This is a genomic window from Mucilaginibacter sp. NFR10 (assembly GCF_900100445.1).
Taxonomy (GTDB): domain Bacteria; phylum Bacteroidota; class Bacteroidia; order Sphingobacteriales; family Sphingobacteriaceae; genus Mucilaginibacter; species Mucilaginibacter rubeus.
Genome location: NZ_FMTV01000004.1, coordinates 346029 through 576714, shown reverse-complemented (window position 1 = coordinate 576714; position 230686 = coordinate 346029). Strand labels below are relative to the sequence as shown.

The 230686-nt window shown below is 43.5% G+C and carries 191 protein-coding genes, 1 tRNA gene, 1 pseudogene and 1 riboswitch (2 of these 194 only partly in view); of the genes and pseudogenes, 100 read left to right on the top strand and 93 right to left on the bottom strand.

Annotated features, from left to right (window positions below):
* The 6 genes from BLP33_RS16910 to BLP33_RS16880 form a co-directional block, all read right to left on the bottom strand.
* Positions 1-1448, bottom strand: the 5' portion of a protein-coding gene (locus tag BLP33_RS16910; protein WP_090531085.1) for a GH92 family glycosyl hydrolase. The gene continues 829 nt to the left of window position 1, outside the view; 1448 of the gene's 2277 nt are visible here — the first part of the coding sequence; its start codon is at positions 1446-1448; the stop codon falls past the left edge of the window.
* 336 nt (positions 1449-1784) lie between these two features.
* Entirely contained in the window at positions 1785-3971 is a 2187-nt protein-coding gene (locus BLP33_RS16905) for a type 1 glutamine amidotransferase family protein (protein WP_090531082.1), read from the bottom strand.
* 73 nt (positions 3972-4044) lie between these two features.
* Positions 4045-4794 carry a DUF3823 domain-containing protein gene (locus BLP33_RS16900; protein ID WP_090531079.1) on the bottom strand — a complete coding sequence of 250 codons (750 nt, stop codon included), beginning with the start codon at positions 4792-4794 and terminating at the stop codon, positions 4045-4047.
* Positions 4795-4807: 13 nt separating this feature from the next.
* Positions 4808-6718 carry a RagB/SusD family nutrient uptake outer membrane protein gene (locus BLP33_RS16895; protein WP_090531076.1) on the bottom strand — a complete coding sequence of 637 codons (1911 nt, stop codon included), beginning with the start codon at positions 6716-6718 and terminating at the stop codon, positions 4808-4810.
* Between the two features lie 14 nt (positions 6719-6732).
* Positions 6733-9906 carry a SusC/RagA family TonB-linked outer membrane protein gene (locus BLP33_RS16890; protein ID WP_090531073.1) on the bottom strand — a complete coding sequence of 1058 codons (3174 nt, stop codon included), beginning with the start codon at positions 9904-9906 and terminating at the stop codon, positions 6733-6735.
* 504 nt (positions 9907-10410) lie between these two features.
* On the bottom strand, positions 10411-11598 hold the full coding sequence (locus BLP33_RS16880) for a class I SAM-dependent rRNA methyltransferase (RefSeq protein ID WP_090531067.1): 1188 nt from the start codon (positions 11596-11598) through the stop codon (positions 10411-10413).
* 165 nt (positions 11599-11763) lie between these two features.
* On the opposite strand from BLP33_RS16880, the gene BLP33_RS16875 reads away from it, so the two are divergent.
* Positions 11764-12618 (top strand): DUF2911 domain-containing protein, encoded by an 855-nt coding sequence (locus tag BLP33_RS16875; RefSeq protein WP_090531065.1) that lies wholly within the window; start codon positions 11764-11766, stop codon positions 12616-12618.
* Between the two features lie 101 nt (positions 12619-12719).
* On the opposite strand, the gene BLP33_RS16870 is transcribed toward BLP33_RS16875, so the two are convergent.
* The 5 genes from BLP33_RS16870 to BLP33_RS16850 all read right to left on the bottom strand — a co-directional run bounded on the left by BLP33_RS16870 (position 12720) and on the right by BLP33_RS16850 (position 17058).
* Complete coding sequence (locus BLP33_RS16870; RefSeq protein WP_090531061.1) at positions 12720-14429, bottom strand: sodium:solute symporter family protein; 1710 nt, start codon at positions 14427-14429, stop codon at positions 12720-12722.
* A 108-nt stretch (positions 14430-14537) separates the two neighbouring features.
* On the bottom strand, positions 14538-14729 hold the full coding sequence (locus BLP33_RS16865; RefSeq protein ID WP_090531057.1) for a hypothetical protein: 192 nt from the start codon (positions 14727-14729) through the stop codon (positions 14538-14540).
* A gap of 210 nt (positions 14730-14939) precedes the next feature.
* Positions 14940-16181, bottom strand: coding sequence for an RNA polymerase sigma factor (locus tag BLP33_RS16860; protein WP_090531055.1), 1242 nt, complete (start codon positions 16179-16181; stop codon positions 14940-14942).
* 45 nt (positions 16182-16226) lie between these two features.
* The gene (locus BLP33_RS16855) at positions 16227-16571 is read right to left on the bottom strand and encodes a YciI family protein (protein WP_090531052.1); all 345 of its coding nucleotides are present in this window, start codon (positions 16569-16571) and stop codon (positions 16227-16229) included.
* A 34-nt stretch (positions 16572-16605) separates the two neighbouring features.
* The gene (locus BLP33_RS16850) at positions 16606-17058 is read right to left on the bottom strand and encodes a carboxymuconolactone decarboxylase family protein (protein ID WP_090531050.1); all 453 of its coding nucleotides are present in this window, start codon (positions 17056-17058) and stop codon (positions 16606-16608) included.
* A 242-nt stretch (positions 17059-17300) separates the two neighbouring features.
* Here BLP33_RS16850 and BLP33_RS16845 point away from each other — a divergent pair, with 242 nt between their 5' ends.
* From BLP33_RS16845 to BLP33_RS16780, 15 genes are all read left to right on the top strand, one after another.
* On the top strand, positions 17301-18890 hold the full coding sequence (locus BLP33_RS16845; RefSeq protein WP_090531047.1) for an anti-phage dCTP deaminase: 1590 nt from the start codon (positions 17301-17303) through the stop codon (positions 18888-18890).
* Position 18891: 1 nt separating this feature from the next.
* Entirely contained in the window at positions 18892-19059 is a 168-nt protein-coding gene (locus BLP33_RS27480; protein WP_175490036.1) for a hypothetical protein, read from the top strand.
* 81 nt (positions 19060-19140) lie between these two features.
* Positions 19141-19599 (top strand): DUF1569 domain-containing protein, encoded by a 459-nt coding sequence (locus tag BLP33_RS16840; protein WP_090531044.1) that lies wholly within the window; start codon positions 19141-19143, stop codon positions 19597-19599.
* A gap of 68 nt (positions 19600-19667) precedes the next feature.
* On the top strand, positions 19668-20756 hold the full coding sequence (locus BLP33_RS16835; protein WP_090531041.1) for an acyltransferase family protein: 1089 nt from the start codon (positions 19668-19670) through the stop codon (positions 20754-20756).
* 181 nt (positions 20757-20937) lie between these two features.
* Positions 20938-21534: a DUF6436 domain-containing protein gene (locus tag BLP33_RS16830; protein ID WP_090531366.1), complete on the top strand. Its 597-nt coding sequence runs from the start codon at positions 20938-20940 to the stop codon at positions 21532-21534.
* A 25-nt stretch (positions 21535-21559) separates the two neighbouring features.
* Entirely contained in the window at positions 21560-23815 is a 2256-nt protein-coding gene (locus tag BLP33_RS16825) for a response regulator (protein WP_090531038.1), read from the top strand.
* A 383-nt stretch (positions 23816-24198) separates the two neighbouring features.
* Positions 24199-24435, top strand: coding sequence for a hypothetical protein (locus tag BLP33_RS16820; protein WP_090531034.1), 237 nt, complete (start codon positions 24199-24201; stop codon positions 24433-24435).
* 154 nt (positions 24436-24589) lie between these two features.
* Complete coding sequence (locus tag BLP33_RS16815; RefSeq protein WP_090531029.1) at positions 24590-25984, top strand: TolC family protein; 1395 nt, start codon at positions 24590-24592, stop codon at positions 25982-25984.
* Positions 25985-25991: 7 nt separating this feature from the next.
* Entirely contained in the window at positions 25992-29243 is a 3252-nt protein-coding gene (locus tag BLP33_RS16810; RefSeq protein WP_090531026.1) for an efflux RND transporter permease subunit, read from the top strand.
* 4 nt (positions 29244-29247) lie between these two features.
* On the top strand, positions 29248-30336 hold the full coding sequence (locus tag BLP33_RS16805; RefSeq protein ID WP_090531365.1) for an efflux RND transporter periplasmic adaptor subunit: 1089 nt from the start codon (positions 29248-29250) through the stop codon (positions 30334-30336).
* Between the two features lie 224 nt (positions 30337-30560).
* Positions 30561-30896, top strand: coding sequence for a tRNA-binding protein (locus tag BLP33_RS16800; RefSeq protein WP_090531024.1), 336 nt, complete (start codon positions 30561-30563; stop codon positions 30894-30896).
* On the top strand, positions 30897-31370 hold the full coding sequence (locus BLP33_RS16795; protein WP_175490035.1) for a nucleoside deaminase: 474 nt from the start codon (positions 30897-30899) through the stop codon (positions 31368-31370).
* Positions 31371-31550: 180 nt separating this feature from the next.
* Complete coding sequence (locus BLP33_RS16790) at positions 31551-32162, top strand: superoxide dismutase (RefSeq protein ID WP_090531021.1); 612 nt, start codon at positions 31551-31553, stop codon at positions 32160-32162.
* A 283-nt stretch (positions 32163-32445) separates the two neighbouring features.
* Complete coding sequence (locus tag BLP33_RS16785; RefSeq protein ID WP_090531017.1) at positions 32446-33897, top strand: amino acid permease; 1452 nt, start codon at positions 32446-32448, stop codon at positions 33895-33897.
* Between the two features lie 12 nt (positions 33898-33909).
* Entirely contained in the window at positions 33910-34941 is a 1032-nt protein-coding gene (locus BLP33_RS16780; protein WP_090531014.1) for a ferredoxin--NADP reductase, read from the top strand.
* Positions 34942-34998: 57 nt separating this feature from the next.
* On the opposite strand, the gene BLP33_RS16775 is transcribed toward BLP33_RS16780, so the two are convergent.
* The 4 genes from BLP33_RS16775 to BLP33_RS16760 all read right to left on the bottom strand — a co-directional run bounded on the left by BLP33_RS16775 (position 34999) and on the right by BLP33_RS16760 (position 42338).
* Positions 34999-36168, bottom strand: coding sequence for a PepSY-associated TM helix domain-containing protein (locus BLP33_RS16775; RefSeq protein ID WP_090531011.1), 1170 nt, complete (start codon positions 36166-36168; stop codon positions 34999-35001).
* A gap of 3 nt (positions 36169-36171) precedes the next feature.
* A complete protein-coding gene (locus tag BLP33_RS16770) occupies positions 36172-38586 on the bottom strand; it encodes a TonB-dependent receptor (protein WP_090531007.1) in 2415 nt (804 codons plus the stop codon).
* Positions 38587-38673: 87 nt separating this feature from the next.
* Entirely contained in the window at positions 38674-41088 is a 2415-nt protein-coding gene (locus tag BLP33_RS16765) for a TonB-dependent receptor (protein WP_090531004.1), read from the bottom strand.
* 314 nt (positions 41089-41402) lie between these two features.
* Entirely contained in the window at positions 41403-42338 is a 936-nt protein-coding gene (locus BLP33_RS16760) for a hydrogen peroxide-inducible genes activator (RefSeq protein ID WP_090531001.1), read from the bottom strand.
* 300 nt (positions 42339-42638) lie between these two features.
* Between BLP33_RS16760 and BLP33_RS16755 the strand changes: the two genes are divergently transcribed.
* Positions 42639-44144 carry an NAD(P)H-hydrate dehydratase gene (locus BLP33_RS16755; protein WP_090530998.1) on the top strand — a complete coding sequence of 502 codons (1506 nt, stop codon included), beginning with the start codon at positions 42639-42641 and terminating at the stop codon, positions 44142-44144.
* 345 nt (positions 44145-44489) lie between these two features.
* Here BLP33_RS16755 and BLP33_RS16750 read toward each other — a convergent pair whose 3' ends face one another.
* The 6 genes from BLP33_RS16750 to BLP33_RS16725 all read right to left on the bottom strand — a co-directional run bounded on the left by BLP33_RS16750 (position 44490) and on the right by BLP33_RS16725 (position 48829).
* Positions 44490-45320 carry an anti-sigma factor gene (locus tag BLP33_RS16750; protein ID WP_090530995.1) on the bottom strand — a complete coding sequence of 277 codons (831 nt, stop codon included), beginning with the start codon at positions 45318-45320 and terminating at the stop codon, positions 44490-44492.
* Between the two features lies 1 nt (position 45321).
* A complete protein-coding gene (locus BLP33_RS16745; protein WP_371328324.1) occupies positions 45322-45849 on the bottom strand; it encodes an RNA polymerase sigma factor in 528 nt (175 codons plus the stop codon).
* Positions 45850-45897: 48 nt separating this feature from the next.
* Complete coding sequence (gene lipA, locus BLP33_RS16740) at positions 45898-46779, bottom strand: lipoyl synthase (RefSeq protein ID WP_090530990.1); 882 nt, start codon at positions 46777-46779, stop codon at positions 45898-45900.
* A 160-nt stretch (positions 46780-46939) separates the two neighbouring features.
* A complete protein-coding gene (gene ytxJ / locus BLP33_RS16735; RefSeq protein WP_090530987.1) occupies positions 46940-47269 on the bottom strand; it encodes a bacillithiol system redox-active protein YtxJ in 330 nt (109 codons plus the stop codon).
* 229 nt (positions 47270-47498) lie between these two features.
* On the bottom strand, positions 47499-47993 hold the full coding sequence (gene ribH / locus BLP33_RS16730; protein ID WP_090530985.1) for a 6,7-dimethyl-8-ribityllumazine synthase: 495 nt from the start codon (positions 47991-47993) through the stop codon (positions 47499-47501).
* Between the two features lie 158 nt (positions 47994-48151).
* Positions 48152-48829: a tetratricopeptide repeat protein gene (locus BLP33_RS16725; protein ID WP_090530982.1), complete on the bottom strand. Its 678-nt coding sequence runs from the start codon at positions 48827-48829 to the stop codon at positions 48152-48154.
* A 230-nt stretch (positions 48830-49059) separates the two neighbouring features.
* Here BLP33_RS16725 and BLP33_RS16720 point away from each other — a divergent pair, with 230 nt between their 5' ends.
* The gene (locus tag BLP33_RS16720; protein ID WP_090530979.1) at positions 49060-50160 is read left to right on the top strand and encodes a DNA replication/repair protein RecF; all 1101 of its coding nucleotides are present in this window, start codon (positions 49060-49062) and stop codon (positions 50158-50160) included.
* Positions 50153-50443 carry a DciA family protein gene (locus tag BLP33_RS16715; protein WP_090530976.1) on the top strand — a complete coding sequence of 97 codons (291 nt, stop codon included), beginning with the start codon at positions 50153-50155 and terminating at the stop codon, positions 50441-50443. The genes BLP33_RS16720 and BLP33_RS16715 overlap by 8 nt, the downstream gene beginning before the upstream one ends.
* Here the strand turns inward: BLP33_RS16715 and BLP33_RS16710 are convergent.
* The gene (locus BLP33_RS16710; RefSeq protein WP_090530973.1) at positions 50430-50627 is read right to left on the bottom strand and encodes a hypothetical protein; all 198 of its coding nucleotides are present in this window, start codon (positions 50625-50627) and stop codon (positions 50430-50432) included. The two genes, BLP33_RS16715 and BLP33_RS16710, sit on opposite strands and share 14 nt — an antisense overlap.
* A gap of 149 nt (positions 50628-50776) precedes the next feature.
* Positions 50777-51196, bottom strand: a complete 420-nt coding sequence (locus BLP33_RS16705; protein ID WP_090530970.1) for a nucleoside-diphosphate kinase — start codon at positions 51194-51196, stop codon at positions 50777-50779.
* 211 nt (positions 51197-51407) lie between these two features.
* Between BLP33_RS16705 and BLP33_RS16700 the strand changes: the two genes are divergently transcribed.
* The 5 genes from BLP33_RS16700 to BLP33_RS16680 all read left to right on the top strand — a co-directional run bounded on the left by BLP33_RS16700 (position 51408) and on the right by BLP33_RS16680 (position 56409).
* Complete coding sequence (locus tag BLP33_RS16700) at positions 51408-52418, top strand: DHH family phosphoesterase (RefSeq protein WP_090530968.1); 1011 nt, start codon at positions 51408-51410, stop codon at positions 52416-52418.
* A gap of 7 nt (positions 52419-52425) precedes the next feature.
* Entirely contained in the window at positions 52426-53403 is a 978-nt protein-coding gene (locus BLP33_RS16695; RefSeq protein ID WP_090530965.1) for an FKBP-type peptidyl-prolyl cis-trans isomerase, read from the top strand.
* A gap of 61 nt (positions 53404-53464) precedes the next feature.
* Positions 53465-54457, top strand: coding sequence for an FKBP-type peptidyl-prolyl cis-trans isomerase (locus BLP33_RS16690; RefSeq protein ID WP_090530961.1), 993 nt, complete (start codon positions 53465-53467; stop codon positions 54455-54457).
* Between the two features lie 124 nt (positions 54458-54581).
* Entirely contained in the window at positions 54582-55349 is a 768-nt protein-coding gene (locus tag BLP33_RS16685) for a TatD family hydrolase (protein WP_090530958.1), read from the top strand.
* A 37-nt stretch (positions 55350-55386) separates the two neighbouring features.
* A complete protein-coding gene (locus tag BLP33_RS16680) occupies positions 55387-56409 on the top strand; it encodes an asparaginase (RefSeq protein ID WP_090530955.1) in 1023 nt (340 codons plus the stop codon).
* A 126-nt stretch (positions 56410-56535) separates the two neighbouring features.
* Here the strand turns inward: BLP33_RS16680 and BLP33_RS16675 are convergent, their stop codons facing one another.
* Entirely contained in the window at positions 56536-57243 is a 708-nt protein-coding gene (locus BLP33_RS16675; RefSeq protein WP_090530952.1) for a LytR/AlgR family response regulator transcription factor, read from the bottom strand.
* On the bottom strand, positions 57240-58259 hold the full coding sequence (locus BLP33_RS16670) for a sensor histidine kinase (RefSeq protein WP_090530947.1): 1020 nt from the start codon (positions 58257-58259) through the stop codon (positions 57240-57242). Before BLP33_RS16670 ends, BLP33_RS16675 begins: the two co-directional genes overlap by 4 nt.
* Before the next feature lie 235 nt (positions 58260-58494).
* Between BLP33_RS16670 and BLP33_RS16665 the strand changes: the two genes are divergently transcribed.
* Positions 58495-59307 carry a DUF3108 domain-containing protein gene (locus BLP33_RS16665; protein WP_090530944.1) on the top strand — a complete coding sequence of 271 codons (813 nt, stop codon included), beginning with the start codon at positions 58495-58497 and terminating at the stop codon, positions 59305-59307.
* Between the two features lie 89 nt (positions 59308-59396).
* On the opposite strand, the gene BLP33_RS16660 is transcribed toward BLP33_RS16665, so the two are convergent.
* Together BLP33_RS16660 and BLP33_RS16655 are read right to left on the bottom strand one after the other, a co-directional pair.
* Positions 59397-60809 (bottom strand): glycosyl hydrolase family 18 protein, encoded by a 1413-nt coding sequence (locus tag BLP33_RS16660; protein WP_090530941.1) that lies wholly within the window; start codon positions 60807-60809, stop codon positions 59397-59399.
* 367 nt (positions 60810-61176) lie between these two features.
* On the bottom strand, positions 61177-62358 hold the full coding sequence (locus BLP33_RS16655; protein ID WP_090530937.1) for an alginate lyase family protein: 1182 nt from the start codon (positions 62356-62358) through the stop codon (positions 61177-61179).
* Positions 62359-62637: 279 nt separating this feature from the next.
* On the opposite strand from BLP33_RS16655, the gene BLP33_RS16650 reads away from it, so the two are divergent.
* Complete coding sequence (locus BLP33_RS16650) at positions 62638-63171, top strand: OmpA family protein (RefSeq protein ID WP_090530934.1); 534 nt, start codon at positions 62638-62640, stop codon at positions 63169-63171.
* A 60-nt stretch (positions 63172-63231) separates the two neighbouring features.
* Here BLP33_RS16650 and BLP33_RS16645 read toward each other — a convergent pair whose 3' ends face one another.
* Positions 63232-63699, bottom strand: coding sequence for a DinB family protein (locus BLP33_RS16645; RefSeq protein ID WP_090530930.1), 468 nt, complete (start codon positions 63697-63699; stop codon positions 63232-63234).
* Between the two features lie 213 nt (positions 63700-63912).
* On the opposite strand from BLP33_RS16645, the gene BLP33_RS16640 reads away from it, so the two are divergent.
* The 8 genes from BLP33_RS16640 to BLP33_RS16605 all read left to right on the top strand — a co-directional run bounded on the left by BLP33_RS16640 (position 63913) and on the right by BLP33_RS16605 (position 79462).
* The gene (locus BLP33_RS16640; RefSeq protein ID WP_090530927.1) at positions 63913-65625 is read left to right on the top strand and encodes an arylsulfatase; all 1713 of its coding nucleotides are present in this window, start codon (positions 63913-63915) and stop codon (positions 65623-65625) included.
* A 45-nt stretch (positions 65626-65670) separates the two neighbouring features.
* Positions 65671-68148, top strand: a complete 2478-nt coding sequence (locus BLP33_RS16635; protein WP_090530924.1) for a glutaminase family protein — start codon at positions 65671-65673, stop codon at positions 68146-68148.
* 122 nt (positions 68149-68270) lie between these two features.
* Positions 68271-68762 (top strand): hypothetical protein, encoded by a 492-nt coding sequence (locus tag BLP33_RS16630; RefSeq protein WP_139160010.1) that lies wholly within the window; start codon positions 68271-68273, stop codon positions 68760-68762.
* A gap of 128 nt (positions 68763-68890) precedes the next feature.
* Positions 68891-72007 carry an AsmA family protein gene (locus BLP33_RS16625; protein WP_090530918.1) on the top strand — a complete coding sequence of 1039 codons (3117 nt, stop codon included), beginning with the start codon at positions 68891-68893 and terminating at the stop codon, positions 72005-72007.
* Between the two features lie 338 nt (positions 72008-72345).
* On the top strand, positions 72346-73989 hold the full coding sequence (locus tag BLP33_RS16620; protein ID WP_090530915.1) for a tetratricopeptide repeat protein: 1644 nt from the start codon (positions 72346-72348) through the stop codon (positions 73987-73989).
* 256 nt (positions 73990-74245) lie between these two features.
* Positions 74246-77014, top strand: a complete 2769-nt coding sequence (locus BLP33_RS16615; RefSeq protein ID WP_090530911.1) for a TonB-dependent receptor — start codon at positions 74246-74248, stop codon at positions 77012-77014.
* Between the two features lie 34 nt (positions 77015-77048).
* Positions 77049-78302, top strand: a complete 1254-nt coding sequence (locus tag BLP33_RS16610) for a hypothetical protein (RefSeq protein WP_090530908.1) — start codon at positions 77049-77051, stop codon at positions 78300-78302.
* Between the two features lie 62 nt (positions 78303-78364).
* Positions 78365-79462: a phytase gene (locus tag BLP33_RS16605; RefSeq protein ID WP_090530905.1), complete on the top strand. Its 1098-nt coding sequence runs from the start codon at positions 78365-78367 to the stop codon at positions 79460-79462.
* Positions 79463-79740: 278 nt separating this feature from the next.
* Here BLP33_RS16605 and BLP33_RS16600 read toward each other — a convergent pair whose 3' ends face one another.
* On the bottom strand, positions 79741-80301 hold the full coding sequence (locus tag BLP33_RS16600) for a thioredoxin family protein (RefSeq protein WP_090531361.1): 561 nt from the start codon (positions 80299-80301) through the stop codon (positions 79741-79743).
* Positions 80302-80454: 153 nt separating this feature from the next.
* Here BLP33_RS16600 and BLP33_RS16595 point away from each other — a divergent pair, with 153 nt between their 5' ends.
* From BLP33_RS16595 to BLP33_RS16585, 3 genes are all read left to right on the top strand, one after another.
* Positions 80455-81483 carry a glycoside hydrolase family 53 protein gene (locus BLP33_RS16595; RefSeq protein ID WP_090530902.1) on the top strand — a complete coding sequence of 343 codons (1029 nt, stop codon included), beginning with the start codon at positions 80455-80457 and terminating at the stop codon, positions 81481-81483.
* Positions 81484-81660: 177 nt separating this feature from the next.
* Entirely contained in the window at positions 81661-85011 is a 3351-nt protein-coding gene (locus tag BLP33_RS16590) for a VCBS repeat-containing protein (protein WP_217633176.1), read from the top strand.
* A 10-nt stretch (positions 85012-85021) separates the two neighbouring features.
* Positions 85022-86347, top strand: coding sequence for a vanadium-dependent haloperoxidase (locus BLP33_RS16585; RefSeq protein WP_090530896.1), 1326 nt, complete (start codon positions 85022-85024; stop codon positions 86345-86347).
* A 382-nt stretch (positions 86348-86729) separates the two neighbouring features.
* On the opposite strand, the gene BLP33_RS16580 is transcribed toward BLP33_RS16585, so the two are convergent.
* Entirely contained in the window at positions 86730-88559 is a 1830-nt protein-coding gene (locus tag BLP33_RS16580; protein WP_090530893.1) for an ABC transporter ATP-binding protein, read from the bottom strand.
* Positions 88560-88752: 193 nt separating this feature from the next.
* On the opposite strand from BLP33_RS16580, the gene BLP33_RS16575 reads away from it, so the two are divergent.
* Both BLP33_RS16575 and BLP33_RS16570 read left to right on the top strand, forming a co-directional pair.
* A complete protein-coding gene (locus BLP33_RS16575) occupies positions 88753-90681 on the top strand; it encodes a sialate O-acetylesterase (protein WP_090530890.1) in 1929 nt (642 codons plus the stop codon).
* Between the two features lie 27 nt (positions 90682-90708).
* Positions 90709-92232, top strand: a complete 1524-nt coding sequence (locus tag BLP33_RS16570) for a glucuronyl esterase domain-containing protein (protein ID WP_090530887.1) — start codon at positions 90709-90711, stop codon at positions 92230-92232.
* Between the two features lie 27 nt (positions 92233-92259).
* Here BLP33_RS16570 and BLP33_RS16565 read toward each other — a convergent pair whose 3' ends face one another.
* On the bottom strand, positions 92260-93006 hold the full coding sequence (locus tag BLP33_RS16565) for an SDR family NAD(P)-dependent oxidoreductase (protein ID WP_090530885.1): 747 nt from the start codon (positions 93004-93006) through the stop codon (positions 92260-92262).
* 12 nt (positions 93007-93018) lie between these two features.
* Positions 93019-94047 carry a LacI family DNA-binding transcriptional regulator gene (locus BLP33_RS16560; RefSeq protein ID WP_090530882.1) on the bottom strand — a complete coding sequence of 343 codons (1029 nt, stop codon included), beginning with the start codon at positions 94045-94047 and terminating at the stop codon, positions 93019-93021.
* Between the two features lie 158 nt (positions 94048-94205).
* On the opposite strand from BLP33_RS16560, the gene uxuA reads away from it, so the two are divergent.
* The 5 genes from uxuA to BLP33_RS16535 all read left to right on the top strand — a co-directional run bounded on the left by uxuA (position 94206) and on the right by BLP33_RS16535 (position 101463).
* Positions 94206-95405 carry a mannonate dehydratase gene (uxuA, locus tag BLP33_RS16555; protein ID WP_090530878.1) on the top strand — a complete coding sequence of 400 codons (1200 nt, stop codon included), beginning with the start codon at positions 94206-94208 and terminating at the stop codon, positions 95403-95405.
* Between the two features lie 271 nt (positions 95406-95676).
* Positions 95677-97809: an alpha-glucuronidase family glycosyl hydrolase gene (locus BLP33_RS16550; RefSeq protein ID WP_090531358.1), complete on the top strand. Its 2133-nt coding sequence runs from the start codon at positions 95677-95679 to the stop codon at positions 97807-97809.
* Between the two features lie 23 nt (positions 97810-97832).
* Positions 97833-98945: a glycoside hydrolase family 43 protein gene (locus BLP33_RS16545; protein WP_090530875.1), complete on the top strand. Its 1113-nt coding sequence runs from the start codon at positions 97833-97835 to the stop codon at positions 98943-98945.
* 10 nt (positions 98946-98955) lie between these two features.
* Entirely contained in the window at positions 98956-99792 is an 837-nt protein-coding gene (locus BLP33_RS16540) for an alpha/beta hydrolase (RefSeq protein WP_090530872.1), read from the top strand.
* A gap of 42 nt (positions 99793-99834) precedes the next feature.
* The gene (locus tag BLP33_RS16535; protein WP_139160009.1) at positions 99835-101463 is read left to right on the top strand and encodes a GH35 family beta-galactosidase; all 1629 of its coding nucleotides are present in this window, start codon (positions 99835-99837) and stop codon (positions 101461-101463) included.
* A gap of 185 nt (positions 101464-101648) precedes the next feature.
* Here BLP33_RS16535 and BLP33_RS16530 read toward each other — a convergent pair whose 3' ends face one another.
* Positions 101649-102833 (bottom strand): alginate lyase family protein, encoded by a 1185-nt coding sequence (locus BLP33_RS16530; RefSeq protein ID WP_090530869.1) that lies wholly within the window; start codon positions 102831-102833, stop codon positions 101649-101651.
* A gap of 429 nt (positions 102834-103262) precedes the next feature.
* Positions 103263-104612 (bottom strand): alpha-L-fucosidase, encoded by a 1350-nt coding sequence (locus tag BLP33_RS16525; RefSeq protein WP_090530866.1) that lies wholly within the window; start codon positions 104610-104612, stop codon positions 103263-103265.
* 116 nt (positions 104613-104728) lie between these two features.
* Between BLP33_RS16525 and BLP33_RS16520 the strand changes: the two genes are divergently transcribed.
* From BLP33_RS16520 to BLP33_RS16505, 4 genes are all read left to right on the top strand, one after another.
* Positions 104729-105910: an ROK family protein gene (locus tag BLP33_RS16520; RefSeq protein WP_090530863.1), complete on the top strand. Its 1182-nt coding sequence runs from the start codon at positions 104729-104731 to the stop codon at positions 105908-105910.
* A 41-nt stretch (positions 105911-105951) separates the two neighbouring features.
* Positions 105952-109260, top strand: coding sequence for a SusC/RagA family TonB-linked outer membrane protein (locus tag BLP33_RS16515; protein ID WP_090530861.1), 3309 nt, complete (start codon positions 105952-105954; stop codon positions 109258-109260).
* Between the two features lie 18 nt (positions 109261-109278).
* Complete coding sequence (locus BLP33_RS16510; protein ID WP_090530858.1) at positions 109279-110901, top strand: SusD/RagB family nutrient-binding outer membrane lipoprotein; 1623 nt, start codon at positions 109279-109281, stop codon at positions 110899-110901.
* Positions 110902-111122: 221 nt separating this feature from the next.
* A complete protein-coding gene (locus BLP33_RS16505; RefSeq protein WP_090530855.1) occupies positions 111123-112502 on the top strand; it encodes a serine hydrolase in 1380 nt (459 codons plus the stop codon).
* A 19-nt stretch (positions 112503-112521) separates the two neighbouring features.
* On the opposite strand, the gene BLP33_RS16500 is transcribed toward BLP33_RS16505, so the two are convergent.
* The 3 genes from BLP33_RS16500 to BLP33_RS16490 form a co-directional block, all read right to left on the bottom strand.
* Positions 112522-113136, bottom strand: coding sequence for a YdeI/OmpD-associated family protein (locus tag BLP33_RS16500; RefSeq protein ID WP_090530852.1), 615 nt, complete (start codon positions 113134-113136; stop codon positions 112522-112524).
* A gap of 91 nt (positions 113137-113227) precedes the next feature.
* On the bottom strand, positions 113228-114130 hold the full coding sequence (locus tag BLP33_RS16495; RefSeq protein ID WP_090530848.1) for a helix-turn-helix domain-containing protein: 903 nt from the start codon (positions 114128-114130) through the stop codon (positions 113228-113230).
* A gap of 234 nt (positions 114131-114364) precedes the next feature.
* Positions 114365-114452, bottom strand: a tRNA-Ser gene (locus BLP33_RS16490).
* 260 nt (positions 114453-114712) lie between these two features.
* Here BLP33_RS16490 and BLP33_RS16485 point away from each other — a divergent pair.
* The 4 genes from BLP33_RS16485 (at position 114713) to BLP33_RS16470 (ending at position 118090) form a co-directional block, all read left to right on the top strand.
* Positions 114713-115684 carry a polyprenyl synthetase family protein gene (locus tag BLP33_RS16485; protein ID WP_090530846.1) on the top strand — a complete coding sequence of 324 codons (972 nt, stop codon included), beginning with the start codon at positions 114713-114715 and terminating at the stop codon, positions 115682-115684.
* Between the two features lie 79 nt (positions 115685-115763).
* The gene (locus BLP33_RS16480; RefSeq protein ID WP_090530843.1) at positions 115764-116228 is read left to right on the top strand and encodes a group II truncated hemoglobin; all 465 of its coding nucleotides are present in this window, start codon (positions 115764-115766) and stop codon (positions 116226-116228) included.
* Between the two features lie 102 nt (positions 116229-116330).
* A complete protein-coding gene (cdaA, locus tag BLP33_RS16475) occupies positions 116331-117122 on the top strand; it encodes a diadenylate cyclase CdaA (protein ID WP_090530839.1) in 792 nt (263 codons plus the stop codon).
* A 137-nt stretch (positions 117123-117259) separates the two neighbouring features.
* Positions 117260-118090 (top strand): sterol desaturase family protein, encoded by an 831-nt coding sequence (locus BLP33_RS16470; protein ID WP_090530836.1) that lies wholly within the window; start codon positions 117260-117262, stop codon positions 118088-118090.
* Here BLP33_RS16470 and BLP33_RS16465 read toward each other — a convergent pair.
* Positions 118080-118469, bottom strand: coding sequence for a hypothetical protein (locus BLP33_RS16465; RefSeq protein WP_090530833.1), 390 nt, complete (start codon positions 118467-118469; stop codon positions 118080-118082). The two genes, BLP33_RS16470 and BLP33_RS16465, sit on opposite strands and share 11 nt — an antisense overlap.
* Before the next feature lie 151 nt (positions 118470-118620).
* Between BLP33_RS16465 and frr the strand changes: the two genes are divergently transcribed.
* Both frr and BLP33_RS16455 read left to right on the top strand, forming a co-directional pair.
* Complete coding sequence (gene frr / locus BLP33_RS16460) at positions 118621-119184, top strand: ribosome recycling factor (protein WP_090530830.1); 564 nt, start codon at positions 118621-118623, stop codon at positions 119182-119184.
* A gap of 73 nt (positions 119185-119257) precedes the next feature.
* Positions 119258-121018 (top strand): ABC transporter ATP-binding protein, encoded by a 1761-nt coding sequence (locus BLP33_RS16455; protein WP_090530827.1) that lies wholly within the window; start codon positions 119258-119260, stop codon positions 121016-121018.
* 172 nt (positions 121019-121190) lie between these two features.
* On the opposite strand, the gene BLP33_RS16450 is transcribed toward BLP33_RS16455, so the two are convergent.
* From BLP33_RS16450 to BLP33_RS16440, 3 genes are read right to left on the bottom strand one after another with little or no spacing between them, the layout of a single operon-like run.
* Positions 121191-121925, bottom strand: a complete 735-nt coding sequence (locus tag BLP33_RS16450; protein ID WP_090530824.1) for a LytR/AlgR family response regulator transcription factor — start codon at positions 121923-121925, stop codon at positions 121191-121193.
* A gap of 54 nt (positions 121926-121979) precedes the next feature.
* On the bottom strand, positions 121980-123314 hold the full coding sequence (locus BLP33_RS27475; protein WP_175490034.1) for a 3-keto-disaccharide hydrolase: 1335 nt from the start codon (positions 123312-123314) through the stop codon (positions 121980-121982).
* An 18-nt stretch (positions 123315-123332) separates the two neighbouring features.
* A complete protein-coding gene (locus BLP33_RS16440; protein WP_090530821.1) occupies positions 123333-124388 on the bottom strand; it encodes a sensor histidine kinase in 1056 nt (351 codons plus the stop codon).
* A 241-nt stretch (positions 124389-124629) separates the two neighbouring features.
* Here BLP33_RS16440 and BLP33_RS16435 point away from each other — a divergent pair, with 241 nt between their 5' ends.
* Genes BLP33_RS16435 through BLP33_RS16425 form a run of 3 tightly spaced genes read left to right on the top strand, consistent with a single transcriptional unit; the run spans position 124630 to position 126539 of the window.
* The gene (locus tag BLP33_RS16435; protein WP_090530816.1) at positions 124630-124842 is read left to right on the top strand and encodes a hypothetical protein; all 213 of its coding nucleotides are present in this window, start codon (positions 124630-124632) and stop codon (positions 124840-124842) included.
* Positions 124836-125735, top strand: a complete 900-nt coding sequence (locus tag BLP33_RS16430) for an ABC transporter ATP-binding protein (protein WP_090530812.1) — start codon at positions 124836-124838, stop codon at positions 125733-125735. The genes BLP33_RS16435 and BLP33_RS16430 overlap by 7 nt, the downstream gene beginning before the upstream one ends.
* 3 nt (positions 125736-125738) lie before the next feature.
* Positions 125739-126539, top strand: coding sequence for an ABC transporter permease (locus BLP33_RS16425; protein WP_090530810.1), 801 nt, complete (start codon positions 125739-125741; stop codon positions 126537-126539).
* 28 nt (positions 126540-126567) lie between these two features.
* Here BLP33_RS16425 and BLP33_RS27870 read toward each other — a convergent pair.
* The 5 genes and pseudogenes from BLP33_RS27870 to BLP33_RS16400 all read right to left on the bottom strand — a co-directional run.
* Positions 126568-126882 (bottom strand): annotated as a pseudogene (locus BLP33_RS27870) (RES family NAD+ phosphorylase); the annotation flags it as partial.
* A gap of 109 nt (positions 126883-126991) precedes the next feature.
* Positions 126992-127399 carry a type II RES/Xre toxin-antitoxin system antitoxin gene (locus BLP33_RS16415; protein ID WP_090530807.1) on the bottom strand — a complete coding sequence of 136 codons (408 nt, stop codon included), beginning with the start codon at positions 127397-127399 and terminating at the stop codon, positions 126992-126994.
* 56 nt (positions 127400-127455) lie between these two features.
* Positions 127456-128178, bottom strand: coding sequence for an SGNH/GDSL hydrolase family protein (locus BLP33_RS16410; RefSeq protein WP_217633173.1), 723 nt, complete (start codon positions 128176-128178; stop codon positions 127456-127458).
* The gene (gene lipB, locus BLP33_RS16405; protein ID WP_090530804.1) at positions 128178-128933 is read right to left on the bottom strand and encodes a lipoyl(octanoyl) transferase LipB; all 756 of its coding nucleotides are present in this window, start codon (positions 128931-128933) and stop codon (positions 128178-128180) included. Before lipB ends, BLP33_RS16410 begins: the two co-directional genes overlap by 1 nt.
* Positions 128933-129574, bottom strand: a complete 642-nt coding sequence (locus tag BLP33_RS16400; RefSeq protein WP_090530799.1) for a 4'-phosphopantetheinyl transferase family protein — start codon at positions 129572-129574, stop codon at positions 128933-128935. Before BLP33_RS16400 ends, lipB begins: the two co-directional genes overlap by 1 nt.
* Positions 129575-129785: 211 nt before the next feature.
* Between BLP33_RS16400 and dcd the strand changes: the two genes are divergently transcribed.
* Together dcd and BLP33_RS16390 are read left to right on the top strand one after the other, a co-directional pair.
* Positions 129786-130322: a dCTP deaminase gene (gene dcd, locus BLP33_RS16395; protein ID WP_090530796.1), complete on the top strand. Its 537-nt coding sequence runs from the start codon at positions 129786-129788 to the stop codon at positions 130320-130322.
* Positions 130323-130467: 145 nt separating this feature from the next.
* Positions 130468-133185, top strand: a complete 2718-nt coding sequence (locus tag BLP33_RS16390; RefSeq protein ID WP_090530792.1) for a TonB-dependent receptor plug domain-containing protein — start codon at positions 130468-130470, stop codon at positions 133183-133185.
* Between the two features lie 84 nt (positions 133186-133269).
* On the opposite strand, the gene BLP33_RS27185 is transcribed toward BLP33_RS16390, so the two are convergent.
* Positions 133270-134139: a DOMON domain-containing protein gene (locus BLP33_RS27185; RefSeq protein WP_139160008.1), complete on the bottom strand. Its 870-nt coding sequence runs from the start codon at positions 134137-134139 to the stop codon at positions 133270-133272.
* Positions 134140-134238: 99 nt separating this feature from the next.
* On the opposite strand from BLP33_RS27185, the gene BLP33_RS16380 reads away from it, so the two are divergent.
* Together BLP33_RS16380 and BLP33_RS16375 are read left to right on the top strand one after the other, a co-directional pair.
* Positions 134239-134520 carry an ATP-dependent Clp protease adaptor ClpS gene (locus tag BLP33_RS16380; RefSeq protein ID WP_090530789.1) on the top strand — a complete coding sequence of 94 codons (282 nt, stop codon included), beginning with the start codon at positions 134239-134241 and terminating at the stop codon, positions 134518-134520.
* Positions 134521-134539: 19 nt separating this feature from the next.
* On the top strand, positions 134540-135088 hold the full coding sequence (locus BLP33_RS16375; protein WP_217633172.1) for a histidine phosphatase family protein: 549 nt from the start codon (positions 134540-134542) through the stop codon (positions 135086-135088).
* A 203-nt stretch (positions 135089-135291) separates the two neighbouring features.
* On the opposite strand, the gene BLP33_RS16370 is transcribed toward BLP33_RS16375, so the two are convergent.
* Together BLP33_RS16370 and BLP33_RS16365 are read right to left on the bottom strand one after the other, a co-directional pair.
* The gene (locus BLP33_RS16370) at positions 135292-136362 is read right to left on the bottom strand and encodes a branched-chain amino acid aminotransferase (RefSeq protein WP_090530786.1); all 1071 of its coding nucleotides are present in this window, start codon (positions 136360-136362) and stop codon (positions 135292-135294) included.
* Between the two features lie 128 nt (positions 136363-136490).
* Positions 136491-137444 carry a tryptophan 2,3-dioxygenase family protein gene (locus tag BLP33_RS16365; protein WP_090530783.1) on the bottom strand — a complete coding sequence of 318 codons (954 nt, stop codon included), beginning with the start codon at positions 137442-137444 and terminating at the stop codon, positions 136491-136493.
* Positions 137445-137528: 84 nt separating this feature from the next.
* Here BLP33_RS16365 and BLP33_RS16360 point away from each other — a divergent pair, with 84 nt between their 5' ends.
* Positions 137529-138011, top strand: coding sequence for a universal stress protein (locus BLP33_RS16360; RefSeq protein WP_175490033.1), 483 nt, complete (start codon positions 137529-137531; stop codon positions 138009-138011).
* Here the strand turns inward: BLP33_RS16360 and BLP33_RS16355 are convergent.
* Both BLP33_RS16355 and BLP33_RS16350 read right to left on the bottom strand, forming a co-directional pair.
* Complete coding sequence (locus BLP33_RS16355; protein WP_090530777.1) at positions 138008-139297, bottom strand: HAD-IB family phosphatase; 1290 nt, start codon at positions 139295-139297, stop codon at positions 138008-138010. The genes BLP33_RS16360 and BLP33_RS16355 overlap by 4 nt on opposite strands.
* 70 nt (positions 139298-139367) lie before the next feature.
* Entirely contained in the window at positions 139368-140336 is a 969-nt protein-coding gene (locus BLP33_RS16350) for an NAD-dependent epimerase/dehydratase family protein (RefSeq protein ID WP_090530773.1), read from the bottom strand.
* 166 nt (positions 140337-140502) lie between these two features.
* Here BLP33_RS16350 and BLP33_RS16345 point away from each other — a divergent pair, with 166 nt between their 5' ends.
* From BLP33_RS16345 to BLP33_RS16330, 4 genes are all read left to right on the top strand, one after another.
* The gene (locus BLP33_RS16345; protein ID WP_090530770.1) at positions 140503-141684 is read left to right on the top strand and encodes a formimidoylglutamase; all 1182 of its coding nucleotides are present in this window, start codon (positions 140503-140505) and stop codon (positions 141682-141684) included.
* Positions 141685-141741: 57 nt separating this feature from the next.
* Complete coding sequence (locus BLP33_RS16340; protein WP_090530765.1) at positions 141742-142929, top strand: TlpA disulfide reductase family protein; 1188 nt, start codon at positions 141742-141744, stop codon at positions 142927-142929.
* A gap of 101 nt (positions 142930-143030) precedes the next feature.
* On the top strand, positions 143031-144161 hold the full coding sequence (locus BLP33_RS16335) for a TlpA disulfide reductase family protein (protein ID WP_090530762.1): 1131 nt from the start codon (positions 143031-143033) through the stop codon (positions 144159-144161).
* A 256-nt stretch (positions 144162-144417) separates the two neighbouring features.
* Complete coding sequence (locus BLP33_RS16330) at positions 144418-146496, top strand: TonB-dependent receptor (protein WP_090530757.1); 2079 nt, start codon at positions 144418-144420, stop codon at positions 146494-146496.
* Between the two features lie 285 nt (positions 146497-146781).
* On the opposite strand, the gene BLP33_RS16325 is transcribed toward BLP33_RS16330, so the two are convergent.
* Complete coding sequence (locus tag BLP33_RS16325) at positions 146782-149340, bottom strand: family 20 glycosylhydrolase (RefSeq protein WP_090530754.1); 2559 nt, start codon at positions 149338-149340, stop codon at positions 146782-146784.
* Positions 149341-149586: 246 nt separating this feature from the next.
* Positions 149587-150513 (bottom strand): cobalamin-binding protein, encoded by a 927-nt coding sequence (locus BLP33_RS16320; protein ID WP_090530750.1) that lies wholly within the window; start codon positions 150511-150513, stop codon positions 149587-149589.
* 167 nt (positions 150514-150680) lie between these two features.
* Here BLP33_RS16320 and BLP33_RS16315 point away from each other — a divergent pair, with 167 nt between their 5' ends.
* Positions 150681-151304 carry a LysE family transporter gene (locus tag BLP33_RS16315; RefSeq protein ID WP_090530747.1) on the top strand — a complete coding sequence of 208 codons (624 nt, stop codon included), beginning with the start codon at positions 150681-150683 and terminating at the stop codon, positions 151302-151304.
* Between the two features lie 79 nt (positions 151305-151383).
* On the opposite strand, the gene BLP33_RS16310 is transcribed toward BLP33_RS16315, so the two are convergent.
* The 5 genes from BLP33_RS16310 to BLP33_RS16290 all read right to left on the bottom strand — a co-directional run bounded on the left by BLP33_RS16310 (position 151384) and on the right by BLP33_RS16290 (position 155409).
* The gene (locus tag BLP33_RS16310) at positions 151384-152310 is read right to left on the bottom strand and encodes a bifunctional riboflavin kinase/FAD synthetase (RefSeq protein ID WP_090530744.1); all 927 of its coding nucleotides are present in this window, start codon (positions 152308-152310) and stop codon (positions 151384-151386) included.
* Positions 152311-152385: 75 nt separating this feature from the next.
* Positions 152386-153117 carry a tRNA pseudouridine(55) synthase TruB gene (gene truB, locus BLP33_RS16305; protein WP_175490042.1) on the bottom strand — a complete coding sequence of 244 codons (732 nt, stop codon included), beginning with the start codon at positions 153115-153117 and terminating at the stop codon, positions 152386-152388.
* Positions 153118-153263: 146 nt separating this feature from the next.
* Complete coding sequence (locus tag BLP33_RS16300; protein WP_090530738.1) at positions 153264-154058, bottom strand: undecaprenyl-diphosphate phosphatase; 795 nt, start codon at positions 154056-154058, stop codon at positions 153264-153266.
* Between the two features lie 95 nt (positions 154059-154153).
* The gene (locus tag BLP33_RS16295; RefSeq protein ID WP_090530735.1) at positions 154154-154438 is read right to left on the bottom strand and encodes a DUF3098 domain-containing protein; all 285 of its coding nucleotides are present in this window, start codon (positions 154436-154438) and stop codon (positions 154154-154156) included.
* A 92-nt stretch (positions 154439-154530) separates the two neighbouring features.
* On the bottom strand, positions 154531-155409 hold the full coding sequence (locus tag BLP33_RS16290) for a cell division protein FtsX (RefSeq protein ID WP_090530733.1): 879 nt from the start codon (positions 155407-155409) through the stop codon (positions 154531-154533).
* Between the two features lie 349 nt (positions 155410-155758).
* Between BLP33_RS16290 and BLP33_RS16285 the strand changes: the two genes are divergently transcribed.
* On the top strand, positions 155759-155962 hold the full coding sequence (locus BLP33_RS16285) for a hypothetical protein (protein WP_090530730.1): 204 nt from the start codon (positions 155759-155761) through the stop codon (positions 155960-155962).
* 122 nt (positions 155963-156084) lie between these two features.
* On the opposite strand, the gene BLP33_RS16280 is transcribed toward BLP33_RS16285, so the two are convergent.
* From BLP33_RS16280 to BLP33_RS16270, 3 genes are all read right to left on the bottom strand, one after another.
* The gene (locus tag BLP33_RS16280; protein ID WP_090531351.1) at positions 156085-157833 is read right to left on the bottom strand and encodes an ABC transporter ATP-binding protein; all 1749 of its coding nucleotides are present in this window, start codon (positions 157831-157833) and stop codon (positions 156085-156087) included.
* A 208-nt stretch (positions 157834-158041) separates the two neighbouring features.
* The gene (gene truA / locus BLP33_RS16275; RefSeq protein WP_090530727.1) at positions 158042-158860 is read right to left on the bottom strand and encodes a tRNA pseudouridine(38-40) synthase TruA; all 819 of its coding nucleotides are present in this window, start codon (positions 158858-158860) and stop codon (positions 158042-158044) included.
* A gap of 55 nt (positions 158861-158915) precedes the next feature.
* The gene (locus tag BLP33_RS16270) at positions 158916-159437 is read right to left on the bottom strand and encodes a DUF892 family protein (RefSeq protein WP_167516312.1); all 522 of its coding nucleotides are present in this window, start codon (positions 159435-159437) and stop codon (positions 158916-158918) included.
* Between the two features lie 129 nt (positions 159438-159566).
* Here BLP33_RS16270 and BLP33_RS16265 point away from each other — a divergent pair, with 129 nt between their 5' ends.
* Positions 159567-160034, top strand: a complete 468-nt coding sequence (locus BLP33_RS16265) for a DUF4293 domain-containing protein (protein WP_090530720.1) — start codon at positions 159567-159569, stop codon at positions 160032-160034.
* A gap of 375 nt (positions 160035-160409) precedes the next feature.
* Complete coding sequence (locus BLP33_RS16260) at positions 160410-162272, top strand: DEAD/DEAH box helicase (protein ID WP_090531349.1); 1863 nt, start codon at positions 160410-160412, stop codon at positions 162270-162272.
* Between the two features lie 237 nt (positions 162273-162509).
* Here the strand turns inward: BLP33_RS16260 and BLP33_RS16255 are convergent, their stop codons facing one another.
* The 11 genes from BLP33_RS16255 to BLP33_RS16210 form a co-directional block, all read right to left on the bottom strand.
* Positions 162510-162830 (bottom strand): hypothetical protein, encoded by a 321-nt coding sequence (locus tag BLP33_RS16255; protein ID WP_090530718.1) that lies wholly within the window; start codon positions 162828-162830, stop codon positions 162510-162512.
* Positions 162831-162878: 48 nt separating this feature from the next.
* Complete coding sequence (locus tag BLP33_RS16250) at positions 162879-163190, bottom strand: hypothetical protein (protein WP_090530715.1); 312 nt, start codon at positions 163188-163190, stop codon at positions 162879-162881.
* Between the two features lie 30 nt (positions 163191-163220).
* Complete coding sequence (locus BLP33_RS16245; RefSeq protein ID WP_090530712.1) at positions 163221-164228, bottom strand: NAD(P)H-dependent glycerol-3-phosphate dehydrogenase; 1008 nt, start codon at positions 164226-164228, stop codon at positions 163221-163223.
* A gap of 271 nt (positions 164229-164499) precedes the next feature.
* Positions 164500-166656 carry a DUF2231 domain-containing protein gene (locus tag BLP33_RS16240; RefSeq protein WP_090530709.1) on the bottom strand — a complete coding sequence of 719 codons (2157 nt, stop codon included), beginning with the start codon at positions 166654-166656 and terminating at the stop codon, positions 164500-164502.
* A gap of 25 nt (positions 166657-166681) precedes the next feature.
* Complete coding sequence (locus BLP33_RS16235) at positions 166682-167707, bottom strand: NHL repeat-containing protein (RefSeq protein ID WP_090530706.1); 1026 nt, start codon at positions 167705-167707, stop codon at positions 166682-166684.
* A 223-nt stretch (positions 167708-167930) separates the two neighbouring features.
* Positions 167931-169388, bottom strand: coding sequence for a DUF1501 domain-containing protein (locus BLP33_RS16230; protein ID WP_090530702.1), 1458 nt, complete (start codon positions 169386-169388; stop codon positions 167931-167933).
* Positions 169389-169392: 4 nt separating this feature from the next.
* Positions 169393-171711 (bottom strand): PSD1 and planctomycete cytochrome C domain-containing protein, encoded by a 2319-nt coding sequence (locus BLP33_RS16225; protein WP_090530700.1) that lies wholly within the window; start codon positions 171709-171711, stop codon positions 169393-169395.
* 235 nt (positions 171712-171946) lie between these two features.
* Positions 171947-172303, bottom strand: a complete 357-nt coding sequence (locus BLP33_RS16220; RefSeq protein WP_217633171.1) for a hypothetical protein — start codon at positions 172301-172303, stop codon at positions 171947-171949.
* Positions 172288-172449, bottom strand: coding sequence for a hypothetical protein (locus tag BLP33_RS27655; RefSeq protein WP_217633170.1), 162 nt, complete (start codon positions 172447-172449; stop codon positions 172288-172290). The genes BLP33_RS16220 and BLP33_RS27655 overlap by 16 nt, the downstream gene beginning before the upstream one ends.
* Before the next feature lie 188 nt (positions 172450-172637).
* Positions 172638-173315: an energy transducer TonB gene (locus BLP33_RS16215; protein WP_090530697.1), complete on the bottom strand. Its 678-nt coding sequence runs from the start codon at positions 173313-173315 to the stop codon at positions 172638-172640.
* Between the two features lie 193 nt (positions 173316-173508).
* Positions 173509-173931, bottom strand: a complete 423-nt coding sequence (locus BLP33_RS16210) for a VOC family protein (RefSeq protein ID WP_090530694.1) — start codon at positions 173929-173931, stop codon at positions 173509-173511.
* Positions 173932-174107: 176 nt separating this feature from the next.
* Here BLP33_RS16210 and bshA point away from each other — a divergent pair, with 176 nt between their 5' ends.
* The 3 genes from bshA (at position 174108) to BLP33_RS16195 (ending at position 177169) form a co-directional block, all read left to right on the top strand.
* On the top strand, positions 174108-175262 hold the full coding sequence (bshA, locus tag BLP33_RS16205; protein ID WP_090530693.1) for an N-acetyl-alpha-D-glucosaminyl L-malate synthase BshA: 1155 nt from the start codon (positions 174108-174110) through the stop codon (positions 175260-175262).
* A 94-nt stretch (positions 175263-175356) separates the two neighbouring features.
* Positions 175357-175548, top strand: a complete 192-nt coding sequence (locus BLP33_RS16200) for a hypothetical protein (protein WP_090530691.1) — start codon at positions 175357-175359, stop codon at positions 175546-175548.
* 109 nt (positions 175549-175657) lie between these two features.
* A riboswitch (Fluoride riboswitch) is annotated at positions 175658-175722 on the top strand.
* A 58-nt stretch (positions 175723-175780) separates the two neighbouring features.
* Positions 175781-177169, top strand: coding sequence for a voltage-gated chloride channel family protein (locus BLP33_RS16195; RefSeq protein WP_090530688.1), 1389 nt, complete (start codon positions 175781-175783; stop codon positions 177167-177169).
* A 3-nt stretch (positions 177170-177172) separates the two neighbouring features.
* On the opposite strand, the gene BLP33_RS16190 is transcribed toward BLP33_RS16195, so the two are convergent.
* Together BLP33_RS16190 and BLP33_RS16185 are read right to left on the bottom strand one after the other, a co-directional pair.
* Positions 177173-177919, bottom strand: coding sequence for a class I SAM-dependent methyltransferase (locus BLP33_RS16190; protein ID WP_090530685.1), 747 nt, complete (start codon positions 177917-177919; stop codon positions 177173-177175).
* A gap of 135 nt (positions 177920-178054) precedes the next feature.
* A complete protein-coding gene (locus tag BLP33_RS16185) occupies positions 178055-178675 on the bottom strand; it encodes a polysaccharide deacetylase family protein (protein WP_090530682.1) in 621 nt (206 codons plus the stop codon).
* A 101-nt stretch (positions 178676-178776) separates the two neighbouring features.
* Between BLP33_RS16185 and BLP33_RS16180 the strand changes: the two genes are divergently transcribed.
* Positions 178777-180222, top strand: coding sequence for a TolC family protein (locus BLP33_RS16180; RefSeq protein ID WP_090530678.1), 1446 nt, complete (start codon positions 178777-178779; stop codon positions 180220-180222).
* 36 nt (positions 180223-180258) lie between these two features.
* Entirely contained in the window at positions 180259-181596 is a 1338-nt protein-coding gene (locus tag BLP33_RS16175; protein WP_090530676.1) for an efflux RND transporter periplasmic adaptor subunit, read from the top strand.
* Positions 181597-181816: 220 nt separating this feature from the next.
* Here the strand turns inward: BLP33_RS16175 and BLP33_RS16170 are convergent, their stop codons facing one another.
* A complete protein-coding gene (locus BLP33_RS16170) occupies positions 181817-182377 on the bottom strand; it encodes an RNA polymerase sigma-70 factor (protein WP_090530673.1) in 561 nt (186 codons plus the stop codon).
* 241 nt (positions 182378-182618) lie between these two features.
* Here BLP33_RS16170 and BLP33_RS16165 point away from each other — a divergent pair, with 241 nt between their 5' ends.
* The 5 genes from BLP33_RS16165 (at position 182619) to BLP33_RS16145 (ending at position 192695) form a co-directional block, all read left to right on the top strand.
* Positions 182619-183683 (top strand): FecR family protein, encoded by a 1065-nt coding sequence (locus BLP33_RS16165; RefSeq protein WP_090530670.1) that lies wholly within the window; start codon positions 182619-182621, stop codon positions 183681-183683.
* Between the two features lie 220 nt (positions 183684-183903).
* Positions 183904-187404 carry a TonB-dependent receptor gene (locus BLP33_RS16160; protein ID WP_217633169.1) on the top strand — a complete coding sequence of 1167 codons (3501 nt, stop codon included), beginning with the start codon at positions 183904-183906 and terminating at the stop codon, positions 187402-187404.
* Between the two features lie 23 nt (positions 187405-187427).
* Positions 187428-189209, top strand: coding sequence for a RagB/SusD family nutrient uptake outer membrane protein (locus BLP33_RS16155; RefSeq protein ID WP_090530667.1), 1782 nt, complete (start codon positions 187428-187430; stop codon positions 189207-189209).
* Between the two features lie 169 nt (positions 189210-189378).
* A complete protein-coding gene (locus BLP33_RS16150) occupies positions 189379-190509 on the top strand; it encodes an acyltransferase family protein (protein ID WP_090530664.1) in 1131 nt (376 codons plus the stop codon).
* A gap of 278 nt (positions 190510-190787) precedes the next feature.
* On the top strand, positions 190788-192695 hold the full coding sequence (locus BLP33_RS16145) for a beta-N-acetylhexosaminidase (RefSeq protein WP_090530661.1): 1908 nt from the start codon (positions 190788-190790) through the stop codon (positions 192693-192695).
* A 304-nt stretch (positions 192696-192999) separates the two neighbouring features.
* Here the strand turns inward: BLP33_RS16145 and BLP33_RS27650 are convergent, their stop codons facing one another.
* The 3 genes from BLP33_RS27650 to BLP33_RS16125 all read right to left on the bottom strand — a co-directional run bounded on the left by BLP33_RS27650 (position 193000) and on the right by BLP33_RS16125 (position 197270).
* Entirely contained in the window at positions 193000-194616 is a 1617-nt protein-coding gene (locus BLP33_RS27650; RefSeq protein WP_217633168.1) for an aminopeptidase P family protein, read from the bottom strand.
* Positions 194617-194842: 226 nt separating this feature from the next.
* Positions 194843-195838 carry a glycoside hydrolase family 43 protein gene (locus tag BLP33_RS16130; RefSeq protein WP_090530658.1) on the bottom strand — a complete coding sequence of 332 codons (996 nt, stop codon included), beginning with the start codon at positions 195836-195838 and terminating at the stop codon, positions 194843-194845.
* Between the two features lie 202 nt (positions 195839-196040).
* On the bottom strand, positions 196041-197270 hold the full coding sequence (locus tag BLP33_RS16125) for a DEAD/DEAH box helicase (RefSeq protein ID WP_175490032.1): 1230 nt from the start codon (positions 197268-197270) through the stop codon (positions 196041-196043).
* A gap of 163 nt (positions 197271-197433) precedes the next feature.
* Here BLP33_RS16125 and BLP33_RS16120 point away from each other — a divergent pair, with 163 nt between their 5' ends.
* The gene (locus BLP33_RS16120) at positions 197434-197964 is read left to right on the top strand and encodes a GNAT family N-acetyltransferase (protein ID WP_090530655.1); all 531 of its coding nucleotides are present in this window, start codon (positions 197434-197436) and stop codon (positions 197962-197964) included.
* Between the two features lie 36 nt (positions 197965-198000).
* Here the strand turns inward: BLP33_RS16120 and BLP33_RS16115 are convergent, their stop codons facing one another.
* The 6 genes from BLP33_RS16115 to BLP33_RS16090 all read right to left on the bottom strand — a co-directional run bounded on the left by BLP33_RS16115 (position 198001) and on the right by BLP33_RS16090 (position 203140).
* Positions 198001-198441, bottom strand: a complete 441-nt coding sequence (locus BLP33_RS16115) for a low molecular weight protein-tyrosine-phosphatase (RefSeq protein WP_090530652.1) — start codon at positions 198439-198441, stop codon at positions 198001-198003.
* A gap of 93 nt (positions 198442-198534) precedes the next feature.
* Positions 198535-199329, bottom strand: coding sequence for a S1/P1 nuclease (locus tag BLP33_RS16110; RefSeq protein WP_090530649.1), 795 nt, complete (start codon positions 199327-199329; stop codon positions 198535-198537).
* Positions 199329-199769 carry a fumarate hydratase gene (locus BLP33_RS16105; RefSeq protein WP_139160007.1) on the bottom strand — a complete coding sequence of 147 codons (441 nt, stop codon included), beginning with the start codon at positions 199767-199769 and terminating at the stop codon, positions 199329-199331. Before BLP33_RS16105 ends, BLP33_RS16110 begins: the two co-directional genes overlap by 1 nt.
* Positions 199770-199956: 187 nt before the next feature.
* On the bottom strand, positions 199957-201354 hold the full coding sequence (gene fumC, locus BLP33_RS16100; protein ID WP_090530645.1) for a class II fumarate hydratase: 1398 nt from the start codon (positions 201352-201354) through the stop codon (positions 199957-199959).
* 481 nt (positions 201355-201835) lie between these two features.
* Positions 201836-202495, bottom strand: a complete 660-nt coding sequence (locus BLP33_RS16095) for a DUF6624 domain-containing protein (RefSeq protein ID WP_090530642.1) — start codon at positions 202493-202495, stop codon at positions 201836-201838.
* Between the two features lie 39 nt (positions 202496-202534).
* The gene (locus tag BLP33_RS16090; RefSeq protein WP_090530639.1) at positions 202535-203140 is read right to left on the bottom strand and encodes a hypothetical protein; all 606 of its coding nucleotides are present in this window, start codon (positions 203138-203140) and stop codon (positions 202535-202537) included.
* 196 nt (positions 203141-203336) lie between these two features.
* Here BLP33_RS16090 and BLP33_RS16085 point away from each other — a divergent pair, with 196 nt between their 5' ends.
* The 5 genes from BLP33_RS16085 (at position 203337) to BLP33_RS16065 (ending at position 207845) form a co-directional block, all read left to right on the top strand.
* The gene (locus tag BLP33_RS16085; protein WP_090530637.1) at positions 203337-203945 is read left to right on the top strand and encodes a DUF4142 domain-containing protein; all 609 of its coding nucleotides are present in this window, start codon (positions 203337-203339) and stop codon (positions 203943-203945) included.
* A gap of 121 nt (positions 203946-204066) precedes the next feature.
* Positions 204067-205083, top strand: a complete 1017-nt coding sequence (locus tag BLP33_RS16080; protein WP_090530634.1) for a Gfo/Idh/MocA family oxidoreductase — start codon at positions 204067-204069, stop codon at positions 205081-205083.
* A 39-nt stretch (positions 205084-205122) separates the two neighbouring features.
* Positions 205123-205611 (top strand): TlpA family protein disulfide reductase, encoded by a 489-nt coding sequence (locus BLP33_RS16075; protein ID WP_090530631.1) that lies wholly within the window; start codon positions 205123-205125, stop codon positions 205609-205611.
* A 341-nt stretch (positions 205612-205952) separates the two neighbouring features.
* Positions 205953-207038 carry a glycine cleavage system aminomethyltransferase GcvT gene (gcvT, locus tag BLP33_RS16070; protein WP_090530629.1) on the top strand — a complete coding sequence of 362 codons (1086 nt, stop codon included), beginning with the start codon at positions 205953-205955 and terminating at the stop codon, positions 207036-207038.
* A 51-nt stretch (positions 207039-207089) separates the two neighbouring features.
* Complete coding sequence (locus BLP33_RS16065; protein ID WP_090530626.1) at positions 207090-207845, top strand: 2-phosphosulfolactate phosphatase; 756 nt, start codon at positions 207090-207092, stop codon at positions 207843-207845.
* Between the two features lie 138 nt (positions 207846-207983).
* Here BLP33_RS16065 and gltX read toward each other — a convergent pair whose 3' ends face one another.
* A complete protein-coding gene (gene gltX, locus BLP33_RS16060; RefSeq protein ID WP_090530624.1) occupies positions 207984-209516 on the bottom strand; it encodes a glutamate--tRNA ligase in 1533 nt (510 codons plus the stop codon).
* A gap of 219 nt (positions 209517-209735) precedes the next feature.
* Here gltX and BLP33_RS16055 point away from each other — a divergent pair, with 219 nt between their 5' ends.
* Positions 209736-210953: a sensor histidine kinase gene (locus tag BLP33_RS16055; RefSeq protein WP_090530621.1), complete on the top strand. Its 1218-nt coding sequence runs from the start codon at positions 209736-209738 to the stop codon at positions 210951-210953.
* A complete protein-coding gene (locus BLP33_RS16050) occupies positions 210928-211443 on the top strand; it encodes a DinB family protein (protein ID WP_218117181.1) in 516 nt (171 codons plus the stop codon). Before BLP33_RS16055 ends, BLP33_RS16050 begins: the two co-directional genes overlap by 26 nt.
* Before the next feature lie 105 nt (positions 211444-211548).
* Here BLP33_RS16050 and BLP33_RS16045 read toward each other — a convergent pair whose 3' ends face one another.
* Positions 211549-211923: a DUF6249 domain-containing protein gene (locus BLP33_RS16045; protein ID WP_090530618.1), complete on the bottom strand. Its 375-nt coding sequence runs from the start codon at positions 211921-211923 to the stop codon at positions 211549-211551.
* Positions 211924-212068: 145 nt separating this feature from the next.
* On the opposite strand from BLP33_RS16045, the gene pdeM reads away from it, so the two are divergent.
* From pdeM to BLP33_RS16020, 5 genes are all read left to right on the top strand, one after another.
* Positions 212069-212752, top strand: coding sequence for a ligase-associated DNA damage response endonuclease PdeM (gene pdeM, locus BLP33_RS16040; RefSeq protein WP_229701739.1), 684 nt, complete (start codon positions 212069-212071; stop codon positions 212750-212752).
* Between the two features lie 181 nt (positions 212753-212933).
* On the top strand, positions 212934-213725 hold the full coding sequence (locus BLP33_RS16035) for a succinate dehydrogenase cytochrome b subunit (protein ID WP_090530615.1): 792 nt from the start codon (positions 212934-212936) through the stop codon (positions 213723-213725).
* Between the two features lie 42 nt (positions 213726-213767).
* Positions 213768-215702, top strand: a complete 1935-nt coding sequence (locus tag BLP33_RS16030) for a fumarate reductase/succinate dehydrogenase flavoprotein subunit (RefSeq protein WP_090530612.1) — start codon at positions 213768-213770, stop codon at positions 215700-215702.
* 89 nt (positions 215703-215791) lie between these two features.
* Positions 215792-216145, top strand: coding sequence for a four helix bundle protein (locus BLP33_RS16025; protein WP_090530609.1), 354 nt, complete (start codon positions 215792-215794; stop codon positions 216143-216145).
* A gap of 49 nt (positions 216146-216194) precedes the next feature.
* The gene (locus tag BLP33_RS16020; protein ID WP_090530606.1) at positions 216195-216977 is read left to right on the top strand and encodes a succinate dehydrogenase/fumarate reductase iron-sulfur subunit; all 783 of its coding nucleotides are present in this window, start codon (positions 216195-216197) and stop codon (positions 216975-216977) included.
* Between the two features lie 169 nt (positions 216978-217146).
* Here BLP33_RS16020 and BLP33_RS16015 read toward each other — a convergent pair whose 3' ends face one another.
* The 6 genes from BLP33_RS16015 to BLP33_RS15990 all read right to left on the bottom strand — a co-directional run bounded on the left by BLP33_RS16015 (position 217147) and on the right by BLP33_RS15990 (position 221753).
* A complete protein-coding gene (locus BLP33_RS16015) occupies positions 217147-217464 on the bottom strand; it encodes a 2Fe-2S iron-sulfur cluster-binding protein (RefSeq protein WP_090530603.1) in 318 nt (105 codons plus the stop codon).
* Positions 217465-217466: 2 nt separating this feature from the next.
* Positions 217467-218477, bottom strand: a complete 1011-nt coding sequence (locus BLP33_RS16010; RefSeq protein WP_090530600.1) for an NAD(P)/FAD-dependent oxidoreductase — start codon at positions 218475-218477, stop codon at positions 217467-217469.
* A 77-nt stretch (positions 218478-218554) separates the two neighbouring features.
* A complete protein-coding gene (locus tag BLP33_RS16005) occupies positions 218555-219454 on the bottom strand; it encodes a LysR substrate-binding domain-containing protein (protein WP_218117180.1) in 900 nt (299 codons plus the stop codon).
* A gap of 668 nt (positions 219455-220122) precedes the next feature.
* Entirely contained in the window at positions 220123-220662 is a 540-nt protein-coding gene (locus BLP33_RS16000) for a DUF4199 domain-containing protein (RefSeq protein ID WP_090530597.1), read from the bottom strand.
* Positions 220663-220773: 111 nt separating this feature from the next.
* Positions 220774-221241 carry a response regulator transcription factor gene (locus BLP33_RS15995; RefSeq protein ID WP_090530593.1) on the bottom strand — a complete coding sequence of 156 codons (468 nt, stop codon included), beginning with the start codon at positions 221239-221241 and terminating at the stop codon, positions 220774-220776.
* Positions 221242-221384: 143 nt separating this feature from the next.
* On the bottom strand, positions 221385-221753 hold the full coding sequence (locus tag BLP33_RS15990) for a hypothetical protein (protein ID WP_090530590.1): 369 nt from the start codon (positions 221751-221753) through the stop codon (positions 221385-221387).
* Between the two features lie 163 nt (positions 221754-221916).
* Between BLP33_RS15990 and BLP33_RS15985 the strand changes: the two genes are divergently transcribed.
* From BLP33_RS15985 to BLP33_RS15975, 3 genes are all read left to right on the top strand, one after another.
* On the top strand, positions 221917-223860 hold the full coding sequence (locus BLP33_RS15985) for a DUF1800 domain-containing protein (protein WP_090530587.1): 1944 nt from the start codon (positions 221917-221919) through the stop codon (positions 223858-223860).
* 18 nt (positions 223861-223878) lie between these two features.
* Positions 223879-225150: a DUF1501 domain-containing protein gene (locus BLP33_RS15980; RefSeq protein WP_090530582.1), complete on the top strand. Its 1272-nt coding sequence runs from the start codon at positions 223879-223881 to the stop codon at positions 225148-225150.
* A 615-nt stretch (positions 225151-225765) separates the two neighbouring features.
* Positions 225766-226266, top strand: coding sequence for an RICIN domain-containing protein (locus BLP33_RS15975; protein WP_090530579.1), 501 nt, complete (start codon positions 225766-225768; stop codon positions 226264-226266).
* A gap of 86 nt (positions 226267-226352) precedes the next feature.
* Here the strand turns inward: BLP33_RS15975 and BLP33_RS15970 are convergent, their stop codons facing one another.
* On the bottom strand, positions 226353-226958 hold the full coding sequence (locus tag BLP33_RS15970; RefSeq protein ID WP_090530576.1) for a YceI family protein: 606 nt from the start codon (positions 226956-226958) through the stop codon (positions 226353-226355).
* Positions 226959-227082: 124 nt separating this feature from the next.
* Between BLP33_RS15970 and BLP33_RS15965 the strand changes: the two genes are divergently transcribed.
* The 4 genes from BLP33_RS15965 to BLP33_RS15950 form a co-directional block, all read left to right on the top strand.
* On the top strand, positions 227083-227958 hold the full coding sequence (locus tag BLP33_RS15965; RefSeq protein WP_254780166.1) for a winged helix-turn-helix domain-containing protein: 876 nt from the start codon (positions 227083-227085) through the stop codon (positions 227956-227958).
* Between the two features lie 320 nt (positions 227959-228278).
* Entirely contained in the window at positions 228279-229100 is an 822-nt protein-coding gene (locus BLP33_RS15960; RefSeq protein WP_090531330.1) for an alpha/beta fold hydrolase, read from the top strand.
* 140 nt (positions 229101-229240) lie between these two features.
* Positions 229241-229819: a Crp/Fnr family transcriptional regulator gene (locus tag BLP33_RS15955; RefSeq protein WP_254780164.1), complete on the top strand. Its 579-nt coding sequence runs from the start codon at positions 229241-229243 to the stop codon at positions 229817-229819.
* Between the two features lie 75 nt (positions 229820-229894).
* Positions 229895-230686, top strand: the 5' portion of a protein-coding gene (locus BLP33_RS15950; RefSeq protein ID WP_090530569.1) for an SDR family oxidoreductase. Its footprint extends 105 nt past the window's final position; 792 of the gene's 897 nt are visible here — the first part of the coding sequence; the start codon lies at positions 229895-229897; the stop codon falls past the right edge of the window.

The window sequence follows — 230686 nt, the reverse complement described above, 5'->3', positions numbered from 1 at the left end:
AAAGCCTTACCCAACTGGTAAATAGCAAAATCGTCATAAGCATACTCGAGAGTACGGGCAGCATTTTCGTTGATCTTTACGTTGTATGGCACATAGCCTAAAGTGTTATAATACTGCACACCCCGGCGACCGGTAGCATTAGGCCCTTCGTTGTTGGCACCGTGTTTAAGGGCCTGGTATAAAGTCTCGATATCGTAACCGCGCAGGCCTTTCAGGTAAGCTTCAGAAACTACCGATGCAGAGTTGTTACCAATCATACAATCCGCATAACCCGGGCTCGACCATTCAGGCAGCCAGCCGCCTTCTTTGTAATCATTGATCAGGCCTTCCTGCATTTCTTTGTTGATAGATGGGTAAACCAAGTTCAGGAAAGGATACAATGCCCTGAAGGTATCCCAGAAACCGGTACCGGCAAACAGGTAACCCGGCGCAACTTTACCATTGAAAGGGCTGTAATGTACATTTTGCCCATTGGCATCCACCTCGTACATCTTGTTTGGGAAAAACAGCATACGGTAAAGGCTGCTGTAAAAAGTACGGGTTTGGTCAATAGTACCACCTTCAACATTTAAACGACTTAACGTTTTGTTCCAGGTATCTTTTGCTTTTTGGCAGGTAGCAGCAAAATCATCGTTGCCCAACTCGCGTTTCAGGTTAAGTTCGGCCTGCTCAATGCTGATGAATGATGAGGCTACTTTAAGATGAACTTTTTCACCTTTAGCGGTTTTCAGTGTGATCACCGCACCAGCATGATCGCCGGTGTATTCCAGTTGCCCGGCATCCTGTTTCCAATCGTGCCATGCAGAGGCCAGCGCGAATGGTTTATCTACATAAATAACAAAATAGTTTTTGAAGTTGGCAGGTACAGCGCCGCTATTTTTAGTGCTATAGCCAATAATCTTTTGCTCGCCGGGCATGATCTTTACGTATGAGCCTTTGTCAAAAGCGTCGATCACGATATGCGAGTTGTCACTTTTAGGGAAAGTGAATTGGAAGCTGGCAGCGCGTTCGGTTGGCGTTATTTCAGTTGTTACGTCATAGTCGGCCAGGTAAACGCTGTAATAGTATGGTTTCGCTGTTTCAGCTTTATGCGAGAACCAGCTGGCGCGATCTTTTTCATCCAGTTTTAACTTACCTGTTTCGGGGAACACAGAAAACATACCATAATCATTCATCCAGGGCGATGGCTGATGGGTTTGTTTAAAACCGAGGATCTTATCGGCATCATAAGTGTACTGCCACCCATCGCCCATTTTACCGGTTTGCGGTGTCCAGAAGTTCATACCCCATGGCAGTGCTACGGCCGGGTAAGTATTCCCATTGGAGAGCGATGGCTTTGATTGCGTGCCCATAAGCGGGTTGATCAGATCGACAGGTGACGGCACCTTTTCTTGTGCTGAAAGTGCTGCCGGTAAAAAGGCAAACGCCAGGAGAAGTAATTTTTTCATTTATTATTTGGGGACTTTATTTTCAAATCAATACAGTATTATCGGTACTCAAAGAAATTTAAAACGGGGATTGCGCGATTCCCTCCCTCTGGAGGGTGTAGGGAGGGGTTAATCACCATGCATATTCATTAGCAAAGCCTACAAACCCCACCCCGCCACAACACTTTCCACCGCACCCCTCCCAAGGGAGGGAATTAAAAAATCTTCCGAATAGCCGTTATCAATACAAGGACAAATTTTTTGAGCGAATTACGGAATCTCTTTTCAAAAAAACTTCCGCACGTGAAATTTCGCGTACGGAAGCATAAATCAACTCTCTCTCAAAAAAGACTCTTTTTACCATTTAATGCTCACCTTAATACCATCGGGACTGTTGGCAAAGCCCAGGTACAGGGTTTTTGATGATTTATCCCACGAGGATTTTACATCAGCAATGGTTTTTCCTGTATTATCGGTAACTACTGTTTCTTTCGGTTGCGCCGGCAATAAGATCCGGGCGCTGTTTAATGTATTAATCGGGCTTTTGGCTACAAAACTGTAACTATTTTCCGTTGTAACTTCATCATAAACCCTTGAGGCCGAAGCTAATACTTTTGGTTGCTTTTTATCTTCAACACGTTTAACTACGTATAACAAGGCCTGCTCATTAGGATTAATGATTTTTTTATCCAACACAGGTAACTGCGGATCAAAAAGGTCGATAACGGGGCCTTTAACAGTGTATGATTTGCTGTCAGTGTTTTCGTCCATTACCGAAATAATATCATACGGGCCGCGCTCCAGGTACATGCTATTTTTAAATTTTAGCTTACCACCATCGGCATCTTTTTCATAAGCTTGTTTTACAGTTTTGATGAAATTATCATCATTATTAGCCTGCATTACATACTCTTTGGGGTTTTGCCTCAGTACATAAACCGCTCCTTTACCAACAGCAAAACGCTGATCATTCCCGGTTGGGTTTATACCCAGCAGTTTAAACAGGTGCTGTGATGGCGCTTTAAAATTATTGCCTTTGGTATCCCACCATTCCATTACCGATTGATAGGGATCATCATCGCGACCGGTGTAGATCAGTACACCGCCATTTTTAATCCATTCGGCCAAATGCTCATGAACTTCTGCTGATACCGGTTTCATGTTGGAGTAGCTCATCACCAAAACTTTGATATCCTTAAGCGATGCCGCATAACCCAGGTTTTCCATGTGTACGGTTTGTACCGGAACGCCGCGCTTTACCAGTGGCAGCGTTTGACCATAGAAGTTAGAGAACTGCGGATCTTCAAAGCCGTTATGTGTTGGGAAACGCTGGAACATTAGTGTGTTGCTCATCAGCACGCCGATTCCATTAACACCAGATACTTTGTTGGTTGAAACAGGCATATCATTCAGCGCATTCACCATGATCTGCATCTGGGTGGAATAAAATTGCGGGATCAGCGTTTTTTCATTAGTGCCCAATACCGGGTATGGATGCGTGTAGATACGTTCTGGCCATGGCATTACCTCGTAATCGGCAACCATCGGGTACAACAGTTTGGCGGTAAAAGTAGCCTGGTAGTTGCGTTTGTAATCGCTCCAGTCATGCACACGGTCTTCAATCGGGTCGGTCAGGAAAAACACCTTACGACCTGTCGGCGCTGTCATGGATACTACCGAACCATATTCCAAAAACGCGTTCTCAAATACACGCTCCTTTTCTAAGCCATTAAAGTAAGTAGGCTCACGTGAAGTACCCGTCCAAACCTGGGCGATGTAACCATCAATACCCGGTAGTGATGCCAGACTTGCCTCCGGACTAACGATTTGCCATGACGAATAATTTACCAACGAGTGTGTAGCAATAAACACCTTAATGTTCATCCCTTTGCTTTTGCCATACTCCTTGGCGTATGATGATACCTGTTTGATGGTTTCATAGTACAGGTTATATTTTAGCTTGTTGGATAAGTAAGTATTTTCAGGAGATGCATCCTGTGGTTTCCATGGGAAGCCGTAATATTTTTGCCATTGGTTTTTAAAGCCGGCGCTATAACCTGCGCGGGCCCAAAACTCAGGTTCTTCTAAAAAAATGTTGGTGATCCCTACGTCTATTACCCGTTTGACGACGGCAGTTTTCATGTATTCGATAAACGAATCATCGGGCACAACATAAGGCATATCCTTCCCGTGGAAAATTGTATCGCCTCTTTGGGTTACCTGCCCTACGCCAAGGTGGTTTTTACCGTCCCATTTACCCAAAAAGTAATCTTTGTAGTCGCCCCAGGCAATACCGGTCATGAAATTTACGTCATAGCCACGGTCGCGCCATGATTTAACGCGTTGCTCAAAGGTCATATTAGGATGATCATTAGTGCCGTAAACAATGGCAATATCTGATCGCACATCAATTTCGGGCCTCCAGGGATTGCTGGTTTGGAAAGCCGTTTTCTCTTTCAGGGAAGCCGGTTTGGGGTTAGCATCCTGCGCATAGGCGCCGGCAGCGAGGGCAAGTCCGCAACAAAAAAGCAGCGTATTCTTCATAGTTATATTTTATAAAACTGTGTTGGAAGGAACCACTCCTACGGCCCCTCCCTCACACAGGTATTATTTGTTTTTACGGAACCTTTACCTCTTTAACGTCGGTATAGTTATAATAATTAAGGCCATAGGAAACCCTTGCACCTACGCGGATAAAATAGCTCCTTTTACCCGGCAATGCGCCACCAAGCGTGGTAAGACTAAGAGTTTTACCAACCGAGTTATTTGCATCATTACCGCTCAGCTTAGGTGTGTAGCGGTTATCGTAGTTATTATTGCCTACGTAGTTGTTTGAATTAACAAATACAGCCACATCGCTCACGTTTTGCTGAAAATTAGGATCGGCAGTACCCCGGGTAACTTTAAAGCTGGTAGTTATGGTGCCATCAGCATTCAAAACCGGATCACCAACCCACTCTATCCGTAAAAATGGCTCAACCGAAAAATTTACGGTAGTTACATCCTTAACATCAACTGTCTGGCTTTTATCAACAATGGTTTTGCCGGCATCGTCAACCTGCACCAATGGCACAAAAGCACCCTCTGCCGAAATTACATTTTTACCTGCAAACAGTTTGGTGTTTTGATAAGTACCATCCTGAAATGAGGATATATAAAAAGGGGTTGGGTTAGCGCTCCAGCTTATCTCCAATAATTTGATGCGGGTGCCTGAACCTTGTTCTGTTTGCAGGCTTTTGCCTGTACCTGCATCCGTTACGGTGCCTTTTAAGGTAACATTGGGAGCGGCATAATTATCAACTTTTTTGCATGAGCTGCCTGCGGCAACCAATACACTTAATGCTATGCTATAAAATAGTTTTTTCATCTCTCTCTTAAAATTAATAACCCGGATTTTGAATTAAATTCTGGCTTTTCTGGATCTCGTCCTGCGGGATTTGCTCGTAGTACCAGCGCACATCAAAAGTGTATCTTGAATTACGCTCGTCTAAACGGGCATCAAAGAAATACTTACCATCATTGGCCGAATAGAAAGGCATCAACGTACGATAGATTGTGCTGTTTTGCTCTTTATCGGCAACCCTCCAGCGGCGCATGTCCCAGTATTGTTTGTTTTCAAAACCAAGCTCTTTTTTGCGTTCCTTACGTACTACGTTAATGGTTAGGTCGGTGGTACCAGTTAATAGGTCGGCACCAGCACGCTCACGGATCTGGTTGATCTGCGTAAAGGCATCCTGTAAATAGCTTTTATCCGACTGGCCTAACGAGTTCAGCTCTACGGCAGCTTCGGCACGGTTAAGTAATACCTCAGCATAACGCAATTCTATCCAGGTTTGATCAGAACGGTTTTCCAATACTTCAGATGTAGGTTTATCCGGTACGATATATTTACGGATGGAGAAGCCAGAAACAGAGTTGGTTCCATCGCCTGTAAAATAACCGCTTAAACCGGCAGGGTTCATAGTTGTGCCATTGGGTAATTTATATGGCGTTTGGCTTGCGTTTGCTGATTGAACAATGTTATCAGTAGGATAATGAGCAGTTGAACCTGCAGGCAACAGCGGACTAATTCCACCTGCCGAAGGGCCGGTATAAATACCTCTGCGAATTTCAATGCTTACACCTTTCATCACATCGCCCGGCAAAACTACGGTTGCCCTTAGCCTTGGTTCGGCATTGGCAAATATATCCATGGTGTTGGTGTACAGATCGTATTTGCCACCGGTTGTAGTTTTGATAGTACCATCTGCATTTTTAGGAAAACCGTCAAACAGCTCCACAAAATCCAATGTCGGGTTAACTTCTGATGAGTAACCGTTAGCGCCCATTAACTGGCGTGGCACATTATAAGCATCATATCCATGTACCGATTCAGGGTAGTGATACTGGCGTACAAATATGTTTTCAGGGCTTGATGCATCAAAAAACATATTCACGTAGTTTAGGTACTGCGCGTTTTTATCGCCCGCAGCCCATGCTTTTTTGTACAAGCTGTATTTGCCGTCAAGCAGTGCCGCGGCATCATAAGCTGCTTTAAAATAAGTAACCGCCTTTGCAACCGGGATACCACAAAGCCTGTTGCCGCTGCCATCAACCAATGAAATCTGGTTATATTTAGCTACTGTACCGGCGTAAAGCATTGCCCTTGATTTGAAACCGGCAGCCACATACTTATTGGCCCGGCCAACCTGATTAGTTTCAGGAAGATTAGCGTAAGCATAATCCAGGTCGGTGCCAATAAAATCATAGATCTTTTCTTCAGAATTACGTGGTATTTTTAACTCCTCGATGCTTTGCTCCGGGTATTTAAGCACCTTATCAACCAACGGAACGCCGCCGTAGCGTTTAACTAAAGCAAAATAGGTAGCAGCACGAATAAAGCGGGCTTCACCTAACCAGTTGTTTACCTGATCGTTGGTGAAGTTGCCGGCGTATTTGCCAATGTTCTCGGAAAAATAGTTAGCATCGCGAATGGTGCGGTAACTATCGCTCCAGGTTGACAACCCGGTATTTTCCTGCATTGAACCATTCTGGTCGCGGCTAAGTGCTTCGCCAGTGGTAGCGCTTGTTGGGCTGATAATCCAAAACATGTTTAAGCCACGTTCAGGTGAATATCTAAAATCCTCGATAGGGAGCTCGCTGTACATGCGGGCCATATAGGCAGTTACCCCGGCCGCGCTTGAAAATACATCCTGATCGCTAATGATACTTGGAGGCAGGGTGTCAAGCTTTTTACAGGCTGTTGTCCAGCAAAGTAAAAAAGTGAGTATGATATATGGGAACTTTTTCATGATCTGATGCTTAATTAAAATTTAACATTTAAGCCAAGTGAGAATATTTTATCCAACGGATACAGGTAACCGTAATTTGCGGATGGGTGTTCGGGATCGAGATATTTGAGGCCGGTAACGGTAAGGATGTTGTAACCGTTGGCAAAAATCCTTGCACCCTTTATTCCGAGCACTTTTGCTGCACTTTGCGGGATTGTATAACCTATCTCGGCTGATTTAAGCCTTACATAAGCAGCACTGTGGATGTTTGATAGCGAGTTTGTATTGGCAGTTGTACCTGTAAGAGCAAATGTACCTGGTGTCCATACCGTATTAGGATTATATGGGTCGGCTTTAGGATCAGTTGGGTGGTACCTGTCCATAAACATGGCCAATGCACTTCCGCCACCCCATAACGGGATATTTAACTGCTCAATGTATGATACGTTAATACCAGCAGCGCCTTGTAGTACCGCGTTAACATCAAAGCCTTTGTATGATGCGCCCAACGTTAAGCCAAAAGTTGTAGCCGGCGTACTGTAGTTGTTATTGCTCACGTTTTGAGCTATAGGGTGTACGTCCTGATCGTTAATTACACCATCACCGTTCCAATCCTGCAAAATGTAATCACCAACCACGGCGTTACGGGATACAAATTGAGGGCTATTCAAGATCTGCTGATAGTTTTGGAACTGTCCATCCGCACCATAACCCCAAAAAATATTGTTGTAGCGGTTGTCATTATTGTTATGCCAGTTTAGCTGTGAGTTACCATAAGCTCCATGAATTTTGCTTACCCATTTGCTGCGTGTATAACCGAATGTACCTTTAACCATATAATTTACATTGCCTATATGATTACGGTGGTTTAATTCGATATCAAAACCCTGAGTTTGATCACTATTTAAATTTTCCTGCGGCAGGCCAGCACCTACAACGCCTGGCAACGCCTCAATCCGGGTATCAAGCAAACCGCTCCTGTCGCGTCTGAAAACATCTACGGTTAATCCCAATAAACCATTCCAGGCCTGTAAATCAACACCGGCGTTATAAGTTTTGGCAACCAGCCAAAATATGTAAGGGTTATTAATACCCCTGCTTTGTGCAGCGTTAATGAACGTGCCATCAAACACCGATCCCGATGGCAGTCTATTATTGTCGCCAGAAGCAGGATAATTGTAACCAGCCAGATAATTGAAATTATCAAGATTTGAGTCATCACCCAATTTGGCATATGATAACCTGATCTTCAGATCATCAACAAATGAAAGAGCTGAGGAGTTTTTCCAGAATTTTTCCTGCGATACTCTCCAGCCTAATGATGCTCCAGGGAAAAAGCCCCATCTTTTTAATGGCGAGTTTTTTGAGTTGGCATCATTCCTAAAACTAAATTCGGCCAGGTATTTGCCGTTATAATCATAATTTAATCTGCCAACATATGATTTTGAAATAAACTCAGATGGCAAGCCGTCATCGATAGATGCCTTTTGGTTAAGTGAGTTTCCGGCCCCAAGCTGATCAACCGGTAATGACAACTCTTTCATAGCGTTAAAGTTATCAACCCCCTGTGACCTTTCTTCATACAGGAATAAGCCCGTTAAAGTGTGTCCACCTTTTAATGCCTTGTTATAATTTAGCGACAACTGCATTAAGCTATTAGGCTTTTCATAAAACTGCCTGGTAATTGAGCCTGGGGTTTGATTGGCTATAGGAGAATAGGTGTCTTTATTTGCATCATAAGTGTACTGGTTGTATGAACGCTGATACAGCTTGTTGTTTGACATGTAATAATCATAATTATACAAGCCTTTTACACTTAAGCCCGGCACAAAAGGCACGGTATAGGTTGCCGACATTGATGATTGAAACCATTTATTCGCAATCTTTTTATAACCGCTGATGCCTGCATCTGATAAAGCGACAGGGTTTGAACCATCAACCTCGCCATTATTTAAATACGACGGGTTATTATTGGCATAAACAGTTTGGGTTGGTACCTGGCGCCAAAATGAACGGATAATCCACCATGCATCATTATAAAGCTGATTTGTTTGCTCGATAGTTGCAGCCAGGTTCAGATCAACAGTAAGGTCTTTGGTTACTTTAGAACTGATGTTTGAGCGTACATTGTATTTTTTGTAGTTCAAATCATTGCTTTTGAAAAAGCCGTTCTGATCGGTAGTACCCAAACTCAAAAAGTAGTTAGTATTTTCACTGCCTCCCGACGCGTTCAAGTTATGCTGCTGTTGCGGCGAACTGTTGGCAAAAACCTGCGAATACCAGTCGGTGCTTTTTCTTGAACCATTTCTGAAAGCTTCAAAATCGGCGTCTGTGTATTTTACCTGTCCTCCATTAACATTGTGCAATAATTGCTCGTTTACCAATGTCATGTAATCAATAGCACCAACCGGTTTTGGCATATAAGCCGGAACCTGCCACCCATACGAACCCGAATAATTGAGATCGATAGCACCTTTTTTACCTTTTTTTGTGGTAACCAATACAACACCGTTAGCAGCACGAATCCCGTAAACAGCAGCCGAAGCGTCTTTCAATACCGAAACACTTTCGATATCGTTAGGATCGAGCCTTGAAATATTATCGCGAGGAACACCGTCGATAATCACTAATGGGTTACCGAAACCACGGATATCAAATGAGTTACTGAATGAACCCGGCTCAGAAGTATTTTGAGTGATTCGCACACCGGCTATTTTACCGGCAAGCATATTGAGCGCGTTCTCGTTTTTGGTGGTCACAATCTCAGAGTTGGTAACCGAAGCCACCGAACCTGTCACCGATGCTTTTTTCTGCGTACCGTAACCTACTACAACCACCTCGTTGATGTTGGTGGCATTTGGCAATAATTTAACAGTTACACTTTTTTGAGAACCCACAGCAACTTCTTGCTGTATATAACCCAAAAAGCTAAACACTAAAGTTTGGCTTGGTTCGGCATTGATGCTGAACTGACCATCTATATTAGTAGTAGTTCCATTGGGCGTACCTTTAAGCTTAACGCTTACGCCGGGCAGGGGCTGCCCATGCTCATCATTTACTACCCCGGTAATTTTGCTGCCCTGAGCAAAAGCCGAAGTACACATAGCTAAAAACAAAAGAGCGGCAATGCAGCACTGCAATACTCCTTTAATTTTAGCACGATAACGGATGCGATGGCACCCATCATAATTGGTAAAATTTTCGTACATAAATATTGGTTAATGGGTTTATAACTCTTGCCGCGGGGAAAACAAAAACATTAAACAGGGATGGTTAAACCCGTTCAGTACGTATCACGCTTTCCATTTGGCACAGCAATGATATAGCGGGTGGTATTAAAACAAGGGTTAAAAAAAGGGTTAACTCGGCTAAAATTTTATTAACCGCACAAAAATTAACCGCTTTTTTAAGCTGATGGAGGTATAATTTAAAAAACTGGCGCGGGTTTAGCGATAGTATGCCTTGTGTTCGCTCTTGACGAAGCGCATAAAAACATGTCATTGCGAGGAACGAAGCAATCGCACGGGAGCATGGCCGTTTTGTATAGCATGCGATTGTCACGTCGCGCCCCCGCTCATTTCCTGTTCCGCGCTTCGCAATGACATGGTTTATTATTCACACTTAAAAACCCGCGACAGTGTTAACGTCGAAGGCCTGTTTTGCATAGCAAAACAGGCCTTCGACTAACGTACCCCATTTGGGGGGATGGGCGACTAAAACACCCGGCAAAGCAAACCTTTCAAATACTCACCTTCGGGGAAGGAAGCACGTACCGGGTGGTCTTCCGGCTGGTGGAACTGGTAGATAAACTGTACCTGTTTCCCGGCATCGAGGGCAGCCCAGGCAATTACCTGTTTAAAGGTTTCCATATCCATAGCACCCGAGCAGGAATAGGTTGCCAGCAAGCCGCCCTCATTAAGCAGCAGCATACCCAAACGGTTCAAATCTTTATAAGCACGTGATGCACGGGTGAGCGCCGAGCGTGATGGCGCATATTTAGGCGGATCGAGTACGATTACATCGAACTTCTCGCCCTCATCCCTGAATTTGCGTAACTGCACATTCACGTCAGATTTAATAGCCGTGTGTTTGGTTGCATCCAGTTTATTCAGCCTGATATTTTCGGCCAGCGTTTCAATAGCTAACGCCGAGCTGTCTACACTGGTTACTGATGCGGCACCTTCTTTAAGGCTGTTCAGCGTAAAGCCGCCGGTATAACAAAAGCAGTCCAGTACCTTTTTTTCTTTAGTATGTACAGCCAACACATGACGATTATCGCGCTGATCGCAATAAAAGCCGGATTTTTGGCCTTCGGTGATATTGATACCGTAAATAACGTTGTTTTCTAACACCTCAACCAGCTCAGGCGGCGGACTGCCAGCAAGTACTTTATTCTCAGCTTCGGCCAGCCCTTCGTGGGCACGTGAAGCATTATCGCTTTTATCCGAGATACTTTCGGGATTGAGCAATTTTTTTAGTTCATCAATAATAACAGGCATTACATTTTGAATACCCGAGGTAAGTACCTGCACTGCCAAATGGCCGGCATATTTATCAACAATTAGCCCCGGCAGATAATCCGATTCACTAAAAATTAAACGACAGGTATTGGTACCGTTAGCCAATATGTTAGCACGGCTTTTAACCGCAGTTGCTACTTTTTCGCGAAACCAGGCTTCGTTTACCTGTACATCCTTGTTCCACTCCAGCAAACGTAAAGTAACCCTCGACTGATCGTTATAAAAGCCATAGGCCATGAATTCGCCTTGCGCATTCAGCAGTTTTATCACATCGCCATTGGCAGGCTTGCCCTTTACTTTTTCAATCGCCCCTGAAAATACCCAGGGATGCCTTTGCAGTACGGCTTTTTCTTTACCCTTCTTTAATATAACGTCAATCATGGGTGCAAAGGTAATAAAGCGCTGGCAATTTTAGCTTTACAGCAACGCGGCCTTCATTTATTACGTATTTGTATTAAGGCTTCTAAACCTTGAAAATATTTTTAGGTCATACACAATAATATCCGCATTAAAACATTTGGTATCTTAGATTCGAAAACTATAATCATGAAAAAAACCTACGTACTCCTGTTCAGTATGCTGATAGCGTGCTGTTGTTTTAGCTCAAAGTCATACGCCCAGATACCTCGCATACCTGAGGCCAGCTCAACTCAAACCATCATCCAGGATTTCGGGTTAGGGAAAATAACCATTACTTATTCCCGTCCAAATGTTAAAGACCGCAAAATATTCGGGGGTATTATCCCTTACGGCGAAGTTTGGCGTACCGGCGCCAACGCGGCAACAACCATTACTTTTACCGAAAAAGTTGTTATTGAAGGTAACCCTGTGCCTGCGGGTACTTATTCCCTGTTCAGTATCCCTAATAAAGGCGAGTGGACCATCATCCTCAATAAAGTGGTAAAACAATGGGGCGCTTATAGTTACAAGCAAGACCAGGATTTTCTGCGTTTTAATATCAAGCCAATCCGCGTGAGCGAAAAACGCGAAACTTTTACTATGGCTTTTGTTAATACAACTACAAAATCAACCGACCTTGTTTTGGTTTGGGACAAAACAGCGGCCTATATCCACATGGAAACTGATGACGACGCCAAAATCACAGCCAATATTGATGAGCTGATGAAAGGCGACCGCAAACCATACTATTTCAACGCCATACAATACTACTACGAAAACCATAAAGACGTTGATAAAGCCCTTGGCTGGGTTTACGAAGCCGAAAAAATTGAGCCTAAAGGCCCATGGTATAAGCTATGGGAGTCGCGTTTGTTACTGCGTAAAGGCGATAAAGCTGGCGCAATTGCCGCTGCCGAAGCCGGTATCGCTTTAGCCAACGCCGACAAAGATGAAGAATACGCCCGCTTAAACCAGGAAGCCCTGGATCAGGCTAAGCGATAGCCCTAAGCCCCACCCAACCCTCCCCGGAAGGGAGGGCTTTTAAATATAAAGCTCTTATTTTTAACGGAAATAAGAGCTTTATATTTGCTGTTGATGCGAGTTTAAAAAGTCTCCCCAACCGGGGGAGATTTAGAGGGGGCTCCTGCACTAATTAACATTGCAATCACAATCAGTAAAACAGCACCGATAGCATTGAGCCACAAATAAGCGATTACGTCAAAATAGCCAAGGATACAAATAATAGCCTCCGTTATAACAGCTGCTATAAATACTGCGGTTCCTTTTATTTTTTTAAGATAGAAGGCCACTATGAACACTCCAAGGATGGTTCCGTAAATATAAGAACCCAATTGATTTACGGCTTCTAACAGATTACCTATGCGGCTGGCATAAAGGGCCATCCCAATGCAAACCAGGCCCCAGAACACCGTTGCCAGGCGCGATGCATTTAAATAATTCTGATCTGTGGCGTTGGGATTAACAATGCGTTTGTAAATATCAACCACACTGGTTGATGCTAATGAATTTAGAGCACTCGCGGTTGAGCCCATAGAGGCCAGAAAAATAATGGCCATCAGTAATCCTATCAAACCTTTGGGCAGATACTGGGTAACAAAGCTAAGGAATATGTAGTTGGTATCGTTATCATCGGCCTTGGGGTTATTTTTTTTCATCAGTTCAATGGCGTTTTGCCTGATGAGGCGGGCCTTAGTGTCGGCCACCTTTAATTGATCTTTGGCATAACTGATCCGATCTTCATTTTTACTGTCGATGGCTTTTATCAACTCGTTAGCCTTGATCTTTTTTTGCTCAAAAGCCTGGCCATATTGCTGATTGAGATGGTCGTATTCCGCAGCGTAAACGCTTTTTTTAATTTGTTTAACCTCATACTGGTTAAAAAACATGGGTGGGCGGTTAAACTGGTAAAACGCAAAAACCAGCACCCCTATCAGCAGGATCAGGAATTGCATCGGGATCTTGATCAGGCCATTCATGATTAGCCCGAGGCGGCTTTGCCCTACCGAGCTGCCTGTTAAATAACGGCCTACCTGGCTTTGATCTGTGCCGAAATAGGAAAGCTGTAAAAAGAAGCCCCCGATCAATCCGCTCCAAACGGTATAACGGTTATTGGGGTCGAATTTCCAGTCTATCACGTTCATACGGCCCATTTTACCAGCCATTTTGAGGGAGCTCATGAAACTTACATTGCCGGGTAACAGGTAAACAACCAGTACTCCTGCCAAAAACATCCCCGTAAAAATAATGCTCATTTGCAATAGCTGGGTATATGACACAGCCTTACTACCGCCATAAACAGTATAAACAATTACCAGCCCGCCTATAAACAGTGTAGTGTAAACCGTATTAATATTTAATATGGTTGAGAGGATGATAGACGGAGCATAAATGGTAATGCCGGTTGAAAGGCCGCGCTGAACCAGGAAGAGGAACGATGTAAGCGCCCGGGTTTTCAGGTCAAAACGCTGTTCCAGGAATTCGTAAGCAGTATAAACCTTAAGGCGATGGAAAATGGGGACAAAGGTGATACAAAGTACGATCATGGCCAGGGGCAGCCCGAAGTAGAACTGCACAAAACGCATCCCGTCTGAATAAGCCTGGCCCGGTGCCGAAAGAAAGGTAATAGCACTTGCCTGGGTAGCCATTACCGATAAGCCCACATGGTACCAGGGCAATGAGCGGCTGCCCATCAAAAACTGGTCGATATTTTTATTATTGCCGCTTTTCCATATGCCATAAAGCACTATAGAAAATATGGTAAGGCCTAAAACAATCCAGTCGGTTAAACTCATTCAAAGAATTTGGTAATGAGCCAGAATACTAAAACTAAAAAAACCAGCCATGCGGCAACAATGCCGTAAAACTGGTTCCAATTTTTTATAAATGAAGGTAGGTCAGGATCAGGCCTCTTCATTACGGCCACGAACTAACACGGCGATATATGCAGCAGCAGTTAACAAGCCTAAAACACCACCTACAAAAATCCAGGTAAAGCCTTTTTCAATAATACCGCCTACAAATAAGCCAGAGATTAATCCTACCAAATAGTATATGTAATCAAAGTTTTCTTTTTCTTCTTTATGGTGTCCCATGATGTTATGTATATGATTGCAGCAAAAATAGGTGATTAATTGAATTTTACCAAAGTTTGTTTTGTAAAAGGATTGTGCGGTTTAAAAGCTCATAAATGACACCAATTATCCATCCGGTCTCCGGTTGGTTTTAAATGCACTATCGTTGTAAATATGCCAGCAGCTTTGCGGTATGCATGAACCAATCCCCTTTCAACTATTGTAAAGAGGCTATTCCTGCAAGTTTTTTAACCGCTCAACATTTCCCGCCATAGTTGCCTTATCATTTGCAGAAGTAGCCAGGTTCATAGCTGTTTCGTAATGCCCTAAAGCTTTTTGATTATCTATACCGGTATACAGGTTGCCCAGCAGCGAATAATAAAAGTGGTTACTGCTTAGGTTCAGTTTTTCGGCTTCGGCTATTGCAGCCGGTTTTCCATTGGCTTTGGCAAGGGCAAATGTCCGGTTCAGCGCGGCGATGGGCGAATACTCCAAGATGAGGAGGCTATTGTACAGCTGTAATATATTTCCCCATTTTTCGGCAGCATCTTCCTTAAAGGTATGCCAGTAAGCAATGCCGGCTTCGAGGTGATATTTAGTTATTGAAGTTCCGGCTGAAGCCTGGTTCAGGTAATGGATACCTTTGTTGATCAGGTCCCTGTCCCAAAGTGATTCATCCTGATCATCATAAAGGATCATTTCACCATGATCATTGGTGCGGGCCTCAAACCGCGACGCGTGGAAACACATCAGCGCAAAAAGTGCATTTACGGCAGGGGTATTGGTGGCCGGATTTTCAATAAGCAGGTAATTAAGCCGCATAGCTTCTGCACAAAGATCACGGCGGAGGGTGACATTTTGGGAGATTGAGTAATATCCCTCAGAAAATAGCAGGTAAATGGTTGTTAAAACAGTTTCCAGCCGGTTGCCGATCTCGCTAAGGCCTGGCTGCTGAATCTGGATCTCCGCCTCTTTCAGTTTTTCCTTTGCGCGGTTTATCCGTTTGTATATCACCTCCTTGTTTGCTAAAAAAGCATCTGTAATTTCCTGTACACCAAAACCGCAAAGCAGGTTAAGGGCAAGCGCTACCTGCGACTCGGCCGAAATAACCGGGTTGCAAACCGTAAAGATCATGGCCAACTGGCTATCAGCTATGTTTTTGGCAGACAGGTCGATCTCTATTTCGCCTGTGCTGTCGGTAGTATATTTTATTTCGGGCAAAAGCTTTTGCTTAAAAATCGTGTCCCGTTTCAGGTAATTTTTGGTTTTATTTTTTGCAACGGTATAAAGCCATGCCGTCGGATTATCAGGTAAACCTTTCAGGCTCCAGTTTTCAGTGGCTGAAAGGAAGGTGTCGCTCACAATATCTTCGGCAATTTCAATATGTTCAATACCAAAAAGGCGGCAAAGCACTGCTGCAATTTTCCGGTACTCGGTGCGGAACAGGTGAGGTAAAAGTTCTTGGGGTTGCATAGGTTAAAATAAAATGCCTTTGCAAAAGTACAAAGGCATTTTATTTTATACGGCAGGCACAGCCATTCGTACTTCAACGGTGGCCCCCCATTGCAATATCGGGCAGCCTTTGGCAATTTCAACGGCCTCATCGTAATCTTCGGCCCTGATTATAAACAATCCGCCTATCGATTCCTTAATTTCGGCATAAGGACCATTGATCACGGTATTTTGCTTAATTGTCCGGCCATCGCCATCCCAGCGTTTGGGAGCACCAACCAGTTTGTTTTGGGCCGCGATGCCGCCTATCCAATCCTGGAAAGGTTTTATGGCTGCCTGCATTTGTTCGGGCGAGGGACTGGCATCTTTACTTTTCAGATCCCTGTGGATCACTAACAAAAATTCATTCATAAGGCTATGTTTTAATGGCGTTAATATAAGCTGTTTATGCAAACTGGCCAACCTGGTATGTGCCGGGCGTATTTGGGAACGATAGGTTGATGCGGTTCCAGGTGTTAATGGTGGTAACGGACAGCGTAAGGTCTATCAGCTCTTCATCACTAAACTGCGCCTTGGCTATGTTGTACACTTCGTCGGTTACATGGCAGGCGGTAACGGCTTCGGCCCAGGCAAAGGCGGCCCTTTCACGATCGGTATAATAAGGTGATTCTTCCCAGGCGCTCAGGCCATATAAACGTTGTTCAGTTTCGCCTTTGGCACGTGCATCTTTATAGTGCATGTCAAGACAATAAGCGCATTTATTGATCTGTGATACCCTGAAATTTACCAACTCACGAAGGGATAACTCAAGGGGCGACTTTTTAAGATAAGTATTAATACCGAATAATGGTTTTAAGGCATTTTGTCCTTTTTCCCACATGCTGATTCTCTGTTCCATTTTGTTTTAAATTTATGTTGTTAAAACCCAATGACAACCGTGCTTAGCAGATTGGACAAAATGAAAAAAATATTTTTTATTAGAGGAGTCTTCAATATTCGATTTTAATTAAATAGATATAACATATAGATTGATAGAATCAAGAGCTGTTAATTCTATATTTATTTTTTGTTAGATTATTATTGCATATAATAAAGATAATTGTAGTTTTATAATTTACATCCTAATCACAATTATAACCAATGTCTCAAGTTTCGCTTTCTGTAGTTTCGAATAATGAACCTACGCAAATAAAATCAAGATCGACTTCTGAAAAAATTGAAAATACTTTAACTGAAGAATTAATAATTGGCATTTGTGCTCCGATAGGTTCATCGAGAGAAATTGTAATTAAGGAATTAAGATCACAACTTGAGAACGAATATGGTTACACCGTGCATACAATAAAGCTAAGTGATCTAATAGTTGAATATCAAGGCATAGACGCTCAGCCAGTTCTCAATCAAACTCATGAGTTTACTAAGTTAATGTCTAAGATTATTGGTGGGGATGCCTTAAGAGAAAGAACAAATCATGCTTGCTTGGCGGAACTTGCAATTCTTAAAATACTTGAAGATAGAATAGGAAAAAAGTTTACGGATCAAGATTTAGATGAAATAATAGGCGAATTAAGGACAAGAAGAGTTTGTTATATTATAGACTCTCTTAAGCATCAAGAAGAATTGAAATTATTAAGATCTGTTTATGGAGATATATTTTATTCATTTAGTATTTTTTCACCAGATAAAGAAAGAAGACAAAATCTATTAGAAAAAGGGCTTTCTCAACCAGAAATAAGCAGGATTATTAACACTGATGAATTCGAAGACAGTAAGCATGGTCAAAATGTTAGAGATACTTTTGTGGAGGCTGATTTTTTTCTGAGAGTTTCACAACAAAATGAGAGCACTATTCCAATGAAGGTAACTCGCTATTTAAATATATTATTTGAAAGTGCGGTTGTAACTCCTACGCCAAATGAAATTGCTATGTATGAAGCTAAATCTGCCGCTGGAAACTCAGCTTGTTTATCGAGGCAGGTCGGTGCAGCGATTACAAATTCAATAGGAGAAATAATTTCTCGTGGTTGGAATGACGTGCCTAAATTTGGAGGGAATTTATATAAAGACGGTGATGAGATAGATCATCGTTGTTTTATTAATGGATATTGCAGTAATGATAGAACCAAAGATTCTGTTACGGAAAATATTTTAAATTGTCTTATTGGAAACGAAGAGCTACAAGAATATCTACCGCAATTATCAGGTGTTAAAACGGGCGACGAACTTTATAAAAAATTAGAAAGTAGTATAAGGAGAAATTCAAAGATTAAAGATTTGATTGAATTCTCTCGATCTGTACATGCAGAAATGCACGCCATAATAGTAGGAAGCCAATTGGCGGGCAGCAAAATGATAGGCGGTAAATTATTTTGTACAACATACCCATGTCATAACTGCGCACGACATATAATAGTTGCGGGGATTAAGGAAATTTATTTTATAGAACCATATAAAAAGAGCCTTGGTATTTTTTTACATGACGATGCAATAAGTGAAGATGAGGATTGTAAGACCAAAACAAAGATATTAATGTTTGATGGTGTCGCTCCACGGCGTTATTTAGAATTTTTCACTCAACAAAGTTCGAGGAAAGATAAAGTCGGTAATATGATTTTAGCAAATAAAAGAGACAAAAAGCCAAAAACAAGATTAACTTTGCAAGCGTTACCAACGTTGGAAATACAATCAGTACATACTTTAGAAAGTTTTGGCCTTATAAATTACCACTAAGATGAAAAAGCAAAGCAATAGTAAACCACAAGGACAATTGCAATTACCATTAAGTGTTAATAATAAAAACAATAATGGCTCACAGCAAGATGCAAAGGTAGTTCAATTTAAAAACTATCATCAAAAGTCTTTTATCGGATTTATATTGAAAAATTCTAAGTCTTTTTAATAAGATAGCTGTCAGGAGGATTAAACTTACTTTTGGCAGCTAAATGCTCTCCCATGTTACAATTGTGCCTATCTTTCCCTCATGGCCTTACCCAATATTTTCACTGCACAGGTAGCTGATGATGTAATCAGCCGGATCAACAAGCTCACGCCTCAAACCTCACCGGGGTGGGGTAAAATGAACGTAGCACAAATGTTGGCACACTGCTGTGTAACGTACGAAATGGTGTATGAAGATAAGTACCCCAAACCCGGCTTGTTCATGAAACTGATCCTGAAAATGCTGGTTAAAAACAAGGTGGTGAGTGAAACACCATATAAACACAACAACCCTACAGCGCCTGCATTTCTCATTACCGGCGAAAGGGATTTCAATACCGAAAAAAAAAGGTTGATAGCCTACATCCAAAAAACACAGCAGCTGGGCGAAAAAGCTTTTGATGGCCGCGAGTCGCATTCGTTTGGCTCCTTAACTATTACCGAATGGAGCAATATGTTTTATAAACATATTGACCATCACCTCACTCAGTTTGGCTGTTAAGCGCATAGTTTGAACTTCCGGCTAAATTTTCCTTTCTTTACCGGCATACAGGTAAATCGATATAGCACATGGAAAAACTAAGCCCAGCCATCCTTAAAACCAAACAGCATTTCGAAATTCTTGACGGCATGCGGGGCATAGCTGCTATAGCAGTTGTTACTTTCCATTTTATGGAGATTGCTTATTCCGACTATAGCAAGGATTTTATAGGTCATGGCTTTTTAGCGGTTGATTTTTTCTTTTGCCTGTCGGGCTTTGTTATTGGCTATGCTTATGACGACAGGATCGACAAAATGGGCATAAAGGAATTTTTCAAATCGAGGTTGATCAGGCTGCACCCGCTGGTTGTTTTTGGCTCGGTATTGGGCTTGTTAGGGTTTATATTTGATCCATTTAATGCCCAACCCATAGCCCGTAGTGCGGGCAGTATACTACTATTATTTCTCAGCTCCATATTAATGATTCCTAACCCGACAATGAATGAACGGTATTTTAACTTGTTTGGGTTTAATGCACCTGCTTGGTCATTGTTTTGGGAATATGTAGTTAACATTGTTTATGCACTTGTGCTTTGTCGTCTTCAGCGGCGCTACCTGATTGTCCTTGCTGCAATTTCTGCTGTAGGTATTTGCTATGTGGCAGCTCACTCAGGTAATTTAATGGGCGGCTGGAGCGGCGATACTTTTTGGGATGGAGGTGTGAGGATAGCCTATTCTTTTACTGCTGGTTTGCTGGTTTACCGTTATAACCTTATCGTCAAAAATAAGCTTGGTTTTATCGGTCTTTCTATTTTATTGATGCTGGCTTTCCTGTCTCCGTTCTCCACATGGAACTGGCTTACCGAGCCTTTTATAGTTATCATTTATTTCCCGTTAATGGTTTCGCTGGGAGCAGGTGCTGTTCTTAACAACAGCTTACGTAAAATATGTGTTTTTTCGGGGAGCATCTCCTATCCTTTATACATGACCCATTATGCAGTAATGTGGATGTTTGGTAATTATTATACGGCAAATAAACCCGATGCTGTTCACCTGGCATATATCATTATACCCGGATTAGTTGTATTAGTTACATTTGCTTACCTGGTTATGATAGGTTACGATATCCCCCTGCGTCGTTACCTAACCGAAAGAAAAAAAAAACAGGCTGTCAAATAACTGAATGGCTATTCGTTTGCTTAATTAAAGATTAAGGAGGGGGTTAGCCAACGGTTAAATTAAAACCTGTATGTTTAAAATGCCGGAAAAGTGTTTTTTATACACTAAAAATAATTATTTTTACAAATGGTTTTGTGCTGATTTTCAGTTGTTCTGTTGAAGTATGCCAACCTTTGGTACAATGAAAAAAACGTTAGTTATTGGTTGGCTCGTGATACTTTTAATCGCTGTTGGCGCTTTGTTTTGGTATAATGAGCTGCAATACCAGTTGCCTACTCCTGTACCCGAAAACTATAAAGCAGTAAAGCAGGGTACGATAGTGTCCATCAACCCTAGGCACTACCAGGATCGCAGTAAACCGCTGTTCCTGCATTTTTTTAATCCGGATTGTCCCTGTTCAAGATTTAATATCAAACAGTTTAAGGCTATTGCCCAGCAATATCACAGACAGGTGAATTTTGCCATCGTGATCATGAGCAGTAAACACTTCACCGAAAGCGAAATCCAGGACAAGTTTGGGATGAAACTCCCCGTTATATTTGATCCCTCGGTTGCTGAGGCCTGCGGGGTTTACTCAACACCCCAGGCTGCCCTTATTGATACAGGCAGCAAGCTGTATTACCGCGGCAATTATAACATAAGCCGTTACTGTACCGATGAAAAAACAAGCTTCGCCAAAGTAGCTATCAATGGTTTACTGAACGACAATACACGCCTAACATTTAATAAACTCGCATTAACGTCATACGGCTGTCGACTGCCCGACTGTCATAATTAATATTACCCCCTAAATATCAATCATAGTGACCGTAGACATAGTTCAAAACATTAATTTTCAAACCGAGATCAAAGACCGCTCAGACAGGTTGATGGATTATTTCCTGCCTGTACATTTTGTAGTTGGTTTAGCACTGGCTTGTTTTTATGATACCTGGCTTATAGCCTTTGGCGTTGGCGGCCTTTGCTTGCTGGCATACTATACTGCTAAAATAGCCCTGCCTAATTCTTCTTTATACCAATATGTGCTGGCAGCTGTATTAGGTATTTTTATGGCCCAGTATATTTACCAGATGCACGGCTTGTTTGAGATGCACTTTTTTGCATTTATTTCGAGTGCGCTGCTGATCACCTATCAAAACTGGAGGTTACAATTGCCGTTGCTTTTAGTTGTTATTGTACACCATGCTGTTTTTAGCTATCTGCAGGATATTGGTTATGGCGGCATATTTTTTACCCAGCTCAATTACTTTGACCTTCAAACATTTATCATACATGTGTTGCTTACCGGGGTTATCATGTTCATATGCGGACTTTGGGCCTATCAGTTGCGCAAGTATAACGAACTAAGAATAGTACAAACCCTGCAAATGGCCGATCTGCAGCGGGAAGCTCAGTTATCGCTGGAGCGCAAACATAATGAAGAGGTTTTGGCAGCTGCAAACCAGGAACTAAACTATTCAAACCAGGAACTTCAAAAGGCACGCCTCGCGGCTGATCAGGCTAACCAGGAAAAAAGTATTTTCCTGGCCACCATGAGCCACGAAATCCGTACGCCTATGAACGGGGTTATCGGGATGTCGGCTTTATTGAATGAAACTGAGCTTAATGATGAGCAGCGTATGTTTAACGAAACCATCATCAGCTGCGGCGAAACGCTCATCCATGTGATCAATAACATTCTTGATTTTTCAAAGATAGAAGCAGGGAGTCTTGATCTTGAACAGGATGATTTTAACCTGCGACAGTGTATTGAAGATGTGATGGATATGTTTGCCATTAAAGGCGGACAATTGGGGCTCGACCTGGTTTATGAAATTGCCGAAGATATATCTCCGGGTATCATCGGCGATCCGCTGCGGCTTAAACAAGTACTTATAAACCTGGTAAGCAACGCCATAAAATTTACGGAGAAAGGTGAGGTTGGTATTAAGGTTAGCTGTGTTGACAAACAATCTGATGGCTTGCTGAAATTAAGATTTGATGTTTGGGATACAGGCATAGGCATTCCGCATGATAAGCTGCACCGGCTGTTCAAGGCATTTTCGCAGGTCGATTCATCTACTACCCGCAAATACGGGGGCACCGGTTTAGGTTTGGCTATTTGCCAAAAGCTTGTTGCCCTAATGGGCGGCAGTATAGGCGTTGAAAGCGAGCCCGGTGCTGGTACCAGGTTTTTCTTTACCATAAACGCCTATCCCGGCGAGATTTCCCACCGGCAGCCTGCCAGTTTTGATCTTGAGGAACTGCGCGGCAAAAAGATCCTTATAGTTGATGACAACCATACCAACCTGTCTATTTTAAACCGCCAGTTTGAAAACTGGAACCTTAAATCGGTACCGGCAGAGTCTGCCGCCGAGGCTTTAGTGATCCTGCAGAGAAACAAAGACATTGACCTGGTTATTACCGATATGAACATGCCCGTAATGGATGGGGTTATGCTGGCCCGCATCATCAGGGAAGGGTACGGCCACATTCCTATTATACTGCTAAGCTCGGTTGGCGAAGAATTTATAAAAGATCAGCGAATGCTGTTTACCTCTGTTATGAGCAAGCCGATAAAACAACAGGTGCTGGGCAAACAGGTTTTTATGGCGCTCAGGAATAAATCGGTCCAAAACGATGATAAACAAACTAAGAGCAAGCTCTCGGTTGATTTTAGTGATAAATATCCCTTCAATATCCTTATTGCCGAAGATAATGAGGTTAACCAGCACGTTATTAAACACATTTTAAACAAAATGGGCTATAAGCCGGGTATGGCCCAAAACGGGCTCGAAGCAATAGAGGCCCTGTACAAAAACGATTACGGGCTTATTTTAATGGATATGCAGATGCCTGTTATGGATGGGCTTGAAGCAACCCGTGTAATCCGCAAAGACGACATTAAGCAGCCTGTTATCATTGCATTAACAGCCAACGCCATGGCCGGCGATGAACAGGATTGTTTGCAGGCCGGTATGAATGATTACCTGAGTAAGCCTGTAAAACTGGATGAGCTGATGAATAAGCTTTCGAAATGGCACACTTTAGTTAATAAAGCCGCAGTTCGCCAGGGTTGATGCAACCGCACTCCTGTTGTTAGTTGGTTCTTGGTTCGCTCATGTTTAATAAAAGAAAACGTTACTTAGAACCTCCGGAGGGCAAGACAATTACCTGGCGGGGGGCTACCTTGACTTAATAGTAGTGAAGTTTCCTCATCCCGGTATGCAGAATATAAATGCAACAATACTTTTGCAAAACAATTAGGTTATTTTTTTCATTTTTGTACAGCATAAGCAATATGTTGAATAAGCGAAATACTGAATTTTTGAGATCGTTGCGGATATTATCGGTAATGGCCTTTTATTTGGTCATCGCGAGCAGTCATGTTTTTTTCCTTCCCCGCTTGACGCAACCAGGCCGTACACGTTCAACAGGATTCAATTCGGTTTTTAAACGAAAGATGGAGAACCTGCACAGCAGCTTCAGCGAATCAAGCTACGTTCAAAGACCAGACAAATCAACCCTTGAGGAGAAAAAGTCTGTTACCGATTTGATCAGCGCTGTTGTAGGCAGTTTTATCCTGTTGTTTTTTGCATTGCAGCTATGGAAATTAAATCCGAAGCAATTAATCCGAAACTTCAGGATTATACCCGGATATCGATACTCCTATCTTTCCCTTTGCACTTTTCGCATTTGATTTGAATGATTAAAGGCGCTCTGCCTTTAGATACATCATCGATCATTTTTTCAATTAATTATCCATCGTTTACCGGCATTTTTTGCAGTACTTACTGATCTGTAGCGATTAGTGTGCGGGCATTTCCCGGTAAGCATATTCCGTACATCAAGATATGCGAATTTCAAAGAAGTTCTGCTGCCTGTTTATAGGCCTGCTAATAACAGCCTGTACTTATGCGCAGCAACAAGGTAACACACCGGTAAGCTTAAAAACGCTGCTCAACAGCGTAAACCGAAACGCACCCACATTGCTAACCGATTCAGCAGCTATAGCGGTTAGGCAAGCCCAGGCCGCTGAAACCAGGAGTAGCTGGCTCCCTAACCTGAAACTAAATTACCAGGCAGATTATGGGACCAATAACAATGTTGCAGGCCCATACTTCGGCTTTGGTATCATTCCTTCCAACTCCAGGGGGGTACGGCCGGAAAGCAATACCACCACCGTTTCAGCCAACGTTGGGGTAGCCGCGCTCGACTGGGAGATCTACAATTTTGGTGCCTATGGTGCTCAAAATAAAGTAGCCAACTCTGATATTCAGGTACAGCAAAACCAGTTTGCTGATTCCAAATATCAGTTGCAGGCTTACGCCATTGGCAATTACCTGCTCCTAACGGAACTGGAAAACTTTCTCACCATCCAGGCGCGGAACATAAAACGCAACCAGGAGATCCGTCGGTCGGTACAGTCGCTCGCCAAAAGTGGGGTAAGGGCAGGCGTTGATACCAGCATTGCGGAGGCCGAACTGTCAAAAGCCCGTTTGAACTATATCGAACTGAACAACCAGGTGAAGCAGGTACAGTTACAGCTTTCGGCTGTCAGCGGCTTACCCTATCAGACAATAGTACCCGATACTGCTGCCGAAACAAATCTTATCAATACCGCAACCGGCCTCGACCCTTTGGTGATCGACACCACCGATCATCCTTTGATCAATTATTATAAATCGGTATATCAAAACAGTTTGCAGCGGGAAACACTCGTCAAAAAAAACTACAATCCTAAAATATTATTGGAAGGCGCCGTTTGGGGCAGGGGATCAAGTGTTGATGCTAACGACCATTTTAACAGCCTAAGCAGCGGATGGGGGTTCGACAGGAATAATTACCTGGTAGGTATAGGTGTTTCCTATAACCTATTTGATATCCGTCGCCGCCAGTTAAAATTACGGACACAACGTGCCAATACCGATTACTCCCGGAAAAAGCTGGAAGAGCAAAAGCAATTGCTGGCGGTCAATGCAAACCGGTCGGGCGTGGAGCTGCAAACCGCCCGCGAACGCCTGGTTGAGATCCCCAATCAGCTTAAAGCGGCTTCTGATGGGTACCGGCAAAAGCTGTCATTATACAAAAATGGGCTAACCGATATCATTGAGCTTAACGCCGCGCTCAATATCCTTTACCGCGCCGAAACTGACTATGTACAGGCCAAATATGCCTATTCAAATGCCCTGTTCCAGCAGGCCGTTACCGGCAACCAGGTAAATACTGTATTAAACCTTTTAAAATAATTTAGCTATGTCAATGGTCACATCCGCACTTAAACGGCCCATCACAACGGTGGTGGTTACCTTGAGCCTGCTCATCTTTGCAGTGCTTAGTGCTATAAAAATACCGATAGATATTTTCCCAAAACTAAACCTGCCCACCATTTATGTTATTGAATCATATGGCGGTATGTCGCCGCAGCAAATGGAGGGTTTCTTTTCAACCCGTTTGCAAGACCAGTTTCTGTATGTGAACGGCATCAAAAGCGTTACCAGTAAAAACATCCAGGGTTTAACTATGGTTAAGCTGAGTTTTTACGAGAGTACAGACATGGCCGAAGCACAGGCCCAGGTGGCTTTGCAGGTAAGCCGCGTAATGAGCTTTTTCCCGCCGGGAGCGCTGCCGCCGCAGGTTGTAAGGTTTGATGCTTCATCGTTGCCCGTTGGGCAATTGGTACTATCCGCCCCCAATCGCAGCCTGAAGGATATTTATGATATGGCTGCTACTAAAGTAAGGCCGATGTTTGCTACTGTTCCCGGCTTATCGGCCCCGCCGCCGTTTGGCTCAAACGCCAGGTCCATCACCTTAAACGTTGATCCAAATAAATTAAGAAGTTACGGCTTGACACCCGATGAGGTAGTAAGCGCGTTGGCTAAGTTCAATGTGATGTCGCCTTCGGGTAATTTAAGGTTAGGCAACACTATGTTTGTAACTACGGTTAATACGTTGATTAACCAAATAGATGAATTTGGCAATATCCCCGTAGTTACCAAAAACGGCGTTCCCATTTTGGTAAAAGATGTAGCCCGTGTTGCCGATGCTACCGATGTTACGGTTGATTATGCATTGATTAATGGCAAGCGCTCTGTTTATTTGCCGGTAGTAAAAACCGCCGATGCCAGTACCTGGAGTGTGGTACAGGCTTTGAAAAAGAAGATTCCGGAAATTCAGGGCCTTTTACCCGATGACGTTAAAATCTCGTATGAGTTTGATCAATCCATATTTGTGATAAACGCAGTAAAAAGCCTTATGACAGAAGGCGGTCTGGGCGCGTTGCTCACCGGCCTGATGGTATTATTGTTTTTGCGCGACTGGCGAAGTAGTTTGATCGTGGTGATTACTATCCCGGTATCTATTTTGTTAGGTGTATTACTTTTAGGCTTATTCGGCCAAACCATCAATATCATGACATTGAGCGGGCTTGCCCTCGCCATAGGCATTTTGGTTGACCAGGCCACAGTAACCATCGAAAATATTCACCAGCACCTGGAGATGGGCAAAAGTAAAGCCCAGGCTATTTATGATGCCTGCCAGGAAATCTCGTTCCCGCTATTGCTCATCCTGCTGTGTATCCTTGCAGTATTCGCCCCATCGTTTATGATGAACGGCGTGCCTAAAGCGATGTTTTTACCCCTGTCGCTATCTATTGGCTTAACGATGATCGTATCGTACATCATAGCGCAAACACTGGTGCCTATTTTATCAAACTGGCTTATCAAAGCCGAAACCTATCAGCATTATGAACATGGGAAATTGCATGCCCATGCCGGCGAAGCTTTAGACCGGCCCGAAGAAGGGCAGGTAAACCATCACCTGCAGCAGGAGCAAAACCATCCCGAAAAGAATGACCTGTTTGAACGGATAAAGATCCGTTTTATACACATCATTGAACGCTGGATGCATAACAAAAAACTAATTGTGCCTGTTTATCTCGTGGTTGTTTTGGGACTGGCCGGTGTTTGCTTTGTTACCATTGGAAAAGATATGATGCCGAAGCTCAACAACGGCCAGTTTCAGATCAGGATCAAAGAGCCGGATGGCACAAGACTTGAACGTACGGAAGACGGGCTGAAACAGGTTTTGCAGATCATCGACAACACGGTTAATCATCACGTGGCAATTACATCTGGCTATGTGGGCATAGTGCCAAGCAGCTATGGTACCAGCAATCTTTATGTATTTAATACCGGTACACATGAAGCGGTATTACAGGTTAACCTTGATGAAGATTACCACATCAATATGGATGAGCTTAAAGATGCGCTCCGTAAAAACATAGCATCGCGCATGCCCGATCTCCGCATCACTTTTGAACCTATCGACATGACCGAAAAGATCATGAGCCAGGGTGCATCTACACCTATCGAAATAAGGGTAGCGGGTAAGGATATGGCACAGATAGAAGGCTACTCGAACAAGGTTTTGGCCGGACTTAAAAAGATCAGCTATTTGAGGGATGTGCAGATCAGTCAGCCTTTAAAGTTTCCTGTGGTGGCAATAACGCTCGACAGGTTGAAAGCTGCTCAATTAGGCCTGGATATTAAAGATGTTGCCCGCTCGGTTACAGCAAGTACATCATCAAGCCGTTTTACCGAGAAAAACCTTTGGTTGGATGATAAATCGGCCTATACCTACCAGGTACAGGTTCAAATTCCAGAGTATGTGATGAATACAATGGATGAGTTGAAAGAGATCCCACTGGTGAAAGGCCAAAGTACACCTGTACTGGGTGATATCGCCAGCTTTAAGGTTAATTACGTTCCTGGTGAATATGACCGTACCGGTCCGCGCCGCTTCTTAACCGTGAGCGCCAATATTTACAAGAAGGATTTGGGCACCGCTACTGCCGCGGTGCAGCAGGTTATCAAATCTGTCGGGGCACCGCCTAAAGGCCTGATTGCTGAAGTTAAGGGTATGTCGAGCTTATTGACAGAAACGCTCGACAGCTTGCAGAACGGTTTGATGTTTGCCATTTTGGTGATCTTTTTATTGCTGGCCGCTAACTACCAATCGTTTAAATTATCCCTTACAGTACTATCTACCGTACCGGCAGTAATATTGGGATCGCTAACAGCATTACTGCTTACCGGTTCAACACTTAACCTGCAAAGTTACATGGGCATGATCATGTCTACAGGGGTATCGGTGGCAAACGCCATCCTGATCGTAACCAATGCTGAAACCCTGAGACTGGATTATAAAGACTCTACAAGGGCAGCCATTACCAGTGCGTCCATCAGGTTAAGACCAATCCTCATGACCAGTTTGGCCATGATGGCAGGTATGATCCCGATGGCATCAGGGATGGGTGAAGCCGGCGAGCAAACCGCACCTTTGGGCCGCGCTGTGATAGGCGGCTTGTTTGCCTCAACATTAGCCGCGCTGTTTATACTACCGCAGGTATTTGCCTGGGTACAGCAAAAAACCACTTATGATTCACCGTCCTTAATGAAGGACGTAAATGTTAATGAACCTCAACAACTTGAAACCTCCAATAGCTGATATTATGAAACTAAAATATATTGTACTGCTAAGCGGTATCAGCCTGATGGCTGCATGTGCAGGCAATCAAAAGCCGGTGGACCTCACAGAAACCAAAAAAACCACCCAAAAAGCAAGCGGATATGAAACCGGCAAAGTGTCGGAAAAAGCACTCTCAAGCGAAGCCCGCCTTCCGGGCCAGTTAAAGCCCTATAACGAGGTAAACCTGTTTCCGAAAGTAAACGGGTTTGTAAAAACCGTTTTTGTTGACCGTGGTACTTTGGTTAAAAAGGGACAATTACTGGTAACCTTAGAAGCGCCGGAAATGGAATCGCAACTGCAGGCCGCCGATTCGCGGTACATGCAGGCTAAGGAAAATGCTGTTGCCAGTAAAGAAAAGTATCAGCGTTTAAAAGAGGCTGCAAAAGAACCTGGATCAGTTTCGCCGCTTGAATTGGATAACGCTTTAGCAAAAATGAAAGCTGATGACGCAATGGCCCGCTCAGAAAGCTCGATCGTGGCATCTGTACGCACCATGCAGGATTACCTGAACATTCGTGCACCGTTTGATGGCATGATCATTCAGCGTAACGTATCTCCGGGAGCTTTGGTAGCCCCGGGTAAAGGTACAGACCTGCCTATGCTTATTTTGCAGGATACCCGCAAGCTGCGTTTAGAGGTTTACATCCCCGAAGATTTCGTAGACAAAGTTGACTTAAAGCAGCAGGTAAAATTCACTTTTAATGCTATGCCGGGGCAGGAACAAACAGCCAAAATCAGTCGCTCGGCCAATGCTTTAGGGAGTATGCGTTCTGAAGCTATTGAAATAGACGTACAAAACCAAAATGGAATACTAAAACCGGGGATGTATGCCGAAGTAAAGATCCCGATGCTTTCGGGCGCCAAATCGTTGTTAGTGCCCAACAATGCCATCATCCGGTCAACCGAGAGGGAATATGTAATAGCCGTAAAAGACGGCAAGGCAGCATTAATTGATATAAAGGAAGGATTATCCAGACATGACTCAACCGAAGTGTTTGGAAACCTGAAGGCCAACGATATCATTCTTAAAAATGCCAGCGATGAGGTGAAGGACGGGACGAATATTAATTGAGAGTGTTAGAGGCAATGGCTAAGCCTAAGCGGCTTGGAACAGGACTTTTACATTCGGCCCCATGAGCAGAATTGTCGCGTTTCATTATTATAACTCATCAGTTCATGATACATGACGCATTGATTTTGTTCGCCAATGTCCATATCAAACCCTTTACTTAAAATAGAGGCAAGGGCAGCTTTTTTGGAGAAGAGCGAGAGACATATTTTTTTACCTTTGCCCGTATGGAAACCATCACCTGGCATGATTTTGAAAAAGTAGAACTGCGTGTGGGCACTGTATTGGAGGCAATTGATTTCCCCGAAGCCCGTAAGCCGGCCTTTAAGGTGAGGGTTGATTTTGGCACTTTCGGCATCCGGTGGTCGAGCGCGCAAATCACGAAGCATTACACCAAAGAAGAATTGGTTGGCCGGCAGATAGTGGGTGTAACAAATTTCCCTAAAAAGCAGATCGCCAATTTTATGTCGGAGTTTTTGGTTACCGGCTTTGCCGATGAGAACGGAGACATTGTGTTAACCGCTGTTGAAAAGCCAGTGCCAAACGGCAGCAAACTTATTTAAATGAGATATATCAGTTTTGAGGATGAGGCCTCTATATCGCCCGATGAATATTTTATGGGCGAAGCGCTAAAAGAAGCCCGCTATGCATTGGAGGAGGATGAGATTCCGATTGGGGCAATTGTGGTTTACAATGGCCGCATCATAGGAAAAGGGCACAATCTTACCGAACGGCTTAACGATGTATCGGCCCATGCCGAAATGCAGGCCCTTACTGCAGCCGCCAATTTAATTGGGGGTAAATACCTGCAAGGCTGTACGCTGTACGTTACTATGGAGCCCTGTGTAATGTGTGCCGGGGCTTCATACTGGTTCCAGGTAAGTAAGATCGTTTTTGGGGCCTATGATAACAAACTCGGGTTCGGCCGCATCAACCAAAAAATAACCCATCCCAAAACAGTGATCACCGGCGGTATCCGCGAAGCTGAATGCAGCCAGTTGGTGAAAGATTTTTTTAAGGGGAAGAGGAAGAAGTGAGTTAATAGTTGATGGTTCATAGTTCATGGCAATGAGAGATAGCTATATAAGCTATGATCCATGAACCATTAACTATGAACTAAAGAAAACATGACAATTATTTAGAACAAAAACTTCAATCAACGCTTATATTTGTTACGTCACAACAAACAGTAAACTTTAAAATAAACAACTAAAATTATGGCATTTACCCTACCGGCGTTATCCTACGCTACTGATGCTCTGGAACCGCACATTGATAAACTGACCATGGAAATTCACCATGGCAAACACCACCAGGCTTATGTTACCAATTTAAACAAAGCTTTGGAAGGTAAGCCTGAGGCTGAAAGCAATATCGATGATATCATTAAAAATATCTCTAAATTCCCCGCTGCTGTGCGTAACAATGGCGGTGGTCACTACAACCATACTTTGTTTTGGACCTTGTTATCACCAAACGGTGGCGGCGAGCCTACAGGCGCTTTAGCTGATGCTATCAAAAGCACTTTCGGTTCATTTGCCGATTTCAAAACCAAAGTATCTGAAGCAGGTGCAACCCGTTTTGGTTCTGGCTGGGCATGGTTAATTGTTACTGCTGATAAAAAATTGGCTATAACTTCAACTCCTAACCAGGATAACCCGTTAATGGATATCGCTGAAGTAAAAGGTACCCCAATTTTAGGTATCGACGTTTGGGAGCATGCTTACTACCTGAAATATCAAAACCGTCGTCCGGATTACTTAGCAGCTATCTGGAATGTGATCAACTGGAACCACGTTGCCGAGCTTTACGCAAAAGCAACCGCTTAATATTATTTAAGCTCATAAACAAAAGCGGCAGGATCTGATGGTCCTGCCGCTTTTGTTTTAATCAACAGGCTCAAAAAATGTCATTGCGAGGAGCGAAACGGGTATAAGCCCCGGGGCGACGCGGCAATCTCGTTGCTATACAAATCGGACATGCATTGACTACGAGATTGCCGCGCTACGCTCGCAATGACATATCTTTATTTAATTCTTATTTTACCTCCCAATTATACACCCACGCTTAATCCCTGCAATAATCTACTAACTTTGTGGACTTTTTTATATCATGATCAAAAAGCCCATAGAAACCCTGCTCCGCGAATCGAAGGAGGAGGGGGAACATTCATTAAAACGCTCGCTTGGGCCCGTTAACCTTATTTTAATTGGGATAGGCATCATCATAGGGGCCGGTTTATTTTCGTTAACCGGTATAGCGGCGGGCCAGCATTCGGGGCCTGCGGTAACCATTTCTTTTTTAATTGCTGCTATTGGCTGTGCTTTCGCTGCCCTTTGTTATGCCGAGTTTTCGGCCATGATACCTGTTGCGGGGAGCGCTTACACCTATTCGTATGCTACCATGGGCGAGCTCTTTGCCTGGATCATAGGCTGGGACCTCGCGCTTGAATATGCCGTGGGCGCAGCAACAGTGGCCATCAGCTGGTCGCAATACCTTACTAAATTTTTATCCTGGTTTGACCTGTATTTGCCTCCACAGCTTACGCTTTCGCCTTTTGAAACTGCTAAGGCTGCCAATGGCAATATTATTAACGGAATCATCAATTTGCCAGCTGCGCTCATTGTGATTTTGGTTACCAGTATCATTATCCGGGGTACAAAAGGTTCGGCATTGGTTAATGCCATTATTGTAACCTTGAAAGTGGGCGTGGTGCTGGTGTTTATTGCGGTTGGATGGTCATTTATTAACCCGCAAAACTATCATCCCTATATCCCGCAAAATACCGGTGTTTGGGGCGATTATGGCTGGTCGGGCATATTGAGAGGGGCGGGATTAGTGTTTTTTGTATTTATTGGGTTTGATGCTGTATCAACTGCGGCGCAGGAGGCCAAAAACCCGCAGCGCAATATGCCTATCGGGATCATCGGCTCGCTGCTGATCTGTACGGTACTCTTTATTGTATTTGCGCACGTAATGACCGGAATGGCCAACTATAAGGAATTTATAGGTTCGGGCGCACCGGTTGCCATCGCCATTGAAAAAACGCATTACCAGTGGTTGAGCAAAGCTATTGTGCTGGCTATTTTAATAGGTTATACCTCGGTGATTTTGGTCGACCTGTTAGGCCAATCGCGTGTGTTTTTCTCTATGTCGAAAGATGGTTTGCTGCCTAAGGTTTTTTCAGAAGTGCATCCCAAATTTCGCACCCCCTGGAAATCGAATATTATGCTTTGCGCTTTTATAGCCCTCTTTGCCGCATTTGTTCCGATACGCGTGGTTGGTGAAATGACCAGCATTGGTACCTTGCTTGCATTTGTTATGGTTTGCGCCGGTGTACTTATTTTACGGAAGCAGCAGCCTGATATTCACCGGCCGTTTAAAACACCCCTTGTGCCATTGGTGCCGGTGCTGGGTATCCTGACCTGTTTTGCCATGATGACGTTTCTACCCGGCGATACCTGGTTGCGTTTGGTCATTTGGCTTGCAATTGGTTTGGTTATCTATTATACTTACGGCAAAAAGAACAGCGTTATCCGCAAAATGCTTGCAGATAAACAATAACGCCATCAATTGATGACCGAAGAGATTTTAAAACTAAAAGTTGAACGCATAAAATGGGAAACTCCAGATACGGCTACATTTTATTTGAGCAGTATTGATAGTAATCTTATCCCTTATACCGCAGGGCAGTTCATCACACTGATATTTAACCACAGGCAGGAAGAGATCAGGCGCTCGTATTCGTTAAGCTCGTCGCCCGATGAACCATACCCTGCAATAACTATTAAGCGCATTACCAACGGTGAAATATCCAGGTTTATGCTCACTAAAATAAAGGAAGGCGATGAGTTAACAGCATTAGCCCCTGCCGGCCGTTTTATCATCAGTGACCATCAGCAGGAAAAGGATCTGTTTTTATTTGCGGGCGGCAGCGGCATTACCCCTATATTTTCGCAACTGAAATATATTTTGAACCGGGAGGGTAAAAGCAGGCTAACCCTCATTTATAGTAATCAAAATGCCGCTTCCATTTTATTCAAAAACGAGCTGGATAAACTGGCAGCCAAACACCCCGAAAGGTTGACAATCATTTACCTGCTTAGCAGCGAAGGTAACCGACTCAACCCCGATAAGGTAGAAAAGCTGGTGAAGCAATACGCCAGCTTCAACCTGGCAAATGCTGAGTTTTACCTTTGCGGCCCGTTTGCTTTTATGCGAATGATCCGGTTCGACCTGGTGTATATGGGGATTGATCAGGTAAAGATCCGCCGCGAAAATTTTGTGCTCGAAACAGTTGCCGTAACAAGCAGCTTTACTAACTTTCCACCTAAAAACATCAAAATAAAATACCGGGGCGAGCTGCACGATATTGTAGTAGGCGAAAACCAATCCATACTGCAGGCCGCCCTGCAAAACAATATCCCATTACCTTATAGCTGCCGGGGAGGAATATGCTCTACCTGCATGGTTAAATGCACCGGCGGTAAAGTTGAAATGGTGAAAAATGATGTACTTACTGAAGCGGATCTTGCACAAGGATGGATCTTGACCTGCACCGGGCATCCCTTGGATGATGAGGTGGTTATTGGCCCCCCAGCCCCCTAAAAGGGGGAGTTATACCAGGAAGCGAAAGAATAATCAACGTAATCAGTGTATCAAAAATCAACGGTCGGTTGGCAAATGCTGCCTTACCGTCCTTCTGTGCACCACCGTTTTTACCTTTTTTGATTTGGATTTTTTGCGTTTGCCGAGCCAGATGATAAAGCCGGTGATTGGCAAGCTTGCACAAATCAAACTGGCCAAAAAAGCAATGGTCTTACCGGGAAGGCCTAAGATTTGCCCTACGTGAACATCATAGTTCATGTTATTCATTTTCATGCCGGCACTTTTTTGTTCATGCGCGGTACGGTTCAATAATTTGCCGGTGTATTTATCGAAAGAATAGCTATCACTTTTATAGTAGTGCAGGGCCTGTGCGTATGCGGTTACGCCTATGGCACCGGCTTTAGCAGCATCGTCATAAATTAAAAACATTTCGGCATTTGGCGAGGCGGCTTTGGCTGATAAATATGCTTTGTTGATAACCTGGGTGGTATCCATTTTACCATTCAACAACGAATCGGACTTGAAAACTACCTTTTCTTCGGGATGCGCTTTGCCCAAATTAGCGGCTGTGTAAATAGCTTCACGCATCCAGTCAAATGATATTGACAGACCTGTTATGGCCAATATGATGGCCACGCTGGTGGCATAAAAGCCCAAAACGTTATGCAAGTCGTAATTAACACGGCGCCAGCGGCCACCCCACTTAATAGTGAAGCTGCGTTTACGGTCGCTTTTACGTTTGGGCCACCAGAGTATTATGCCGGTGATCATCAGCACCACAAAAATTATCACCGATATGCCTACTACCAGGGTGCCGATATTAGCCGGGAGCAACAGGTACAGGTGAATATATTCAACAATAATAAAAAAGTTTGAAGCGGGGCTTTCGGTATGGGTGATCTTACCTGTATAAGGATTCAGATATACAAAAAGGAGGCCCTCTTTCTTGTCCGTTACCAACACCCCCGCAGGACGACCGGTACCGTAATAGTAAACATAACTGGCCGTAGCGCCTTTACGGCCTTTCAGTGCTTCGGACTTAAGTATTGATGGTGCTATGTAGGGTTTAGCTTGTACCTCAACCTTACGGTAACTGTGTATCGCATCCTGGATCTCGTCCTGAAAGCAAAAGATACAGCCGGTTATACTTACTATAAATACCACCAGCCCGGATATAAATCCAAGCCAGCGATGTATAAACAACAGTGTTTTTTTAAAAGGTGTCATTCATTAAAATTTGTAGCCGATACTTAAACGTACGTTTGTTGGTGCTTCTGCCTGCCAGCTGTAAACAGTTTTGCCGTCGGTACTCAACCCCTCATGACCGCCTGAATAAAGGTATTTGTTAAGCACGTTATTTACATTTAACGCAAAACTCATCTTCTTGATCTGGTAGGATGCGCCTGCATCTAAACGGAAGTAGTTTGGCAGATCAGAAGTGCCTGTGCCGAGGCTCCATGGCAGGCGGTCAAGCTGCCACTGATATCCGGTTGAAAAGCCCAAACCTTTTAAGCTGCCGTGCTGTAAACGGTATGTTAACCAGGCATTGGTAACATGTTTTGCAAAGCCGGGAACAGGATTGCCAACATTTGCAGGGTCGGTATCTTTAGAAATCTTCGAATCGGTATAAGCATAGTTAACCATCAGGCTGAGGCCGGTTATGATTTCGCCGCGGGCATCAAATTCAACACCTTTTGTTTTAGTTTGACCTAATTGCAAAACGTAATTTGCTGCAGATTCACCATGTTTGTCGGGGTCGGTTACCAACTGGTTGTTTTTAAGGATCTGGTAAGCAGATAAGGTAGTATTCCACTTTCCATCAAACCAGTCGCGTTTTAAACCAAGCTCCATGTTGTTGCCTGTAATAGGCTTAACTTTTTGGCCGCCGTATATTTTACCTGTTTGCGGCACAAATGATTGATCATATACCGCATAAGCAGTTGTAGTAGGATCAATGTTAACACTTAACCCAAAACGGGGCGTAAATTTATGCCCTTTGGTATCGCCGGCATAAGGATCGGTTGTAGTGGCATGGGTGTAACGACCAGCTACAGTTAAACGCAATTTCTGATCAAAAAAGCCCAACTCATCCTGTACATAAATTGATTGATATTTTTCGGTATTTACAGCGTTTTTACCACGTTCGCTAAGTGGCACCGATCTATCAAATACAGGTAAAGTAACAGGGCCATTATTTGGATTGTGGATATTGAAAGGGTTTGCGGGATCAGGATCAAGCGAGCCTGATTGAAAATAATCCGGAATGTAGTACTTGTCGCCAATATCAAGGCCGCTTAACAGGCGGTGAACAACTTTGCCTGTATTAAATTCGCCGTTTAAAAAAGCCTGGGCAAATTTGTTTTTGTTAACAGCATCCCATAAACCAAGGTTACGGTCAACATCGCCGTTGCTGCTGATGCTGTTTATCCAATAGCTATATGCCGTTTGCTTATAATAAAAATAAGCACCCTGCGCGGTAACTTTCCACTTGCTGTTAAAGGTATGCTCATAAGTTAAAAACGCACTTTGGTCCCGGATGCCCGATGATGGCGAATTTGAAGGCGCGTTAGTAAAGTTGCGCGGCAGTGTTGCATAGCCATCAGTGGAGAACAGGTAGGCGGTACCAAAGGCATTCATGCGCTGGTACTGGTAGGTATACTCGGCAGTGAGGGTATTTTTGCTGTCGAATTTGTAGCGTAATACGGGAGCGATAGCCGTACGGTTGGTAAAATCATACGGGCGCCATGATTTTGAAAGCTGGCCCATCAGGTTGAGGCGGTATTGCAGTTTACCGTTTTTAGTAAGTACGCCGTCAAAATCGGTAGTGGCACGGTAGCTGTTAAAACTGCCTGCAGTAAAACTGAATACCTGGCTGGTAGTGCCGGTAGGCTTTTTGGTAACTACGTTATAAAAACCCGAGGGGTTGCCGTTGGCCAGCATGAATGCAGCAGGGCCTTTTACAAATTCAATCCTGTCAACAAATGACATATCCTCGGTTAGCGGGCCCCAGGTAGCTTCGATGTTCATACCGTTGCGGAAAGGTGCAAGCCTGTCGCCACGGGCATTTACACGGGCATAATTGCCCCAATGCTCCTGCATGGTTAAGCCGCTCACATTGCGCGATACGCCTTCGAGCATATTAAAGATCTGCTGGTCCTTGATCTGGTCGGAAGATACCACCTGGATATTTTGTGCCACTTCAAGTAAAGGCTCGTTTAACCTCAGGCTGGGTGAGGGGTCGTCGATCTTATATTTTTGTTTCCTGCCCGAAATTAAGACCTCACCAATCTGGTTGGCATTTTCGCGCAGCATAAAGTTTACGGTAACGCGTTGTCCATCGGCCAGTTCAACTGCTTTTTCTTCAGAAGCCAAGCCCACAAACGTTACTTTGATGGTGTAGCTGCCCGGTTTTACCTTGTTAAAGGTAAACCTTCCGCTTTCGCTGGTAACTGTGCCGGCAGATATCCCATTACCTTTAAGGCTTACGGTTACACCGGGAACGGTTTGGCCATCGGCCGTTGTGATCGTGCCGGTTATGGTGCCGGGCTTTACCTCGGCCAGCGCGGGTTTTATATTGAAGAGCAGCAAAACTGCCCATAATAAAAGAGGAGGAAATTTATAGAAAGAGTGTATGAATCTGGACATTTTATTCAGGATTAACAGGAATGACAGGGTTATTAACTTAAAGCAGGAAAGAGCTAATACACTCCTGCTTTTTATTTAATGGCTGTTTTAAAATTTATAGGTTGCGCTTAATGCAAAACTCCTTAGTTTTTGAGGGTTAATGGTGGTGTAACCTATCCAGTATTTTTCATTGGTGAGGTTGTCAAGCTTAGCACCAAACCGGTATTTATTAGTATCATAAAATGCTGATGCTCCTAATACGGTGTAAGCCGGCAGGGTAAATACCCCAATGGCCCGGCTGTTTACGATCTTATTATCGCTGGCATAGTTGCCGCCGAAACCCAGACCAAAACCTTTCACTGCACCTTGATGAAATTTGTAGCTTATCCAAAAATTTGCCAGATATGGCGATGAGGCGGTTGCTGGCCGAAGACCTTCAACGCCGGCATCGGCGCTTTTGGTAAGCTTTGAATCATTATATGAAAAACCTGCTACGATGTTAAGGCCAATTATTGGGTTGGCTATTACTTCGGCTTCAAAACCTTTGCTGTATTGGGTTCCGTCCTGTACCGAAAGAATGGGATTTATGGTGGAAGGACGTACGATATTTTTCACTTTGATATCATAGTAACTTACCGTACCGCTCAATTTACCATCGAAGAGGTCAAGTTTTACGCCACCTTCAATTTGATTGGCTTGCTCAGGCTTAAGCGGTTGGTTGTTTTCGGTAGTACCGGTTTTGTTGTTAAAGCTGTTTTGATAATTGGCAAACAGCGATATGTGGTCTTTAACGGGTTGGTAAACCAAACCAAATTTTGGCGAAAAGGCGGTTTGCTTATATGCCCCGGATGTGGTTTGAGTTGTTGGGTCATAGTTGCCTTTGTTGTCAAACCTGTCTACGCGTAAACCTGCCGATGCTATCAGTTGATCCGTAATATTAAACACATCAGAGATATAAGCGCTGTAGGTATTCCGTTTAAACATGGAAGGGTAGGTAAAACCATAAATGCCGGTAGCATAAAGGGCGTCCATAGCCGCTTTGTTGAAATTGCGGTAGTTTTGATTGCCGGTTACAGATATAGTATCGAGCGTACTGCCAAAAAAATATTGCTGCGAGTTTTCCCTGAAGAAGTCCAGGCCGCCTACAAACCGGTTACGGAATTTACCTATTTTGAAGTCGCCGTTAAAGTTTTGCTGGATCTCGATCATGTCATCTTTACTTTTGCGGGTTGACTGATCGTTACGGGAAATAGAATCGCCTGGCAACAGGTAGTAGTAAGGGCCAAAGCCGTTCGAATAGCTATGGGTGAGGCTCAGGTTGGTACGTGTTGTCCAGGCGTTGGAGATCTTGTATTTTACTTCGCCATAAAAATTCCTGTTTTGTGACGTTTGAGTCAGGTCATTTCCATGATAGCTTTGTTTGTAGTCGAGCTTGAGCTGATCGGCACGACTGTAACCCAGGGCATCGATGGTTTGTCCGTAAGGGAAAAAGAAAATAGATTTTCCGATATTGGTACCATATGACAGTTCAGCATCGGCACTAATGGTTAACCTGTCGGAAGCCTTATAAACAATGCTTGGGTCAATAACCACATTCCGCGAAAAGCCGTTGTTTTGGAAACTACCGTCATGATTAAAAGCAGTATTTAAACGGAAGAGTATCTTTTTATCTTTATCGAGCGGAGTGTTAATATCGGCGCTGCCCCGGTAAAAACCAAAATTGCCGCCAGATAAGCTCACTTCTCCGCCAAATGTATCATAAGGTTTCTTGGTAACACGGTTGATCAGGCCGCCATATGAGGTTAAAGAACTTCCGAATAAAGTAGCGGAGGGGCCTTTAATAATCTCAATCCTGTCGATGTTAGCCGCGTCGATGCCATTAGTTATAATCCCTGCAATGCCGTTACGCATGGTACTTTGTACAATAAAGCCCCTGCTATTATAATAAGCGCCGCCATCGCCGCCACGACCGGTAGCTTCCCACATTTTTTGGATCCCAGGGGCATTTTTTATAGCGTCATCAACAGAAAATATCAATTGTTCCTGCATCAACTGGCTGCTTATGGTATTATAAACTTGTGGGTTTTCGAGGTTGCTTAAAGGCATTTTGGCAACATCCTCGCTTCGTGAACGTTTAAATTTATTGGTTTTATTAGCATTTATATTTACTTCCTGCAAACCATGAATAGTATGATCAACAGTAATAACAGGCAACACAGTTGTTTGCCCGGCTGTTACGGTTACTGGTTTTTCCTGTCCTTTTGTGCCAACTTCAGATACTACAAGTATATAATCTCCTTGCGGGGCTTTAATTTCAAATAAGCCGTTTTCATCGGTTATGGTACCGTACCTGGTGCCTTTAAGTACTGCCGAAACGTTTTCGGCAGGCCCATTTTTTATGGTGACAATTTTACCTTTAAGGATGCCTCTGGCTTGCTGGGCAAGGGCCGGGATGGTGCCTATAAGTAGCACTATAAATGAAAGTGAAAAGATTTTTGAGAATGATGGTTTGGGTTGATCCATTTTATTTAGACTAAATATAAATAATAGCGCAAAAGTAGTCAGGCAGGTGTTATAATGCAAATTATTTATAATAAATCTAAATAGTACACTTAATGTACCTGTTGTTCAGATGCTTGCGGATATAAGAATGGAAAATTGCTAATCCGGTAAGGGATTGTCAAAGCAATACCACCGAAATTATTCAGAAAAAGAGTAGTTAAATTTAAGAATCATGTAAACGGGTTCCTTCTATAATCCTGAAGGCTGTCATCATCTAATGAAGACTTGCGAAGTCCTCCCAAACTTCGTGAGTCTGGTAGATAGATAAGCAATTACTAAATATCCATCACTTCCTTTTTCTTTTTGCTTTTCATCCGCTTTGGTACAAATTCCAGGATTTCAGCTTTTAGTGCTTCAATCATGCGGCGTTTTAAAAAGTTGCGCTGTATCACAATGCTTACCTCACGGGCAGGTTCGGGTGATTTAAAATAGCGCACCTTGTCCAGTTGCTTTTCGGTAAGCTCAGACAGAGCCAACTCGGGGAGGATGGTAGCCCCGTTATTTTGGTCGACCATGCGTTTTAGGGTTTCAACGCTGCCGGTATTGTATTCAAAATGCTGAAAGCCACGGGTTGATTTCCGTCGCTGGCAAATATTTAAAACCTGCTCGCGCATACAATGGCCTTCGTTCAGGATCCAGATCTCCTCCATATCTATATCATCCGGCACAATATTTTTCTTTTTAGAAAGTTTGCTGTTTTTGGATACATAGGCTACAAAATTTTCATAAAATACAGGGATTTCGGTAAGGTTGTTTTCATGAAGCGGGGTAGAAAGGATGCCGCAGTCAAGCATACCAAGTTTTAGCTGTTGAATGATCTCTTCGGTAGTTTGTTCCCATACAATCAGTTTTACCTGCGGATATTTTTCAATAAAGCCATGGATGATTTTGGGTAATATATAGGGTGAAACGGTAGGGATAATGCCTACCCGTAATTCGCCCGACAGTTCCTTTTGCCTGTCGGATATAATTTCCTTGATCTTTTCGCTCTCAGACAGCATTACACGTGCCTGGGTAATTATTTCAATCCCTATTTCGGTAGGCACAACGGGTTGTTTGCTTCGGTCAAAGATCTTAACGCCAAGCGTATCCTCCAGTTTTTGTACCTGCATACTTAATGTTGGTTGGGTAACAAAACATTTTTCGGCTGCCAAAACAAAGCTGCGATAAGTATCAACAGCCACAATATACTCCAGTTGTGTGATAGTCATGTAATATAGATAAATGCTATGTAAAGGTAATAAATATTGATTTTATCTATTCAAATATTTCGCAAGGCTGGATTATAAATGCAACTAATATGAAATCAAAAAAGATGTTAAATACCCACATTTCTAATAAACTAAAGTCCCGTAAACGGGCACTTAAATATTGTAAAACAGCTTGCCAGTCCTTCTGTTAAAATAAATTTTGCAGCCAGATTTTTGGATATTGTTATTTGTTCCGCAGTTCGGTATCTCTGCCAATAATTTCTCTTAAAACAAAACCATTAAATCCTTACTTTAGGATATATGCTTCCTTTATTAATTGCCGAACAAATTCGCGAGGGCGATGCTTATACTATCGCTAATGAACCTGTTGCTTCTATTGATTTGATGGAACGCGCCTCAAAAGCTTTTGTGGGTTGGTTCGTTAACCGTTTCCCCGATAAAAACGAGCCGATAACTTTTTACTGTGGTACAGGGAATAATGGCGGCGACGGGCTTGCCATTGCGCGTATTTTATGTGACCATCATTATAATAAGCTCAACGTTGTAATAGCCCGGTTTTCTGATAAGGCATCGGAGGATTTTAACATCAATTTTGAAAGGCTAAAACAAACTTGCGTATCTATAAAAGAACTTGCCAAAGATGAAGAGATCCCGGCGGATAGCAGCCCGGTAATTATTGACGCCCTGCTTGGCAGCGGCTTGAACAAACCGCTCACCGGCAATTATGAACGGCTGGTTAAGTTCATTAATGATTTGGGCCGAATAGTTGTTGCTGTTGATGTACCCACAGGTTTTTTTTCGGAAGGGGAGGTAGCCAGGGATACCATTGCAATAAAAGCCGACCTTGTAATTACTTTTCAGCAGCCTAAAATCAATTTCCTGTTACCGGAATCGGCACCTTATATCAATTGCTGGGAGGCCGTGAATATTGGCATTAACGAAAAATTTATCCAGTCGTTAAATTCAACATATCAGCTTGTTGAAGAAAAAGATGTGAGACAAATACTAAAACCACGTCATCGTTTCAGCAATAAAGGCACATTTGGTCATGTGCTGATTATTGCAGGGCAGGCAAAAACCATGGGAGCAGCGCTATTAAGCTCATCAGCTGCAGCACACGCAGGGGCCGGCCTGACAACCGCATGCATCCCCGAAAGTGGTTTAACCGCACTCAACAGTTATCAGCCCGAAATTATGGCCGTAGTCAGGAACGGCGATGAGGTGCCTGATATTGATTGGGATAAATTTAGCTCGATAGCTGTGGGACCTGGTTTAGGCAAGGACGCCGAAGCCTTAACATTATTAACGGCAATCATCAAAAACTATAAACAACCGTTGGTTGTTGATGCCGACGCGTTGAACCTGCTTGCAGAAAATAAGACATTATTAACCCAGCTACCCGCGGGAAGCATCTTAACCCCGCACATGAAAGAGTTTGACAGGCTTTTTGGTGAACATATCAACTGGTGGCAGCGGCTGCAAACCACTATAAAAAAGGCAAAGGAGTTAAACCTGTGTATCTTGCTGAAAAATGATTATACCATCATCGCTACACCCAATGGCAAAGCTTTTTTTAACTCATCAGGAAATGCTGCTATGGCAAGCGGAGGTATGGGCGATGTACTTACCGGCGTAATAGCTGCGTTGCTTGGGCAAAAGTATCCGCCGGATCAGGCTTGCATCATTGGTGCCTATATTCACGGTAAGGCCGGCGATGAACTCGCATTGCCAAACCGGATGCATGTTGTTTTACCCGGTAAGCTTATTGCACAATTGCCTGTTACTATGGCAAAGTTAAGGGCATAAAAAAACGGCTGCAAGTATCATACAGCCGTTTTAATTAACTATTAACTGATCTTATAAAGAACTAAATACTCAAATCCGGGAGTTAGGTTTATCAGGTTCACTGGTTCTCGTTTATGTCCTAACTAATCATAAGACGTTTGCACGTTCCTATTAGTTACAAAAAAACTAATAATTGGTTTTGGTTTTCGTTAAAAAAATGTTAAATTATTAAACCAGTGTAGTTTAGGTTTACACAAAATACAAGTAATTAACGTATAAAAATCGAAAAGCTTACATTTTTTCGGATTTATTCCCAAAAAATGTAAGCTTTTAATCATTATTGAGCCCTGGGAGGCCTTTTTCGCTTTAATATTTGCCCATTACCACCATTTGCGATAGTGTTGGACTTTCACTGCCACCTCTTGGCTCAAGAGTTACCGCGAAGGCATCGGCCGAGGCTATGGCTTTCATATTTTTGAATCCGCTTGAATCTGCCGTTGCGTCAAATACACCCAGATCAACAGGTTTACCGCCTACCAGTGCCCAAAGCTGGTATTGATGAGCCTGGTCATTTGCAGGCAATTTAAGGCCTTCCAGGTCAATCACCACTTTTTGTTTGGATGGGCTAAAGGCTACGGTCATCACCGACTCAGGCGATTTTTTAGTTCCTTTCAGGCGGATCAATTTATATGAGGTATCTCTTAAAAGGCTCAGCTCGTTGTCCTTTGCGCTAACGGTAGTGCTAAAATGCTGGTTTTGCAACTGCATAGCATTTAGACGGGTATTGGTATCATTAAGGCGGTTGTAAAGATTATACAAAGCCACCGCGCTTGCTAACAATAAAACAAGGCATGCGGCAAATGCATATTTATAAAAATTAATTTCTTTTTGTTTGTCGGGTGGCCGTGTAACCACAACTTTTTCCCGTTCGGTATGGGTTTGTGTAGGAAAGTCATTATCGTCGCCAAAATTAGTAAGTAAGCTTCCTAATATACGGCTGCGTAAATGTTCAGATGGTTCAATCGCGTTTTCTCCGGCATACAGTTCCATTGAGCGTTCAATTTCGTTAAGCTCAGCCCTAATACCGGGATGCTTTGAAGCCAGTTCTTCAACCTGTAGCTTTTCGGCAGGGGTAACATCCCCCAATACGTAAAGCTCCAGTATCCCTGTTTCAATATATGCTTTTAAATCTTCCACTTCAATTAAAATGTTTTCTGAGTTCCTGGATACCCATTCTTAACCGGGTTTTAACGGTACCCAACGGAATGCCCAATTCTTCGGCAGCTTCCACATGGGTATAGCCTTTAAAATAAACCAGCTCGATGATCAGTTTTTGCTCGGGTTTTAGTGTTTGCACTAAATTTTTAACACCCATTAACTCAGGTTTATAAACCGTGTTTCTCTGCTCGTCAATGAAAGTTACGTTATTTTCAATATCCTGGTTTTTATTCTGATTCTTAAAATCTTTCGATCTGGTCTTATCTATTGCAAGGTTGCGCGCGATATTAACCATCCAGGTAAATAAACGGCCTTTTTCAATATTGTAGCTTGAAAAGGAATGCCAGATTTTTACAAAAGTTTCCTGTAAAACATCTTCGGCTATAGTGGTGTCATTTATAATGCGTGATATTACCCCGAATAAGGAGGTCGAATACATATCATATAAAGCTTCGACGGCAATTTTTTCCCGGTGCCGCAATGATAACACCAGTTCTTCTTCCGACATCGATATTTTTCGTTTCTTACTCAACCCGATGAAGATATAAAGGAATTATCACATTTCAAACAAGTGTTTTTCTGCATGGTAAGATGAGCGCACCAGCGGCCCGCTTTCAACATACCTGAACCCTTTTTGAAGGCCAAATTCCTTATAACGTGCAAATTGATCGGGATGGATCCAGTCAATCACCGGATGATGGTTACGTGTAGGCTGTAAATACTGCCCCAGCGTAAGTATATGAACACCTGCAGCCAGCAAATCATCCATTGCTTCTAAAACATCCTCCTCGGTTTCGCCCAAGCCAAGCATAATGCCTGATTTTGTACGCAAGCCTGCTTCCGAAATATGTTTCAGGGCTTCAAGACTGCGGTCATATTTTGCCTGGATCCGCACCTCTTTGGTAAGGCGCCTTACAGTTTCCAGGTTGTGTGATACAACTTCGGGCCTGGTTTCCAAAACGCGGGCAAGGTTATCCCAGTTGCCTTTAAAATCGGGCAGCAGGGTTTCTAAAGTAGTATCGGGGCTTTCACGGCGAATGGCATTGATGGTTTCGGCCCAGATAATGGAACCGCCGTCTTTCAAATCATCACGATCGACGGACGTAATAACGCAATGTTTTACCTGCATTAGTTTTACAGAAGTTGCTACGCGGTTTGGCTCATCAACATCAACAGCTAAAGGCCTGCCGGTTGCAACGGCACAAAACGAGCACGAACGGGTGCAAATATTACCAAGGATCATGAAAGTGGCCGTGCCGGCACCCCAGCACTCTCCCATATTAGGGCAGTTACCGCTTTCGCATATGGTATGCAGTTTATGAGTATCAACAAGGCTGCGTACGTGAGCATATTCTTTTCCTGTAGGAAGCTTAACCCTAAGCCAATCAGGCTTACGTACAGGCTGGCTAACAGCAGGAACTACCGGCAATTCAATCATGGTACAAATGTAGTTAAATATTTAGTTGATGGGGAATGGTTCATAGTTCATAGTAGCAGCAAATGACTGCAAAATGATCATCAGCATTTGCAGCAACGTAATTAATACTAAAAATACTTTATGAACCCATGAACCATGAACTATGATCCATGAACAAAATCTAAATCAGCACTTCTAAAGTTTCGTCAACGGAGATGCCGCTGTGAGACTGGTCAAGAATGCATTCACCATTTTTAATGAGTAACAGTTGGGGCGATTCGTGGTGTACCTGGAACAATTGCGCTACCTGGTTTGACAGGTCGCGGTATTTGATCAGGTCTAAAAAGTAAAGGGGCATATTTTCGGGAAGATTATCCCAGTCAAGCTCAAAACGCCTTTTGGCCATCATGCTGATGGAGCAGCGTGTGCTATGTTTAAATATAAGGCTATAGCCTTCTTGTTGTTTGATCGCCATTAGCTGATCGGCCGTCTCCAACGAAATCCAGTTCATATTATTAATAGTTAAAATGCTATAACGTAATTATAACACAAAAACTGTGTAGTGTGTTTAAACAGGTTTAAAAATGACAATTAACTGTTAACGGCCTGTTTTAGGATATGAACCGTAAGCCGGGCATAATTTATTTGAGCAGGATGATGCTGTTGCAACTGCCGCGGCTATAAGTGCTATATAAACTAATTTTTTCATATTGAGCTAAAATTAATTGCTTTAACGGATTTTAACTGTTTAATGTTTCAGCAAGGGCTGCCATTTTAATGGCCGTGATGGCCGCTTCGTCGCCTTTATTACCATGTTTACCGCCGGCCCTGTCAATGGCCTGTTGCTGATTATCAGTAGTTAAAACACCAAATATAACAGATTTTGAGTATTTTACGGCAACATTACTTACTCCGTTTGCTACCGCGTTGCAAATAAAATCAAAATGCCTTGTTTCGCCCTGTATTACACATCCCAGGCAAATTACAGCATCAAGGTTGCCTTTTTTTAATAACAGCTCTGCTCCCGATGTAAGTTCAAAGCTGCCCGGTACCTGGTATGAAAAAATGTTTTCGGCCAGTGCGCCATTGCTTATCAGGCTTTTGTATGCACCCTGGTAAAGCGCATTAGTAATTTCGGCATTCCATTCGGCCACAACTATACCGAAGCGGTACGGTGCTGCTGATGGTATTTCGGTATTCGAAAAGTCGGAAAGGTTTTTAAGATGGGTAGCCATTTGATTTCGGATTTGGGAATTTCGAAGGTTCGATTTCGGATTTGTTAAGCCTTGTGATCGACGATCAAAATCTGCTTATAAAAAAAATCGATTCCGAATTTAAAGGTATTTAAAACCTGATAAATCCGAAATCGAAATTCTCAAATCCGATATTAAAATTATTGTTTTGCTTCGGCGCGGGCTATATACTCGTCGATATTTTGAGCCTCAGCGCTTTCAGGATATTCGGTTTTTATTCTTTTATAAGCTTCAGCAGCTTCTTTATTGTTTTTTTGAGCCTCATAAGTTAAACCTAACTTCTTAAGGTAAAGCGGCGATAAAAATTTATTCTTTGCTTTATCAGCAGCTTTGCTGAAATAAGTTTCTGCTTTTTCGTAATCTTTCAGTTCAACATAAGCGTCGCCTGTGCTGCCAAAAGCCTCGGCTGCTACCATGTTATCGTCGCCGCGGTAATTGGTTAGGTTATCAATTGCTTTGCGGTAGTCACCTTTATTTAAATAAGCTGTACCTAAGTAAAAATAAGCAAGGTTAGCAGCTTTGGTATTGCTGTAATCGCTGATGATCTTTTCAAAACCAGGGAAACCGGCATCGCCTTTAATGGCTTTGTCCCAGTTTTTTTGCTGCCAAAAATCCTGCGCTTTGTACATTTGGTTAGCGGCAGTAACTTCACGTGGACCTAAGTATAATTTAATGTAAATGAAATAAATAGCAATAAGGGCAATAATAGCCCCTACAATAAATAGTAAGCTTTTCTGGTTCTCGCGTACAAATTTGCCACTCTGACCAAAATTGTTTTCTGGTGCTGCAATTTTGGTGTTCGCCTGGGTTTTTGACATTGTTGTTCTAAAATTAAGTTTGCAAAAATACGGTTTTCAAATTTACTGGCAATACCTTTTGTATTAAATCTTTAAAGAGAGTGGTTCATGGTTAATAGTTCATGGTTCATAGCCGCTGGTAGCTTCTTTACACGTTAAAAAGGATGTTAATGCTTAATAGATTTAAAGATTACTATGAACTATTAACCATGAACCATGAACAACTCAAAAAAACGTAACTTTGCCATCCCATGCACCTGCAACAGCTGTCAGTTATTAACTTTAAAAATTACGATGAAGCCGAACTGGTTTTCAGCGAGGGGGTTAACGCTTTTACAGGTAATAATGGCGCCGGCAAAACCAATTTGCTTGATGCTATTCATTACCTGTCGTTATGTAAAAGCTATTTTAACCCGATAGACAGCCAGCAGATTAAACAGGGTACCGATTTTTTTATCATCACCGGCATCTTTAATAAAAACAATCAGCCCGAAGCTGTTGCCTGTTCTGTAAAGCGTAATCAAAAGAAACAGTTTAAGCGCAATAAAAAAGATTATCAGCGCCTGGCTGATCATATCGGACTGTTACCGCTGGTAATGATATCACCAAATGATACCAGTATCATAACCGAAGGTAGCGAAGAGCGCCGAAAGTTTATCGATAATGTGATATCGCAAACAGATAATCATTATCTGGATGAACTGATTGTTTATAATAAAATTCTTACCAATCGTAACGCGCTTTTAAAGCAGGTAGCGGATACAGGGCGATATGATGCCGGCTTGTTTGAAGTGATTGATGAGCAACTGAACGCTTCGGGCAATCGAATTTTTGAAAGGCGCCGTGCCTTTATGGAGGGTTTTGTTACTATATTTAATAAGCATTACAGTTTTTTGAGCGATAATGCCGAGCATGTTGACCTCGTGTATGAATCGCAACTGCTTGCCGATGATTTAAATAATTTATTAAAAAAGAGTTTTGACCGTGACAGGGCGTTGGAGCGTACCACGGCGGGCATTCACAAAGATGATCTGCAATTCAATATCCATGGTATGGCCATGAAAAAGTTTGGGTCGCAGGGACAGCAAAAGTCATTTTTAATTGCCCTTAAACTTGCTCAATATACTTTTTTATACCAGCAAAAAGGATTTAAACCCCTGCTTTTGCTTGATGATATTTTTGACAAACTTGATGATGGCCGGGTTACCAAATTAATGCAAATGGTATCCAACAACGATTTTGGCCAGGTTTTTATAACCGATACAGGGGTTGAACGTGTTGGAAGCGTTTTTAATAAAATAGGGGTACCTGTTAAACTATTTAAAGTAAAGGGAGGAGCGATTGATGCGTAAAACCAACGACAAAACACTTAAGGAAGCTATTGAGCAAATGCTTAATGTGTATAAGATCAAGCGGCGTTTTGACGAAACCGGTGTAATTACTGCCTGGCCCGACCTGGTAGGCAAATCGGTAGCCAATCGCACTAAAGAGTTATTTGTGCGCGATAAGAAATTATTCCTGCGGATAGAATCGTCAGTAATAAAAAATGAATTGATGCTAATGCGCAGCCAGATAATTGAAAAGATAAATAACGAAGCTAAAAGTGTGCTTGTTGAGGAAATTATCTTCCTCTAAGCATGCGTAAGCTGTTATGCTTTAATTTGATATCATCCGTAAGCTTTGAATAAGCGAGAATGAACAGACCGGGAATGATAAGCGCGAGCTGGGCTTCAGGGTGTGTTCTGTAAAGCATTAGTGATCCAATAACCAACATTACCAATATAAGTACGTAAAATATGTATTTGAATAATGGTTTCATGTTTTGTGATATTATTGGTTGATTAAAATATGTAATATTGTTTAGGTGGATATTGTAAAGTTACAAAAGATGTAACCATAATTACAAAAAAAACGTAAAAATTTCGGGCGTAACTTTTAGCTTACGTAATTACACCCGAAATAAGTTACTTAAAACCTTTCAAAAGCCGAGAAAAAGAAGTTTCCTTCAATGTCGGCATTCTCGTCGGAGTCTGAGCCATGAACGGCATTTTCACCAATTGATCTTGCATACAGATTACGGATGGTACCTTCAGCGGCATCGGCCGGGTTAGTGGCCCCGATCAGTTTACGGAATTCGACAATAGCGTTGTCTTTTTCAAGAATAGCTGCTACAATAGGGCCCGATGACATAAATTCAACTAATCCGTTGTAAAAAGGACGTTCTTTGTGCACTTCATAAAACTGGCCCGCTTTTTCGGCAGATAATTTAGTGTATTTAAGCGCCACGATCTTAAAGCCGTTTTTGGTAATAATGTCTAAAATAGCACCGATATTCCCGTCTGCAACGGCATCAGGCTTTATCATGGTAAATGTTCTGTTGTTTTTCATTGAAATAATTGTTTCTTTTTTGGGTTATTAATAGATTAAATGCCTTTGTTACGTTAGTTTTAAAATATAAGCTTGCTGATGCTTATGATAACATTTAAAATTTGCGGCAAAAATAGGCTTTTGTAACTGTAAGATAAAGCTTTTTGAATTAAATTAGATGGTTTGTATTTCATTTATTTATTTAGCTTTGCAACTCTTTTTTTAAGAATTGATGTTAGATTTAGCTTCGCTTACTGACCTTTTAACGAAACCTCAAAAAATAGTGATCACTACCCATCATAAACCTGATGGTGATGCTATGGGGTCGTCATTAGGCTTATATAATTATTTGATACAGCAGGGCCATCATGCCAGGGTTATTGCCCCTACAGATTATCCTGACTTTTTAAGCTGGCTGCCGGGTAACGAGAATGTCATTATTTATACCGAGCACCGCGAAGAAGCTGCCGCCCTGATAGCAGATGCGAAACTTATATTTTGCCTCGACTTTAATGCGCTGAGCCGTATCAATGACATGGGCGAGCTGGTTGGCGAGAGTAATGCCTATAAGATCATGATCGATCATCACCTGGAGCCTGCCGATTTTGACGATTACAGGCACTGGGATATCAATGCCTGTGCTACTGCGCAGTTGGTATATGATTTTATAGTAAACGAGCTTCACCACAAAGAACTTGTAAATAAGGATGTGGCAACCTGCCTTTATACAGGTATTATGACCGATTCGGCTTCATTCAGGCTTCCCAACACTACATCCGGAGTTCATCGCATAGTTGCCGATTTGATAGATGCCGGTGCGGTTAACTGGCGCATTCATGAGTTGGTGTATAATAGCGCATCTGAAAACAGGCTGCGCTTTTTAGGCCATTGCCTGGCTAATTGCCTGGAGGTGTTGCCCGAATTTAATACAGCTATAATTGCAGTTAACAAACATGACCTGGAACGTTTTGATGTTGAAACAGGCGACACAGAAGGTGTGGTAAATTATGCATTATCGATGGCAAGCATCCGTTTGGCTGCTTTCATAGTTGAACGAAGCGACAGGGTAAAACTTTCATTACGCTCAAAAGGCGAGTTCCCGGCCAACGAGATTTGCAAAAAATACTTTAATGGCGGCGGTCACCGCAATGCGGCCGGTGGTCATTCTGAGGATAGCCTTGAACAGGTTATACAACAATTTAAACAAATTTTACCCGAATATAAAAAACTATTAATACAGTAAAAAAGTAATGATGAAAAGAAAACTGATGTTTCTGTCACTTGCGGCTATTGGATTTGCAAGTTGCAACGGTGGGTTTAAGCAAGGCGAAGGCGGCTTGCTTTATAATATCCACACCTCAAAAGGCAATCCTAAAGTTAAGGAAGGTGACTTTATGACACTGAACATGATCCTCAAAACCGATAAGGATTCAATTATCAATAACTCTTATGATAACGGCCAGCCTATACCAACGCTGATGCCTAAACCTCAAACCAAAGGTGATATTGTTTCTGGCTTAGCATTATTGGGCGAAGGTGATAGCGCCACCTTTAAAATTGCTGCTGATTCGGTATTTAAAGGCGGTCAGCAACGCCCGCCGGGCTTTAAAGGTAAATACCTGGTTTATACTATTAAAATTGAAAAGGTAGTTGCTAAAGGCGCACTTACCGAGCAAGTTTTCCGCGATCGCGTTACCCAATACATGAAAGGTCAAACCGACGCCCTTAAAGGTAAAGAGCCTGCTAAGATCCAGGGTTACCTGGATGCACATAAAGACTTGAAATTTGTAAAAACTGCATCAGGTTTAAATTATGCAGTTACTACACCAGGCAGTGGTGCTAACGTAGCAGTAGGTGATACAGCAGTAATTAATTATACTTTAAGGCTTGTTACTGGCAAAGTTTTGGAAACAAGTGTTAAAGCAGTAGCTGTAAAAGAAAAGATGCAGATCAACCCGATGAACCCTTATCAACCTATTCGCATTCCGGTAGGTGAAGGTAAAGTGATCAAAGGCTGGGACGAAGCTTTTCAATTGTTTAATAAAGGGACTAAAGCGATGTTGGTTATTCCATCATCATTAGGTTATGGCGATCAGGGAAGCCAGCAAATGCAGCCTTATACGCCGCTTGTATTTGAAGTTGAGCTGGTAAATATCATCCACCCAAATCCAAATGCACCAAAACCGGTTGCACCGCAAATGCAAATGCCAACCCCGACGACTAAATAGTTATCATGTTTTACAAAGCCTTTCCTGCTTAAAACAGGAAAGGCTTTTTTATTTATAACTTATGAAAAAACATATTTTTTCTTTTTTATTGCCGGCGCTTTCCGCGCTTGCTTTAAATGCAGGTGCGCAAACGGCTGGTTTGCAGAAAACCGCTAAAGGCGCGCTTTACCAGATCTATACTGCTAACCCGGGCAACAAAGCTAAGATCAACGATGTGCTTACTTTTAACTTTATCCAGAAAACCGATAAAGATTCAGTACTGTTCAGTAGTTATAAGGCAGGGCATCCCGTACAAGCCCAGGTGCAGGCCTCGCAAAATGTAGGCGACCTGATGGAAATATTCCCGCTGCTTGCAGCAAAAGACAGTGCCCTGGTTAAAATTCCAACCGATTCGGTATTTGTTGGTCATGAAGAAGCCCGCCCGCCATTTTTACCTAAAGGCAGCTTTCTTACTTTTATTTTAAAGATAGAGAAGGTTCAATCGTTAAATGATGCCATTGCCGAAAGGAATGCAGGCCTTGAAAAACTAAAACAAGCTGAAACAGCCGACAGAGAAAGCTATATTACGGCACATGGTCTTAAACCTGTTACTACAGCTTCAGGCTTAAAATACGTGATAACCAGCCCAACAACCAAAAGAAAGCCACTTAACGGCGATACCGTGCTGGTAAATTATACCGGAAAGTTGCTTAACGGTAAACTGTTTGATACCAGTATTGAAGCTAACGCCAAAGCGGCGGGTATACAACAACCAGGCCGTCCGTATGAGCCTATAAGCGTTGTTTTAGGCGAGCACAGGGTAATATCAGGTTGGGATGAAGGTTTGCTTTTATTAAATGAAGGTTCAAAAGCAACATTTATCATTCCTTCAAATCTTGCCTACGGCGAACGTCCTTACGGATCCGAAATCCCCGGATACAGCACATTGGTATTCGATATCGAACTGGTAAAAGTAAAACCAGGCAAACATGCCGCGGTTACCCCGAAACCGGCTGCTGGTAAAGCTCCACTAAAAAAAGCCGGCACAAAGAAACCGGCCGCTAAAAAGAACTGATAGAAGAAACCTCTCGCCAAAAGCGGGAGGTTTTTTGTTGGTAGTCGTCAGGTAATTAATTGAAAGTATCGATACTTTACCGCTATAAATTCGTTATTAGGTATTCAAGGTTTATTTTTGCAGCATGGTTTTAACCGACACGCACACCCATCAATACTACGAAACCATTCCTGAAAAACGCGCGGCGTTAATGCAGCGTTGTATCGATAATAACATTACCCGTTTATTTTTACCCAATGTTGATGCGGCTTCCGTTCCGCTGGTTTATGGTTTGGCGAATGAGTATCCTCAATATTGCTACCCCATGCTGGGCTTACATCCTTGTGATGTAAAGGAGAATTGGGAAGAAGAACTTTCGGCCATCATGAATGCCCATCAGCAAAATAAAATCTATGCCATAGGCGAGATAGGTATTGACCTGTATTGGGATAAAACGCATTTAAAGGAGCAGGTAGATGCGTTTGTAAAACAGATCAATTGGGCCAAAAGCCTTGATCTGGCCATTGTGATCCACTGTCGCGATGCTTTTGATGAGGTGTACGAAGTGCTGAAGGGGGAAGCAGATGAAAGGTTACGGGGTATTTTTCATTGTTTTGGAGGTACTCTTGAACAAGCTCAAAAAATGATCGACCTTAATTTTTACCTGGGCATAGGTGGGGTAGTTACCTACAAAAACTCGGGGCTTGATAAAGTAATACCGGAAATTGACCTTAAACATATCGTTTTAGAAACAGATTCTCCGTACCTTACGCCTGTTCCGTTCAGGGGTAAACCTAACGAAAGCTCGTACCTGGTATATATAGCCCAAAAGGTAGCAGAGCTTCACCAAACAAGCCTTGAAAAAGTGGCAGAGGTCACTACCGAAAATTCCAGGCTTGTATTCGGAATATAAAATTGTTTAATATTTATATACAGCATAAACTTAATTAATGAGCCAAATTTTGATCATCTATACCGGAGGGACAATAGGTATGATGAGTGATCCGGTTACAAAGGTACTCAAGCCTATCAACTTTGAGCAAATAATGGATAACGTGCCCGAGCTTGAAAAGCTTAACTGCCGTATCAAAGTACACTCGTTTGATGAGATCATTGATTCATCAAACATGAACCCCGAAATCTGGAGCGAGCTGGCCGGTTTGATCCAGTCAAACTATCATGATAATGATGGTTTCGTGATTTTGCACGGCTCGGATACGATGGCATATACCGCGTCGGCATTAAGTTTTATGTTAGAAAACTTAGGCAAGCCCATTATTTTCACAGGCTCGCAACTGCCGATAAGCGCCATCCGCACTGATGCAAAGGAAAACCTGATGACAGCTATTGAAATAGCTAAAGCTAAAAAGAATGACCGCGCCCGCGTGCCCGAGGTTTGTATCTATTTTGACTATAAACTGTTCCGTGGTAACAGGGCTTTTAAATATAATTCATCAAAGTTTGAGGCTTTCCGCTCGCCAAACTATCCTATATTGGCCGAATCGGGCGTTCATTTACGCTTTAGCGCGAACGATATCAGGCTGCCTGAAGACGAAAGCTCGTTAATTGTACACAATAACCTGGTGAATGATGTTGGCGTATTGAAGTTATACCCGGGCATAAGCCCTAAAGTGGTTGAGAACATTTTAAGCGCCGACGTGCGGGGTATAGTAATGGAAACCTTCGGGGCCGGTAATACCACAACCGACAGTTGGTTTATCGATTTGCTTAAAAACGCTATCGACAGCGGTAAGGTGATCCTTGATATTTCGCAATGTAAGGTAGGTACGGTTGAACTCGGCCGTTACGAAACCAGCAAACACCTCAAAGATATCGGCGTAGCCAACGGCTATGACATGACCTTTGAATCAGCTGTTACCAAAATGATGTACCTGCTGGGCCAAAGCGATGATCCCTTGCAGGTAAAAGAATGGCTGGAAACGGATTTGAGAGGCGAGATTACGGTATCGTAAATTCATCGATTACTGTTGTACTGAATATGAAAATTTGACAGATTTTAACGCGAGGCCTTTGAAGACTTACGAAGTTTTTGAAACTTCGTAAGTCTGGATTGGTTAATAAGGATGTTCATGTAAGATTTAAAATATCCTTCTATTAATAAGCTTCATAAAACTATCTTTAAATTTTTCGCTTACAGGGATGTGTTTATCCGCAATATAAATATGGTTGTCCTGAATTTTTACCAGTTGTTTGGTATTTACAATATAAGAGTTGTGTACCCGCACAAAGGGGGCCGAAAGCTGCTCTTCAATATCCTTGAGCCTGCGGTAAATTAATAGCTGTTCCTGGCTGGTAACAAGCCGTACATATTCCTTTTCGCCTTCAAAGTATAAGATCTCGTCCAGTAGGATCCTGCGTAACACCTTGCCCGATTTTATAAAGAAATAGCCCTCATTAACCGGGGTTTGTTGCATCACCGGTTCGGACTTGCCAAAATACGCTTCAATCTTTTGCATGGCTGCCAGGAAGCGTTTCAGTGTGATTGGTTTCAGCAGATAATCAATAGTTTGATAGGTATAGCTTTCGGCAGCATATTCTGAATAGGCAGTAGTAAACACAATTTTGGTTTGCGGTGGAAGCAAGCCTGCCAGCTCCATGCCCGTTAATTGCGGCATGTTGATATCCAAGAAAATAAAATCAACCTTATTGGTTTTTAAAAAAGCCAGTGCCTCAAGCGCGTTATAACATTTGGCTTTAAGCTGCCACTGCGTACTTTGCTGCACCAGGATCTCCAGCAGGTTAACCGCGTTAGGTTCGTCATCAATTATGATACAGCTTAAATTCATGCTATCGGGATCTTTAAAAACGCGGCAAAGGTGTTGTTACTTTTATCAATTTTCAGGTCAAAATTTGAACCGTACAGCATGGTTAGCCTTTTGGTTAAGTTGACAATGCCGAAACCGGCAGCGCGTTTGCTTGCTACTTCGGTATGGATAGCATTGTTGGTTTTAAAAAAGAGATAATCACCCTGCTGAACCAAAGATATACCAATAAGGTTTTGTTCGCTCGATTTGTCGATGCCGTGCTTAAAAATATTCTCTACAAAAGTCATGAGCAGCATAGGCGGGATGCGCAGATCCGAATTGAAATTCTTTTCAAAAAAAACAACCACCTCATGCCTGATCCTGATTTTTTCTAATGCGATATAGTTTTCAATAAACTGTACTTCGGTGCCGATGGCTACATCATCCTTGGGGCTTTCATCAACAAAATAGCGCATAATGTCCGAAAGCCGCTCAATTAATGCCGCGGTACGGGGAGCCTCACGGTAAGCTTCGTAATAAATATTATTAAGTGTATTGAACAAAAAGTGCGGTTGCACTTGTGATTTAAGCAGGTTTAGTTCGGCCTGGCTTTTTTGAATCATAATCTCTTCCGTTTGCTGCTTCAGCTTAAAATAAGCTATTGCTATGCGAAAGATCAGGCTCATAATGAAAATGAGCACTCCGCCCGAAACGTAATTAATGATGGCTTTTTGACTGATATGCTCTGGTGTTTTTGCAAAAAAGGTATTATAAATAAGCAGGGTTGAATAACCCCGGAGCACACCCGTTGCCACTAAAAAAATGATGACAAGTAATACATACCAAATATATTTTTCCTTTTGGTAAAATACAGGATACAGGAAGAGGATGTTACCATATATGATAGCTGCGTAAAACGTAGTGTTAACAATGGTATAAACAGTCGATTGGCCTGCTCCATCCATCGGCAGATAAGAAAAAAACAGTAACAGCGACACCGCTAACCATATCAAAAGCTGGAGTTGTGTAATGGATGGGCGGGTTTTAAATAGTTGCATTTTTAAAATTACTAAGCTTTTTGTTTGTGGATGCCGGTTTTAAATAGTTGCCGGCATTTATTCAATAAATGGCACTAAATGTTCAATAAGTTGGTCTGCAGGTATATTATTGAATAAATACAGTAGTAGGCTAAAAAGAACGCGGCAGTGGTTTAACCGGTTTCATCGGATGGTTGATAAAAGGCAGTTTTGAATTGTTAACAGAAATGTATCCTTATCAAACCATCAAATTATCATGAAAACCGAACAATTAGCCGAAAAATTAGTAGCTGTAAGCCTTAGCTTGTTACTGCTGCTATCGCATACGCCTAAAGTATTTGCTCAAACTGATACCATCCGTGTAAAAGACAAACGCCTGCTAACATCGGCGCTTAAACCCGGGTTAAAGCAATACCTTGTGTATTTTCAAAATACAAAGGACAACCGAAGCTTGAAATTTTGGCTTTGGCTGCGCGATATAAACCTCGAAACCCGTAACGGTGAAAAGGTATTTACCATAACCCAGCACTGGTATGGCAGCGATAGCTTATCATACCGTTCCATTTATTCCGTTAATAAAGTACCTGATTTCGCGCCGATTTATCATTCAGAAACCATCGGCAAAAAAACAAAAGCCTTTAACTGGGCTGCCGATAAAGTGATAAGTGCCGACACCGTTGCCAATAACGAGGCTAAGAACTTTAAGCTTGATTTTACCTTTGCCAACTTCAATTGGAATTTAGACATTGAAACCTTTGAGATGTTACCGCTTGCCGAAGGCAAAAGTTTTGCGATCCCCTTTTATGAGGCCGGGATCCCTGCACCGCTTTATGTTTTATACAAAGTAACAGGCAGCGAGTTAATTACTACATTGGATGGTAACAAAGTTGATTGCTGGAAGCTATATAACGAAAGCGATTACAATGGCCGCCATTTTACCGAGACCTACTGGATCAGTAAAAAAAATCATGAGTTTTTAAAAGAGGAGGATTCTTTTGGAGGGGGTTATCGCTACAAAATAAAAATAATGGGTGCCGCGACTAACCTGCTGCCGAGGTTTGCGAAGTAAAAAAAGAATATACCAATCCTCTGAAAAACAGCCGGGGCTATGATACTAAAAATCATAGCCCCCGGCCTTTGGTATAAGCAGTTAATAGTTTACTGATTCAACCCAAATGCTTCCCAGCCCGATGCGGTAGCCCGGTTACAGGTCATGGCCCGCGTTCCGTTTTCGCTGGAAATGAATTTGCCGTTGTTGCCGCGTAACGTTATTTTTCCGTCGGTGGTAACTATCCAGTCAAATTTTTCCCAGTCGCTTGGCGTGGTGCGGTTACAGGTGATGGCTTGTGTGCCGTTTTCTGATGATACATATTTACCCATGCTGCGCAGGTAGATTTTGCCGTTGCCTGCGTCAAGAACAGTGAAATGTTCCCAGTCGCCGGCAGTGGTGCGGGTGCAGGTCATAGCCTGCGTGCCGTTTTCGCCGCTTACATATTTGCCGTTAAAGCCTTTAAGCGAAATTACTGTACCTATTGGAGGAGTTGGCGGAGGATTGGTAGTACCGCCGGTAATAATAGTGTTCATGGCCGAAAGCAGGGAGTTGGCACCTGAAGCGTCGCCGCCCAAATCCCAGATCATCATGCCCCCTGCCTGGTTAAGCGCCAGTGTTGTTTTGCTTTTAATAGTTGGGATACCATTATAGCCAAAAGTTTGAAAGGTATCTGAATTGGGGCTACCGCCTATAGCTAAAACATCAACATAGTTCATGGTCGAATAATCGTACCGGTTATCCCTTGCATAAAACGGAACCCCCAGGATGGTTTTGGCTGCAGGCAAACCACGGTTTGCCCAATAGCTTAAACAATCAACAGCCGATTGGTAGGTAGAGTGCTGGAAGTTGTTGTCGTCATAATCCATGATGTTGATCCAATCAAGGATGGGGAACATATTACTGGTAACGTAAGTAGCCCCAACCGAGATGGAGGCGATGGTACATAACCTGCCGCTGTTATGCATGGCAGTTGATAGTTCCTGCAGTAATAAATAAAAGTTATTGGTTTCGGTACCTGCCGAGGGGAACTCCCAGTCGATATCCACGCCATCAACGTTATACTGGTTACAAAAGTTGACCATATTATTAACAAAAGTGGTACGGTAACCGGCGTTGGCTACAATAGGATGGAAGGCATCGCCGCCGCCACCACCACCTACAGATATCATTACTTTAACATTATGGCTGTGTGCGTTTGATACCAGGCTGGTGAATTTTGAAAGGTTATCAAGCGGGTTCAGCCCTCCGGTATTGGTAGGGGTAAGAAAGGCGTAGTTAATGTGGGTCAGTTTGCTGTATTGTACTGTATTTACATCGCCCTGCCAGCTGGGCAGGTAACCTATTACTTTAAAGGAGGCAATAGGTACGGCATTGTTAACAGCAACAGGCTTGCTGCTGTTATCGTTGTTTGAATCGCTGCCGGTTTTAAACTGGTTCATGTTATCCTTTTTACAGGATGATAGTGCTGCCATTGCGACCAGAAAAAGGCCAAGGAGGTAAGAGTTAAATTTTGATCTCATAAGTTAATTTGTTAAATGGTTTTAGATGTATTATTTGGTTTATAAATAAGCCGGGCAATAAAACACAAACCTGTTAACCAAATTCATGATACTTATGAATATCATATACTAATACCAGGAAAGGCGCGTTAATAGGTATAATAGATGTTTTTGTATTGGTAAAATTATATAAACATCTTATTATAAATACCTTATAATAACCTCAATACGATTCGATCACAAGCGTGGTAGTGCTTTTGTAGTGTGATGATATACGGAGAAAACCCGCCTTCCCGACAAAAAAATATTTTGATGATACGCTTAACTCACAGTTTATATATTATTATAGACGGGAAAAAAGCGTTGAGTGGGGAAGTCGCTTACCCGATTAAAACCAGATGAGCGGGTGCCTGATGGGTAAATTTCGGATAACTTCTTCAACCTGAGGATTATGATCCAGTTTTTGCCAGGTTGTTAACCACACTTTTTCATGGTAGGCATTAACGCCAAACAGCAGGAAAGGCTGCGCAATTGGCCAGTTGTCCCAGTACATTACGTCGGGTTTTAAAGTCCATTTACTTTTATCTGCCACAAAGGGATATAGATAACTTATCCCTTTTTTGATGGATTTGCCATCCGGTGTTTCAAAATTCCATAAATTATCCTGCGGGCTTGAAAGGATCTGGCACAGCATGGTCATGGCATCGAGGTTAAAAATAGAGTAACCATAGGGTTTGGTACGAGCCATCTCTAAGGGGAAGCTGCCGTCGGTACCCATTTGGCGGGGGAGCAATATCGTTTTGTATCGCACGCGAATCGAATCGAGTACTACTTCATTTTTACAAAGTTTGGCAAAGGAGGCTACCTGCATAGCCCAGCAGGTGGCGTGGTTGTTTTTAACATCCCTTTCCTGGATGCCGGGTTTACTGGTCATGAGCCAGTTGGTATAATCGGTAAACCATTTTTTAACAGCGGCTGTAGTTTCGGCATCCATGGCTTTTTCCATCACGATAATGCCTTGTGCAACTTCCATCAGGTGAATAGTATCGATAATACCATAATTACGGCCGGTAAACTGCCCTTTAACTGCCTGGGCGAACCAAAGACTTGGGTTCATCAACGTTTCGGGATCAATAAACCAGGCTTTAAGGTGGATTACAGCCTGTTTAACATATTTTACATCTCCGGTTATTTTATAGGCCGATGCCAGGGCGCCGATGATCTTACTAAAGCGGATCATGGCTTTGCGGTGTTCTACAAAGTTATCCGGGTTAGTCATGCCATCGCGGTTAATGTAAGGGCCATCGGGATTTTTAGGGTCCGGCCAAAAATAGTCGGCTTCCGAAAAAAAGTCGTGTTTACCGCCCGCACTCCTGGGTGAAGATGACGCTGTAACTGTAACCGGCTGCAGTTGCATGGCCCAGGCGGCCTCGGTCATTATTTGCTTTTTGAGAGTTTGTTCTGCAGCTTTTTCTACAGGGGATTTATCTGGTTTTGATTGTAGGGGCGTAAAAGCAAATTGCGTTAAGGTTGTAACAGCAATTAAAATTGCAGCAAATAATTTTTTCATGGCGATGGTTTATAATGGTGCCGACAAGATAAGCATAGTGGATAATTGTTTTTGGTGTGTAGGGGATTGGTGGAGGCGTTTTTTCACGACAACGTTGAAGTAAAAAACGCTTAGCGCATTTATTCTTCATTAGGATTTGCAGGTTCTCCAGGCAAATGGCATAACTATTGATTAAATAATCTACATCAGTATGTAAAAAGCGTTATCCAGCCATAAAATTATGGTTAGGCACTATAAACATTATGCCAACGTTTTTTATGTTTACGCAAATCATTAGATATGAAAACTCTAAAAACACCTTTATTAGCTCTTGCAATAGCTGTTTTAGCTATCACTACCCAAGCCTGCAAAACCAAAAAAGCGGTTGTGCAAACACCGCCACCGGCCCAGCCAACACAACAAGCTGCAACACCTCCGCCCGCACCAAAACCGGCGCCAACCCCTCCGCCGGCACCTGCTCCTGCACCAGAGAAACCAGATTATAATTTCAGCAATATCCAGTTTGAGTTTAATTCGGCGGTGTTAAAAACTGCTTCGTACCAAACTTTAGATCATATTGTTAAAGAACTGAAAAAAGACCCGTCGGCGAAATTTGTTTTAAATGGCAATGCTTCTGCCGAAGGTACTGCCGAGCATAACATGTCGTTATCTGTAGATAGGGCAAACTCTGTAAAATTGTACCTGGTAAACAGCGGTGTTAATGGCGATAACCTTACTGTAAAAGGTTGGGGCGAAAGCAAACCGATAGCTGATAACACTACCGAAGATGGCCGTGTGCTTAACCGTCGTGTTGAGGTTAAACTGGCACAGTAAATAAAATTTTCAATGGAAACCACAGGCAGCTCATTGGGCTGCCTTTTTTGTTAGATAAAATTATTCGGTACCGTTAACCAACTGAAAAATAGTGAATAAATGATGGGCCTCATGTAATACAAAAAACTCGGCCCATTTTAAGATGGTTAGCCTGCCATATTTAGGATGTACGCCAATGCACGATAATTCGCTGTCGCTAAGCCCCGACAACAGATCGATAATTGTTGTCCTGTCCGTATTTATCATGTCCAGCAGTTCTCTTAAACCCATTGATTTGAAAGGTATAAACTCAGGATCGAGATCTCCGGTGTAACGATCAAAAACAGGCGTATCTTTATTCAATATCAGGTGTATACGGTCTGTAAATATTTTCTGGTACCGGGCCAGGTGGGCTATGTTATCTAAAGCGCTCCATTTGCCGGGTACCGGTGGCGTAATTAATTTATCGTTGCTTATATAGGCAACCAATTGTTCTATGGTAAGATGCTGGGTTTTTAGTCTTTCAGAGAGTGATGTATATAAGCTCATATGCCTTACGGTTAATTTAAAAATTCATCACAAAAATGATACGATTTTACCAATGATTGAGCCGTTTTGTGTAAAATGATTGCTTTAATTTGGAATGTGTAAAACTGTCCGTAGTGCTATATGTTCAGGCATAAAAGCCTCGGTCATTTTTTAACCTTCCTGCTTTATTAAAACGTAAATTTAACCGAACTGGCGCAGGTATTTTGATCACCTATGAATAAATATAAACTATATGCCGGTTTAGTTGGTGCCGGTGCAATAGCGCTTGTTTCAGTTGCGTGGCAAACTAAAGTCGTGAAGCAACCTGAGCCGGCAAGGAAACGCCCGAATATTATCGTGATCCTGGCCGATGATATGGGTTTTTCTGATCTGGGCTGTTATGGTGGTGAGGTTAATACCCCCAACATCAATTACCTTGCTCAAAATGGTATCCGCTACAGGCAATTCTATAACACATCGCGTTGCTGCCCAACAAGAGCATCTTTACTTACCGGTTTATACAATCAGCAGGCAGGCATAGGCAAAATGACCGACGCCGAAGACGAACCCGGCTATCTCGGTCATATTACAGAAAATGCAATAACCCTTGCCGAAGTTTTGAAATCCGCAGGTTACCATACCGCCATGTCGGGAAAGTGGCATGTGTCCAACACCAACGGACAGCCTAACGCGCAGGACCAGATGGCCTGGTTAAATCATCATAAAGACTTTGGCGATTTTTCGCCCATTAGCCAGTACCCAACCAGCCGCGGGTTCGAGAAATTTTTTGGAACCATTTGGGGCGTGGTCGATTTTTACGATCCTTTTAGTTTGGTTAGCGGTACTAAGCCCATTAAAACCGTCCCCAAAAACTACTATCATACAGATGCCATTAACGATACAGCGGTAGCTTATATCAAAGGCTACGCTAAATCGTTAAAGCCGTTCTTTTTGTACGTTGCCGAAAATGCACCGCACTGGCCGCTGATGGCAAAGCCAGAGGATATTGCCAAATATAAAGACACCTACAAAGCGGGCTGGCAGGCAATCCGCGAAGCGAGATACAAAAAGATGGTGAAGCTTGGCCTTATCGACCCTGCAAAAACAAAGCTGTCAGATCGCTGGAAAGGCGATCTGCAATGGGAAAACAATCCTGATAAAGAATGGGACGCCATGGCTATGGCTGTTCATGCCGCTATGATCGACAGGATGGACCAGGGTATTGGCCGCATTATTAAAACGCTGAAAGAAACAGGTCAGTTGGATAACACGCTTATCGTTTTCCTGTCGGATAATGGGGCAAGTGCTGAAAACTGCGCTGCTTATGGTCCGGGTTTTGATCGCCCTAATAAAACCCGCGACGGACGGAAAATTGTTTATGCCACAAAGAAAGAAGCTTTGCCAGGCCCGGAGACTACTTATTCGTCAATCGGGCCGCGTTGGGCAAACGTAGCCAATACGCCGTATGAATATTGGAAAGCCGAATCATATGAAGGAGGTATCCATACACCGATGATTGCCTTTTGGCCAAAGGGAATTATTGCTAATAGAGGTGGCTTTAATGACCATGTGGGCCATGTGATGGACTTCATGAGTACCTTTGTTGAGCTGGCTGGGGCCAAATATCCTAAAACATATAAGGGGCACAACATTCCACCGACTACAGGTATCAGCCTGGTGCCAGGTTTTAAAGGCAAACAAACTCCCGGTCATGAGGATTTGTTTAACGAGCACTTTGGCGCGAGGTATGCACGTTCAGGGAACTGGAAGCTGGTATCGCTGAGTGATGATACTACCTGGCATTTGTACGATCTGTCGCGGGATAAAACCGAAACTGCCGATCTGAAATCGAAATACCCGGAAAAAGTGCACCAACTGGATAGCCTTTGGCATATCTGGGCAAATACGCACCAGGTTTTTCCAAAGCCTGGAAATAAGAGTAAATAATAAAAAAACCAACAATAAATTAAAACCAAAAGTAAAACGTAGTTTATGAACCGCATTTTTAAAAAAACGTACTTGCTTGTTTCCGGACTGGCAGCATCGTTTGTTGCACAAACAGCGCTGGCACAAGATAAGATGCCGTCTTATCCGCTGATCACGCACAACACTTATTTCAGCATCTGGTCAAACACCGATAAGTTAAATGAATCAACCACCAAACACTGGACCGGGAAAGACCAATCGTTACTGGGCCTCATTAAGGTTGATGGCAATTACTACCGTTTTATGGGCGCATCGGCCGTTAATTATAAAACCATTTTAGCAGCCACCGACGAAAAATCGTACAACAGCCAATACCTGGCCGAAACTGCCCCGGCAGAAGGTTGGGAAAAACCGGGCTTTAATGATCAGGCCTGGAAAAGCAGCGCTGCGCCATTTGGCGACGAACGTGCAGGCAAAGGCACCGACTGGAGAGGGAAAGACATTTGGGTTCGTCGGAAATTCAATATTGCCGAATTACCGAAAGGCCGTTTAATGCTGAAAATTTATCATGATGATGAAGCCGAAGTATACCTGAACGGCCAGCGGATTGCTGCCGAAGGTGGCGCTAACGGCGATTTTGAAACTGTTGCGTTGCCTGCCAGTGCAAAATCGAATCTGAAAGCGGGTGAAAACGTTTTGGCTATTCATTGCAAAAACACCGGTGGCGGCTCGTTTATTGATGCCGGTCTTGCTGAAGAAGTGTTGAGCAAGGATGACGAAGCCGTTAAACTGGCTGAGCAAACCAGCGTTAAAGTTACAGCTACCCAAACCGTATATAACTTTAAAGCAGGTGAGGTAAACCTGAAAGTTACGTTCACTTCGCCATTGGTTATGGGCGATTTGAAATTACTTACCACCCCGGTATCATACATCACTTACCAATTGAAATCAACCGATGGGAAAGCTCATGATGTTCAGATCTATCAGGGGGTATCAAGCAATCTGGCTGTAAATACACCATCACAGGAAGTTACGGTATCAAAATACAGTCAGAACGGCCTTAAGCTGTTAAAAGCCGGCACTGTGGAACAACCGGTATTACAGAAAAAAGGTGATAACCTGCGTATTGACTGGGGCTATGTTTATGTTGCTTCGTCAACCGCCGGAGCTAAACAATACATCACTCCCGAAGGTGATGCTGTTTCATCATTCCTGGGCGCCCAAAAAGGTGAAGCTACGGTTACTGGTAAACAATTCATGTTAAGCACAGTATTACCATTTGGTAAAGTGACTGCTGCGCCGGTATCTAAATTTATTTCGGTTGGGTATGATGACATCTATGCTATCCAATACTTCAAAACCAATTTAAGACCATGGTGGAGGAATACCCCGGGTGCTACTATTGAAGGCGTACTGAGCGATGCTACCAAAGCCTACGCTAAAGTGATGGGCACTTGTGTAAAAACAGATGCTAAGATCTGGGCCGACGCGGTTAAAGCCGGTGGTGAAAAATATGCTAAGTTATGTGTAATGGCTTATCGTCAAAGTATTGCCGCGCACCAGGTAGTTAAAAGCCCGGAGGGCGAATTGTTATTCTTATCTAAAGAGAACTTTAGCAATGGCTCAATCAACACGGTTGACATTACTTACCCTTCGGCTCCAATGTACCTGCTATACAATCCTGATTTGTTGAAAGGCATGATGAACGGCATCTTCTATTTCAGCGAAAGCGGTAAATGGAACAAACCTTATTCATCGCACGATTTGGGCACCTACCCATTGGCAAACGGCCAAACTTATGGTGAAGATATGCCGGTTGAAGAAAGCGGCAACATGATCATCCTTAACGCTGCTTTAGCGAAAGTTGAAGGCAATGCCAACTACGCTAAAAAGCACTGGAAAACATTAACCATCTGGACTGAATACCTTGCCAAATCAGGCTTTGATCCGGGTAGCCAATTGTGTACTGATGATTTTGCCGGTCATCTGGCGCATAATGCCAACTTATCGGTAAAAGCTATTGTAGCCATTGACGCCTACGGCGAATTAGCAGGTATGTTAGGTGACGCCGCAACCGCTAAAAAGTACAAAGCGATGGCTAAAGATATGGCCAAAAAATGGGAAGAAAAAGCCAATGCCGGCGACCACTACGGCCTGGTGTTTGACAGCAAAGATACCTGGAGCCAGAAATACAACATGGTTTGGGATAAAGTGTTGGGTTTGAAATTATTCCCTCAAAAAGTGTATGATACCGAGCTTAAATACTATTTAGCACACCAAAAAGAGTTTGGTTTGCCGCTTGATAGCCGTAAAACCTACACAAAAAGCGATTGGATCCTTTGGACTGCATCTATGGCCGATAACAGAGCTGATTTCAACGCTTTAGTTGCTCCGGTTTACAAATTTGCTACCGAAACTTCATCGCGCGTACCACTAAGCGACTGGCATGAAACTACCAATGGTAAAATGGTAGGCTTCCAGGCGCGTAGTGTGATTGGCGGTTATTATATGAAAACTTTAAGGGATAAGTTGGCGGCTAAGTAAAGCCACCAACTTTAATAATTGGAAAAGGAGTCTGCATAGCAGGCTCCTTTTTTTGTTCTGGTATATTTTTATACATTTAGATCTGACTCCACCACAAAAGATAAACGACTAAATCAATTTTAATGCGGAGAGTAATAATTGTTATATTAGGATTAGCCCTAATGGGATTTATCGGCACTTGTATTTATTTCGTTGCTGGTGTAAGCTCTACCATCCCACCGATAAAAAAGTATGTATTCTTTGGTAATGTCAATAGCTTTTTATTGGGAATGCAAAAATATGCGGCGGCTGATTCGGAAATACTCTTTAAAATAACAGATACGACTGGAAATAAGCAAAACGGCTATGGAATTTATATGAATCTTGAGATAAGAAATTCGAACTCTGATATAGAATACAATTTAAAATGTGGAGAAAAAGACAACGAAGGCATACGAAGTACAATAGTCAAACTAATTGGGATCCACGATAAAAATAATTACAAATTAGGGGGGTATGGAATAGAGGGCATCGGAGTTAGACAAATGGTATCTGATTTTGAAACAGGCTTCTTAGTTAAATTAAAAGAAAAAGAAGGGATTGCTGTTAAACCATATATCGACAATCACAGATAAATCAAGCTTGTTAATCGGTTTTTTACCCCCCTCCCTCATCTTTCCCTAACATTACAATCATCATAATTTGATACTTAATAATTAGGTTTTATGATTACTTTCATGCTTCGTTAGCTATAATAATTTCTATGCCGCTCCCCTTAAAAAAAATATTGGTTAAAACGCTTAAAATAAGCGCCATCACCGTTGTTAGTTTATTGCTGTTGATGTTCCTTTTACCTTATCTTTTTCCCGAAACAGTGACTCAGAAAATAAAGCAATGGGCCGCCGGCAGCGTAAACAGCAAGCTTTCGTTTTCGAGTACGCGCTTATCATTCTTTAAAAAGTTCCCGTCGTTAACGCTTACACTGAATGATTTTGTATTGAATGGCAGCGTACCTTTTCAGGATGATACACTAATTTCGGCTAAGGAAATTTCGCTGGCTATAGATCTTTCTTCGGTGTTTAAAAGCAAAATCAATGTAAATAAGATCTATCTTGATCATGCGTTGATCAACATCCAGGTTGACAGTGCCGGTAAAGCCAATTACAATGTTTACAAATCATCTCCACCTAAACAGGATAATAAAGCCGATACCGCAAGCGCATCATTAGGGATTGAACAGATTTTGATAGACAAAAGCCACCTGGTTTATGACGACCGCTCACTGCCCATGCAGATCAACGCGCGGGAACTTAACTACAAAGGCAGCGGCGATTTAAGCAAAGACATCTTTGACCTTTATAGTCATGTTGATGCTGCTTCGGTAGATTTTTATTACGGCAATAAGGCCTACGTGCTCAAGAAAAAAGTAAATGCCGACCTCGTTACCAGTATCAATACCAAATCATTGGCCTTCGCATTTCAAAAAAACGACCTGCTTATTAACAAGCTCCCGGTTAAATTTAAGGGTAGGTTTGAGTTCCTGAAAGATGGCTATGATATGGATTTCAAGATCAGGAGTGATCAAAATGACCTTGGCGATGTTTTTACCGCCATCCCGGATGAATACGCCAAGTATGTTGATAACATGGATATCAGCGGTAATGGCATCATCCAGCTTGATCTTAGCGGAAAGTACATCGCCTCAAAAAATATTATGCCTAACCTGGGTATCAGCATGAAAGTGCGCGACGGTGCCATCGTTAACAAAAGCACCCCCGCTCCGGTTAAAAACCTGTACCTGAATATGGATGCCAGTTTGCCTGGCCTCAACCCCGACAGTTTAAAAGTTAATATTGATTCGGTTTATTTCAATATTGGTAAGGACTACTTTGGTTCGGTATTGAAAATACAGGGTATTAAATCGCCATATATTTATGCTAAAGTGAATACCGAAATTGACCTGGAGCAATGGTACAAGGTTTTTGGCATTAAACCATTCCAGGTAAAAGGAAGGTATGGTTTGCATTTACTGGCCGAAGGTAAGTACACCACCGGCATCAGGAAAACTGGACTAAGGCAAAAGGTCGATACCGTGATAACCAGTATTCCCCAATTTAAACTCAGGTCAACTTTCAGAAATGGCTATTTTAAATACAGCAAGCTGCCGCAGTCTATCAACAATATCAGTTTTGACCTGGATGCCGCTTGTCCGGACCATAACATTGCCAATGCCACTGTGGATGTGCGCAACCTGAACATTAATGCACTTAATAATTATATCAAAGGCTATCTAAAATTAAGCAATAAGGCTGGTGCATTGATTGATGCCGGGTTGAATGCTAAATTCCATTTAGATGATATCAGGCAGTTTTACCCGGTTGATAGTATTGATTTCCGCGGTGATTTTGATGCCAACCTGCAAAGTAAAGGCAGGTATATTCCGGCCCGGCGCATCTTCCCGGTTACCAATGCGGAGATCAACCTGAAAAACGGATATATCCAAACCAAATACTATCCGCACCCTATGCAAAATGTACAGGTTAGCGTAAATATTTTTAACAACACCGGCTCGCTAAAAGGGCTTAAGGTGGATATTAAACCGGTATCCTTCAATTTTGAAGGCCAGCCATTTTTACTGAGGGCCAACCTCCGCAATTTTGATGACCTTGATTATAACGTAACTTCACGCGGTAGCCTTGACCTCGGAAAAATTTATAAAGTTTTTGCTGTAAAGGGCTACGACGTGAACGGTTTTGTAAGCACCAACTTCAAACTGAAAGGAAAGCAAAGCGATGCAACCACCGGCCATTATGATAAGCTGGATAACTCCGGCAGCATGAAGGTGAAGAATATCAAGCTTACAACTGAGCTATTCCCGAAACCATTTTTTATCACCAACGGCGTATTCAGCTTTAACCAGGATAAAATGAAGTTTGATCAGTTTAAGGCTAACTATGGTAAATCAATAGTAGTGCTTGATGGTGCTTTATCCAATGTAATAGGCTATGCCATGCAACCAAATTCGCCGTTAAAAGGCGAGTTTAATTTGAAGAGCGATTTGATCATTGCCGATGATTTTATGGCTTTTGCAGGTGTGCCTGCATCTGCCAAACCAACCAAATCATCGGGTGTGATATTGGTGCCCTCCAATCTTGATCTTAATTTTGCTGCTGATGTAAAAAAAGTTAAATATAACGGACTGGATATCAGCGACGCCAAAGGCACAATGAATGTTACCAACGGGCAAATCGTACTTAAGCAAACTGGTTTCAGCCTGATAGGTGCCCCTGTAGTGATGGACGCCACTTATGGCAGCATCAATCCGCAAAAAGCATTTTTTGATTATCACATCAACGCAAAAGAGTTTGATATTCAGAGGGCCTACCGCGAAATTAAGTTATTTCATGATATGGCGACTTCGGCCGAGCATGTACAAGGTATTGTATCTTTAGATTATAAGCTTGCGGGTAAGCTTAACAGCGATATGAAACCGGTTTATCCATCATTAAAAGGCGGTGGCGTACTTTCTGTAAAACAAGTAAAAGTATACGGATTGAAATTATTAAGCGCGGTTGGCAAGCAAACCGGTCATGACAGTGTTGGCCACGGTGATGTGAAAAAGGTTGATATCAAAAGTACTATAGCCAATAACATCATGACTATAGAACGTACCAAAATGCGGATTGCAGGTTTCAGGCCGAGATTTGAAGGACAGGTGGGTTTGGATGGCAAACTGAACCTGAAATTCAGGCTGGGGCTGCCGCCCTTCGGTATCTTCGGCATCCCGATGACTATCACCGGTACCCAGGATAAACCTATTATCCATTTGGGCAAAGGCAAAAAAGAGGATGAACTTAAGGAGACGCAAGACGACGAGTAAGATCCCGAACGCAATGAATTCTGGTGATTAGAAGAAACAAAAAGCGCGGGGTTGTGCGATTCCCTCCCCTGGGAGGGTATAGGGAGGGGTTTCATTGCATTGCCTATTCCCTTGAAATAGCGGATAAACCCCTCCCTGCCACTACGCATTCCTACCACGCCCCTCCCAAGGGAGGGAATTAAAAACTTTCCTATGTCTATTGCATGAATGTAAAATAGTTAACATGCGCTAAGTAGTTAACATTAAGTTCATATTGAAATGCTTCTTTTGTTTGTCTTTTCGTACGCAGGTACCAGAAGAAGATTTCTTTGCAATGACAATCCGCTTAGTTTTCAGATATGATTAAACTCTACGCCAGGCTTATTCAATTAACATTTTACCTGTTTGTATTAATATCTGGTACAGCGGCACAGGCACAATCAAACAAAACCGACCGGTTTCAGCAGCTTCAATTGCTCTCACAGCAACATCCCGATTCGGTGCTTATCATTCTGAAAAAACTCCACGCCGATGCTGTTCAGGATAATGATAATCTTACCGCCGGCTTGAGTCTGCAGCAAATGGGGCAGATCTGTTTTGACCAGGGGCATTACGCGCAAGCCCTTGATTTTTATTTACACGCCGATAAGGTATTCGCGCAAGTAGGCAACAAGGATTTATTGGCCGACAATTGGGGCAAGATGGGCATCTTGTATTATTACAACAGGCAGCCTGACAAGTCATTTCAGTTATATAACAAGGCACTCAATCTTTACAAAGCAACCAACAACAAAAAAGGCCAGGCCGAGATCTTTGGAGCGATAGGGCATTTGTATGAAAAGCATCATAAGTATGACAGCTCCTTTTATTACCAGCGCCTGGCGCTAAACCGCTATCAGCGCATAGGAGATGATTATGGGCAAGCAAAAATATACGAGAACCTTGGCAGTATCCATGAGGATCTGGCCAATTATGATTCATCATATTCCTGCTTCAGAAAATCATTAGAGATTTATAACAAGTACAATAATGAAGTTGCCAGTATTGAGGTGATCAATAACATTGGCGATATTTTGCGGAAAACCGGTAAATATGAAGAAGGGATCCGGCAATCGCGTAAGGCTTATGCGCTGTCGTTAAAAACAGGAAACCTGTATCAGTTAGCTGCTTCCTGTCGTGACCTCGGTAAGTCGTATCAACTGCTTAACCGGATGGATAGCGCCTATCATTACCTTGAATTGAGCCGTAAATACTCGCTTGAGGTGTATTCGAGGGAGAGTATTAAGCAAACTTCATTTTTGCAGGTGTTGTATGATATGGATAAAAAGAGCGATGAAATTACCCGGCTCAATAACATCCGGAAAACTAACCAGATAGTTACCATTGCCGGCGTTACCATTTCCCTGTTGCTTGTCGTTCTCGGTTTTGTAACCTTCAGCAGGCAACGCCTCAAAATACGCGATCAGCGTGTCCTGGCCGAGCAAAACCGGTCGATATTTGAAGCGCAGCGCGATTTAATGGAGCTGGAGCTCAAGAATAAACAGCTGCAGGAAGAAAGCCTTAAACAACAGCTGGAACTTAAAGGGCAGGAGCTGTCATCGCACACCTTAAACCTGATCAAGAATAACCAGTTGTTAGAGAGCATGCGCAATACATTGCAGGATATGGTTAAAGAAGATAAGCGTGATCAGAAGCGGCAGATGCAGCAAATTATCCAGCAAATAAATCAAAGCTTTAATCACGAGCAGCACTGGAAAGAGTTTACGGTAGCTTTTGAACAAGTTCACCAAAGCTTTTTTGAAAAGCTGAAACAACGCAGTACAGATCTTACCTCAACAGATCTGCGTTTGATAGCCCTGCTTAAAGTCAACATGGATTCGAAGGATATTGCCGGTTTGTTGGGCATCTCTATTGATAGTTTACGGGTTGCCCGTTACCGTTTACGCAAGAAACTCAACATTGACCAGGGCGAAAATCTTACCACTTTTATACAGGCCCTATAAGTTGGTTATTGTTAATTTCTTCATTTTTTGGGGCTTAACATTAGTTTAATGTAACGGTAACTGAATGATAATGGAGGTTTTTGTTTTAATTATTTTATTGAAAATCAATTAATTGTATTTTTTAGTTGCTGTTGCGTATACGCCCCGTGTAACGCTGTTTCCTTTTTGTAACGGCATATTTTAGCAGATGTATTGTGGGTTTAAACACTTTTGCGCCGTCAAAAAAGCAAATCACAATTGCATTAATCGTCGCAAAATGAAAAAATACTTACAAACATTCTTGTTCATGCTTTTGTGCGTTACCGCCGCTAACGCAACAAAGTTAAAAGGTCATGTTTATGACCGCAAAACCGGCGAACCTATGGTAGGTGCTACCGTGAGCCTCGACCGAACGAAGATTGCTACTACCACCGGGCTGGACGGCTCGTTTGAATTAAAGGACGTACCAAAAGGCTCTTACACTGTTAGGGTATCTTACATCTTGTATACCACAGCAACGCAACAGGTTGAAATAACTAAAGAAGACAGCCCACATCTGAAAATATACCTCGAGGAGTCGAATAAGCAATTACAGGAAATCAGTGTTGTATCTCAAAAGAACGGATCAACCGAAAGGACAGCCCGCCGAATTGAGCAGCAGGCCACACAGGTAATGAACATCGTATCGGGCAGGGCTATCGAGGTATCTCCCGATTTAACGGTGGCTAACGTTATCTCACGTGTATCAGGTGTATCGGTTGAACGTAACACCAACGGCGATGGCCAATATGCCATCTTACGTGGTATGGATAAACGCTATAATTATACTCTGGTAAACGGCATCAAAATCCCAAGTCCCGATAATAAATACCGTTACGTTCCGCTCGATATCTTCCCTTCAGATCTGCTATCAAGGCTGGAGGTTTATAAGACGCTTACCCCAAACCTGGAAGGTGATGCTGTTGGCGGTGTTGTTAACATGGTGATGAAAGATGCTCCTGAGCGCCTTGAAATTAACGCTAACATCGCGGGCGGTTACAGTCAGCTGCTATTGGATCGTAAGTTTATGAGCTATGATTATTCAAGCATTAACCACAAATCGCCTTATGAACTCAATGGTAAAACTTACCAGGCAACGCAGGCCGATTTTGGTACCGGAACTTTAAATTATTCGCTTAAACATCCTGCACCAAACCTTGTTGGTAGCTTATCATTAGGTCAGCGCTTTTTTAATAACAAATTAGGCGTGTTGGTAGCCGGTAGTTATCAAAATACCTATCGGGGTAGCAACAGTGTATTCTACAACACTAAAGTAAATCCAACGGCCGAGTATGCCGCGGTTACCAGCCGGGATGACAGGGAATATTCTGAACAGCAAAAACGTTACGGCTTATTTTCAAAAATTGATTACCTGTTAGATAGCCGCAATAAACTGAGCTTTTTTAATACCTATGTTAACTTAACCAGTATCCAGGTCCGCGACGAAAAATCTACCAATTTTTCAACTGATTACGACCCGGATAAAGGAAATGCTCAGTTAGGTTATTCAACCCGCAGCCGTTTTACCGAGCAACAAATTTACAGCGGAACGCTGCGTGGGGATCATAAGTTGTTTAACGATAAACTTAAGGTACAATGGTCGGCAGTTTATTCTTCAGCCGAAAACGAAGTGCCTAATAATACCACCATCAGCCTAAACGGTGTACGCGAAAACTTTGTCGACAGGCGCACTTATCTCACTAACGGCACATCGCTTACCCACCGCTGGGAACGCAATACAGACGAAGATAAAGCAGGTTATTTAGACCTCACCTATACCGCACCAATTGGCGGTGTTAATGTCGATTTCTCTGCCGGTGGTTTATACCGCGATAAAGAGCGCAGCAGCTTCTATAACAATTATAACCTTGCTGCCGCCAATCCAGGCGCATTGTATGGTACCGATTTTACGAATTACACCCAACTGAATTTTAACGTTACAAATCAGGCGGGTGCAGTTGCCAATTCATTAACTAATGATGCATCTGAAAAGATAGGTGCCGGCTATGGTATGTTTAAATTTACTACAAAAACTATTCAGGTAGTTGGTGGTGCACGCGTTGAGCATACTAATCAGGGTTATCACATGCTTTTCCCTCAGGGTGAATCACGCCCTACGGGTAATCAAACATACACTGATGTATTGCCAAGTCTAACGCTCAAATACTTTTTAACCGATAAACAGCAACTGCATGCCTCTTATTTCAAATCGATTAACAGACCTGGTTTTTACGAGATTATACCAGGAACCAGGCCGGGTGAGGACTATGACGAACGTGGCAATGCCGATCTGAAACATGCTATTGCAGATAATTACGATTTAAGATATGAACTTTTCCCTGACGCAAGCATGCAGTTTTTAGCCGGGGCGTTTTACAAACAGATTAAGAACCCGATAGAGTATAGTTTCCAGGCGGATGCTACACGCGGCCAGGATACTTATTATGTTCCGGGCAATTTCGGTACAGCTAAAAACTATGGATTAGAGCTTGATTTGGTTAAGTTTTTTAACAAGTTTGGCGTAAAAGCTAATTATACTTATACCCATTCACGCATCACTACCATCAAAGATACTTATATCGCCGATGCAAATGGTGATACCCACTTGACTACGGTGAATCAAACCAGGCCTTTATATGGTCAGTCTGAGCATATCGCCAACCTGTCATTATTATATAAGGACACTAAGAAGGGCTGGGATGCACAAATTGCCGGAGCCTATACCGGTCCGCGCATCAACACTGTATCGCAGTTTGTGAATAATGACCTTTGGCAGCGTGGCTTTATCCAGATGGATGCATCAGCCGAAAAACGTTTTAAAAATAACCTGAGCGTATTTATCAAAGCGGGCAACCTGCTTAATACCCCAGCTAAGTTGTTCCTGAAAGGTACCAACCCTGAAAATGCTACGCTGAAAGATGATAACATCGTAGCAAACGGACAAACCTTAATCCGCAGTGACTACTATAAGCAAACTTACCTGATAGGTGTTCGATACAAACTTTAAAATAATTTATCAACCATAAATAAAAGGCATTATAATGAAACTAAAACAAATATTCGCGGCAGTGCTGCTATCGGCCATAGCCTTTAGCAGTTGCAGGAAAGCCAACCTTGATGTTGACACCAGCTCAAACGATGGATCGGCAAGCGGTGAAGTATCAGGCGTTTGGGCTAAAGGCAGCACGCAGATCATTAAGGGTGATATTATTATTCCCGAAGGTAAATCGCTTACTATTGAAGAGGGGGTAACCGTGTTGATGGATACCATTGCTAAACCTGAATTTATAGTAAAAGGGAATCTGTACTCATTAGGTACCGCCGAAAACCCGGTTAGGATAACCGTAAACCCGGCATATCGTACCGACGCCAAAAAATTCGGAAAAATGTGGGGTGGGATCCTTGCAGCTAAAACCTGCGCCGAGCTGGTACTTGACCATACTATTTTGGAGTATGGCGGTAATACCACTTCTGATGCTTCAACGTCGGTAAAACAAGGCCTTTACAAAGCAGTAGCCGGCGAAAATGTACCCGCGTTGTGGTTTTCGAACGTTAACGGCAAACTGATTGTTGTAAACTCAACTATCCGCAACTTTCAGGAAGATTGTACTTATATAGAGGGTGGCAAGATCATTTTTGCCAACAATACTTTTTATACCACAGGGGTAACAGGCGGTGAGGCCATGAACTTTAAATCGGGCTGTTTGGCTGACGTTGGCTTTAACTTGGTTTACAGCGCCAACACCAATGCATTGAAGTTATCGAACTCGGGCGACCGTACGCCGCAGGCTTACATCATCTGTTATAATAACACCATGGTAAATACCGGCTGGCGCAGGCCATCGGCAAAGGGCGGTTCTATCTGGCTGGAAAACAACGTACATGCCGATATTTACAACAACCTGTTTGCAAACACCCGTTTTGGTATCAAACGCGACACCAAATCAACTGAAGATAAACGTACCGTGATCAGCAATAACCTTTACTACGGCTACGATCAAACTACGGTAAACCAGTTTCAGCCATCAAAAGATATTATTGGTGGTGTTAATGAGGTCAGAGGCACAAAAGCAGGCGATAACGATCCTAAATTTGTGAACTATCCTGAATCTACCCCGGTACTGAACGCAGTTTATGATGTAAACTGGGATTTTCATTTGCAAAGCGGTTCTCCTGCTTTAAATCATGGTATAACCAACTTCACCCGTCACCATGCTGCGGGTATCACCGTAAACGGGATAAATTACGTATCTCCTGCCCCGGCTAATTACATCGGCGCTTTCGGAGCAAAATAAATTAACTCATGGCAATGATCCTGCATACTTCTGCAGGATCATTTTTTTATTAATAATAAAAGATGAATAAACTGAGCAAATTAACATTTGTACTACTTGCTGTTGCCATAGGTAATACCGCCTGCGGGCAAAGCCAGATAGGCAACAAAGGGCTTACCATCCCGGGCAGCACAGCACCCGAAATAAAACCGGTAGTTGTTACCGAACCTGTACTGTATGATACCGACGATCCGGCAATATGGATCAACCCGGCTGATCCGGCTAAAAGCCTGATCATCGGCACTGATAAAAACAGCGAAGGTGCTCTTTATGTATTCGACCTACAGGGCAAGATCATTAAGGATAAGGTTGTTCGTGGCTTAAAGCGGCCAAACAATGTTGACCTGGCCTATGGTTTAATGCTTGGCGGCAAGCCCACCGATATTGCTATTACCACCGAACGCATGACCCATAAACTGCGGATCTATTCATTGCCTGATATGAAACCCGTAGATAATGGCGGTATCGATGCCTTTGTTGGCGAAACCGGCTTTGAATACCGGGATTTAATGGGTATCTCCATCTATACTGCAAAAGATGGAAAAATGTATGCCATCGCAGGTCGCAAAAATGGCCCGCAAACCGGTGGCTATATCTGGCAGTATCTGCTTGAGGATGATGGCACTGGTAATGTAAAAGCTACCTTGGTACGTAAGTTTGGCAAATACAGTGGCAAAAAAGAAATTGAATCAATTGCTGTTGATAATGAGCTGGGATACATCTACTATTCAGACGAACAGGTAGGCGTTCGCCAGTATTATGCCGACCCTGAAAAAGGAGACCAGGAACTGGCGATCTTCGGTACTTCGGGTTTTAAAGCCGATCATGAAGGGATCTCGATTTATAAGTTGAGCGATACAACAGGTTACATTCTGGTATCCGATCAGGGTGCCAACCGTTTCCAGGTTTTCAGCAGGGAAGGTACCAAAGCAAACCCTTTTGAACACAAGTTGCTGAAGATAGCAAACGTAGCCGCAAGACAAAGTGATGGCAGTGACGTAACTGCTACTCCTTTAAATAATACCTTTAAACATGGCATTTTTGTGGTGATGAGTACCGACAAAACTTTCCACTATTACCGCTGGGAAGATATAGCAGGCAAAGAACTTAAGGTAAAATAGTAGCACAAAAAACTCTCGTGTGGCTATATCTTTCTTATTTTACTATTAAATAAAAGATGTCATTTCGACGAGCTCTGGGTGGTATTTGTGCGTTGGAGGCGAGGAGAAATCTTCTACGCCCTGCTTTTACAAGCGCAGTTGCAAAGCTTAATGTAGAAGATTTCTCTTTCGCCCCATCGTTCATGCCCGTCCGGCTCTATCGAAATGGCATTTTTTAAATATGTACACACCCAGTGGCCTTCAGATAGGGTTGGGGCGAAAGTTGTTTTTCACCAGAATCATAATAGTTTATTTATAATATCTAAAAACTCCAGCTGAAAACTTTCACCTTTATCCTCGTTATACCATTTCTGCAATGCTATCTTTTTTTCGCTCATTTCAATATGGTCTTTAACCATTTGAAGGTATAATCGCTGGCATTCGGCCGGTCGCGGCCCCCATGTCGCAAGGTCTTGATTGCTTTCATCTGCAATAATGATCTTCGGAATTGAGCGGGTGCCATTGGTAAGGTAACTTTCAATCAAAAATGGCGGCGAATCCCTTAGCTGATAATCAACTTTAATAAGCGGGTTTAGTTCCGAAAGGCGATGCAGGAACGGTATAGTATGCGAAGCATCGCCGCACCAGGCCTCGGTAATAACCGTCCATAATTGTGGCTTGCTGATCTTTTCGATGGCATTTGTCAAATCCGGGTTCAAGACGCCAACCTTTAGCCAGCGCTGCTGGCGCGACCAATTAAGCTTTGTATAATTTAAATAATCCGGGTTGTCGTACGGAGTCGGCGGATTAGGGGTATTCAAAATATCGAAAAATAGCTGTTGATATGCTGTGAAATCCATAATAATTGCATTTGGCGCCATTTATGGCAATTCCTTTTACGATATGAAATTAAATAATGTGCGTGTGAATTTTGTTGATGTAGATTAATTTCGATAACCTTTACCAGGCTATGATTAATATACTATGTATTTTTGATTATCAAAGCGGGGTACATGAAAATTAAAATAAACAAACTGCTATTAACAGCAATTAGCCTGGTATGCACCGGCGCTTTATCTGCCTACAAATATTCGCCGGCTAAAAACGTTCCGGTTAAGTTTAAGCAGATCATGGGTGCCGATATTTCATTTATCCCCCAGTTGGAAGCTGAAGGGCATAAGTTTTATGATAACGGCGTAAACAAGGACCCCTTCACCATTTTGAAAGATCATGGCTTTAACTATGTACGGCTTCGTATATTCAATAATCCTAAGGCCGATAGCGGATACTCGGCAAAAGGCTATTGTGGTTTGGAAGATACCAAGAAGATGGCTCTGCGTATTAAAGAAGCCGGAATGGGCTTCTTACTCGATTTTCATTACAGTGATAACTGGGCCGATCCCGGTAAGCAATACAAACCCGCCGCCTGGAAAAGGCTCAACAACCAGCAACTGCAGGATTCTATAAAGACATTTACCCGGCTTACCTTGCTGGCCCTAAAAAAGCAGGGCACGCTGCCCGATATGGTGCAGGTAGGTAACGAAATTAACCACGGCATTTTATGGCCCGACGGCCGTGTCAAAAACCTGGATACCCTGGCTGGCTTTTTAAAGGCTGGCATTAACGGTGTCAGGAGCGTGAGCGGCAATATCAGGGTAATGCTGCATATTGCCTGCGGCGGGCAATATGCAGAATCAAGATACTTTGTAGATAACATGCTCAAACGCGGCGTTAATTTCGATATCATTGGCGAATCATATTATCCGGAGTGGCATGGCACACCGGATAGTTTACGCAACAACCTTACCGACCTCACCGCCCGTTATAAACAGGATGTGATAGTGGTGGAATATTCGCAGCGCAAACGCGAGGTAAATGATATAGCTTTTTCATTACCTGGTAATAAAGTTAAAGGCACTTTTATTTGGGAGCCCTTTAGCTGGGGCGAAACCTTTGTTGATAAACAGGGGAATACTAATGCGCATATGGCTACTTATGACAGCATTAGTAAACAATATCATATTCGGCTGCCCCTTGAATAGGAGGATCATGATACGCTTTTAGCTTTATCATAGGATAAGTACGGGCAATTCCAATTTGCAGAGTCACTATATGTAGCTTCTTAAAGCGATTTTTCTAAAAATGCTTTGCATGTAGAATAATTGTTATCTTGACATCAAATTTGCGATGCCTATTTATCGCAGCCACAATAAACCAAAATGAAGATATTCCGGTTCCCCCTCCCGCTTAAAACGCGAAAAGAACGATCGTTTTTGATATTCCCTGCTGTATGTACGCTGATGTTATTTGCAGGATGTAGCCATGGGCCTTCCGAAAATTCCGGTCAGCCTTTATTTAAACTGTTGCAGCCGGAACAAACCCATGTTGATTTCGCCAATACCTTAACTGAAGGATTAAACACCAACGTGCTGATGTACGAGTATTTTTATAATGGTGGTGGCGTGGCTGTTGGAGACTTAAACGGCGATGGCTTGCAGGACCTTTATTTTACCGGCAACATGACCGATAATAAATTGTACCTGAACCAGGGCAATATGCAGTTTAAGGATATCACTGCTGATGCCGGTGTAGCAGGCAGGCCCGGTCCCTGGAAAACAGGTGTAACCATGGCCGATGTTAACGGTGACGGTAAGCTGGATATCTACATATGTTATTCGGGTAAAGTACGGGCCGGGAAGCGGGTTAACCAATTATTCATAAACCAGGGAAACAATGCCGCCGGAGTGCCCATGTTTAAAGACCAGACCGCTGATTTTGGCCTTGATTTCCCATCATTCAGTACACAGGCATACTTTTTTGATTATGACCGGGACGGTGATCTCGACCTGTTGTTAATTAACCACAACCCAGGCCGGATCAGTATTATGGATGATGCCTTTGTTAAGGAGATGTCGGCCAAAAGGGATAACGAATCGGGGATCAGGCTGCTGCGGAATGACAATAATCATTTTACTGACGTTACCGTCGGTGCAGGCATTATCAATACACCGCTATCATACGGCCTTGCAGCAGGTATCGCCGATATTAACGGCGATGGATGGCCGGATATCTATGTATCCAATGATTATAGTATTCCCGACAGGTTGTACATTAATAATGGCAGGGGCAGTTTTGCCGATGAGCTCCAGAAACAAATAGGCCATAGCTCGTTTTACTCTATGGGGAATGATGTAGCCGATATTAATAATGACGGCAAACCCGATATCTACACCCTGGATATGCTTCCCGAAGATAACAAGCGGCAAAAACTGCTGTTCGGTATTGATAATTATGAAGCCTTCGACCTGAACCTGAGGGTAGGCTTTTATTATCAGTATATGCGTAATATGCTGCAGATCAATAACGGCAATAACTCGTTTAGCGAGATAGGACAGCTGGCAGGCATCTCCAATACGGATTGGAGCTGGTCGCCCCTTTTTGCCGATTATGATAATGATGGCTGGAAAGACCTGTTTGTAAGTAACGGTTATACCCGCGACTATACCAACATGGACTTTTTAAAGTTTATGGGCGATAACCTTAAAGACAGGCGCGTAATGCGGCAGGACCTCCTGGATATTGTAAGCCAGATGCCATCATCGCAAATGAAAAGTTACCTGTTTAAAAATAATGGTAATACCACATTTACCAATACAAGCGAGCAATGGGGCATAACGATGCCATCAAACAGTAACGGCGCCGCTTATGCCGATTTGGATAACGACGGTGACCTTGATCTGGTGGTAAATAATATCAATCAGCCGGCTTTTGTTTATGAAAACCAGGCGGCTAAACAAAATGACAACCATTATTTAGCTGTAAAATTAAATGGCAATGGGGCAAACACGCAGGGAGTAGGTGCTAAGGTGAGCATTTATTCGGGCAATAAAACGCAATACCTGGAGCAAATGCCAAACCGTGGTTACCAGTCAACCGTGTCAACAGTACTGCACTTTGGATTGGGAAAAGATAAGCAGGTAGATTCATTAAGGATTACCTGGCAAAGCGGCAAGTCGCAGGTACTTCAAAAAGTAAAAGCCGATAAACAGCTTGTTTTAAATGAAAAGGATGCCACTGGCGCAAGTCCTGCACAAAAACAGATCAATCCAATATTTAAAGAGGTACCTGCCCCTATAGTCTCTCACGAAAGCGATAATACCACCAATGATTTTAAAAGGCAGCCATTAATGGTTAATTCGATATCATTTTCGGGTTCCATCCTTACCAAAGGCGATGCAAATGGCGATGGGCTTGAGGATATTTACACCGGCGCGCATGACGGCAAAGCCGGTGTTTTGTACCTGCAGCAAAAGGATGGGAAATTTATCAGCAAAGCTGTACCCGCCTTTGAAGCCGATAAAAACAGTACCGATGCCGCCGCTTTATTTTTTGATGCCAATGGCGATGGTAAGCCCGACCTGTATGTAGCCTCTGGTGGCTATGCCGATTATAAACCGGATGATGTCTTATTGCAGGACAGGCTTTATCTCAATGATGGCAAAGGAAATTTTAACAAGACAAACAACGCTTTGCCCAAAATGATCAGCAGTAAAAGCTGTGTTAAAGCAGCTGATATCAATGGCGATGGTTTTCCCGATTTATTTGTCGGCGGCAGGGTAATCCCGGGGCAATATCCCGAAGCGCCAGAAAGCTATATTTTGATCAATGATGGCAAGGGGCATTTTACTAATGAAACTGCAAAATATAACCCGGCATTGAAAAATATAGGCATGGTGACCGATGCTGCCTGGGTTGATATGAACGGTGATAAAAAGCCCGACCTGGTGCTGGCCGGCGAATGGATGCCGATCACGGTTTTTGAAAATAGCGGCACTAAGCTAACCGATGCCACGACAAAATACTTTGATAAAAAATATGCCGGCTGGTGGAACTGTTTACAGGTAAGCGACATCAACCATGACGGCCATCCGGATATTATAGCCGGAAACATTGGTTTAAATACGCAATGTAAAGCAAGCGATGCCGAGCCTGCGGAAATGTTTTATAAAGATTTTGATGATAACGGCTCCGTTGACCCGATGCTTTGTTTTTACATTCAGCATAAAAGTTACCCCTTTGTAAGCCGTGATGAATTGCTTGACCAGATGAGTGTCATGCGCGGCCGGTTCCCCGATTATAAAAGCTATGCCGATGCTACCATGGACAAGATCTTTACTGCCGAAGAAATGAAAGATGTAAAAAAACTGACAGCCAATGAACTGGCTACAGCATGTTTTATCAGTAATGCACAAGGAAAATTAAAGCAGGCGGTATTACCCTTACAGGCCCAGTATTCGCCGGTTTTTACCATTACTTCATTTGATTACGATCATGATGGCAAGGAGGATCTTTTGCTTTGCGGCAACATCAACAAGGCCCGCATCCGTTTCGGTAAATATGATGCTAACTATGGCGTATTGCTAAAGGGGGATGGCAGGGGTAATTACCAATACATAAACCAGCAGCAATCGGGCTTCAGCATCCGGGGAGATGTCAGGAGCGTGCTTCCATTAAATAATGTTTTACTGTTTGCCCTTGATAAGGGCAAACTAAAGGCATACAAGCAATAATACAAAGGCAATGAAAAAACTGTTAATGCTAATACCTGCCTCTGGCTTATTTGCGATGATAAGCTGCAGCCCGAAAAAGCAACCCGAACTAACCAACCAGGACGTGAGCAAAGTTGTTGGCCATATGACCAGCGTAATGATCCATGATGTTACTAACCCGCCATTGGCCGCCCGTTTTTTTGCTTATACCTGCCTTGCCGGGTATGAGGTAGTTGCCGAAAACGACAAACAGATCCATAGTATGCGCGGTGTACTGAATCAATATCCGGATATCAAACACCCCAAACAAAATACCGGTTATAATTATCAGCTAAGCGCAGTACTGGCCATGTTTGAAACATCTGCCAGGCTGTTGCCATCGGGTACCTTAATGCTGGGCTACGAGTCTTCCTTTATTGATTCGTGCAAAAACATCGGCTTCAGCAGTGAGGTGATCGACAGCTCAAAAAGCTATGCCAAAACAATCAGTAAACAGATCCTGGCTTATGCCAGGGCCGATGGTTACCGGAAAATAAGTAACTATCCACGCTATAAGCTTAAGCAAACACCCGGTAGCTGGGACCTGACCCCGCCTGCTTACATGTTGCCGGTTGAGCCTTATTTTAACACTATCCGGCCTATGACGCTTGATTCGGCCGCACAATTTGTTCCAGATGCGCCCATTCCATTTTCAACGGATAAAAACTCAGCTTTTTATAAATACCTGCAGATGAGCTACGCCAAAAGTGGCAATGCTTTAAAGCAGGAAGAAAAAGATATTGCCAATTTTTGGGATTGTAACCCTTTTGCCGTTCAAAATGACGGGCACATGCTTATCGGCCTAAAAAAGATTTCGCCGGGAGCACACTGGATGGGGATAACGGCTATTGCCTGTAAGCAGGCCAAAACCGGTTTCTCTAAAACGGTGCAGATCAATACCGCTGTAGCCATAGGCCTGCTGGATGGTTTTATTTGCTGCTGGGAAGATAAATACCGCACCAACCGCATCAGGCCCGAAACGGCCATTCGCAGGTATATAGACCCGCATTGGAAACCCCTGTTGCAAACTCCGCCGTTTCCTGAATATATCAGCGGGCATTCGGTAGTTTCGTCAACAGCTGCTGTTATCCTCACGCATTACCTGGGCGATAACTTTAAATATACCGATGATGTGGAAGTAAATTATGGCATTCCGCCAAGGCATTTCAGTTCGTTTACCCAGGCTGCCAAAGAAGCTGCTATATCAAGGTTTTGGGGCGGTATTCATTTTATGGATGCTATTGACAATGGTATCGTTCAGGGGAACAAAGTTGGCAACCTGGTTGTTGCTAAAATGAGCGGGCAAAAGAAATCGTAGATATAAGCATGATTGTTATGAGCGGTGGCGAAAGGGTTTTTCGATAAGTGGAGTTGCTATACAGGGCGAAGATGGTGCTTTCATCTCTCATGACAACTTAAAAAGGGTGTCATGCTGAGTGATTAAATCCATGGACGCTGAAGGTTAGATGACAAAGGGGGCTTGTCAGTCTGAGCCCGTCGAAGACTCGTGTGCAGAGGCCCTACCCGCCATACTTCGACGGGCTCAGTATGACACCCCTTTTTTTAAGTTGTCATGGGTAGGCCCTCGAAGCATGGTGGGCTGGCCTCTGCGCGCGACCCTTCGACAAGCTCAGGGTGACGGGCCCTCTTTTGGCATTTCTTCTTCAAAGCCCAAAGGATGTTTGCTTAAATATCATCCCTTACTGATATCCCGCAGCCTGCAAGCTAAATAACTCGGCGTAACGGCCATTGTTTGCCATTAGTTCCTGATGTGTGCCAGCCTCAAGGATTTTGCCTTTTTCCAATACGATGATCCTGTCAGCGAGCCTTGCTGTTGAAAACCGGTGGGAGATAAGCACAGCCGATTTACCTTGGGTTAAGGACGAAAAACGCTGGAATACCTCATACTCGGCCCGAGCATCAAGCGCTGCAGTAGGCTCGTCAAGGATGAGCACCTGTGAATTTTTCATATAGGCCCTTGCCAATGCAACTTTCTGCCATTCGCCACCCGATAACTCAACACCCTCGTTAAACCGCCTACCCAACCACTGCTCGTATCCCAGCGGAAGTTTGGCCGCAAGCGCGTCTGCAAGGCTCTCCCGGGCAGCTTTACGGATCAGTTCGGTATTGTCTGTTTCATCGATGTTTCCTACCGCAATGTTCTGCGAAAAGCTCATCTGGTAACGGATATAATCCTGGAAAATAATGCCCAAGTTTAACCGAAGGTCGGTGAGGTTATAATCCCTCAAATCTGCGCCATCCAGCAGGATGCGCCCTTCTGTTGGGTCATATAAGCGGGCCAGTAGTTTTACAAGCGTAGTCTTGCCTGCTCCGTTCTCGCCTACCAGCGCAATCTTTTCGCCGGGGTGCAGGGTGAAGTTCAGGTGCCTGTTGGCCCATGATTCGGCATTGTTATATTTAAATCCCACATCCTCAAAAGTAAACCCCTGCTTTATTGGGTTTGGAAATGGTAAAGGAGAAGCAGCAACTTTGATCTTTGGTTTGATCTCAAAAAACTCATGGAAATCGTTGAGGTAGATAGCACCCTGTGAAACTGATGTAAACCGGTTCAGCGAATTTTCCATCAGGCTGCTCAATTGCCGGAATGAGCCAGCCAGGAAAGTAAGCGTACCTACAGAAGACTTGCCCGTAACAGTTTGATAAATAATAAAACCATACGCGGCATAGTAGCCAACACTGCCTAAGACAGAAAAGAAGGTACCCCAAGCCGAACGCCGTACGGCCAGTTTGCTGTTATCGGCATAAAATTTATCTGATAACGTTTTAAAGCGGTTAATAATAAAATCAGACAGGCCAAAGATCTTGACTTCCTTAGCTGTTTCATCGCTAGCGCCCAGGTAGCGTACATAATCCAGCTCTCGTCTTTCAGGTGTTTGGCTCCTCGTAAGTGCGTAATTCTGGCTATTAAAATAGCTTTCGCCCAGAAACGAAGGGATGATTGATATGAGCAGCAAGAGGATCAGCCATGGGTTCAAAGTCAGTAAGCCAGTAAGCAGGAAAGCTATGGATATAAAATCCTGGATCTGGCTCATTACCTGTGATAAAAGTATGGTACGCCCAACGGTTTGCTGCCGGGCCCGCTCCAACTTATCATAAAATACCGAATCTTCAAACTGTTCCAGGTCGAGCGTGGCCGCATGACGCATAATGCGCATGGAGGTATAGTTAGCAAAAAGATCACCCAGCAGGTTGTCCATCAGGCTGATCATCCGGTTTAGGCCGTCGGTTGCCACAGCCAGCAAAAATTCAATGATAACCAGTTTCCATAATTCATGCTGGCTTCCGCCGTGGTGGTTGAGCAATACCACTTGGTCTATGATCAGCTTACCTACATACAACAAGGCAACCGGCATGGCTGAACGCATAATACGTAACAAAAAGCTTGCTGTTGTTTTACCCGGACTGCTTTGCCATACCAGCCTGAAAAAATCCGGGAGATTGCTTAATGCAGACAAGCGCTCTCTGAACGAAATCTTTTGCTCTGGTTTGATATTTCTTGTTTTAGCCATCTGCCGGTTTTGATAAATGCGATTTTAAACAAAAAAATGTTCATTGCTACTGCATTGCAGGACTATGAGCACATTTATGATCATTTACTGACTAATCAGGAATTAAAATAAAAAAGATTTGTGCAATCGATTGCGCAAATCTTTTTTTATTTGTTACTTAGTCAAATAAACCATCAATAAATATTTCGGAGTTATGGGGTCGGTGAAGCTATTACTTGTCGCGCTGTTCGCTTGTTTAATATTACCGTGTTATGGAATAGTGCGCCTGCCGCAACTGGTTGCCGATGGCATGGTATTACAGCGCGATGCCAAAGTAAAGATCTGGGGATGGGCCGATGCAAGCGAAAAGATCACCGTTAATTTTCAGCATAAAACATACCGCACCGTTACTGACGAAAGCGGTTCCTGGAAAATTGCCCTTCAGCCAATGAAAGCCGGGGGGCCGTATACTATGGAAATCATCGGTAATAATCGTATTACTATCCGGGACATTTTAATTGGCGATGTATGGTTTTGTTCGGGGCAATCGAATATGGTTTTGCCTATGGAGCGGGTTAAGGAAAAATATCCTGATGAAATAGCAAAAGCCAATTATCCGCAGATCAGGAATTTTTTCGTTAAAACGGAGTCTGACGTAACCAGGCAACACTCAGATCTGTTACCTGGTAAATGGGTTAAGGCAGATTCTGTAACTGTTTTAGGTTTTGGTGCCGGATCATGGTTTTTTGCTAAACAGCTTTATCAAAAATATCATGTGCCTATAGGTATCATCAACTCAAGTGTGGGCGGCACGCCCATAGAGGCCTGGATCAGCAGCGAGGGCTTAAAGAACATTCAATCATATCATAACAGGATTGCCCAGTTCAGCAATACGGCATTTATGGACAGTGTATTAAAAAAGCACCCGGAACCAGTGGAACCGCTTGACGCAGATAAAGGCTTAAATGAGCCTAAACCATGGTATGATACCACCTATCAGCCGCATAACTGGCACCGTTTCTGGCTGCCGGGCTACTGGGCCGATCAGGGAGTAAAAGGCCTGAATGGCGTGGTATGGTTCAGGAAAGAAATCACACTGCCCGCATCGGCACAGAGTAGAGCGGCCAAGCTGTATTTAGGGAGGATAATAGATGCCGATCAAACCTATGTTAACGGCAAAAAGGTGGGGAACATTACCTATCAGTATCCGCCAAGGCGTTACTCGGTACCTGCCGGTTTATTAAAGCCGGGCAAAAATATTATTGTGGTTCGCATTACCAATGCATCGGGCAAAGGCGGTTTTGTGCCTGATAAACGGTACTATTTGGCAATAGCCGGTGATACCATCGACCTTCGCGGCGACTGGCAGTACAAAGTTGGGCAGGTGTTTGAACCCGTTAGGATGAAACCGGAATTTTCGGCCCAGAATGAACCTACCGGGCTTTACAACACCATGGTAGCGCCCGCTATCAATTATACTATTAGAGGTATAGTTTGGTACCAGGGCGAAAGTAATTCCAGCCGCGCATCCGAATATGGAACCTTGTTAAAGGCTCTTATTGCCGACTGGCGGAATCGCTGGCAACAAGGTAATCTTCCCTTTATTTACGCCCAGCTTCCAAACTTTAACGAGGTACAGTATTCGCCAACAGAAAGCGACTGGGCGCAATTACGCGCCGGTCAGCTTGAGGCTCTTGAAGTGCCCAATACTGGTATGGCGGTAACCATTGATGCCGGCGAATGGAACGATATCCATCCTCTTAATAAAAAAACAGTGGGTGAGCGGCTTGCCCGCGCTGCCGAAAATGTTGCTTATGGCGATATGAATGTAGTGCCATCCGGACCGATTTACCAATCGGCTAAAATTGAGGGGAATAAGATTGAGATTGCTTTTAAAAATACAGGTGCTGGACTTATTGCTGAGGATGGCGAAGAACTATCACAATTTGCGATAGCCGGGGCCGATAAAAAGTTTGTTTGGGCAAAGGCCCTTATTAAAGGAGATAAGATACTGGTTTGGAGTGATAAAATCCCTGCGCCGCTTTACGTAAGGTATGCCTGGGCCGATAACCCGGACGGCGCGAATCTGTATAATAAAGAAGGCTTGCCGGCATCACCTTTCCAAACCGGTAAACTGCAATAACCATAAACCATTTTGGAACCAGGAGCGATGAAAAGTACTGCCTTCTTTTTCTTACTCACATGGGCCATTGCGGCGAAAGCGCAAACCCCGGCCCCGGTAAATTTCACTGTTGACCAGGACCATCAGTATATGATGAAGCAATTAGGAATTAAAACCTTGCGTAACGGGCCAAGCGGCGATGAATCGGCCCCTAATCATGCTAATTATGATGAAGCGCTGGCTAATCCTTATCCTGATTTGCCTGACGCCCTTACACTAAAGAATGGTAAAAAGGTAACTACAGCCGAAATGTGGTGGAAACAGCGCCGCCCCCAAATTGTGGAGGATATGGAGCGTGAGGTTTATGGCCGCATCCCTGCTAATGTACCCAAAGTAACCTGGACGGTTAAAATAACCGATAAAGAGCGGGTTGGCTTTTATCCGGTGATTGCCAAACAACTGATAGGCCATGTTGATAATACGGCTTATCCGCTTATCAACGTCAATATCGAAATGACCTTAGTGCTCCCCGCAAATGCCAAAGGACCGGTACCTGTACTGATGATGTTTGGTCGGAGCGCGCTACCGGCACCGGCGCAGCCCCCCGCTGCTGATGTGGAAAAAATCAACGCTGCATTGAAAGAACTTCTTTTAAAAGAACATCCCGAGTTTAAAACTATTTTTGAGCAATATCCCGCTTATAATCCCATTGCCGAACAATCTCCCTTTGGTCCCGGTGGTTTTCCAGGGATGAAAGGCGACCCACCGACTGCCACGCAACTAATTGCCAATGGATGGGGGTATGTACTTATAGATCCGTCGTCTATCCAGGCGGATAACGGGGAAGGTTTAACCAAAGGGATCATCGGTTTGGTGAACAAAGGCCAGCCCCGTAAGCCGGAGGATTGGGGAGCTTTACGTGCCTGGTCGTGGGGAGCGGCACGCGCGTTGGATTACCTGGAAACAGAACCTGCGGTTGACGCCAAATATGTAGGTATTGAAGGTGTTTCCCGCTATGGAAAGGCAGCGCTGGTAACACTTGCTTTTGAACAAAGGTTTGCCATGGGGTTGATAGGTTCGTCGGGTGAGGGAGGGGCCAAGTTGCATCGCCGGAACTTTGGGGAAGCGGTTGAAAGCCTCACCGGTGGCGAATATTATTGGATGGCCGGTAACTTTATGAAATATGGCGCATCGGATGCTGTATTCGGTGCTAAAACCGCGAAAGACCTTCCGGTAGATGCGCATGAACTGATTGCCTTGTGTGCGCCGAGGTTTACTTTTATAAGCTATGGCGTGCCGGAACAGGGCGATGCCAAATGGCTTGATCAGCAGGGAAGCTATATGGCAACTGTAGCTGCGGGCTCGGTATTTAAACTGCTTGGTGCAAAGGACCTCGGCGTTTCAAACGATTATAAAACCGAAAAAATGCCGCCGGTTAATACAGGTTTGCTTAACGGCGAGCTCGCCTGGCGTCAGCATGATGGTGGGCATACCGATGCCCCAAACGTAAAATATTTTATCGCCTGGGCCAATAAATTGATGCATTATGGTAAAGAAAGAAACGGAAGATGACGTCTCCTTCACGTCATGCCGAATTTATTAAAACCCTATCGAATTTCCACCATCAACCTGTAAAACAACCCCGGTTACATATTTGGCGGCATCTGTCGCTAAATAATAAACGGCTTCGGCCACATCGGCAGGTTCACCTAATTTGCCCATTGGGGTACGGCCCATCACTTTTTGCTTGCGGGCAGGATCATTATCCAGCGCCTTTGCCGACATATCTGTAGCTATAAAGCCCGGAGCAACGCAGTTAACCCTGATGCCTTGCGGCGAAAGCTCGGTAGCCATGGCTTTTGTCATACCTTCGATGGCGGTTTTAGATGCGGTATAGGCAATAACATACGGTATGCCGTATTGTGCAGCCATCGAACTGATGTTAATTATGCTCCCACTGCCAGCTTTCAACATGATTTTTACTACCTCGCGGCTTATCGCAAATACCGAAGTAAGATTGGTTTGGATCACTCTGGCGAACTCTTCATCGGTTACCTCGGCGAAAGCTTTTTTATGGTTAATGCCGGCATTATTAACCAAAATATCAGGTGCGCCAAATTCAGCTTCAATTTCTGCTACCAGTTGCGGTATACCGGTTGTATCACTCAGATCATATTGCCTGTAACTGCAAAGATCGCCAAACTGCTTTACTGCCGTAATGAGTTTTGCCTCGTCGCGGCCTATGATGATGGTTTTGATGCCCTGCTCTGTGAATTTTTTGGTAGTAGCAAGGCCAAGGCCCGAGGCACCGCCGGTTACGATAGCAAGTTTGGTCTTTGAGTTCATGGATTTTTTAAGTTATTTTCTTTTGGAGGATTCACGTACTATCAATTCCGATCTGAGGATGAGGCTATGCGTTTGTTGCAGATCCTGCCTGTTTGCCAAATGATTGATAAGCATGTTAGCGGCAACCTCGCCCATTTCATAGCCTTTATAATTTACGGTAGTGAGATTGGGCTCAATCACACAGGCTGCCGGGTCATTGTTGAAGCCCGCAACGGCTATTTGTTCGGGAATTTTGATGCCTGCCTTTTTCAGCACCTGGATACAGCTAACGGCACTGACATCATTAACTGTAAATATGCCATCGGGCAGGGGATTCATTTGTAAAATAGTTTCTGCCGCTGCCGCAGCTTCTTTAGCGCTCAGGTCGTTGATGATCACCAACTGCTCATCAAAATCAATTTGGTGTGCTTCAAGTGCTTTTTTATACCCGCGCAGGCGTTCGGCATACACATTGCGCAATTGATTTCCAGTAATATGTACTATCCGTTTGCAGCCCTGTTCAAGCAGGTGGTTAGTTACTTCGCAGGCAGCTTTGAAGTTATCGATATAGATTTGCGGATATTGTTCATGCTCAAAAATCCTGTCGAAGAAAAGCACCGGAATATTGCGTTTGATAAAAGGTTCAAAATGCTCAATGCTGGTGGTATCATAAGCTAATGAAACCAGCAGGCCGTCAACCCGGTTATTCAGCATGGCCCTGGCGTTGCTGATCTCTTTCTTCATCGTTTCTAACGACTGGCTGATGATGAGGTTGTAGTTATTGTCGTTCACCACTTTTTCGATGCCTGCAATAACGTCCGACATGAAACTGCTGTTGAGCCGCGGCACAATAACGCCGATGATGTTGCTGTTTTTACGGCGTAAATTGCTGGCGAACGAATTGGAGCGGTAACCCATTTCTTCGGCTGCTTTGATAATCTTCTTTTTGGTATTTTTATTAACCCGCGGGTGATCTTTGAGCGCACGGCTAACCGTAGCTGCCGAAACCTTTAATTTTTCGGCAATGTCATATATGGTTATCTCTTTTCCGCTGTCCGGCATATAGTTAATCTAAAATATATAAACGATGTTGCATGTTCGGTAATAACCGCAGCCAGATTGTTCAGGGATAAAAGTATAAAATTATTACAGATTATTTAAAATTTATGCAATCGATTGCATAAATTTATCGCGTTGATAGCAATTCGTTTTTAAATAATATGGTACCAGATTTAAAACAAACTTTCAGGTGGTTTGGCCCCGGCGACCCGGTAATTTTAAGTGCAATAAAACAAACGGGAGCAAGCGGGATAGTTACCGCGCTTCATCATATACCTTGCGGGGATGTTTGGGATCGTGAAGAAATCAGGCAGCGGAAAGTGGTAATTGAAAGCGCAGGCTTTAACTGGGCGGTTGTGGAGAGCGTAAATATTCATGAAAGTATCAAAATTGGCAGTGCGGAACGTGACCGCTACATTGATAATTATATTCAAACACTGCAAAACTTAGCGTCGGAGGGAGTCTTTACGGTGTGTTACAATTTTATGCCCGTATTGGACTGGACTCGCACGCATCTTGATTATCGGTTAGCAAACGGTGCTTCGGCCTTGCTTTACAACGCTCCGGCTTTAGCAGCTTTTGACTTGTATATTTTAGAACGGAAGAATGCCTTTAACGAATTTAGTGCCGAACAACAGGCAGCCGCAAAGCATTACCTTGATGGGTTGAGTGACGAAGACAGAACGCTATTAACCAATACAATATTGGCCGGCTTACCCGGTACGGATGAGGTTTTTACCATTGCGGAGTTTAAAGAACACCTTAACAAATACAGTGAGGTAAACACGCAAGCATTAAAGGAAAATCTGTTTTATTTTTTACGGGCTATAATCCCATATGCCGAAAAACTGGGCATTAAAATGTGTATCCATCCTGATGATCCCCCGTTTCCTATCCTGGGGCTGCCCCGTGTAGCATCGTCCTTAAATGATCTTACTGATATTGTAAATAGTTATCCTTCAGTTGCCAATGGTATCACGCTTTGCACCGGCTCGTTAGGTGCATCGGGCAAAAATGATCTTCCTGAAATTATAAGCCGCCTGGGTGATAAGATCCACTTTTTACACCTGCGCAACGTGGCCCGGCAGCCGGATGGCAGCTTTTATGAAGCCGATCATTTAACAGGCAGCGTTGATATGTATGCCGTGATGAAAGCCATTATCAATGAACAGATAGCCCGTAAAAATGCAGGCCGGAGCGATATGGCTATCCCCATGCGACCTGATCACGGGCATAAACTACTTGATGATTTTAATTATGATACCTATCCCGGCTATTCGGTAACTGGCAGGTTAAAGGGCCTGGCCGAGTTACGCGGATTGGAGATGGGGCTTAAACGCATACTGTACGACGAGCAATAGCTACAATAAATAAGGTAGCTTAAATAAGGAATCAATAATTAAATTCCTATTGCTAAAAGTCATAAAAGTTTTTATCTTGCAATCGATTGCATAAAGCTAAAACTTTATAAACCATACTAAATGAAGCGGGATCTTAACCCATTTCATTCATAAGTTTTTCAACAGATCAATTATGTGTTTTTATAACCGCCTATGGGTTTATAAAGCTGGAATTAATAACGTCATGGCCAAATATTCATTAACGAACAGGTGTTTACTGGTACTGCTTTTCATGGCAGCGATAAATAAAGTGTGTGCAGACGATGGCTATAAATTATGGCTTGAATATAATAAGGTGAGCAACAAGCAACTGGCAAACATTTACAGGCAACAGTTGCAAAACATGATCTTCCCGGCACAGTCTGACCAGCTTAAAGGTGCAAGGACCGAGCTCTTAACTGGCCTTGATGGAATGCTGGCCCTAAAGCCACGAGATACTAAAAGCATAACCAATGGGCAAACTATTATAATAGGTACGCCGCGATCACTAAAGGCTCTTTCGATAACTGCCCCCGATAGCATCGGCAGCGAAGGGTATCTTATCAAAACTGCCCTTGTCAATCAAAAGAAATGTATCATCATAACGGCCAACACCGATGCAGGGGTTATGTACGGTGTTTTTAATTTTTTAAAGCTGATCCAAACCAATCAATCTATTAATAAACTTGATCTTTCAGGTCACCCGAGGATGATGTACCGGGTACTGGATCACTGGGATAACCTGAACCGTACCGTGGAGCGGGGCTACGCGGGCTCATCCATCTGGAACTGGCACAAGCTGCCAGGTGTGGTTGACCAACGTTATATTGATTATGCGCGGGCCAATGCTTCGGTAGGGATCAATGGCTCGGTTGTCAATAATGTAAATGCAGATGCCCTGATCCTTTCGCCCCAATATTTGTTAAAAGTGCAGGCGCTGGGCAAGGTATTCAGAATATACGGTATCAGGATTTACCTGTCGGTAAAATTCAGCAGCCCGGTTGAGCTGGGGGGCCTAAAAACTGCCGATCCGCTTGATCCCGCGGTAAAAAAATGGTGGGCCGATAAGGCTGATGAAATTTATCGCTACATCCCTGATTTCGGCGGGTTTTTAGTGAAGGCTAATTCGGAGGGACAACCCGGTCCGCAAAGCTATGGCCGTACCCATGCCGATGGAGCAAATATGCTCGCCGATGCTTTAGCTCCTCATCATGGCATAGTGATGTGGCGTGCTTTTGTTTATGATAATAAAGTGCCGGATGATCGCTTTAAGCAGGCATACAATGAATTTAAACCTTTTGATGGAAAGTTTAAGGATAATGTGATTATCCAGGTAAAGAATGGTCCGATAGATTTTCAACCGAGGGAGCCATTTCACCCGCTGTTTGGTGCTATGCCCAATACCCCGCTGATGATGGAGTTCCAGTTAACACAGGAGTACCTCGGTTTTTCAACCCACCTGGTTTATGAAGCGCCATTATTTGCTGAATGCCTGCAATCGGATACATATACGCATGGAAAAGGCTCAACCGTTGCGCGGGTGATCAAGGGTGATTTTAACAAAAAACTGATAACCGGCATGGCGGGCGTGGCTAATATTGGCACTGATTTAAACTGGTGCGGTCATCCCTTTGCTCAGGCTAACTGGTATGCCTTCGGCCGCATGGCCTGGAACCCTGACCAGTCTCCAGGTGTAATTGCCGCCGATTGGCTCAAAATGACTTTTACTAATGACGATAGCTTTGTGTCGCCGGTAAAAAACTTCATGCTGCAATCGAGGGAAAATACAGTTAATTACATGACCCCGCTTGGGCTGCACCATATTATGGGGGTGTCAACGCACTACGGCCCTGGTCCCTGGGTAGATAATGCCGGTCGCCCCGATTGGAATGCCACTTATTACCATAAAGCCGATTCGGCTGGGATAGGCTTTGACCGTACCGGAACAGGCAGTAATGCGCTATTACAATATGCACCCGAAGTTAAGGCACACTGGGGAAACTTGCAAACCTGCCCTGACGAATACCTGCTGTGGTTTCACCATTTAAGCTGGACCTATAAAATGCGTTCCGGAAGATCATTGTGGGATGAGCTCGTTCATCATTACTATATGGGGGCCGATTCTGTTAAACAAATGGGCCTTACCTGGGATAAAATGCAGGGCAGGATAGATGCCGAACGTTTTACGGAAGTAAAACAACTGATGCAGGTTCAGTTAAGCGAGGCAATAACCTGGCGCGATGCCTGTGTTTTATATTTCCAAACATTTTCAAAAATGCCTGTCCCGGCTATCTACCCTAAGCCGCAGCACCCGCTGGACTATTATAAAAAAATGAAGTTTTATTATGTGCCGGGCATAGGGGGCAATAATTACATGACCAATTAATCACCACCATAAACCAAACGCCGATGAACAAGCAATTTACCACCGCAAAATTAATCCTCGCGCTTTTTGCACCACTGTGCATTTTGAGCGCATGTGATTCATCAACAAAAAAAACAGCTGATACAGCCGATAGCACAAAAGCAGATACAGGCAAAAAAGTAAAGTATCTTTCCGAGCCGCTCATCAGTTCCATTTACACGGCCGATCCATCGGCCCATGTATTTAACGGCAAAATTTATATCTATCCATCGCATGATATCGATGCGGGTATTCCCGAAAATGATAACGGCGACCATTTTGCCATGAAGGATTATCACATCCTGTCGATGGATAGCATTGGCGGCAAGGTTACAGATAATGGTGTGGCACTTGATATTAAAGATATCCCCTGGGCTGGTCGGCAGTTGTGGGCGCCTGATGCTGCTTATAAAAACGGCACCTATTACCTGTATTTTCCGGTAAAGGATAAAAAGGATGTGTTCCATATTGGTGTGGCGACTGCTGCAAGCCCGGTTGGCCCGTTCAAAGCCGAACCTGAGCCGATAGCGGGCAGCTTTAGCATTGACCCTGCCGTGTTTACTGATACCGATGGTAAAACCTACATGTATTTCGGCGGCATTTGGGGTGGTCAGCTTCAGCGCTGGATCTCCGGTAAATACGAGGCAGATGGCTCAAAAACCGATTCAAAACAGGAAGATGCCCCGGCGATAAGCTGTAAAGTAGCCCTGTTAAAACCTGACATGAAAACTTTTGATGGTGCAGTAAAAGACGCGGTTATTTTAGATAGCCTGGGTAAACCGTTATTGACCAAAGATCATGACCGTCGCTTTTTTGAGGGCTCATGGATGCATAAATACAATGGTAAATATTACTTCACTTATTCAACCGGCGATACACATTTGCTTTGCTATGCGATAGGTGATAGTCCGCTTGGGCCATTTACCTATAAGGGCGTATTTATGAAACCGGTAGAGGGCTGGACAACCCACCATTCCATCATCGAGGTAAAAGGTAAATGGTATATATTTTATCATGATACCCAACTATCAGGCAAAACGCATCTGCGCAATGTAAAGGTAACCGAACTACAGCATAACGCTGATGGATCTATTAAACTGATCGATCCGTTTTTGTAATCTCATCGATATGAAAATCCTTAAAGCTTTAACCCTGTTACTGCTATTGCTTGATTTGTTGGGGACGCATGGTTTTGCGCAGCAGGTTAAGCCGGTTACTATCCCCAACTCCGAACACCGGCAAATGCACTCTAAACTCGCGGGTAATGATTATGATATTTATATTCATTACCCGGCCGGTTATGATACCGCCAAACAAAAATTTCCGGTATTGTATGTGGTTGATGGTGATAACGACTTTTCACCATCGCTGGAGTATTTGGGACTATTGATGGCCGAATATCATATTCCTGAACCTATATTGGTGGCCATTGGCGATGGCGGCCTGATTGGTACGCCCGGCAACAAACGTAACCGTGATTTCACACCGGTTGCATTTCCCAATGTGGCCGAAAGCGGTGGTGCGCCGGCATTCCTTGCTTTTATTGAGAAGGAATTGATCCCAGCGATAGATGCCGGTTTAAAGGCAGACCCTACAAACCGTACGCTTTATGGATATTCAATGGGTGGCTTATTTGCGACTTACACCTTGTTTGAAAAGCCCACGCTGTTTAAAAATATCCTGATAGGCAGTCCTGCATTGGGTTATGGTAACGGAGCTGTATTTGAAACTGAAAAGCAATATGCAGCCAAACATAAAAGCCTGCCCGTAAATGTATTTATGGAAGTGGGCGGATTGGAAACTCCGGGACAGGTTGTGCCTAACAAACAATTGGTGGCGTTATTGGAAAGCCGTCATTATGAAAATCTTGTTTTTAAGCATATCATTATTGATGATGTTACTCATTTATCGGGTAAACCTGTTACCATGCTCAAGGCTTTGGCATGGGCGTATGCACGTAAGTAACAGATAAGATTGTTTTTTATATCCGCGTATTCAAAAAGAGTTATGAAGGCTCGCATATTGATATTTGTTTTGTGCTGTTTGGTAGCCTTTAAACCTAAGGCACAAAATACCGTAAAAGCAATACCACATTTACAATATTATGGCGGTAATGCTGAATTATTGGTAGATGGAGCGCCGTATTTAATGACAGGCGGTGAACTTGGAAACTCGAGCGCCTCAAGCGCGGCCTACATGACCCCAATTTGGCCCAAACTGCAAAAAATGCACCTTAACACAGTGATAGCGCCGGTTTATTGGGAACTATTGGAGCCACAAGAGGGCAAGTTTAATTTTACACTGGTTGATGATTTGATTAAAAGTGCCCGGCAGTACCACATGAAACTGGTGCTGCTTTGGTTTGGCACCTGGAAAAACAGCATGAGCTGTTATGCGCCAGGTTGGGTTAAAACCAATGAAAACCGTTTTCCGCGCGTTGCCAACAGTGTGGGTGGTGCTGAAGAGATCATTACGCCGTTCTCCAAAGATGCTTTGCAGGCAGATATTAAAGCTTTTAGTGTGTTAATGCGGCATATTAAGCAAACCGATAATAAGCTTCGCACTGTGCTGATGGTGCAGGTTGAAAACGAGATAGGCATGCTGCCGGATGCCCGCGATCATTCGAAACTGGCCGATGAAGCTTTTAACCGGCCAGTCCCGACAAAGCTAATCTCCTGGTTAAATTCGCACAAAGACAAGCTTGTACCCGAAATGCAAAAAATATGGCAGGATGGAGGAAGTAAAACTTCAGGTAACTGGGAATCGGTTTTTGGCAAAAGCCCGGCTACCGACGAGCTGTTTATGGCCTGGTACTTTGCCGGATACGCTGACGCTGTAGCTAAAGCAGGTAAGGCCGTTTACCCGCTGCCGATGTATGTGAACGCAGCCCTTAACGCTCCGGGTAAAAAGCCGGGACAGTACCCTTCTGCAGGCCCCTTGCCGCATTTGATTGACGTATGGAAAGCAGCAGCACCGGATATTGACTTGCTGTCGCCCGATTTTTATAACCCTAACTTTAAGTACTGGAATGACCGTTATACCCGGCCTGATAATGCCCTGTTTATCCCCGAGCATCGTTTTGAGGATGGAATGGATGCCAAAGCTTTTTATGCCATTGGCCATTACAAAGCGCTGGGCTTTTCTCCTTTTTCTATCGAAACCGATAACATAACGGCAGGAGAGCCACTTTCCCAATCGTATAATATCATTCATCAGTTATCAGGTGAGATTAGTAAGGCTAAACGCAAGGGAACTATGGATGGTGTATTGTTAAGTAAGGATGCGGATACCATACGGCTGCAAATGGGCGATTACATGCTCACGGTTTCGCATGATTTAGCCTTGGGCTGGTCGCCCAAAGCAAAGGATGCAAACTGGCCGTTAACCGGAGGCATTATAACAGCTTTGGCTAATGATGAGTTTTATGTAGCCGGCACAGGTTTGGTCATCAGTTTTAAGCCGGTAAAAGATGGACTACGTGCAGGTATTTTACAGGTAGACGAAGGGATATTTGTTAACGGAAAGTGGCAGCCGGGACGCCGTTTAAATGGCGATGAAGATCACCAGGGAAGGCACTTAAGGATCCCGTTGGGCGAATATGGGATCCAGCGGATTAAGCTTTATAATTATAAGTGATCCATACAAAAACAGACCGGGTTAATTTCGGCATGTTGGGAATAATTTCAGTTATATATTTTGCGGATGCTCCTCACCGTTAATGCAGAAGTCAATCTGTATGAAGCAAAAAAAGCCGCTCCGTTAAATGAGGTCAATCATAAACGGAGCAGCCGGGATAAAATTTTTATTAAGCGAATGCTTTATTAAAATGTGGTTGGCACATTGTTATGGGTGTAGTTTGTCCAGCATAGGAAACCGATATCTCCATTAGGCAGGCCGTTACTGTCGCATACATAATTGCTGGCGATGTAACTGGTTTCGGTAGTGCCGTAATGACGATTAGCCACTTCAATTCCCGGCCAGATGGGGTTGTTTACATTACCGTTAGGTGAGCATGGCGGCGATACTGTCCCGTGCATCAGCTTGTATTGGTAATTAAACCCGGTTAACAGGCGACTGCTGCTGGCCGAGTAAATAGACAAATCCCCCTGGATGCCTGCAATGTTGGCGGCATAGCTTAAACCGGTAAGAGAGTACTGGTAATGCACATAATCATTGTGCGATCCGCAGATCTCGCCGTTCATCGAGCCATCTGAGGCAATTACATTGGGTAATACAGTTTTTACAGCGGTAATGCCGTTTTGGTATACAGTTTGGCTATCTTCAAACACGCCGATAGCCATTTTTGCATATCCGGCAGATACGTTCCAGTTGTTGTTAAAGTTGGGCACGTTATTGATGTAGTTATCTTTCATGTTGTTCAGAAAGTTTACAAACTGGGTATTTTCCGCTGTAGTCCAGCCGCCGCCAACGCCACTGGCCGGGATGTAATATTTGATGATTTCGGCTGCTGCTGCAAAGGTAGGCGCTGCCCATGAAGCTTCAAGCGAAGCCTGGTTAGGCTGTGAGCCGGTTACACTGAAGTTTTGAAAGCTATTGGCCCAGCCATCGAGTATTTGTTTTACGGTAGTTGCATATGAAGCGTTACCGGTTTTAGCCCAGCGTAGTGCCAGGGCATAGCTTAACAAGGCATCGCCTTTAAAAGCAATTTCATCGGGCGTGGTAACGCCGCCGGCAACCTGTACAGTGGCTTTGTAGGCGCCGCTGGGGCTGTGGTTGTTGCAATAGTTGAGTACAAACTGGTAAGCCGCAAGCCGGTTCGCATCATTTGAATTGGCTTGCTGCCCCACATAATCAAGCGTTTGCTGCGTGTTGAGAATGCCGGGATGGATAAAGCCGGTAGCCTGGGTTTTTAATGCCGGTGAGGTAGCATCGTTGCTTGCCGCCGCCGGCGAGACTTGTTTTTTAGTGCAATAAGTAAAAAATAACGCCACAAAAAAGGCCAGGCCCAGCAGGGTTGCAAAGGTAGTTTTTGGTTTGCTGTTCATAAATTGGTTTTTAATTTACAATTTGTCTCACCGGCATAACTTATAAAACAAAAAGCTTAAGGTTACGAGGCGTGTTATTGCCTTGCATTAGGTTTTACCGTTGTTTTAAGAAGGTGCCGGATAATTGGTTTGATGAAACAAAATTATTGTAAAGTATTGATTAAAAGCAAGATGTGATGATGTCGATACGCTTTGTCCGCAATGGCACTTCGCGATTGGGGGAGCTGTTTTAATGGAAAAAAAAATTTAATTTTTTTTTCCTGATACGGTTTATCCGCATAATGAACGGTGGGTTGGGGCCCGATTGAGAGTAGATTAAAAACAAAAGCCTGCAATTGATTACAGGCTTTTGATAAATTGATATCAGGATCAGTAAAGAACTGGCGTACGAATATTTAAGCTTTAGGCTTTCTGCCTTTCGCTTTCCTGTTACTCATTGGTGAGAAATCCTCCTTTGCCATGATAAAGGTCAAGCTTGCCGTTAAGCTCAATTTTTATTACCGACATGTATTTATCCTGCTGGCTTTCGGGAATTGGGATGTACAATAAGCCCGGTACCGCACTCCATGAAATTTTGCCGACGATTTTATACGTTAGCGGCGTATCGCTCCCAAGAACCGTTATTTTTTTGATGTTGTTTTTTAAGCCTTTCACCAATACCGGCGCACTTGTTTTAGCCGGAACAAACAAGTATACAGTGGTCGAATCTTTTGACAGGGTACTTGCACCATAGTAATGCCCTTGTGGCATGCCTGCTATGGTATTAAAAACACCTTCGCCGTTTTTCTTGTTCCATGCACCCAGTTCTTTAAGCATGTTCACTTCCTGCGGAGGGATACTGCCATCGCCCTTAGGGCCAATATCCAGTAGTAAATTTCCACCGTAGCTTACGGCATCAGTAAAAATGCTGATGATCTCATAAGGGGTTTTAAAATTCGTGTCCTGTGGCTGATAGCCCCAGTTATCGTTAATGGTCATACAAAGTTCCCACCATTTGTAATTAGGCCTTGATACCGGGAAGTTTTGCTCAGGGGTATCATAATCGCCAAAACCCTGCAAGCGTCCGTTTATGATCGCGTTGGGATTGTAGCTTAACAGTTTTTGTCGCACTGCTGGTGCGTTCCATTCTTGGGCACTATGTTCCCAATCGCCATCAAACCACCAGAGGTCGGGGTTATATTGTTTGGCCAGTTCATCCAGCTGTCCGTTCATAAAGGTTAAATATTTTGCCCATTTCACCGGCTGCGCATTAACCTGGTACCTGCTGCTATCTTTCAAAAAACCCGGATAATCGGCGTGGCTCCAATCTATCAGCGAAAAGTAAGCTCCTGCTTTTACACCACGCGCACGCAAGGCATCGTACAACGGTTTTAACAGGTCTTTTTTGGCGGGAGTCTTTTTTACTACATTCAGCGGACCGTATTTGCTGTTCCATAAAGCTACACCATCATGATGTTTGGTGGTCATTACTGCGTAGCGCGCACCGCTTTCTTTAATCAGTTCCGCCAGCTCATCTGGATGATATTGATTTGCCGTAAAGCCTTTTAGCTGGTTCATATAATCAGGATAGCTGATCTTTTTGTTATGAAAACTCCAGCTTTCATCTATCCCTTTTACAGAATAAATGCCGTAATGAATAAATATGCCCAGCTTACCATCGGCGAACCATTGCATTTTTTCTTTGATCTCATCAGGATTTACACGGTGTTGCGCCTGCGCGTAACCACTGTATAACATGGTAAAAAATACCATAAAAAGGCGTGATAGATTTCTTCTCATTTTCAAAAGTAACTATTGCTTTTATAAATCTATTAGATACTTTTTAAAAAAAATAAAAAGTTTTCTTTCTTTATTAAATTAATTTATTTAAATATGCAGATATAAACCCCTGCCGCATGTTTCTTAAGCATATTGACCTCATCAAAGGGCTGTATTACAGTAAAACAGCTTCTCTTAACGACCTGAGTATTTATACTGGCCGAAGCATTCCTTATGTGACCAAAGGGATAGCCGATTTGATGAAGTTGGATATTGTAAAGGAAGTAGGTATAAGGGCGTCAAGCGGGGGCAGAAAGCCCGCAACTTATTCATTGATAGCTGATACCGGCTTTATTATTTCGGTAGCTATGAACCAGTTTTTGACAAGAATTGTAATTGTCAATATGAATAATGAGTTTGTGGGAGAGGTGCAGGAGTTTGAATTAAAACTGGGCGATAACAAGGATGCTATCCATTCATTGATAGCCTGTATCAAAGCTGTAGTTGTTAATTCAGGATTGCCACAAGATAAATTTTTGGCTATAGGGATTACCATGCCTGGGTTTATTGACGCGTTTTTGGGTAATAACCTGAGCTTTCTTAAAGCTCCGGAAGAAACATTGGTAACCTACATTGCCAAACAAGCCGGACTACCTGTGTTTATTGAAAACGATTCGACGGCCATAGCCCTGGCCGAGCAAAAATTTGGGCTCCCTATTGCCCGTAATAATTCCATGATCATTAACCTGGGCTGGGGCGTTGGTTTGGGGATGATCATCAATAAAGAGATATTTAAAGGGCACAGTGGTTTTGCGGGAGAGTTTAGCCATTTGCCGCTTCATAAAAACGGAAAACTATGCTCATGCGGGAAGCAGGGCTGCCTGGAAACAGAAGCTTCTTTGCTGGCTATTGAAGCTAAAGCTGCTGAAGGCCTGAAACACGGGCAGGTTAGCAGCCTCCTAAAATACGATACCGTATCGGCAGATAATATCATTGACGAAGCACTTAAAGGTGATGCCTTTGCAATAAAAATTATTGCCGAGGCAGCTTATTTTATTGGTCAGGGCCTGGCGATATTGCTGCATTTAATGAATCCCGAGAGCATCATTTTAAGCGGGAAGGGGAGCGTTATCGGCAAATTATGGCTCAGCCCCATTCAGCAGGCCATGAACGAGCATTGCATTCCCCACTTAACCACCTACACCCAATTGGCGGTTTCAAACCTGGGCAATAACGCGCAACTGTTAGGAGGCGTAACCACGGTGGTTGAAAATCTGTATAAACTTAATCCGCAGGCCAATATTTCTGAGCCTACATAAAGATATTCAAGGTCTTTTTTTAACTCAATTAATCAATTTTCATGCAACAATTTTATCTAAACTTGAAAAGGTGGGTGGTCCTGCTACTGCCCCTTTTTATCTCGGCAAATTTATTTGCCCAAACCAATGTTACGGGAGTGGTGCGCGATGACGCCGGGCCTTTACCGGGTGTTACCGTGTTAGTTGTAGGTACAACAACCGGTGTACAAACCAACATAAACGGCGCATACAGCATTAAAGTGGCCAAAGGTGCAGTGCTTAAATTTTCATCTGTAGGCTATACAGCAAAAGAAGTTACCGTTGGCGACAACGCCGTGATCAACGTAACACTGGCTGCAGGTAAAGGCGAATTAAATGAAGTGGTAGTTACCTCATTCGGTATCAAACGCCAGGAAAAATCCCTGGGTTATGCTACTACCACCATTACAGCGAAGCAGTTAACTGAGGCCGGTAATACTAACTTTGCTTCGGCATTGTACGGTAAAGCTCCTGGTGTTAAAATCACTACTGCCCCGGGTGGTTCAAGCAGTGCTGTAAACGTGCAGATCCGCGGTATCAATTCACTTAACTACAACACCCAACCTCTATACGTTGTAGATGGTGTTATTATCCGTAACAACAGCGAGGCTGGCGCAGACGGTGCAAATAACGGTGGATACTGGTCTGATCAGCGGATCAGGGGTAATGGGATCCTGGATATCAACCCACAGGATATCGAAACCCTTACCGTATTAAAAGGCGCGAGTGCTACAGCTACTTACGGTTCTGATGGTATGAGCGGCGCTATCGTTATCACCACCAAAAAAGGTTCAAAATCAAGAGGCCTTGGTGTCGATTTCAACTATGTAGGTACTGCCGAGCAGGTAGCCTTTACACCAAAATTTCAAAACGTTTACGGTCCTGGTTATGACAGGGCTACCAATCTTGCAGGTGGTTTTACTGAAGATGGTTGGTTAGCTGATCCTAATTCGCCAAGCGGTTACAGGCCGCGTTTCAGCTCATACGCGCAATTTGGCCCTAAAATGGAAGGTCAGAAGATCAGGTGGTGGGATGGCCAGATCAGGGATTATACACCACAGCCCAATAACTATAAAGATCTGTTTCAAACAGGTTATAGCTCAAACGCCAACATCGCTATATCAAACCAAACAGATAATGTTAACTACCGTTTATCGGCAACCCGTTTGGATTATACCGGTATCCAGCGCGGTCAAAAACAACAAAAAAACTCTTTCAACTTAAATACTACTGTTAAGTTAAGCAATAAGATTAGCACAGATATCGTCGCGAGTTACGTTAATACATTAACCCATAATCGTCCGTACCAGCTTGGCCGCGTTTTAGCCAACTTTGGCGGCTTCTTAAATCGTTCAGAAAAAGCAGATGTGCTGCTGGATAACTATCAAACATCAGCGGGTTATAAATACGTAACGCTTGGTAACGCTGTCAGAAACCCAACTGAGGCATTTAAATATAACATGAGCGGTGGGGATATTATGGACTTTTTCTGGACACAGTTAAAGAACAGCGAAGATGAAACTGAAAACCGTTTAATCACCAGTGCTACTTTAAATTGGGATGTGCTTAAAAATTTGAAGTTCAGAGGGCGTATTGGCAGTGATTACACAGGTCGCAATACCGAATCGATGCAGTATAACGAATATCCTGTAGCTTTCAACTCGCCTGCAAGCACCGGCTATTATGGTGTTTCCAAAGCTCAATATTCTGGTACTTACGGCGACTTATTATTAACTTATTCGCCTAAACTTACCAAAGACCTGAGTATGTCTGTTAGCGGTGGCTACACCTCGCGTAGTGAAACCTATCGTGATCAGTCATCAGGTACCAATGGCGGTTTGGTAACTGAAAACTTCTTTTCTTTATCAAACTCGTACGGTACGCAAACAACAACGGCAACCCGTGGTTTCATGAAAACCCAGGCTTTTTTTGGTATCTTAAACTTAAATTATAAAAATTATTTGTTTTTGGAGGGTACCGCACGTAACGAGTCGGCTTCAGCGCTTCCTACAAAAAACAACACCTATTTTTATCCTTCGGTTAATGCGGGTTTCGTATTTACAGATGCGTTTCAAATGCCTGAATTTATCAGCTATGGAAAGTTAAGGGCATCATACGGCGTAGTTGGTAACAAACCACCAAGGTATGTTCCTAACGTGTTGTACAACCAATCACCATTATCAGTACCGGGAAGTACTGTAACACAGCTTACCTATGACGCCACTTATGGTAACCTGGAGTTAAAACCCGAGATGAAATATGAACAGGAATATGGTTTGGAGGCCCGTTTCCTGAAAGACCGCGTTGGTTTTGATTTGACTTATTATACTAACCAGGTTAAAGATGTAATTATGGGGTTGAATATCGCCCCATCGAACGGCGCAGGAAACATTATAGCCAATGCCGCTACTTTACACAGTAATGGTTTGGAGGTTGCCTTAAACGGTAAGCCAATAGTTGGTAAATTTAACTGGGATGTACGTTTAAACTTTGCTGTTAACCACTCAAAGGTAAACAACCTGGCCCCCGGTTTTGAAAAGCTTACTTTCTACAACGGCGATCAATCTGCTTTAATGGTGGTAGCTCAACCAAACCAGCCTATCGGTAATATATTGGTTTATCCTATAGCCACAGATGCTAATGGCAATAAGATTGTGAATGGCGATGGTTTATATACCATTGACAAATCAAAATTTATCAACGTAGGTAATATCCAGCCTAAAATTGTAGGTGGTATTGCCAATACTTTCAACTACAAAGGCTTCTCTTTGGATGTATTGGTTGATTACCGTTGGGGCGGTAAAATGGTATCAAACCCATTAAAATATGGTACTGCGGCAGGTATGTACGAAAGTACTTTACAGTATCGTGATGCTGCCCACGGCGGTTTGGCTTATTACATTGATGGCAGCGGCAAGCATTTAGGAACTGCACCAAACGGTGGTAAAACCTATAATGACGGCGTTGTATTGCCAGGTGTAAATGAAAACGGAGAAAAGAATACCACTATTGTTGACGCTGCTTCTTACTACCTGAATACTTATGACTGGGGCGAAAACTCTGTAAACGAAAACGCGGTATTTAAAAACAACTACGTGAAATTGCGTGAAGTTGTGTTGGGCTACAGATTGCCAGCAAGCGTAAACAAAGCGCTGCACCTGAATAACTTAAGGTTCTCTTTAGTTGGAAGAAACTTATTGTATGTATACCGCACACTTAAAAACCTTGACCCGGAGGCCCCTATTGGCGACAAATGGTACAGGCAAGGTATTGATGAAGGTTCATCACCTGCTACCAGGAGTTTTGGATTTTCATTAAACGCGAATTTTTAATAGCACAAGTCATTAATTATGAAAAAGAATTTTAAAAATATAGGATATGCGTTGCTGCTTGCTTTATCATTGGGAAGCTGCAAAAAAAGCATCGACGAAAAATTTAATAACCCGGAAAAAACAGCAGTTGTAACAATCCCTTACATGTTTACCGGTATGTTAAACAATACCAGGGTAAGAGCTGAATACTGGCAGTACAGAACGTTTGTATTAACCGCTACAAGTTATTTTGCACAAACCTCGTATTTACCAAATACCAACACTGTTTATCAGCCTAATGATGGTTATATGGGTAACCGCTGGGAGGATTTTTACCATCCAAACGGTTCGGCCAATGGTGTAATGGCGTTGTATCGCACAATGGAAGTTACGTATAACCAAATGTCGGCTACAGATAAGGCAACTAATGATGTGATTATGAATGCTGCCCGGGTAACTTTATATGATCAGGCATCACAAATGGTTGATTGCTGGGGCGATATTCCGTTTAGCGAGGCTGGCAGCCTTGAAACAAGCGCAACGGTTAAAAACCCTAAGTTTGATGATCAGATAGCGCTTTACAAAAGCTTCATCGCTGGTTTGGATGCTGCTTCAACCTATTTTAAAACAGCTACATTATCAGATCAGGCCACTAAGGCGTTTAAACAACAGGATATTTTGTTAGGTGGTAGTGTTGATAAATGGAGGAGGTATGCTAACTCTATCCGGTTGCGATTACTAATGCGTATGTCTTTTTATGACGAAGCCGGATCAAAAGCTGAAGTAGCTAAAATGCTGGCTGACCCAACTTCATATCCATTGATTGACGGCGGTAATGCTGCTAATTACAATCCTGCTTCTACAGATGTGTTACTTACTCCATTAACTACTTACACAGGATCATTACAAGACGCTCTTACCCAGGGGAATAGCAATGGTGCGCCTGATTATATGTTAAACACTGTAATGTTGCCGGCTAATGACCCCAGGATACCTGTAATATTTGATAAGGGTGTAGATATGACAGATCCGAATAATCCGAAACCGAACAAAGATTATAGGGCACAGGTAGTAACAATGCCAGGTGAGGAAGGTTCAAGAACTTTTACTCAGTATTCAGTTGTTAACCCAACCACTTTTTTAACCAATAATAAACTTCCAGGTATCGTGATGACTGCGCCTGAAGTTAACTTCCTGAAAGCTGAAGCTTTTGAGCGTTGGGGAGGCGGTGATGCTAAAAAGGCATACGAAACCGCGGTAAGCCAATCTGTTTATTTCTATTTTTATCTGAATAGTTTAGGTACCGGTGTTAAGCCAACATTGAGCGCAGCAGATGTACAAGCATTTCTTCTGAATAACACCACGACGGTTGCGGGCGGACCAACTGTGCTGTATACGGGTTCACAAACAGAGAAGCTGACAAAAATATGGATACAGAAATGGGTGCATTTTGGCTTTATGCAAGGTACCCAGGCCTGGAGCGAATACAGACGCACAAAATACCCTAAACTTACGTTTCCAAGTACCGGTAAATTGGCCAATTACACTACGCCGCCAACCCGCTTGGTATATCCAAGTGTCGAAACTGGCTTTAACAGTCATTATAATGATGTAAAAGCAAAAGATACCCGTACAACAAAGATCTTCTGGGATGTAAAGTGAGATACCAGATAATAGTTGATTGAGGAGCTGCCCACGCTTGTGGGCGGCTTTTTTTGTGTTTGTATATCGCCGCCTGATGCGAGGGTATACCTTGCAGTTAGTTATCTCTTTAATCGCAAAATATTTATGACTTAAAACCCAACACATGTTGATATAAACTTATCCGGAAAGTTGAGCGAAACGGTAACGTTTTGAAAAATGAAACGTCTTTAATTCACCATATGAAAAGATTAATTATCCTGCTCCTGATCGGCACGAACGCTGTTTTAAGCGAAGCCCAGTCTTTAACACAACGTATAGATTCTGTAATGCAACTGGCCTATCAGCGAGGCATTTATAATGGCAACATCCTGGTTGCAAAGGGCGGCAATATCATTTACCGCCATTCATTGGGTTTTGCCAACGGCAACAAAACTACCCCGCTGCATGATTCCCTGCGATTTGATATCGGTTCGGTTAGCAAAGAGTTTAACGGTGCAGGTATCATGATACTAAAAGAAAAAGGCAAGCTTTCGCTGGATGATCCCTTGTCCCTCTATTTTCCCGAATTTCCGAGCTGGGCCAGGCAGGTAAAGATCAGGCATCTTATTAATTATACCAGCGGCATTCCGCTGCCGCAGTCAACAGTAGGCGATACAGATTCGGCCTTATATAACTATCTCCGGTCTGTAAAAGAACTTGCGCTTGCTCCGGGCACCGGTTACATCTACAATCACGCCAATGTTTACCTGCAAATGCGCATTATTGAAAAGGTTAGCAAAAATAGCTATGCCCAATTCCTGGCAAAAAACATTTTTGAACCGGCAGGTATGAGCCATACAGTGGTAGATTATCCTGTAGGTTCGCCGGGGATGGCGCAGGCTTTTGACAACAACGGACAAAATACACCTTACGGCCAGGTAATGAGCGGTTGGGTGCGTTTGCCTATAGACGATTTGTACAAATGGACACAAGCGCTGGAGCATTACAGGATTTTGTCAGAGAAATCTTTAGCCGAACTGGCAGTTAATTTTCCGGGCGGAGAAAGCAGTCTGGGTTCAACCGGTTTTGAGAATGGCAAACTCATCTGGCATCAGCATCAGGGCTCCAATAGCAATTATGAAGCTACTATTTACAGCTGGCTGCCCGATAGCATCACCATTGTGATGATGACAAATAACCAGCAGATGAAAGTGCTCCCACTTAAAACCGCACTGATGAATGTTCTGCAAAACAAACCGGTAATCGTGCCTAAGAAATCTTTTTACCTGGAGATCAGGGAGAAGATGCTGACCAGCGCCGACAGCGGTTTAGCTTACTATCATGAACTGAAAGCATATCATCAGGACAAATATGATTTTAGCTTCGAGATAGGCGATCTCATTAGCACCGGAAAATATGTGGGCCGCCGTGCGCACTATGATGATGCCATCCGCATCTACCGCCTGGCAGCCGAATTACCGGCAAGGGCAGGAGATAAATCTTATGCATACGAACTTATCGGGCAAGCTTTTCAAAGCAAGAATGATAAAGAACAGGCTTTGCTTAACTATAAAAAAGCACTGGAAATCGATCCTGAAAATAAGAACGCAGCAGGGATGATTGAGGCGCTCAGGCGTTGAGGAGCAATCGCTTAAATGTCTATTTTTGGTGTTTCCAAAACCTGCCTTTTCCTTCAGCAATCCATTCTAACGCTTCATTGATTCTTTTTTGCCGTGTTTCGTCGGTTTTTGCATCGGTAATCCAAACAATATACTCCTTGCGGAAAGAGTTAGATTTACTTTCAAAAATCTCTTTTGCTTCGGGTTTAGATGCTAACGCGGCAAGCAGGTAATCGGGTATTTCCAAAACCCTTGGTTTATCAGATCCCGGCTTCTCTCTCTTTATTTTAATACCTTTTTGGTTTATCTGTATGGCTTCTTTAAGCATAGCTATAAGTTCATCATCAGGCGGCAGATCCGATAGCTTTGTTATCTTACCCAAAAATCTTTGGACCGGCTTTAAGTCTTTATTCGCCTTTAGGCGCGGATCAGTCATCAGTTCCGCCTTCAGGAATGTGAAAGAGCAATGATTTTTATAGGAAGCCGCTACACACATATTGTCACCATTGTAATCAAAATGAGGCAAGCTCCATTTTATTGTTTCTTTAACACCCGGGCAATTTTCATGAATAAGCCTTCGTAAATGCTCAAGGATCGGTTTTGCAAAATCTTCTGAGTTAGCTATGTAAACATCCACAGCCGAATTATGGTCCATAAAGTTAAATTTTAATGTTAACGATTGCGAGAACAAAAAAACTAAAACTGATGCAGACGATTTAGTCGAAAACTTGGATAAACTGGTCAATTTAATTCCTACGTCGTTTCCGGAATTCTGAAGCCGATACACCTACCTGCTTTTTGAAGAATTTGCCAAAATTAGTTGGGTCTGAAAAGTTGAGTTGATAGGCAATTTCAGCGACCGAAAAGTCGGTGTATTGAATAAGCGATCTGGCTTCGCCGGCCAGGCGTTCGGCAATAAAAGTAAGCGCATTTTTGCCAGAAACATGCTTTACAGATCGGGAGAGATGGTTAGCGGTGACAGAGAGCAGATCTGCGTATTCCTGCACGGTGCGCTTATGGATGTAGTGGTTATCAATCAACTGAATAAATTTACGCAACAATACTTGCTGCGCTGTAGCCCGGGGAATATCCTTTTTGTTTTCTAACGCAAAGTCTTCCAGGTAATAGAGCAGGCCAAGTAACTTTATCTTTGCTTCAATATGTTGTTCCCTGGCCGATCTTTCGTAAGAAGTAAATACAGCTTCAAAATGTGGTGCGAGGTGGTCAAATACAGCGTGGTCAAACTTGAACAGGTTAGTATGCAGCGGGTCGAATAAAGAGAACTGTTGATGGAAGTCAGGTTTGAAGAATGAGAAACACTCCTGCGTAAAATAGATTATATACCCCTTCAAGGCATTGTTATGAGCAAAACTATATACAAGGTTGGGAGAATGAAAAACGAGATAGGAATCCGGGTTATGAACCGTCTGATCGCCATAGTTAACCTCAACCTTGCCGGAATTGGATAGCAGCGCGAAAAAGTAAAATGAACGTTTAAAAGGCGGGCGGTATACCTGCAGATCCTGATCGAGGGGTTTTAGCCTCAAACAGTAAAAGTCTGGATCGGTTGTTCGTGCGGGCCATGGAATAGAAGCCAGAAAATCGTTGATTTCTGTGTAATAAGAAAGGGCATTTTTTATTTTCGCCATAACATGCACTACAATAAGCGCTGCTCCTAAAGTAGGAAAAGAAAATGTTTTTCATTTACCGGTGTAACATAAAGCTCACTGACTGCAACCGCTAATATTAAATGATTTTCACGTCTATATGTGCTGTTGTCAACGTGTTTTGAAATGGGCGAAGAGATTTAGAACATATCCGGATTTTTTGTCGAGGTTATAAAACACCAAAGCCCAGCTATTGCCGGGCCTTAATTGGTTAAGCGGAGAGGGAGGGATTCGAACCCTCGATACCCTTTTGGAGTATACACACTTTCCAGGCGTGCTCTTTCGACCACTCAGACACCTCTCCGTGTAAATGCGGATTGCAAAGGTAAAATATTTGCCCTTACTATCAATAAAAAAGCGAAGCCCGTTTTAACCGGCTTCGCTTTCACAAAAACTTAACTCTACTTATAAAAATTGCACTCGCGCAAGTATGACAGTTATGGTATGCTTTGGTTTAATTTGAGTAAAAAATATTAGGCCGTAATGCAGATACATAATTTTAGCTTATGTTTGCTCCGCACTGTCACATGGCGGTGGTTAACATAAAATACTGTTTTGGTTGCAATGCTGAGCATCAACGACATTAAAAAACCTATTGCTGCTGATATTGATGCGTTTGAGGAGAAATTCAGGAACTCAATGAAAAGTTCCGTTCCGCTGCTTGACCGCATCACACATTACATTGTAAAGCGTAAAGGCAAGCAGATCCGCCCAATGTTCGTGTTCTTTTCGGCCAGCATTTGCGGGGGCATCAATGAGGCAACGCACCGCGGGGCGGCATTGGTTGAGCTGTTGCATACGGCATCACTTGTGCATGACGATGTGGTTGATAACTCCTACCAACGCCGCGGCTTTTTCTCTATCAATGCTTTATGGAAAAATAAGATAGCTGTTTTGGTGGGTGATTACCTGCTTTCAAAAGGCTTGCTGCTTTCTATCGATAACAACGATTTTCAATTACTGCGTATTGTTTCGGATGCTGTTAAGCAAATGAGCGAGGGTGAACTGATGCAAATTGAAAAGGTGCGCCGCATGGATATTGGTGAACCTGTTTATTATGAAGTGATCAGGCAGAAAACCGCTTCGCTTATTGCATCCTGTTGCGCCTGCGGTGCTGCGTCGGCAGGGGCCAGTGACGAGGTGATTGAAAAAATGCGCCTCTTCGGCGAGAAAATAGGTATCGCGTTCCAGATCAAGGATGATATGTTTGATTTCGGAACTGATGATGTGGGTAAGCCGTTAGGTATCGATATCAAAGAAAAAAAAGTTACCCTGCCGCTTATTTACGCCCTGGCCAATTGCAGCAGTTCAGAAAAAAAGAGGGTGATCAACCTGGTGAAGAACCATAATGAAGATCCTAAAAAGATTGCTGAAATCATCAAATTTGTGAAGGATACCGGTGGCTTACAATACGCCGAAACCCAGATGAAAAAGTACCAGGAGGAGGCTTTCGAAATCCTGAACACTTTTCCCGACAGTGATTCGCACCGCGGGCTGGAGCAACTGGTTAGGTTTACTACCGAACGGGACAAATAATCAATTTTATTGCTGCGTATAAATAACTGGTTTTTTAAAGATGCACTCCCTATCTTTATCACAACCGGTTTTTACACTTATGACAATCCCTACATTGTTTGAATGGGCGGGTGGTACACCTGCTTTTGAACTGCTTTTCAACAAGTTTTATGATAAGGTTTTGGACGATGAGCTGTTGGAACCCGTATTTAAGCATATGTCGCCCCAGCACCGGATTCATGTGGCGCATTTTGTAAGTGAAGTTTTTGGCGGCCCTAAAACCTACAGCGAAACTGAAGGCAGCCATTATGCCATGATCAATAAACATTTGCAAAAGCATTTAACCGAAGCGCACCGCAAGCGCTGGATTGAACTGTTGCTGCAAACTGCTGATGAACTTTCACTGCCCGATGATCCGGAATTTCGCTCAGCTTTTATGGCTTACCTTGAGTGGGGTACGCGGATAGCAATGCTGAACTCCCAAACAGATAATACTACAGAAAGCCCGGATACGCCTATGCCGAAATGGGACTGGGGCGTGCCGGGAGGGCCATACATTCCCTGAAATAATAAAACGCGTATGTAAAATGACCGGTGTTCAAGAGTAGCACATCATAATTACTGCTCTTTCGGCGTTTATGTTCGGGTAAACTTATTAACTTCGTAAATGCAGTCCATACAATCCCTCTTCCCTAAAATAGGTTTCTTTTCTATTCTTGATGTATTGCTGGTGGCTTTGATCATTTACCAGTTGTATAACCTTATCAGGGGAACCATTGCAGCTAATATCTTTATTGGGTTTGCAGTGATCTTTGCCCTCAATTTTGTGGTGAAGGCTTTGGATATGAAGCTGCTTACCATTATCCTGGGCAAATTTGTTGATGTGGGGATCATTGCCATTATCGTGGTTTTTCAACAGGAAGTAAGGCGATTTTTATTATTGGTAGGTAAAAATGCTTCACTCCAACGCAATAAAGCCTGGTGGCAATATTTCTTCGGAAAATCGGAAGTTGAGAAAAATAATTACGCCAGGATCAAGCCAATAATTGATGCCTGCAAAAGCCTGAAGCAAACCCGCACGGGGGCGCTCATTGTTTTCGCCAAGTATTATGACGAACAGTTTTATCAAAACAGTTGCGAGGTGGTGGAGGCCAAAATTTCAAAGCGATTGTTGGAAAGTATTTTTCAGAAAACCAGTCCGCTGCATGATGGTGCGGTGGTGATTTCGGAGAATAAGATTAAATCGGCAAGTTGTATTTTGCCGCTTACCGAAAAAACTGATCTGCCGGCGCAGTTCGGCCTGCGCCACAGGGCAGGTATTGGTGTTACAGAGGCAAATGAGGCCACGGCGATCATTGTATCTGAAGAAACCGGTGAGATCTCGTATGCCAAACAAGGCCGGATTAAAATGAATATCAGCTTCGCAGAGCTGGAAAAAGTTTTAAATAAGGATTTTTAATCGGATAAAAATAAGACAGGATGCGCCTTTAACTGGCGCAAGTATTGTGTGGTTGCAAGAGCGGGGCGTACTTGTGCCCTCTAAGCTAATAAAGGATTGCTATATTGTGAATCAAAATAATCAGTGTTAAATTAACAATGCCACTGCAACCCTCCATCGATAAAATAACAGAAATCTCCCGGGTCCTGCTTTCGATAGCAGGGCGTTACCTGGTATTTGCCGGGGCATTATACTTCTTTTTTTACGTGTGGAGAAGACGAACATATTGGTATTCAAAAATTCAGCAACGCTATCCCGAAAGCAAGCATATCCGTCGCGAAATCGTTTATTCGTTTTTTACTATACTGATATTTGGTGCGGTGATCCTGTTGGTGATCTACGCCAGTAAGCAGCATTTAACAAGGATCTATCCAAACATCAGCGATAAAGGATATGTTTATTATTTTTTGAGTATAGGGCTGATGATCCTGATGCACGACACCTACTTTTACTGGACACACAGGGCTATGCACTGGAAGCCTTTGTTTAAGCTGATGCATAAAACGCATCATTTGTCAACTAATCCGACACCATTTGCCGCGCATGCTTTCCATCCGCTGGAAGCCGTAGTGGAGATTGGGATTGTACCGCTTATCGCCTTTACTATTCCCTATCACGGCACAGCGCTTACTATATTTTCTTTGTATTCGTTGCTATTAAACGTGACCGGTCATCTGGGCTATGAGCTTTTTCCCCAGGGGTTTACTACGCATAAACTGTTTAAATGGCACAATACTTCAACGCATCATAATATGCACCACCGATTAGTTAAATGCAATTATGGTTTATATTTCAATATATGGGACAGGCTGATGGGCACTAATCACCCCGATTATGAAAAGAGCTTTGAACAGGTGGTTGAAAAGCACGAAAAAGTGAAGTGTAAAGGAGACCAGGGACTATTGTCAGACGAACTGGCTACGGAGTAACTTTTTCCTTTTTTACCCCGGCAGTATCCGGATTAACAACATCTATTCTTTTAATGAGCATATGGTATTTTATCCCGGGTTCGTCAGTTTTAACAATCGGCATGTTGTCGTTTGGGTAAGTTTTAACAATCGGCATCCGGCTGTAAACGGGCTCATCTGCAATAAGTTCGTGGGTGTTCAGTAGTGTATTGTTATGATTAAAAAAAACGTTTGGGGGAAGCGTTGGGATAAGTTTAGACAGATTAGTATCAGCCTTTAATGGTTTCAAGTTAAATAGCTTATCGGCAGCGTTATTGTTTTTAGGTGCCTTATTGAGGTTTTGTGCTTTAAGCTGGCCTGCACAGGCTATGATAGCAGCAAGGATTAAGGTTTTTTTCATGGTGATATTATTTTATACTAATATACCTATCATTCAATAATATTTAAATGTTAAATAATGTTATTAGATGTTAAATGCTTTTGAATTGAACCCAAATACCAAAGCCATAAACTGATAGATTTTATTACTTTTGTGGAAAATTTAAAAACCGATGAGCGAACTCATTAAAAAACAAGTGAACGATGCAAAGGCCTTGATGGAAAAGGCCATTGACCATGCAGATAGCGAATTAAATAAAATACGTGCAGGTAAGGCAAGCCCTTCATTACTTGACGATATCAGGGTTGATTACTATGGTACCCCAACACCACTAAGCCAGATAGGTAGTGTTAACACCCCTGATGCCCGTACCATTGTTGTTCAGCCATGGGAAAAATCATTGTTAAACCCTATTGAAAAAGCCATTAAAGAAGCTAATTTAGGTGTTAACCCTCAAAACGATGGTATCATTATCCGTATTAATGTACCGCCGCTTACCGAAGAGCGCCGCCGTGATTTGGTTAAAAAAGCTAAAGCCGAGGCTGAGACCGGTAAGGTGGCTGTTCGTAACATCCGTAAAGATGCTAACGAAAAGATCAAAAAATTAAAATCAGAAGGTGTTTCTGAAGACGAAATAAAGACAGGCGAAGCTGAAGTTCAAAAACTTACTGATGCTTATATTGCTAAAGTTGATCAGCTTTCAGAAGCTAAAGAAAAAGATATCATGACGGTTTAATATTAACCTTGTGTCAAATTAAAAGGGAATGAGCTACTTAGCCATTCCCTTTTTTTATGTTTGCCGTTGAAACATGAATGTATTAATCTCTTACTTAAAAAAACACCGCTGGATAGTTGTATTTGCACTTTTCCTGGCGGCGATGAATATAGGCTTCTCACTGCTCGACCCATGGATAACCGGGCGTATTGTTGACCGTGTTATTGAACAACGCAGTAAGCTACAATATGACGCATACCTTAACCAGGTGCTGATGCTGGTTGGCGCTGCTATTGGTGTTGCCATGATATCGCGTATAGCTAAAAACTTCCAGGATTATTTTACCAATATCATTACCCAAAAGGTAGGCGCTGAGATGTATGCCGATGGTTTAAAGCACTCGCTTGAGTTGCCCTACCAGGTATTTGAAGACCAGCGAAGCGGCGAAACTTTGGGCATATTGCAAAAGGTACGTTTAGATTGCGAAAAGTTTATCACCTCTTTTATCGGGATCCTTTTTGTGTCGCTCATCGGGATGGTATTTGTTATCGTTTACTCGGTGAGCGTGAGCTATAAGGTTACCCTGGTATATTTCGCCGCGATACCCATCATCACTTTTGTGAGTATGGCCATGAGCCGGAGAATTAAGAAAATCCAAAAGACAATTGTGGCCGAAACAACAGCGCTGGCAGGTTCAACAACCGAATCGCTAAGGAATATCGAGCTTGTAAAAAGTTTGGGCCTGGCAAAACAGGAAATAGCACGGTTGAATAATACTACCTACAAAATTCTCGACCTGGAACTGAAAAAAGTGAAGTATGTACGCAGCATGAGCTTTGTACAGGGCACTACCGTAAACTTTGTGCGCAGTGTGATGGTGGTGGTGCTGTTAATGCTTATCTTCAAAGAGACTATCTCTCCGGGTCAATATTTCAGCTTTTTATTCTATTCGTTCTTTTTATTTAACCCTTTGCAGGAGTTAGGCAATGTAATCCTTTCCTGGCGTGAGGCTGAGGTTTCCCTTGGTAACTTTAACCGGATATTGAGTATTCCTATTGATAAAAAGCCCGAAAAACCTGTATTGCTTGAAAAAGTGAATACCTTAACATTTAATGACGTTAGCTTTAAACACTTAACCGCGAATCGTAACGCGCTTAACCATATCAGCTTTGAAACCAATTCGGGCGAGACGATCGCTTTTGTTGGTCCTTCCGGTTCGGGCAAAACTACGCTCGTTAAATTATTGGTTGGTTTATATCAGCCTTTGCAGGGCGATATTTTATACAACGGCACATTAAGTAAAGAAATCGACCTTGATCAGCTGCGCGAAAAAATAGGCTTCGTAACCCAGGATACGCAACTATTTTCGGGTACCATCCGTGAAAACCTGCAGTTTGTACGCCCGGATGCTACCGATGAGGAATGTATGGATGTGCTGCAGCGTGCCGCATGCCAAACCCTGCTGGCCCGGGCCGATAAAGGTTTAAGCACTGTAATTGGCGAAGGTGGTGTAAAAGTATCTGGCGGTGAAAAACAACGCCTGTCAATAGCCCGTGCTTTATTACGCCGGCCGGATATCCTGGTATTTGACGAAGCTACGTCATCCCTTGATTCTATCACTGAGGAGGAGATCACCGAAACTATCCGTAACGTATCTGAAAAAGAGAACCATATTACTATCCTCATCGCTCACCGGCTATCAACCATTATGCATGCTGATAGTATTTACGTATTGGAGAAAGGCCGTATTATTGAATCGGGCAAGCATGCCGATCTCATTTCCCAGAAAGGGTTATATTATGCTATGTGGAGGCAACAGATAGGGGAAAAGGATACGGTAGACGCACTGGATTAAAAGCACAAAAAGCAGATTGATATTAGGAAATCCAGACTTACGAAGTTTCAAAAACTTCGTAAGTCTTCTACGTTTTTGCTATTTGCCCGTAACAGCTTCTATATACTAATGTCATTTTTCCTTCAATATTTATTGAGTTTAAAACCGCATTAGCAATCCCAAATACCCAAGTTTAAATATTTTTATTCTCAATCATCCTGAAAAACTCATCGCGATAAGTATCGCCTACAGGGATGATCTTGTCGCCGATCTGGATGCGGCTCCGTTCAATACTGTCTATTTTATTGAGGGCTACAATGTATGATTTATGTACACGTACAAAATGTTTCTCGGGCAGCGCATCTTCCATCTTTTTCATGCCCTGCAGGGTAATAATCCGCTCGGCAGAGGTGAAAATGCTTATATAATCCTTTAAACCCTCAATAAACATAATATCATGCAGGTATACCTTCTGGATCTTATGTTCGGTTTTTACAAAGATAAAATCGGTTGAAAAATCATCCTGCTGCACGGGTTCGGCCTGCATCACTACCTGTGGTTTGGCTGCAACCGGCTGGATAATGCTTTGTGCTTTTTGTACCGATTTAAAAAAGCGATCAAATGCGATAGGCTTTAACAGGTAATCAACTACATCAAGCTCATAGCCTTCAAGCGCGTACTGCGGGTAGGCTGTAGTTAAAATAACCTTGGCTTTGCCGTTGGCGATCTTCAAAAATTGAATGCCGGTAAGCTCGGGCATCTGAACATCTAAAAACACAAGGTCAGCTTCGGCGGCCTGCACCATGGTAAGCGCTTCGATGGGGTTGGTTGTAGCTTTAACCAATTGCAAAAAAGGCATCTTGGAAATATAATCTTCCAAAATATGCAGCGCCAAAGGCTCATCGTCAACTACCAAACATCTGATCATAGCGTAAAAATAATGTAATAATGGTTATTCTAAATTTTTTAATGTGCTGTTTTGTTATAACGGCGTCAATTCAACAGATTTATACCAGATTTCGGCGCCTTCCGATTGTAAAAGGATGCGACCGTGCGATAATGAGGCTATTCCCCAGTTCACCAAATGTCCGTTAACATAATGTTCAATCTGGTTGCCATTGCAAATGATTTCGATGGTGTTCCACTCGCCGCGCGGATTTTCAAAATTGGCGGTGCGGTAAACACGCTGCTGGTCCCACTCAATGGCCGATTTATTGGGCGTAACCACATTAGTATGTTGTACGCACCAAATATCGCCGCAATCACCTTCCTGGATCTGGCATTCTATCGATCTTGGCCATACGATATCTTTATCCCCCTCTCCAAAATGATATAAAATACCTGCATCGCGTACGCCCTTTTCGCGTGGGTGATATTGCTTGCTCCCCCATTTAAATACTACTTTCAGGTAATAATTATCGTACGATTTTTTGGTGGCCATATAACCAAAATACTTGCCCATTACATGCACCATGCCATTTTCAATGGCAAAGTTGTTATGTACATCATTATCCTTGCCTAAAGTATCCAGGTAGGTATACCAACCCTTTTTATCCTTGCCGTTTAACAATTTTTGAACCCCAATCTCCCTGATCCAGATATTGCGGAATGATACCGGAAACTCATGCTCCTGCAGCAACAAGGGTAAGGCGAAGGCGTGTTTTTGATATTTGGGCTGACCAACATGCGCCACTGTTCCTTTTATAGCTACATGGTTTTGTATCAGTATGCCATTGTGTAATACGGTAATGTAAGCCGGTGTTTTAACAGAGCTGTCGATATTAAAGCGTGGGGCGGTATAAATGATATCATACTTTTGCCACTGGCCTGGTTTAAGCGAGGCATTTACCTGCGGCAGGTATTGTTTATAAACAGAACCGGCCTGCCCGTTTGAGTAGGTACGGTTTTTATAACTGTCGAGGATCTGCAGTTCGTAGCGGCTTTGCATAATTACGCCGCTGTTGCCACGCTCCTGTCCTTCGCCTTTAACAACAGCCGGGGTGCGCCATTCAATATGCAGCTGGCAATCGGCAAAGTTTTGTTTGGTGATGATAGAGCCGCTGCCCGGCTTAACGGTTACAATACCGTCCTTTACTATCCAGCCCGGTTTGTTACCTTTCTGATCTGTCCATTTGTCCAAATTTTTGCCATCAAACAAAATAATAGCATCAGATGGCGGCTTGTTGCCGGCGCCCGGTAAAACTACTTCAGGCTCAGGGTCCCAAACTTCGGTTGCTTTAGGATCGGTTTGTGCAGATGCGGTAATGGCCGATGCTGCAAGAAACAGGGTTGGGAGCAATTTTTTCAAACAGGTCATGGTTATAATGGGTTATAACTATAAATCTATTGATAATTCGCAGGTGTAAGTATATTCTTCATCCCTTATTTTTAAAGAGTACCTGTTGGGGTAAAGCAGGTTGAGCCGGCGCTGCACATTTATCAAGCCAATTCCACCTACAGCATCACGGTTATTGTTATGTTTTTTATTTTGGATGTAGAAATGCAGTTTACCATCCGCCACGTTAATAAGTAGCTTTATAGGTGAGTTGATATCATTTGCAACGCCATGCTTAAAAGCGTTTTCGATAAAAGCGATCAGTAGCAAAGGTTCTATTTTTTGATCGGTGATATTGCCATCTACCTTAAAATCAATAAAGGCCTTACTGCCAAAGCGGATCTTTTGCAGGTCGATATAGTTTTGAAGGTATTGAAGTTCTTTGCTCAGATCAACCTTGTTATCGTTACATTCATACAGCATATAACGCATAATTTCCGAAAGCTTTAAAATAGCCTCGGGGGTAGTTTCTGAGCGCTGATAGGCCAGTGAATAAATACTGTTTAAGGAGTTAAATAAAAAATGCGGGTTGATCTGCGATTTCAGAAAAGCCAGCTCGGCAATAAGGCGCTGATTTTCCAGGTCGCGCTGGATGCGTTCATTCAGGAACCAGTCTGTACTGAATTTTAGTGCAGTGCTCAAAAATACAAATATAAGGCTGGTAAAAATACTGCTGTAGAAATAAGTAGCAAAACTGGTGACATGACCTTTTTGATGCACCAGTACAATATCTTTAAATAAAAGCCCCACGCCGTATTTGGCTACGCCGTAAACTATGATGCTTGTAAGCACAAAGGTGGCGTATTGCCAGTAGCGTTTTTTATTTAGAAATTTAGGTATAAAAACCAGGTAGTTAAGATAAAATAAGCTGATATTAATAGTAGGATAAAGCAAAAAAATCACTAGTAACTCCTTGGTACTAAGCATGGCATCATTAAGCCGGGCCAAAAAAACAAAAAAGGATATAATGGCCGCCCAGAAAAACAGGTGCCAAAAAATTATCCAGGCGGTTTTTATTCCGGTTCTGGATTTAGGTAATGGTAATGAAGCCTCCATTCGCTGTTTTTAAATCCCTTTTATGTTTAGGGGTGTGGCATCTAATTTAATATTTTGATAATGATATCGGCCTGTTATTTATATATAGCGGCCCATTTTTTCGATGAACTGGCTTTTATTATCGATGAACTGGTTAAAAGGTGCATAAAAGCGTTCATCTATAAACAAAGTGTGTTGGTCTAAATGATTTTAGCAGGTTATTTTTTTAATATTCTTTTGTTGTATAAAATCACCACTCACAATGAAAACGCTTATCAAAAATTCAAATCCTTTTATCATGTTATTGATCCCGGTAATGTTTGCCCTTATTTTGGGTGTAAGCTACCAGTTCGAGCAAAAAAAGGAAACAGCAATAATTGGCCGCACAGCAGTACATGCTACCTCATTGTTTCACAAAGGTTTTGTAATGGTTAAAACTGTTTGCTCAATAGCAAAAAACAATAACATATGGTAATTACTACCGAAGGCCTTTCCTTCACCTTTGGTAAGCAGCAGGTAGTTAATTCACTGGCGCTGCAAGTTCCGGAAGGAAGTATATATGGTTTTCTCGGTCCCAACGGCGCCGGGAAAACCACTACCATCAAACTCCTGCTTAACCTGTTAAAACCCGATGCAGGTAACATCCACATTTTTGAGCAGGATATCAAAACAAACCGCATCAGCATACTTTCGCAAATAGGTTCGCTTATCGAACAGCCTGCTTTATACCAACACTTAACCGGGAGGGAAAATTTATTGAACAGGGCCTTATTATTGCAGGTGCCTGCCCAGCGCGTTGAAGATATGCTTGACCTGGTACAGCTAACCGCCGCCGCCAATAAAAAGGCCGGGCAATATTCATTAGGGATGAAGCAGCGCCTCGGTATTGCGCTGGCCCTGCTGGCCGATCCTAAATTGTTGATTTTGGATGAGCCAACCAACGGCCTCGACCCAAACGGTATCATCGAGATCCGCGAGCTTTTGAAAAAGCTTGTTGCCCAACATGGCAAAACTGTTTTTATATCAAGCCATTTGCTTGGTGAGATTGAACGGATGGCCACGCATGTGGGCATTATAAATAACGGCGCAATGCTTTTTCAGGGCAGTGTTGCCGACCTGCAGGCCATCAGCAAACCACTGGTGCGCGTTGATGCCGAAAATACCGTTGACGCCGCCAACCTTTTAACCCGCCACCATATTAATGTTACCGAAGTAACCGACGAGCATTTACTGGTACCCTACATCTCCAAACAGCAAATGGGCGAGATCAACGCACTGCTCAATAAAAACGGGCAAACGGTTTACAGCATCAGTAAACAACAAAAGGACCTGGAAAAACTATTTTTAGATATCACCCAAAGCGCCTAAGCCATGAAAGGATTTATACTGTCATTCCGTTCGGAGTTTTACAAAAGCCGTAAAACGCTTGGTTTCTGGGCCTCTGTAATGCTTCCTTTATTTATAGGGGTTTTGCTGTTCGTGGGATTTTATACCAAAAGTGAAAAGTTGGTGTCAATGCCGCCGATGATGCTTTGGCTACAGTTTGCTGGTGCTATTTTGGGTATCATGGGCTCATTGGTGCTGCCAATGTATATCATATTTATAGCATACTCCGTAAACAGTATCGAACACCGGGCCGATACCTGGAAAACCTTGTTTAATCTGCCAATCCCCCGCTGGTCGGTTTATGCGGCTAAATTTTTTTATGCGGTTTTCCTTGTATTTCTTTGTCTTGCATTGTTTGTGCTGTTTACCATTGGTTTCGGCAATTTGTTAAGCATCGTAAAGCCAGAGTTACGGTTCGATAATTTCCACATGGAGAAAGAACTGGCACAGATCTATTTTAAATTGTTTTTATCATCATTAGGGATCCTCTCCATTCAGTTTTTACTCAGTTTATTTTGGGCCGATTTTTTAAAGCCGATGGGGATTGGTTTTATATGTACTATAGCCGGTGTTGTAGCTGCTTCAAAAGGCTGGGAATATAGCTACCTGTTTCCATATGCACACCCCATGGCCGCCATCAGCAGCATGCTGAAAAATAATCATGGTGATCCTGCTAACCAGTTACAGATAGATGTTTTCACTAAAGATGTATTTGTAAGTATGGCTATAGCAGTTGTAGTATTTGTGGCAGGATATTTTATTGTGCAGCGTAAGAGCGTGAAGTAGATGTTAGTGATTAGAGGCTGGAGGTTAGTTAATCCTCGATATTAATAATTTTTACGGCTTTAAAATCGGAGTGTAAAGGGTTGAGCAGGTAGTTAAAATCGCCGGTAACAGTGGCGGATGGTACGTGGAGTGCTAAATATTTGTTGGCTTTTACAAAGCCGTCATCAATTTGCTGTGTTGCTTTGATCAGGGGGTTACTATCCACTTTTCGGGCAACTGATCAGTGTGAGGCTTAAAAATCTGCATTATCAGGCAGCTCAATCGTCGCCATAAAATAATCAGCAGGCATAAATCCAAGCGGTGTATGTACAGCAACTTCAAGTACTGCCAATGCGCGTGACGAAGAGGTATAAACTACAGCAGTTCCTTTACTGTTCCAGCGCCCGCCGTTTAGTTCAGCCCCCTGCCGCTCAAGTCATGAATGTAAGCCTGCTTACTTAAGCGATAAACGATCATGCAAGTATGCCATGTTCAATGCGCCCCAACTCATCGCGGATCATATTGATCCCAAAGGCTGTATCCAAAAGTTCTTTAGGCTTTACTCCGCCCAGGGGGATGCTTTTATAATCCATCCAGGCGTAAAAATTATTTTCATCGCCAAAAACCTCAATACCCCTTTTATAGAGTAATTCAATCATGATTATCTTTTCAGAATATATGGGATCAAAGGTTTTGTTTTCCTTTTTATAACGTTGAATAGTTCGCTCGGAAAGATGAAGGTACGAAGCCCAGTCATCAATATTAAAATGGATATGATTTGATAATTTGGTAAGATAAGGAAATGATATGCCCTCCCTTACCATGAAGGTTAAATTAACCTCATCATCATCAAGAAATTTATAGGGTTTTGGAGTACTCATGGCCTTTATTGTAAATTGACCATAGATTTACGACAATTGTCGTCGAAAAGCAAATCTTATTTTTTAGCAAAAATAGCCCTTACTGCCGCCTTCAGTTTATCAACCCACATTCCATACATTTTACCGGATGGATGCAAACCATCATCAGCCAATAAGGTAAGATCATTGGCGGCCAGTTTGGAGATCCCTGTTATTTCAACATAATTAACCTTTGCATTAGCACTTATTTTACGGTTAATATCATTGAACTGATCTATCTCAGGGCCGATAGCGGCATCCTGCCCTTGAGCAAAAGGTGTAACACCATAGTCGGGGATAGACAGCACAAACACATGCTCGCTGATACCCTCAGCAAATTTGATGGCCGTATTTAAAACCTGCTCAAACTTAACGCGGTAATTTTCCTGGCTTAAGCCATCATATTGATCATTTACACCTATCAGCAGTGTGACTACATCATAAGTATTGCTTTTGATGCTGCTTTGATCAATAGCTTCAATGAGTTGATCGGTTGTCCAGCCGGTGCGGGCTATGATAGTCGGCGTATTTACTTTGAGGCCTTGTAACTGGTTAGCCAGTTGATTAGGAAATGCCTGTTCAGGGGGCACAGACTGGCCTATGGTATATGAATCGCCGAGGGCAAGGTATGTTAGGGTATCCTGTATCACGGTAACTGGTTTTGGCGGGGGATTATTATAGCTAACCGGCGCCGGTGTGTTTTTGCCTGCACAGGCCGATAATGTAATTGCTGTGAGTAAACTGAAAATTATTCCCTTCATTATAATATCTCCATACCAAAAAGTACGGAAATATGGTGTTTAAGGATTTTTTTTACTTCATTAATATCAACCTCATACCCAAGTTCCTGCTGCATGGAGGTAACAGCCTTATCGTCAATACCGCAGGGCACTATGTTTTTAAAATAGCTCAGATCGGTATTTACATTAAGCGCGAGGCCATGCATGGTTACCCAGCGACTGCAGCGTACGCCCATGGCGCATATTTTACGGGCTTTGTCATTATCGGCATCAAACCATACGCCGGTATAACCTTCATAACGACCGGCCTGCAAGCCAAAATCGGCGAGGGTAAGGATCACTGCTTCTTCCAGCGTACGCAGGTACAGGTGTATATCAGTAAAAAAATTATCAAGGTCCAGTATCGGGTATGAAACAATTTGCCCCGGCCCATGATAGGTAATATCACCGCCCCTGTTTATCGGGTAATAAACAGCCTGCTTTTCTTTCAAGCCTGCCTCATCTAACAATAGATGCTCGGGCTTGCCGCTTTTACCCAGGGTATACACGTGCGGGTGCTCGCAAAATACCAGATAGTTAAAAGTTTCGTCGGCTTCGATAGTATCGTAGGCTACAGCAGTCCCTGCGTTTTTAGCAGCTGCTTCGTAAGCCGTTTCACGATTACGGTTGTCTATTTTAGTTTTAACCGTTTCACTAAAAAGGGTTTCCTGTTTATCCCAGGCCTGCTGATAATCAACCAGGCCCCAATCCTGAAAAAATACTTTCTTGTTTTTCATTACTCGCCCTTTACGTACCCTATCATATAATCTTCATATTGCAGATAGCCTACTGTATAATCAATGGTGGTATCTTTTTTATTCAATTGCGCATTCACCACGCCATGATGCTCAAACTGGAAAGGCTCCAAAAAAATGTTATCGGCAAATGAAACCTCTTTTTGCCCGTTACATTTATAAACAGCCTCCTTGGCGCACCAGCAAACATATAGTTGTTCAATTTTTTGCGGGCCATTTATAAATTTCAACTCTTCCTTACGCATAAACTTGTTGGCAATGCGCTCAACTTTTTGCTTAATCTGCTCAATATCAATCCCAACCTTATATGTTTTGCTGATCATCACAGCGGCATAATCAAACGAATGGCTTAAGGAGATGTGGTAAGGGAGGTTTACCAGGTAAGGCTTGCCATGCTCATCAACTTTACAATCAATATACTCATCGGTACGGAGCATTTTACGCAGCAGCACGCGGGTACCCAGCCAGTGCAGGTGGCGCTTGCCATTGCTCAGGCTTTCTACAAAATCCTTTTCCTGCTGATCAAGTTGCAATTGGCTGTACAGGTCTGTAGCCTCCTCCTCGATACGCCAGAGTGCAAACTCAGTGTCATCATCAATACGCTGCCTGTATGCTATCGCCATAAAAGTAAAATTGCAAAATAGGTTGCAAACATATGTCAAAAAAAATTAAATAATATCAGCGCAGCTACATATTCGTAATCGGCTGAACCTTATCAGGTTTAGGAATTGTTTCTGCGCTATCTGAACGCATTTCACCGGTCAATATTGTTTATAAAAGCCGGCGCCGATTAGGCTAATTTTCATAATTTAGCGCCAGCAATAACCTGCCTGTATGATACTATCTGATAAGCGCATCCTCGAAGAAATTGAACAAGGCCATATTATTATTGAACCATTTAACCGCGAATACCTGGGCACTAACTCGTACGACGTTCATTTGGGCAAATATTTAGCTACTTACCGTAGCCGGGTGCTTGATGCCAAAGTTCATAATGAGATAGATGGCTTTGAAATTCCGAAGGATGGCTTTGTGCTTCAGCCCAATACCCTTTACCTGGGCGTAACGATGGAGTACACCGAAACACACCGGCATGTTCCGTTTTTAGAGGGCAAATCAAGCACAGGGCGTTTAGGTATCGATATTCACGCAACAGCGGGTAAAGGTGATGTTGGTTTCTGCAATACCTGGACACTTGAAATTTCATGTGCCCAGCCGGTGCGCATTTACGCCGGCATGCCCATTGGCCAGCTTATTTATTTTGTAGTTGAGGGCGAGATTGAAACACTGTACAACAGTAAGGCCAACGCCAAATACAACAATCCTACTACACGTCCTGTTGAAAGCATGATGTGGAAGAATAAGTGGTAGGTTTAAGCCACAAGTCTTAAGTCGGGAGTCTTAAGTACCAAGTAGAAAATATAAGTCAAACTTTCGACTAAAGACTTCGAACTTCAGACTTAATATGACTTGGTACTTTTTTTGCGTATCTTGGTAGTTCAAGATTTATCTTTCTATGAACCTAAAACGCCTATCGGTTGGAATCCTGATCACCTTAATTGCCGGTGCTACCTTAGCTTTTATAAAACCCGACGATGAACTGGTAACAAAAATCATTGCCCAGCTTGATAAATGGCGCACCGATCATCCGCAGGAAAAAGTTTACCTGCACTTTGATAAGCCCTATTATGCCATTGGCGAGGATATCTGGTTTAAAGCCTATGTTACTATAGGCAGTGAGCATAAGCTTTCGGCTTATAGCGAAACCCTGAATGTTGACCTTATTGATGATAACGATTCGGTAAAACGCAGCCTTAAACTGCCGTTAACAGCCGGCCTCGCCGCGGGCGATTTTGCCCTGGCCGATAGCATGACTGAAGGAAATTACCGCATCCGCGCTTATACCAACTGGATGCGAAACGAAGGCGAAGCTTATTTCTTCAATAAAACCATCACTGTGGTAAATGGCATCAGCAACAAGGTTTTCACCAAAACAGCCTATAGCTACAGTACCTTAAATGGTAAACCAAAGGTGACTGCCGTAATTACCTATACCGACCTGAATGGTGTAGCCTACGTTAATAAACCAGTAAGCTATGAAGTTGAAATAAACGGAAAATCAATCTCCCGGGGGAAAGGTATAACTGATGATAAAGGGAACCTAACAGCCGGTTTTACTACTAATCAGGCCGTTGCAATAACATCCGGCCATATTAATACCGAAGTGAAGCTTGATGAAAAACATACTGTTGCGAAAGCCGTGCCCATAAAAACGCTATCAAATAAGGTTGATGTTCAGTTTTTCCCGGAGAGCGGAAGTTTAATTAATGGTGTTTTTGAAAAGGTAGCTTTTAAAGCCGTTGGAGCCGATGGAGTAGGGGTTGATATTAAAGGCTTTATTGCCGACGATCAAAACAACCAGGTTGCGCCATTGGGCGATAGCCATTTTGGCATGGGTACTATAACCTTTGAGCCTGAAAGTGGTAAAACTTATAAAGCGCACATTACTTATGCCGATGGCTCTGAAGGTGTTTTTGATTTGCCCAAGGCAGTTGATAATGGCTATGTATTAAGTGTCAACAGCATGCGCGACGACAAGGTATTTGTATCCATCATCCCTGGTAAAAACACCGGTAACGGTACAGCCTCATTATCGGGTTTAACGCTGATAGCGCAATCGGGCGGTGAGCTTTGTTATGCAGGCAAAAGTAAGGATGGGGCAACATCCTTTTCGGCTGCCATCCCTAAAAATAAATTCCCATCGGGCATTGTACAGTTCACGCTGTTTTCGGCAACCGGTGAGCCTTTGAACGAGCGCCTCATCTTTGTTCAAAACCCCGATCAGCTTAAGCTTGCCGTTACTTCCGAAAAGCAGAGTTATAAACCCCGCGAAAAAGTTACTATTAATCTCAATGCTAAAAACAGTGAGGATAAACCCGTTGTGGGGAGTTTTTCAGCATCGGTTATTGATGAATCAAAAGTTAACACAGACGAGGCAAGCGAAATTTCAATCTATTCATCCTTACTGCTTACCTCCGAGCTGAAAGGGTATATTGAAAAGCCGAATTATTACTTTACTAATGTAAGTAACGAAACCAGGGACAACCTTGATGCACTGATGCTTACCCAGGGCTACCATCGCTTTGAATGGAAACAGCTGCTTGCTGATAAATTTACCCCAATAGTCTTCAAGCCCGAAAAATCACTGGAAGTAACCGGGCACCTCAAAACTTTTGGTGGCAAACCGGTACCAAACGGCAAGGTTACCCTTTTTTCAACATCGGGAGGAACTTTTATTATTGATACCGTGGCTGATGCCGAAGGTAAGTTTACTTTTAAAGACCTTGTTTTTAGGGACAGTATCAAATTTGTGATCCAGGCACGTACGGCCAAAGACCGCAAAAATCTCGATATCACGCTTGACAACGTAACCCCGCAACCCGTTGGGCCTAATAAAAACGCGCCCGATATCCAGGTCAACATCAACGATGGCACATCGGCCTACCTTTTAAACAGTAAGAAGCTTTATGACGAACAGGTAAAATACGGTATTGGCAACCACACTATCGTATTAAAGGAAGTAGTGATCCGCGAGAAACGGGAAAACCCTTTTAAAAATTCGGCCAACCTTAACGGGCCGGGCAATGCCGACCAAACACTTACCAGTAAAGACCTGATGTATGGCGGAGGCCAGCTTTCTCAAATCTTACAGGGTCGGCTGACTGGTGTAATATTCCGCGGTGGTATCCCCTATTCAACCCGCAGTCCGGGTAACCCAATGCAAATTGTGCTTGATGGAACCTATGTGGGAAGCGATTTCCTGGATAACTTAAATGTAAATGATATTGCCACTATTGAATCTTTACGAAGTATTGGCAATACGGCAATTTATGGATCAAGGGGAGCTGGCGGCCTTTTGGTTATTACAACCAAGCGCGGCGGTGAAAGTGTTTACAATAGATACGCGCCGGGCATTGTAACCTATGCTCCTAAGGGATATTATAAAGCGCGCGAATTTTATTCGCCTAAATATGATGATCCTAAAACCAATGCCCAAATGCAGGACCTTCGCAGCACCATTTACTGGGCACCAGGCTTATTAACTGATAAGGATGGCAATACATCCATGAGCTTTTTTAACGCCGATGCTAAAGGTACATATCGTGTAATAATTGAAGGTATTGATGCCGACGGTAATTTAGGCAGGCAGGTTTATAGGTATAAGGTGGAGTAATATTAAGCCCGCAGTCGGCAAGTCCGAAAGATTTAAGCAATGCTAATGTTTATCTCTTTCGGACTTTATTTTTGGCGAGCAAACTTATTTACTGCTCAAATAATACTTCTCCCAAAAGTCAACAGATTTTGACATTTCGCCTGCACCGCCCGCCGCACCACGGCCTGCGCCGCCTCCCATGCCACCGCGACCGCCTCTTCCACCACGGCCGCCACCCATGCCGCCTCCGCCCATTCCACCTCGTCCGCCGCGACCACCGCCGCCGCCAAAGCTGCCACCGTCTTGCTCGCCCCCACCTGTGCCTGCCGGTCGCTGGAAACCGTTGATCTTAAAATTAAAAGCCCACTCATTTTTAAAAGCATCGTTACCGGCGTGGAAAAAGCTTAAGGGTATGGCCGCTTCATAAACCAAATCGCCATTCGCATCGTAATTTATGGCTGTTTTAATGCCGTAGGTGTTTGATGTGGTGATCATATCGCCATCAATATCCTTAAACCCAACAACCTTAATATATCGCAGCTTAGTTATCCGCTCGCGCATCAGCTCGTCACGGTCGACCTGGGTAATTTCGCCGTTATCATCTTTTGGCTTGGCAAACTCCGGCTTTTCATCCGGGGCTGCCAGTGGAAAAGTAAGCATAAAACTATCTTTCTTTTTCCCTTTAGGATCAATGCTTATTGTAATCCCTGCATTCAACACTTTCATTTTATCAAGCCTGTCGCTAATGCGGATAGCGGCATACAGGTAATCCTTATCATTGGCCAGCACGTAGTTCAGCTTCTTCTCTTCATTATAGTAACGCAGGCTGTCGCCCCAGTCTTTCAGGCTACCATCAATGTTAATATTAGCGGGCGGGCCCTGTAAGCTGTTTTGAGTACTTTGGGCCGATGAATGGTGAGCTGTTAAAAGTTGTGCGGTTAATGCTAAAACAAAAGCCGGGGATGCTTTTTTCATGTGAAGTTTTTTAAGGGTTTTATGTAACATGATTTTTAAGACCATGGAACACGATTTTAATACTTTTATTATTGTTTTTGAGTAAATTTGTAGTTACGTATGCCAACTGAAGTACAGGAAGAAACATTTACCCTCGAAGAGTTACTTGCAGGACTTAAAGAGATGCATCGTTTAATACTCTGGAACGATGATTTTAACACTTTTGACCACGTGATCCACTGCATGATGAAATACCTGGATTACTCCGAACCACAAGCCGAAAAGATAGCATGGAAAGTACATAACGAAGGCAAATGCGCCGTACTGGAAGGCTCCTTTACCGAAATGGAGATCTACCGAAAAATCCTTCAGCAGGAAGGGTTAACAGTTTCAGTAGAATAAAACACTAAAAACAACCGACATGTTAAAAAGATCATTTTTATTTTTTTTATTAGTCGGTTGGGCAAGCCTGACCGCCTGCGGCCAGGGCAAAAACCTGAAACTGGTAATTATCCGTCATGCCGAAAAGCCCGATGTTGGGGATAACCTTTCGTGCGCCGGGTTTAACCGTTCGCTCAAACTGCCCGAAGTTTTAAAAGCCAAATTCGGTTTGCCCGATCATATTTATGTGCCGGCAATGCACCAGGGTAAATCAACCGCGAGGGTGCGCATGTTCCAAACCGTCTCGCCGTTTGCTGCAAAATATAATCTTTCTATCAATAGTAATTTTGAAGAAGAGGATGATAACGGCGTCGCTAAAGAACTTACCTCAAAAAAAGGCACCATCCTTATTGTATGGGAACATAATCAAATTAAACCTTTACTGAAAGCTTTAGGTATGAAAGTTAAAGACCTGGAATGGCCCGATAGTGATTTCGACAGCATCTGGATAGTGACTTTCAAAAAAGGCAAACCGTCGTTAACGATGGATAAAGAAGGGATTACACCGGCTTCGGGGTGTAGTTTTTAAATTAATCCACCTCATCGTTTACGCCGCCGCTCGGCTCCAGCCGAGTGGCAACTATTAAGCGGCCTCCCGGCCGCCGGATAACGCAGGCCGGAGGCCCTGGAATAATAACCACTCGGCTTGAGCCGAGCGGCGGCAAAGTATAACATAAAACACAAAACGCCCCGGATTTTCCGGGGCGTTTTGTGTTTTATGTTAACTGATAATTATTCGCTAACCAGGTAATTCCAGTTATGCGTATCCGGAACATTACCATACTTAATGGCATCCAGTGTATCAAATACCTTGTTCGAAAACTCGCGTGTTTTCGGATCGCTCAGGAAATATTCCTGGCCTTCGTAGCTGATTGAAGCTACAGGAGCTATAGTTGCGGCAGTACCGGCACCAAAGGCATCGGTAAGTTTACCATTTTTAGCACCTTCAACAATCTCGGCTACAGAAACTTTGCGTTCCTCAACAGTGATACCCCACTCTTTGGCTAAAGCTATAACGGTATCGCGGGTTACACCATCTAATATCGTGTCTTTTGCTTCGGCCGTGATCAGTTTACCATCTAACAGGAACATTGCGTTAGCAGCGCCCATTTCTTCAATAAACTTATGCTCTTTGGCATCAGTCCAAATTAGTTGATCAAAACCTTCTTCGGTTGCTTTACGGGCCGGCAGCATGGAGCTTCCGTAGTTACCGGCAGCTTTGGCATAACCCATACCGCCTTCGGCAGCGCGGGTGTAGTGTGTTTCAATTTTAACACGCAATGGTTTTGAAAAGTATGGGCCAACGGGGCCAATCAATACCATGTATTTATAAGTTGAAGACGGTGTTACCCCCAGGTAAGGATCGGTAGCGAACATGAACGGGCGGATATACAAAGCATGGTTTGGCTTTGAAGGTACCCAGTCGCGGTCAAGGTCAACCAGGGTAGCTATACTTTGCAAAAAGATTTCTTCGGGCAGGGTTGGCATGCAAAGGCGCTCGGCCGATTTGTTGAAACGGATAGCATTCTTATCAGGGCGGAAAACGGTGATTTTTCCATCCGCATGTTTATAGGCTTTCAGTCCTTCAAAAAACGCTTGTCCGTAATGAAGTGCTGAAATTGCAGGGCTTAGACCAATTTCGCCGTAGGGAATGACCGAGAGATTTTTCCATTCACCGTCCGCGTAATCGGCCACAAACATGTGGTCAGAAAATGTTTTTCCAAAAGGTAAGTTGTCAAAGTCCGTTTGCTGCAAACGGGAAGCAGTTGTCCTGCTGATCTTGATGTCCAATGTCTCGGTCATGGCATTAAAAATTAATAAATTATAGAAAATGGCAAGTTAGGCATTTTTATGGCCTACACCAAAAAATTGCATAGTTAAATGGTGATTATCACATATAAAACATCATTTTGACAATATGATTGCCGGGCTCAATTACTACTCAGCACATCATCAACCCAGGCCTTACCCCAGTTCTCTTTTTCCTCTTCGCTCCATACCCAGGGATAAAAGATTCGCTTTTGAAAACGCGGCGGCAAGTACTTTTGCCAGTTAGTGCCGCCTGTTGCCTTAATATCCTCCGGCTCACGATTAAGGTAACGCACCGCAGATTTATAATGTGAAAGCGGCCAGTTTACGTTGACATTGATATCCAGCTGGCGCAATTCGTTACGCAATTCAGGAGTCAGTTCTGATGATGACTCAAATTGTTTAGCCAGCGTATTAAAGTTATGCTTAACAGCGGCCTTGCCCAGTTCAATAAATGTTTTTGAATATTTTTTCTCGAACTGTTTAAGCGTCAAAGTCTTTTTACCGGTGGAAAGTTCGGTAGCGCCAAACTTCCAGTACAGGTATTCAAATTGCGCTTCAATAGTTGCATGCTGCAGTTCCTCACGTTTATCTTTAGCAACCAGGTTTATAAAATCCGTAGCGTAGATCTCGATCATCCGGTACTGGCCCGACTGAAAACCGCTTGCCGGCAGCAACGACATCCTGAATTTCAGAAACTGCTCTTTCTCCATGCCATCAACCATGATCTCAAACGAGTGGGTTAAGGCACCAAAATATCTGTTGATCCTTTTTAACCGCGCTGTAAAAAGCTCGGCTGTCAGCGGCGCTGCTTCAACAATTTGTCTGCACTCATGCAGGGCAAGCTTGAAATATAGTTCGGTGATCTGGTGATAAATGATAAAGATCTCCTCGTCGGGAAATGGGGTTTTAGGGTTTTGTAAACTAAGCAGGGTATCCAGGTGGATATAATCCCAATAGGTTAAAAAATCTGCATAAAGCAGGCCATCAAGGTATGAGTTCATATCCTGGCCCATAGCTTCGTACTTTTCCTGCAGCTGATTTAACCGGTCTTCAATTTCGGGAGAGAAATGCATACTTCAAAGGTAATAAAATAGTATACTGCTAAAACATATCCGTATTAGGTTGTTATAATGGATACAAGCCTTATAAATATTATTATGAAGATCAGGAAGATACTCATCGGTATTGATGAAAGCGAATTTTCACGTTATGCAGCGGCGTTCGCTTTTGATATAGCCCATACCTATAATGCCGAAGTTGGTTTGGTACACATAGTTGAACCTATTATTGTGCCCACCGATACCCAGGAGGGTTTATTAGGAGGGATGCCATTTGATCCTAATATAAATCTGCCAGGCACAGAATTAGAAACATTGCAAACCGAGCGCTCTGCCGCATTGCTGGATCAGACGGCAAAAGAATGGGGCGGGGGACTGGAAATAGCTCACTTCACCCAATACGGATCTACAGCTGAAGGTATTATTGAATGCAGTAAGGAGTTTAATGCCGACCTGATAGTTTTAGGCACTCACCGCCGTACCGGTATCGATAAATTCTTTTTAGGCAACGTTGCCGAGCAGGTGGTCAACAAATCATTGATCCCTGTATTGGTTGTGCCTTATATTGAAGAGAAAAATTAATATAAAAGCCTGAACTTAATCGTATGCTCAATCGCTTTTAACTCGTTCAATACTTCAGTATCATAGCCTGTATTAACATCGGTAATTACATAACCTATTTGCGGGTTGGTAACCAGGAATTCACCCACAATGTTAATATTATGGCGGGCAAATACATCGTTAATTTTAGCCAGTATCCCCGGTACGTTTTTATGGATGTGAATTAAACGGTGGGCATTGTTAACGCGCGGTGGCTGCAGATCGGGAAAGTTACAGCTGGTATGCGTTTTACCTTCGTTCATGAAAGCCATCACCCTTTTGGGTAAAAAGTCGGTACTGTGCGGGTTATGCCTTGGGTCGTCAAATATAATGATCCCGTTTTCGGCAGCAGCATCGGCCAGCTTGCGGTTACATTTGCCAAAAATACCAATCACCTTTAACCTGCCTGCATTTTGAACTTGTTCGGCACTTGGCTGATGTTCTTCGTCGCAAAATAACACACCGGCTTCCTCAAGATATTTTTCTTCAACATCGTCGCGGTGGCGCATGTTGTAGCCCTCTTTTTTAAGCTGGTCTAAGGCATCCTCATCCACGTTGCCCACAACCAAACATTTAATACGGTTTTTAGGGTAGGAGATGGCACGCGGCAGTTTATTCAGATAGAGGAACTCGTCAAAGCTTGGGGTAATATGGTCGGCCTTTTCGGCTACTGATTTACGTTCGATGTTTTCGGTAAAAGCGAAGAATTTTTTGATCATACCCGATTCCTTTAACTGAAAATCAGAATAACCATCACCGATGCCATAGATATCGCCCGGTAACTGAAGCTCTTTCAGCAGCTTTACCTTGCCACCTTCCTGCGAAAGCGGGTTTTCGCGGTCGTAACCTATAATATTGCCTTCCTCGTCAAACACGAAAGTGTTGGCGTAGATATTTTCTTTTTTAATGTGGTACTCGGTTACTACCGGTGTAATGAACTCTTTGAACCCACCGGATACGATCAACACCTCGTCCTGGTGATTTTTAAAGAAGATAGTATTCCGCGAAAAAGAAGTAGAAACTTTCTTTTTAAGATGGCTGATCAGTTGCTTTAAATGATCGCGGTTAGCATTTAGCAATTTCACCCTGCGCTCTAAACTTTCGGTAAACGACAGCTTACCTTCCATCGAGGCATTGGTCAAATCTTCTATCTGTTTGTAGATATCTTCGCGGTCGGGGCGATTTTTTAGAGAGATCCGGGCCAGTTCATCAAGGGCCTCAACCTGTGTAAAGGTGCTGTCGAAATCAATAATAAAGTACTGTTCCATCTTGGCTGCAAAGGTGCGAAAAAATTTGCTGATAGAACAGGTAGAATTTATAGGTAATTGAAAGCTTTTATTATTTTAACGCCTCACAAATTTCCGCAATCGTTTTGCTGATGGGCTTAAACTCAAAGCCTATCGCTTTTTTTATTTTTGAATTATCAAACTCGCGGGTTAATGAAGCTGTTTGTGCCGATGTTTTATCTATAGCCGGAACGCCACCGGTTATAGCCGAAACAAAAGCGGCCCCGCGCCAGGCCAGTTCCATCATCCAGGGTTTAGCAAAAATAGCGGGTGGCTTGATGCCGAAGCCTTTTGCTATCTCGGTAACCATACCTTTGTAGTCCCGGTTTTCGGCGCTGATAATGTAGCGCTCGGCGGTAATATCGCTGTTCATTAAACCTACCATGCATTTGGCAACGTCCTCTACATCAACAAAACCTATAGTGCCCGAGGTATAAAACTTAAGCCCCTTACGTACCGTGTTGAATAAGGCGCCGCTGCCCTGGGTACCGGCACTCGCGCCAATTATCAGCGAGGGGTTAACAATAACAGCATCCAAACCTTCGGCAATACCCCGCCAAACCTCCATTTCGCTTTCCAATTTGGATATGGCATAACCATCGTTTTCTGTTGATTGCTCCAGGTGATGGTTTTCGGTAATTAACTCTCCGGGTTTGGCGGCGCCAATAGCAGCAATTGAGCTTACATGCACCATCCTTATGCCACGTTCATTGCAAAGATTAACCAAATTGGCAGTCCCGGTAACATTGGTGCTTATCATCGGCTTTTTATCCGCCTGCTTTAATGATACCCAGGCGGCACAATGGTAAACCTGGGTAATACCTTCGAGCGCATCGGCCAATGCAAAAATATCCATCATATCGGCGTCAACCCAGTCGATGTTTTCCTGATATGGCAACAGTAACCTTGGGATAACTGAACTTGCCCTTTTGGTGCAGCGGATTCGCTGCCCGGTAGTGGTAACCAATAGTTTTGCCAGTTCGGCCCCGAGAAAACCAGTTGCGCCTGTTATTAAGATCATGATGCAAATGTGATTATTTTTTAGCTCAAAGCAGAAAGCCTAAGGCCTAAAGCTTTCTTTTTTAAACTTAAGCAACATGGTAAGAAAAGCTTTCTGCTTTTAGCCTTAAGCTTTAGGCTAAAAAATCTGCACATTTGCACATCTGAAATCTGCACATTAAATAATTATGTCATTAGCTGATTTTTTTACGCCGATTGATCTTAAAAAGATAGCTCCTAAAAAAGGCTATTATACCAGCCAGCTTGGCGATAAAATTGTGCATTACTCTGTCGATTTCCCTGATCTGGAGGAGAAAACGGATATTGCCATTATCGGTGTTATGGATGATCGTAACGCGGTTGGCAACCCCGGTTGTTCACTTGGCCCTGATTACATCCGCGAAAAATTATATCAGTTAAACGAAGGCGGCTATTCTGTAAAAATTGCCGATCTGGGCAATATCCGTGCCGGCGAAAAGGTAACAGACACCTACTTTGCCGTTAAAACTGTAGTGAGCGAACTGATCAAAAAAGACATCATCCCCGTTATTTTAGGCGGGGGACAGGATCTTACTTACGCCCAGTACCTGGGTTATGAGGAGCTTGAACAGAAAGTTGACCTGGTGGTAATCGATTCGCATTTTGATTTGGATGAAGATAATCACGGCGAAAGCATTGAAACTACTTCTGCTTCCTATCTCAACAAAATATTCCTGCATGATCCAAATTACCTGTTTAACTTCAGCAACCTTGGCTATCAAACCTATTTTGTAAGCCAGGACAGCCTCCGGGTAATGGATAAGCTTTATTTTGATGTACACCGCTTAGGCGAACTGAGCGGCAATATTGCTGTTACCGAACCTGCCATCCGCAATGCCAGCATGGTAAGTTTCGATATCGGCGCAATTCGCGCTGCCGATGCCATGGGGAATGCCAATGCCACGCCAAATGGTTTTTATGGCGAAGAAGCCTGCCAGCTCTGTCGTTACGCGGGCTTTAATGATAAACTTACCTCGATAGGTTTTTATGAATTTAATCCGGCTTATGACAGTAACGGGCAAACCGCCTGGCAACTGGCGCAAATGATCTGGTATTTTATTGACGGTTTTTATAACCGTAAGCGCGATTTTCCACTTAACCCTAAATCACAATACCTTATTTATAAAACCAGCTTAACCCACGACGACCAGGAAGTAATATTTGTAAAAAGTAAAAAATCCGACCGTTGGTGGATGCAGGTGCCCTACCCGTCGGCAGGTTCGCCTAATGAGCGTTTTCATTTGGTACCCTGCAGCTATGCCGACTATAAAACGGCAACATCAGGCGAATTGCCGGACCTTTGGTGGCGTACCTATCAAAAATTAAACTGATATTCACAATTTTAACACTTGCTTAAACGTTAGCAGCGTAGAGTTTTATATATTCTAATGAAGAAATTATTTTTTTACATAGCCGCCATGCTGCCGGTAACGGCGCTTGCACAGGCTACAGACACCTTTGTTATTAATGGTAAATTAGGCAATGTCACCACACCTGCCAAAGTATATTTATCGTACCAACTGGGTGCTAATAATGTTACCGATTCGGCCAATGTGGTTAACGGGGCATTTTCATTTACCGGCACTATCTTTAACCCCGTTAATGCCACATTAGCCGTTAACTACAAGGGCTTACCCCTCGAAAAATTTATCGACGGCAACTATAAATATGCCGATAACGGCAGCCTGATTTCAAAGACGGCCGACGACATAGATTTTTTCCTGGAAAAAGGGACCATCACCATCACCAGCAAAGATTCGATAGATAAAGCGCAGATCACAGGTTCGCAACTTAATACAGATAATGTAAAACTCCAGGCACAGTTAAAAGCCATCAATCAAAAAGGCGAAAAGCTAATGGCCGACGCCAAGGCAGCAACGCCGGAGCAGCAAAAATCGGCAGCTTTCAGGAGTGCCATGCAGGCAAGGTATAAAGCCCTGCAAACAGAGCAAAAGACAACTTTAAAAAGCTTTATTGCAGCCAACCCTGATAGTTATTTAAGTTTACTTGCACTAACCTCGGTAAGCGGTCCTGCTCCTGACCTTAGCGAGGTTGAGCCATTATACAATTCGTTATCTCAAAAAATCAAAGATACCGAAGCCGGTAAAATGATGAAGGTGCAGCTCGACGCCCTAAAAGTTACGGCTATCGGCTCCGAAGCTCCTGATTTTATACAAAACGACGTTAACGGAACTCCTGTAAAGCTATCGTCGTTCAGGGGCAAGTATGTATTACTTGATTTTTGGGCATCATGGTGCGGTCCCTGTCGTCAGGAAAACCCGAACGTGGTACGTAACTATGCAAGGTTCAAAAACAAAAACTTTACCGTAGTTGGGGTTTCGTTGGATAGGCCCGACGGCAAATCGGCGTGGCTTGCTGCCATTAAAAGCGACGGATTGGAATGGACGCAATTATCTGATCTTAAATTCTGGAACAACCAGGCTGCGGCTTTGTACTCGGTAACATCTATCCCTCAAAACTTCCTGATCGATCCTCAGGGAAAAATCATTGCAAAAAACCTCCGTGGCGAAGATCTTGATGCCAAACTGGAACAGTTATTTGGAAAATATAATTAATTGATACTAAGGCCCTGCCTGGGCGATATTAATTAATATGTCATATTCACCGTTGAATTAGCCGGATATTTAATACCCGGCTAATTTTATTATATTGCGATATGAACTTGACCTCAATAAAAAAAATAGCTTTAACAGCAATTGCAAGCGCCCCTGCTTTAGCTTTTGCCCAGGATGCCCAATATACTGTGCAAGGTAAAATTGGCGCCTATAACGCACCGGCGAAAGTCTATGTGCAATATCGTAAAGATGGAAAAACGGTTGTCGACTCGGCAGTATTGAACGAAGGAGCCTTTAAATTTACCGGTAAAACAAGCACAACAACACCTGTAAGCGGTTATATTTTGTTTAACCCCAAAGGTACCGGCCTGCATAGCTCAGAAGATTATCGTTCCATTTACCTTGAACCAGGTACCATCAACGTAAGCGCAACTGATAAAATTGCTGATGCCAAAATAGAAGGCACCAAAACCAATAACGATAACGAAAAATATAACCAGACCGAAAAACCGATTAATGATGCCTATGAGGCGCTTTCGGCAAAACGTAAAACCGCCACGCCGGACCAACTTGCCGAACTAAATGCTGAGGAAAAAAAGATCGACGACCAGGATGCGCAGCTAAATAAAAAGTTTATCCAGGAAAACCCCGATTCATATGTAAGCCTTAACGCGCTTGAATCATATGCCTACAGTGCCGATTACGTAGATATTGCCCCATTGTTTAACAGCTTCAGTCCTGCTATTAAAGCAACCGAAGCAGGCAAGAAATTTGCCGAACGCCTGCCAAAATTAAAAGCTGTGGCATTAGGTGCAACTGCCCCCGAGTTTGCCGAAGCTGATACTGCCGGTAAAATGGTTAGCCTGTCATCATTTCGTGGTAAATATGTACTGATAGATTTCTGGGCATCATGGTGCGGCCCTTGCCGTCGTGAAAACCCTAATGTGGTAAAGGCTTACAACGCTTATAAAGGCAAAAACTTTACCATACTTGGCGTGTCGCTCGACAGGCCGAACGCTAAAGATAAATGGCTGGCAGCTATTCACAAAGATGGCCTTACCTGGAACCACGTATCCGACCTTAAATTCTGGGATAGTAAAGCCGCCGACCTTTATGCCGTGCGCGGGATTCCTCAAAACTTTTTGTTAGATCCTAATGGAAAGATCATTGGTAAAAATCTAAGAGGCGAAGACCTGGAGAATAAGCTCGCGGAGATTTTCGGAAAGATTTAATAATGTCATTTTACGTCAATGACCATAAAAGCCTTAGCAAATTAATTTGTTAAGGCTTTTATGTTTGCTTCTCATCCCTGAGATTTAGCGAGCAAAAGGAAAAGGGCGGCATTGACCCGAGCCCAAACTTACGAAGTTTTCAAAACTTCGTAAGTTTCAGCGCCGCCCAATCACAACATCAAGATATTTACAAGCGGACGATATCCTTTTACAAGTATAAAAACTATTTTTGAGGATCATCCCTGATTGTCAATCTATGCTAAAACGCTTTACTCTTATAACTCTTATACTTGCTGCTTTTACTGTAACCCACGCACAAAATAAGATCAAACCTAACAGAGACACCACCGAGCTTAAACCGGTGATCATCAAAGGTTACCTGAGCGACCAGCCTGTGATAAGCGTACCTGCATCAGTAAGTGTGCTTAATGCAGCCCAGCTCAGGATCCAGCCTGATAATTCATTTGTAAATGCCTTAAATACGGTTCCGGGGGTACGTACCGAGGAGCGTTCGCCAGGCAGCTATCGTTTATCCATCAGGGGGAGTTTATTACGTTCGCCTTTTGGCGTGAGGGACGTAAAGATCTATTTTGATGATATCCCCCTTACAGATGCCGGGGGTAACAGTTATTTAAATGCTATTGATATTGCTTCGATACAAAAGGTTGAAATATTAAAGGGCCCCGATGGCAGCTTATTTGGGGCAAACTCAGGCGGGGTAGTCATTCTTAGTCCGCTTAACCGGTATAACGACAGTACCTATATTTCGGCCGGGATAAATGGCGGTTCATACGGGTTGTTTCATGAAAAAGCAGCAGTACAATTAAAAACTACCAATTACCTGCTCAACATTAATCAAAGCTTTCAAACCTATCATGGCTACAGGCAAAATAGCGATACCCACCGCAACTACCTGCAACTGGCCGATAGCTGGAACTACAGCGGCAAAAACACCTTAAAAGCATTGGGCATTTATTCCGATTTGGTCTATCAAACACCGGGAGGCTTAAACCTGGCCCAGTACATTGCTAATCCGCGATTAGCCCGCCAGCCTACGGCAACTTTGCCGGGGGCTATTCAGCAACGCATAGGTATTACTACCAAAATGTATTTAGGCGGCTTAACCAACGAATATCATTTTAACGACCACATCCGCAACGTGCTGGCCGTGTTTGGGAACCACGTTGATTTCGCCAATCCGTTCATTACTAATTATGAGCAACGCAGTGAAAATACCTATGGTTTCCGTACTTATTTTGAACTAACCGGCGATAAGAAACCCAATTTAGACTGGAAAGTTGATCTCGGTTTTGAATGGCAGCAAACCAACTCGCACATTGCCAACTATGGCAATAAGAAGGGGGTAAAAGATACTACCCAAACCGTTGATGATATCCACACCAACCAGCATTTTGCATTTGCCCGTTATGCTGCCGATGTGTATAAACGCCTGCATATTGAAGCGGCGGTAAGCTTAAACGATTATGGATATGATTTTAAAAACCTGTATCCGCTTAATCAAAACAATTTCACTAACCGCAACTTTAGCGCGCAATTGATGCCGAGACTGGCTTTATCATACCAGTTCATTAACGCATTGGCGTGGCGGGCAAGTATAAGTCGCGGTTATTCAAGTCCCACAACTGCCGAGGTACGGCCAACTGATAATATTGTAAACACAAGCCTGCAGGCCCAATACGGCTGGAATTACGAAACTGGCTTCCGCCTGCGCAACAGCGACGAAACTTTTATGCTTGATGCATCTGTTTACTACTATCGCTTAAACAATGCCATAGTACGCCGCCTAAATGCTAATGAAACCGAGCATTACATCAACGCCGGTGGTACCAACCAGTTAGGCACCGAAGCGTCATTATACTATTGGATTATTCGCCCAAACGGGTATAACTTCATCCGTGGGCTACAACTCAACGAATCTTTTACGTACAGTCATTTCCGGTTTAGGGATTATATGGTTACCAATGCCAATTATTCGGGTAACAGGCTGACGGGCGTACCTAAAAATGTATTTGTAAGCAGCCTGCAGATCAGGTTCCCTGAAAGTATTGCATTATTTGTTCAGCATACCTTTACTTCAAAAATTCCGCTGAACGATGCAAGCAACGTATATGCGCCAAAATATAACCTGTTGCAGTCCCGCGTTAGCTATCAGCCAACCATTGGCCGTAAAAATCGTTTTGAAATATTTGCTGCCGCGGATAATTTACTGAATCAGAAATATAGCCTTGGTAATGATTTGAATGCTGTAGGTAACCGATATTATAATGCGGCTCCGCTGAGGAATTACTCGGTTGGGATGAATTTTATGTATTAGATGGTTAATAGTTGATGGTTCATAGATCATAGTAATCGCCGACTACGCTCGCCTTAATCAATAAAAACCCGGAAGGTAAAACCATGTCATTGCGAGGAACGAAGCAATCGCACGGAGCAGAGCGGCTCGGTAATGTATGCGATTGCTTCGTCGTTCCTCCTCGCAATGACATGATTTTAATATGAACCCGGCGATTGTTATTATAAAAAAGTCCGGTGTTTTTACGAAGTAAACATCGGACTTTTTTCAACTTGCAAACTGCAAACCCAAAACTGCAAACTGAAACTACGGATTCAGATTATTACTTCCTCCCTCAGCAATATTACTTCCCCTGCCTTTCGGATCAAAAGCGCGGAATTTGATAACGCCGCCATTGTAATTAACCGGACCTGTATAGACCTTGCTCCCGGCATCCGGGTCTTTACCATTGGTTGTATACCGGATAGTTAAACCCGGGAACTCCACATTGCTCAGGTATTTACCATCCTGCAGGTTAATGCCCGGTTTTGGCACACGGTAATCATAGCCACCGTTATAATAAGACAGGCGGGGCAGTTCACGTTTACCTAACACATTCAGGAAATTTGACCAGGCCGCCTGGTATGCCTCTTTACTTTTTACAGGGTCTTTTTCGGTGGCCCATGCCGGGTCGTGCGCCCAGGCACGTTCGGCCAGGCCAAGCAGCTTCGGAAATATCATGTAATCCATTCTTTCCGGGCCTTTCACGGTTTCGGCCCACAGCGCGCCCTGCAAGCCCACGATATTGCTTTTACCATAATCGGTAAGGCGTTGCTTGCCGATGAAGATATTCCTGTTTATAGGGTTGCCTTGCTTATCAACGTCGGCATTTTTAAAATAATCGTAGGGGATAAATGAGAAGAATTTATCAATGCCTAAAAACGCGCCCCAGTAATAACCAGGCTCGTCAAATGATTTGTAATTGGCCATATCAAAATACAGGTTAGTAACGCAGGTTAGCACAACCTTGTAACCACCATTAGCCAAACGGTAGGCCAGATCTTCCTGTCCCCCGCCTAATACGTTGTTCCAAACATCAACCCGTAAGTGTTCTTTCGTAAAATCCGGATTAGGTACGTAAGCCGGCTGACCGTCGAGCGTAGTTTTACGAAGCGCCATTTCTTCCCAACCTGAAAGACGAATGCCTTTTGCTTTCAGGATTTCATTAACGCGACCGTAGAAGTAATACCAAAGGTCATTAGTGCTTGGTATTTCAGGATGCGTAGTTTTTAGCGCCAAATATGCAGGTGATTTTTCCCATACGCTGGCAGGTACTTCATCGCCGCCGAAATGGATGGTTGGCAATGGAGCTCCTGCTTCTTTATAAGTATTGATGAGGTCATTTACGACAGTCTCCACAAAATTATAGGTTGAAGGCAGCGACACATCAATCACGTTATCGTTCCAGTATTGTACCGAGCGATATTCAGATTTATCGTTCAGGTCATACAGTAAATACTTTTCTGCTTCTGCCTTTTTGCCTTCGGCCATCAGGTGGCCATAGCGGGCGTTCATTGCCTTGATAGCTGCACGGGCATGACCGGGTGTTTCAATTTCAGGGACTACGGTGATATGGCGATCATTGGCGTATTTCAGGATCTCGATATAATCGGCTTTAGTATAATAACCGGTGCCAAAAGGGTTATTAACCTCCGGGCCGGAGCCATGTGACGGTGGCAAATGATGCTTGCTATCCAGCGTATGGCCCCGTTTTGAGCCAACAGAAGTAAGCTCAGGCAGCGAGGGGATCTCTATTCTCCATCCCTCATCATCCGTTAAATGCAGGTGCAACACATTAAGCTTGTACAGGCTCATCGCTTCCAGCAATTTCAACACCTGCTGCTTTGGCTGAAAGTTACGTGCTACATCCAGCATTACCGCACGATATCCAAAACGTGGAGCATCAGCAACTTCTACACATGGGATTTGTACCGATGATGGCGTTTTAGCCAAAGCACTTGCAGGGATCAAACTTTTGAACGATTGGATGCCATAATAGATGCCAGTACTGGTCGATGCGCGGATAACCACAGCAGCCGGTTTCACATTTAGCTCGTAAGCTTCATCGCCTAAGCCGGCTTTATATTCAAATGAAATAATTTTACCTGAAGATTTCCCGGCGCCCTTTTTTTCGAAGAGGCCAGCAATATAATTACTTAAAGCAGCTGCTTCTTTGCTGAACCGCGCATCGGCCGATGAAACCTGAACACCTGTAACGAACGAAAAACTGCCACTGCCCGGGCTATAACTTACCGGTGTAGGGAAAACTTTCACCAATTGATCGGCAGGAATATCGCTAACCGTCTTGTTCCTGTCGAAAACAATTTCGGGTGTTATCAACCCCTGATAAGTTGGTTTGTACGGCGTAATGTCATACGAGCCGAAAGAATAGCCTTTTTCAGGGGCATTATCCCAAACAAGGTATGGCCCTTCAGGTGCATCGGTAATGTTTACCACAGGGTCATCGCACACAAATTCAATGCGGGAGGTTTCGCCGGGTTTCAGGTCTTTGAAGCCGGATGTTGGGGTTATGCTGTATAAGTCGCCGTTAACCTGTTCAATTAGGGCGTTATTGCTGACGGCTGCTTTAGTAAATCCCCGGCCCGAATTAAAGTAGATCTTCCATCCCACCGCAGGCAAAACCTCATGACTTTTATTGGTTATCACCAGTGCAGTGAGCGCTTCATTTTTATTTTGATAGTTATTATCCATTACTTGCCAGGTGAGGTGCAGGTTGGTTACGTTCGGTTTTTTATCATCATTAATTTTAAAACCGCTGCATACAAAAACCGCGGCGATAACCACCAGCGTAAAAATTTTGTTCATAATTGATCCTGTGCCTGTGAGATAGCAGACAAGTAAATATATTACTTTTTAAATTATTTTAATAAGTAATTTTAGGGAAGTCATTAGTTTTAAGTTAGATTTAGGGTAGCTATCTGCGCGGGTTTAGCGATAGCGTAACCCGTGACTTGCATTGCTGAAGCTTTCAGCTTCAATACATTGTTTAAGCTGGAAGCTTCAGCCATTGTACACCACAGGTTACGCCATCGCTAAACCTGCGGCAGTATTTTACAACGAAAACTTAATCCACCCCTCACCTTCATAACCAAATATGAACTGTTTGGGGCGGATGATTTCGGCCAGGATCTCGATGGAATCAACGATGCGGGGCCCAGGACGATTGAAATATTGGTTGCCATCGGCAATATAAAACCTGTCGTTTTTTACGGCTTTGAGTGATGCAAAACCCGGGCGGTCCAGAAGGAGGTTGATCTCACGCATGGTACGTTCAATACTGAAGCCGCAAGGCATCACCACAATAATTTCGGGATCCTGTTGCAGAATGTCATCCCACTCAACATATGGCGAGTGTTTACCTTCCTGGGCTAATACCGCTGTTCCGCCAGCTATGTCTACCAAGCCAGGAACCCAGTTGCCGGAAACCATTAAAGGTTCAAGCCACTCAATGCAGGCAACCGTAGGTCTACTGTCGATAAACTTCAGTTTGTGCTTGATGATATCAACGCGCTCCTGCAAACTCTCGATTAATTCGGTACCGGCTTGCTGTGCATTTAGCACATTGGCAACGTTGGCAATGTCATTAAAAATATCATCGAGGCTGTTAGGCTGCAGCGATATAATTTGTGCCTGTTTATCCAGGTAGTTTTCCAATGCTTCCTCTACATCTTTTAATGATACAGCACAAACCTCGCACTGGGCTTGTGTTATTACTACATCAGGCGAAAGGGCTTTAATTTGTTCGCGTTTTACAGTATAAACAGATAGCGCATCGGCAAGAATCTCTTTTACCTTTACATCAATATCAGCACTGCTCATACCATCCGGAAAATTAGCTTCAGTACATATGGGTAATTCTTTAACAGATGCCGGAAAATCGCACTCATGCGAACGGCCTACCAGGTTTTTCTCTAATCCTAAAGCACAAATTATCTCGGTAGCGGCCGGCAGTAATGAAACTATTTTTTCAGTTGGCATGTTAACACGTTTAAAGTTTGCAAATGTAAGGAAGATTCTGAACCGGGATTAAACGGATTTGTCAGATTATTGGATTCCAACGCAGACTCCGGGTAATCCCCCAATCCTATAAATCGCGGTTCAGACAATAATTTGCCAACTCAAATTAACAACCTATCTTTGCTACGATGATATTTCTAACATTTTTCATCGGGATCATAGCCAACTTTATAGGCTATATTCCCCCCGGCAACATAAACCTAACTTTAGTACAGATCACTATAAACCGTGGCATTAAGGAAGCTGTACGCTTTATAACCGCTTTTTCGGCTGTTGAATTTTTCTTTACTTATTTCATCATGCATGCTGCCCGCTGGCTTTCTGGGCAATTGCAACTTAATACAGTTATCGACTGGATAATGGTAGTGCTGTTCGGCGTTATGGGATACATCACCTGGATCCATCGTAACAAGCCGCCTAAAGCCAATTACTCCGAACATGCCAGTATCAAATATGGTATTTTATTAGGCTTTTTAAACCCCATGCAGGTGCCCTTCTGGATGGTGACCGGCACATACCTTATTACGCATGAATGGATCCTTGACGGTAGGGTAGCCCTTGTTATTTTTAGCCTGGGCTCGGCGGCAGGTGCTTTTTTATGCCTGTTTATCTATGCCAAATTCGCTAAATACATACAGGAAAGATTTGCGTTAAGCACGAGGCTTATCAATACCAGCATAGCTATATTATTTTTCGCTTTCGCCATGTATCATATTGTGAAACAGATCTACTTGTCGTTTTTTAAGCATTAAAACCTTGATTTTCTTGATTTAGGGATTGCCTGATACTAAATTCAAGGAAATCTTCAAATCCAAAAAATCAGGGTTCAGTTCAGAAGTCAAGATTCAGCACATCTACTTTATCCTGGGCCAACTGCACTTTTAACTCTTCAAGGGATGAGAATTTGACATCGCCACGAATGTAATGGTGAAACTCCATCCGGATAGTTTGATTATAGATCTCTTCGTTAAAGTCAAAGATATTTACTTCGATATTGCGTGTAAGGCCATTAACGGTAGGGCGGCTGCCGATGTAGGCCATTCCCTTATATTTCTGATCAGCTATGATTACTGTTACTGCAAAAATACCATCGCATGGAATAAGCTTATATTTTTCTTCAACCACGATATTGGCTGTTGGATAACCAAGCTGACGACCGATCTGATCGCCGCGGACAACCTTTCCGGTAATAAAGAAAGGATAGCCTAAAAAGGCATTAGCCAAATGAATATCGCCGCTCAACAGGGCGTTACGGATGCGGGTTGAGCTGATGGCCACCTCGTTAATATCCTGTTCGGGAATTTCTACCACATCAAAGCCATACACAGGGCTAAGGCGTTGCAGGTCTTCAAAGCCGCCCTGCCTGTCTTTACCGAAGCGATGGTCATAGCCTATTACTATTTTTTTTGTGCCAATTTTGTTAACCAGCACATCGCGGATATAGCTCTCGGCAGATTGATTGGAGAAATCTCTTGAAAAAGGGGTTATAATGAGATGGTCAACCCCGATGCGTTCCATTAGTTCGGCCTTTTCGGCAATGGTGGTTATCAGTTTCAGGCTTTCATCTTCCGGGTGCAGGATCATACGCGGGTGCGGAAAAAAAGTAAGGATCACCGTTTCGCCTCCTGTGCTTTCGGCCAGCTCCTTAATGCCTGAGATAATTTTACGGTGCCCTAAGTGTACCCCATCAAATGTACCGATGGTGACTACTGCATTGTTTACCGCTGTAAATTCGTCGATATTATTGTAAACCCTCATTTATGAGTAAAACACAAAGTTAATTTTTAGTTGATGGGATTAAAAACCGGAGTGTTTGAGCTTTGTAAATTTCCTTTACCGCGCTGTATGTACATCTGATACTTTTAATTCCCTCACGGTATTTACCAGTTCCATCACTTCCCAGGCATCCTCAATTCTGAAGTTACCGCTCCGTGTACGTCTTAGTTTTGAAAGATAAGCCCCGTTGCCTAAAGCTGCGCCAAAATCATTCACCAGCGAACGGATGTAAGTGCCCTTACTGCACACCACCCTGAAATCCACCTCAGGCAGCTCAATACGGGTTAGTTCAAACTCGGTTATAGTGACGTTACGGAGCTTCAGTTCCACATCCTCGCCCCGGCGTGCCTTTTCATATAAACGCTCGCCATCAACTTTTATGGCCGAGTGCGCCGGCGGATATTGCTGGATATCGCCAATGAACTGTCTGCAGTTGTTACGCAGCATTTCTTCAGTGAGTTGGCTGATGTCGAAACTTTTGTCCTGTGCCGTTTCCATATCATATGAAGGCGTAGTTGCGCCCAATACCATGGTCCCGGTATATTCCTTTTCTTCGGCCTGGAAGGTATCTATCTGTTTGGTCATTTTACCGGTACAGATGATTAATAACCCTGTAGCCAGCGGGTCAAGCGTGCCCGCGTGACCGACCTTTAACTTAAGCGGTTTAAACGAATTGCGAAGTTTGCCAACCACATCAAAGCTTGTCCATTGATACGGTTTATTAACCAGCAGGAGCTGACCCTCAGCAAATTCCTCTATTTTAGTGTACGTGTTCTTCAAATCTTTTATTTATGTCGGATCAATTTATCCGATTTTTCGCAAAGGTACGATTTTCGACCCTATTGCCTGACAAGCTATAAATTACTACGCCGGATCAATCTCTTTTGATATGAGAATGATCCGGCGCGGCAAAATTAAGTGATATACTTAAAGGCTTAAATCGTTTGTAATTGGTGCCCGCTCAAAATTAATCCTATAATAACAGCTCCAACCACGATACGGTACCAGCCGAAAATCTGGAAGCCACGGCGCTCAAGAAAAGTAATGAATGTTTTAATAGCCAGCATGGCAACAATAAAAGCAATGATATTACCTATGGCCAGCAGTTTAATTTCTTCGCCGGTAAATACATGCCCTTCTTTATGGAAGTCGTATAGTTTTTTTGCAGTCGCGGCAAACATAGTGGGCACTGCCAGGAAGAATGAAAACTCGGCAGCTGCAGTACGGTTTAGTTTTTGCGCCATGCCACCAACAATAGTAGCAGCCGAACGCGATGTACCGGGGATCATGGCTAAACACTGAAAAAAGCCTATTTTAAGTGCCGTTAAATTGCTGATATCCTTTTCTTCTTTAATCACCGGCTTGTTGAACCATTTATCAACAAACAATAAAATAATGCCGCCAACAAACAGGGTAATACCAACGGTGAGCGCGCTCTCCAATAAAGCATCTATCTTTTTGCTAAACAATACGCCAAATACCGCTGCAGGTATAAAAGCGATAAACAGTTTTAAATAAAAATTAACCGATTGCAAGAACCTTCTCCAGTACAGGAACACTACCGATAAGATGGCGCCCAGTTGTATGGCAATAGTAAAAAGCTTAACAAAAGGATCGGCTGCTATGCCCATTACTGATGAAGCAATGATCATGTGCCCGGTTGATGATACAGGTAAAAATTCAGTTATCCCTTCAATAATTGCAAGGATAATAACATGGATTAAATTCATTGGGGTTTTAAGGGGTTGAGGTAGAGATATACGTTATTACAGTAGATATCTTTCACTAAAACATATCTACTGTAAAATTCAGCATGGTTACTGTATTAATTAGCCGAAGGCTTTTTAAGGATAGCGAAGAAACCCAAAGCAAAACCGCCCAAAACTACTATTGGGGCGATAACTATTTTGGTAGTGCTGTAAATGTCAGTTGTGCCCGACATCAGCACAAAACCGAAGGCAACAACCGCCACGCTGATGATCAGCATACGGTAATTGCTTTTATCAAATATAAATTGTACCGGCGCAGTAGCTTTTGCGGCACCGGTAGCTGCCGGCGATGTTGCAGCAGTTGTTTTTACAGGAGCCGCTGGTTTAAATTTTTGTGCCATATATCTTTTTAATAAGTGAATTATTGATTTAGTGAATTAGTGATTGAAAGTTCAGATCAAGCATTTAAGCTTTAACCTTTGGCCTTTAACCTCTATCTGTACAGATCGTATATTTTTAAACGTAAAAACTTGTTAACTGCTAAAAAGGTACTGAAGCCTGATATAAAAATACCCAGCCCAACTACAACTAAAAACACGATGCCAAACTCGGTGTAGTTTTGCAAAAACACCAGGTCGGGTACGTTGTCATAAGCAACATATAAAGTACCTATCAGCAGGATAATAGCAATCAGGCCGCCTAATAAGCCATGCCAGATCCCGTACAGTAAAAAAGGCTTGCGGATAAACCCTTTTGTAGCCCCAACCAGTTGCATTGACTTGATCAGGAAACGCTGCGAATAAATCGCCAACCTGATGGTATTATTAATCAACGCTACCGAAAGCACCACAAAAATACCGGCAAAGGTAAGGATGATCAAACTGATGGTCGTTACATTCTGGTTCATTTGGTCAACCAGCGATTGCTGATATTTAACCTCCTTTACTAATGGGTTCTTAAGCAATTCGGCTTTAAACTTTTCAATATCCTTGTTATTGGCATACTCCGCTTTCAGGTAAACATCAACTGACTGCGATAGCGGGTTATAGCCTAAAAACTTTACAAAGTCTTCGCCAAGGTCTTTTTGCAGGTTGCGGGCGGCAAGCTCTTTACTTACGTATTGGGTTTGTTTTACCATTACGTTGCCATCCAACTGCTTTTGAAGTTGCAATACGTCGCTTTCGTGGGCGGCATCATCAACAAAAATATTAAGCACGATGTTTTCTTTAACATAGCTCGAAATATTTTTAGCGTATACCAGTATTAAACCCAGCAGCCCTACCATTAACAGCACCATGGCAATACCAAATACAGTTGAAATGTAGATGGTTTTTGTCTTTTTAGAGGATGCGCTTGCTTCAAATTCTTCCATTTACTTTTGTTAGATGTTAGATATTAGACGTGAGATTTGAGATCATTATCCCAATCAAGTTAACATCATATTTCTGCGAAAATAAGAAACCCTCCCTAAAGGTAAAAGTTTATTGCTTATAAATATGTTTAATAACGCTTTAGCTTAACAGATTTAACATTTATTAACAACAGAACCGGGATTTTGTCAGAACTCGAATTAAACGAATTAATGAATTGCCTTGCATTCGATAAATTCCTTAATTCAAAAGATTCGAGTTCTGACAAAATTCTGATTCAGACAAATTAAACATCGAATTCTGATCTAAACCTGGAGTTAAACAAAGCGCCACCGCTATTGTTATCAATACATGACAAAGCCAGCAAACGAAAAAGATAAACCTTCGCCATCAGATACCCCGACCCACAGGCCAAATGACAACGGGCATAAAAGCAAGGTGCGTAAAGAAGATAAACAATATCACGCCGATAATCCGCATGGAGGTGATATTGCCAAAAAGCATGAGAAAGAAGAACAACCGGTTCATTCGGTGAAGAGTGTACCGAAGAAGTGAGTTACACAATATTTGTCATTGCGAGGAGGAACGACGAAGCAATCTCGTAGCTATGCATATCGAACATGCATTGGCTACGGGATTGCCACGCTGCGCTCGCAATGACATGATTTAATATGTACCTATCTCGCAATTCCCGCTGAGTTAAACTGAAGGTCGTACAATTTGCGGTAGTGACCGTTCTCAATTTTAAGCAACTCCTGGTGGGTACCCATTTCCATAATCTCGCCATGGTCAAGTACAATGATCCTGTCGGCATTTTGAATGGTGGAAAGCCTGTGGGCTATCACTATGGCCGTACGGCCTTCCATTAATTTATTGATGGCATTCTGGATCAGGATCTCGGTTTCTGTATCAACAGATGACGTAGCTTCGTCCAAGACCAGGATTGCGGGATTATAAACCAGTGCCCTGATAAACGAGATTAGTTGCGATTGCCCGGCCGAAAGTGTTGAGCCGCGTTCCATCACATTATAATCGTAGCCACCGGGCAGGCGTTCGATAAAATCATGCGCGCCAACATCTTTGGCTGCAGCTATGATCTGCTCGCGGGTGATATTGGGATTATTGAGGCTGACATTATTGGCAATGGTATCGCTGAACAAAAACACATCCTGTATCACAGTTGCTATCTGCGAACGCAGGTAGTTTACATCATAATCATGGATATCATGTCCATCAACCTTTACACAACCTTTGCCAATTTCGTAAAAGCGGTTCAGGATATTAATGGTTGATGATTTACCTGCGCCGGTTGCCCCTACCAAAGCCAATGTTTCGCCGGGTTTAATGTGGAAGCTGATGTTTTTCAGCACCCAGTTTTCATCGTTATATGCAAACCATACTTTATCAAAGCTGATATCGCCCTGCAGTCTGCCTGTTGTAAGTGTGCCTTTATTTTCGGCCACCTCGTCGGTATCCAATACTTTAAAAATCCTGTCGGCACCAACCATGCCCATTTGCAGGGTGTTAAATTTATCGGCCAGCTGGCGGATAGGCCTGAACAACATATTCAGCAATACAATAAAGCTGGTGATCAATCCGGGAGTAATTCCCTTGCCTGATGCGGAGATAGTTAGCATTTGACTATCTGACAGCATTCGTTTACATCCGTACCAAACCAGTAAGCCCATACATATGGCAAACAGGATTTCCACCACCGGAAAAAATATCGAGTAATACCAGTTTGAGCGGATATTGGCATCGCGGTACTTTTCGTTCACGGATTTAAATTTGCGCATCTCCTGGTCTTCACGGGCAAAGATCTGGATCACACTGATCCCCGAGATATGCTCGGCCAGGAAAGTATTGAGCCGCGCCACCTGCGTACGCACCTCCTGGAATGAGGACTTGATAGCCTCCTTAAACACATAGGTTGAAGCAAACAGGAAGGGCATCGGAATAAGCGTAATCAGGGCCAGTTTCCAGTCTTGCCAAAGCATATAGCCTATCACAGCAACCACCAACAGCATATCACCCATGATAGAGATCAACCCTTCCGAAAAAATATCGGCAATAGTTTCCAGGTCGGACACCGTACGGGTAATAAGCATACCGATAGGCGTACGGTCGAAGTATTTTAATCTTAAACTGGTAATGTGGTTAAAAATATCGATCCTCAAATCGCGGATCACATATTGGCCCAGCGCATTGGTTAAATAAGTTTGGTAGTACTGCGCAATAGTTTGAATGAGAAGCTGTGCTATCATGAGCTCAACCATAAAAACCAACCCATTATAATCATCGTTCAAAATATTAACATCCAATGTACGTTGGATCAGGATTGGCTGCAGCAAAGCATTGGCTGCTATAAAAATGGTGAGGAAAGTAGCTATAACAAAGGTTTTATTATACGGCTTAACGTAATGCATTACCCGGCCCAGTAGCTTCCAGTCGAGGGCCTTTCCGGTTACGACCCCTGAAGGGGGGGCTGCTTGCTTGGTTGCTCCCTCATTTGCTGAGGAGAGAGTTTCCTGTTTATTATCTTTTTCTTCTTTAGCCACTATATCAAAGTTAAAGTATAATTATCTATCGTCAAATCTCATCCACATTATCCACCATTGTTCCCCCTTCAGGGGGTTAGGGGGCTAATGGAGTGACCAGTTGGTAAGGATATTTAACTTCCGTCAAATACAACCCGCAAGCCGGTACGCTTGTGCCGGCATTGGAGCGGTTTTTACTTTCAATAATTTCACGGATACCTTCCGGTTGCATTTCTTCCCGGCCAATCATCATCAAGGTACCCACAATGGCCCGTACCATGTTACGCAAAAATCTGTCGGCAGTGATGTGGAAAACAATGCCGTTTTCGGTTTTCACCCATTCGGCACGGGTAATTTTGCAGTTATTGGTTTTTACCTGGGTGTTTGATTTGCTAAAACAACTAAAATCGATGTACTCCATCATAATAGCCGCGGCCTGGTTCATCAAATTAATATCAGGCACATCGCGCAATTGCCAGGAAGCCCCTTGCAAAAAAGGGTCTTTATTAAAGTGAACATGATACTGATACGAGCGCGATGTGGCATCAAAACGGGCATGCGCATCGGCATGTACCGGGATAATATTTTTTATAGCGATATCAGGTGGGAGCAGGGCGTTGAGGCCCCTCACCACCTGTTCATGGTTAATAGTTGATGGTTCATGGCCGTCAGCTTTGCCATGATCTATGAACGATGAACTATTACCTTCAATATCAAAATGCGCAAAAAACTCCTTTGCATGTACGCCTGTATCTGTGCGGCCGCAGCCGGTTGTTTCTATGGGCTGCCGTAAAATTGTGCTTAGTGCCTTGTTCAGCAATTCCTGTACACTTACGGCATTTTGCTGTATTTGCCAGCCGTGATAGGCGGTGCCGTTGTAGGCCAGTTCAATAAAATAACGCTGGTTGTTGCTCACGACGGCAAAGTTAATAATCTGCCGCCTATGCCGGGTTCATAATTTGGTCATAGTATTATGCGGGTTCGGTTATATAGGCCTTATAGATAGCCTCAAACGCCAGTTTATTTTTAACAGCCAGATTAAAAGGCTTATTGATAAAGGAATTGCTATAGCCAATGGTTTTTGCCAGGTTACGCAAAACATCAAAATAGGTTATTTCAATCCCTTCGATGATCTGCACATAAAATACAATGAACACATCACGCTCCATGGCAGTTTTCCCGGTTTTAATTGCCGATATATAAGCTTCAAGCGTCATGGCTTTTATGCCAAGTACCGTCGTTTTTGATGGCGTTTCATTAATGGCGCTGTAAATAGAATCGAGATGGGTAAGCTGCTTTTGGGTAGCTTCATAACATTCCTGTACGGCCTCCTTTAAATAAGCTAAGGATGCAAGCTCTTTTATCTCTTCAAAAAAATCAATCAGATGTTTTTTACCAAAATAAATACTGTTCAGGTGCTCAAGGAAAATCCTTTTTAAATGGACGTTCTCAAATTTAACATCTTCGGGGTTTTGTTCACTAATGCGGGGCATTTGACAATTGTTTAAATACAAATAAATATACATTAAATAATTATCATTCAAAGCAAGCGATATCGCTATTAAATTAGTGCTTCTCCAATAAGCAAAACATTTATATTTGCCTTTATAATTTTTAATATCATGCTGCAACGCATCCAAAGCATTTACCTTTTGTTCGCCAGCCTTGTGCTGTTCGCCCTTTTCTTTTTTCCGCTTGCCCACAACGTCTATGTTAATGATAAACCATCCAGCATTATGGTTACCGGTATTTACCAGGATGTGAACGGCGTACAGCAACATACCCAAACATTTGTGGCACTCGCCGCTATAACAGCTATTGTTGCCCTCATTCCCCTGGTCATCATTTTTCTATATAAAAACCGAAAACAGCAAATAGCCTTCTGCTACAGCGCTATACTGGTACTTATTGGCTACAGTTTCTGGATGGCACAAACTGTTAAAGGCGCAGCAGGCAGCATTACCCTTGACACACGCACGATGGGTATTGGCCTGTTCCTTACTTCATTAAGCATCATACTGATCATCTTCGCACAAAAAAGCATAAAAAAAGATGAGAAGCTGGTAAAATCGGCCGACAGGTTGAGGTAACCCCGGTTAGCGTTAAGTCGACAGTACTAAGTCGGAAGTTAAAAGTCTGGTTTTTCTTTTTCATACCTGGAGCTTGTGGCTGAAGCCTTAAGTCCCTTTTTTGCAATACTGGTGTAAAAACCAGGTAATGGATTGATGATTTTCATGCTTACTAAAGCCCCTTATTATCAAAAATCGGGCTTTAAAAACCGGAGAAAAAAGTAATCCTTGTTATGAAATTATTAATTAACTGGTTTTTTTTCAGTCAATTAGTGGCTTATTCTCAATAATACTACCAAACTTCATTTTATCTCAACCCGCCTATTGGAATTATAAAACATTAACACTATCTTTGCGCCCGATTTGACGATGTTGTCAAATTCGTTATTTAAATTCATGAACAACCCATTTATTGAACTGGGAATCCGTCATGATATTGTTAATGCCATCTCTGAGTTAGGATTTGAGAATCCTACACCAATCCAGGAGCAGTCAATCCCGGTATTGTTAACAGGCAGCAACGATTTTGTCGGATTAGCCCAAACCGGGACCGGAAAAACTGCTGCCTTTGGCCTACCATTATTGGAACTGCTTGATTTCGAAGAAAATCATCCACAGGCACTTGTTTTATGCCCAACACGCGAACTTTGTTTACAAATCGCGAACGACATTAAGAACTACTCCAAAAAAATGAGCAACGTACACGTTGTTGCTGTTTATGGCGGAGCAAGCATTATGGATCAGTTACGTCAGATCAAACGCGGCGTACAGATCGTAGTTGCTACACCAGGGCGTATGCTTGATATCATTAACCGTAAGGCTATTGATTTTTCGGCTGTGAAGTATGTAGTATTGGATGAGGCTGATGAAATGCTCAATATGGGCTTTCAGGAAGACATTGATAGTATCTTATCTACCACACCCGAAGAGAAAAAAACCTGGCTATTCTCGGCCACCATGCCTGCCGAAGTTAGGCGGATCGCGAAAAAATACATGACCGATCCTTTCGAGCTTACCATGGGCGCAAAAAACACCGGCAATGCCAACATCGAGCATGAGTACTATATAGTACGTGCGCGTGACAAGTATGCCGCGTTTAAACGTATTGTTGACTTTAACCCTGATATTTTTGGTATCGTATTTTGCCGTACCAAAATTGAAACCCAGGAAATTGCTGAATCACTGATCAAAGACGGCTATAATGCCGATTCATTGCACGGTGACCTTTCACAGCAACAACGCGATAAAGTGATGAAACGCTACCGTGAGCGCAGCCTGCAATTATTAATTGCTACTGACGTTGCCGCACGTGGTATCGACGTTAACGACGTAACTCACGTTATTAACTATTCATTACCTGACGAGATTGAAAACTACACCCACCGTAGCGGCCGTACCGCCCGTGCAGGTAAAACCGGTGTATCTATCTCTATCGTAAACGCTAAAGAATTAGGCAAAATTCGCCAGATTGAGCGCGTTATTGGTAAAAAGTTCGTAAAAGCAGAAATTCCAACAGGTTTTGATGTTTGCGAAAAACAATTATTCTCTATCGTTCACAAGGTACATAACGTAACCGTAAACGAAGAGCAGATTGAGCAATACCTGCCACGCATTTATGACGAGTTTAAAGATTTTACCAAGGAAGATTTCATCAAACGATTTGCTTCAATTGAATTTAACCGTTTCCTTGATTACTATAAAAACGCTCCTGACCTGAATGCCAGCGTTGAGGAAGGCCGTAACAGGTTTGAGGATCGCGGCGAACGCGGCAATGGTGTACGTGGCAACTTTACCCGTTTATTTATAAACTTAGGTTCGGTTGATGAATTTAACCGCGGCGATTTGTTGGGTTACATTTGCAACACAACCAAAATCAGTGGCCGTACCGTAGGTAAAATCGATGTTAAAGGTGTGTACTCTTTCTTTGAAGTACAAAACGAAGATGTTGATAAAGTGATGGCCAGCTTTAAAGAAGCCGAATATAAAGGTCGTCCGGTAAGGATCGAGATCTCAGGCGAAGGCACCAGCGATAACCGTAGCGGTGGCGAACGCCGTGAAGGCGGATACCGCGGTGGCGACCGTCGTGAAGGCGGATACCGTGGCGGAGACCGCCGTGAAGGTGGTTACCGTGGTGGCGAGCGTCGTGAAGGCGGTGGTTACCGTGGCAACGAAAGGCGCGAGCACAGCAATGGCGGTGGTTTCCGCGACTTTTCAGGCAAACCCCGTGAAGATCGCCCTGAGCGCAGAAGGAGATTTTAATTATCCATCATAAAAAAAACCACCATGTGCAAAGCATGTGGTGGTTTTCATGAGCTTCCTTTAGTAAGAAGCATTAGTTTTAGTTTAGTTTTGTTAACAAAGCCTTTTTACCGCTGCATACGGGAACAAAGGCTTTTGTTTTATATATAAGCCCGCCTTTTCTGGTCATAAGCAAACTTCAACCCATCCATAAAACTTATCAGCTTTCGGCTTTAGGCATTCTGCTTTCCGCTTACATTAACGGCTAAATTCAACAATATCCGAATCAGGATAACAAAGCGTTAGCTTACTGTCGGTAAGTTCCTTAATAAAAAACTTGGTATAAGGCCTGCTCCCCTGGTATGAGGTATAAATGGTATCATTTTTTACAAAATAATCCTCTTTGCTGGCCTGCCCGTCGTCCATAATAAAATCTTTATCCGTTATCGAAAGCTTGGTAGCACCATCTTTTGATTTCCAGTTACCTTCCAGCTTTTTATTGGCAGCCGGCGGCTGAGAACAAGCGTATATCAATAACATGCCTGCAACTGCAGCAAATATGGGAGCAAACTTTTTCATGACGGATCAGGATTTTTTTAGAACGGCTTACGCCTTTGTTGAATTTAATTATTGGGTAGGTTTATCTATCAGTTCAGATTTTTTTAGATAAACCCGGTGACCTTTTTTATTCACATAAAAATAATGCGAATATTTATCAATGTAAATGGTTTCGCCATTAGGGCCAACCTTGCCGGCATATTTCTTATCAGCTACCGTAGCTGCGCCTTTAGCCGCAATTTCGGATGTTTTATGGCCTATTTTTTTTGTGGTTTTGCTGATCTTCCCACCGAGGGTTGAATCCTTATGCGTTTGGGCAAAGCCCGGGCTAACCATAAATGTACCAGCAGCAAACAAGGCTATTTTAAACAGATTTTTCATATTGACGGTAATTAAGTTTCTTTAATAAAATCAACTCAATTTCTCGGCCAAATTTCTCATTTCTACTACAGGTGAGCGTTTTTGATATAAAATAGCATAAACAGCTTCGCAGATAGGGATGCTCACGCCGTATTGCTTATTAACCTCGTGTAGGCAATTTACTGCATAGTACCCCTCGGCAATCATGTTCATTTCCAGTTGGGCCGATGTTACTGTATATCCCTTGCCTATCATGTTACCAAAGGTGCGGTTACGGCTAAATTGCGAATAAGCAGTAACCAGCAGATCGCCCAGGTAAGCGGATTCTTTAATATCCCTGTCGATAGGATGTACAGCGGCCACAAAACGCTCCAATTCGCGAATGGCGTTTGATATCAGCACCGCCTGGAAATTATCTCCATAGCCTACACCGTGGCAAATACCACTGGCAATGGCATATACATTCTTTAAAACAGCCCCGTATTCTGTACCATAAATATCATCAGAAATGTTTGTTTTGATATACCGGGTATTGATCATTCCCGCAAACCGTGAGGCAAGTCTTGTATCTCCGGAAGCTATAGTTAAATATGATAATTTTTCGAGCGCTACTTCCTCGGCATGGCACGGACCGCTGATCACCATAAAATCATCAAACGATATATCGTATTTTTGATGAAGAAACTCGGCAATTATCAAATTTTCATCGGGCACGATACCTTTTATAGCCGATACTATCTTTTTACCTTTCAGATCGGCAGCAGTTATATCTTTTAGCGCATCTTTCAAAAAAGCAGCCGGTACATTAAGCAACACAATGTCAGCAGCTGCGATAAGCGGTTTCAGATCGGTAGATATATTTTGTTCGGGAAGTTTGATCTCCACCGAACTCAGGTAATGCGGATTACGCGCAAACTTTTTCAAATGTTCCACAGCTTCGGCGTTACGCATCCACCAAAAAATTTCTTTTGGGGTGGTGTTGTCGATAAGCATTTTGATATTAGCCGTAGCCCAGCTCCCCCCGCCAACAACTGTGATCTTGTTTAATTTTTTATCCATCAATAAATAATAGAAATATCGCTGCCTGGTTTTAATTGGCCAAGCAAATTAATGAAATATTATGCAGATTGGCGAATGAGGGAAAAAGTGGGCCGAATTACTTTTCTGAACCTTTTTTGCAAGACAATAACCTGGCTCCGGGCCGATGCTCCCATTTTTCTTTGCTAAGTTAAGGCGTTTAAGATAGCTTGCATGCTCCAGGGTTTCTTTTTGTCCGAATGGTCGGTTAAAGAATAGCAGGGGAGCGCGAGATGCTATTAGTTGTTAAGCATCAATTCAAAAACACCTCATCCAAAAACACCCAGCCCGGTTTGCCTTTGGCCGGATGCCATGCCGGCACGCTTTTAAGCGGTTGGGCAACCAGTTTGATGCAGGATATCTTTTGTTCGGATTTTAACTTACATTCCAATGGGGCCAAAATAAACGGATCAGATTTTTTTGGTGCCCCTGTTTTAAGTGTGCTCAACAGCTTGAGATGGTTTTGATCGGCACCTCCCCAAACCTCAACCCCGGCGGGTAAAAAGATCTGGGAACCTGTATTACGCATTACATTGAGACTAACCGAATGCAGATCAATCGGTTTATTAAACCACATGATCACCGCCAGATCCTTTTGCGACGCAACCCATTTTCCGTTGCCAAAATTGTCGCCGCCTAATTCTTTATCGATAATTGTTTTAGCGCCATCGCCTTTGTATTTGTCGTCAGGATATTTGACAAAGCTGATACTATCGGGCGTATAGGCACATTTATAAACATTGAATTGTACGGTATCGCTGCCAACCCATCCGGCTTTAAATGCCCTTGTCCTGATCGTAGTACTTCGGGTAAGTATAATTCCCGGTTTGTAAGATGCAGCCTTGATACTATCAGGCACCGAACCATCAGTAGTGTACCGGATATCCGCACCTTTTATAGGGTTGCTAAGTTGCAAAGCATAATTCTGCTTAAATATAACTGCCGTATTTTTTAACTGCGGACTGGTGAGCTTAAGCGCCTTACCATCATCCTTAAAGCCGGTTAACAGGCTAAGTTTGGGGTTTTGTTTTTGAAGCAATTGCAGGTCGGCCGGGTTCAGGCCGCTATCCCATACCGCAAGTTCATTAAGGCTTTTTATAGCGACGAGCTGTTTTACATCGGCTATATTAAGTTTAACACCCGTTAATGAAATACTTTTGAGATATTTTAAACCTGCTAATTCCTTTAAGCCTTTGCCCGTAACATCACTGAAGTTAAGGTTTAGCCTGCGAAGGTTTTCAAATTTGGCAATCGTTTTCAGGTCGGCATCCTTTACGGGCATCTTGTTCAGATCGAGCGATACCACCTGTTTTTTTATAGAACTTAACTCCTCCAGCACTTTTACATTATAGGCGCTTTTATTGTAGATATTAACCGCTAACGCCGGCGACTCGCTGGCCAGCGGATAAATCACCCGGTAATTGTTGTTCAGCTTTTGAATTTCTTTTTCATTGGCTGCCGAAAAGTCATAAACCTCTTCTTCGCTTTCGGCGGGTTTTAAACGGGTGGCGGCTATCATCCGTAACGAATCGTTAGCTGGCAGGTCGATCACTTTTTTGCCGAAGCGCGCTTTACTTTTTATCCAAAGGTAAAGCAGCATTTTTTCATCATCAGTAAGTTGTGTTTTGCCGGTAGGCGGCATGTGTTTTTTCTCGTTTTCGGGCAGGTGCACACGTTGCAGCAGCAGGCTCATGGCCGGGTCGCCGGCTATGAATAGCTTGCCGGTTTTGCCGCCTTTCATTATCGCTGCCGAATCGGTAAGCATTAGGCCACCTTTCTTTTTATCGATATTATGGCAGCTTTGGCATTTAACCTCAAATATCGGGCGGATCACATCGTTATAAACCAGGGCCTGGTCTATCGGTACCACGTTTTTGCTCTTATCCATTACCGGGCCCAAAACAAAATCATTGCCATGGGTAAGGTTGCCGCCAAGGTGCCCGGCAACAATTAAACAGAAAACGGTTATTATAGCTCCGGCTTTAGCGAGCTTTATGGTATATTTTGAGGTATGGCGGATGAGGTACACTCCATACCCGGCAAAGGCCACGCTTACTCCAAACCATTTATGCCATTGTAAAGTATCGCCTTCATAGCCCGACTCCCTTGAAAGGAACAAGCCCATGATCACCGTTATTGATGACAGTAATGCACCCAGCAGCAGCAGGTAACTTGTAAAGGTTTGATACAGTTTTTCGTTAATAAACTCGGCCCGATAACGGAAAAACTCCATCACCATGGCCAGCATCAGTATCACGATGGGGAAATGCAGAATGAGTGGGTGCATACGGCCAACCGGTTGCAGCCAGCGGGGCACAACCAGGCTATCGCCGGCTATAAGCAGCACTACAATAAAAATATTAAGGGCAAATAATGTCCCTTCCGCAAAACCTTTGTGGCTGCTTTTCATATACGCCGGGCTATATGTGTATTAATTAAACCCTTGTGAATTTATAAGGATATACTTTGCCTGATGCCCATTGGGCTACGTACAAATTCTCGTCGTTATCCACACAAACATCATGTGGGTTCAGGAAAATCTTTTCGGCCTGGGCCATTGGTTGCAGTACGCCGTCGGTATACACTGGTTCGGTACCGCCAAGGTTGGATACTACTTTGTTGTTTTTATCTAATATGGTAGTAAAGCCGGTATTCTCCTTGCTCAGGTCGGGCGAGCGAAGTACGGCAGCATACAAATGATCGCCCTTAATTACCGGGCGGCAAACGCAGGCTCCCGGAAGCTTGATCACTTCCTGTAGTTTGCCATCCATGCTGAAGCGCTTAAAGCAGTTACGGGTACGATCGGTGACCAGTAATGTCGGTGTATCATATCGCCTGTCAATCACGATACCGTGCGCATTATCCAGGTGTTCGTCCCCCTCGCCTTTACCACCGAAGAAGCCTTTCAGTTTGCCATCTTTATCATAATGGGTAACGTATTGCGCACCGTAGCCATCGGCAATAAAAATGTCGCCATTGCTGTCGATAGTAGTTTCGGTGGGAACAAATTCTTCGGATTTTTTGTAAACGCCGGTTTCGAGCGGCACATTAATGGTCATTAAAATACGACCATCAAGCGTGGTTTTATAAACCTGGTGTTTTACGGTATCGGTTATGAACAGTACTTCGGTGCCGTTTTCATTAAACAGGGTGAGGCCATGTGCGCCGGGAAAATCATGCCCCCAGGTACTTAGCAGCTTGCCCGATTTATTATAAATGAGTACATTGTTCTTAGTCTCGTTAGTGAGCAGTAAAATGCGGCCTTTTGAATCCTGTACCATCTCATGGCAATCATTCACCGGGTTCTTCTGCGAATCGGCCTTGCTCCAGTTTTTATCCATGCGATAGCGCATATTACCATGACCGTAAATTGGGCCGTCGTCTTTCGCTAACAAATCTTTGGCTATAAAAAAGCCTGCTGATAAAACTGAAGTGTGCTTGATAAATTCTCTTCTTTCCATACCGTTGATTTTTATGATTGCGTTGATTTCGCTGATATTTTATTGATTTACTTTAATTGCTGCCGCGGGACTGTGCCCCGTGGTTCGCATCGTTTCAGCTTTCAGCCGAAATTGTGTAAGCTGAAAGCTTACTTTATGGTTTACCACGGGATACGCTGCGCTAATCCCGCGGCAGTTAATTTGTTTTTAAAGCCTTCTCCCTTGGGGAGGGTTTGGGTGGGATTTATGCTATTATCCCCTTCACCACATTCCCCGCTACATCCGTCAGCCTATATCTCCTGCCCTGGCTTTTATAAGTTAGTTTTTTATGGTCGATGCCTAATTGATTTAAAATGGTGGCATGAAAATCATGTACATGTACCGGGTCTTTCACAATGTTATAGCCAAACTCATCGGTTTCGCCGTAAACGATGCCCGGCTTAATACCACCGCCGGCCATCCAGATGCTGAAACAGCGGGGATGATGGTCGCGACCATAATTGGCTTTTTCCAGTTTACCCTGGCTGTAATTGGTTCGTCCGAATTCCCCGCCCCAGATTACCAGTGTTTCATCCAACAGACCACGTTGTTTCAAATCAGTAACCAGTGCTGCGGATGCCTGGTCGACATCTTTAGCTTGCCCGGCCATTTCCTGCGGTAGGTTGCTGTGCTGGTCCCAGCCCTGGTGGTAAAGCTGCACAAAGCGTACGCCGTTTTCAGAAAGTTTGCGGGCCAGTAGGCAGTTAGCCGCATAAGTGCCGGGAATAAGACACTCCGGCCCGTACATCTTCACAATATCGTCCGACTCCTTACTTACGTCCATAATTTCGGGTACGGCGGTTTGCATGCGGTAGGCCATTTCATATTGCTGTACCTTGGTATTTATTTCCGGGTCGCCGAACTCTTTGTAGTTCATGTCATTGAGCTCGGCCAGTTTATCCAGCATTTTACGGCGCTCGTGACGGTTCAGTCCTTCAGGATCATTCAGGTACAGGATTGGGTCTTCGCCGCTGCTGAACTGTACACCCTGGTGAATGGAATCTAAAAAGCCATTGCTCCACAGTTTGGAGTAAACACCCTGCCCGTTTCCCTTGCCTTTAGATAACAATACGGTGAAAGCCGGTAGGTTTTTGTTTTCGCTGCCGAGGCCGTAGCTTACCCACGAGCCCATGCTTGGGCGGTTACCCTGCTGTGCCCCTGTCTGGAAAAAAGTTAGCGCCGGGTCATGGTTGATGGCATCGGTATTAAGCGATTTAATAATGCAGATATCATCGGCAATTTTGCCTATGTGCGGAAACATATCGCTGATCCAGGCGCGCGACTCGCCGTACTGCTTAAAATCATAAAACGAACCCACCAGCGGAAATGAAGCCTGCTTGGCCGTCATGCCGGTAAGGATCTGGTTGCCGCGTACCGATGCCGGCAGTTCCTGCCCCATCATTTCACGCAGCTTGGGCTTGTAATCAAACGACTCCAGTTGTGAGGGCGCTCCATCCTGGAAAAGGTAGATTACCCGCTTGGCCTTTGGCGCAAAGTTGGGGATGCCGGGGATAAAATCAGCCTCGGCTTCATCGCCCTTGCCGCTAAACAGATCAGGAATGAGCAATGAACCCAATGCCACGCTGCCAATGCCCAGACTGAGCCTGGAAAGAAACCTGCGCCGGTTGATGTTAAGCCTGTTTTCTAAAAAATATTTTTCCATGTGCTCAGGTTTTTGTTATGGCTTCTTCCAGATTATACATGGTATCAACCACTTTCATCATAGCTGCCAGTGTTATTTTATCCAGATTGGCCGGTACCGGGTATTCGCCCACGGTTAGCAATTTTTCGGCATCGGCCTTTTTCATGGTTTTTAGTTCATCTGTATAGTATGAAGTTAAAATAGCCAGTTCTTTTTCCTGCGGATGGCGACAGAGGATCAAGCGGAACGCTTTGGTGATCTTTGCTGTCGGCGTGCTTTTATCCTGCAAAAGCTTTGCAGCTAAAACCCTCGCACTTTCCAATACGGTTGGGTCATTGAGCATTACCAGGGCCTGTAATGGTGTATTGGTACGCAGGCGTTTTACCTCGCACTGGTCGCGGTTGCTGGCATCAAAAATACCTAAGGATGCTGGCGGAACGGTACGTTTAATTAGGGTATACATTCCCCTGCGGTACAGGTTAGGCCCATGCACCTGTTTGTAATTTGCCAAAATCCCCCTGCCCGAGGTGGCATTTTCCCAAAGGCCTGGCGGCTGGTAAGGGTTAACACTCGGGCCGCCAATGGTTGGATTAAGCAGCCCGCTGCTGGCCAGCACCAGGTCACGAACAAATTCGGCAGGTAAACGGCCCCTTGGGCCCCGGGCTAATAAAGTATTATCCGGATCTCCCTTCAGTTTTTCGGGTGTGGCCGCTGCCGATTGCCGATAAGTGGCCGACATTACCATCTGTTTTACCAGCCGTTTAATATTCCAGCCATGATCGCGGAAATCAACCGCGAGCCAGTCAAGCAATTCCGAATGCGACGGCAGATCTCCCTGCATACCGAAATCTCCAGAGCTTTTTACGATGCCCTTGCCGAAAAACTCCTGCCACATTTGGTTTACAAATACACGTGCGGTAAGCGGGTTATTTTTGTTGAATAGCCATTCGGCCAAACCCAGGCGGTTTTTTGGGTAGTTATTGGTAAATGGCAAAATGGATTTGGGCGTACCGGCCTGCACCTCATCGCCATGGGCATCGTAGTTGCCTCGTTTGAGGATGTATGTCGGCCGCACCTTGTCACTATCCGTCATGATGGATACGATGAGCTTATCGGTATCGCGCTTGTTCACAAAAGTCAGGATCTTTTTAACATCGTCGTTACTGATCTGCATCATCGGATTTTTGGCGTAGGTTTCGGGCCCACCCACGGTTGATTGCAAGCCCACTTCTTTCACATTATTAAAAAAGGCATAAACCTGGTAGTACTCTTTTTGCGAAAAAGGGTCGTATTTGTGATCATGACAATGCGCGCATTCAAGCGTGACGCCCAACATGGCCTTGCCGAAGGTATTGGTTCGGTCGGTTACATAACTTACCCGGTATTCCTCATCAATTACGCCGCCTTCTTCGGTTATTTTGTGGTTGCGGTTAAAGCCCGTAGCCAGCAACTGCTCCTTAGTGGCGTTTGGTAGTTGATCGCCCGCCAGCTGCCAGGTAATGAATTTATCATATGGCAGGTTTTCGTTATAGGCATGGATCACCCAGTCGCGCCATGGCCATTGGGTGCGGTAATTATCATCCTGATAACCGTGCGAGTCGGCATAGCGGGCAACATCCAGCCAGTGCAGCGCCATTTTTTCGCCGTATTGCGGAGCTGCCATCAGCTTGTCCACCATTTTTTCGTAAGCATTGGCGCTTTTATCGGCTAAAAACTCATCCATTAAAGCAAGGGATGGCGGCAGACCGGTCAAATCGAGTGAAATGCGTTTCAGCAGACGTTCTTTATCCGCTTCGGGATTCGGTTCCAGGCTGGCCTGCTCCATTTTTTGCAGTACGAAATTATCGATAGCATTTTTAGGCCATGCCGCGTTTTTTACCTGCGGAACCGGGTAATTTCGCGGAGCGACAAAAGCCCAGTGCTTTTCATATTTGGCGCCCTGTTTTATCCACTTGTGAATGAGTTCAACTTCATAGGGCGATAACCTTTTTAAATTGGATGACGCCGGCGGCATCTGCTCGGTGGTGTCTTTGGTAGAGATTCGGCGATAAACCTCCGATTGCATAGGATCTCCGGGTACAAGCGCGTGCGAAGATGGGTTATCTTTTAATGCCTTATAGGCGCTCTCCGGAAGATCAAGCCTAAGGTCGGCTTCACGATGTGACGCATCAGGGCCGTGGCATTTATAGCACTTGTCTGAAAGTATTGGGCGGATATTAAAGTTGTAGCTGATGGTATCGGGCACCTGTTCTTCGGCTATCCCGCCGGATGAATGGCAGGAATAAAGCGTGTACAGCATGCAGATGGCTATTGTAAGCCACACATAATACAACTTCCGGTACATGGGTTTAAAATTGGTTAAACAGAAATTAAAGTTATATAATTTATAGCACAATTTGCAAATACATATTTATGTACTCAAATTGATTTAGCGGGGGCAATATAGCATGAAAAATGATATGTTCATACATTTTGTACAAATGTTTTAACATACGCGCAAAGGAGGGCATTTTTAAAAGAGTAAAAACGGAATAGCCGATGAACAATAAATTGAATTTGACCGGCTAATATTTGTTTTTTTAATGTAAAGGAGCAATGTTCTGATTGATCATCTTTTCCAACTTTTTAATATCCCGGTAAACGATATATAAAGGGATGATCCCAAAAATACCGAAGCAGCAGTCAATGAACCGCCAGTAAACGGGGATACCGCGGATTGGGCCGGCAATAAAGGCCAGCGGGAACACCATTACACAGGCAATCATGCCAAACTCAATTATCCAAATGTTTTTAACCGGATTTTTCAGCGGACCAACAAATGCCATAGCAATAACCAAGTGCCCGAAAGCCAGCCAGTCGGTACCATACGCCAGGTAAGGATAGTTTTGATTGGTTGTTTTTACGGCGAGATAAACATTGGTTAGCCAGTCATGCATAAATCCTGGAATACAGAGGCATGATTAGCAAGCCAGGCAAGTTCAGTTTCGATAGGGAAGGCGGTTACACCACTTAGTACCAGACCGATGATAAATACAATTACCCAGGTTTTTATTTTTTTGCGAAGTTCAGGTTCGGTTTTCATAACTGAGGCAATGTAGGAAATTTATAAACAGAGGTGTAACCGCGTGCTTGTTTTTTAATGAGTACGTGGCCCGGGGGCTTGCGATTGTAACGCAACTGGCGATACAATCGCCAAACCATATTAAGCGCTCGTTGCAAACGAGCGCAAGGTTAAAAGATTAAAACTGCAATAGTTCCCTCTTTAAGAGGTTAGCGGGTGGCGCAATATTTCCGTATAAAGTTATCGGCTTTATCGCTGCCTATGTTGCGGATAAAATTCCAGTCATGGCAGGCGCCTTCTTTGTCGCCTTGTTTAAATTTTTCGCCGGCCTGGCTTAGTACATCATTTATAAAATCATCATCGTAGCCAAGTTGTTTTTTGAGGTTAATAATGATAGCCTCTTTGGTGGTATCGGCCTTGCCTTTGTATTTATTGCTGTAGTAATTGGTCACTGCGTTTTCCAGTTCCTGCTGAGCTTTATAGCTGGCAATGGCGCTTTGCATATCGCGGATACTGGCAGGTCCGCAACGTGCGGGATCAGGGTCAAAACGGATGGGTTGAACGATATTGGTTTTAAGATTATACCCCGCCGGGACCACCCACTGACCCGATGTAAGTTTAATAACCCTCAAAGCTTCATCGTCGAGGTCGATGCCGGGGCCATCCTGTACTTTAGCATCATGTACCACACCATCTTTATCAACCATAAACGAAACATTGATGGTTCCCGAAATACAATTTTGCCGCGAATATTCAGGATAAATGATCTTTGTCTTCAGGAAATCATAAAACGCCTGCTGTCCGCCTTTAAACGCAGGCTGCTGGCCAAGCAACGTACTTGCTGTAAAAATGAGCAACGCGATATGGAGACAAAGTGCTTTAAGCATAGTATAAATATCGACAATAAATTGCGGATTATGTTTAGATAGCCTTAGAAAGAATTATGGTTGAATAACTAAACGGATAGTCATATTTGTTTCAGTACCCCATTTGCAAGCGGCTTACCAATCAAGTTGCTGTTATTTGCTGACCACGTGTTTTTATATAACTAAACCGAAATCGAAGATCCGAATTCCCAAATCAAAGCACCTGGTTAAACTCCAACCGTTCGCCATCCGGCCCGGTGATGTTGAAATATTTGCAGCCATTTTTCCAGAATTGTAAAAACACGGGCTCTGGTTCGATCACGTTGAAGCCAGCTTCTTTAATAGTTTTAAAGGCGAGGTTGATATCATCAACATCAAAGGCTACATGATCAATGTGCCCGTTTGATCTTGAACGGATCTCGGCCAGCGAAGCTTCAGGCAATTGGTAAAGCTCCATGATCATATTGCCGCGCTGCATCATAACGCAGGTGCCGGTACCGCTGTTATCGGTAAAAGGGGCTTGCATTACATTGTGAAAGCCCAGTCTGGCGTAAAATTGTTGTGATGCTTCAATATTGGTTACCGGCACGCCGATATGTTGTATTCCGTTTATTGCTAAATTTATATGATTGCTCATGCTGATAATCAGTTGTTTATTATGGATTTAATGTATGTTTAAACACTCGGTAACAGATATGGTTGGCAACGCCGGCAAAATAAATATGCAGTAATTATCATCCATCCATCATTTTACACAAGCTTAACACATTTGATGTAAATTGCAGTTAAACTTGCACCAATTAAAACATATTAATGAAGATCGGAATTGTTTGTTACCCAACCTTTGGCGGAAGCGGGGTTGTTGCCACTGAACTTGGTAAAGCCCTTGCAGACCGTGGTCACCAGGTTCATTTTGTGACCTATAACCAGCCGGCGCGGTTGGATCTCTTTTCCGAAAACCTGTTTTATCACGAAGTTTCGGTTTCCAACTATCCGCTGTTCGATTTTCCGCCGTACGAGCTGGCCCTGGCAAGCAGGCTGGTTGATGTGGTACGTCATGAACAATTGGATGTACTGCATGTGCATTATGCTATACCCCATGCTTCGGCCGCGTTTATGGCCAAGCAAATATTAATGACCTATGGCATTTACATCCCGGTGGTAACTACGCTGCACGGCACAGATATTACGTTGGTTGGTAAAGACCGCACCTTTAAACCGGTTGTTACTTTTTCCATTAACCAAAGTGATGGTGTAACAGCCGTATCGCAAAACCTTAAAGAGGATACCTATAAGTTTTTTGATATTAAGAAGGATATCCTCGTGATCCCTAACTTTATTGACCTTAGCAGGTTCAGCCTTAAACCTAAAGATCATTTTAAGAAAGCGATTGCACCTTCGGGCGAAAAGATCCTGGTACATACCTCCAACTTCCGTAAGGTGAAACGTACCGAAGATGTAGTGAAGATTTTTGCTAAAGTGATCAAAAAGATCCCGTCGAAACTGCTGATGGTAGGCGACGGCCCCGAACGTTCCATGTGCGAGCAGCTTTGCCGCGATTTGGGCGTTACCGATAATGTACGCTTTTTAGGTAAACAGGATGCTGTTGAAGAGATCCTTTCTGTATCCGATTTATTCCTGATGCCATCGCAATCAGAAAGTTTTGGCTTAGCGGCTCTTGAAGCTATGGCTTGTAAAGTACCGGTGATCAGCAGTAATGCCGGTGGTTTGCCCGAATTAAATATTGATGGCGTAACAGGCTTTTTGAAAGAGCCAGGAGATGTAGAAGGTATGGCAGAAAAAGCAATATTTATTTTGGAGGATGAAGAACGTTTAGCTAAATTTAAAGAAAATGCACTGGCACACGCCAAAGAGTTTGAATTATCTACTATTTTGCCCAAATATGAAAACTTTTACCTTGAGGTAATTGAGCAAAATAAAGCTAAGCTGTTTAACCAACAGTTGTAATAAACCTGATACAATTCAAAAAATATTCTTTAAAAGTTAAATTTTATCGGTTTCGTTAATTAATTTAGTTTTTCACTCCTAAAAGTTAAAACTTATGGCAAAGCACACACTAAAAAGCGGACAACTCCTTAAGTACATCGGAAAGAAATGGAAAAACCTGCACATTGGTCATCCATTAAAATTTATGGGGTACGATGAGAATAGTTTCGCCGACATCTGGGTGGAATACCAGGGTAAATTAATGCTTCTGGCACTTAAGGATGTGGAAACACTAAGCGTTGCTTAAGTAGATAACTTGAGCCGGTCTGTTCAAAAGACAAGGGAAAATAGCCTTACTCATGCATACGTGCTAAGTAAGGCTATTTTATTTTTAGCGAAAAGAAACCTATATTAGCGTCACAAAAGGAAATGGTGTCTTCCTACTTAACCGCCCTAAAAAGCTGATGGCGCCTACAGACAATTAACTCACGGGCTTTTATCCTGTGCTAATTTTTTGTGGGTACATAAATATCAGCAACATGCAAAATCAAAACCAACTTTTTTCTTCGCAACATTTCGCAATTCTTAAAAACGCCCTCCGGTGGACGGTCATTATCATCCCCATAGCTGTTGTTATTGGCAGCGCGGTTGCCTTATTCTTGTGGTTGTTGAGTTGGGCTATCCATTTTAGGTTTGCACATAACTGGCTGTTGTATTTGCTGCCGTTGGCAGGTATCGCGATATTTTTCATTTATAAATTTTTTGGTGGTCCGGCCGAAAAGGGGAATAATTTAATTATTGATGAAATCCATAACCCCGGTGGCGGGGTCCCTAAGCGTATGGCCCCACTGGTGCTGATTACTACTATTATTACTCATTTGTTTGGCGGCTCGGCCGGGCGCGAGGGAACGGCGGTACAAATGGGCGGCAGCTTAGCCCAAATGATAGGCAAATGGCTTATGCTTAATGAAGCTGATACCCAAACAGTACTTACCGCGGGCATAGCGGCGGGTTTCGGTGCGGTATTTGGTACGCCGTTAACTGGTGCTGTTTTTGCAATGGAGGTGCTGACGATAGGCCGGGTGCAATATAATGCGCTGCTGCCATGTCTTATTGCGGGCATTGCCGGCGATATTACGGTGGCCGCCTGGGGTGTTCATCATACGCCTTATCATATTGATATTATCCCTGTTATCCCGCATTGGTTTTCAGGCTATGTTTCAACCGACCTGTTAATGATCATCAAAACGATAGTAGCTTCTATCGCTTTCGGGCTGGTCAGTTACCTTTTTGCCAAAATGGTACATGGCATCAAAAGTTTTTTTACCCAATACATTAAAACACCCTGGTTGATCCCGTTTATTGGCGGGCTGATCATTATCGCGCTTACTTTTGTTAATGGCAAACCCGATTATCTGAGTTTAGGGGTAGATGCCGAACATGTTGGTGCTGTTACAATCCCTTCGGCTTTTCATGCCGGCGGTGCCGATACCTGGAGCTGGCTCTGGAAAACCATTTACACTACCGTAACCTTAGGCACAGGTTTTAAAGGCGGAGAGGTAACACCGCTGTTTTATATTGGCGCAACTTTGGGTAACACTTTATCCGGCTTACTTGATGCGCCGGTTAGCCTGTTTGCTGCTTTGGGCTTCATAGCCGTTTTTGCAGGCGCGACTAATACCCCGCTGGCCTGTACTTTTATGGGGATAGAACTTTTTGGTGGCGAACACGCCCTGTTGTTTGCCGTGGCCTGTTTCACTGCCTATCTTTTTAGCGGGCATACGGGTATATATGGCTCCCAAAGAATTGGGGTTACTAAGTTAACTGGTGGGCCGGCCGATGACAAAACGCTTTCGGAAGCAATGAAAAGGCGCGGATATTTATACCATAAACTGGCAAAATATAGTTTCCTTAAAGCGAAGGAATAAGGATTATTTAGTGGCGGTAACCACAATGTAAGGAGATAATAGCTTTGATTCAACCGGGATGATTTTGGTAAAAACCTTGCCTGCAACCCAAACCAATTTGGTGATCGCTTTAGCTATGACAGGCTTGTTAGCCTTATCTTCCAGCCAAACCGAAAATTTGCCGTAATAATATGCCTCAACATTTTTTAAGCCAAGTTCCTTGCAATAGCTGGCCAGTAATGGAGGGTTCATACTATTGATGTTGTGTTTTTCGTAGTTATTAAGGTCGTAGTTGCGTTGTACCCATCCGTTAACACCGGTAAAGTTAGGCAGGGTAATAAACAGTGTGCCTCCCGGTTTAAGGAAAGAGAGGTGTTTTTCAATGATGCCTTTGGTATCATTAAAATGCTCTATCAATCCGCATGAAAGTACCAGGTCATATTCGGTTTCGGGTTGGTATTTGAACAGGTCGCCTTCAATAACCGCGATGTCCCGATCATTAAGCTGATTGGCATCCAGTACTTCCTTCAAAACTTTTGGGTGCACATAAAAATCGAACAGCGTAGTTTTTAACCCGAAATACTTCTTCAAAAAAATGGCAAAATAACCCGGAAAACCCCCAAGCTCAATAGCCGACGCCGGTTTGTTGGTATCGATAATGCTTTTTAGCAGCTTATGAAAAGTATAATTAGCCGGCACATTAAAAGCCAGGTCTTTTTTTGATTCCCAGTAACCGGCCCAAAATGCCTTGTCGGTGAGTTCGTTGCTCATGGGTGCAAAGGTATAAAAAGTAGGCAGTTTCCGGTCGGCGGTTTTCAGTTGGCAGTTTTCATTGTGCAGTAAGCAGTATTTAATAAATGGGAATGTTTAACAACTTACAGTCGCCAACAGAGTACTGCCAGCTGCTTACTGTAAACCCTTAAAACTATACCCTTCCTTACTCCAAACCTCCAAAGCCCGCGGCAGTACATATTCCAATCGATCAAAAGCTTTGATGCTGTCATGAAATACTACCATCGATCCTGCTTCGGTATATTTAAGCACTCCTTTTAGGCAATCTTCAGGTTTAAGGGCCGCATCAAAATCGCCGCTGAGCACATCCCACATAAAAATATTTAGATTGGGTCTCGCTGCTTTCAGCGCCCGGATCTGCGCCCTTTTTATCCGCCCGTACGGAGGACGAAACAACGGCGTATCCAGCAACTTATCGGCCTGTAAAAAATTATCAAGATAGGTTTGGGTATCGGTTTCCCACCCTTTGAGATGGTTGAAAGTATGATTGCCTATGGCATGGCCGCCGGCTTTTACCTGTTCAAAAATATCGGGGTGCTTGCGTACATTGTCGCCAATGCAAAAAAAGGTGGCTTTGGCATTGTATTGTTTTAAAATATTTAATACAGCCGGTGTAACAATTGGTATAGGGCCGTCGTCAAAAGTGAGATAAATGCAACGGTCAGTTGATTTTATATCCCAGGTAAGTTGGGGATAAAGCTTTTTTAGCGGCCAGGGAGTTTTAACCAGGTACATACAGATGAGGTAGTTTGTGTTTTATCCCTATTAACAATATTTAACAAAAATAAACACTGCAATGTAATGAACAGTTGCTTACCATTGTATAGAAAAACCTTATGAAACTAAAATTATTACTATCAGTTAAAGCAACGCTCATTTGCACAATTATATTTTCGGTATGCAGCTTTAATGCCGGCGCGCAGGAAGTAATAGGCTTGCAAAAGGCAGTAGACCTGGCCCTTGAACGTAACCTTACTATTAAACAAGCCGAGTTCACAGCTGCCATCACCAACGAAGATCTTAAACAGTCGAAATATAATCAACTGCCAAATTTAGCAGTAAGCCCACAGGGCTCATTCAACTTTGGCCGTAATATCGACCCTTCAACCAACCAGTTCAGCAACCAGCGAATTTTGGCGGTTAGCGGTAACTTCACCTCACAAGTTACCCTCTTTCAGGGCGGACAATTGCGGAATACGGTAATCCAGAATAGGATTTTGCTTGATGCCGACAAAACCAACGTTGCCAAAGTAAAAAATGACCTGATATTGAACGTAGTTACCACTTATCTGCTGGTATTAACCAACCAGGATCTGGTAAAAGCGGCCCAGCAGCAAATTGATGTATCCAAAATAGCTTTAGACCGCGCGCAGAAAAGTTTTGATGTAGGTAATCAAACCCTTGCCGATCTGTCGCAGGCAAAAGCGCAGCTCTCAACCAACGATCTGAATTACACCAATGCCGAAAATCAGTTGGAGCAATCGCTCCTGACTTTAAAGCAATATATGGAGATGGATCCCGGTACTGATATTAGAGTTGAAAGGCCCGACATCAGTAAGCTAAACAATGTGAAAACCGTGTACGATGCACAGGAGGTAGTAAAAACAGCTCTTGCAGTAAATCCCGATGTGTTATTAGCCGAACAACGTCAAAAAGCTGCGGCGCAGGGTGTTAAAATAGCAAAGGGAAATTATTATCCGTCGGTGGTTTTGTTTGGTGCTGCCGGCTCTTATTTTTCTGATGCCAAGAATACGCCTTTTGGCGCTACGCCAACCGGTAAATTTGATACTGTTGGCTTTGTTCAAAACTCGCAGCAGGCGGTTGTGGTGCCTAATTACAAAGTAGGCTTCAAGAGCAACCCCTTTTTCAGGCAACTGGGTGATAACTTTAACCAATCGGTGGGAGTAAGCTTGCAGGTCCCTATTTTCAATAGGTTCTTGGCTCGCACTGCGGTACGGAAAGCGAAACTGCAAAACCAAAATGCCGAAGTAACGGCGCAGCTGGCGCGAAATAACCTGAGTAAAATTATTTACCAGGCAGTATGGGATTTGCAGGCCGCCGATAAGCGTTATGCATCGGCAACTCAAACCTATAACGCAAATAAAGATGCATTTAACATTATACAGCAACGCTACACTGTAGGTTTGGTTAACTCGCTTGATTATAATACCTCATTAACCAACCTTAACAAATCGCAGTTTGATATGATTGAGGCGCAATACCAGGTGATTTTCAGAAGCAAAGTCATTGACTATTATTTAGGTAACCCTATAACACTTTAATAAAATCTTAACCGTAAAATATCCAAATTCACCGTCATGGGAAAAACTACTAAATATATTCTGATAGGTCTTGGTGCACTGATTGTCCTGCTGATCATTGCTAAGGTTACGGGCCTGATAGGCAAGCCCGCGCTAACCCAGGTAGCTACCGAAAAGGCCGAAACACGCGAAATAAATGAAACCGTATCGGCCAGCGGAAAGATCAAACCACATGTTGAGGTTAAGATAAGCCCCGAAGTATCGGGTGAGGTGGTTGAGCTGCCAATAAAAGAGGGTGATGTGGTTAAAAAAGGCCAATTGCTTTGTAAGATCAGGCCAGATATTTTAAAATCAGGGTACGACCGGGCTATCGCGTCATACAATACCCAAAAAGCAAGCGTAGGTAATTCAAGCCAGATGCTTAAACAAGCCGAAGCTACTTATGCTAACCAGGCCGGTATTTACAAGCGCAGTAAAGAGCTTTATGATAAAAAAGTGTTAACGGTTTCGGAATTTGAAAATGCCAAAGCTGCATATGAAGGCGCTAAAGCATCGCTTGAAGCTGCCAAACAAAATGTGGTAGGCTCGCAATATGGCCTGGCACAATCACAGGCATCGGTTAAGGAAGCACAGGATAACCTCGCGAAAACAACTATCTATTCGCCGGTTGATGGTGTGGTTTCAAAGCTATCTGTTGAAAAAGGTGAGCGTGTTTTGGGTACCCAGCAATTTGCCGGTACCGAAATCATGACTATATCTGATCTGAGCAAAATGGACGTGAATGTTGACGTGAATGAAAATGACATCAACCGCATCTCCCTTGGCGATTCATCAAAAATTGAAGTTGACGCGTTTTTAGGCAAGAAATTTACCGGTGTGGTAACTGAAATAGGCAGTTCGGCAAACGTGGTAGGTACATCTGCCGACCAGGTAACAAACTTTACTGTAAAAGTGAGGATCAATGCCGATTCATATGCCGCCCTGTTAAAGAAAACAGCCGATAATCCATCACCTTTCCGTCCGGGGTTAACAGCCACTGTTGATATCAGCACCAATTCGGCCAAAGCTCTGTCGGTACCAATCCAATCGGTAACCACCCGCGAGGAAAAGAAAGAAAATAACGGTCCGCCGAAAGCTGATGAGGATAAGAGTAAACCACAAATCAGCCCGGTAGCCAAAGAATACGTATTTGTACTAAACGCAGGTAAGCTTAAACAGGTACAGGTAACTACGGGTATCCAGAACGATAGTTACATCCAGATCTTATCCGGCCTTAAAGGTGGCGAAGAAGTTGTATCAGCTCCATATTCGGCTATTTCAAAAACGCTTAGCGATGGGCAAGCTGTTCAGAAAGTAGATAAGTCAAAATTATTTAACGCTGATAATACTAAGTAATTGATATGCATATGTGCAGGATTCAAATGTGCATATCAATTAGATTTTCAGACGCCCGGTTTCGCCGGGCTTTTTTGTGAATGGAATTTCCGATGATTTAAACACTCGTAAAAAAGCGCGAATTTAAGTTGAACAGTTGTCAAGGTCGGGCCCTCGAAGCGTGGACAGAATGCCAGCGTGCAACCCTTCGGCAACTATTATATAGTAACTTACCGGCAATTTAAAAAAGCATATAACTCACATGCTTCAACACCTGGCGTAATTTTTCGAGGGCGATGCTCATCTGGCGTTCAACTGTTTTGGGGGAGATATTGAGCTGCATGGCAATTTCGCGATATTTCATATCGCTGAAACGGCTCAATACAAAAATCTCGCGGCATTTTTCGGGAAGGGTGGCTATGGCAGCTTCTATCTGCAGGGCGAGTTCTTTTTCCTCCAGTCCGTTTTCGAGCGTATTGCGCAGTTCATCAAACAGGTTGTTTTTTTCGAGGTAATTAACGTAAAGGTTTTCTATCTTCTGGCGTTTGAGGTAGTTGAGGCTTCGGTTTTGCACCATTTTAAAAAGATAGGAACTTACTGATGAGCAAAAATTGACCTCATGCCCGCGCTCCCACAGGTGGGTGAATACATCGGCAGTAATTTCTTCGGCAACGGTTAAATCGTTTACAAAACGATTGGAGAACAAGGTTAAGCGGGTATAGTATAGCCTGAACAGGGTTTCAAACGTTTTCGCGTCACCCTGTGTAAATGAGGTTATAGGTAGTTTGTTTTCCTGGATCATTAATCCCGCCTTTAATTAATCCGAATACTTTTTAAAAAACTTTAACAAGTTACAGAGTTTTTCATTCTGTATCAAATTTAATATGGAAATAATGAAAAGCTAAACACAAACATTCTGTAAAAAAACAGTTACGCGTAATATGAAGGGGACGTTCAGGTTACTCGCCGAATAAAATTGAAAAATATTTCTTTTCGTTTTGAGGGTATCTGTTTTGTTGATTGTCTTAACGATAATATTACAAATGGATAACGAAGAAGTAAAACTACTGTTGGTAAAATACATAACCGGCGAAGCTACCTTGCAGGAGCTTGAGCAGGTTAAACAATGGATAAGTGCGCACCCCGAAAACGAGCAGTATTTTGTACAACTGTATGAAACCTGGCATAACATGCTTTACCTGCAGCCAGCGGTTGTAAATAAAGATAACGCCTATAATAAACTTTCGACTGGTATGGAACCAGCGGAGCCGTCGCGCTATGCAAGGCTGATCACCTGGGGCAAAGTGGCAGCGGCTATTGCTTTACTGGCAGCGGTTACGGCTACCTTATATAACAGGTATTCAAAAAATGCAGAAAGCGTAAGGCAAATAGCCGCTAACCCTGGCGCCATTAAAAAAATTGTTTTGAGCGATGGCACACAGGTTTGGCTTAATGCGGACAGTAAGCTTAATTATACGGCCGATTTTGGTAAAACAACGCGTACCGTTTACCTGGAAGGCGAAGCGTTTTTTGATATCGCTCCCGGGAAAAAGACAATCCCTTTTATTGTAAATACGAAAAACTATACCATAAGGGACATAGGTACAAAGTTTAATCTTAAGGCCTATGCCTCCGACCCGTTCTTTGAAACCACAGTAGTAAAAGGCGAGGTATCTGTAGAGGGAAATATAGATAACAATGCGCATGAAATGAGCCGGATTTATGTAAAGCCGCGGCAGGTGCTCCGCATTTATTATCATCCCAAAAAAGAAAACTATAGCTATACCACACCAGATCCAAAAAGCCTGAATGAGATCCAGGTATCGGAGATTGATTCGGCAAAGCTTGACCGTTATGATGGCTGGAAGGAAAACCTGCTGGTATTTGACGGCGCTACCCTTAGCGAAATAGCTAAAGTGCTTGAACGCAGATATAATGTAACCATCAACATGACCGATGCCGAACTGAGCAGTATCCGCTATTCGGGCAGTTTTAAAAATATCCAAAGCATCGAAAAAGTGCTGGCTATTATAAAAGCTAATACCGCTATCAATTATTCGGTAAACGGCAATACAGTAAACATTACACGAAACAACAATAATGATTAACGACTAAAAAAACAAAAAGGAAACTATGATCAAAAACTAACATTCTCTTTTACATAAAAAACCCGGATGTGCTACCAACACGCCCGGGCCTAAAGCAATCAAAGCTAATACCCTACGCTTGGGGAAGCATCGTATTAACTGATTAACAAACAAATTTATGATTAATTTTTACAGAAAGTCCGCTCTGGCCGCCGGCCCGTGGCAAAAAACGATCAAAATTATGAAGCTGGTAACCGTTCTGCTCTTAACGGGCATTATGCAAATACACGCTGCCGCTTATTCACAAAACGTTTACAACTTTAGTGTAAACAATATTTCTGTTAAGCAAATGTTTAAGCAAATTGAAAAAAACAGTAAATACACCGTTTTTTACAGGCTTGACCAGGTTGATGTCGACAAGAAAATAAACGTGGATGTGCAGGACGCGCCTATTGAAACCGTAATGCAGAAGGTGCTGCAAAAACAGCCTTTAACCTTCCAGGTGGTTGATGATATCATCATTATAAAACCTGCCGATGCAAAACCTGTTGTCACGGTAACTGTAACAGGTGTGGTTAAAGACATTAACGGGCAGCCTTTACCGGGTGTAAGTGTAAAACTCAGAGGCAGTAATTTAGGTACGGTTACCAATGTTGATGGTAAATACAGCCTTACCCTGCCCGATGGTAGCGGCACACTTGAATTTGGTTTTTTAGGCTTTACCACACAGGTTATTCCGGTAAACGGACAAACAACCATTAACGTAACTTTGCTTGAAGAGTCAAAAGCGCTGAACGAGGTGGTTGTGGTTGGTTATACCACGCAGAAAAAGAAAGACCTTACCGGCGCCGTTGCGGTAGTTAATGTTAAAGATCTCAACAAACAGGCATCGTCATCAGTAAACTCGCAATTGCAAGGCCAGGCATCGGGCGTTACCGTTACCGGATCAGGACAACCCGGTGAAGAGCCGCAGGTACACATCAGGGGTTTTAATACTTTCGGAAATAATACTCCCTTATACGTAGTTGACGGTGTGGAAACATATGATGTAAGCACGCTGAACCCTAATGATGTGGAGACCTTCCAGGTGTTAAAAGACGCAAGTTCGGCATCAATATATGGTGCAAGGGCGGCAAACGGCGTTATCATCATCACTACCAAACGGGGTAAGGGCAAAGTAAATATTCAATATGATGCCTACTACGGTACGCAAAGACCAAAAGGCGGCAATGTCTGGAATACCATTACGCCGCAACAAATGGCCGATCTGAAACTTACGGCTAAGAAAAATTCGGGCGATAACAGCATTAAAGATGCCTTGTACAACCCAACCGGTACTGGCTCGGCTTTTACACTGCCTGATTATATTACCCCGGCAGGTGCTAAAGAAGGTGACCCCTCTGTCGATCCATCAAAATACTACGTAAATCCTTTTTATACATCAGCTGCAGACCTTGGCAATTTTTACAGGATAACAAGGGCCAACAAAGCCGGTACCGACTGGTATCACGAGTTGTTTAAATCGGCCCCGATGAATAGTCACAATATATCGTTGAGCGGCAGTACTGATAACGCCAGCTATTTATTTTCCTTAAATTATTTTAACCAGCAAGGTACACTGATTGATACTTATCTTAAACGGTACACACTGCGCTCAAATACCACCTACAATGTAACTAAACACATCAGGGTGGGCGAAAACCTGGCTTATTCTATAACCAGGCAGCCGCAGGTAAATGACGGAACATCACATTCGCAGGTTAGCACTAATGACCCGGACGGCGTTATTGCACATGCCCTGCGCGAGCAACCTATCATTCCGGTTTATGATATTAAAGGTAACTACGCAGGCAGTTACGGCACAGGCCTCGGCGATGCCAACAACCCGGTTGCCATACAGGAGCGTACAAAAAACAACCAGTCAACAAGTTATCGTTTGCTTGGTAACGTATTTGCCGAAGCCGACATTATTCCCGGCCTTACCTTACGCACCAGTTTTGGCGGCGATATCATCAACAGCAACAATCATTCGTTTTCGTTCCCTACGTATGAAAACGTTGAAAACTCTTCAACAAATACTTACAGCGAAGGCTCAGACAACAGCTATACCTACAACTGGACCAACACCCTTAGCTATCAAAAAGTATTTGGCAAACACAATGTTAACATAGTGGTAGGTACCGAGGCCGTTGAAGATCACGACCGTTATGTTGGCGGCAGCATCCAGGGTTTTTACACTTTTGATCCTGATTATGTAAACCTGTCTACCGGTACTACCAATAAAAACACCTACAGCGGCAAATCTAACAACTCGTTATTTTCGGAGTTTGCCCGTTTAGATTATACTTATAACGACCGCTACCTGTTTAACGCCACTATCCGTCGTGATGGCTCATCAAAATTCCCGGTCGACCAACGTTACGGTTATTTCCCGGCATTCAGCGCAGGCTGGCGGATCTCGCAGGAAAACTTCATGAAAAATATTACCTGGCTTACCGACCTTAAGCTAAGAGGCGGCTGGGGTATTATGGGTAATCAGATCAATATGGGCAGTAAAGATGCTTACGTTACGTTCAGCAATGATATTGGCCAGTCGTATTATCCTATCGATGGTTCACTTAACCTGACCCCTGGCTTTTACCAGGATCAAACAGCCAACCCTCACGCGCTTTGGGAAAAAGATATTAACTCCAATTTTGGTTTTGATGCAACCTTATTTGGCGGCAAAATAGCCGTAACCGCCGATTACTATCGCAAAGACATTAAGGACTTGTTATTTAACGCTACCCAGTTAGGTACTGCGGGTAATGGTGCTTTCCCGGCACAAAACGTTGGTAAAATGAAAACCGATGGTCTTGACCTTTCTGTTACCGGCAACTTCAGGGCCAGCAGCGATCTGAGCTTTAATGCTACCGGTACTTTAACCACTTATAATAATAAAGTATTAAAAGTATCTGATGACAGGGATTACTTCCCCGGCTCGGCAACAAGCAGGTTTGATAACCCGATTACCCGCAGCCAGGTAGGTCATTCTTTAGGCGAGTTTTATGGCTACCAAATCATGGGCTTCTGGAATTCGCAGGCCGAAATTGACGCAGCCGACAAAGCTGTACAAACCCGCACCGGCGATCCGAATGCTTACTACCAATCAGATGTAAAGGTTGGCCGTTTCAGGTATAAAGACGTAAACGGTGATGGTGTCATTACCGATGCCGATCGTACTTTTATCGGTAATCCAAACCCGAAAGTTACTGCCGGTTTAAACCTGGGTGTAAACTATAAAAACTTTGATGCCAGCATATTCCTTTACGGCTCATTTGGCAATAAACTATGGAACAGCGTTAAATACTGGAGAGACTTCTATGCTTCATTCGGCACAGCAAAAAGCTATACCGCGCTTAACGATTCATGGACACCAACTCATCAAAATGCAAAGGCACCTATCCAGGAGCTCGACGCATCAACCAGCAGCGGCGCTACACCAAACTCATACTTTGTTGAAAATGGCACTTATGTGCGCATGCGTAACGCACAGGTTGGCTACACCTTTAACATTGCAGGGCTTAAAAAGGCAGGGATCCAAAAGTTAAGGATCTATGTATCGGCAACCAACCTGTTTACTTTAACAGGTTACAGCGGTGTTGATCCTGAACTAAGCGGCAACACCAAAGATTTTGGTATTGACGAGGGTAGCTACGCCAGCCCGCGCACCTTCATATTCGGAGTTAATTTTTCATTATAACAGCAATATTTAAACGGATTACAATGAAAGCTAAAAAACTTATTTCCATAGCGCTTTTAAGCACACTATCGCTTGGCGCGTGTAAAAAATCATATCTCGATAAGCCTATTAACGGCGCCCTCGAGCCTCAATTTCTCGAAACAGAATCAGGAGCTAATGAACTGCTTGTAGGTGCATATGCGGTGTTGGATGGTCAGCAGGGCGGCGATGCCGCTGTAGGCGGCGGCGGTGCCTGGGAAGCCTCGCCGGATAACTGGGTATATGGCGGTGTAGTAGGCGGTGATGCATCAAAAGGCAGTATTGCCGGCGATCAGCAACCGATAGAGCCGATGATGAAATACAACGCAGATGCCAGCAATGGTTTTTTTGACAGCAAATGGCGGGCCGATTACGAGGGGGTATCACGCACAAACAACACCATCAAAATAACCAATAAGGTTACTTCGATATCAGCCTCAAATAAAACTAATATACTGGCACAGGCCCGTTTCTTAAGAGCGCATTATTATTTCGACCTGAAAAAGATGTTCAATAATGTGCCTTATCTTGATGAAACAACAACCGACATTAATCAACCTAACAACACAGATATTTGGCCAAAGATTGAAGCGGATTTCAAATTCGCTTACGACAATCTGCCTAATACCCAAACCGAAGTTGGTCGCGCCAATAAATGGGCTGCCGGTGCATACTTAGGTAAAACATACCTGTACGAGCATAAATATGCTGAAGCAAAGGTTGTATTTGATGCGGTTATTGCGCAGGGTGTAACTTCCGATGGTAAAAAGTATGCACTTAACGCTAAATTCAACGACAATTTCAGAACAGCTACCAACAACAGCGCCGAATCTGTTTTTGCTGTTCAGGCTGCTGCCAATACCGATCCTAACGGCCCGTCGCAGGCAAACAACGGCGATATGCTTAACTTTCCGTACGGCAATAGCAGCCCGTTTAGCTGCTGTGGTTTTTACCAGCCATCAATTGACCTTGTAAATCATTTCCGCACCAATTCAACTACCGGCTTACCATATCTTGACGATTATAACAGTCACGCTATAAAAACAGATATGGGCCTGGCATCGGCCGACGATTATACTCCTGACGCCGGCACAATTGATCCGCGCCTTGACTGGACTGCTGGTCGCCGCGGGATCCCTTATCTTGACTGGGGCTTACATCCAGGAGCCGACTGGATCCGCGATCAGCAGTACGGCGGCCCTTATTCGCCTATCAAAAACGTTTACGGCCAGGCCGAGCAGGATGTAAACGGCGATAACACCTCGTGGGCGCCAGGCTCAGGCATCAATTATAACATTATTCGTTACGCCGATGTACTGTTAATGGCCGCTGAGGTCGAAGCACAGGTTGGGAGCCTGGATAAAGCCGAAAGCTATGTAAACATGGTGCGTAACCGCGCAGCTAACCCCGAAGGTTTTGTACATAAATACAAAGATAACGATGACCCTACAGCAGGTTTCACCACCCAGGCTGCTGCTAACTATAAGGTTAGCCCTTATCCCGGCGGTGCATTTGCCAATAAGGATTTTGCGCTTAAAGCCATTTATTTTGAGCGTAAAATTGAGCTTGCCATGGAAGGGCACCGCTTTTTTGACCTTGTACGCTGGGGCATTGCCGATACTGAGCTTAATGCTTACATAGCATATCAAAGTACGTTGACCAATGATGTAAAAGGAGGTAAATTCATTAAAGGTAAAAGCGAATATTTCCCGATACCGCTGGTAGAGATTGACTTAAGCGCCAAAGGTGGTACACCGCAATTGAAACAAAATCCGGGTTATCATTAATTAAAGCTAAAAGCAAAACGCGCAAAGCCGAAAGCTATTAAACTGGCGGCATTCGGTTTTGTAATGGCTTATAACTTACCGGGACAATATGCATTCCCGGTAAGTTTATTATATTGCCTTAACATCCCTGCTTCTGAAAAGCTGATTATAAACATTTTTAAACCCATTTATGGACAAATCATCATCGCGGTTTTTATCGCTGGATGTATTTCGTGGCATGACTTTATGCTTCATGATCATTGTAAATACGCCGGGCAGCGGAGCAGCCCCTTTTTCGCCACTTGAACATGCCGCATGGCATGGCTTCACCCCAACCGATCTTGTGTTCCCTTCTTTTCTGTTTGCAGTAGGCAACGCCATGAGCTTTTCAATGAAACGCTACCAGGAAATGGGCAACTCGGCTGTGCTAAGCAAAATTTTCAGGCGTACCCTGCTCATATTTTTAATAGGTTACCTCATGTACTGGTTCCCTTTCTTTTCAACAGGCGGCGGACAGTTTCATCTAAAACCAATTACTCATACCCGCATTATGGGGGTTTTGCAGCGCATTGCCCTGTGTTATTGTTTTGCCTCGCTCATGATTCATTTTCTGTCAAAACGTTCGGTTTTCATTTTATCGGGGTTATTTCTGGTGATCTACTGGATCATCCTGCTGGTGTATGGTAACCCTGCCGATCCGCTGAGCATGACCGGCAATGCAGGCATTTATCTTGATAAATTTTTATTCGGCCCTGATCATTTATATCATGGCGAAGGCATTCCCTTCGATCCGGAAGGCGTATTGAGCACCCTGCCTGCCATTGTAAATGTGGTGGTTGGTTACTATGCAGGTAAATTCATTCAGCAAAAAGGGAAGGGATATGATACTACTACTAAACTGCTGTTAACAGGCTGCCTGTTCATCTTCCTGGCCTTATGCTGGAACATGGTTTTCCCGATCAATAAAAAACTGTGGACAAGCTCATTTGTACTGGTAACTACCGGGCTTGACCTGGTGATCTTGTCGGCATTGATTTATGCCCTGGAAATCAATAATTGGAATAAAGGCAACTGGGCCCGTTTTTTCACCACCATGGGGAAAAATCCGCTGCCTATTTATGTACTATCCGAAATACTGCTGATCCCGGTAAGTATGATCATGATAAGCGGAACCAACGCTGTCGATTGGATCAACACCGCTTTTTACCAGGCTATAGCGCCCGGCCCGATTGGATCATTGCTATTCGCCATCAGCTTTATGATGATTTGCTGGCTGGTTGCCTATATCCTTGATAAGCGGAATATCTATATCAGAGTGTGATTTGGAATGTCGGATTTCGGATGTTTGATTTCGGATTTTTTGGGTTTCATCGATTGATTTTTGATTTCACCGATTTTGTCTGAACAGGAATTTAAGGAATTAAGTAATTACAGAACGCTCTGCAAATTCAAAAAAGAATCTAAAAATTCCTTTAAAATTTGAGTTCAGACAATATCCTGGTCATCCTCAAATCCTAAAAATCATGGGTCAAAAAATACACTTCTTAATATTATTTAAAAAGTTTAATTTGCGTACATCCAATTAAATAACAATTCTTTATGAAGAAATTATCCTTATTGCTTTGCGGCTGTATGGCACACCTGCTTTCTGCGGCCCAAACAACCAAACCAGCACTCGCGCTTATTCCGCAACCGGTAAAAGTTACCCAAACTACCGGCCAGTTTGTATTGCCCAAAACGGTTGTTGTAGAAGCCGGTTCTTCGGCTGATGTGGCAAATGTAACTGCCTATCTTAAAAGAAAACTATCTACGTCAACAGGAGCGTTCATCACCGTAAAAAGTACTGCGCCAACTGCGCCTATCAGGCTGATTCTAAATAAAACAGCCGATACCGTACTCAAAACCGAAGGCTATAAACTATCCGTAACTCCTAAAAAAGTAGTGATCCGTGCTAATGATGCCGCGGGATTATTTTATGGCGTACAAACGTTTTTCCAGCTGTTGCCTAAAGAAATTGAAGGACTGGAAGTAGCCAGGGGCGTAAAATGGACTGCACCCGCGGTTGAAATTACCGACTATCCAAGGTTTGGCTGGAGAGGCCTGATGTTTGATGTATCCCGTCACTTTTTTACCAAAGCCGAGGTTAAGCAATACATCGATGCCATGGTTAAGTATAAATTTAACCTGCTGCATTTACACCTTACCGATGATGAAGGCTGGCGAGTGGAGATCAAAAGCCTGCCAAGATTAACCGAAGTAGGATCGCACAACGTTAAAAAAGTAGGGCAGTTTGGTACGTTTACTCCACCTGCGGCAGATGAGCCACGTACCTATGGCGGTTTTTATACCCAGGAAGATATCAAAGAGTTGGTACAGTACGCCAAGGACAGGTTTGTGAACATCCTGCCCGAAATTGACGTACCGGGGCATAGTCTCGCCGCTGTGGTTGCCTATCCCGAGCTTTCATGCACACCGGGTGCCGATAAATACGTAGTAAACTCGGGCGAACCTTTTATGGACTGGAGTGGGCCACACAACAGGGCCATAGTTGATAATACCCTTTGCCCTGCCAACGAAAACGTTTATACCTTTATGGATAAAGTTATTACCGAAATTGCACAGTTGTTCCCCTTTGGCTATATCCATTTAGGGGGCGACGAATGCGCCAAAAATTTCTGGGAGCAAAGCGATGCCATAAAAGCATTAATGGCTAAAGAAAACCTGAAAACGATGAGCGAAGTACAGGCTTATTTCGAAAAGCGACTTGAAAAGATTGTAGAATCGAAAGGTAAAAAATTCATGGGTTGGGACGAGATCATTGAGGGCGGTCTGGGCCCTAATGCAGCCGTGATGAGCTGGCGGGGTATTCAGGGAGGTATCACCGCCGCTAAAGCAGGTCATGAGGTGGTAATGAGCCCGACAACATTTGCCTATTTAGATTACATGCAAAGCGACCGTGTGAACGAAACCAAGATCTATGCCACACTTCGCTTAAACAAAACCTATTCATGGGAGCCTGTACCTGATAGTGTTGATGCACGCCTCATTAAAGGCGGGCAGGCCAACTTATGGACCGAGCAGGTATACAATATCCGCCAGGCTGAATATATGACCTGGCCACGTGGAATGGCTATTGCCGAGGATGTATGGTCGCCAAAGGGCCCTAAAAACTGGGATGGATTTTTCAGCCGGGTGGAGAAACACTTCCCTCGCTTTGATGAAGCCGAAACCAAGATAGCCCCGAGCGCTTACGACCCATCATTTGATGCGGTGTTGAATCCTGATAGCACGTTAAAAATCACTTTAACCAATGAGGTAAACGGGCTGGACACTTATTACAGTTTTGACAACTCGTTCCCCGACAGGTTTTATCCTAAGTACACAGCGCCGATAGATGCCCCTAAAGATGCTACTACATTAAGGGTGATTACCTATCGCGGTAAAAAACCAATAGGCCGTATGGTTACCATGCCATTGGCCGAGTTGAAGAGCAGGATTAAGAAATAAGAGTTATTTATAAATGGAAAAGCCCTCCGATTTAGTTTCGGAGGGCTTTCGTGTTTAAGTACGCTTATACTATCGCCAACGCTCGGCTCCAGCCGAGTGTTTACTATCAAACGGCCTCTGGCCGCCGAAGTTCTGTTATTTCTTGCGCTCGTTTGCAACGAGCGCTTAATATGGTTCGGCGATTGTATCGCGGATATCGCATTACAAACGAGCGCAAGGTATTTTCGCTTCGGCCAGAGGCCGCTTAAAAATTGCCACTCGGCTCCAGCCGAGTGGCGGCGGGCTTTTTCTATTGGCTTTATTTTTATTTCAGCTCCGGAAATTTAGCTGCTTCAAAAATACTTTTCTCAGTCGCAGCTTTTTCAACGTCCTGCCATTTGCGCGGCGCATCTATCGACAGGATTGTGCCCTTGTCTTTACCAATTTGTACGTCATCTTCAATACGTACACCGATATTCCACCATTTTTTATCGCAGGGACTGCCGGCAGGGATATAAATGCCCGGCTCAACGGTGATCACCCAGTTTTCTTCCAAATTACCGCGACCGCCTTTGTCATGCACATCAAGCCCTAAATGATGCGAACAGCCATGCGGGTAATATTTACGCACTTCTGACGCGTCCTTGATGATACCGAGTTTAATCAGTCCGGCCGATAATACTTCTACCGATTTTTGCTCAAGACTGGCATAGGGCACACCGGCTTTACACAATTTAAAAATCTCTTCCTGTGCGTCGTATACCAATTGATAAATAGCCTTTTGCTCTTCGGTAAATTTGCCGTTAGCCGGTACGGTGCGGGTAACGTCGGCAGAATAACCATGATATTCGGCACCAACATCCATGAGTAATAACTGGTTATCAATTTTTGTGGCCGAGTTTTCTTCATAATGCAGGATACAGCCATTAGCGCCTGCACCTACAATTGGTGGATATCCCTCGTCTTCTGCTCCGTATCTTTTATGCACGTAGGTCATGATGCCTTCAACCTCGCGCTCGCTCATATTGGGTTTTACCGATTTCATTACTTCCAGATGGGCAAGGCTTGAGATCTCAACCGCTTTTTTCAACACAGCTATTTCTTCGGGTGTTTTTACGCCCCGCAGCTTTGAAGTAAATTCAGCATATCCGGTGTTACCGCCATAAGTTGTGCCAATCTTTGCCTTAACATCGGCAAGCGTTGCAGAATCGGGTTTGGCCGCCAATTGTTGTATAAGCGGATTATTTTTGTGATCCTCATCTGCAAACTTATCTTTAAAATAAGTCATGAAACGGGCTAAATTTTGAGGAGTAACCATTCTTGCTATCAAATTAAGATCACTCATAACCTGCCTGTTAGTTTCCGTTATGCCAGCCTTACTTTTAAAAGCTGCGATCAGTTTTTTTAGCTCGCCGGTCGATCCATCGCCGGTAACATCTTCGGGGAGTGCATCATAATACACATTGGCAAACTTTTTAAAATCAACGGGGAATTTCGCGAAATCCTCGCTGTTGTAAGCCCGCTTAAAACCAAGCTGCGATTTAGCGCCTTCAACACCCAAACGCCTGCCTGTCCACTGCTCACGACCGGCATCCCGGTGACGTACAAACAGCACCTCATTATAGCTGCTGTCGCCCACAGCCTGCATCTCTTTAAATACCAACAACACCGAGTTGGGTTCTTTATATCCTGAAAAATAATACAGATCGGGATTAGGATGATAAACGTAGTTAACATCGTTCGAAAACACCTGTTCAGGGTATGAGAAGATCACCATCACCGAATTGGCTGGCATCAGGTTGCGCAAGGCCTGTCGCCTTCCGGCATGAAATTCTTTGCTTAAATAATCGGTGGGTAAGTTTTCGGCGGCTTGTCCGAAACAGCGGTTGCTGCCAGTAAGGGCAAGTAAAATTACTAATGCCCGAAAAATTGATCGCGTCATAATGATAAAGGAATAATGTCAGTCAAAAAAACGGTTTAAGATACTAAATATCAGGGATTATCATGCTCACCCTTTTAGGGGGAAAAGATTGATGTGCATAGTAATAAAAAACGTCATCGCGAGGTACGAAGCAATCCCAAACAATACAGAGACACTTGCATAGCTGCTCTGCGTCTTGGGGATTGCTTCGTACCTCGCAATGACGGGTGTATAATATATTGGGGGGCTATTTAATCTTCCTTGCCGTTACACCTTCATTGGTGATTTTCACCGGCAGGATCTTGCCATCCTTATCAAAGTACATTTTATCGATGCAGGTAACGCGGTGGTTGCCATCAGTTTCGGTTAAGGGGCGGCGGTGATAAACAATATACCATTCGTCCTTACCCGGCACCTGGATCACCGAATGGTGCCCTGCTCCTGTGGCTATGCTGGCATCCTGTTTCAATATGGTACCAATACGGTTAAACGGACCGAATGGAGAATCGCCAATAGCATAAGCCACGCGGTAATCCGGACCAGTCCAGCCGCCTTCGCTCCACATAAAGTAATATTTCCCTTTTCGTTTAAACATCACCGGGCCTTCAACATAATCTTTAGGGGTGATCAGTTTGTAGGTTTCACCATCTTTAAATGGTTCGATACCTGTAAAGTCGTTTTTTAGCTTTACGATATTACATTGGCCCCAGCCACCGTAAATCATGTAGTATTGGCCGTCGTCATCCTTAAACACAAATTGATCTATAGGTTGCGCTTTATTGATGATCTGGCCAATGAGTGGTTTGCCCAAAAGGTCTTTGAACGGGCCTTCAGGTTTATCGCCAACGGCAACACCTATACCGCCAACTTCGTTATTGTTCTGAATATCGTTAGCGCCAAAAAAGATATAGTATTTACCGTCTTTTTCAGTTACTGCCGGAGCCCACATGGCACGTTTAGCCCACTTTACAGCGGCAGTATCGATAATGCGGGGATGCTTAGTCCAGTTAACCAGATCGGGCGATGAAAAGGCATCCATAAATACCTGGTCGTTATATTTAGCCGAATAGGTTGGATATACCCAGTATTGTTTATTGAAGATTTTGGCTTCCGGGTCGGCATACCAACCTTCAACAATAGGGTTACCTGATGTTTTCTTCTCCTGTGCTAATGCCTTATTTTCAGATATGATAATTGCCGCACCAAACGTTGCCAGTAAAACCAGTTTTTTAGGAATGATCATTGGGAAATAGATTTTGGTCTAAGATATTAAAATAGATAAAACGTTTTAGTGATGAGGCACGAATTTATTCGAATTGAAGCGAATTACACGAATTAAGAATCCTGTTCCCCGCCGGCATCCTCTGTGAGAGCCCTAAAGGAACAGAGTTCGTGTAATTCGATTAAATTAAATCAACAACCAAAATGGTATTCGTGAAAACTTTTTAGTTACCCGTATTCTGCTGTTTCGGCTTCTTTTTGCCCCAGCGACGGTTAGGTTTCCTTTTGGCATCTCCTTGAGGCTGTTCGGGCTTCAGGGGTTGTATCGTGGCCAGTTCATCCGGCAGCGCCATCAGCTTTATCGGTTTTTCAATCAGTTTTTCAATATTTTTAAGCTTGCGCTCATCGCGGTGGTTAACGAAGGTTATTGCGGTACCGGTGGTAGCGGCGCGGGCCGTACGACCAATACGGTGAATATAATCTTCCGGATCGCCGGGAACATCGTAGTTAATCACCAGGTCGATGCCCTCCACATCAATGCCGCGCGAAAGGGCGTCGGTACCGATGATAACCGGTAATTGCTTGTTTTTGAATTTAAGGAGAATCTCTTCGCGCTCTTTCTGCTCCAGATCGGAGTGGAAAGACATGGCGTTGATTTTGATAGCCTTAAGTTCTTTGTATAGCGCTTTAACGATCTCCTTGCGTGATGCAAAGATGATGATGCTTGTAAATGCCGAATCTTTCAGAATATGCTGTACCAGCGGCGTTTTTTGCTGATCATGAACCCGGTAAACCTGCTGATCGATCCCTACAGCCGGCTGTGAGATAGCGATATTGATCTGCTCCGGATCTTTCAAAATAGCTTTTGCCAATGAGCGGATGCGGCCGGGCATGGTGGCAGAAAACAACAGCGTTTGCCTTTCTTTAGGCAGATAGCTGATGATCTTCATGATATCATCAGAAAATCCCATATCCAGCATCCGGTCGGCCTCATCAAGCACCAAATGAGTAAGGTGATTAAGCTTCAGCACGCCCGATGTAAGGTGGGCTATCAGTCTGCCGGGGGTAGCAACAATAATATTTACATTGTTTTGAATGCCGCGGCGCTGTTGTTCGTAAACAATGCCGTCGCCGCCGCCAAAAACAGCGATGGAGCTGATGCCGGTAAAATAAGCAAGGCCTTCAACCTGCTGATCTATTTGTTGGGCAAGCTCGCGCGTTGGGGCAAGTATAAGGGCACTGGTATGGTGTTTATTTGTTTTGCTGATGCTGTTTAAAACAGGAAGCAAGTAAGCGCCGGTTTTACCTGTACCGGTTTGAGCGCATGCAATCAGGTCGCGCCCTTCCATAATGGCCGGGATGGCCATAGATTGTATGGGTGTGGGGTTTACGAAACCCATGCTCTCTACACCTTCAAATAATTGCTCGTTAAATTTAAAATCCTGGAAAGTCACTATATCTTATAAGTAAATTATGCAAGGTATAAAAATTTAACGGCAAATGAGGGTTTTAGCATTAATTGACCTTCCCTTAAAGGGGCAAAATAAATCCGGTCACCTTTTATATGACACTCAACTTACCTGTACAATCAATTCAAAAATATATTTTTGAAAACCTATGAATATTATCACTCAAACACCACGCTTGCTGATCCGTGAATTCACAGCCGAAGATGAAGAACTTGTTACCGCAATAGATGCCGATGACCGGCTTACTCAATATGTGAAAAAACGTACTCCGCAAGAGAGTAAACAGGTTTTTAAAGATACGCTTAAGGAATACCAGAACGGATCGGGCCTGGGCAGATGGGGGATTTTTAATATTGCCGATAACGATTTTATAGGTGTGTGCGCCCTTAAACCCAGCGATTACGACAAGAGCCGCATTGAGCTGGGCTACCGGCTGCACCTCAAATACTGGGGACAAGGTATAGCTACCGAACTTGCCGAAGCACTGATCAGTTATGGATTCAATGATATAGGGCTAAAAGAGATTTGCGCCGTTACCCATCCGCAAAACGCAGCATCACAAAGGGTGCTGATTAAAGCCGGTTTTGTACGGGAAGGGATTGTGTTTTGGTATGGGGAAGATGTGCCGTTTTTTAGGGTGAAAAACCCCACCCAACCCTCCCCGGAAGGGAGGGCTTAAAGACATTTATTAAAAGTCTCCCCCAATGGGGGAGATTTAGAGGGGGTGTAACTCTTTAATAATATCCCTACACCCGTTTTCAATTAATTCAAAAACCGGTTCAAATTGGTTATCGTCGTAGTATGGATCGGGGACAACCTTATCACCTAACAGAAGCTTTACTTTAGCAGCCTGTGCTTCGTTGCGGGCCATATCAAGCACATCGCTCAGGTTATTACGGTCCATCACAAAAATATGGTCGAACTCGTCAAAGTCGCTTCGTTTAAACTGGCGGCAAATTTGTTTGCTGATATCAATGCCGTGGTTCCGTGCTACGCGGATTGAACGTCTGTCGGGGGCTTCGCCCACATGCCATCTTCCGGTACCCGCCGAATCAACATCCCAGCCAAGTCCATTTTCATCTGCCAGGTGCTGCATAACCCCCTCCGCCAGCGGCGAACGGCATATATTACCCAGGCATACCATTAGTATTTTCATTTTTTTGAGGTAAAAGGCGAAAGGATAAAGGCAAAAGGTTTAGGCAGAAAATCTACCTTTTACCTTTCAGCTTTAACCTTTCACCTCAAAGAACTATCCAAATATCTGGTTCAGTAAACCGGCCAAACGTACGCCGGCTTTAACCATTTGCTGGTTAAGGGTTGCTATATGGCTAAAGTTGTATTTGTAACCAAGTTTATCACCGGTTTTAGTTTCGGAATACAGTTTATCTGCCATCTGGTTGCTTTCGTATATCCACTGGCTCATTGGCGCTTTTTGTAATTCAGTACGCTGAGCAGCTGTTGTGTGGTTTATCATCGCAGTGTATTCGGTGTAGCTTAACTGCTGAAGGTCAATCAGCTCGCTGTCCCAAACCGAGTGCAGGTTGCTGTCTTTACCAAACCATTGTACCTTTACATCGTTACCGCCCTTATCGCTCAGGTGACCGGTGTGCAGCGGTTGGTGTACATCCTCAACAATATGGATCAGCATGCGCAGGTAAAGCAACTTGTTGGTTTTGGTGATAGTTTTCTTTTTAAGTTCGGTCACCAGGAAATTCATTTTGGTATAGGCATCGGTAATCGTATCAGCCTTTAAATAGCCCTGTAGCTCAGGATAAGTGTAAGCTTTTTCCAGGTTGATAAAATGCCAGTTATACAGGTAATTGTAAGCCGGGTCTGATTTAATAAAATCGGCCCAGTTGCTGGTAATGGCAATCGACTCATTACCCAAAATGGCTTGAATAGCTTTACGGGCTTTGGTGGTTAGGTAGCTATCCGCAACCTGGCCGCAAATGCGGTGCCCATTAGTACCCCAGGCCATGCTTTGCAGGGGGATATAAAATATCGCCACCAGCAATAAAAGTTTTTTTAAGGTTCGTGTTTTCATTACAATGGTTTTGGAATGCAGCTTGTTCTTTTTATTAAATGCGCGTTAATAGGTATTACGTTGGATGTACTTACAAACCGGATCAGCGAGTCGCTTTGCTTATGAACCTTAAAATATTCTTCATAATCACCAAACCTGAAACAGCCCTGTTCATTTTTATATGAGCCATCGGCATTGCAAAACTGCCCCTTAATGTGGAGCGTGTCCCGCCGTTGCGAGTACGTTCCGCGTACATATTCATCCCAATGGCCTTTGCTCATACACGTATCAGCCCCGTAATTAACCTTGCTAACGGTACTAATCTTCAAAAGAAATGAATCACAGCTGAATTTAATATCATATAGCGAATATGTTACCAGGCTTTTTTGCGCAGGTATTGAGTCTTGTTTCCATTCGCCCTGCAAATAACCCTCGCCGGGCGTTTGTTTATCCGGGTTCATAGTACAAGAGGCTATTATGAGGCCAAAGGCGAAAGGTGAAAGGCGAAAGGCTTTTTTTAAGCTGAAAGCTGAAGGCAGAAGGCTTAAAGCCTTAGTTATTGAGAGATAGCGCAAATTAAAGCGTTTTGGCATAAACTGCATGCATTAAAAAGCCCCTCTCCATCCGGAGAGGGGTTTGGGGTGAGGCTTATTTTAAACTGCCTATCATATTTTCGGGGCGAACCCACTCGTCAAACTGCTCGTTGGTTAGTAAGCCTAAACCAATAGCAGCTTCGCGCAGTGAACTGCCGTTTTTAAGGGCTGTTTTAGCAATTTTTGCCGCGTTTTCATAGCCAATATGCGGGTTAAGCGCAGTTACCAGCATTAATGAGTTTTCAAGGTGCTTTTTAATACCTTCGTAATTTGGCTCAATGCCTACAGCGCAATGATCATTGAATGACACGCAGGCATCACCAATTAACCTTGCCGATTGCAGGAAGTTTGCCGCCATAACCGGTTTAAATACATTCAGCTCGTAATGGCCGTTTGAGCCACCGATAGAAATAGCCACATCATTCCCCATAACCTGTGCAGCTACCATCGTAACAGCTTCGTTTTGGGTAGGGTTAACTTTACCCGGCATAATTGATGAGCCTGGTTCGTTATCCGGAATATGGATCTCGCCAATGCCCGAACGCGGACCAGAAGCCAGCATCCTGATATCGTTAGCAATTTTCATTAATGAAACCGCAATTTGTTTCAAAGCGCCATGACTTTCAACAATGGCATCATGAGCGGCAAGAGCTTCAAATTTATTTTCGGCTGTGATGAACGGCAAGCCGGTAAACTGGGCAATGTACTCAGCAACTTTTACATCATAACCTTTAGGCGTGTTGATCCCTGTACCTACAGCCGTACCACCAAGGGCCAGTTCTGAAAGGTGATCAAGCGTATTACGCAATGCTTTTAAGCCGTGGTTCAACTGTGAAACATAACCTGAAAACTCCTGGCCTAAGGTAAGCGGGGTAGCATCCATCAAATGGGTACGCCCGATTTTAACTACGGATTTGAAAGCCTCGACCTTAGCCTGCAAGGTATCGCGCAGTTTTTCGATACCCGGAATGGTCACATCAATCAGGATCTTGTATGCCGCAATGTGCATAGCAGTTGGGTAGGTATCGTTTGATGATTGTGATTTGTTCACGTCATCATTCGGGTGAATAAAGGTTTTGCCTTCGCCCAGTTTATTGCCTTGTAATACGTGTGCACGGTTAGCAACAACCTCGTTCACGTTCATGTTTGATTGCGTGCCCGAGCCTGTTTGCCAGATCACCAGCGGAAACTCCGAAGCCAGTTCGCCGGCCAGGATCTCGTCGCAAACCTGTGCTATCAGGTCGCGTTTTTCAGCCGGTAAAACACCTAAATCGGTATTGGTAAAAGCGGCAGCCTTTTTCAGGTATGCGAAAGCGTCGATAATTTCCTTTGGCATTGACGCCTCCGGACCAATTTTAAAATTATTGCGTGAGCGTTCGGTTTGCGCTCCCCAGTATTTGTCGGCAGGTACCTGTACCTCGCCCATGGTATCGTGTTCGGTTCTGAAACTCATGGTATTAAATTTTGCAGGGGCAAAGTTATGTTTTTATATGATGCGGGGGAATGCGGGGTGTAAACTTTTTGATAGGATAAATATATAAAGCCAAGCACAGGGAAACTGCTTTTAACCACATACGAATTGAAAAACAATAAATGAAAATTTTTCACACTAAATCGAATTACACGAATTGAATCAATTTAAGATTCGTGTAATCCGATTAATTGTGGAGCGCTTGCAAAGCACTTGTGTTGAAATTTTTCAGCATGAGATTAGTAATAAAGAGCATTGCGATTTTTACTATGCCGGTTTAAAAATTGACATAAAAATCCTAACAATCCCAAAATCCTAAAAATCATGGTTCAGATATGGGCGTTGCCTCCGGCCGGGCTTTCCGCTCATACGCCTGCAGGCATTATGCTCGTGGGCCGGTATCCGCTTCAATCCCTAACGCAAATTGGGGTTCAATTGAGCAGTTCTATTTATTAAATCATGGCTACCACTTCACATCCTCAATTTTCACAACCTTGTAATCAAAGCCCAACCTTTTAGCGTTCTGTTCAACAGTTTGATCAAAACCGGCTTGCTTACGGCGTTCATTTACACCTGCCGCGTCTTTTATCGGCCAAACATAATAACCAATTTTTTGGCCGTTACGTAATGGCTTTGACGTAGCCTGCGAACCGTAGATTTGCTCTTTACCTTCATACATCAGCTGCCTGTCGAGCATCATGGCGTACAACCTGAAAGGCAGTTCTTTGTTTTCGGCAGCGGTTTTCATGAGGGGCATGTATTGATTTATTTTAGGTGAGTGCTGGATTACGTACCAAGCTGCCTCATTGGTTGGTTCTCCAACAAGCGATTTACCGGGATAGCCGTATTTCGCAAATACATTCTCGATAAAAATCAAATTGGTCGAATCGGCCTGGCTCTGAAGCTTCCAGTAATAGCCTGTAGCTTCTTCCGGTTTAACCGGTAATGTTTTCAACACCGAATCCTTTTTGCTCGGATCCATCAGATAAGTTAAGATCTCGCGATATTTCTGATCAAGTGCCAATACGCTGTCAAGCTGTCTCTTTAAAACAGGGTTAAACTTTTGTTGAGCAGATGCTGTGCCTGCCGTTATAATTAACAACACGATGATCAGGTTTTTCATGGTCAATGAGGTTTAAGCAAATAAACGCAAAAACCTGTATTACAAGTATAAGCTATCTGCCTTTTCAAATAGCTTTTTGTTGCATTCGGTAGCCCCTAACGAATAGTTAAACCGCGAAAGCGCATACAGCAGCGGCAGCTTGGCCGGCGCTATTTCATTTTGCTGCAGATCGTTGAGCCAGTCGGCCCCGTCAAACTCTGCCCGGTATTTTTTTTCGAGGCGATCATAGATCCGGTAGGCATCATCATAGCTAAGCCACTCCGGTTTGATGTACAGACCGGTGAGGTCGCCCATTTTTTTTCGTTCCTCCGCTTCTGCCGTATCGGCGCTGCCAAATACAAAATAAAAATATAACCACAGGGCCAGGCCAATGGCTCCGATTAACAAAGCGGTTGAATCCCTTTCGCTAAAAAAGAAGATGAAAGCAATAAAGGCTATGATCACCGAAAACATGCGGGCGTAGCCTGCAATGATGCTTTGATGGTTGAGCGGAATATTAAACCCGTTACGGCTTCGCCAGGCCGATCGGGTTACCAGCATGGAGCTGGTTGGGAACAGCGGAATGCCAATAACCACAAATTTGGTCTCTATCCACTGCCCATTAACCTCATGCACTTTGCCCAAAAACAATGATCCTATTAACATATCAGGTATAATTTAGTCGCGTTATTATAAACCACAACTTATAAAAGTGCTTTTAAAGAAATGTTAAATATTTATTAAAAACTAAATATTAGTAAACGGCACTCCAATTACCTGTGTTTCTTATTTTACAAATAAGAAAATCAAACTTAATTAACTAAAAAATGTTAACTGTAAAAACAAATACATAAACACTACTATGAAAAAGTTAAGTTTAATTGCAATGATGGCCCTGGCGGCATTATCATTCCAGGCCTGTAAAGGCGGAGCAAAAAGCGGTAGCGGCGATAGCACAGCAGCTGCAACAACTGACACTGCCGACAGTGCCAACAAAGTAAAAGACACAACTACTACCGGTGCTACAGGCATTGCCGTTACCGCCGATGATGCAAAATTTGCAACCGAAGCGGCCAATGCCGGCTTAGCCGAAGTTGCTGTTGGCCAGTTGGCCAGCGAAAAGGCAACCAATGCCAAAGTAAAAGATTTTGCTAAAATGATGGTTACTGACCACAGTAAAGCAAACGACGAACTAATGGCCATAGCCAAAACCAAAAACATTACCCTGCCATCGGCACCTGATGATGAGCACCAGAAAATGAAAGCCGACCTGGCAGCCAAAACAGGCGCTGATTTTGACAAGGACTATGTTGATGCTATGGTTAAAGGCCATAAAAAAGTTGAATCATTGTTTGAAGATGCTTCAAAAAACTGCAAAGATGCCGACCTTAAAGCCTTTGCAGCTAAAACATTACCTGTTATCCAACACCATTTAGCCGAAATTGAAGCTATTCAAAAAGGCATGAAGTAATCAGCTATTGATTAACTCAAGACAGAAAAAGGGAGATGTAACAATCTCCCTTTTTCTGTTTAATTCCCTTGTACAGGTGTAGCTAAAACGATACTTTTAACACAGCAAAATCTACTTTAATATGTCGAAACCAATAGTAACCGGCCTCATGGCCTATGGAATGTCGGGACGGATTTTTCATGCCCCGTTTTTAACTACCAATCCGGGCTTTACTTTTAAGGCCGTGGTTGAGCGCCATGAAAAAAAAGCCGGCAAAAAATACCCTGATGTGATCAGCTATGATAGCATCGACCAACTGCTTAACGACGATGAAATAGAGCTCATCATTGTTAATACCCCTAACAACACCCACTTTGGTTATGCTGTACAAGCTCTAAATGCAGGTAAACATGTACTGATTGAAAAACCCGCAGCCGTAACTTCAAGCGAGGTGAAAGCGCTGTATGATTTGGGCAAAAAACTTGATTTGAAAGTGATGATCTACCAAAACCGCCGTTATGACAGCGGTTTCCTTTCGGTAAAGGAGGTGATTGAAAGCGGCAGGTTAGGTGAGTTGATCGAGGTTCATTTCAGGCTGGACAGGTACCGCATGGCTATCGGTGCAAAACAATTCAAGGAAACAGCAGGCGTTCCGGGCGGTGGCCTTACCTATGACCTTGGCGCGCATTTGGTTGATAATGCTATAAGTATCTTTGGCAGGTCGTTGAGCTACGAAAAAACTACCGCTGCATTCAGGCCAAACTCGCAGGTTGATGATTATTTCAATATCCACCTTAAATATCCTAATCAGCTTAATGTATACCTAACCTCGGGATTGCTCATTGCCGAGCATACTTATGGCTTTGTGGTACATGGCACGTTAGGCAGCTTTGTTAAAATGCGTACCGATGTACAGGAAGCACAGCTTGATGCCGACATGATGCCTACCGACGAAGGTTTTGGCATCGAGCCCGAAGGCAGCGACGGTAAACTGGTGCTTATGGGTGCCGACGGGCAGAAGACCGTGGAATGGATAAAGTCACCCAAAGGTAATTATAATGGCATATTTGATGCTGTATATCATACAGTGCGCGAAAATGCGTTATTCCCGGTAACCGAGGAGCATGTTGCCTGGCAAATTGAATTGCTTGAAAGCTAAAAATGTTGTAACTATGCTTATTAAATGCTAATTAAAATAATGAAGAAACTGTATTTACTGCTTTGTCTGATTATTGCCGCCGGGTGCAGCCAGGCACAAACGCCACCTGCTAATTCCGGCTTGCCGCCATATCACATCCTCACTACAGACAGTGTTTACGTTACTCCTGCCAACCTGAAAAAAAACAAACCGGTAATGGTGATCTATTTTTCGCCCGATTGCAGCCATTGCCAGCACCTGATGTATGATCTGAAACCCGAGCTGCCCAAATTAAAAAATGTGCAGATAGTGATGATCACTTTTATGCCGATGCTTAAAGGGCTCCAAACTTTCCAGCGCGATTTTGACCTGGCCAAATACCATAACATCACCATTGGCACCGAAGGCTACACCTACCTGGTACAAAAATTTTATAGCGTACAAACAACTCCATATATCGCCATTTATGATAAGTATGGTAAATTATTTCAAACTTATCCCAAAGTACCTAAGATCCCGGTGTTGATGGAAACGATTAAAAAGGTATAAAGTATTATAACACTTATATAAATCCGGTTAAACTATTGAGTTAACCGGATTTTTTGTTTAACGTCCCATAGAATCCCTCGCAGATTTAAGTAACGTCCCATCAGGGTCTCTCGCGGAGGACCCTGATGTATACGCCATGCTGGTTCGCTGTTCCGAATATCCAGTTAGATTGATAAGTTGAACCTCAGGGCCCTTTGCAAGAGACCTGAGGAGATATGAAAAAATCAGTGTAATCGCTGAAATCAAAAATCAATCGGTGTAATCCCCAAAAAATCAAACCAATCAACGGTACCGATTACGCTTCATAATAGTTACCTTTGCGGCCAATATTTAAGTTGACGATGAAGAATACCGCATTAACCGATATCCACGTAAAAACCGGCGCCAAAATGGTTCCATTTGCCGGTTACAACATGCCCGTTCAATACACAGGCATTAACGCCGAACACGAAACCGTGCGTAAGGCCGTTGGTGTTTTTGACGTAAGCCATATGGGCGAATTCATTTTAAAAGGAGAGAACGCGCTTGATCTGATTCAGCGGGTTACCAGTAACGATGCCTCAAAATTATACGATGGCAAAGTGCAGTACTCATGCCTGCCGAATGAAAACGGCGGTATTGTTGACGACCTGCTGGTTTACCGGATCGACGAAAAAACCTATATGCTGGTGGTTAACGCTTCAAATATTGAAAAAGACTGGGACTGGATCTCCAAATACAATACCAAGGGTGTAGATATGAAAAACATATCCGACCGGACTTCATTGTTGGCTATCCAGGGTCCCAAAGCTGCCGAAGCTTTACAAAGCCTTACCGAGGTAGATTTGGTATCGATGGAATACTATACCTTTAAAAAAGGAACTTTTGCAGGTGTTGACAATGTATTGATATCAGCTACAGGCTATACCGGCGCGGGCGGCTTCGAGATCTATTTTGAAAACCAATATGCGGAGCAGATCTGGGATGCAATTTTCAAAGCCGGCGAGCCTTTTGGTATTAAGCCAATTGGTTTAGGCGCACGTGATACCTTACGTTTGGAAATGGGTTTCTGCCTATATGGTAACGACATTGATGATAACACCTCACCGCTTGAAGCCGGGTTAGGCTGGGTAACAAAATTCAATAAAGAATTCACTAATGCTGAAGCATTACAGGCACAAAAACAAGCTGGTGTAAACCGCAAACTGGTAGGTTTTGAAATGATTGATCGCGGTATTCCCCGCCATGATTATTTAATTGTTGATGCCGATGGCAATACCATAGGTAAAGTAACTTCAGGCACACAATCACCATCATTACAAAAAGCTATTGGTATGGGCTATGTAGATACCGCTTTCGCCAAAGAAGGCACCGAGATCTACATCAGCATCAGGGATAATAAAATTAAAGCGCAGATTGTAAAACCTCCGTTTTATAAAGCCCCCTAACCCCCTAAAGGGGGAACTACCTTCAAAGTTTTCTAAATTAATTAAACACAAATGTCTGAAAATACAACTACTCAAACTCCCCCTTCAGGGGGCCGGGGGGCACACGTTTGCCTAACCCCTGCATTACTGCCACTGTTTAATGTGGAGGATTATATTGTAGTGGTTATTGATATTTTCAGGGCAACATCATCTATATGTTATGGTATTGAAAACGGTGCTGAGGCTATTATACCGGTATCACAAGTTGAGGAGTGTGCCGCGTATAGAGAGAAAGGGCTGGATTACCTTCTTGCCGCCGAGCGCGACGGATCGGTAGTTGATGGTTTTGATTTTGGCAACTCGCCATTTTCATATACTAAAGAAAAGGTAGCCGGTAAAACAATAGTGTTAACCACTACCAACGGCACACATGCACTGCATTTATCGCGCAGCGCAAAAAGAATTGTTATTGGTTCGTTCCTGAACCTTTCCGCTTTAAGCAACTGGCTTAATACCCAAAACGAAAATGTGCTGCTGGTGTGTGCCGGCTGGAAAAACAATTTCAATTTGGAGGATACCCTGTTTGCCGGTGCCGTAATTGAGCAGTTAAAAGATAAAGGATTTGTACTGGACGATGCCGCCTTAGCCGCTAACGATCTTTTCCAGGTTGGTAAAAGCGATATCAACGGATATCTCAAAAAAACATCACACGGCGAACGCCTTAAAAAATTAGGCATCGAAAAAGATATCGAGTTTTGTTTACAGGTTGATTTGACAACTGCCATTCCTGTTTTGGAAGGGGAGAAACTGGTGAAGTTGGCGGTGTAATAAAAAACGTCATTGCGAGGCACGAAGCAATCCCAAACGATACAGGGCGGACCTGCCAATAGGGGATTGTTTCGTGCCTTACAGCAAAAATAGAAATCGTTGATGCCTCGAAAGAGCCGGCGTAAGTAAGCACCCCCTTTAGGGGGCGGGGGGGGCAGCAAACTCCACAAGCGCCTTTTCAATCCTGCTGATGGTTTCTTCTTTACCAAGCAGGGCGACAATATCAAACACATGCGGACCAAACTTGCCGCCAACCAGCATAATGCGGAAAGGCAGCATTACATCGCCAACTTTTAAACCTTTTTCTTCGGCAAGGGCTTTGAATTTAGCTTCCAGGTCATGCGCTTCAATAACTGCTTCGTTATTTAGCAAGGCGATAAACGCATGATAAAACGCTGTTTTGGCATCAGTCCATTTAGGTTTTACCGCGTTAAGGTCATACTCCCTGGGCTGCTCAAAAAAGAAACCCGCCTGCTGGTAAAAATCAGGCATTAGTACGCAACGGTCTTTAATTAAACCGATAACCTTGGCCAAATACTCATCATCATTAACGTTAACACCCTTATCAGCAAATACTTTTATAACATCTGACTTCAGACTTTCGACTTCAGACCTCTTAATCCACTCGGCATTGAACCATTTGGCTTTCTCAAAATCAAACTTGGCGCCCGATTTGTTAACGCGCTCTATCGAGAATTTTTCTATCAATTCGTCAAGCGTAAAAATCTCCTGCTCGGTACCGTCGTTCCAGCCCAAAGTTGCCAGCAGGTTCAGGAAAGCTTCCGGTAAAAAACCTAATTCACGGAAACCCGGCGTCAACTCGCCTGTTTTTGCATCAAACCAGTTCATGGCATACACCGGGAAACCCAGTCGGGCTCCATCACGTTTGCTCAGTTTACCGTGACCATCCGGTTTCAGGATTAACGGTAAATGCGCCCATTGTGGCATATCGGCCTTCCAGCCCAGATATTCCCAAAGCAGCAAATGTACCGGGGCCGACGGCAGCCATTCTTCGCCACGAAAAGCATGCGTGATCTTCATCAGATAATCGTCAACCACAACGGCCAGGTGATAAGTAGGCATGCCATCGGCTTTTAATAACACTTTATCATCAACCAGGCCGGTTTCAAAGCTCACATATCCGCGAATCATATCATTGAAACTCACTGTTTCACCCTCCGGCATTTTAATGCGGATCACATGCGGCGTACCTGCATCAAGCAAGGCATCAACCTCGTGCTGAGGCAATGAAAGCGAGTTTCTTAGGGTATGGCGATAGGCCAGGCCGTACTGAAAATTGGGGATCTCCTTCCGGTTTTTGTCCAGCTCTTCGGCGGTATCAAAGGCATAATAAGCATGCCCTTCCATAACCAGGCGTTCGGCATATTCGCGGTAAAGTGGTTTACGCTCGCTTTGGCGATATGGCGCGTAAGGGCCGCCGGCAACCGGGCTTTCGTCGGGCTGAAGGCCGCACCATTTAAGGCAATCTAAAATATATTCTTCGGCACCTTCCACATAGCGGGTTTGGTCGGTATCCTCAATTCGCAAAACAAAATCACCGCCATGTTTTTTGGCGTATAAATAGTTAAACAACACGGTGCGCACACCGCCAAGGTGTAAACCACCGGTAGGGCTTGGCGCAAAACGGACTCTTACTTTTTTATCGGTCATGATGGGGGCAAAGATATGCTTTAAGTCGGAAAGTCCGGAAGTCCGCTGTCCGAAAGTCGGAAGGATGGTACAGGCTGAAAAACCTGCAATTTGAAAGTTTAACCATATGCAAATCCTCACTTTTCAACTTACGGACTTTCGGACAGCGGACTTCCGGACTACCTCCAACAAAAATTATATTTTACAAAGCAATTTTACGTTATTTGGGCTGTGCCCAGCATGAACCCATATCAACAGAAAAAACGTTGGAAATATTTGCTCCTTGCCTTTGCAGTGGTAATTGCCAGCGGTTCGTTATTTTACACCAGCTACCTGGTAAAAAACATTGCCCGTTCTGAGCGTACCCGTGCCCAGGTTTGGGCCATGACTATGAGGCAGTTACTAAACTCAGACGATGACGATTTTTTTAGTTATGTAATTTCTGTTCGTGACAGTTTAACCGTACCCGCAATTATCACCGACGAAAAAGGCGAAATTATTCTATGGCGCGGATTAGACACCACCAAAACCTACAACAAGCTCGAAGCCGAGAATAAAAAAGGAAAAAAATACGACCCAACATATTTTGAGAATGAACTGCAATACATGAAAGGCCAGCACGCCCCCATAAAGTACAAAGTTTTAGGCGACGACAATTATGTTTACTATAAAGATTCTCCTTTACTTACGCAGCTCCGGCTATTTCCCTACGTACAGCTAACAGTAATTGCTATATTTCTATTGATGGCTTATACCGCCTTCAGTTCCTCACGTAAATCGGAACAGGACCAGGTTTGGGTGGGCCTGGCCAAAGAAACAGCACACCAGTTGGGGACCCCCATATCATCGCTCATGGCCTGGATTGAGCTAATGAAGGAAAAATTCCATGCCGAAGACGATGTTCTGATGGCGGAAATGGAAAACGACGTAAAGCGGCTGGAAATTGTAGCCGACCGTTTTTCAAAGATTGGCTCCAAGCCGGTATTGGAAGAACATGGTGTTTATGCCGTAGTAAAAGATTTTGTCGACTATTTTAAGGTGCGTGTCAGCAAAAACATCAGCTTTGAAATGACGGGTAATCCGCACCTCAAGGCCGGGCTCAATATTCCACTATTTGACTGGGTATTGGAAAATTTGCTGAAGAATGCTGTTAATGCCATTGAGGGTAAGGGAAGCATTAAGGTTGAGATTAGTGGCAATAAAGTTAAAAACCAGATTTTTATTGATGTTACAGATACCGGCAAAGGCATCTCCCGTTCTAAATTTGATACCGTTTTCCAACCTGGGTATACCACCCGTAAACGCGGCTGGGGATTAGGCTTGTCGCTCACCAAACGCATAATAGAGAATTACCATAACGGGCAGATCTTTGTGAAAGATTCGGAAATAGGTAAAGGAACAACCTTCAGGATAGTACTAAAAAACACGCGCAATGATAACAAAACCAAAACCAGGTGATTATTCGCCATTTGCAGCGGGATATGTGGGCCTTGTTGGCGACAATGATGTAATTAACATGCTTGAACAGCAAATGGATAACAGTTACCAGCTATTCAGTAATTTAACCGATGAGCAGGGACTATATGCTTATGCACCCGGCAAATGGACAGTTAAGCAGGCATTGGGCCATATGATAGACACCGAACGTACCTTTGCCTATCGTGCCCTCGTGTTTTCGCGCAATCATATCGAACTGCCGGGTTTTGACCAGGATATTTATGTTAACAATACCGATTTCAACCGTCAAAATATAAAAGACCTTGCCGAAGAGTTCCGTGCATTGCGCCAGGCAAACCTTTATATGATTAAAGCATTCAGCAATGAGCAGCTAAATCGTAACGGTATTGCCAGCAACCATTTGTTTACCGTTGCCGCATTTGTATTTATGCTGGCCGGGCATGAGCGCCATCATTTAAATTTATTTAAAGAGCGGTACGGGATAGGGTAAGGTATTTATATCGCACATCGTAAGGCCATTAAACATAAAGACTTACGAAGTTTTTAAAACTTCGTAAGTCTGGGCTCTCCAACCTGCCCCGGGGGGGGCGATTTTTTATTTCTCTTTGTACAATTCTTCTTTATCCAGCACTTCTCTTTTCTCGATGCGGTATGATAAAAACAAGCCGGCCCCTCCAAAAATAGCGATCAATGCTACGTATAAAAAGAAAACATCATCGTCAAAACTATTGAATATGCCACGGTTTAAAACGTAGGCCAAAAATAGCCCGATACCCGAACCAATAAGCAGTAAGCCCCATTTTAAATTTTGGTAAGGAGCCGATTGCGGTTTATAACTCCTCGGATCCATGTTTCGTTCAATCATAGCTAATTTCTCCCGTTTGTTTAAGTAAACGATCCCGAAGATCATTGCGAATAAGCTGAGGGGTATTATAATTCCTGCTAATACGCCCAATTCACCTGCGCCCATAATATTTGTTTTTTTAATTAAGTTAATACTGTTTTTTCTCTCTATAAACACGCCATTGCGGTGTATTTGTAAGCTATGACCACATGTTTTTTAAACAGGTTACACCCTGATTGAAAAAAATTATTACTCCCTTTTAGGAGGGCGGATGGCATTTATTAACTTTGCTTTAATGATAAGTGCGGCTACTCCTTTTAACCTGCTGGGGCAGGATCTTTTATTATTACCACAAAAAGCTATTTACTGGCAGCAGCAAAGCGCCCTGATAATTGCCGATGTGCATTTGGGCAAAGTGGGCCATTTCCGTAAGGCCGGCATAGCAATACCGCGGGATATGGAGCAAAGTGACCTGGCCGTACTTTCCGATCTTATTTATGAACACAAGCCGGAAAAGTTAATTTTTTTGGGCGATCTGTTCCACAGCGATATGAATAACGATTGGGATTGGTTTATCCTTTGGCGCAGCCAGTTCCCCGCGTTACAGATCATGCTGGTCCGCGGCAACCATGATATCATTGCAGATAAGCATTATCATAACCTGAATATCGAACTGCACGATGAACTGTTGATCGGCCCCTTCCTCATGATGCACCATCCGCTTGCCAATGACCAGGACGAAAAAGCGGGTTACGTTTTTTGCGGGCATATCCACCCTGGGGTAAACTTAAGCGGCCGGGCACGTCAAAGCATTACATTGCCTTGCTTTGCCTTCGGCAATAAACAGGGAATTTTACCATCCTTCGGAAAATTTACCGGACGGGTAGCTATCCGGAGCCTTCAAAACGACAAGATCTTTGCTGTTTTGAAAGATAAAGTTGTGGCTATAGCCTGATTTTTATCTACAAAATGCACTAAATCCATCGAATTCCCTGTCATAGTATTGTATTTGGCTGTTGAATACCAGGACATTATTTTAGATTGATTCTAAATAGCTTTTTGGTCTCCAATAAGCCAAAACCTCTTCTATGTTTTGTTATTTAATAAATACTTTTGCCTAATAAATCCAATTCATAATGAGCGAATTCAAACAAACCTTAAACTCGTCGCTGGGCAAAAAGCTGATCATGGCTTTAACAGGCTTGTTTCTGTGTACCTTTTTAATTGTGCACGTAGGCGGCAACCTGTTGTTGTTTAACAACGATAACGGTTTCAGTTTTAACGTGTATGCCAACTTCCTTACGCATTTTCCGCCTATTGAAGTTATAGCATACCTGTTGTACCTTTCCATTTTAGTGCATGCACTATACGGTTTGATCCTGACTGTCAAGAACCGTAAAGCCCGCCCTGTACGTTATGCGGTAGCGGCAAAATCTGATGCCTCATGGTCATCAAAAAACATGGGCCTGCTGGGTTCAGTCCTGTTCCTGTTCATCGTTATCCACATGGGCGATTTCTGGTTCCGTTACCATAACGACAAAACCATGGGCTTTAAAGAGTACCGTACCGACCTGGCAACAGGCGAAACAAAGGTTAGCGATTACACACCGGCCAATGCCGAATTCAGTCACTCTGTATCAACCGAAAACAATGTGGAAGTTGTAAGGGTAAAAGACCTGCACGCGCGTGTTGCTTACAGTTTCAGCAACATTATCTACGTTATATTTTACGTAATAGCCATGGGCGCTGTAGCATTTCACTTGTTACATGGTTTCCAGAGCGCGTTCCGTACGCTGGGCTGGGTACACCGTAAATATACGCCGGTAGTTTACTTTATTGGTACATGGCTGTTTGCAGTTATCATTCCGCTGCTTTTTGCCGCCATGCCGGTTTATTATTACTATTTATCAACCCAGGGAGCTCACTAAGTTTAGCTGGCCAAAAGCCACAAACATAAATACAAAGAAGAGATGACATTAGATGCTAAAATTCCTCAAGGCCCATTAGCCGAAAAATGGAGCAAGCATAAATTTGATCTGAAGCTGGTTAACCCCGCCAACAAGCGTAAATACGATATCATCATTGTAGGTACCGGTTTGGCAGGCGCTTCGGCAGCTGCCACTTTAGGCGAGCTGGGTTACAACGTTAAGGCGTTTTGTTTCCAGGACAGCCCCCGCCGTGCGCACTCTATCGCAGCACAGGGTGGTATCAATGCCGCTAAGAACTACCAAAACGACGGCGACAGTGTTTTCCGTTTATTTTACGATACCATTAAAGGTGGTGACTACCGCGCCCGCGAAGCCAACGTTCACCGTTTGGCCGAGGTTTCGGTAAACATCATTGACCAGTGCGTTGCACAAGGTGTACCTTTTGCCCGCGAATACGGCGGCTTGCTGGATAACCGTTCATTCGGTGGTTCGCAGGTATCGCGTACATTTTACGCGAGGGGACAAACAGGACAACAATTATTATTGGGCGCTTATTCTGCGCTTAACCGCCAGATCCATGCCGGTAAAGTAAAAATGTACACCCGCCACGAAATGCTTGACGTGGTAACTATCGATGGCCATGCCAAAGGTATTGTTACCCGTAATATGTTAACAGGCGCTATTGATACGCATGCAGGTCACGCGGTATTATTATGTACCGGTGGTTACAGCAACGTATTCTACCTGTCAACAAACGCTATAGGTTCAAACGTAACGGCAGCCTGGAGGGCACACAAACGTGGTGCTTTCTTTGGTAACCCCTGCTATACTCAAATTCACCCAACCTGTATCCCTGTAACCGGCGATCACCAGTCTAAGTTAACGCTGATGTCAGAGTCATTGCGTAACGACGGCCGTGTATGGGCTCCAAAAACTGTTGAAATTGCCGAGCAGCTGCGCAAAGGCACTTTGAAAGCAGACCAGGTTAAAGAAGATGACCGCGATTATTTCCTTGAACGTAAATATCCTGCTTTCGGTAACCTTGTTCCGCGCGATGTGGCATCACGTAACGCCAAGGAAATGGTTGAAGAAGGCAGGGGTGTAGGAGGTTCTGGCTTCGCGGTATTCCTTGACTTTGCCGATGCTATTAAACGTTTAGGCGAAGAAACTGTTAAAGCCAAATACGGTAACCTGTTTGATATGTACATCCAGATCACCGACGAGAACCCATATAAACAACCAATGCGTATTTACCCTGCGGTTCACTATACCATGGGCGGCCTTTGGGTTGATTATAACCTGAGCACTACAATCCCCGGCTTATATGCTTTAGGTGAGTGTAACTTCTCAGACCACGGTGCTAACCGCCTTGGTGCATCTGCACTGATGCAGGGTTTATCTGATGGATATTTCGTGATCCCTTATACCCTTGGCGATTACCTGGCTAAAATTGGCCCTAAAAAAGTTGATACCAGCCACCCGGCGTTTGAAAAAACCAAACAGGATGTTATCGCACACATAAGTAAATTATTAGCTCTTAAAGGCACTAAAACCACTAACGAATACCACCGCGAACTTGGCCATATTATGTGGGAGTATTGCGGCATGGCCCGCACCGAAGAAGGCCTGAAAAAGGCCAAAGGCCTGATCCAGGCTTTGAAAGCTGATTTCTGGAAAAATGCTATCGTAACCGGCGAAAACGAAGAAGTGAACGCTTCGTTAGAAAGAGCTGGTCGCGTAGCTGATTTCATTGAACTTGGCGAGCTGATGATAGATGACGCTTTAATGCGTAAAGAATCATGCGGTGGCCACTTCAGGGTTGAATCACAAACACCAGATGGTGAAGCGCTTCGCGATGACGAAAACTTCGCGTTTGTAGCCGCCTGGGAGTTCAAAGGCGAAAATCAGCCGGAAGAATTGCATAAGGAACAGCTGACATTTGAAGCAGTTCATTTATCACAACGTAATTATGCATAATTAGATTTGAGATATTAGATGTGAGATTTGAGACAAAATAAATAGTCCAAGGTCTCTCATCTAAACCTCGACTTTAATATTTGAAGAACATGCACAACTTAAAAGAATTGAAAATTTGGCAAAAAGCCATTGATTTAGCGGTCTTGGTTTACAAAGCAACCGTAAACTATCCTGCTGATGAGCGATTTGGCTTAACAAGCCAGATAAGGCGTGCAGCCGTTTCAATTCCTTCAAATATTGCTGAAGGAGCCGGGCGCAACTCTAATAAGGAGTTTTGCCACTTTTTAGGCATTGCTAATGGTTCTTCATATGAGCTGCAAACACAATTAGTTATATCAAATAAATTAGGCCTTTTAAAAGACGACGTGTTAAACGATCTGCTAAAACAGATCGAAGAATTGCAAAAGATGAATTATGCTTTTCAAAAAATGCTGTCAAACTAACTGATAAAAAGTCTCATGTCTCAAATCTCATATCTCAAATCTAAATAGAATGAACGGAAATATGAACCTGACGCTTAAAGTATGGCGTCAAAAAAATGCTCAAACCGCGGGTAAATTTGTAAGCTACAAAGCTGAAAATATTTCGCCTGATATGTCGTTCCTTGAAATGCTCGACGTGGTTAACGAAAGCCTTACCCACAAAGGCGATGAGCCAATTAACTTTGACCACGACTGCCGCGAAGGTATTTGCGGTATGTGTTCATTATATATCAACGGTCACCCTCACGGACCAAAACGCGGTATCACTACCTGCCAGCTGCATATGCGTACCTTCCACGACGGTGAAACCATCACTATCGAACCATGGCGCGCTCAAGCGTTCTCAATTGTTAAAGATTTGGCGGTTGACCGCTCTGCCTTCGACAGGATTCAGCAAGCTGGTGGCTATGTTTCGGTAAACACCGGTGGTGTACCTGATGGTAACGCTATCCCAATCCCTAAAGTTATTGCTGATGAAGCTTTCAACTCGGCTACCTGTATTGGCTGCGGTGCCTGCGTTGCGGCTTGTAAAAATGCCTCGGCTATGTTGTTCGTATCGGCTAAGATCACCCAGTTGGGTTTGTTACCACAAGGCCAGCCGGAGCGTTACCGTCGCGTGCAATCAATGGTTGCCCAGATGGACGAAGAAGGTTTTGGCAGCTGTACCAACACCGGTGCCTGCGAAGCCGAGTGCCCTAAGGAAATTAAATTGACTAACATTGCCCGCATGAACAACGACTATTTTAGCGCGAAACTGTTCAGGGAAGAAGAAGTACATGAGCAAGGTCATTAATTGATCCTCTGTTAGGATATAGTAAACGGCCCGGTTTCTCCGGGCCGTTTTATGTTTTACTCGGAAGTTTTTAAAACGGCTTGATAAAATGAGATAATAAAATTTTTAGGGAATAAGCACGCAAATTTTTCTGATCCAGGTCAAGACTTAAAACTTAAGACTTCCGACTTTACTCCTCTCCCACCAGCTTAAATACCATCCCATCCATATCTTCAGAGATCCTGATCTGGCAGGCCAGCCGACTTGCAGGTGGAGCGTAGGGTAGCGTATCCAATACATCGAGCTCGGTATCCGTAGCAGTAAAATATTCCTCGGGCCCTTCTATCACCTGTACGTGACAGGTGGCACAAAGCGCCATACCGCCGCAGGTGGCCAGTATATCGTACTCAGATGCCTTTAGTACTTCCATCAGGCTCAGGTTTATCCCTTCCGGAATTTCAACGGCCTTGCTGCCTCCGTCGCGGTCAATTATGGTTAAATTTATCATGGCTAAAAAGCGCTTACACCGTAAACGGTGGTGTATTTAAAACTCAGTTTTTGCTCGGGGTAAACATATTTGAAAGCACTTTGGGCCATTAAAGCACTTTCATGAAAACCGCAGAGTATCAGCTTAAGCTTACCCGGGTAGGTATTGATATCGCCAATGGCATAAATGCGCTCAATATTGGTGCTGTAATCAACTGTATTTACCGCGATGGCTGATCTGTCGATATTCAACCCCCAATCGGCAATAGGGCCGAGTTTGGGGCTAAGGCCGAATAAAGGAATGAGATGGTCGGCTTCAATATGGCTTACCTGCTGATCCCGGTCAAGCAGGGTGATCTCCCGCAGGCGGTCATCGCCAGTTAAGGCAACTACATTTGATTTAAGGATCAGGTCGATTTTGCCTTCCCTGGCCAGTTCAAATACCTTTTCGGCACTATTAGGTGCTCCGCGAAAAGTATCCCCCCGATGAACCAGTGTAACCCGCTCGGCTACATTGCTTAGAAAAACGGCCCAGTCCAGGGCGGAATCGCCGCCACCTGCAAGCACCACTTTTTTATCCCGGAAATGTTCGGGATTTTTCACCATGTAGGCTACGCCTTTTCCCTCAAAATCCGTAAGACGGTCAATTTCTGGTTTGCGGGGTTCAAAACAGCCAAGGCCGCCGGCAATTACTACTACCTGGCAATGTACGAGCGTACCATCGTTAGTAATGATGTTATAGGAACCGTCATCATTGCGTTGCAGGTTTTCTACCCGCTCGCCCAAACTAAAGGTTGGGTGAAACGGGGCTATCTGCAGCATCAAATTATCCACCAGTTGCTGTGCGGTAACATCAGGATAACCTGGAATATCATAAATAGGTTTATGCGGATAAATTTCGGAAAGCTGGCCGCCAACCTGTGGCAGCACATCAATAAGGTGGCAGCGCATTTTTAGCAGCCCGGCTTCAAAAACAGCAAATAAACCAACAGGTCCCGCGCCTATAATGCAGATATCGGTAGTAATTTTTTCCATGTATGATCGCCTTTGATTCAGCAACCAAATTTGCCGCTAAACTAACTGGCAATCAAATGATATAAAGTAATATGCGATTACTTTAAGTTATAATTAGCAAGGCAAAAACGTTTGAAAAGCTCAATCAATTTACTGTGTTTGCCATGCAATTGAATGAACTGAAAAGTGCGGAAAATCTCTAATCCTTTAACATCAATAATGGTGAGCTCGTTGTACTTTAACTCGCTTACTACCGATTGAATGGAGAGAAATGTCGCTGTTTCTGAGTATAAAAGGTATTGTTTTATGGCGATACTGCTCTCCAGTTGAATCTCGATGTTCAGGTCTTTAGGGTTGATCTGCACGGCGGCCAGGGCATTGAAGATAACATCCAGGGTGCCCGATCCGGCTTCCCTTAAAACCAAGGGAATGGCAGGCAATTGTTTGGGTGTGATCTCGGTCTTTTTGGATAACTTATTGTTAGCACTGGTTACCAGTACAATTTCATCTTTAATAAAATCGGTATAGGATAATTGCGGCGAATGGGCAGCCCCTTCTACAATGGCAATATCTATTTTTTCGGCCAGTACCAGCTGCGAGATCTGATCGGTATTGGCCTGGATAAAATTGAAAGTAACCTTGGGATATGTTTTTTTAAACATAGCCAACAGTTTGGGCAAAATAGTTTGCGCCACGGTGGTACTGGCCCCTATGTGCAGTGTACCGGCTTCCAGGTTGTTAAGCTGTGCCAGTTCAGTTTCCAGGTCGGTATAGGTTTGGAAAATCTTTTCGGCATATTTTTCAAGGATCTTGCCGGCGGTGGTAAGGGAAATATTATTGCCGTTTCGCTTAAACAGCTGTACACTGAGCTGCTGCTCCAGTTCCTTGATATGCTTAGTGACCGCGGGCTGGGTAATAAATAACTCGGATGCAGCTTTGGTAAAGCTTAACCGTTGTGCAACCGTATAAAAAACCTTCAGCCTGAAATCAAATATCATTGGGCCAATTTAGGAATAAATAGTTTATCCGGTATGGCATTGTGAGTAAGCATCAAGGCAACCTGAAAAAAAATAGTTATGACATAAGGAATTTATTTTAAGGATGTTGTGCAAGGGCAGCGTTAGGGATTGCAGTGAAAAGCCCACAGCGCGGGTTGGGATTGTGTGAAGGAAAAGCGAGGACTTGTAACGGAAAGCCCGGGCTGCAGGCAACGCCCAAGCCTATAAAACAGGTCGAAAAACACACTTAGTAATCAATGATTTACAATTATGCCATTACGCAAGTGGGGCGACCACATACTATACAGGGCGGCTATGCCTCCGTGCGATTGCCAGGCTGCTTAATGACATAATTAAAAAATGGGGTCATGCTGAGCCTGTCGAAGCATAGCGGGGTGGGCCTCTGCGCGCGTCCTTCGACAGGCTACCCATGACAACTTAAAAAATGGGTGTCATACTGAGCCCGTCGAAGTATGGCTGGCAGGCCTCTCCGCACGAGTCTTCGACAGGCTCAGACTGACAGGCCCTCTTTTGTCATTTCACCTTCAGAGGCCCCGGATTTAAACACTCAGCATGACAAACCCTCCACACCTATTGTCATTTCACCTTCGGAGGCCTCCGGATTTTACCTACTCGCGGACGAAATAAAGTTACACCGATGTGCTTATTTAACTTGTAGCCAATTGCGGGCTGGCATCCTTGCGTTTCAGGATCAAAGCTGCTATCAGCGCAATCACCAGGCCAACGGGCAGTATCTCCATGTAAGTAAGCACGATTACGCCGAAGGGGCTTTTGTACATATTAACATAACCAGCCATGCTTGCTTCCTGTTGCTTAAGTTCGGCAGCCGTAGCACCATGGGCTTTGGCTTCCCTTAAAACATGGGCGACGTATTTGGTCATAAAATCGGGGTAAAAGTTATAGAACTCTATTAACCACACAATCACATAAACTGTTGATGTGATCAACACAATGTAAAGGCCGATCATAAAAGCTTTGCCGAAACTAATTATGCCTTCGTTGTATTTGTCACGGTAATTTTTGATGGCTACAAATATCAGCGAAAACGCCAGCAACATGGAGCCATAGCCCACCCACATGTTGCCCTGAAAGTTGGGGTTGTTATAGCAAAGGGCTCCCGAAATCCCCCCGGTAGCAGCAATGATGAGGCCGGAGATTGATCCAAAAACAAGTACATTCTTTTTCATATCGTTTTATGTTTTGATAGAACAAATTTGACTTGTCAGAAACTTTTAGGGCTCATACTTTAGGGTGATTTTGAAAAATATGCTGTCATTAGCACTAAAGTATGAAGCGGGTTAAGGAATAATGCTGAGTCGCTTCCCCATTTCCACGGCCTGAGTGCGGCGTTTAACCTCCATTTTTTCAAACACCTTTGCCGAATGTGTTTTGATGGTATTCAACGATACAAATAAGCGCTCTGAAATTTCCTGGTTACTTAACCCTTCGGCCATTAATTGCAAAACATCAAGCTCGCGTTTGCTGAGGCCAAGCTTTTCCACCTCTGTCTGGTTAATGATAAATTCAGGTCCGTTATTTACATAAACCTGTTTTTCTACAACAACTGTTTTGGGTTTGGTAAGTTTAAGTGCCAGCCAAATTCCTAATACGGTAAAAAATACTGCTATGGCACCCATGTAAATTTCATAAGCATTATCAACAATGATCAGTTTAAGCTCAAGCCATTTCAGCAACAACAACAGCAGAGCGAGTGCTACCGCGTACAGTATGGTATGTTTGTTTTTTGCCAATAAATTTGAAGCCATGTTATGAGCACCGATTTATCTTAAAATTAGGATTATTTAAGATAAAGCAGAAAGACACGCAAACAAAAAAAGCGGAAAACATCCCGCTCTTAAATTTATAATTTGTCAAGTTAATACCTTAATTCTGAAAGTCCTGGTTCCTTTTATTCATCAGCTTTAGCCGCGTCTTTCCTGGCTTTTTTATCAGCTTTTAATTTTGCATAGGCTTTTTGTTGTTCGGGGGTGAAAATCTTGTTTAAGCCGGTGGCGGTGCGTTGTTTAATCTTTTGATCGGCTAGGTGACTGGTTTTTTTATCCTGTTTCAATTTTTTCAGGCTATCGATACTTGTTGCCTGGGCAAGCAGGATAACGTTCACTTTTTTAGCCTGGTCGGCAGTAAGTTTTAAGTTTTTTTGCAGGTGTTCGGTTTTGTTGGCCGCTTTTTGAGCAGGCGTTTTTTCAACCTTTTGTTGTGCATTGGCTGCGAAATTTAGTCCGCAGGCAAGGGCCAGTAGCATCAATAGTTTTTTCATATTTTTTGTTTTTTGCAGATAATTAATTTATTGACAATATAGATGAGTTTTAGTTTAAATAGACATGCATATAAGTTTCTTTGACAATTAAATTAAACCAAAGGGCTTTTTCATGGTCATACTAATGCAAAAGTTAAATTTTTAATTTAATAACCCGGATACTATGAAAAAGGCTGTTAAGTACTGGTGTGGCTTTGTTATGTTGTTGTGTTTGTTTACCGTATTTACTGCCTTTTTGCCGGGCTATCCTAATGCAAGTTTAAAATTTCCCTATAAGCAGGCGGGTTTAACGCCCGAACAGGCCGCGGCTCATTTACTGAGCCGTTTTACTTATGGGGCAACCCCGGGCGAAGTAGAAGAAGTATCCAAAATCGGCCCCGAAAAGTGGTTTGCCCAACAGTTGGATGCCCAACTGCCGGATGATTCCCTTAATCAATTGTTAAATAAATATGATGCCTTAAAACTGAGCAATACAGAAGTTGTTGCCCAATACCCCAAAGGCGCGCAGGTTTTGCGAATGGCTGTAAGGGATGGGGTAGTTGACAAAGATTCGGTAAAAACAGATCGCAAAGCTTATCGCGATCAGCTGCAAAACTACATGCAGCAAAACGGATTAAAGCCCGAGCAGGAGCTGTTACGCCAATTCATCAACCAAAAAATATTAAGAGCTGCTTACAGCAATAATCAATTACAGGAAGTAATGACCAGTTTCTGGTTCAATCATTTCAATGTATCTATAGTAAAAAACGACTGTTCGCAATATATCCCCGCTTATGAGCGCGATGTGATCCGTCCGAACGCGTTAGGCAAATTTAATGATTTGTTATTGGCCACTGCCAAATCGCCGGCCATGCTATATTACCTGGATAATTTTAGCAGCTCGGGGAATAAGGACAATATGGAGCAAGGTAACAAGCCGATCCGCCGCCGGCTGATGCAGCAAATGCAGGGTGCGGATACAGGTCGGTTTGCCAATATGCCCAAAATAAACAAAACAAAAAAAGCACAGGGGCTTAATGAAAATTACGCCCGCGAGGTAATGGAACTGCATACCCTTGGCGTTGACGGCGGCTATACCCAGCAGGATGTTACCCAGGCTGCTAAAGTACTTACCGGCTGGTCGGTTTATCCAATGGGCACTTACGGGCAGGCAGGCCAAAAACTCATGAACCGTATTGGGGATGAAAAACTGCAAAGCCGTGGTTTTGTACATGAGGGCGATTTTCTGTTTAACCCTAACAAACATGATAGCGGCGAAAAGACGGTATTAGGCCATCATTTTGCAGCCGGAGGCGGGTACGAGGAGGGCGTGCAACTGCTTAATATGCTGGCACATCAACAAGCTACGGCAAGGTTTATAGCAAAGAAAATAGCTGTGCGCTTTGTGAGCGATAACCCGCCGCAAAGCCTTATTGATAAAATGGCCCGTACCTTTATGAATAAGGATGGTGATATTAAACAGGTACTAATCACCATGGTTAATGCGCCTGAATTTTGGAGCGCCGCAGCCGTAAGGGAAAAAACAAAATCGCCTTTTGAACTGGCCATAGGCTCGGTACGTTCATTGCATGCCGATATTACCCAGCCTTACCAGTTGTTTAACTGGATCAATAAAATGGGCGAAAAAATGTACTATTACCAGGCCCCGACCGGCTTCCCCGATAAAGGCCAATACTGGATCAATACCGGCGCGCTGCTTAACCGCATGAACTTTGGTTTGGCGCTGGCATCGGGCCGGATCCCCGGCGTAAAGGTTGACCTTGTTGCGCTCAATAACCATCACGAGCCCGAAAGCGCACAGGCCGCACTCATCACTTATAGCAAGATCATTATGCCGGGCCGTAAGCTTGATGAAACCATCAAACGGCTTACCCCCATGCTTAACGATCCCAAACTTATGGAAAAGGTTGGCGAAGCCAGCGCTAAAACTCCTGCAGCAACCGCGGTACCAGTAGCTGCCAATGATGAAATGATGGATCAGCAGGCGGGTTTAAAAGGCAAACGGAAAAATAATTTTATAGCGATGCAAAGCACCTCCGGCAATAATTCTATGCTGGCGCAGGTGGTTGGCGTTATCATTGGTTCACCCGAATATCAAAGGCGTTAATTGCAGGAGGATTTAAAAATGGTATCAAGAAGAGGCTTTTTAAAATCGGGCGGACTGGCCCTTTTAGGTGTAGGGTTACTCGGCGGCATACCCGGTTTTTTAGCCGAGGCAGCCGCGAGCGAAAAAATCTTATCGCCCTATAAAAAGAAAAAAACGCTGGTATGTATCTTTCAGCGGGGAGCTATGGATGGCCTGATGGCTGTTACCCCCTTTACCGACGATTATTTGAAAGCTGCCCGGCCAAACCTGTTCATGTCGGCTGCCAAAAGTGGTACAGGTAATCCGCTGATAGACCTGGACGGGCGTTTTGGTTTGCACCCTGCCATGAAGGCCTTTGAACCCATATTTCGCGAAAAACGTTTGGGTATTGTTCATGGCATCGGTTCGCCTAATAATACCCGTTCGCATTTTGATGCGCAGGATTATATGGAATCGGGCACTCCATTCAATAAAGGCACCTCAAGCGGATGGCTTAACCGGGCTGTGGGTTTGCTTGGGCATGATGCGCTTACACCATTTACGGCCGTGAGTATGACATCGGCCATGCCACGTTCTTTTTATGGCGACAACCCCTCGGTAGCCATCAGCAATTTGCAGGATTTTGCCATTCAAATGCGTGGCAACCCTGCCGGAGCAAATATCGCGGCCAAAAGTTTTGAAGATCTGTATGATCAAACCGCATCGGGCTTACTGAAGCAAACCGGAAAGGAAAGTTTTGAGGCTATGAAAATGCTGCAGAAAACCGATGTTAAAAATTATACACCTGCCAATGGCGCTGTTTACCCCAGCTCGGCATTGGGCAATTCGCTGAAACAAATAGCCCAGCTCATTAAAATGGATGTAGGACTGGAAGTTGCCTTTGCCGAATCAAACGGTTGGGATACCCACTTTAACCAGGGAACCGAAAACGGCATCTTCGCCCGTAATGTTGCCGACCTAAGCAACAGCATAATGGCCCTGTGGACCGACCTGGGCACCTACCAGGACGATGTTACTATAATGACCATGACCGAGTTTGGCCGTACCGTGCATCAAAACGGGACTGGTGGTACCGATCATGGCCGCGCTTCATGTAACTTTATTTTAGGTAATGATGTAAGCGGCGGTTTAGTGTATGGCGATGTAAAGCCGCTCGCCGTTGAAAACCTTGAAGATGGCCGCGACCTTGCGGTGACTACCGATTTCAGGAGCGTGTTTAGCTCGGTAGCTGATAAGCATCTTGCGATAAATAATGATCATATACTGTTTCCCGACTGGAAAGGGGATAGGGTGAATGTAATGAAGGGATAAAGGCATACTGCCGCGGTTTTAGCGATAGCGTCACCCGTGATTGGATATCCCCGAAGTTTCCAACTTCAGCTCATTCACTGGCCCAAGTTGTGCGATAACGTAAATCGGCCCAAAATCGGGCAAAGCATTTTGCTTGCGAAAGCAACAACTTTTAGCCATTAAAAAAGGTGGCGCTGTTTTGTCAGTACTTTTTCCCCAAAACATTTTAGGTTTATTTTTGCTCAAAAAATATCAAAAAATCAGTAGCATAAAAGCCTTCGAAAAAGCACTGTTGAAACATTAAATTTATATTCTCTAAAGTTTTAATCATTGATTGTTAATTATTTGACCATGTTTCACTAAAAACATTAAAGCATTGATTATCAGTGATAATAGTGTTTTGATGTGTTTCGTGTTTCACTCTTAAAATTTGGAACATGATGTTGTTTCTGAAAAAAGGGGCCTGGTAATTTTTTAATTTTTTATGGGGAATTAAAATTTTGGGACACCACGTTTGTTACAATCGATTCGTATGCAACACCTCAACCGCTTTGATACATATCGACTAAAAACTGAATCGATTTTGATAACAGCTGTTTATAGTTTGTATCTAAATTTGTTTAAATCGATACACCCATGAAAAAATTTGCCTGGCTATTATGCTTCCTGTTACCCGGCCTCGCGGTTTCGGCCCAACAAATTAAGGGGAGCTATGCTATAAAAAATGAGCAAACCGGGATGCTGTTACGGGTTAAAGACGCACATTCAGAAAATGGTACCCCGCTGGTTGCTTACTATCCCGAAAACTGGAAATGCATGACCTGGAGTTTTAAACATGTTGCAGGGAATACCTATCAGCTTCAGAATTTGCTTACCAATAAAACATTCCAGCCTAAGGGCGATGCTGATGTAAACGTAGCTTTAGAGGAACAATCGCTTAACACGAACAGCGCCAATCAGCAATATGAGTTTGAGGCGATAGGTCATGATACTTTCATGATCAAATTGAAAGGGACAGACTTATACATTACGCCATCTGATAAAAAGGGCGCAGTTAACTCAAAGATAGTTTTAGCTAAAAAGACGAACACAAAAGATCAGTATTGGAATATTTACGAACAATCGCCTACCATGTGATTCACTATCTGAAGATGCTGTGCTGACCGGTAATTACAACAAGGCCTGAAATAGGATTCTGCAACTGTACCCGGCTACAAAGGGCGTTAATCGGCCGTAAATATAAGATTCAACGAAACTGCTATCTCGTCGGTAACAACTGTGTTTTTTAAGGCCGAAAAGAAATCCCATGCTTCCCGCCTGGGCTGCATATCGATTTTCCACTTGATGCGGTCAATTGTGGTATTTGTCTTAGCGCTGATGATATCGTTCTTTTTAATGATAGTTGCCATAAATTCAATGGGGTTGCTGATCCCTTTTATGGTAAGGATGCCGGTCACTTTAAAGTTGATTGACTGGCCAACGCGCGTAATTTCTTTAACAACCATGGTTGCTTCCGGGTACCGGTCTACCGCAAAAAAGCCTTCTTTTTTCAATTCTTCATCTACCTTTTTATTCCCGGCCGCATCGGCATGATCGGTACTGTGCATGGTATTCATATTCAGGCTAAAGGTGCCGTTTTTTGGTTCACCGCCAGCCGTATACTCCAGGCTGCCCGATTTAAAAAGCAGATAGCCGTAATGGCCGCCCATAGTTTTGCGGGTATCCCATAAAACTTTACTTTTTTTAATATCTAAATGGTAGGTTTGCTGTGCAGAGGCCGGGAGCAGGGCCATGGACAGCAACAGGATAATCGCGTGTTTTCTTAACATAGCATAAGTGATTTATTTGGCAAACCTATTCAGTTTCAGTTCGTTTGTTATTGCCGATATTGTAAATAAAATTGTAAACTTTGTAAATTAAATCTCCAGGAATATGGGCGGTTCCAAACTACCAATGAATAAGACAACCAAACGCTTGCTGGGGCTTGGTTCCCTGCTGCTCATGACCCTTTTATGTGTTGCTTTCAGCTTTACCGGTAAGGATGACTTTGATATGGCTCGGCAGGAAATTATGCTCCGGAAAATTGGGCATGAGGTGCTATTATATTCGGGTGATAGTACATCTCGGGTGATGCCGGTGCAAAAGATTGCTGAAAATGAGTACGAGTTACGGTTTGAGAATGAATTTTCTTTTCAGCCCGATTCGCTCGAAAAAGCAATCAGCAGCGCGCTGGCAAAAGACAACCTGGCTAACGACTATATTGTGAGCGTTTTGAATTGTACGGGGAAGGATGTGATATTTGGCTATGCTATATTCAAAAATAAAAAAGATAACATAATGCCCTGCTCCGGGCGAAAACAGCCTAAAAGCTGTTACGTGATCAACCTCAAATTTAAAAGCCAGGGATTGAGTATGCCCTCAAAAGGCTATCTAATTGGCGGGATACCTTTATTGGCATTTATCGGACTTGTAATTTCAATGTCGGGTAAAGGCCGGAAAAATACAGTTGTAAACAGCCCTGCCCCGGATAATGGTTTTAAAATAGGTAATATTATATTTATCCCGGCCAGGCGGCAGCTGCAAAGTGACGGAATAATTACCGAACTTACCTTAAAAGAAAATAAACTGCTGCTCATCTTTGCCCGGTCGCCAAATGAGATCATTGAAAGGAGCAGGCTTCAAAAAGAGATTTGGGAAGATGAGGGCGTAATTGTTGGCCGGAGCCTTGACATGTTCATATCAAAACTGCGAAAAAAAATGGAGCATGATCCTGCTATTAAACTGGTGAATATACACGGCAAGGGATATAAGCTGGAAATCAACGAGTAATTACTTTTGTAACTACAAGCTTCACTGCATATATGTAAAGATAAGTTACTGTCTAAATGCAATAACGTGTTTTTTATAAATGATTTGTGGCGACGATAAACATCATCAAACTTTCCGTCAAAAAAAACAGCCGATTTATCGCATCCAGGTAAATTTCGATACGGTTTTGAAAGGCCCTCCCTTTATTCACTACTTTTGGGCGCCGGCCAGCTTTACTTGTGGATATAATAAACATCCAAAGTAAAACCTAAAGGTGTTACATTTGCTAAAAACGCCCTGCATCTTCAGCGCTTTATTAATCACCATAATTGAAAAACAAAATGAGTAAAATTACAGTAAAAGACGGAACCGAAATTTATTACAAGGACTGGGGAACCGGGCAACCATTAGTTTTCCATCACGGCTGGCCTCTATCTGCCGACGACTGGGATGCCCAGATGTTCTTTTTCCTTGAACAAGGTTATAGGGTGATAGCCCATGACCGCCGCGGCCATGGACGTTCAAGCCAAACCGCCACAGGTAATGAAATGGATACCTACGCAGCTGACGTTGCCGAGCTTGTTGAGGCGCTTGACCTGAAAGGTGCAATCCACATTGGTCACTCTACAGGTGGCGGAGAGGTTATCCACTACGCTGCGAAATATGGAAAAGGACGTATCGCCAAAGCTGTGCTGATCAGCGCGGTTCCTCCGGTTATGGTTCAAAGCGAAAGCAATCCTGATGGTGTTCCGATTGCAGTATTTGACGAGATCCGCGAAAATACTGCAACCCAAAGGAACCAATTTTATCAAGACCTGACTATTCCGTTTTACGGCTACAATCGCGAAGGCGCTAAAGTTTCACAGGGTATCAGGGACAACTGGTGGCGCCAGGGTATGATGGGCGGTATAAAAGCACATTACGACTGTGTTAAAGCTTTTTCGGAAACAGATTTCACAGAAGATCTTAAAAGTGTAGATATTCCCGTACTTATTTTACACGGGGAAGATGACCAGATCGTTCCGTTTGCAAACTCGGCACTAAAGTCTATCAAACACCTGAAAAACGGCAAATTGATCTCCTATCCGGGTTTCCCGCATGGTATGCCTACTACCGAGGCTGCAACCATCAACAAAGATCTTTTAGCTTTTATTAAAGAATAATTTTTTCATCAATTACTGTATTGCATAAGGTCGCCTCTTTTGAGACGGCCTTTTTGTTTGTATTGACATACCAATGATCTATCCGAATCTCATTTTATATACATCTGAAAACTTGCTGTTGAAATGTTTATTATTTTTGGATGATGCATCCGGAATTTGAAACATATCTGCGAAGGAGCGACCTGGCTGAGGAGGCGGTCCGCAAGATCAGTGATCTGGCAGTAGCAAGAAAATTGCGCCGTAATGAGCTCCTTTTTAGCGCAGGCGAAATTTGCCGGCACAAGGTATTTGTTGTAAGCGGGCTGCTGTACACCTTCAATATTTCTGCCGGGGGCAATCAGCATATTCTGCAATTTGCGCCGGAAAACAGCTGGACGCTTGATGTTGAAAGTTATGACCGGCAGATACCCTCGCAAGTAAGCATAGGAGCAGTAGAACCCAGCACGATACTCTGCTGGCAAAAAAAAGATTTCGATATGTTGCTGGCGGAGGTGCCGCAACTAAAAAAATTTGCCGAGGGCCTTATTGCCCGTAATATTCATTACAGCCGGAGGCGGATGCTGATTTCATTAAGTGCAACGCCCGAAGAAAAGTATGAAGATTTTATCCAAACCTTCCCGGACTACCGGGCTCGTTTGCCCCTGCGTATGATTGCCGCTTATTTGGGCATCTCCATAAAAACCCTTACCCGTATCCGTCACGCGCAGCTTCAGCGCTAATTTAAATTATGGTCAGCTGACCATCTTTAGCAGGATTTTATTGGAGAATTTTGGATCAAATAAAATCATTGACTTATGCGTGTATTTGTAACCGGGGCCTCAGGATTTGTAGGCTCAGCAATAGTAAAAGAACTTTTAGGGGCAGGCCATGAGGTACTTGGCCTTGTCCGTTCAGATAAAGGCGCTGAACAATTGGCATCAACCGGTGCCGAAGTATACCGTGGGGATATCAACGACCTGAAATTTATTCAGCAAGGCGCCGCCGCGTGCGATGCTGTAATCCATACGGCCTTTAATCATGATTTTTCACAGTTTAAGGCCAATTGTGAAGCCGACAGGAAGGTAATTGAATCCCTGGGCGATGCATTGGCCGGAACAAACAAACCCTTAGTTATTACCTCCGGAGTAGGGCTTTTGAATTATGGCCGGCTGGTTACCGAAGATGACGTGCCGCCTGCAGGATCAGATGTTATTCCGCGCGTAGCTTCAGAAGAGGCCGCCACGGCTGCCGCGGCAAAAGGTGTAAAAGTTTATACGGTGCGCCTGTCGCCGAGTGTGCATGGTGAGGGCGACCATGGTTTTGTACCGATGATCATTAATATGGCCCGGGAAAAAGGAGAATCGGTCTATATAGCTGAAGGGAGCAATCGCTGGCCTGCCGTTCACCGTTCAGACGCCGCAGTTCTATATCGCCTGATTATAGAAAAGCAACCTGAGCTTCGTGTGTTTCACGCCGTAGCTGAAGAAGGTATCGAATTTCGCGAAATTGCCGAAGCAATTGGTCAGGGTCTGCATTTGCCTGTACTGAGCAAAACAGGTGATGAAGCGGCGGCACATTTTGGCTGGTTTTTGCACTTTGCCTCATTG

What these genes read in the sequence shown, in the direction of transcription:
- bshA (WP_090530693.1), top strand. Translation starts at nt 174,108, where the DNA reads ATGAAGATCGGAATTGTTTGTTACCCAACCTTTGGCGGAAGCGGGGTT.
- BLP33_RS16010 (WP_090530600.1), bottom strand. Translation starts at nt 218,477, where the DNA reads ATGGAAAAAATTACTACCGATATCTGCATTATAGGCGCGGGACCTGTT.
- BLP33_RS16505 (WP_090530855.1), top strand. Translation starts at nt 111,123, where the DNA reads ATGAAAAGATTAATTATCCTGCTCCTGATCGGCACGAACGCTGTTTTA.
- BLP33_RS16650 (WP_090530934.1), top strand. Translation starts at nt 62,638, where the DNA reads ATGAAAACTCTAAAAACACCTTTATTAGCTCTTGCAATAGCTGTTTTA.
- BLP33_RS16330 (WP_090530757.1), top strand. Translation starts at nt 144,418, where the DNA reads ATGCTAAAACGCTTTACTCTTATAACTCTTATACTTGCTGCTTTTACT.
- BLP33_RS16165 (WP_090530670.1), top strand. Translation starts at nt 182,619, where the DNA reads ATGGATAACGAAGAAGTAAAACTACTGTTGGTAAAATACATAACCGGC.
- BLP33_RS27185 (WP_139160008.1), bottom strand. Translation starts at nt 134,139, where the DNA reads ATGAAAAAAGCATCCCCGGCTTTTGTTTTAGCATTAACCGCACAACTT.
- BLP33_RS16235 (WP_090530706.1), bottom strand. Translation starts at nt 167,707, where the DNA reads ATGGAAAGAAGAGAATTTATCAAGCACACTTCAGTTTTATCAGCAGGC.
- BLP33_RS16365 (WP_090530783.1), bottom strand. Translation starts at nt 137,444, where the DNA reads ATGCATTTCTCTCCCGAAATTGAAGACCGGTTAAATCAGCTGCAGGAA.
- BLP33_RS16895 (WP_090531076.1), bottom strand. Translation starts at nt 6,718, where the DNA reads ATGAAAAAGTTCCCATATATCATACTCACTTTTTTACTTTGCTGGACA.
- BLP33_RS16720 (WP_090530979.1), top strand. Translation starts at nt 49,060, where the DNA reads ATGCACCTGCAACAGCTGTCAGTTATTAACTTTAAAAATTACGATGAA.
- BLP33_RS16675 (WP_090530952.1), bottom strand. Translation starts at nt 57,243, where the DNA reads ATGAATTTAAGCTGTATCATAATTGATGACGAACCTAACGCGGTTAAC.
- BLP33_RS16155 (WP_090530667.1), top strand. Translation starts at nt 187,428, where the DNA reads ATGAAAGCTAAAAAACTTATTTCCATAGCGCTTTTAAGCACACTATCG.
- BLP33_RS16860 (WP_090531055.1), bottom strand. Translation starts at nt 16,181, where the DNA reads ATGCAACCCCAAGAACTTTTACCTCACCTGTTCCGCACCGAGTACCGG.
- BLP33_RS15965 (WP_254780166.1), top strand. Translation starts at nt 227,083, where the DNA reads ATGAATAAGACAACCAAACGCTTGCTGGGGCTTGGTTCCCTGCTGCTC.
- BLP33_RS16225 (WP_090530700.1), bottom strand. Translation starts at nt 171,711, where the DNA reads ATGTACCGGAAGTTGTATTATGTGTGGCTTACAATAGCCATCTGCATG.
- BLP33_RS16690 (WP_090530961.1), top strand. Translation starts at nt 53,465, where the DNA reads ATGAAAAAACATATTTTTTCTTTTTTATTGCCGGCGCTTTCCGCGCTT.
- BLP33_RS27480 (WP_175490036.1), top strand. Translation starts at nt 18,892, where the DNA reads ATGAAAAAGCAAAGCAATAGTAAACCACAAGGACAATTGCAATTACCA.
- BLP33_RS16210 (WP_090530694.1), bottom strand. Translation starts at nt 173,931, where the DNA reads ATGAGCAATCATATAAATTTAGCAATAAACGGAATACAACATATCGGC.
- BLP33_RS16525 (WP_090530866.1), bottom strand. Translation starts at nt 104,612, where the DNA reads ATGAGAAGAAATCTATCACGCCTTTTTATGGTATTTTTTACCATGTTA.
- BLP33_RS16455 (WP_090530827.1), top strand. Translation starts at nt 119,258, where the DNA reads ATGAATGTATTAATCTCTTACTTAAAAAAACACCGCTGGATAGTTGTA.
- BLP33_RS16320 (WP_090530750.1), bottom strand. Translation starts at nt 150,513, where the DNA reads ATGCCAACTGAAAAAATAGTTTCATTACTGCCGGCCGCTACCGAGATA.
- BLP33_RS16465 (WP_090530833.1), bottom strand. Translation starts at nt 118,469, where the DNA reads ATGAAAAAAACCTTAATCCTTGCTGCTATCATAGCCTGTGCAGGCCAG.
- BLP33_RS16780 (WP_090531014.1), top strand. Translation starts at nt 33,910, where the DNA reads ATGACCGAAGAGATTTTAAAACTAAAAGTTGAACGCATAAAATGGGAA.
- gcvT (WP_090530629.1), top strand. Translation starts at nt 205,953, where the DNA reads ATGAAGAATACCGCATTAACCGATATCCACGTAAAAACCGGCGCCAAA.
- BLP33_RS16770 (WP_090531007.1), bottom strand. Translation starts at nt 38,586, where the DNA reads ATGTCCAGATTCATACACTCTTTCTATAAATTTCCTCCTCTTTTATTA.
- BLP33_RS16350 (WP_090530773.1), bottom strand. Translation starts at nt 140,336, where the DNA reads ATGATCTTAATAACAGGCGCAACTGGTTTTCTCGGGGCCGAACTGGCA.
- BLP33_RS16655 (WP_090530937.1), bottom strand. Translation starts at nt 62,358, where the DNA reads ATGAAAAAATTATTTGCTGCAATTTTAATTGCTGTTACAACCTTAACG.
- BLP33_RS16270 (WP_167516312.1), bottom strand. Translation starts at nt 159,437, where the DNA reads ATGCCCCGCATTAGTGAACAAAACCCCGAAGATGTTAAATTTGAGAAC.
- BLP33_RS16380 (WP_090530789.1), top strand. Translation starts at nt 134,239, where the DNA reads ATGCCAACTGAAGTACAGGAAGAAACATTTACCCTCGAAGAGTTACTT.
- BLP33_RS16150 (WP_090530664.1), top strand. Translation starts at nt 189,379, where the DNA reads ATGGACAAATCATCATCGCGGTTTTTATCGCTGGATGTATTTCGTGGC.
- BLP33_RS16315 (WP_090530747.1), top strand. Translation starts at nt 150,681, where the DNA reads ATGATATTTCTAACATTTTTCATCGGGATCATAGCCAACTTTATAGGC.
- BLP33_RS16725 (WP_090530982.1), bottom strand. Translation starts at nt 48,829, where the DNA reads ATGTCAAAAACCCAGGCGAACACCAAAATTGCAGCACCAGAAAACAAT.
- BLP33_RS16260 (WP_090531349.1), top strand. Translation starts at nt 160,410, where the DNA reads ATGAACAACCCATTTATTGAACTGGGAATCCGTCATGATATTGTTAAT.
- BLP33_RS16775 (WP_090531011.1), bottom strand. Translation starts at nt 36,168, where the DNA reads ATGACACCTTTTAAAAAAACACTGTTGTTTATACATCGCTGGCTTGGA.
- BLP33_RS16300 (WP_090530738.1), bottom strand. Translation starts at nt 154,058, where the DNA reads ATGAATTTAATCCATGTTATTATCCTTGCAATTATTGAAGGGATAACT.
- BLP33_RS16660 (WP_090530941.1), bottom strand. Translation starts at nt 60,809, where the DNA reads ATGAGATCAAAATTTAACTCTTACCTCCTTGGCCTTTTTCTGGTCGCA.
- BLP33_RS16075 (WP_090530631.1), top strand. Translation starts at nt 205,123, where the DNA reads ATGAAGAAACTGTATTTACTGCTTTGTCTGATTATTGCCGCCGGGTGC.
- BLP33_RS16565 (WP_090530885.1), bottom strand. Translation starts at nt 93,006, where the DNA reads ATGAACTCAAAGACCAAACTTGCTATCGTAACCGGCGGTGCCTCGGGC.
- BLP33_RS16835 (WP_090531041.1), top strand. Translation starts at nt 19,668, where the DNA reads ATGGAAAAACTAAGCCCAGCCATCCTTAAAACCAAACAGCATTTCGAA.
- BLP33_RS16695 (WP_090530965.1), top strand. Translation starts at nt 52,426, where the DNA reads ATGATGAAAAGAAAACTGATGTTTCTGTCACTTGCGGCTATTGGATTT.
- BLP33_RS16430 (WP_090530812.1), top strand. Translation starts at nt 124,836, where the DNA reads ATGGTAATTACTACCGAAGGCCTTTCCTTCACCTTTGGTAAGCAGCAG.
- BLP33_RS16530 (WP_090530869.1), bottom strand. Translation starts at nt 102,833, where the DNA reads ATGAACAGCAAACCAAAAACTACCTTTGCAACCCTGCTGGGCCTGGCC.
- BLP33_RS16030 (WP_090530612.1), top strand. Translation starts at nt 213,768, where the DNA reads ATGACATTAGATGCTAAAATTCCTCAAGGCCCATTAGCCGAAAAATGG.
- BLP33_RS16130 (WP_090530658.1), bottom strand. Translation starts at nt 195,838, where the DNA reads ATGATCATTCCTAAAAAACTGGTTTTACTGGCAACGTTTGGTGCGGCA.
- BLP33_RS16045 (WP_090530618.1), bottom strand. Translation starts at nt 211,923, where the DNA reads ATGGGCGCAGGTGAATTGGGCGTATTAGCAGGAATTATAATACCCCTC.
- BLP33_RS16180 (WP_090530678.1), top strand. Translation starts at nt 178,777, where the DNA reads ATGAAACTAAAATTATTACTATCAGTTAAAGCAACGCTCATTTGCACA.
- BLP33_RS16345 (WP_090530770.1), top strand. Translation starts at nt 140,503, where the DNA reads ATGTCATTAGCTGATTTTTTTACGCCGATTGATCTTAAAAAGATAGCT.
- BLP33_RS16050 (WP_218117181.1), top strand. Translation starts at nt 210,928, where the DNA reads ATGATAACAAAACCAAAACCAGGTGATTATTCGCCATTTGCAGCGGGA.
- BLP33_RS16110 (WP_090530649.1), bottom strand. Translation starts at nt 199,329, where the DNA reads ATGAAAACACGAACCTTAAAAAAACTTTTATTGCTGGTGGCGATATTT.
- BLP33_RS16230 (WP_090530702.1), bottom strand. Translation starts at nt 169,388, where the DNA reads ATGGAAAAATATTTTTTAGAAAACAGGCTTAACATCAACCGGCGCAGG.
- BLP33_RS16160 (WP_217633169.1), top strand. Translation starts at nt 183,904, where the DNA reads ATGAAGCTGGTAACCGTTCTGCTCTTAACGGGCATTATGCAAATACAC.
- BLP33_RS16880 (WP_090531067.1), bottom strand. Translation starts at nt 11,598, where the DNA reads ATGATTGACGTTATATTAAAGAAGGGTAAAGAAAAAGCCGTACTGCAA.
- BLP33_RS16340 (WP_090530765.1), top strand. Translation starts at nt 141,742, where the DNA reads ATGAAGAAATTATTTTTTTACATAGCCGCCATGCTGCCGGTAACGGCG.
- BLP33_RS16200 (WP_090530691.1), top strand. Translation starts at nt 175,357, where the DNA reads ATGGCAAAGCACACACTAAAAAGCGGACAACTCCTTAAGTACATCGGA.
- BLP33_RS16590 (WP_217633176.1), top strand. Translation starts at nt 81,661, where the DNA reads ATGAAGATATTCCGGTTCCCCCTCCCGCTTAAAACGCGAAAAGAACGA.
- pdeM (WP_229701739.1), top strand. Translation starts at nt 212,069, where the DNA reads ATGGCATTTATTAACTTTGCTTTAATGATAAGTGCGGCTACTCCTTTT.
- BLP33_RS16035 (WP_090530615.1), top strand. Translation starts at nt 212,934, where the DNA reads ATGAGCGAATTCAAACAAACCTTAAACTCGTCGCTGGGCAAAAAGCTG.
- BLP33_RS16585 (WP_090530896.1), top strand. Translation starts at nt 85,022, where the DNA reads ATGAAAAAACTGTTAATGCTAATACCTGCCTCTGGCTTATTTGCGATG.
- BLP33_RS16535 (WP_139160009.1), top strand. Translation starts at nt 99,835, where the DNA reads ATGAAGGCTCGCATATTGATATTTGTTTTGTGCTGTTTGGTAGCCTTT.
- cdaA (WP_090530839.1), top strand. Translation starts at nt 116,331, where the DNA reads ATGCAGTCCATACAATCCCTCTTCCCTAAAATAGGTTTCTTTTCTATT.
- BLP33_RS16265 (WP_090530720.1), top strand. Translation starts at nt 159,567, where the DNA reads ATGCTGCAACGCATCCAAAGCATTTACCTTTTGTTCGCCAGCCTTGTG.
- BLP33_RS16630 (WP_139160010.1), top strand. Translation starts at nt 68,271, where the DNA reads ATGCGGAGAGTAATAATTGTTATATTAGGATTAGCCCTAATGGGATTT.
- BLP33_RS16850 (WP_090531050.1), bottom strand. Translation starts at nt 17,058, where the DNA reads ATGGAACAGAGAATCAGCATGTGGGAAAAAGGACAAAATGCCTTAAAA.
- gltX (WP_090530624.1), bottom strand. Translation starts at nt 209,516, where the DNA reads ATGACCGATAAAAAAGTAAGAGTCCGTTTTGCGCCAAGCCCTACCGGT.
- frr (WP_090530830.1), top strand. Translation starts at nt 118,621, where the DNA reads ATGAGCGAACTCATTAAAAAACAAGTGAACGATGCAAAGGCCTTGATG.
- BLP33_RS16645 (WP_090530930.1), bottom strand. Translation starts at nt 63,699, where the DNA reads ATGAGCTTATATACATCACTCTCTGAAAGACTAAAAACCCAGCATCTT.
- BLP33_RS16390 (WP_090530792.1), top strand. Translation starts at nt 130,468, where the DNA reads ATGAACCTAAAACGCCTATCGGTTGGAATCCTGATCACCTTAATTGCC.
- BLP33_RS16105 (WP_139160007.1), bottom strand. Translation starts at nt 199,769, where the DNA reads ATGAACCCGGATAAACAAACGCCCGGCGAGGGTTATTTGCAGGGCGAA.
- BLP33_RS16760 (WP_090531001.1), bottom strand. Translation starts at nt 42,338, where the DNA reads ATGACTATCACACAACTGGAGTATATTGTGGCTGTTGATACTTATCGC.
- BLP33_RS16195 (WP_090530688.1), top strand. Translation starts at nt 175,781, where the DNA reads ATGCAAAATCAAAACCAACTTTTTTCTTCGCAACATTTCGCAATTCTT.
- BLP33_RS16255 (WP_090530718.1), bottom strand. Translation starts at nt 162,830, where the DNA reads ATGAAAAAGTTTGCTCCCATATTTGCTGCAGTTGCAGGCATGTTATTG.
- BLP33_RS16175 (WP_090530676.1), top strand. Translation starts at nt 180,259, where the DNA reads ATGGGAAAAACTACTAAATATATTCTGATAGGTCTTGGTGCACTGATT.
- uxuA (WP_090530878.1), top strand. Translation starts at nt 94,206, where the DNA reads ATGGTACCAGATTTAAAACAAACTTTCAGGTGGTTTGGCCCCGGCGAC.
- BLP33_RS16510 (WP_090530858.1), top strand. Translation starts at nt 109,279, where the DNA reads ATGAAAAAGAATTTTAAAAATATAGGATATGCGTTGCTGCTTGCTTTA.
- BLP33_RS16820 (WP_090531034.1), top strand. Translation starts at nt 24,199, where the DNA reads ATGGAGAACCTGCACAGCAGCTTCAGCGAATCAAGCTACGTTCAAAGA.
- BLP33_RS16605 (WP_090530905.1), top strand. Translation starts at nt 78,365, where the DNA reads ATGAATAAACTGAGCAAATTAACATTTGTACTACTTGCTGTTGCCATA.
- BLP33_RS16680 (WP_090530955.1), top strand. Translation starts at nt 55,387, where the DNA reads ATGAGCCAAATTTTGATCATCTATACCGGAGGGACAATAGGTATGATG.
- dcd (WP_090530796.1), top strand. Translation starts at nt 129,786, where the DNA reads ATGATACTATCTGATAAGCGCATCCTCGAAGAAATTGAACAAGGCCAT.
- lipA (WP_090530990.1), bottom strand. Translation starts at nt 46,779, where the DNA reads ATGATTGAATTGCCGGTAGTTCCTGCTGTTAGCCAGCCTGTACGTAAG.
- BLP33_RS16705 (WP_090530970.1), bottom strand. Translation starts at nt 51,196, where the DNA reads ATGAAAAACAACAGAACATTTACCATGATAAAGCCTGATGCCGTTGCA.
- BLP33_RS16625 (WP_090530918.1), top strand. Translation starts at nt 68,891, where the DNA reads ATGCCGCTCCCCTTAAAAAAAATATTGGTTAAAACGCTTAAAATAAGC.
- BLP33_RS15980 (WP_090530582.1), top strand. Translation starts at nt 223,879, where the DNA reads ATGGTATCAAGAAGAGGCTTTTTAAAATCGGGCGGACTGGCCCTTTTA.
- BLP33_RS16410 (WP_217633173.1), bottom strand. Translation starts at nt 128,178, where the DNA reads ATGAAGGGAATAATTTTCAGTTTACTCACAGCAATTACATTATCGGCC.
- BLP33_RS16360 (WP_175490033.1), top strand. Translation starts at nt 137,529, where the DNA reads ATGAAGATCAGGAAGATACTCATCGGTATTGATGAAAGCGAATTTTCA.
- BLP33_RS16615 (WP_090530911.1), top strand. Translation starts at nt 74,246, where the DNA reads ATGAAAAAATACTTACAAACATTCTTGTTCATGCTTTTGTGCGTTACC.
- BLP33_RS16240 (WP_090530709.1), bottom strand. Translation starts at nt 166,656, where the DNA reads ATGAAAAGCAGCCACAAAGGTTTTGCGGAAGGGACATTATTTGCCCTT.
- BLP33_RS27475 (WP_175490034.1), bottom strand. Translation starts at nt 123,314, where the DNA reads ATGACCTGTTTGAAAAAATTGCTCCCAACCCTGTTTCTTGCAGCATCG.
- BLP33_RS16795 (WP_175490035.1), top strand. Translation starts at nt 30,897, where the DNA reads ATGAGATATATCAGTTTTGAGGATGAGGCCTCTATATCGCCCGATGAA.
- fumC (WP_090530645.1), bottom strand. Translation starts at nt 201,354, where the DNA reads ATGAGTTTCAGAACCGAACACGATACCATGGGCGAGGTACAGGTACCT.
- BLP33_RS15990 (WP_090530590.1), bottom strand. Translation starts at nt 221,753, where the DNA reads ATGAAAAAACTATTGATGCTACTGGCCCTTGCCTGCGGACTAAATTTC.
- BLP33_RS16715 (WP_090530976.1), top strand. Translation starts at nt 50,153, where the DNA reads ATGCGTAAAACCAACGACAAAACACTTAAGGAAGCTATTGAGCAAATG.
- BLP33_RS16670 (WP_090530947.1), bottom strand. Translation starts at nt 58,259, where the DNA reads ATGCAACTATTTAAAACCCGCCCATCCATTACACAACTCCAGCTTTTG.
- BLP33_RS16085 (WP_090530637.1), top strand. Translation starts at nt 203,337, where the DNA reads ATGAAAAAGTTAAGTTTAATTGCAATGATGGCCCTGGCGGCATTATCA.
- BLP33_RS16785 (WP_090531017.1), top strand. Translation starts at nt 32,446, where the DNA reads ATGATCAAAAAGCCCATAGAAACCCTGCTCCGCGAATCGAAGGAGGAG.
- BLP33_RS16470 (WP_090530836.1), top strand. Translation starts at nt 117,260, where the DNA reads ATGCCACTGCAACCCTCCATCGATAAAATAACAGAAATCTCCCGGGTC.
- BLP33_RS16495 (WP_090530848.1), bottom strand. Translation starts at nt 114,130, where the DNA reads ATGGCGAAAATAAAAAATGCCCTTTCTTATTACACAGAAATCAACGAT.
- BLP33_RS16840 (WP_090531044.1), top strand. Translation starts at nt 19,141, where the DNA reads ATGGCCTTACCCAATATTTTCACTGCACAGGTAGCTGATGATGTAATC.
- lipB (WP_090530804.1), bottom strand. Translation starts at nt 128,933, where the DNA reads ATGAAAAACAAGAAAGTATTTTTTCAGGATTGGGGCCTGGTTGATTAT.
- BLP33_RS16015 (WP_090530603.1), bottom strand. Translation starts at nt 217,464, where the DNA reads ATGATAAATTTAACCATAATTGACCGCGACGGAGGCAGCAAGGCCGTT.
- BLP33_RS16295 (WP_090530735.1), bottom strand. Translation starts at nt 154,438, where the DNA reads ATGGCACAAAAATTTAAACCAGCGGCTCCTGTAAAAACAACTGCTGCA.
- BLP33_RS16285 (WP_090530730.1), top strand. Translation starts at nt 155,759, where the DNA reads ATGACAAAGCCAGCAAACGAAAAAGATAAACCTTCGCCATCAGATACC.
- BLP33_RS16290 (WP_090530733.1), bottom strand. Translation starts at nt 155,409, where the DNA reads ATGGAAGAATTTGAAGCAAGCGCATCCTCTAAAAAGACAAAAACCATC.
- BLP33_RS16870 (WP_090531061.1), bottom strand. Translation starts at nt 14,429, where the DNA reads ATGAGTTTAACCGACTGGATTGTTTTAGGCCTTACCATATTTTCTATA.
- BLP33_RS16090 (WP_090530639.1), bottom strand. Translation starts at nt 203,140, where the DNA reads ATGTTAATAGGATCATTGTTTTTGGGCAAAGTGCATGAGGTTAATGGG.
- BLP33_RS15960 (WP_090531330.1), top strand. Translation starts at nt 228,279, where the DNA reads ATGAGTAAAATTACAGTAAAAGACGGAACCGAAATTTATTACAAGGAC.
- BLP33_RS16560 (WP_090530882.1), bottom strand. Translation starts at nt 94,047, where the DNA reads ATGCCGGACAGCGGAAAAGAGATAACCATATATGACATTGCCGAAAAA.
- BLP33_RS27650 (WP_217633168.1), bottom strand. Translation starts at nt 194,616, where the DNA reads ATGACGCGATCAATTTTTCGGGCATTAGTAATTTTACTTGCCCTTACT.
- BLP33_RS16055 (WP_090530621.1), top strand. Translation starts at nt 209,736, where the DNA reads ATGAACCCATATCAACAGAAAAAACGTTGGAAATATTTGCTCCTTGCC.
- BLP33_RS16415 (WP_090530807.1), bottom strand. Translation starts at nt 127,399, where the DNA reads ATGAGTACTCCAAAACCCTATAAATTTCTTGATGATGATGAGGTTAAT.
- BLP33_RS16355 (WP_090530777.1), bottom strand. Translation starts at nt 139,297, where the DNA reads ATGGAACAGTACTTTATTATTGATTTCGACAGCACCTTTACACAGGTT.
- BLP33_RS16375 (WP_217633172.1), top strand. Translation starts at nt 134,540, where the DNA reads ATGTTAAAAAGATCATTTTTATTTTTTTTATTAGTCGGTTGGGCAAGC.
- BLP33_RS16245 (WP_090530712.1), bottom strand. Translation starts at nt 164,228, where the DNA reads ATGGATAAAAAATTAAACAAGATCACAGTTGTTGGCGGGGGGAGCTGG.
- BLP33_RS16890 (WP_090531073.1), bottom strand. Translation starts at nt 9,906, where the DNA reads ATGTACGAAAATTTTACCAATTATGATGGGTGCCATCGCATCCGTTAT.
- BLP33_RS16485 (WP_090530846.1), top strand. Translation starts at nt 114,713, where the DNA reads ATGCTGAGCATCAACGACATTAAAAAACCTATTGCTGCTGATATTGAT.
- BLP33_RS16765 (WP_090531004.1), bottom strand. Translation starts at nt 41,088, where the DNA reads ATGGATCAACCCAAACCATCATTCTCAAAAATCTTTTCACTTTCATTT.
- BLP33_RS16575 (WP_090530890.1), top strand. Translation starts at nt 88,753, where the DNA reads ATGGGGTCGGTGAAGCTATTACTTGTCGCGCTGTTCGCTTGTTTAATA.
- BLP33_RS16755 (WP_090530998.1), top strand. Translation starts at nt 42,639, where the DNA reads ATGCTTCCTTTATTAATTGCCGAACAAATTCGCGAGGGCGATGCTTAT.
- BLP33_RS16805 (WP_090531365.1), top strand. Translation starts at nt 29,248, where the DNA reads ATGAAACTAAAATATATTGTACTGCTAAGCGGTATCAGCCTGATGGCT.
- BLP33_RS16665 (WP_090530944.1), top strand. Translation starts at nt 58,495, where the DNA reads ATGAAAACCGAACAATTAGCCGAAAAATTAGTAGCTGTAAGCCTTAGC.
- BLP33_RS16450 (WP_090530824.1), bottom strand. Translation starts at nt 121,925, where the DNA reads ATGATCAGATGTTTGGTAGTTGACGATGAGCCTTTGGCGCTGCATATT.
- BLP33_RS15995 (WP_090530593.1), bottom strand. Translation starts at nt 221,241, where the DNA reads ATGGCTTCAAATTTATTGGCAAAAAACAAACATACCATACTGTACGCG.
- BLP33_RS16800 (WP_090531024.1), top strand. Translation starts at nt 30,561, where the DNA reads ATGGAAACCATCACCTGGCATGATTTTGAAAAAGTAGAACTGCGTGTG.
- BLP33_RS16435 (WP_090530816.1), top strand. Translation starts at nt 124,630, where the DNA reads ATGAAAACGCTTATCAAAAATTCAAATCCTTTTATCATGTTATTGATC.
- BLP33_RS16280 (WP_090531351.1), bottom strand. Translation starts at nt 157,833, where the DNA reads ATGCATTACGTTAAGCCGTATAATAAAACCTTTGTTATAGCTACTTTC.
- BLP33_RS16595 (WP_090530902.1), top strand. Translation starts at nt 80,455, where the DNA reads ATGAAAATTAAAATAAACAAACTGCTATTAACAGCAATTAGCCTGGTA.
- BLP33_RS16515 (WP_090530861.1), top strand. Translation starts at nt 105,952, where the DNA reads ATGCAACAATTTTATCTAAACTTGAAAAGGTGGGTGGTCCTGCTACTG.
- BLP33_RS16855 (WP_090531052.1), bottom strand. Translation starts at nt 16,571, where the DNA reads ATGAATGAATTTTTGTTAGTGATCCACAGGGATCTGAAAAGTAAAGAT.
- BLP33_RS16865 (WP_090531057.1), bottom strand. Translation starts at nt 14,729, where the DNA reads ATGGGACACCATAAAGAAGAAAAAGAAAACTTTGATTACATATACTAT.
- BLP33_RS16790 (WP_090531021.1), top strand. Translation starts at nt 31,551, where the DNA reads ATGGCATTTACCCTACCGGCGTTATCCTACGCTACTGATGCTCTGGAA.
- BLP33_RS16145 (WP_090530661.1), top strand. Translation starts at nt 190,788, where the DNA reads ATGAAGAAATTATCCTTATTGCTTTGCGGCTGTATGGCACACCTGCTT.
- BLP33_RS16610 (WP_090530908.1), top strand. Translation starts at nt 77,049, where the DNA reads ATGAAACTAAAACAAATATTCGCGGCAGTGCTGCTATCGGCCATAGCC.
- BLP33_RS27655 (WP_217633170.1), bottom strand. Translation starts at nt 172,449, where the DNA reads ATGAAAACCGAACCTGAACTTCGCAAAAAAATAAAAACCTGGGTAATT.
- BLP33_RS16095 (WP_090530642.1), bottom strand. Translation starts at nt 202,495, where the DNA reads ATGAAAAACCTGATCATCGTGTTGTTAATTATAACGGCAGGCACAGCA.
- BLP33_RS15975 (WP_090530579.1), top strand. Translation starts at nt 225,766, where the DNA reads ATGAAAAAATTTGCCTGGCTATTATGCTTCCTGTTACCCGGCCTCGCG.
- BLP33_RS16335 (WP_090530762.1), top strand. Translation starts at nt 143,031, where the DNA reads ATGAACTTGACCTCAATAAAAAAAATAGCTTTAACAGCAATTGCAAGC.
- BLP33_RS16830 (WP_090531366.1), top strand. Translation starts at nt 20,938, where the DNA reads ATGAAAAAAACGTTAGTTATTGGTTGGCTCGTGATACTTTTAATCGCT.
- BLP33_RS16600 (WP_090531361.1), bottom strand. Translation starts at nt 80,301, where the DNA reads ATGGATTTCACAGCATATCAACAGCTATTTTTCGATATTTTGAATACC.
- BLP33_RS16900 (WP_090531079.1), bottom strand. Translation starts at nt 4,794, where the DNA reads ATGAAAAAACTATTTTATAGCATAGCATTAAGTGTATTGGTTGCCGCA.
- BLP33_RS16685 (WP_090530958.1), top strand. Translation starts at nt 54,582, where the DNA reads ATGGTTTTAACCGACACGCACACCCATCAATACTACGAAACCATTCCT.
- BLP33_RS16400 (WP_090530799.1), bottom strand. Translation starts at nt 129,574, where the DNA reads ATGGCGATAGCATACAGGCAGCGTATTGATGATGACACTGAGTTTGCA.
- BLP33_RS16170 (WP_090530673.1), bottom strand. Translation starts at nt 182,377, where the DNA reads ATGATCCAGGAAAACAAACTACCTATAACCTCATTTACACAGGGTGAC.
- BLP33_RS16185 (WP_090530682.1), bottom strand. Translation starts at nt 178,675, where the DNA reads ATGTACCTGGTTAAAACTCCCTGGCCGCTAAAAAAGCTTTATCCCCAA.
- BLP33_RS16570 (WP_090530887.1), top strand. Translation starts at nt 90,709, where the DNA reads ATGAAAAGTACTGCCTTCTTTTTCTTACTCACATGGGCCATTGCGGCG.
- BLP33_RS16640 (WP_090530927.1), top strand. Translation starts at nt 63,913, where the DNA reads ATGAATAAATATAAACTATATGCCGGTTTAGTTGGTGCCGGTGCAATA.
- BLP33_RS16065 (WP_090530626.1), top strand. Translation starts at nt 207,090, where the DNA reads ATGTCTGAAAATACAACTACTCAAACTCCCCCTTCAGGGGGCCGGGGG.
- BLP33_RS15955 (WP_254780164.1), top strand. Translation starts at nt 229,241, where the DNA reads ATGATGCATCCGGAATTTGAAACATATCTGCGAAGGAGCGACCTGGCT.
- BLP33_RS16500 (WP_090530852.1), bottom strand. Translation starts at nt 113,136, where the DNA reads ATGGACCATAATTCGGCTGTGGATGTTTACATAGCTAACTCAGAAGAT.
- ribH (WP_090530985.1), bottom strand. Translation starts at nt 47,993, where the DNA reads ATGGCTACCCATCTTAAAAACCTTTCCGACTTTTCGAATACCGAAATA.
- BLP33_RS16120 (WP_090530655.1), top strand. Translation starts at nt 197,434, where the DNA reads ATGAATATTATCACTCAAACACCACGCTTGCTGATCCGTGAATTCACA.
- BLP33_RS16620 (WP_090530915.1), top strand. Translation starts at nt 72,346, where the DNA reads ATGATTAAACTCTACGCCAGGCTTATTCAATTAACATTTTACCTGTTT.
- BLP33_RS16020 (WP_090530606.1), top strand. Translation starts at nt 216,195, where the DNA reads ATGAACGGAAATATGAACCTGACGCTTAAAGTATGGCGTCAAAAAAAT.
- BLP33_RS16250 (WP_090530715.1), bottom strand. Translation starts at nt 163,190, where the DNA reads ATGAAAAATCTGTTTAAAATAGCCTTGTTTGCTGCTGGTACATTTATG.
- BLP33_RS16810 (WP_090531026.1), top strand. Translation starts at nt 25,992, where the DNA reads ATGTCAATGGTCACATCCGCACTTAAACGGCCCATCACAACGGTGGTG.
- BLP33_RS15985 (WP_090530587.1), top strand. Translation starts at nt 221,917, where the DNA reads ATGAAAAAGGCTGTTAAGTACTGGTGTGGCTTTGTTATGTTGTTGTGT.
- BLP33_RS16325 (WP_090530754.1), bottom strand. Translation starts at nt 149,340, where the DNA reads ATGAACAAAATTTTTACGCTGGTGGTTATCGCCGCGGTTTTTGTATGC.
- BLP33_RS16370 (WP_090530786.1), bottom strand. Translation starts at nt 136,362, where the DNA reads ATGACCGAGACATTGGACATCAAGATCAGCAGGACAACTGCTTCCCGT.
- BLP33_RS16480 (WP_090530843.1), top strand. Translation starts at nt 115,764, where the DNA reads ATGACAATCCCTACATTGTTTGAATGGGCGGGTGGTACACCTGCTTTT.
- BLP33_RS16815 (WP_090531029.1), top strand. Translation starts at nt 24,590, where the DNA reads ATGCGAATTTCAAAGAAGTTCTGCTGCCTGTTTATAGGCCTGCTAATA.
- BLP33_RS16190 (WP_090530685.1), bottom strand. Translation starts at nt 177,919, where the DNA reads ATGAGCAACGAACTCACCGACAAGGCATTTTGGGCCGGTTACTGGGAA.
- BLP33_RS16115 (WP_090530652.1), bottom strand. Translation starts at nt 198,441, where the DNA reads ATGAAAATACTAATGGTATGCCTGGGTAATATATGCCGTTCGCCGCTG.
- BLP33_RS16440 (WP_090530821.1), bottom strand. Translation starts at nt 124,388, where the DNA reads ATGGAGGCTTCATTACCATTACCTAAATCCAGAACCGGAATAAAAACC.
- BLP33_RS16540 (WP_090530872.1), top strand. Translation starts at nt 98,956, where the DNA reads ATGAAAATCCTTAAAGCTTTAACCCTGTTACTGCTATTGCTTGATTTG.
- BLP33_RS16005 (WP_218117180.1), bottom strand. Translation starts at nt 219,454, where the DNA reads ATGATATTTGATTTCAGGCTGAAGGTTTTTTATACGGTTGCACAACGG.
- BLP33_RS16905 (WP_090531082.1), bottom strand. Translation starts at nt 3,971, where the DNA reads ATGAAGAATACGCTGCTTTTTTGTTGCGGACTTGCCCTCGCTGCCGGC.
- BLP33_RS16710 (WP_090530973.1), bottom strand. Translation starts at nt 50,627, where the DNA reads ATGAAACCATTATTCAAATACATATTTTACGTACTTATATTGGTAATG.
- BLP33_RS16745 (WP_371328324.1), bottom strand. Translation starts at nt 45,849, where the DNA reads ATGTCGGAAGAAGAACTGGTGTTATCATTGCGGCACCGGGAAAAAATT.
- BLP33_RS16000 (WP_090530597.1), bottom strand. Translation starts at nt 220,662, where the DNA reads ATGAAAAAGAATGTACTTGTTTTTGGATCAATCTCCGGCCTCATCATT.
- BLP33_RS16580 (WP_090530893.1), bottom strand. Translation starts at nt 88,559, where the DNA reads ATGGCTAAAACAAGAAATATCAAACCAGAGCAAAAGATTTCGTTCAGA.
- BLP33_RS16425 (WP_090530810.1), top strand. Translation starts at nt 125,739, where the DNA reads ATGAAAGGATTTATACTGTCATTCCGTTCGGAGTTTTACAAAAGCCGT.
- BLP33_RS15970 (WP_090530576.1), bottom strand. Translation starts at nt 226,958, where the DNA reads ATGTTAAGAAAACACGCGATTATCCTGTTGCTGTCCATGGCCCTGCTC.
- BLP33_RS16025 (WP_090530609.1), top strand. Translation starts at nt 215,792, where the DNA reads ATGCACAACTTAAAAGAATTGAAAATTTGGCAAAAAGCCATTGATTTA.
- BLP33_RS16845 (WP_090531047.1), top strand. Translation starts at nt 17,301, where the DNA reads ATGTCTCAAGTTTCGCTTTCTGTAGTTTCGAATAATGAACCTACGCAA.
- BLP33_RS16635 (WP_090530924.1), top strand. Translation starts at nt 65,671, where the DNA reads ATGAACCGCATTTTTAAAAAAACGTACTTGCTTGTTTCCGGACTGGCA.
- BLP33_RS16545 (WP_090530875.1), top strand. Translation starts at nt 97,833, where the DNA reads ATGAACAAGCAATTTACCACCGCAAAATTAATCCTCGCGCTTTTTGCA.
- BLP33_RS16550 (WP_090531358.1), top strand. Translation starts at nt 95,677, where the DNA reads ATGGCAGCGATAAATAAAGTGTGTGCAGACGATGGCTATAAATTATGG.
- BLP33_RS16215 (WP_090530697.1), bottom strand. Translation starts at nt 173,315, where the DNA reads ATGCTTAAAGCACTTTGTCTCCATATCGCGTTGCTCATTTTTACAGCA.
- BLP33_RS16220 (WP_217633171.1), bottom strand. Translation starts at nt 172,303, where the DNA reads ATGCATGACTGGCTAACCAATGTTTATCTCGCCGTAAAAACAACCAAT.
- BLP33_RS16080 (WP_090530634.1), top strand. Translation starts at nt 204,067, where the DNA reads ATGTCGAAACCAATAGTAACCGGCCTCATGGCCTATGGAATGTCGGGA.
- BLP33_RS16520 (WP_090530863.1), top strand. Translation starts at nt 104,729, where the DNA reads ATGTTTCTTAAGCATATTGACCTCATCAAAGGGCTGTATTACAGTAAA.
- ytxJ (WP_090530987.1), bottom strand. Translation starts at nt 47,269, where the DNA reads ATGAACTGGATTTCGTTGGAGACGGCCGATCAGCTAATGGCGATCAAA.
- BLP33_RS16310 (WP_090530744.1), bottom strand. Translation starts at nt 152,310, where the DNA reads ATGAGGGTTTACAATAATATCGACGAATTTACAGCGGTAAACAATGCA.
- BLP33_RS16875 (WP_090531065.1), top strand. Translation starts at nt 11,764, where the DNA reads ATGAAAAAAACCTACGTACTCCTGTTCAGTATGCTGATAGCGTGCTGT.
- BLP33_RS16700 (WP_090530968.1), top strand. Translation starts at nt 51,408, where the DNA reads ATGTTAGATTTAGCTTCGCTTACTGACCTTTTAACGAAACCTCAAAAA.